Origin of the sequence: Enterobacter hormaechei ATCC 49162 (genome assembly GCF_001875655.1) — a bacterium.
In the GTDB taxonomy this organism is placed as follows: Bacteria; Pseudomonadota; Gammaproteobacteria; order Enterobacterales; family Enterobacteriaceae; genus Enterobacter; species Enterobacter hormaechei.
In genome coordinates, this window is record NZ_MKEQ01000001.1 from 3,498,361 (window position 1) to 3,729,046 (window position 230,686).

General features: G+C 55.0%; 188 protein-coding genes, 5 tRNA genes, 1 pseudogene, 1 riboswitch and 1 other annotated feature (1 of these 196 cut by a window edge). Of the genes and pseudogenes, 106 read left to right on the top strand and 88 right to left on the bottom strand.

Annotated elements, in window-relative coordinates:
• From nrdB to ubiG, 3 genes are all read right to left on the bottom strand, one after another.
• Window positions 1–95, bottom strand: the start of a protein-coding gene (gene nrdB / locus BH712_RS17380; protein ID WP_006811347.1) for a class Ia ribonucleoside-diphosphate reductase subunit beta. 1,036 nt of this gene lie to the left of the window's left edge; 95 of the gene's 1,131 nt are visible here — the first part of the coding sequence; the start codon lies at window positions 93–95; the stop codon falls past the left edge of the window.
• Between the two features lie 126 nt (window positions 96–221).
• A complete protein-coding gene (gene nrdA, locus BH712_RS17385) occupies window positions 222–2,507 on the bottom strand; it encodes a class 1a ribonucleoside-diphosphate reductase subunit alpha (RefSeq protein WP_003859415.1) in 2,286 nt (761 codons plus the stop codon).
• A 349-nt stretch (window positions 2,508–2,856) separates the two neighbouring features.
• Window positions 2,857–3,585: a bifunctional 2-polyprenyl-6-hydroxyphenol methylase/3-demethylubiquinol 3-O-methyltransferase UbiG gene (gene ubiG / locus BH712_RS17390; RefSeq protein ID WP_006811346.1), complete on the bottom strand. Its 729-nt coding sequence runs from the start codon at window positions 3,583–3,585 to the stop codon at window positions 2,857–2,859.
• Window positions 3,586–3,731: 146 nt separating this feature from the next.
• Between ubiG and gyrA the strand changes: the two genes are divergently transcribed.
• Window positions 3,732–6,368, top strand: a complete 2,637-nt coding sequence (gyrA, locus tag BH712_RS17395) for a DNA topoisomerase (ATP-hydrolyzing) subunit A (RefSeq protein WP_006811345.1) — start codon at window positions 3,732–3,734, stop codon at window positions 6,366–6,368.
• 135 nt (window positions 6,369–6,503) lie between these two features.
• On the top strand, window positions 6,504–9,350 hold the full coding sequence (gene rcsC / locus BH712_RS17400) for a two-component system sensor histidine kinase RcsC (protein WP_006811344.1): 2,847 nt from the start codon (window positions 6,504–6,506) through the stop codon (window positions 9,348–9,350).
• A gap of 112 nt (window positions 9,351–9,462) precedes the next feature.
• Here rcsC and rcsB read toward each other — a convergent pair whose 3' ends face one another.
• Window positions 9,463–10,113 (bottom strand): response regulator transcription factor RcsB, encoded by a 651-nt coding sequence (gene rcsB / locus BH712_RS17405; RefSeq protein WP_003859405.1) that lies wholly within the window; start codon window positions 10,111–10,113, stop codon window positions 9,463–9,465.
• Between the two features lie 16 nt (window positions 10,114–10,129).
• Window positions 10,130–12,802: a phosphotransferase RcsD gene (gene rcsD, locus BH712_RS17410; RefSeq protein WP_006811343.1), complete on the bottom strand. Its 2,673-nt coding sequence runs from the start codon at window positions 12,800–12,802 to the stop codon at window positions 10,130–10,132.
• A gap of 743 nt (window positions 12,803–13,545) precedes the next feature.
• Between rcsD and BH712_RS17420 the strand changes: the two genes are divergently transcribed.
• The 6 genes from BH712_RS17420 to mgtE all read left to right on the top strand — a co-directional run bounded on the left by BH712_RS17420 (window position 13,546) and on the right by mgtE (window position 20,892).
• Window positions 13,546–14,637, top strand: coding sequence for a porin OmpC (locus BH712_RS17420; protein WP_006811342.1), 1,092 nt, complete (start codon window positions 13,546–13,548; stop codon window positions 14,635–14,637).
• Between the two features lie 114 nt (window positions 14,638–14,751).
• Window positions 14,752–15,807, top strand: coding sequence for an FAD:protein FMN transferase ApbE (gene apbE / locus BH712_RS17425; RefSeq protein ID WP_006811341.1), 1,056 nt, complete (start codon window positions 14,752–14,754; stop codon window positions 15,805–15,807).
• 72 nt (window positions 15,808–15,879) lie between these two features.
• Window positions 15,880–16,938 carry a bifunctional DNA-binding transcriptional regulator/O6-methylguanine-DNA methyltransferase Ada gene (ada, locus tag BH712_RS17430; RefSeq protein WP_032673968.1) on the top strand — a complete coding sequence of 353 codons (1,059 nt, stop codon included), beginning with the start codon at window positions 15,880–15,882 and terminating at the stop codon, window positions 16,936–16,938.
• Window positions 16,938–17,579 (top strand): DNA oxidative demethylase AlkB, encoded by a 642-nt coding sequence (gene alkB, locus BH712_RS17435; protein WP_006811339.1) that lies wholly within the window; start codon window positions 16,938–16,940, stop codon window positions 17,577–17,579. Before ada ends, alkB begins: the two co-directional genes overlap by 1 nt.
• Window positions 17,580–17,664: 85 nt before the next feature.
• Window positions 17,665–19,308, top strand: coding sequence for a multidrug ABC transporter permease/ATP-binding protein (locus BH712_RS17440; RefSeq protein ID WP_006811338.1), 1,644 nt, complete (start codon window positions 17,665–17,667; stop codon window positions 19,306–19,308).
• 147 nt (window positions 19,309–19,455) lie between these two features.
• Window positions 19,456–20,892 (top strand): magnesium transporter, encoded by a 1,437-nt coding sequence (gene mgtE, locus BH712_RS17445; RefSeq protein WP_006811337.1) that lies wholly within the window; start codon window positions 19,456–19,458, stop codon window positions 20,890–20,892.
• Here the strand turns inward: mgtE and BH712_RS17450 are convergent.
• The gene (locus BH712_RS17450; RefSeq protein ID WP_032673966.1) at window positions 20,855–22,096 is read right to left on the bottom strand and encodes a SulP family inorganic anion transporter; all 1,242 of its coding nucleotides are present in this window, start codon (window positions 22,094–22,096) and stop codon (window positions 20,855–20,857) included. The two genes, mgtE and BH712_RS17450, sit on opposite strands and share 38 nt — an antisense overlap.
• A 241-nt stretch (window positions 22,097–22,337) precedes the next feature.
• Between BH712_RS17450 and mqo the strand changes: the two genes are divergently transcribed.
• Window positions 22,338–23,987 carry a malate dehydrogenase (quinone) gene (gene mqo / locus BH712_RS17455; protein ID WP_032673965.1) on the top strand — a complete coding sequence of 550 codons (1,650 nt, stop codon included), beginning with the start codon at window positions 22,338–22,340 and terminating at the stop codon, window positions 23,985–23,987.
• A 93-nt stretch (window positions 23,988–24,080) separates the two neighbouring features.
• Here the strand turns inward: mqo and eco are convergent, their stop codons facing one another.
• Window positions 24,081–24,590, bottom strand: coding sequence for a serine protease inhibitor ecotin (gene eco, locus BH712_RS17460; RefSeq protein ID WP_006811333.1), 510 nt, complete (start codon window positions 24,588–24,590; stop codon window positions 24,081–24,083).
• A gap of 202 nt (window positions 24,591–24,792) precedes the next feature.
• Between eco and BH712_RS17465 the strand changes: the two genes are divergently transcribed.
• On the top strand, window positions 24,793–25,053 hold the full coding sequence (locus BH712_RS17465; protein WP_006811332.1) for a DUF2534 family protein: 261 nt from the start codon (window positions 24,793–24,795) through the stop codon (window positions 25,051–25,053).
• 66 nt (window positions 25,054–25,119) lie between these two features.
• Here the strand turns inward: BH712_RS17465 and BH712_RS17470 are convergent.
• The 3 genes from BH712_RS17470 to BH712_RS17480 form a co-directional block, all read right to left on the bottom strand.
• Window positions 25,120–25,196: transfer RNA gene (locus BH712_RS17470), tRNA-Pro, on the bottom strand.
• A gap of 73 nt (window positions 25,197–25,269) precedes the next feature.
• Entirely contained in the window at window positions 25,270–27,030 is a 1,761-nt protein-coding gene (gene yejM / locus BH712_RS17475) for an LPS biosynthesis-modulating metalloenzyme YejM (RefSeq protein ID WP_006811331.1), read from the bottom strand.
• Window positions 27,031–27,049: 19 nt separating this feature from the next.
• Entirely contained in the window at window positions 27,050–27,277 is a 228-nt protein-coding gene (locus tag BH712_RS17480) for a YejL family protein (RefSeq protein WP_001135586.1), read from the bottom strand.
• A gap of 134 nt (window positions 27,278–27,411) precedes the next feature.
• On the opposite strand from BH712_RS17480, the gene yejK reads away from it, so the two are divergent.
• Window positions 27,412–28,419 (top strand): nucleoid-associated protein YejK, encoded by a 1,008-nt coding sequence (gene yejK / locus BH712_RS17485; protein ID WP_006811330.1) that lies wholly within the window; start codon window positions 27,412–27,414, stop codon window positions 28,417–28,419.
• A gap of 51 nt (window positions 28,420–28,470) precedes the next feature.
• Here the strand turns inward: yejK and rplY are convergent, their stop codons facing one another.
• Together rplY and radD are read right to left on the bottom strand one after the other, a co-directional pair.
• Window positions 28,471–28,755, bottom strand: coding sequence for a 50S ribosomal protein L25 (gene rplY / locus BH712_RS17490; RefSeq protein WP_003859376.1), 285 nt, complete (start codon window positions 28,753–28,755; stop codon window positions 28,471–28,473).
• A gap of 125 nt (window positions 28,756–28,880) precedes the next feature.
• Window positions 28,881–30,641 (bottom strand): DNA repair helicase RadD, encoded by a 1,761-nt coding sequence (gene radD / locus BH712_RS17495; RefSeq protein WP_006811329.1) that lies wholly within the window; start codon window positions 30,639–30,641, stop codon window positions 28,881–28,883.
• Between the two features lie 151 nt (window positions 30,642–30,792).
• Between radD and rsuA the strand changes: the two genes are divergently transcribed.
• From rsuA to BH712_RS17510, 3 genes are all read left to right on the top strand, one after another.
• Window positions 30,793–31,500 (top strand): 16S rRNA pseudouridine(516) synthase RsuA, encoded by a 708-nt coding sequence (gene rsuA, locus BH712_RS17500; RefSeq protein WP_006811328.1) that lies wholly within the window; start codon window positions 30,793–30,795, stop codon window positions 31,498–31,500.
• Between the two features lie 15 nt (window positions 31,501–31,515).
• Window positions 31,516–32,715, top strand: coding sequence for a Bcr/CflA family multidrug efflux MFS transporter (locus BH712_RS17505; protein WP_006811327.1), 1,200 nt, complete (start codon window positions 31,516–31,518; stop codon window positions 32,713–32,715).
• Window positions 32,716–32,991: 276 nt separating this feature from the next.
• Entirely contained in the window at window positions 32,992–33,336 is a 345-nt protein-coding gene (locus tag BH712_RS17510; RefSeq protein WP_003859372.1) for a YejG family protein, read from the top strand.
• A 3-nt stretch (window positions 33,337–33,339) separates the two neighbouring features.
• On the opposite strand, the gene yejF is transcribed toward BH712_RS17510, so the two are convergent.
• The 9 genes from yejF to BH712_RS17555 all read right to left on the bottom strand — a co-directional run bounded on the left by yejF (window position 33,340) and on the right by BH712_RS17555 (window position 44,930).
• Window positions 33,340–34,929, bottom strand: coding sequence for a microcin C ABC transporter ATP-binding protein YejF (gene yejF / locus BH712_RS17515; protein ID WP_006811326.1), 1,590 nt, complete (start codon window positions 34,927–34,929; stop codon window positions 33,340–33,342).
• A 1-nt stretch (window position 34,930) separates the two neighbouring features.
• Window positions 34,931–35,956, bottom strand: coding sequence for an ABC transporter permease (locus tag BH712_RS17520; protein WP_006811325.1), 1,026 nt, complete (start codon window positions 35,954–35,956; stop codon window positions 34,931–34,933).
• Complete coding sequence (locus BH712_RS17525) at window positions 35,956–37,050, bottom strand: microcin C ABC transporter permease YejB (protein ID WP_006811324.1); 1,095 nt, start codon at window positions 37,048–37,050, stop codon at window positions 35,956–35,958. The genes BH712_RS17520 and BH712_RS17525 overlap by 1 nt, the downstream gene beginning before the upstream one ends.
• Before the next feature lie 9 nt (window positions 37,051–37,059).
• Window positions 37,060–38,865, bottom strand: coding sequence for an extracellular solute-binding protein (locus tag BH712_RS17530; RefSeq protein WP_006811323.1), 1,806 nt, complete (start codon window positions 38,863–38,865; stop codon window positions 37,060–37,062).
• A gap of 75 nt (window positions 38,866–38,940) precedes the next feature.
• Window positions 38,941–40,494, bottom strand: coding sequence for a cyclic di-GMP phosphodiesterase (locus tag BH712_RS17535; RefSeq protein WP_006811322.1), 1,554 nt, complete (start codon window positions 40,492–40,494; stop codon window positions 38,941–38,943).
• A gap of 127 nt (window positions 40,495–40,621) precedes the next feature.
• A complete protein-coding gene (gene mepS, locus BH712_RS17540) occupies window positions 40,622–41,191 on the bottom strand; it encodes a bifunctional murein DD-endopeptidase/murein LD-carboxypeptidase (protein WP_003859364.1) in 570 nt (189 codons plus the stop codon).
• A gap of 415 nt (window positions 41,192–41,606) precedes the next feature.
• On the bottom strand, window positions 41,607–42,320 hold the full coding sequence (locus BH712_RS17545) for a phosphatase PAP2 family protein (protein ID WP_006811320.1): 714 nt from the start codon (window positions 42,318–42,320) through the stop codon (window positions 41,607–41,609).
• A 33-nt stretch (window positions 42,321–42,353) separates the two neighbouring features.
• A complete protein-coding gene (locus BH712_RS17550) occupies window positions 42,354–43,340 on the bottom strand; it encodes a CobW family GTP-binding protein (protein ID WP_006811319.1) in 987 nt (328 codons plus the stop codon).
• 123 nt (window positions 43,341–43,463) lie between these two features.
• Window positions 43,464–44,930: a mannitol dehydrogenase family protein gene (locus tag BH712_RS17555; protein ID WP_006811318.1), complete on the bottom strand. Its 1,467-nt coding sequence runs from the start codon at window positions 44,928–44,930 to the stop codon at window positions 43,464–43,466.
• A 205-nt stretch (window positions 44,931–45,135) separates the two neighbouring features.
• Between BH712_RS17555 and uxuA the strand changes: the two genes are divergently transcribed.
• Entirely contained in the window at window positions 45,136–46,326 is a 1,191-nt protein-coding gene (uxuA, locus tag BH712_RS17560) for a mannonate dehydratase (RefSeq protein WP_006811317.1), read from the top strand.
• 123 nt (window positions 46,327–46,449) lie between these two features.
• On the opposite strand, the gene yeiP is transcribed toward uxuA, so the two are convergent.
• On the bottom strand, window positions 46,450–47,022 hold the full coding sequence (gene yeiP, locus BH712_RS17565) for an elongation factor P-like protein YeiP (protein ID WP_003859355.1): 573 nt from the start codon (window positions 47,020–47,022) through the stop codon (window positions 46,450–46,452).
• A 164-nt stretch (window positions 47,023–47,186) separates the two neighbouring features.
• Here yeiP and BH712_RS17570 point away from each other — a divergent pair, with 164 nt between their 5' ends.
• Complete coding sequence (locus BH712_RS17570; protein ID WP_032673964.1) at window positions 47,187–47,441, top strand: zinc/iron-chelating domain-containing protein; 255 nt, start codon at window positions 47,187–47,189, stop codon at window positions 47,439–47,441.
• Here BH712_RS17570 and setB read toward each other — a convergent pair.
• Complete coding sequence (gene setB, locus BH712_RS17575) at window positions 47,438–48,619, bottom strand: sugar efflux transporter SetB (RefSeq protein ID WP_006811315.1); 1,182 nt, start codon at window positions 48,617–48,619, stop codon at window positions 47,438–47,440. The genes BH712_RS17570 and setB overlap by 4 nt on opposite strands.
• A gap of 358 nt (window positions 48,620–48,977) precedes the next feature.
• On the opposite strand from setB, the gene fruB reads away from it, so the two are divergent.
• Genes fruB through fruA form a run of 3 tightly spaced genes read left to right on the top strand, consistent with a single transcriptional unit; the run spans window position 48,978 to window position 52,748 of the window.
• On the top strand, window positions 48,978–50,108 hold the full coding sequence (fruB, locus tag BH712_RS17580) for a fused PTS fructose transporter subunit IIA/HPr protein (RefSeq protein WP_006811314.1): 1,131 nt from the start codon (window positions 48,978–48,980) through the stop codon (window positions 50,106–50,108).
• On the top strand, window positions 50,108–51,046 hold the full coding sequence (fruK, locus tag BH712_RS17585) for a 1-phosphofructokinase (RefSeq protein ID WP_006811313.1): 939 nt from the start codon (window positions 50,108–50,110) through the stop codon (window positions 51,044–51,046). Before fruB ends, fruK begins: the two co-directional genes overlap by 1 nt.
• A gap of 16 nt (window positions 51,047–51,062) precedes the next feature.
• Window positions 51,063–52,748 (top strand): PTS fructose transporter subunit IIBC, encoded by a 1,686-nt coding sequence (gene fruA, locus BH712_RS17590; RefSeq protein ID WP_006811312.1) that lies wholly within the window; start codon window positions 51,063–51,065, stop codon window positions 52,746–52,748.
• Window positions 52,749–52,823: 75 nt separating this feature from the next.
• On the opposite strand, the gene nfo is transcribed toward fruA, so the two are convergent.
• Together nfo and BH712_RS17600 are read right to left on the bottom strand one after the other, a co-directional pair.
• Window positions 52,824–53,681: a deoxyribonuclease IV gene (gene nfo / locus BH712_RS17595; protein WP_006811311.1), complete on the bottom strand. Its 858-nt coding sequence runs from the start codon at window positions 53,679–53,681 to the stop codon at window positions 52,824–52,826.
• 64 nt (window positions 53,682–53,745) lie between these two features.
• Window positions 53,746–54,792, bottom strand: coding sequence for a YeiH family protein (locus BH712_RS17600; protein WP_006811310.1), 1,047 nt, complete (start codon window positions 54,790–54,792; stop codon window positions 53,746–53,748).
• Window positions 54,793–54,889: 97 nt separating this feature from the next.
• On the opposite strand from BH712_RS17600, the gene yieE reads away from it, so the two are divergent.
• A complete protein-coding gene (gene yieE / locus BH712_RS17605; protein WP_006811309.1) occupies window positions 54,890–55,756 on the top strand; it encodes a DNA-binding transcriptional regulator YeiE in 867 nt (288 codons plus the stop codon).
• 184 nt (window positions 55,757–55,940) lie between these two features.
• On the top strand, window positions 55,941–57,410 hold the full coding sequence (locus BH712_RS17610) for an amino acid permease (protein WP_006811308.1): 1,470 nt from the start codon (window positions 55,941–55,943) through the stop codon (window positions 57,408–57,410).
• A gap of 54 nt (window positions 57,411–57,464) precedes the next feature.
• Here BH712_RS17610 and BH712_RS17615 read toward each other — a convergent pair whose 3' ends face one another.
• Window positions 57,465–59,450 (bottom strand): ligand-gated channel protein, encoded by a 1,986-nt coding sequence (locus tag BH712_RS17615; protein ID WP_006811307.1) that lies wholly within the window; start codon window positions 59,448–59,450, stop codon window positions 57,465–57,467.
• 267 nt (window positions 59,451–59,717) lie between these two features.
• Complete coding sequence (fghA, locus tag BH712_RS17620) at window positions 59,718–60,545, bottom strand: S-formylglutathione hydrolase (RefSeq protein WP_006811306.1); 828 nt, start codon at window positions 60,543–60,545, stop codon at window positions 59,718–59,720.
• Between the two features lie 137 nt (window positions 60,546–60,682).
• Between fghA and BH712_RS17625 the strand changes: the two genes are divergently transcribed.
• The 7 genes from BH712_RS17625 (at window position 60,683) to mglC (ending at window position 68,876) form a co-directional block, all read left to right on the top strand.
• The gene (locus tag BH712_RS17625; protein ID WP_006811305.1) at window positions 60,683–61,831 is read left to right on the top strand and encodes a YbfB/YjiJ family MFS transporter; all 1,149 of its coding nucleotides are present in this window, start codon (window positions 60,683–60,685) and stop codon (window positions 61,829–61,831) included.
• Window positions 61,832–61,933: 102 nt separating this feature from the next.
• Complete coding sequence (gene folE, locus BH712_RS17630; protein WP_006811304.1) at window positions 61,934–62,602, top strand: GTP cyclohydrolase I FolE; 669 nt, start codon at window positions 61,934–61,936, stop codon at window positions 62,600–62,602.
• A gap of 18 nt (window positions 62,603–62,620) precedes the next feature.
• Window positions 62,621–63,778, top strand: coding sequence for a DUF418 domain-containing protein YeiB (gene yeiB / locus BH712_RS17635; RefSeq protein WP_006811303.1), 1,158 nt, complete (start codon window positions 62,621–62,623; stop codon window positions 63,776–63,778).
• A gap of 155 nt (window positions 63,779–63,933) precedes the next feature.
• Window positions 63,934–64,956 (top strand): HTH-type transcriptional regulator GalS, encoded by a 1,023-nt coding sequence (galS, locus tag BH712_RS17645; RefSeq protein WP_032673963.1) that lies wholly within the window; start codon window positions 63,934–63,936, stop codon window positions 64,954–64,956.
• Between the two features lie 295 nt (window positions 64,957–65,251).
• Window positions 65,252–66,250: a galactose/glucose ABC transporter substrate-binding protein MglB gene (gene mglB, locus BH712_RS17650; RefSeq protein WP_006811301.1), complete on the top strand. Its 999-nt coding sequence runs from the start codon at window positions 65,252–65,254 to the stop codon at window positions 66,248–66,250.
• 79 nt (window positions 66,251–66,329) lie between these two features.
• Window positions 66,330–67,850: a galactose/methyl galactoside ABC transporter ATP-binding protein MglA gene (gene mglA, locus BH712_RS17655; protein WP_032673961.1), complete on the top strand. Its 1,521-nt coding sequence runs from the start codon at window positions 66,330–66,332 to the stop codon at window positions 67,848–67,850.
• Between the two features lie 15 nt (window positions 67,851–67,865).
• A complete protein-coding gene (gene mglC, locus BH712_RS17660) occupies window positions 67,866–68,876 on the top strand; it encodes a galactose/methyl galactoside ABC transporter permease MglC (RefSeq protein WP_003859318.1) in 1,011 nt (336 codons plus the stop codon).
• A gap of 127 nt (window positions 68,877–69,003) precedes the next feature.
• On the opposite strand, the gene sanA is transcribed toward mglC, so the two are convergent.
• From sanA to BH712_RS17680, 4 genes are all read right to left on the bottom strand, one after another.
• Window positions 69,004–69,714, bottom strand: coding sequence for an outer membrane permeability protein SanA (gene sanA / locus BH712_RS17665; protein ID WP_006811299.1), 711 nt, complete (start codon window positions 69,712–69,714; stop codon window positions 69,004–69,006).
• 127 nt (window positions 69,715–69,841) lie between these two features.
• Window positions 69,842–70,726, bottom strand: a complete 885-nt coding sequence (gene cdd / locus BH712_RS17670; protein ID WP_006811298.1) for a cytidine deaminase — start codon at window positions 70,724–70,726, stop codon at window positions 69,842–69,844.
• A gap of 128 nt (window positions 70,727–70,854) precedes the next feature.
• Complete coding sequence (locus BH712_RS17675; RefSeq protein ID WP_006811297.1) at window positions 70,855–71,550, bottom strand: CidB/LrgB family autolysis modulator; 696 nt, start codon at window positions 71,548–71,550, stop codon at window positions 70,855–70,857.
• Window positions 71,547–71,942, bottom strand: coding sequence for a CidA/LrgA family protein (locus tag BH712_RS17680; protein ID WP_003859308.1), 396 nt, complete (start codon window positions 71,940–71,942; stop codon window positions 71,547–71,549). Before BH712_RS17680 ends, BH712_RS17675 begins: the two co-directional genes overlap by 4 nt.
• A gap of 168 nt (window positions 71,943–72,110) precedes the next feature.
• Here BH712_RS17680 and dusC point away from each other — a divergent pair, with 168 nt between their 5' ends.
• Entirely contained in the window at window positions 72,111–73,046 is a 936-nt protein-coding gene (gene dusC, locus BH712_RS17685; RefSeq protein WP_006811296.1) for a tRNA dihydrouridine(16) synthase DusC, read from the top strand.
• A 45-nt stretch (window positions 73,047–73,091) separates the two neighbouring features.
• Here the strand turns inward: dusC and yohP are convergent, their stop codons facing one another.
• On the bottom strand, window positions 73,092–73,175 hold the full coding sequence (gene yohP, locus BH712_RS25420; RefSeq protein WP_015572324.1) for a small membrane protein YohP: 84 nt from the start codon (window positions 73,173–73,175) through the stop codon (window positions 73,092–73,094).
• A 204-nt stretch (window positions 73,176–73,379) separates the two neighbouring features.
• Here yohP and mdtQ point away from each other — a divergent pair, with 204 nt between their 5' ends.
• Entirely contained in the window at window positions 73,380–74,798 is a 1,419-nt protein-coding gene (mdtQ, locus tag BH712_RS17690) for a multidrug resistance outer membrane protein MdtQ (protein WP_032673959.1), read from the top strand.
• A gap of 50 nt (window positions 74,799–74,848) precedes the next feature.
• Window positions 74,849–75,613: an SDR family oxidoreductase gene (locus BH712_RS17695; RefSeq protein ID WP_006811294.1), complete on the top strand. Its 765-nt coding sequence runs from the start codon at window positions 74,849–74,851 to the stop codon at window positions 75,611–75,613.
• A 4-nt stretch (window positions 75,614–75,617) separates the two neighbouring features.
• Here BH712_RS17695 and BH712_RS17700 read toward each other — a convergent pair whose 3' ends face one another.
• The gene (locus BH712_RS17700) at window positions 75,618–76,190 is read right to left on the bottom strand and encodes a DedA family protein (protein WP_006811293.1); all 573 of its coding nucleotides are present in this window, start codon (window positions 76,188–76,190) and stop codon (window positions 75,618–75,620) included.
• 157 nt (window positions 76,191–76,347) lie between these two features.
• Between BH712_RS17700 and BH712_RS17705 the strand changes: the two genes are divergently transcribed.
• Together BH712_RS17705 and pbpG are read left to right on the top strand one after the other, a co-directional pair.
• The gene (locus BH712_RS17705) at window positions 76,348–76,935 is read left to right on the top strand and encodes a Yip1 family protein (RefSeq protein ID WP_032669484.1); all 588 of its coding nucleotides are present in this window, start codon (window positions 76,348–76,350) and stop codon (window positions 76,933–76,935) included.
• 167 nt (window positions 76,936–77,102) lie between these two features.
• On the top strand, window positions 77,103–78,026 hold the full coding sequence (pbpG, locus tag BH712_RS17710; RefSeq protein ID WP_006811291.1) for a D-alanyl-D-alanine endopeptidase: 924 nt from the start codon (window positions 77,103–77,105) through the stop codon (window positions 78,024–78,026).
• Between the two features lie 96 nt (window positions 78,027–78,122).
• On the opposite strand, the gene BH712_RS17715 is transcribed toward pbpG, so the two are convergent.
• Together BH712_RS17715 and dld are read right to left on the bottom strand one after the other, a co-directional pair.
• On the bottom strand, window positions 78,123–78,677 hold the full coding sequence (locus tag BH712_RS17715; protein WP_032673957.1) for a GNAT family N-acetyltransferase: 555 nt from the start codon (window positions 78,675–78,677) through the stop codon (window positions 78,123–78,125).
• Between the two features lie 81 nt (window positions 78,678–78,758).
• Window positions 78,759–80,537, bottom strand: a complete 1,779-nt coding sequence (gene dld / locus BH712_RS17720) for a D-lactate dehydrogenase (RefSeq protein WP_006811289.1) — start codon at window positions 80,535–80,537, stop codon at window positions 78,759–78,761.
• A gap of 189 nt (window positions 80,538–80,726) precedes the next feature.
• Between dld and bglX the strand changes: the two genes are divergently transcribed.
• The 5 genes from bglX to BH712_RS17745 all read left to right on the top strand — a co-directional run bounded on the left by bglX (window position 80,727) and on the right by BH712_RS17745 (window position 86,912).
• A complete protein-coding gene (bglX, locus tag BH712_RS17725) occupies window positions 80,727–83,024 on the top strand; it encodes a beta-glucosidase BglX (RefSeq protein ID WP_032673956.1) in 2,298 nt (765 codons plus the stop codon).
• Window positions 83,025–83,160: 136 nt separating this feature from the next.
• Window positions 83,161–84,078: a glycine betaine ABC transporter substrate-binding protein OsmF gene (osmF, locus tag BH712_RS17730; RefSeq protein WP_006811286.1), complete on the top strand. Its 918-nt coding sequence runs from the start codon at window positions 83,161–83,163 to the stop codon at window positions 84,076–84,078.
• Window positions 84,079–84,090: 12 nt separating this feature from the next.
• Window positions 84,091–85,248 (top strand): ABC transporter permease, encoded by a 1,158-nt coding sequence (locus BH712_RS17735; protein WP_006811285.1) that lies wholly within the window; start codon window positions 84,091–84,093, stop codon window positions 85,246–85,248.
• Complete coding sequence (locus tag BH712_RS17740) at window positions 85,241–86,191, top strand: ABC transporter ATP-binding protein (RefSeq protein WP_006811284.1); 951 nt, start codon at window positions 85,241–85,243, stop codon at window positions 86,189–86,191. The genes BH712_RS17735 and BH712_RS17740 overlap by 8 nt, the downstream gene beginning before the upstream one ends.
• Window positions 86,175–86,912, top strand: coding sequence for an ABC transporter permease (locus BH712_RS17745; protein ID WP_006811282.1), 738 nt, complete (start codon window positions 86,175–86,177; stop codon window positions 86,910–86,912). The genes BH712_RS17740 and BH712_RS17745 overlap by 17 nt, the downstream gene beginning before the upstream one ends.
• Here the strand turns inward: BH712_RS17745 and BH712_RS24375 are convergent.
• On the bottom strand, window positions 86,887–87,000 hold the full coding sequence (locus BH712_RS24375) for a protein YohO (protein WP_022648678.1): 114 nt from the start codon (window positions 86,998–87,000) through the stop codon (window positions 86,887–86,889). The genes BH712_RS17745 and BH712_RS24375 overlap by 26 nt on opposite strands.
• 69 nt (window positions 87,001–87,069) lie before the next feature.
• Window positions 87,070–87,810: an HTH-type transcriptional regulator MlrA gene (gene mlrA, locus BH712_RS17750; RefSeq protein ID WP_032673954.1), complete on the bottom strand. Its 741-nt coding sequence runs from the start codon at window positions 87,808–87,810 to the stop codon at window positions 87,070–87,072.
• 218 nt (window positions 87,811–88,028) lie between these two features.
• Between mlrA and BH712_RS17755 the strand changes: the two genes are divergently transcribed.
• Genes BH712_RS17755 through BH712_RS17765 form a run of 3 tightly spaced genes read left to right on the top strand, consistent with a single transcriptional unit; the run spans window position 88,029 to window position 90,944 of the window.
• Window positions 88,029–89,714: a sensor histidine kinase gene (locus tag BH712_RS17755; RefSeq protein ID WP_006811280.1), complete on the top strand. Its 1,686-nt coding sequence runs from the start codon at window positions 88,029–88,031 to the stop codon at window positions 89,712–89,714.
• The gene (gene btsR, locus BH712_RS17760; protein ID WP_006811279.1) at window positions 89,708–90,427 is read left to right on the top strand and encodes a two-component system response regulator BtsR; all 720 of its coding nucleotides are present in this window, start codon (window positions 89,708–89,710) and stop codon (window positions 90,425–90,427) included. Before BH712_RS17755 ends, btsR begins: the two co-directional genes overlap by 7 nt.
• Before the next feature lie 46 nt (window positions 90,428–90,473).
• On the top strand, window positions 90,474–90,944 hold the full coding sequence (locus tag BH712_RS17765) for a YehS family protein (RefSeq protein WP_006811278.1): 471 nt from the start codon (window positions 90,474–90,476) through the stop codon (window positions 90,942–90,944).
• A gap of 109 nt (window positions 90,945–91,053) precedes the next feature.
• Here the strand turns inward: BH712_RS17765 and metG are convergent, their stop codons facing one another.
• Window positions 91,054–93,087, bottom strand: a complete 2,034-nt coding sequence (metG, locus tag BH712_RS17770) for a methionine--tRNA ligase (protein ID WP_032673953.1) — start codon at window positions 93,085–93,087, stop codon at window positions 91,054–91,056.
• Window positions 93,088–93,252: 165 nt separating this feature from the next.
• Here metG and apbC point away from each other — a divergent pair, with 165 nt between their 5' ends.
• Window positions 93,253–94,362, top strand: a complete 1,110-nt coding sequence (gene apbC, locus BH712_RS17775) for an iron-sulfur cluster carrier protein ApbC (protein WP_006811276.1) — start codon at window positions 93,253–93,255, stop codon at window positions 94,360–94,362.
• A gap of 89 nt (window positions 94,363–94,451) precedes the next feature.
• Here apbC and BH712_RS17780 read toward each other — a convergent pair whose 3' ends face one another.
• Together BH712_RS17780 and BH712_RS17785 are read right to left on the bottom strand one after the other, a co-directional pair.
• A complete protein-coding gene (locus BH712_RS17780; RefSeq protein ID WP_032673952.1) occupies window positions 94,452–94,931 on the bottom strand; it encodes a GNAT family N-acetyltransferase in 480 nt (159 codons plus the stop codon).
• On the bottom strand, window positions 94,882–95,214 hold the full coding sequence (locus BH712_RS17785) for an RcnB family protein (protein ID WP_032673951.1): 333 nt from the start codon (window positions 95,212–95,214) through the stop codon (window positions 94,882–94,884). The genes BH712_RS17780 and BH712_RS17785 overlap by 50 nt, the downstream gene beginning before the upstream one ends.
• Before the next feature lie 480 nt (window positions 95,215–95,694).
• On the opposite strand from BH712_RS17785, the gene BH712_RS17790 reads away from it, so the two are divergent.
• Genes BH712_RS17790 through BH712_RS17800 form a run of 3 tightly spaced genes read left to right on the top strand, consistent with a single transcriptional unit; the run spans window position 95,695 to window position 99,481 of the window.
• The gene (locus tag BH712_RS17790; protein ID WP_006811273.1) at window positions 95,695–96,834 is read left to right on the top strand and encodes a polysaccharide export protein; all 1,140 of its coding nucleotides are present in this window, start codon (window positions 95,695–95,697) and stop codon (window positions 96,832–96,834) included.
• Complete coding sequence (locus tag BH712_RS17795; protein ID WP_006811272.1) at window positions 96,834–97,283, top strand: arsenate reductase/protein-tyrosine-phosphatase family protein; 450 nt, start codon at window positions 96,834–96,836, stop codon at window positions 97,281–97,283. Before BH712_RS17790 ends, BH712_RS17795 begins: the two co-directional genes overlap by 1 nt.
• Window positions 97,283–99,481, top strand: coding sequence for a polysaccharide biosynthesis tyrosine autokinase (locus BH712_RS17800; RefSeq protein ID WP_006811271.1), 2,199 nt, complete (start codon window positions 97,283–97,285; stop codon window positions 99,479–99,481). The genes BH712_RS17795 and BH712_RS17800 overlap by 1 nt, the downstream gene beginning before the upstream one ends.
• Window positions 99,482–99,525: 44 nt before the next feature.
• Here the strand turns inward: BH712_RS17800 and BH712_RS17805 are convergent, their stop codons facing one another.
• The 4 genes and pseudogenes from BH712_RS17805 to BH712_RS17820 form a co-directional block, all read right to left on the bottom strand.
• Window positions 99,526–100,992 carry a pyridoxal phosphate-dependent decarboxylase family protein gene (locus tag BH712_RS17805; RefSeq protein WP_006811270.1) on the bottom strand — a complete coding sequence of 489 codons (1,467 nt, stop codon included), beginning with the start codon at window positions 100,990–100,992 and terminating at the stop codon, window positions 99,526–99,528.
• 18 nt (window positions 100,993–101,010) lie between these two features.
• The gene (locus tag BH712_RS17810) at window positions 101,011–102,387 is read right to left on the bottom strand and encodes a diaminobutyrate--2-oxoglutarate transaminase (RefSeq protein ID WP_006811269.1); all 1,377 of its coding nucleotides are present in this window, start codon (window positions 102,385–102,387) and stop codon (window positions 101,011–101,013) included.
• 311 nt (window positions 102,388–102,698) lie between these two features.
• Window positions 102,699–103,142, bottom strand: coding sequence for a hypothetical protein (locus tag BH712_RS17815; protein ID WP_006811268.1), 444 nt, complete (start codon window positions 103,140–103,142; stop codon window positions 102,699–102,701).
• A gap of 184 nt (window positions 103,143–103,326) precedes the next feature.
• A pseudogene (locus BH712_RS17820) lies at window positions 103,327–103,485 on the bottom strand (YadA C-terminal domain-containing protein); the annotation flags it as partial.
• A 551-nt stretch (window positions 103,486–104,036) separates the two neighbouring features.
• Window positions 104,037–104,133: riboswitch (TPP riboswitch) on the top strand.
• A gap of 35 nt (window positions 104,134–104,168) precedes the next feature.
• Between BH712_RS17820 and thiM the strand changes: the two are divergent.
• Genes thiM through BH712_RS17835 form a run of 3 tightly spaced genes read left to right on the top strand, consistent with a single transcriptional unit; the run spans window position 104,169 to window position 106,525 of the window.
• Window positions 104,169–104,939 (top strand): hydroxyethylthiazole kinase, encoded by a 771-nt coding sequence (gene thiM, locus BH712_RS17825; RefSeq protein WP_006811265.1) that lies wholly within the window; start codon window positions 104,169–104,171, stop codon window positions 104,937–104,939.
• Window positions 104,936–105,736: a bifunctional hydroxymethylpyrimidine kinase/phosphomethylpyrimidine kinase gene (gene thiD, locus BH712_RS17830; protein WP_006811264.1), complete on the top strand. Its 801-nt coding sequence runs from the start codon at window positions 104,936–104,938 to the stop codon at window positions 105,734–105,736. Before thiM ends, thiD begins: the two co-directional genes overlap by 4 nt.
• 42 nt (window positions 105,737–105,778) lie before the next feature.
• Window positions 105,779–106,525, top strand: a complete 747-nt coding sequence (locus tag BH712_RS17835) for a GntR family transcriptional regulator (protein WP_006811263.1) — start codon at window positions 105,779–105,781, stop codon at window positions 106,523–106,525.
• Here BH712_RS17835 and BH712_RS17840 read toward each other — a convergent pair.
• Genes BH712_RS17840 through BH712_RS17850 form a run of 3 tightly spaced genes read right to left on the bottom strand, consistent with a single transcriptional unit; the run spans window position 106,499 to window position 109,727 of the window.
• Window positions 106,499–107,452, bottom strand: coding sequence for a PfkB family carbohydrate kinase (locus tag BH712_RS17840; protein WP_001272075.1), 954 nt, complete (start codon window positions 107,450–107,452; stop codon window positions 106,499–106,501). The genes BH712_RS17835 and BH712_RS17840 overlap by 27 nt on opposite strands.
• The gene (locus BH712_RS17845) at window positions 107,449–108,453 is read right to left on the bottom strand and encodes an ADP-ribosylglycohydrolase family protein (protein ID WP_006811262.1); all 1,005 of its coding nucleotides are present in this window, start codon (window positions 108,451–108,453) and stop codon (window positions 107,449–107,451) included. The genes BH712_RS17840 and BH712_RS17845 overlap by 4 nt, the downstream gene beginning before the upstream one ends.
• Window positions 108,450–109,727 (bottom strand): nucleoside permease, encoded by a 1,278-nt coding sequence (locus BH712_RS17850; protein ID WP_003859236.1) that lies wholly within the window; start codon window positions 109,725–109,727, stop codon window positions 108,450–108,452. The genes BH712_RS17845 and BH712_RS17850 overlap by 4 nt, the downstream gene beginning before the upstream one ends.
• Window positions 109,728–109,975: 248 nt before the next feature.
• On the opposite strand from BH712_RS17850, the gene fbaB reads away from it, so the two are divergent.
• Window positions 109,976–111,028: a class I fructose-bisphosphate aldolase gene (gene fbaB, locus BH712_RS17855; protein WP_000129585.1), complete on the top strand. Its 1,053-nt coding sequence runs from the start codon at window positions 109,976–109,978 to the stop codon at window positions 111,026–111,028.
• A gap of 489 nt (window positions 111,029–111,517) precedes the next feature.
• Here the strand turns inward: fbaB and yegS are convergent, their stop codons facing one another.
• From yegS to yegD, 9 genes are all read right to left on the bottom strand, one after another.
• Window positions 111,518–112,417, bottom strand: coding sequence for a lipid kinase YegS (gene yegS, locus BH712_RS17860; RefSeq protein ID WP_006811261.1), 900 nt, complete (start codon window positions 112,415–112,417; stop codon window positions 111,518–111,520).
• Between the two features lie 248 nt (window positions 112,418–112,665).
• Window positions 112,666–114,027 (bottom strand): prephenate-dependent tRNA uridine(34) hydroxylase TrhP, encoded by a 1,362-nt coding sequence (trhP, locus tag BH712_RS17865; RefSeq protein WP_006811260.1) that lies wholly within the window; start codon window positions 114,025–114,027, stop codon window positions 112,666–112,668.
• A 174-nt stretch (window positions 114,028–114,201) separates the two neighbouring features.
• Window positions 114,202–114,924, bottom strand: a complete 723-nt coding sequence (gene baeR / locus BH712_RS17870) for an envelope stress response regulator BaeR (protein ID WP_006811259.1) — start codon at window positions 114,922–114,924, stop codon at window positions 114,202–114,204.
• The gene (baeS, locus tag BH712_RS17875; RefSeq protein ID WP_006811258.1) at window positions 114,921–116,324 is read right to left on the bottom strand and encodes an envelope stress sensor histidine kinase BaeS; all 1,404 of its coding nucleotides are present in this window, start codon (window positions 116,322–116,324) and stop codon (window positions 114,921–114,923) included. Before baeS ends, baeR begins: the two co-directional genes overlap by 4 nt.
• Complete coding sequence (gene mdtD, locus BH712_RS17880; protein ID WP_006811257.1) at window positions 116,321–117,736, bottom strand: MFS transporter; 1,416 nt, start codon at window positions 117,734–117,736, stop codon at window positions 116,321–116,323. The genes baeS and mdtD overlap by 4 nt, the downstream gene beginning before the upstream one ends.
• The gene (gene mdtC, locus BH712_RS17885; protein ID WP_006811256.1) at window positions 117,737–120,814 is read right to left on the bottom strand and encodes a multidrug efflux RND transporter permease subunit MdtC; all 3,078 of its coding nucleotides are present in this window, start codon (window positions 120,812–120,814) and stop codon (window positions 117,737–117,739) included. It lies immediately after the preceding gene.
• Complete coding sequence (locus tag BH712_RS17890) at window positions 120,815–123,937, bottom strand: MdtB/MuxB family multidrug efflux RND transporter permease subunit (RefSeq protein ID WP_006811255.1); 3,123 nt, start codon at window positions 123,935–123,937, stop codon at window positions 120,815–120,817.
• On the bottom strand, window positions 123,937–125,139 hold the full coding sequence (locus BH712_RS17895; RefSeq protein WP_006811254.1) for an MdtA/MuxA family multidrug efflux RND transporter periplasmic adaptor subunit: 1,203 nt from the start codon (window positions 125,137–125,139) through the stop codon (window positions 123,937–123,939). Before BH712_RS17895 ends, BH712_RS17890 begins: the two co-directional genes overlap by 1 nt.
• Window positions 125,140–125,317: 178 nt before the next feature.
• Complete coding sequence (gene yegD / locus BH712_RS17900) at window positions 125,318–126,670, bottom strand: molecular chaperone (protein ID WP_032673950.1); 1,353 nt, start codon at window positions 126,668–126,670, stop codon at window positions 125,318–125,320.
• A gap of 130 nt (window positions 126,671–126,800) precedes the next feature.
• On the opposite strand from yegD, the gene alkA reads away from it, so the two are divergent.
• A complete protein-coding gene (gene alkA, locus BH712_RS17905) occupies window positions 126,801–127,673 on the top strand; it encodes a DNA-3-methyladenine glycosylase 2 (RefSeq protein ID WP_006811252.1) in 873 nt (290 codons plus the stop codon).
• Here alkA and BH712_RS17910 read toward each other — a convergent pair.
• A complete protein-coding gene (locus tag BH712_RS17910) occupies window positions 127,638–130,967 on the bottom strand; it encodes a diguanylate cyclase (protein WP_006811251.1) in 3,330 nt (1,109 codons plus the stop codon). The genes alkA and BH712_RS17910 overlap by 36 nt on opposite strands.
• A 342-nt stretch (window positions 130,968–131,309) precedes the next feature.
• Between BH712_RS17910 and udk the strand changes: the two genes are divergently transcribed.
• From udk to asmA, 3 genes are all read left to right on the top strand, one after another.
• Complete coding sequence (gene udk, locus BH712_RS17915; protein ID WP_000130320.1) at window positions 131,310–131,951, top strand: uridine kinase; 642 nt, start codon at window positions 131,310–131,312, stop codon at window positions 131,949–131,951.
• Between the two features lie 91 nt (window positions 131,952–132,042).
• Entirely contained in the window at window positions 132,043–132,624 is a 582-nt protein-coding gene (dcd, locus tag BH712_RS17920) for a dCTP deaminase (RefSeq protein WP_006811250.1), read from the top strand.
• 23 nt (window positions 132,625–132,647) lie between these two features.
• Window positions 132,648–134,498: an outer membrane assembly protein AsmA gene (asmA, locus tag BH712_RS17925; protein WP_006811249.1), complete on the top strand. Its 1,851-nt coding sequence runs from the start codon at window positions 132,648–132,650 to the stop codon at window positions 134,496–134,498.
• A 90-nt stretch (window positions 134,499–134,588) separates the two neighbouring features.
• On the opposite strand, the gene BH712_RS17930 is transcribed toward asmA, so the two are convergent.
• Window positions 134,589–136,172 (bottom strand): TerC family protein, encoded by a 1,584-nt coding sequence (locus tag BH712_RS17930; RefSeq protein WP_006811248.1) that lies wholly within the window; start codon window positions 136,170–136,172, stop codon window positions 134,589–134,591.
• Between the two features lie 693 nt (window positions 136,173–136,865).
• On the opposite strand from BH712_RS17930, the gene BH712_RS17935 reads away from it, so the two are divergent.
• The 33 genes from BH712_RS17935 to ugd all read left to right on the top strand — a co-directional run bounded on the left by BH712_RS17935 (window position 136,866) and on the right by ugd (window position 174,325).
• Window positions 136,866–138,002, top strand: coding sequence for a polysaccharide export protein (locus BH712_RS17935; protein ID WP_003862079.1), 1,137 nt, complete (start codon window positions 136,866–136,868; stop codon window positions 138,000–138,002).
• Between the two features lie 6 nt (window positions 138,003–138,008).
• On the top strand, window positions 138,009–138,452 hold the full coding sequence (wzb, locus tag BH712_RS17940; protein WP_003862078.1) for a low molecular weight protein-tyrosine-phosphatase Wzb: 444 nt from the start codon (window positions 138,009–138,011) through the stop codon (window positions 138,450–138,452).
• 2 nt (window positions 138,453–138,454) lie between these two features.
• Window positions 138,455–140,617, top strand: a complete 2,163-nt coding sequence (wzc, locus tag BH712_RS17945; RefSeq protein ID WP_006811247.1) for a tyrosine-protein kinase Wzc — start codon at window positions 138,455–138,457, stop codon at window positions 140,615–140,617.
• 122 nt (window positions 140,618–140,739) lie between these two features.
• Complete coding sequence (gene wcaA / locus BH712_RS17950) at window positions 140,740–141,582, top strand: colanic acid biosynthesis glycosyltransferase WcaA (protein ID WP_006811246.1); 843 nt, start codon at window positions 140,740–140,742, stop codon at window positions 141,580–141,582.
• The gene (gene wcaB, locus BH712_RS17955; RefSeq protein ID WP_006811245.1) at window positions 141,582–142,073 is read left to right on the top strand and encodes a colanic acid biosynthesis acetyltransferase WcaB; all 492 of its coding nucleotides are present in this window, start codon (window positions 141,582–141,584) and stop codon (window positions 142,071–142,073) included. The genes wcaA and wcaB overlap by 1 nt, the downstream gene beginning before the upstream one ends.
• The gene (gene wcaC / locus BH712_RS17960; protein ID WP_006811244.1) at window positions 142,070–143,287 is read left to right on the top strand and encodes a colanic acid biosynthesis glycosyltransferase WcaC; all 1,218 of its coding nucleotides are present in this window, start codon (window positions 142,070–142,072) and stop codon (window positions 143,285–143,287) included. Before wcaB ends, wcaC begins: the two co-directional genes overlap by 4 nt.
• The gene (gene wcaD / locus BH712_RS17965; protein ID WP_006811243.1) at window positions 143,262–144,482 is read left to right on the top strand and encodes a colanic acid polymerase WcaD; all 1,221 of its coding nucleotides are present in this window, start codon (window positions 143,262–143,264) and stop codon (window positions 144,480–144,482) included. The genes wcaC and wcaD overlap by 26 nt, the downstream gene beginning before the upstream one ends.
• A gap of 16 nt (window positions 144,483–144,498) precedes the next feature.
• Entirely contained in the window at window positions 144,499–145,245 is a 747-nt protein-coding gene (gene wcaE / locus BH712_RS17970; protein WP_003863510.1) for a colanic acid biosynthesis glycosyltransferase WcaE, read from the top strand.
• A 16-nt stretch (window positions 145,246–145,261) separates the two neighbouring features.
• Window positions 145,262–145,816 (top strand): colanic acid biosynthesis acetyltransferase WcaF, encoded by a 555-nt coding sequence (gene wcaF, locus BH712_RS17975; RefSeq protein ID WP_006811242.1) that lies wholly within the window; start codon window positions 145,262–145,264, stop codon window positions 145,814–145,816.
• Between the two features lie 21 nt (window positions 145,817–145,837).
• A complete protein-coding gene (gene gmd, locus BH712_RS17980) occupies window positions 145,838–146,959 on the top strand; it encodes a GDP-mannose 4,6-dehydratase (protein ID WP_003863514.1) in 1,122 nt (373 codons plus the stop codon).
• A gap of 2 nt (window positions 146,960–146,961) precedes the next feature.
• On the top strand, window positions 146,962–147,927 hold the full coding sequence (gene fcl / locus BH712_RS17985) for a GDP-L-fucose synthase (RefSeq protein ID WP_006811241.1): 966 nt from the start codon (window positions 146,962–146,964) through the stop codon (window positions 147,925–147,927).
• Between the two features lie 2 nt (window positions 147,928–147,929).
• A complete protein-coding gene (locus BH712_RS17990; RefSeq protein ID WP_065186924.1) occupies window positions 147,930–148,409 on the top strand; it encodes a GDP-mannose mannosyl hydrolase in 480 nt (159 codons plus the stop codon).
• Window positions 148,406–149,629 (top strand): colanic acid biosynthesis fucosyltransferase WcaI, encoded by a 1,224-nt coding sequence (wcaI, locus tag BH712_RS17995; RefSeq protein ID WP_006811239.1) that lies wholly within the window; start codon window positions 148,406–148,408, stop codon window positions 149,627–149,629. Before BH712_RS17990 ends, wcaI begins: the two co-directional genes overlap by 4 nt.
• A gap of 3 nt (window positions 149,630–149,632) precedes the next feature.
• Window positions 149,633–151,069 (top strand): mannose-1-phosphate guanyltransferase, encoded by a 1,437-nt coding sequence (cpsB, locus tag BH712_RS18000; protein ID WP_006811238.1) that lies wholly within the window; start codon window positions 149,633–149,635, stop codon window positions 151,067–151,069.
• A 109-nt stretch (window positions 151,070–151,178) separates the two neighbouring features.
• Complete coding sequence (gene cpsG / locus BH712_RS18005) at window positions 151,179–152,549, top strand: colanic acid biosynthesis phosphomannomutase CpsG (protein WP_032673949.1); 1,371 nt, start codon at window positions 151,179–151,181, stop codon at window positions 152,547–152,549.
• 185 nt (window positions 152,550–152,734) lie between these two features.
• Entirely contained in the window at window positions 152,735–154,129 is a 1,395-nt protein-coding gene (gene wcaJ / locus BH712_RS18010; RefSeq protein ID WP_006811236.1) for an undecaprenyl-phosphate glucose phosphotransferase, read from the top strand.
• Window position 154,130: 1 nt separating this feature from the next.
• Window positions 154,131–155,609, top strand: a complete 1,479-nt coding sequence (wzxC, locus tag BH712_RS18015) for a colanic acid undecaprenyl disphosphate flippase WzxC (RefSeq protein WP_006811235.1) — start codon at window positions 154,131–154,133, stop codon at window positions 155,607–155,609.
• Between the two features lie 15 nt (window positions 155,610–155,624).
• The gene (gene wcaK / locus BH712_RS18020; RefSeq protein ID WP_006811234.1) at window positions 155,625–156,905 is read left to right on the top strand and encodes a colanic acid biosynthesis pyruvyl transferase WcaK; all 1,281 of its coding nucleotides are present in this window, start codon (window positions 155,625–155,627) and stop codon (window positions 156,903–156,905) included.
• Window positions 156,902–158,122 (top strand): colanic acid biosynthesis glycosyltransferase WcaL, encoded by a 1,221-nt coding sequence (gene wcaL / locus BH712_RS18025; protein ID WP_006811233.1) that lies wholly within the window; start codon window positions 156,902–156,904, stop codon window positions 158,120–158,122. Before wcaK ends, wcaL begins: the two co-directional genes overlap by 4 nt.
• 12 nt (window positions 158,123–158,134) lie before the next feature.
• Window positions 158,135–159,526 carry a colanic acid biosynthesis protein WcaM gene (gene wcaM / locus BH712_RS18030; RefSeq protein WP_006811232.1) on the top strand — a complete coding sequence of 464 codons (1,392 nt, stop codon included), beginning with the start codon at window positions 158,135–158,137 and terminating at the stop codon, window positions 159,524–159,526.
• Window positions 159,527–159,700: 174 nt separating this feature from the next.
• The gene (galF, locus tag BH712_RS18035) at window positions 159,701–160,597 is read left to right on the top strand and encodes a GalU regulator GalF (protein ID WP_006811231.1); all 897 of its coding nucleotides are present in this window, start codon (window positions 159,701–159,703) and stop codon (window positions 160,595–160,597) included.
• A 291-nt stretch (window positions 160,598–160,888) separates the two neighbouring features.
• Window positions 160,889–162,322, top strand: a complete 1,434-nt coding sequence (locus BH712_RS18040; RefSeq protein WP_032673948.1) for a lipopolysaccharide biosynthesis protein — start codon at window positions 160,889–160,891, stop codon at window positions 162,320–162,322.
• Window positions 162,312–163,241 (top strand): glycosyltransferase family 2 protein, encoded by a 930-nt coding sequence (locus BH712_RS18045; protein WP_039274103.1) that lies wholly within the window; start codon window positions 162,312–162,314, stop codon window positions 163,239–163,241. The genes BH712_RS18040 and BH712_RS18045 overlap by 11 nt, the downstream gene beginning before the upstream one ends.
• A gap of 12 nt (window positions 163,242–163,253) precedes the next feature.
• Window positions 163,254–164,435, top strand: a complete 1,182-nt coding sequence (locus BH712_RS18050) for an EpsG family protein (protein WP_080320291.1) — start codon at window positions 163,254–163,256, stop codon at window positions 164,433–164,435.
• Between the two features lie 3 nt (window positions 164,436–164,438).
• Window positions 164,439–165,500, top strand: a complete 1,062-nt coding sequence (locus BH712_RS18055; RefSeq protein ID WP_006811227.1) for a glycosyltransferase — start codon at window positions 164,439–164,441, stop codon at window positions 165,498–165,500.
• Window positions 165,490–166,032, top strand: a complete 543-nt coding sequence (locus BH712_RS18060) for an acyltransferase (protein ID WP_006811226.1) — start codon at window positions 165,490–165,492, stop codon at window positions 166,030–166,032. Before BH712_RS18055 ends, BH712_RS18060 begins: the two co-directional genes overlap by 11 nt.
• Window positions 166,029–167,168 (top strand): glycosyltransferase family 4 protein, encoded by a 1,140-nt coding sequence (locus BH712_RS18065; protein ID WP_039274098.1) that lies wholly within the window; start codon window positions 166,029–166,031, stop codon window positions 167,166–167,168. The genes BH712_RS18060 and BH712_RS18065 overlap by 4 nt, the downstream gene beginning before the upstream one ends.
• On the top strand, window positions 167,168–168,328 hold the full coding sequence (locus BH712_RS18070; RefSeq protein ID WP_039274096.1) for a glycosyltransferase family 4 protein: 1,161 nt from the start codon (window positions 167,168–167,170) through the stop codon (window positions 168,326–168,328). The genes BH712_RS18065 and BH712_RS18070 overlap by 1 nt, the downstream gene beginning before the upstream one ends.
• A 20-nt stretch (window positions 168,329–168,348) precedes the next feature.
• Complete coding sequence (galE, locus tag BH712_RS18075; RefSeq protein ID WP_006811222.1) at window positions 168,349–169,362, top strand: UDP-glucose 4-epimerase GalE; 1,014 nt, start codon at window positions 168,349–168,351, stop codon at window positions 169,360–169,362.
• Between the two features lie 93 nt (window positions 169,363–169,455).
• The gene (gene gndA, locus BH712_RS18080; protein WP_006811221.1) at window positions 169,456–170,862 is read left to right on the top strand and encodes an NADP-dependent phosphogluconate dehydrogenase; all 1,407 of its coding nucleotides are present in this window, start codon (window positions 169,456–169,458) and stop codon (window positions 170,860–170,862) included.
• A gap of 89 nt (window positions 170,863–170,951) precedes the next feature.
• Window positions 170,952–172,037: a dTDP-glucose 4,6-dehydratase gene (gene rfbB / locus BH712_RS18085; RefSeq protein ID WP_006811220.1), complete on the top strand. Its 1,086-nt coding sequence runs from the start codon at window positions 170,952–170,954 to the stop codon at window positions 172,035–172,037.
• Entirely contained in the window at window positions 172,038–172,919 is an 882-nt protein-coding gene (gene rfbA / locus BH712_RS18090) for a glucose-1-phosphate thymidylyltransferase RfbA (protein ID WP_006811219.1), read from the top strand.
• Window positions 172,920–173,158: 239 nt separating this feature from the next.
• A complete protein-coding gene (gene ugd / locus BH712_RS18095; protein WP_032673946.1) occupies window positions 173,159–174,325 on the top strand; it encodes a UDP-glucose 6-dehydrogenase in 1,167 nt (388 codons plus the stop codon).
• A gap of 49 nt (window positions 174,326–174,374) precedes the next feature.
• Here the strand turns inward: ugd and BH712_RS18100 are convergent, their stop codons facing one another.
• Complete coding sequence (locus tag BH712_RS18100) at window positions 174,375–175,379, bottom strand: NAD-dependent epimerase (RefSeq protein ID WP_032673945.1); 1,005 nt, start codon at window positions 175,377–175,379, stop codon at window positions 174,375–174,377.
• Between the two features lie 194 nt (window positions 175,380–175,573).
• Here BH712_RS18100 and wzzB point away from each other — a divergent pair, with 194 nt between their 5' ends.
• Window positions 175,574–176,554 (top strand): LPS O-antigen chain length determinant protein WzzB, encoded by a 981-nt coding sequence (wzzB, locus tag BH712_RS18105; protein WP_006811216.1) that lies wholly within the window; start codon window positions 175,574–175,576, stop codon window positions 176,552–176,554.
• Window positions 176,555–176,592: 38 nt separating this feature from the next.
• Here wzzB and hisIE read toward each other — a convergent pair whose 3' ends face one another.
• The 9 genes from hisIE to hisL form a co-directional block, all read right to left on the bottom strand.
• Window positions 176,593–177,204 (bottom strand): bifunctional phosphoribosyl-AMP cyclohydrolase/phosphoribosyl-ATP diphosphatase HisIE, encoded by a 612-nt coding sequence (gene hisIE, locus BH712_RS18110; RefSeq protein WP_006811215.1) that lies wholly within the window; start codon window positions 177,202–177,204, stop codon window positions 176,593–176,595.
• Window positions 177,198–177,974, bottom strand: a complete 777-nt coding sequence (hisF, locus tag BH712_RS18115) for an imidazole glycerol phosphate synthase subunit HisF (protein WP_006811214.1) — start codon at window positions 177,972–177,974, stop codon at window positions 177,198–177,200. The genes hisIE and hisF overlap by 7 nt, the downstream gene beginning before the upstream one ends.
• Window positions 177,956–178,693, bottom strand: coding sequence for a 1-(5-phosphoribosyl)-5-[(5-phosphoribosylamino)methylideneamino]imidazole-4-carboxamide isomerase (gene hisA / locus BH712_RS18120; protein WP_006811213.1), 738 nt, complete (start codon window positions 178,691–178,693; stop codon window positions 177,956–177,958). Before hisA ends, hisF begins: the two co-directional genes overlap by 19 nt.
• Window positions 178,693–179,283: an imidazole glycerol phosphate synthase subunit HisH gene (gene hisH, locus BH712_RS18125; RefSeq protein ID WP_006811212.1), complete on the bottom strand. Its 591-nt coding sequence runs from the start codon at window positions 179,281–179,283 to the stop codon at window positions 178,693–178,695. The genes hisA and hisH overlap by 1 nt, the downstream gene beginning before the upstream one ends.
• The gene (hisB, locus tag BH712_RS18130; RefSeq protein WP_006811211.1) at window positions 179,283–180,350 is read right to left on the bottom strand and encodes a bifunctional histidinol-phosphatase/imidazoleglycerol-phosphate dehydratase HisB; all 1,068 of its coding nucleotides are present in this window, start codon (window positions 180,348–180,350) and stop codon (window positions 179,283–179,285) included. The genes hisH and hisB overlap by 1 nt, the downstream gene beginning before the upstream one ends.
• Window positions 180,347–181,408, bottom strand: coding sequence for a histidinol-phosphate transaminase (gene hisC / locus BH712_RS18135; RefSeq protein WP_006811210.1), 1,062 nt, complete (start codon window positions 181,406–181,408; stop codon window positions 180,347–180,349). Before hisC ends, hisB begins: the two co-directional genes overlap by 4 nt.
• On the bottom strand, window positions 181,405–182,709 hold the full coding sequence (gene hisD / locus BH712_RS18140) for a histidinol dehydrogenase (RefSeq protein ID WP_006811209.1): 1,305 nt from the start codon (window positions 182,707–182,709) through the stop codon (window positions 181,405–181,407). Before hisD ends, hisC begins: the two co-directional genes overlap by 4 nt.
• Before the next feature lie 5 nt (window positions 182,710–182,714).
• On the bottom strand, window positions 182,715–183,614 hold the full coding sequence (gene hisG, locus BH712_RS18145; protein WP_006811208.1) for an ATP phosphoribosyltransferase: 900 nt from the start codon (window positions 183,612–183,614) through the stop codon (window positions 182,715–182,717).
• A 45-nt stretch (window positions 183,615–183,659) separates the two neighbouring features.
• Window positions 183,660–183,783, bottom strand: a sequence feature (His leader region).
• Window positions 183,759–183,809: a his operon leader peptide gene (hisL, locus tag BH712_RS24715; RefSeq protein WP_099516347.1), complete on the bottom strand. Its 51-nt coding sequence runs from the start codon at window positions 183,807–183,809 to the stop codon at window positions 183,759–183,761. Its footprint overlaps the feature before it by 25 nt.
• A 172-nt stretch (window positions 183,810–183,981) precedes the next feature.
• Between hisL and BH712_RS18150 the strand changes: the two genes are divergently transcribed.
• The 4 genes from BH712_RS18150 (at window position 183,982) to BH712_RS18160 (ending at window position 187,407) form a co-directional block, all read left to right on the top strand.
• Complete coding sequence (locus BH712_RS18150; protein WP_006811206.1) at window positions 183,982–184,806, top strand: SDR family oxidoreductase; 825 nt, start codon at window positions 183,982–183,984, stop codon at window positions 184,804–184,806.
• A gap of 41 nt (window positions 184,807–184,847) precedes the next feature.
• Window positions 184,848–185,777, top strand: a complete 930-nt coding sequence (locus BH712_RS18155) for a LysR substrate-binding domain-containing protein (RefSeq protein ID WP_032673942.1) — start codon at window positions 184,848–184,850, stop codon at window positions 185,775–185,777.
• A gap of 219 nt (window positions 185,778–185,996) precedes the next feature.
• Window positions 185,997–186,059, top strand: coding sequence for a membrane protein YoeI (yoeI, locus tag BH712_RS24720; RefSeq protein WP_099458931.1), 63 nt, complete (start codon window positions 185,997–185,999; stop codon window positions 186,057–186,059).
• Window positions 186,049–187,407 carry an APC family permease gene (locus BH712_RS18160; protein WP_006811203.1) on the top strand — a complete coding sequence of 453 codons (1,359 nt, stop codon included), beginning with the start codon at window positions 186,049–186,051 and terminating at the stop codon, window positions 187,405–187,407. The genes yoeI and BH712_RS18160 overlap by 11 nt, the downstream gene beginning before the upstream one ends.
• Window positions 187,408–187,529: 122 nt before the next feature.
• On the opposite strand, the gene sbcB is transcribed toward BH712_RS18160, so the two are convergent.
• Window positions 187,530–188,966: an exodeoxyribonuclease I gene (gene sbcB, locus BH712_RS18165; protein ID WP_006811202.1), complete on the bottom strand. Its 1,437-nt coding sequence runs from the start codon at window positions 188,964–188,966 to the stop codon at window positions 187,530–187,532.
• Window positions 188,967–189,157: 191 nt separating this feature from the next.
• Here sbcB and dacD point away from each other — a divergent pair, with 191 nt between their 5' ends.
• The 4 genes from dacD to BH712_RS18185 all read left to right on the top strand — a co-directional run bounded on the left by dacD (window position 189,158) and on the right by BH712_RS18185 (window position 192,555).
• The gene (dacD, locus tag BH712_RS18170) at window positions 189,158–190,330 is read left to right on the top strand and encodes a serine-type D-Ala-D-Ala carboxypeptidase DacD (RefSeq protein ID WP_139237274.1); all 1,173 of its coding nucleotides are present in this window, start codon (window positions 189,158–189,160) and stop codon (window positions 190,328–190,330) included.
• A gap of 118 nt (window positions 190,331–190,448) precedes the next feature.
• Window positions 190,449–190,922, top strand: coding sequence for a DNA gyrase inhibitor SbmC (gene sbmC / locus BH712_RS18175; protein ID WP_006811200.1), 474 nt, complete (start codon window positions 190,449–190,451; stop codon window positions 190,920–190,922).
• Between the two features lie 91 nt (window positions 190,923–191,013).
• A complete protein-coding gene (locus BH712_RS18180; RefSeq protein ID WP_032673940.1) occupies window positions 191,014–192,072 on the top strand; it encodes an FUSC family protein in 1,059 nt (352 codons plus the stop codon).
• A gap of 147 nt (window positions 192,073–192,219) precedes the next feature.
• Window positions 192,220–192,555: a DUF496 family protein gene (locus BH712_RS18185; protein WP_000450410.1), complete on the top strand. Its 336-nt coding sequence runs from the start codon at window positions 192,220–192,222 to the stop codon at window positions 192,553–192,555.
• A gap of 139 nt (window positions 192,556–192,694) precedes the next feature.
• Here BH712_RS18185 and BH712_RS18190 read toward each other — a convergent pair.
• Window positions 192,695–192,770 (bottom strand) — tRNA-Asn (locus tag BH712_RS18190).
• 226 nt (window positions 192,771–192,996) lie between these two features.
• On the opposite strand from BH712_RS18190, the gene emmdR reads away from it, so the two are divergent.
• Together emmdR and BH712_RS18200 are read left to right on the top strand one after the other, a co-directional pair.
• Entirely contained in the window at window positions 192,997–194,415 is a 1,419-nt protein-coding gene (emmdR, locus tag BH712_RS18195; RefSeq protein WP_006811197.1) for a multidrug efflux MATE transporter EmmdR, read from the top strand.
• Window positions 194,416–194,518: 103 nt separating this feature from the next.
• Window positions 194,519–194,594: transfer RNA gene (locus BH712_RS18200), tRNA-Asn, on the top strand.
• 131 nt (window positions 194,595–194,725) lie between these two features.
• Here BH712_RS18200 and BH712_RS18205 read toward each other — a convergent pair.
• Window positions 194,726–196,180: an AMP nucleosidase gene (locus BH712_RS18205; RefSeq protein ID WP_006811196.1), complete on the bottom strand. Its 1,455-nt coding sequence runs from the start codon at window positions 196,178–196,180 to the stop codon at window positions 194,726–194,728.
• A 76-nt stretch (window positions 196,181–196,256) separates the two neighbouring features.
• Window positions 196,257–197,573 carry a shikimate transporter gene (shiA, locus tag BH712_RS18210; protein WP_006811195.1) on the bottom strand — a complete coding sequence of 439 codons (1,317 nt, stop codon included), beginning with the start codon at window positions 197,571–197,573 and terminating at the stop codon, window positions 196,257–196,259.
• A gap of 193 nt (window positions 197,574–197,766) precedes the next feature.
• Here shiA and ldtA point away from each other — a divergent pair, with 193 nt between their 5' ends.
• A complete protein-coding gene (gene ldtA / locus BH712_RS18215) occupies window positions 197,767–198,702 on the top strand; it encodes a L,D-transpeptidase (RefSeq protein WP_006811194.1) in 936 nt (311 codons plus the stop codon).
• An 85-nt stretch (window positions 198,703–198,787) separates the two neighbouring features.
• Here ldtA and BH712_RS18220 read toward each other — a convergent pair.
• A tRNA-Asn gene (locus BH712_RS18220) sits at window positions 198,788–198,863 on the bottom strand.
• A 320-nt stretch (window positions 198,864–199,183) separates the two neighbouring features.
• Here BH712_RS18220 and nac point away from each other — a divergent pair.
• Together nac and cbl are read left to right on the top strand one after the other, a co-directional pair.
• Window positions 199,184–200,101 carry a nitrogen assimilation transcriptional regulator NAC gene (gene nac, locus BH712_RS18225; RefSeq protein ID WP_003859531.1) on the top strand — a complete coding sequence of 306 codons (918 nt, stop codon included), beginning with the start codon at window positions 199,184–199,186 and terminating at the stop codon, window positions 200,099–200,101.
• Window positions 200,102–200,197: 96 nt separating this feature from the next.
• A complete protein-coding gene (gene cbl / locus BH712_RS18230) occupies window positions 200,198–201,148 on the top strand; it encodes an HTH-type transcriptional regulator Cbl (protein ID WP_006811193.1) in 951 nt (316 codons plus the stop codon).
• Between the two features lie 274 nt (window positions 201,149–201,422).
• Here cbl and BH712_RS18235 read toward each other — a convergent pair whose 3' ends face one another.
• Window positions 201,423–202,976: a bifunctional metallophosphatase/5'-nucleotidase gene (locus BH712_RS18235; RefSeq protein WP_006811192.1), complete on the bottom strand. Its 1,554-nt coding sequence runs from the start codon at window positions 202,974–202,976 to the stop codon at window positions 201,423–201,425.
• A 132-nt stretch (window positions 202,977–203,108) separates the two neighbouring features.
• Between BH712_RS18235 and BH712_RS18240 the strand changes: the two genes are divergently transcribed.
• Window positions 203,109–204,260 carry a hypothetical protein gene (locus tag BH712_RS18240; protein ID WP_032673938.1) on the top strand — a complete coding sequence of 384 codons (1,152 nt, stop codon included), beginning with the start codon at window positions 203,109–203,111 and terminating at the stop codon, window positions 204,258–204,260.
• Between the two features lie 289 nt (window positions 204,261–204,549).
• Here the strand turns inward: BH712_RS18240 and BH712_RS18245 are convergent.
• The 6 genes from BH712_RS18245 to BH712_RS18270 all read right to left on the bottom strand — a co-directional run bounded on the left by BH712_RS18245 (window position 204,550) and on the right by BH712_RS18270 (window position 212,760).
• A tRNA-Asn gene (locus BH712_RS18245) sits at window positions 204,550–204,625 on the bottom strand.
• A 167-nt stretch (window positions 204,626–204,792) separates the two neighbouring features.
• Window positions 204,793–206,982, bottom strand: a complete 2,190-nt coding sequence (locus BH712_RS18250) for a TonB-dependent siderophore receptor (protein ID WP_006811190.1) — start codon at window positions 206,980–206,982, stop codon at window positions 204,793–204,795.
• Between the two features lie 54 nt (window positions 206,983–207,036).
• A complete protein-coding gene (locus BH712_RS18255) occupies window positions 207,037–208,335 on the bottom strand; it encodes a lysine N(6)-hydroxylase/L-ornithine N(5)-oxygenase family protein (protein ID WP_006811189.1) in 1,299 nt (432 codons plus the stop codon).
• Complete coding sequence (gene iucC, locus BH712_RS18260) at window positions 208,332–210,074, bottom strand: IucA/IucC family protein (protein WP_006811188.1); 1,743 nt, start codon at window positions 210,072–210,074, stop codon at window positions 208,332–208,334. The genes BH712_RS18255 and iucC overlap by 4 nt, the downstream gene beginning before the upstream one ends.
• The gene (locus BH712_RS18265) at window positions 210,071–211,018 is read right to left on the bottom strand and encodes a GNAT family N-acetyltransferase (RefSeq protein WP_006811187.1); all 948 of its coding nucleotides are present in this window, start codon (window positions 211,016–211,018) and stop codon (window positions 210,071–210,073) included. The genes iucC and BH712_RS18265 overlap by 4 nt, the downstream gene beginning before the upstream one ends.
• The gene (locus BH712_RS18270) at window positions 211,018–212,760 is read right to left on the bottom strand and encodes an IucA/IucC family protein (protein WP_006811186.1); all 1,743 of its coding nucleotides are present in this window, start codon (window positions 212,758–212,760) and stop codon (window positions 211,018–211,020) included. Before BH712_RS18270 ends, BH712_RS18265 begins: the two co-directional genes overlap by 1 nt.
• Window positions 212,761–212,898: 138 nt before the next feature.
• Between BH712_RS18270 and BH712_RS18275 the strand changes: the two genes are divergently transcribed.
• Entirely contained in the window at window positions 212,899–214,107 is a 1,209-nt protein-coding gene (locus tag BH712_RS18275; RefSeq protein ID WP_006811185.1) for an MFS transporter, read from the top strand.
• Here the strand turns inward: BH712_RS18275 and mtfA are convergent.
• Window positions 214,104–214,901 carry a DgsA anti-repressor MtfA gene (gene mtfA / locus BH712_RS18280; RefSeq protein WP_006811184.1) on the bottom strand — a complete coding sequence of 266 codons (798 nt, stop codon included), beginning with the start codon at window positions 214,899–214,901 and terminating at the stop codon, window positions 214,104–214,106. The genes BH712_RS18275 and mtfA overlap by 4 nt on opposite strands.
• A gap of 266 nt (window positions 214,902–215,167) precedes the next feature.
• Between mtfA and psrA the strand changes: the two genes are divergently transcribed.
• Window positions 215,168–216,070: an L-proline-binding transcription factor PsrA gene (gene psrA, locus BH712_RS18285; RefSeq protein ID WP_006811183.1), complete on the top strand. Its 903-nt coding sequence runs from the start codon at window positions 215,168–215,170 to the stop codon at window positions 216,068–216,070.
• On the opposite strand, the gene BH712_RS18290 is transcribed toward psrA, so the two are convergent.
• The 3 genes from BH712_RS18290 to BH712_RS18300 all read right to left on the bottom strand — a co-directional run bounded on the left by BH712_RS18290 (window position 216,042) and on the right by BH712_RS18300 (window position 219,694).
• The gene (locus BH712_RS18290; protein ID WP_006811182.1) at window positions 216,042–216,830 is read right to left on the bottom strand and encodes a substrate-binding domain-containing protein; all 789 of its coding nucleotides are present in this window, start codon (window positions 216,828–216,830) and stop codon (window positions 216,042–216,044) included. The two genes, psrA and BH712_RS18290, sit on opposite strands and share 29 nt — an antisense overlap.
• Before the next feature lie 6 nt (window positions 216,831–216,836).
• On the bottom strand, window positions 216,837–218,138 hold the full coding sequence (gene tcuC / locus BH712_RS18295; protein WP_006811181.1) for an MFS transporter: 1,302 nt from the start codon (window positions 218,136–218,138) through the stop codon (window positions 216,837–216,839).
• A gap of 260 nt (window positions 218,139–218,398) precedes the next feature.
• Entirely contained in the window at window positions 218,399–219,694 is a 1,296-nt protein-coding gene (locus tag BH712_RS18300) for a serine hydrolase domain-containing protein (RefSeq protein WP_006811180.1), read from the bottom strand.
• 95 nt (window positions 219,695–219,789) lie between these two features.
• On the opposite strand from BH712_RS18300, the gene BH712_RS18305 reads away from it, so the two are divergent.
• Window positions 219,790–220,695, top strand: coding sequence for a LysR family transcriptional regulator (locus BH712_RS18305; RefSeq protein WP_032673936.1), 906 nt, complete (start codon window positions 219,790–219,792; stop codon window positions 220,693–220,695).
• Here BH712_RS18305 and fumA read toward each other — a convergent pair.
• Both fumA and BH712_RS18315 read right to left on the bottom strand, forming a co-directional pair.
• Entirely contained in the window at window positions 220,684–222,333 is a 1,650-nt protein-coding gene (gene fumA, locus BH712_RS18310) for a class I fumarate hydratase FumA (protein ID WP_006811178.1), read from the bottom strand. The genes BH712_RS18305 and fumA overlap by 12 nt on opposite strands.
• A 53-nt stretch (window positions 222,334–222,386) precedes the next feature.
• A complete protein-coding gene (locus BH712_RS18315) occupies window positions 222,387–223,895 on the bottom strand; it encodes an anion permease (protein ID WP_006811177.1) in 1,509 nt (502 codons plus the stop codon).
• A gap of 608 nt (window positions 223,896–224,503) precedes the next feature.
• Between BH712_RS18315 and BH712_RS18320 the strand changes: the two genes are divergently transcribed.
• Together BH712_RS18320 and BH712_RS18325 are read left to right on the top strand one after the other, a co-directional pair.
• Window positions 224,504–227,284, top strand: a complete 2,781-nt coding sequence (locus BH712_RS18320; protein WP_006811175.1) for a flavocytochrome c — start codon at window positions 224,504–224,506, stop codon at window positions 227,282–227,284.
• A gap of 57 nt (window positions 227,285–227,341) precedes the next feature.
• Window positions 227,342–228,304, top strand: a complete 963-nt coding sequence (locus BH712_RS18325) for an FAD:protein FMN transferase (protein WP_006811174.1) — start codon at window positions 227,342–227,344, stop codon at window positions 228,302–228,304.
• Here BH712_RS18325 and dcuR read toward each other — a convergent pair.
• The gene (gene dcuR, locus BH712_RS18330) at window positions 228,285–229,004 is read right to left on the bottom strand and encodes a two-component system response regulator DcuR (RefSeq protein WP_006811173.1); all 720 of its coding nucleotides are present in this window, start codon (window positions 229,002–229,004) and stop codon (window positions 228,285–228,287) included. The genes BH712_RS18325 and dcuR overlap by 20 nt on opposite strands.
• Window positions 229,001–230,617 carry a sensor histidine kinase gene (locus tag BH712_RS18335; protein ID WP_006811172.1) on the bottom strand — a complete coding sequence of 539 codons (1,617 nt, stop codon included), beginning with the start codon at window positions 230,615–230,617 and terminating at the stop codon, window positions 229,001–229,003. Before BH712_RS18335 ends, dcuR begins: the two co-directional genes overlap by 4 nt.
• Between the last annotated feature and the right edge of the window lie 69 nt (window positions 230,618–230,686).

Here is a 230,686-nt window from a genome sequence, read left to right on the forward strand (position 1 = left end):
TGCTGATCGTAGCGTGCCACGTTGACCGGCTGGCCGAAGAACATCGGCTCTTTGAGCTGGTCGTTTTTCGTCTGTGAAAAGGTGGTATATGCCATGAGTGTGTCCTGTGGTGTTATTTTCCCCTCACCCTAACCCTCTCCCCTGAGGGAAGAGGGAACCGTTCGGAGCAATTTTTTCACCCTCGCCCCTGTGGGGAGAGGGCCGGGGTGAGGGGGGTATTATTAGATCTTACATGCGCCGCTTTCGCAGCCATCGTCCTGAATTGACGGCGCCAGGTCGTCCTGGGCGTCTTCCGCACCATCACGGGTGTTGTGATAGTACAGCGTTTTCACGCCAAATTTGTAGGCGGTGAGCAGGTCTTTCAGCAGCTGCTGCATCGGAACCTTGCCTGACGGGAAGCGCGTCGGGTCGTAGTTGGTATTGGCAGAGATCGACTGGTCGATAAACTTCTGCATGATCCCCACCAGTTGCAGGTAGCCGTCGTTGTTTGGCATTTCCCACAGCAGCTCGTAGTTGTCACCCAGCGTCTCGTAATCCGGTACTACCTGACGCAGCACGCCGTCTTTCGACGCTTTGATGCTGACGTGGCCGCGCGGTGGCTCAATACCGTTGGTGGCGTTGGAGATCTGCGAAGAGGTCTCGGACGGCATCAGGGCAGAGAGCGTGGAGTTACGCAGGCCGTGCGTTTTAATGGACTCGCGCAGGCCTTCCCAGTCGAGATGCAGCGGCTCGCTGACGATCGCATCCAGGTCTTTCTTGTAGGTGTCGATCGGCAGAATGCCTTTCGCGTAGGTGGTTTCGTTGAACCACGGGCACGCGCCTTGCTCTTTCGCCAGTTCGTTGGAGGCTTTCATCAGGTAGTACTGAATCGCTTCAAACGTCTGGTGGGTCAGGTTGTTGGCGCTGCCGTCGGAGTAACGCTTACCGTTTTTCGCCAGCCAGTAGGCGAAGTTGATCACGCCGATACCTAAAGTGCGACGACCCATCGCACCGCGTTTAGCGGCCGGGATTGGGTAATCCTGGTAGTCCAGCAGGGCATCCAGCGCACGAACCGCCAGCACGGCCAGCTCTTCCAGTTCGTCCAGGCTCTTAATCGCACCCAGGTTGAACGCAGACAGCGTACACAGGGCGATTTCGCCGTTTTCGTCGTTCACATCGTCCAGCGGTTTGGTCGGCAGGGCGATCTCCAGGCACAGGTTGGACTGGCGCACTGGCGCCACCACCGGGTCAAACGGGCTGTGGGTGTTGCAGTGGTCAACGTTCTGGATGTAGATACGACCGGTAGAGGCACGTTCCTGCATCATCAGGGAGAACAGATCGACCGCCTTCACGCGCTGCTTGCGGATGCTGTCGTCTTTTTCATATTTGGTGTACAGACGCTCGAACTCGTCCTGATCGGCGAAGAATGCGTCGTACAGGCCTGGAACGTCGGACGGGCTGAACAGGGTGATGTCTTCACCTTTCAGCAGGCGGGTGTACATCAGCTTGTTGATCTGCACGCCGTAGTCCATGTGACGCACGCGGTTACCTTCCACGCCGCGGTTGTTCTTCAGGACCAGCAGGCTTTCTACTTCCAGGTGCCACATTGGGTAGAACAGGGTCGCAGCACCGCCGCGCACGCCGCCCTGAGAGCAGGATTTTACCGCCGTCTGGAAGTGCTTGTAGAACGGAATACAGCCGGTATGGAACGCTTCACCGCCGCGGATCGGGCTGCCCAGCGCACGAATACGACCGGCGTTGATGCCGATACCGGCACGCTGGGAGACGTATTTCACGATGGCGCTGGAGGTGGCGTTGATGGAATCCAGGCTGTCACCACACTCGATCAGTACGCAGGAGCTGAACTGACGAGTAGGGGTGCGCACGCCAGACATGATTGGCGTTGGCAGAGAAATTTTGAACGTGGATACCGCATCGTAGAAACGCTTCACGTAGTCCAGACGGGTTTCACGCGGATAATTAGAGAACAGGCAGGCGGCCACCAGAATATAGAGGAACTGGGCGCTCTCGTAGATCTCACCGGTCACACGGTTCTGAACCAGGTATTTGCCTTCGAGCTGCTTCACCGCCGCGTAGGAGAAGTTCATGTCGCGCCAGTGATCGATAAACCCGTTCATCTGCTCGAACTCTTCTTCCGTATAGTCTTCCAGCAGATGCGTGTCGTATTTGCCCAGCTCGACCATTTTCACCACGTGATCGTAAAGCTTCGGCGGCTCAAACTGGCCGTAGGCTTTCTTACGCAGGTGGAAAATCGCCAGACGTGCAGCGAGGTACTGATAATCCGGTGCGTCGCGGGAGATCAGGTCTGCCGCTGCTTTGATAATGGTTTCGTGGATATCAGACGTTTTGATGCCGTCGTAGAACTGAATGTGAGAACGCAGTTCAACCTGGGAGATAGATACGTTGTTCAGTCCTTCTGCTGCCCAGTCGAGAACTCGATGGATTTTGTCCAGATTGATACGCTCGGTGGTACCGTCGCGCTTTGTCACCAGCAGACTCTGATTCATGTGGGTTTTTACCTGTCCGTGAAATAAAAAAATATCCCCCGCTTATCCACAGAACCGTCTTGTGACTAACTCTGTGGATAAATACTACATATAGGGGTTTTGCGATAAGAAGAACGCTATATGGTGAGTATTCTAGTAAGGATTCTTTTCAGTACAAGGGTTGATTTTGAGGTTAAATTGAGGTTGTGAAAGGGTAAAAAAGCGTAAGTCCTCGTACCGTAAGGCCTGGAAGAGATGTCAATAATTTAGAAAAAAAATTCAAAATTTGATCGAGTGCTGATTTCTTCAACGGGAGGTCAGAATTGCGCAACATGATGTCGCGCAATCATTATAAGAATAACGGATGACGTTAGTCGTTTTTGGCGGTTGTATGCAACATATAGTTAACATCCACGCCCGGAGCAAGTTTGAATTTATCCGTCAGCGGGTTGTAGTGCAGGCCCGTCATGTGTTGCTCCTTAAGCCACGTCTGGTCAACCCAGCCCAGCAGTTCGGCAGGCTTGATGAACTTCTTCACGTCGTGTGTGCCTTTCGGCACCATGCGCAGCACATATTCCGCGCCCACCACGGCCATCAGCCAGGCTTTGCCGTTGCGGTTGATGGTCGAGAAGAAGACCTGTCCACCCGGTTTTACCAGTTTTGCACAGGCGCTGACGACCGACTGCGGATCGGGAACGTGTTCCAGCATCTCCATGCAGGTCACCACATCATACTGGTGGGCATGTTTTGCCGCGTGCTCTTCCACGGTTTCCTGGACGTATTCTACCTGAACGCCGGACTCCAGCGCATGAAGGCGGGCAACCTGGAGAGGCTCAAAGCCCATGTCCAGACCGGTGACGGTGGCCCCTTCGCGCGCCATGCTTTCCGCCAGGATGCCGCCGCCGCAGCCGACGTCGAGCACTTTCTTACCGAACAGACCGCCGGAACGCTCCGCGATATAGCCCAGACGCAGCGGGTTAATACGATGCAGAGGTTTGAACTCACCTTCGAGATCCCACCAGCGGGACGCCACCGCTTCAAATTTGGCAATCTCTTCGTGGTCAACGTTGTGAGCCACCGGGGATTTTTCGGCATTCATGGGCGCTTTTACTCCTTATTTAGCAAGACAAATGAGTATATCAGGCAATCCCTGTGAATAAAGCGTATAGGTTTACCTGTATCACCGCGGCTGTGTTATAATTTGCGACCTTTGAATCCGGGATACAGTAGAGGGATAGCGGTTAGATGAGCGACCTTGCGAGAGAAATTACACCGGTTAACATCGAGGAAGAGCTGAAAAGCTCCTATCTGGACTATGCGATGTCGGTCATTGTTGGCCGTGCGCTGCCGGACGTCCGCGATGGCCTGAAGCCGGTACACCGTCGCGTACTATACGCCATGAACGTATTGGGCAATGACTGGAATAAAGCCTACAAAAAATCTGCCCGTGTCGTTGGTGACGTAATCGGTAAATACCATCCCCATGGTGATTCCGCGGTGTACGACACCATTGTCCGTATGGCGCAGCCCTTCTCGCTGCGTTACATGCTGGTAGATGGTCAGGGTAACTTTGGTTCTATCGACGGCGACTCCGCCGCGGCAATGCGTTATACGGAAATCCGTCTGGCGAAGATTGCCCATGAGCTGATGGCTGACCTGGAAAAAGAGACGGTTGATTTCGTTGATAACTACGACGGCACGGAAAAAATTCCTGACGTTATGCCAACGAAGATCCCAAACCTGCTGGTGAACGGTTCGTCCGGTATCGCCGTCGGTATGGCAACCAACATTCCGCCGCACAACATCACGGAAGTGATCAACGGCTGCCTGGCCTACATTGACGATGAAGACATCAGCATTGAAGGGCTGATGGAACACATTCCTGGCCCGGACTTCCCGACGGCGGCAATCATCAATGGCCGTCGCGGTATTGAAGAAGCGTACCGTACCGGTCGCGGCAAGATTTACATCCGTGCCCGCGCCGAAGTGGAAGCGGACGCTAAAACCGGCCGTGAAACCATTATTGTTCACGAGATCCCGTATCAGGTGAACAAAGCGCGTCTGATTGAAAAAATCGCCGAGCTGGTAAAAGAAAAACGCGTCGAAGGTATCAGCGCGCTGCGTGACGAGTCTGATAAAGACGGTATGCGCATCGTGATTGAAATCAAGCGCGACGCGGTAGGTGAGGTTGTGCTGAACAACCTGTACTCCCAGACTCAGCTTCAGGTCTCCTTCGGTATCAACATGGTTGCACTGCACCATGGCCAGCCGAAGATCATGAACCTGAAAGAGATCCTGAGCGCGTTCGTGCGTCACCGCCGTGAAGTGGTGACCCGCCGTACCATCTTCGAACTGCGCAAAGCGCGTGACCGTGCCCATATCCTTGAAGCACTGGCCGTTGCGCTGGCGAACATCGACCCGATCATCGAGCTGATCCGCCGCGCGCCGACGCCAGCAGAAGCGAAGGCGTCACTGGTTGCGCGTCCATGGGATCTGGGCAACGTGGCGGCGATGCTGGAACGTGCGGGCGATGACGCTGCGCGTCCTGAGTGGCTGGAGCCTGAATTCGGCGTGCGTGACGGTCAGTACTACCTGACTGAACAGCAGGCCCAGGCGATTCTGGATCTGCGTTTGCAGAAACTGACCGGCCTTGAGCATGAAAAATTGCTCGACGAGTACAAAGAGCTGCTGGAGCAAATTGCTGAGCTGCTGCATATCCTCGGTAGCGCAGAGCGCCTGATGGAAGTGATCCGTGAAGAGCTGGAACTGGTTCGCGATCAGTTCGGCGACGAGCGCCGCACCGAAATCACGGCCAACAGCTCTGATATCAACATTGAAGATCTGATCAACCGTGAAGACGTGGTAGTGACGCTGTCTCACCAGGGTTATGTGAAGTATCAGCCGTTGACCGACTACGAAGCACAGCGTCGTGGCGGTAAAGGCAAATCTGCGGCACGTATTAAAGAAGAAGACTTCATTGACCGTCTGCTGGTGGCCAACACCCACGACACGATCCTCTGCTTCTCCAGCCGGGGCCGTCTGTACTGGATGAAGGTCTATCAGCTGCCGGAAGCGAGCCGTGGCGCGCGTGGTCGTCCTATCGTCAACCTGCTGCCGCTGGAAGCGAACGAACGTATCACCGCCATTCTGCCGGTACGCGAGTACGAAGAGGGCGTGAACGTCTTTATGGCAACCGCGAGCGGTACCGTGAAGAAAACCGCGCTGACCGAGTTCAGCCGTCCACGTTCTGCCGGGATCATCGCGGTGAACCTGAACGAAGGCGATGAGCTGATCGGTGTGGATCTGACCTCCGGTTCCGATGAAGTGATGCTGTTCTCTGCGGCCGGTAAAGTGGTGCGCTTTAAAGAGAACGCCGTGCGCGCAATGGGTCGTACCGCGACCGGCGTACGTGGTATCAAGCTGGCGGGTGAAGACTCCGTGGTTTCCCTGATCGTTCCACGTGGCGAAGGCGCAATCCTGACCGTCACCCAGAACGGTTACGGTAAACGTACCGCGGAAAGCGAATACCCGACCAAATCTCGCGGCACGCAGGGCGTTATCTCCATCAAGGTCACCGAGCGCAACGGTTCCGTTGTGGGCGCGGTGCAGGTGGACGACGCGGACCAGATCATGATGATCACCGATGCCGGTACGCTGGTGCGTACCCGCGTGTCTGAGATCAGCGTGGTGGGTCGTAACACCCAGGGCGTGATCCTCATCCGTACTGCGGAAGATGAAAACGTCGTCGGTCTGCAACGCGTTGCTGAGCCGGTGGATGACGAAGAACTCGACTCTATCGACGGCAGCGTCGCGGAAGGGGATGATGAAATCGCCCCGGAAACGGACACCGATGATGAAGCAGCGGATGACGCTGACGAGTAACGTCTCCTGACGCATAAAGGGCCGGTTTCCGGCCCTTTTGTTTTGCGTAAGCAGACAAGTGAACGTTGCGACAAGCCGCGTTTACCGCTACCTTAACCACATTCTTTTTGACCCCGACGGCGGAGCCTCGCCCCTTTGAAATACCTCGTCTCCTTTCGTACCACGCTAAAAGTCTCTCGCTATCTGTTTCGGGCGCTTGCGCTACTGCTATGGTTGCTGGTGGCACTGCTCTCGGTGTTTTACATCGTTAACGCATTGCACCAGAAAGAAGCGGAGATCCGCCAGGAGTTTAACTTAAGCTCGGATCAGGCCCAGCGCTATATTCAGCGCACGTCTGACGTGATGAAAGAGCTGAAGTATATCGCCGAGAATCGGCTGACGGCGGAAAACGGCATTCTTGCCATCCGTAGCCGGGATGAAAAAACCGAAGTACCTGATTTCGAACCACTCTTCCCGGACTCCGATTGTTCCGCCATGGGCAAAGCCTGGCGTGGTTCACTGGAGTCCCTGTCATGGTTTATGCGCTACTGGCGCGATAACTTCTCGGCCGCCTACGATCTGAACCGCGTCTACCTGATTGGCAACGAAAATCTCTGCATGGCGGATTTCGGCCTGCGGGATATGCCCGTCGAACGTGAAGACGCGCTGAAAAGCCTGCACGAGCGCATCGTGAAATACCGCAATGCGCCGCAGGAAGAGCGCGGGAACAACATCTTCTGGATAAGCCAGGGGCCGCGCATGGGCGTCGGCTATTTCTATGCCCTGACTCCGGTTTACCTCGGAAACCGCCTGCAAGCGCTGCTGGGGATTGAACAAACCATCCGCATGGAAAACTTCTTTACGCCGGGCAGCCTGCCAATGGGCGTGACCATTCTGGATGAAAACGGCCACCCGCTCATCTCCCTGGCCGGGCCTGAAAACCGACTGAAGGTGGAACCCAGCTGGATGCAGGAGCGGTCATGGTTTGGCTATACCTCCGGTTTCCGCGAGCTGGTGCTGAAGAAAAGTTTACCGCCATCGTCGCTGAGCATCGTCTACTCGCTGCCGGTGGACAAGGTGCTGGAGCGCATTCGCATCCTGATCCTTAACGCCATTTTGCTGAACATCGCGGTAGGCGTCGCGCTGTTTATGCTGGCGAGAATGTATGAGCGGCGGATCTTTATTCCGGCGGAAGCGGATGCTCAGCGTCTGGAGGAGCACGAGCAGTTTAACCGTAAGATTGTCGCCTCGGCGCCGGTGGGGATCTGTATCCTGCGTACCCAGGACGGGACGAATATCCTCAGTAACGAGCTTGCCCATAACTACCTGAACATGCTTACGCATGAAGACCGCCAGCGGTTAACGCAGATCATCTGTGGGCAACAGGTAAACTTTGTGGATGTGCTGACCAGCACCCACACCAACCTGCAAATCAGCTTCGTGCATTCGCGCTACCGCAATGAAAACGTGGCGATTTGCGTGCTGGTGGACGTCTCTGCGCGCGTGAAGATGGAAGAGTCATTGCAGGATATGGCGCAGGCGGCGGAGCAGGCCAGTCAGTCGAAATCGATGTTCCTCGCGACCGTCAGCCATGAGCTGCGCACGCCGCTGTACGGGATTATCGGTAACCTCGATCTGCTCCAGACCAAAGAGCTGCCGAAAGGGGTTGACCGTCTGGTGACGGCCATGAACAACTCCTCCAGCCTGTTGTTGAAAATTATCAGCGATATTCTCGACTTCTCTAAAATTGAATCCGAGCAGCTGAAAATTGAACCGCGCGAGTTCTCCCCGCGCGAGGTGATGAACCATATCTGCGCCAACTATCTGCCGCTGGTGGTGCGTAAACAGCTTGGGCTGTACTGCTTCATCGAGCCGGATGTGCCGCTGACGCTGAATGGCGATCCGATGCGTCTGCAACAGGTCATCTCAAACCTGCTGAGCAACGCCATCAAATTCACCGATATCGGCTGTATTGTGCTGCACGTCTGTCGGGCAGGGGAGTATCTGACCATTCGCGTGCGCGACACGGGGGTGGGTATTCCGGCGAAAGAGGTCGTTCGCCTGTTCGATCCGTTCTTCCAGGTGGGAACCGGCGTGCAGCGTAATTTCCAGGGGACCGGGCTAGGTCTGGCGATTTGCGAGAAGCTTATCAGCATGATGGACGGGGATATCTCCGTCGATACTGAGCCAGGCATGGGCAGCCAGTTCACCATTCGTATTCCGCTCTATTCGGCGCACTATCCGGCGAAAACCACCGTCGACGGGCTGAGCGATAAACACTGCTGGCTGGCGGTGCACAACGCCTCCTTACATGATTTCCTGACGTCAATGCTGACCAGCAGCGGCGTGCGGGTTTCGCGCTATGAAGGCCAGACGCCGGACGCGGATGACATGCTGATCACCGACGTTGAGCCGGAACAGGCATGGGCAGGGCGCGGCGTGGTGATGTTCTGCCGCCGTCATATCGGTATTCCGATTGAGCGTTCGCCTGGGGTTTGGGTGCACAGCGTGGCGACACCGCACGAGCTGTTGGGCTTGCTGGCGCGCATTTACAGCGTGCAGCTTGAGGACAGCGATGGCGCGACCGTGCTGGCTTCCCCTGATGAGCTGGCGTCGGTGAACGACGATATGATGATTCTGGTCGTCGACGATCATCCGATTAACCGTCGTCTGCTCGCAGACCAGCTTGGCTCTCTGGGCTATCAGTGTAAAACGGCCAATGATGGCGTGGATGCCCTGAATGTCTTAAGTAAGAACCATATTGATATTGTCCTCAGCGATGTGAACATGCCTAACATGGACGGCTACCGTCTGACGCAGCGTATTCGACAGCTGGGGCTGACGCTGCCGGTGGTGGGGGTGACAGCCAACGCGCTGGCGGAGGAGAAGCAGCGCTGTCTGGAGTCGGGAATGGACAGCTGCCTGTCGAAGCCGGTCACGCTGGATGTTCTGAAACAGACGCTGTCCGTGTATGCGGAGCGGGTACGAAAAGCGAGACAATAAAAAAAGGCCCGAAAGGGCCTTTTTTATGTGCCCGGCGGCGCGGGGCTTGCGCGGGCCGACGGGGTCTGTAGGCCGGGTGAGCGCAAGCGCCACCCGGCGTAGACAGCGAAGATTAATCTTTGTCCGTTGCGCTCAGCGTCACGGAAGAGAGATAGTTCAGCAGGGCGATATCGTTATCCACACCCAGCTTCATCATCGCGGATTTTTTCTGGCTACTGATGGTTTTAATACTGCGGTTCAGCTTCTTGGCGATTTCAGTCACCAGGAAACCTTCAGCGAACAGACGCAGAACTTCACTCTCTTTTGGCGAGAGACGTTTGTCGCCATAGCCGCCCGCGCTGATTTTTTCGAGCAGGCGAGAAACGCTCTCAGGCGTGAATTTCTTCCCTTTCTGCAGCGCCGCCAGCGCTTTTGGCAGATCGGTCGGTGCGCCTTGTTTCAGCACAATCCCTTCAATATCGAGATCCAGAACGGCGCTCAGGATCGCCGGGTTATTGTTCATGGTCAGAACAATGATCGAAATGTCCGGGAAGTGGCGTTTAATGTATTTGATGAGCGTGATCCCATCACCGTATTTATCTCCAGGCATGGAGAGATCGGTAATGAGCACGTGCGCATCAAGTTTAGGGAGGTTGTTAATGAGGGCTGTGGAATCTTCAAATTCACCGACTACATTCACCCACTCGATCTGTTCAAGTGATTTGCGAATACCGAACAGTACAATCGGATGGTCATCGGCAATAATTACGTTCATATTGTTCATGTATAAGGCTACCTTGCTACAGCAAGCTCTTGACGTAAGCGTCAATGTCGCTGATGTATTTTTCAATGCCAGAGGCATCTTTCTCACGAATTAGATGTTCCAGCGTTTCACATAACTGCTTGCCGGGAACCAGATTAAGCATGGCAAACACCCCTTTAAGCCGGTGTGCTGTCTGTGCCAGCGCTGCAAAATCCTGCGCAGCGGACTCAGTATACAACCGCTTAACATCATCTGGTACTGTATCAACGAAGAGCGAATAATATCCGCTGGCATGGAGTTCGGCATTTTCATCGCCGCCTAACGGTGACTCCAGGATCTCTTCCTGCGCCAGATTCTCTTCAATCAGTTGTAATACAGCTTCCTGCATTGCATTGCTCATATTAAAGTTGACGCGCAGCTGCCCAGGGCCGATTTTCCGCACGCCTGGCTCATCATCGCTTAAAAGCAAGCCTGAGGCAGTAAGATTAGACGGATTATCAGTTAAAAATAGATCAAATTCTTGACTCGCGAGTCTTTCGTCCGGGGTAATGCAGGACGCGCCCCAGTTTTCTAACTGACGAACGACAATATTACGGATTTCACTGGAGGTGACATCCACCATCACTACCACATCGTCCAGCAGACGCTCTTCATCTTCTTCCTGCGGATTCGCCGCCATTTTAACGTGTAAGGAGTAGCGGGTGCCGAGGGATTCGCGGGCCTTAATGTTCAGATGACCGCCCAGCTTACGCGCCAGCTGATCGCAGAGCCAGAAGGTGAGGGCATTTGCCTTACCGTAGTGATCGCGCTGGGTATCGTTCAGGAACGGGAAGTGCAGATTGTCAATTTCGCTCACGGTGACGCCTTCGCCCGTATCCAGAATGCGGAACGTCAGACGATCGTCGGTGGATTCATCGGTGCTGACTTCAAGGGTGATCTTGCCGATCTGCGTCGTGGTGACGGCATACTGAATCAGCATCATCAGGATGCGACGCAGGGCATCGCGATCGCCGTGTCGTTCGTCGTTGGCCGGTAAATGGTTGTTGATCAGCAGCTGAAGCCCTTTGCGCTTGATCACCGGCAGCACTTCCGGCACCACTTCATCAATCAGATCCTGGATAGAGAAGAGCGTAGGGGTGCCTTTCCAGATGTCATTCTCCAGCATGTTCGCAAGCTGGATTTCGTCTACCAGACGAACCAGGGAGTCTGCCTGGCTGCTCAGCTGTCGGCTTTCCGGCGTGCTCAAATCAGCAATCTGCGTGGCGAGTGACTTCAGCGGCTGTTTGAAGGCATCACCGATATTTTGCATAAACGCGGCGCGACCATGCTGGTTTTTCTCGTACAGCCTTTGCGCCTGCTTGAGCTTTTTATTCACCAGCACTTCGCGGTCCTGATCGCGGATGATGAAGATTTGCGTGCGCGAGGCGACCTGACTGCGGAACTGACGGATCTCATACAGTTCGTTATTAATGGTGGCCTGAATGACGCCCTGGTGCTGGTCCGCCATGGCCGTAATATTTTGCAGGTTAAGGTGCGGCAGAAGGTGATCGGCAATTTTATTGCTCATTACCGTGCGGTTTGCGTCCTGATCGTGAACGAGCACCCCAAGCGGCAGCACGGAAATAATCTCTTCGTTTAAGGCGCGCAGGACGCGCAACTCGTTGCTGGTCCCGGCTGATACCGATGTCGAGTCGCTCTGGCGGCCCGACTGGAAACGGAAGGTGCTGTAACCAAACAGCGCCAGCGCCAGCAGGCCGATATTCAGCAGCAGCGGCAGCAGAATGTTTTGCAGCGTATCAAGCATCAGGGTGCCAAAAGGCACCTGCCACACCAGACGCATACCGGTTGAGTTGAGCGATGAGGCAATCTCAATCTTTGAGCCATTAAAGGAGATGGCTACGCTGTCCGCACCTTCTTTGTCCGACGGCGTGCGCATGTTTTGGGTGCTGTTGTCTGGCTCCAGACGGAAACTGTCCAGCGGCATATCCGGTGGGATCAGGTCATTAATCGGCAGGTCGAAGGCAACCACGGTCGCCAGATGGCCCGGCTGGTTAAAGGTGGTTCGCAGCGTAAAGTAGTGGCCATTCTGCCAGGCAAGGCGGCGTAATGACGAGAAACTTTCGCGCTCGTCCAGCGCGTTGGCCTGTTGCAACATTTCCGCCCGACGGGAATCGACAATACTGCCAACGGTGGTCTCTTTAAAGCCGGACGAGAGATCCTTCAGCGGCAGGGTCGAGACCAGGATCATGCTGTTGTCCTGACCGTTCAGATAGTACATAGACCACGGCACGGTCTCGGCGCCCCACAGGGTGTCCAGATAGGAGGAGATCCGCTGCGTCATCTCAAGCGTTGCGCTGTCGTGCGAGCCGAAAATCAGGGCTTCCGTCTTACGCTGCGGTTTTTCAAGGTAATACACATCCTGCTTAAGGCGCGTTTCCTGCAACCCTTCGCCTGACGAGGTGGCAGGCGCGGCAGCGATATTGTCGTAGATTTGCCAGGTCGCATAGCGCCACGTATCAATGCGCTTGTGCACCGCATGGGTGATATCGACGATTTGATAGCTTTTATCTTTCAGCCAGGTATTAACGGCGCTCTGAACCATCACCCCCATTGTGACTAACAGCACAACGATCAACAGAAGAAAGAAACGGGTGATGCTGCCCGGTAGAAGGGAGAATTTGCTCGGGGCGGTAGTTTCAGTCTGACTCATTGATGTGTTTAACCCGTAATGGCCGCGCGGTAATGGGATAGGGCAGTATAAAGGGTAATAACTGAATTTCCAGCGCCGTTAGCGGTATGACATTGACTTTTTATCTGTGCAACCGGCTTCAGCCTCTCCGGGAGAAAGGTGTACAAAACCCCGTCAGATGTATAAATACCCTGTCGCATCGGCAGTAAAATAGCACGAATAAACAAGAAATTAATTTCTACAGCAAGAAAAGAATTCAGTGGCAGCCGGAGGATGGATTTAATTAATAGCCGTTATCATTACTGAGGGGTAGCACATAAAATGTCGACTGACGTAAAGAAAGGTAAAAAAAAACCGAATGCGAAGCATCCGGTTCAATTAGGGATAAACAGACATTCAAAACTGAATGACGGTAATAAATAAAGTTAATGATGATAGCGAGAGTTATTTTAGTGGTGTTGAAGCGATTTTTTTTGTCATTCAGTGCTGTACAGCTTTTTGGTGCAAAGAATTGAATTTATTAAGATATATTTTTGTTTTGATTATCCGTGCTATATTTTTAAACTATTAATGCTCTGTAAAAGTTCTTCCAAATTTACAAATTGAAACATGTTGATGGTAAAGTGAAATATCTTCAAAGTTTTCGTATCATATTCCTGTTGGATTATTCTGCATTTTTGAGGAGAATGAACTTGCCGACTGGTTAAGAGGGTTGACCAGTAAGCAGTGGTAAATAATAAGGCATATAACAGAGGGTTAATAAAATGAAAGTTAAAGTACTGTCCCTCCTGGTACCAGCTCTGCTGGTGGCAGGCGCAGCAAATGCGGCTGAAATTTATAACAAAGACGGCAACAAATTAGATCTGTACGGTAAAGTAGATGGTCTGCACTATTTCTCTGATGACGACAGTGCAGACGGCGACCAGACCTACATGCGTCTGGGCTTCAAAGGCGAAACTCAGGTTAACGACCAGCTGACCGGTTACGGCCAGTGGGAATACCAGATCCAGGGTAACTCTGGTGAGAACGAAAACAACTCCTGGACGCGTGTGGCGTTCGCAGGTCTGAAATTCGCTGATGCGGGTTCATTCGACTACGGTCGTAACTACGGCGTTGTTTACGATGTGACTTCCTGGACTGACGTTCTGCCGGAATTCGGCGGCGACACCTATGGTTCTGACAACTTCATGCAGCAGCGTGGTAACGGCTTCGCGACCTACCGTAACCAGGACTTCTTCGGTCTGGTTGATGGCCTGAACTTCGCGTTGCAGTACCAGGGTAAAAACGGCAGCCCAAGCGGCGAAGGCCAGACCAACAACGGTCGTGACGCGCTGCGTCAGAACGGTGATGGCTACGGCGGCTCTCTGACCTACGATCTGGGCGAAGGCTTCGCACTCGGTACGGCGGTCACCAGCTCTAAACGTACTGCTGACCAGAACGCGCCAGGCTACTTCGGTGAAGGCGATCGCGCAGAGACCTACACCGGTGGTCTGAAATACGACGCGAACAACATCTACCTGGCTGCACAGTATACTCAGACTTACAACGCGACCCGCGTTGGCGATCAGGGCTGGGCTAACAAAGCACAGAACTTCGAAGTAGTTGCGCAGTATCAGTTCGACTTCGGCCTGCGTCCATCCGTGGCTTACCTGCAATCTAAAGGTAAAGACATCGAAAACTATGGCGATCAGGATATCCTGAAGTATGTTGATGTTGGCGCGACTTACTACTTCAACAAAAACATGTCCACCTACGTTGATTACAAAATCAACCTGCTGGATGAAAATGACTTCACCCGTCAGACAGGTATCGGTACCGACGATATCGTCGCGCTGGGTCTGGTTTACCAGTTCTAATTGCTCATACTGCAACAAAGGGGCCAACAGGCCCCTTTTTTCATGCTTTTTTAGGGTCTTACAAATACGCTGTTTTAGTGTACTCTTGCCGCCCTGGCATGAGGATTATAACCAATGGATATGACTTTTTTACGCGCCAGCGTTCTGGCGACTGTTTTACTCCTGACCGCGTGTGACTCTTCTACGCAGCCTGCAAAAATCGAGGCGCCAGCCGCGACGGTGCTGGAAGGGAAAACCATGGGGACCTTCTGGCGCGTCAGCGTGATGGATCTCGACAAGGCTCGCGTTGATGAGCTTCGCGCTAAAATTCAGGCTCAGCTGGATGCCGACGATCAGCTGCTCTCCACGTACAAAAACGACTCGGCGCTGATGCGTTTCAATCGCTCCAGCAGCACCTCCCTGTGGCCGGTGAGCGAAGCGATGGCCGACATCGTCACGGAATCCATGCGCGTGGGCTACAAAACCAACGGCGCCATGGATGTGACCGTGGGGCCGCTGGTGAACCTGTGGGGATTTGGCCCCAACAAGCAGCCGGTGACTACACCCGATCAAGCCGCCATTGACGATGCCCGCGCACGTACGGGGTTACAGCATCTGGCGGTGATCTCCCAGTACGGTCAGCAATACCTGCAAAAAGATATTCCCGACCTGTTTGTAGATCTCTCAACGGTAGGCGAGGGGTATGCTGCGGATCATCTCGCAGCCCTGATGGCGCAGGAAGGCATTCCCCGTTATCTGGTTTCCGTCGGTGGCGCGCTCGTCAGCCGGGGCATGAACGCCAGCGGCAGGCCGTGGCGGGTGGCCATTCAAAAACCAACGGACCAGCAGAACGCGGTGCAGGCGATTGTCGACATCAACGGGCACGGTATCAGCACCTCCGGAAGCTACCGCAACTATTACGAGCTGGATGGCAAACGTATCTCGCACGTGATTGATCCGCAAACCGGACGACCCATTACGCACAACCTGGTGTCCGTGACGGTGATAGCGCCAACCGCACTGGAAGCGGACGCCTGGGATACCGGATTAATGGTGCTCGGCACGGAGAAGGCCAAAGAGGTGGTGCGTCAGGAAGGGCTGGCCGTCTATATGATCACCAAAGAGGCTGACGGGTTTAAAACCTGGAGTTCGCCGCAGTTCAACAGCTTCCTGGTGAGTGAAAAAAATTAAAAAGCAAGGTTGCGGGTTTTTGTCCGGTGGCGTTCAGGCAAGCTGAGCGTATGCTTGTAAGAGGAGCCGATGATGAAAAACACAACCTATCTCACCGATGAGGATCGCTGGCAGGCCGTTCAGAGCCGCGATCCTCATGCGGATAACCAGTTTGTCTTCGCCGTGCAGACGACCGGCATTTATTGTCGCCCGTCCTGCCGCGCCCGCCACGCGCTGCGTATAAATGTCTGCTTCTATCCTGATGCTCACCTGGCCGCGCAGGCGGGTTTCCGCCCCTGTAAGCGCTGTAGGCCGGACCAGGGCGACCCTATGGCGCAGAAAAAGGCCACCATTGCGCTGGCCTGCCGACTGCTTGAACAGGAAGCGGCGCTGAATCTTGAGGCACTGGCACAGCAGGTTGCCATGAGCCCGTTCCATCTCCACCGTGTGTTTAAATCCGTTACCGGCATGACGCCGAAAGCCTGGCAGCAGGCCGCGCGTGAACAACGCCTGCGTAGCCTGCTTGCACAGGGCGGTAAAATCACCGACGCCGTACTGGCCGCTGGCTTCCCGGACGGCAGCAGCTACTACCGGAAAGCCGACGGCGCGCTGGGCATGACGGCGAAACAGTACCGCAACGGGGATGCTGCGGTCCGCTATGCTATCAGTGACTGCTCACTGGGCCGCTGCCTGGTGGCGGAAAGCGAGCGCGGGATCTGCGCGATCCTGCTGGGAGATGACGACACCACGCTGATGGCTGAGCTGCTGTCACTGTTTCCGCTTGCCGTCCGCGACCCGATGGAAGGCGCGTTTGCCGGGCGTGTTCGTCAGGTGATTGCCTCTGTCGACAGCCGCGGGACGCCGCTGACGCTGCCGCTGGATATCCGTGGTACAGCCTTCCAGCAGCAGGTCTGGCAGGCGCTGCGGGCTATCCCCTGCGGTGAAACGGCAAGCTATCAGCAGGTGGCGAAGGCCATTGGTAAACCCAATGCCGTACGTGCCGTGGCCGGGGCCTGCGGAGCCAACAAACTGGCGATCGTCATCCCCTGTCACCGCGTAGTGCGTAACGACGGTGCCCTGTCGGGTTATCGCTGGGGCGCAGCGCGCAAGGTGCTATTGTTGAAACGTGAGGCGAACAACCCGGAGGGATAATGCTCGATTTATTTGCAGATGCTGAACCCTGGCAGGAGCCGCTCGCGCCGGGGGCGACGATCCTGAGACGCTTCGCGCTTTCCCGCGCGGCGGCGCTGTTCGACGGTATTGATGCCGTGACCGCCCGTTCGCCGTTTCGCCATATGGTCACGCCGGGCGGGTATACCATGTCCGTGGCGATGACCAACTGCGGCGAACTGGGATGGGCGACAAATGAGCGGGGCTATGTCTATGCCACGGCCGATCCGCTGACGGATCGGCCGTGGCCGCCGATGCCGGAGGCGTTTCAGGCGCTATGTCATGATGCCGCCGTGGCGGCCGGCTACCCTGATTTTCGTCCCGACGCCTGTCTTATCAACCGCTATGCCGTCGGGGCAAAACTCTCCTTGCATCAGGATAAGGACGAGCCGGATCTGCGCGCGCCGATTGTCTCGGTATCCCTTGGGCTGCCCGCCGTCTTTCAGTTTGGCGGGCTGCGGCGCAACGACCCGCTAAAACGGCTGATGCTGGAGCATGGTGATGTGGTGGTCTGGGGCGGGGAATCACGGCTTTTTTACCACGGTATTCAGCCGCTTAAACCTGGCGATCATCCGGTGGCGGGGGCGTTTCGCTACAACCTCACGTTCCGACAGGCAGCATAGAGAGAATAAAAATAAGAATTATTCTTGATGTGTGTGAAAGGCAGTTTACACTGCTGGCTGATTTTTCTTGTCCGGATTGCTCTGCATGCAACTACTTCTTCTTGTCTGGCGGCAGTATCGCTGGCCTTTTATCGCGGTGATGGCGTTAAGCCTTGCCAGCGCGGCGCTGGGGATCGGCCTGATTGCCTTCATTAACGTGCGTTTGATCGAAATGGTCGACACGTCACTCTCCGTTCTGCCGGAGTTTCTGGGTTTACTGCTGCTGCTGATGGCGGTCACGCTCGGTTCACAGCTGGCGCTGACCGCGCTCGGCCACCATTTCGTTTTCCGTCTGCGCAGTGAGTTCATCAAACGTATTCTTGATACTCAGGTGGAACGCATCGAGCAACTGGGAAGTGCCTCTCTGCTGGCGGGGCTGACCAGTGATGTGCGCGCCATTACCATCGCCTTTGTGCGCCTGCCGGAGCTGGTGCAGGGGATCATCCTGACCTTTGGCTCGGCAGCCTATCTCGCCTGGCTCTCCAGCAAAATGCTGGCGGTGACGGCGCTGTGGATTGTTATTACCATCTGGGGCGGCTTTCTGCTGGTATCCCGCGTCTATAAGCACATGGCGGTGCTGCGCGAAACGGAAGACAAACTCTATAACGATTACCAGACGGTGCTGGAAGGGCGCAAAGAGCTGACCCTCAATCGCGAGCGCGCCGAGCATATCTTCAACCATCTCTACATCCCGGATGCGCACGAATATCGTCATCACATTATTCGCGCCGATACGTTCCACCTGAGCGCCGTGAACTGGTCCAACATCATGATGCTGGGCGCCATTGGCCTGGTATTCTGGATGGCGAACAGCCTGGGATGGGCGGATACCAACGTGGCGGCAACCTACTCCCTGACGCTGTTGTTTTTACGCACGCCGCTGCTCTCGGCCGTTGGCGCACTGCCGACGCTGCTGAGCGCACAGGTGGCCTTCAACAAGCTGAAGAAATTCGACCTTGCGCCGTTTAAGGCTGAGTTCCCGCGCCCGCAGGCCTTCCCGAACTGGCAAACGCTGGAGCTGCGTAACGTTACCTTTCGCTATCAGGATAATGCCTTCTCCGTAGGGCCGATTAACCTGACGATCCACCGCGGCGAACTGCTGTTCCTGATCGGCGGCAACGGCAGCGGCAAATCCACGCTGGCGATGCTGCTGACGGGGCTTTATCAGCCGCAGTCGGGTGAAATTCTGCTGGACGGCAAGGCGCTGAGCGCGGAGAAACCGGAAGATTACCGCAAGCTCTTCTCGGCGGTATTTACCGACGTCTGGCTGTTTGACCGGCTGCTGGGCCCGGAAGGGCAGCAGGCGGATCCGGCGCTGGTGGAGAAGTGGCTTGCGCACCTGCAAATGTCGCACAAGCTGGAGCTACAGGATGGCAAAATCCTGAATATCAAACTGTCGAAAGGGCAGAAGAAACGCGTGGCGCTGCTGCTGGCCCTGGCCGAGGAGCGTGACATCATCCTGCTGGATGAGTGGGCCGCCGATCAGGATCCGCACTTCCGCCGCGAGTTTTATCAGGTACTGCTGCCGCTGATGCAGGCGATGGGAAAAACCATTTTTGCCATCAGCCATGACGATCACTACTTCATTCACGCCGACCGTCTGCTGGAGATGCGCGACGGCAAGCTGAGCGAGCTGACCGGCGATGAACGCGATGCGGCGTCGCGTGATGCGGTGGCGCGTACGGCCTGATGCCCTCACCCTAACCCTCTTCCACAGGAGAGGGGATAGATCGTGGCTGTAGTGGCGATTTTTTCTCCATCCCGCCCCATCGTTTATTCTTATTTACATATCTCCGCGCTATGCTTAAAGCCAACTTATTTCATGGATTTATGATTAATGTCGGTATTAAAGAAAAACAGCGCCAGGCAGCGTGACCAGGAGCGTGCCCGCCTCATCTGGCTCCTGACGACCGATAAAGCGGTGACGTCAACGTTATTGGGTAAGCTGACCCTGGCTGAGCAATATGATGTCGGCACGCTGGCCGACGATATTGCTGAGGTAGGTGCGCTGGTTGCACATTTACCGCCGCCGGATCTGGCGGATACCCTTGAGGCACTGCCTTCAGAGGAGCGCCACGCCCTGTGGCGGCTGGTGCAGGATCACGAGCGCGGCCAGGTGCTGCTTGAAGCCTCGGAAAACGTCTGGGATGACCTTATCGATGAGATGAGCGACCGGGACATCCTCGACGCCCTGCAAACGCTGGATATTGATGAGCAGATTTACCTTGTACAACATCTTCCGCGCAACCTGACCGGACGCCTGCTGGCTTCCCTGCCAGCCGAAGAGCGGGCGCGCGTGCGTCAGGTGATGCACTACGAGAAAAACAGCGTCGGCGCGATCATGGAGTTTGGCGTCATCACCGTCCGTCCGGATGTCACCCTGGGTACGGTGCAGCGCTATCTTCGTCGGCTGGGCAGCATGCCGGACAACACCGACAAACTGTTTGTCACCTCGCGGGATAAAACCCTGCTCGGGGAGCTGGAGCTGAAAACGATCCTGCTGAACAGCACCCAGCAGCGGGTGAGTGAGGTCATGGAAACCGAACCGATGGTCTTCTCGCCGGAAGACGATGCCGAAAAAGCGGCGCGTACCTTCGAACGTGATGACCTGGTGAGCGCGGCGGTGGTGGATTCGGTGGGCAAACTGATGGGGCGTCTGACCATCGATGAGATCGTTGATGTGGTCTATGAAGAGACCGATAACGACCTGCGTGCCCTTGGCGGGATCAGCGCCGAAGATGACGTTCACGCCTCCGTTGGCAAGGCCGTCAAAACGCGCTGGGCGTGGCTCGCCATCAATTTATGCACCGCGTTCGTGGCGTCCCGCGTCATCGACGGCTTCGAACATACCATTTCCCAGCTGGTGGCCCTGGCGTCGCTGATGCCTATTGTGGCGGGGATCGGCGGGAACACCGGTAACCAGACGATCACCATGATCGTTCGCGCCCTGGCGCTGGAAAACATTCAGCCGGGTAATTTTTCGTGGCTGATTTTCAGGGAGATGGGCGTCGCGCTGATTAACGGCCTGGTCTGGGGCGGCATCATGGGCGGCATTACCTGGTGGCTGTACGACGATATGGCGCTGGGTGGGGTCATGATGCTGGCTATGGTGCTGAACCTGCTGGTGGCGGCGATGATGGGCGTGATCATCCCGTTGACGATGACCCGGCTGGGGCGCGACCCCGCGGTGGGGTCGAGCGTGATGATCACCGCCATTACCGATACCGGCGGCTTCTTTATTTTCCTTGGACTGGCGACGATTTTTCTTCTGTAGCCAGCGCCTTTTGCTTAAGACGGGCCGGGAGAATGAACATCATCACAATCCCGCCCAGTACGCCTATCGCCAGGTTGCCGGTGGAAACCGTTGCCACCACCGTCACCAGCATCACGACGGTTTCAGCCACCGGCGCGTTTTTCAGCGTTCCAGGCTGAACGCTATGCCAGCTAAAGGTTTTGATAGCCACAATGGCCATAATACCCGCCAGCACCGCCATCGGGATTTTGGCCATCACCTCGCTGAGCGCCGTGACCAGCACCAGCAGCACAATGCCTGCCGCGAGCGTGGAGATACGGCTTCTGCCTTTCCCCATCTCCACGTTCACGATGGTCTGCCCAATCATCGCGCAGCCCGCAATGCCCCCGTAGAACCCGGCCATGATATTCCCCACGCCCAGCCCGATGCTCTCGCGGCGCTTACTGGAGGGGGTTACGGTCAGTTCGTCCACCAGCTTCGCCGTCAACAACGATTCCAGCAGGCCCACAAACGCGATACTCAGCGCGCACGGCCAGATGATGCTCAGGGTGTCCAGATTGAGCGGCACCAGCAGCTGCGTAAATCCAGGCAAACCGCCGCTCATGGAGCCTTCATCACCTACCGTTGGCAGGATTTGTCCGCTGGTGACGGTGAACAGCGTCAGCAACACAATGGCAATCAGCGGGGAGGGCACGCTTTTGATATAGCGTGGCACCCACAGCACAATCAGCAGCGTCAGCACGAACAGGCCGACAATCAGCGGGCTTCGGCTCCAGAAATGGGGCACCTGGGCAAAGAAAATCAAAATACCAAGGGCGTTAACAAACCCGGTCATCACCGACTGGGGGATAAAGCGCATCAGCCGCGCCATGCCCAGCGCGCCGAACAGGATCTGAATCACCCCGGCCATCACCACCGCGGGCAGAATGTACTGCACGCCGTGCTGATGAACCATCGGGCCGATAACCAGCGCGACGGAACCTGCCGCCGCCGTTACCATCGCCGGACGTCCGCCGAGCAGGGAAAGGGCAAAACAGAGCACCACCGAGGCGATAAGGCTTACTTTAGGATCTACGCCCGCGACTACGGAGAAAGAAATGACTTCCGGGATCAGCGCCAGCGCGGTAATCACGCCAGCCAGCGTTTCGCGCATCAGACGTTCAGGCGAACGTAAAACAGTGGCGACATGGCCTTCATGGGGTACAGACGAGTGGGGTAATGACATAACAATTCGCTAGTAGGGGCAAGCTTCCGTGCGCGCGATCACAAAGTGCAGCATCATAGCCAGGAAAATCGCCGGGTGCCAGCCTGTCTGCCAAAACCATACAAACAATCCATCATTAAATTTCACAATTACAATAATTTCGTAACCTTTAAACACTATTTAAAAGTTGTTACCGTGCCCCCGCAGCGTGTTTCACCTGTAATTTCCACGCATCAAGCACTATTCAACTAAGGCATAAATGATGAAAAAAATGACTGCCGTGCTCTTTTCTCTGGCCGTGGGGCTGAACGCCGTCTCGCTGGCGGCGAAAGCTGACGCACCAAAAGAGCAGGAAACGGATGTCCTTTTAATTGGTGGCGGCATCATGAGCGCCACGCTGGGAACGTATCTTCAGGAATTAGAGCCGAACTGGTCCATGACCATGGTCGAGCGCCTTGATGGCGTGGCACAGGAAAGCTCTAACGGCTGGAATAACGCCGGGACGGGGCACTCGGCACTCATGGAACTGAACTATACGCCGCAGAAGAAGGACGGTTCCATTAGTATCGAGAAGGCGGTAGAGATCAACGAAGCGTTCCAGATTTCACGTCAGTTCTGGTCTCACCAGGTGAACAGCGGTGTGTTGCACAATCCGCACTCCTTCATCAACACCGTCCCGCACATGAGCTTTGTATGGGGCGATCAAAACGTCAACTTCCTGCGCGCGCGCTACGCTGCCCTGCAACAGAGCACGCTTTTCCGCGGGATGAAATATTCTGAAGATCACGCTCAAATCAAAGAGTGGGCACCGCTGGTCATGGAAGGCCGCGATCCGAACCAGAAAGTAGCGGCGACCCGCACTGAAATTGGCACTGACGTTAACTACGGTGAGATTACCCGTCAGCTGGTGGCCTCTCTGAAGAAAAAAGAGAACTTTAACCTGCAACTCAGTTCCGAAGTGCGTGGTTTCAAGCGCAACGCGGATAACAGCTGGAGCGTGACCGTTGCCGATCTGAAAAACAACGAAGCCGAGCATGTGATTAAGGCGAAATTCGTGTTTATCGGTGCGGGCGGCGCGGCGCTGAAACTGTTGCAGGAGTCCGGTATTCCGGAAGCGGACGACTACGCGGGCTTCCCGGTTGGCGGCCAGTTCCTGGTGTCGGAAAACCCGGACGTGGTTAAACGTCATCTGGCTAAAGTGTACGGTCAGGCCTCTGTGGGCGCACCACCGATGTCCGTTCCGCATATCGACACCCGCATGCTGGACGGTAAGCGCGTGGTGCTGTTCGGGCCGTTCGCCACATTCTCCACCAAATTCCTGAAAAACGGTTCCCTGTGGGATCTGCTGAGCGCGACCACGACGTCGAACGTCAAACCCATGATGGACGTGGGGCTGGATAACTTCGACCTGGTGAAATACCTGATTAGCCAGGTCATGCTTTCTGATGAAGAACGCTTCGAGGCGCTGAAAGAGTACTATCCGCAGGCGAAGAAAGAAGACTGGCGTCTGTGGCAGGCGGGTCAGCGCGTGCAGATCATCAAACGCGATCCCAAAGAGGGCGGCGTGCTGCGTCTGGGTACCGAAGTGGTGAGCGATAAGGATGGCACGATTGCCGCGCTGCTGGGTGCATCACCGGGTGCGTCTACCGCTGCGCCAATCATGCTGCACCTGATGGAAAAAGTGTTTAAGGACAAAGTATCCAGCCCGGAATGGCAGGCGAAGCTGAAAACCATTATTCCCTCCTACGGTACGAAGCTGAACGGTAACGTTGAAGCCACGGAACAGGAGCTGGAATACACCAGCCGCGTTCTGCAACTGCAATACGTCAAACCGCAGGCCGCAGATGCTGCGCCAAAGGCAGAGCTGAAGCCTCAGCCGGAAAACAAACCGGTTGCGGATATCGCGCTGTAGTGTAAAAAAGCCGGGTGGCACTGACGCTTACCCGGCCTACGTTCGGTGTTGTTTTGTAGGTCGGGTAAGGCGAAGCTGCCACCCGACTTATTTTTAACGTACTACCGCTTGTACGACGTTCTCTTCTGCCTTCCACACGCGATACTTCACCTCTACGTTTTCCGGCGTATAGATCACGATCGGTAACTTGCTGTTGTAGCGCAGCAGACTGTTGTCGCCCAGATACGCTGTCACAAATTTCTTCTCTTTCTTGCCGTCCGGGCAGGCCATCATGGTGGAGACCGGAGAGGTTACTTTATCAAAGACGTAATAGTCGTAACCCCAGCCTTCCAGCGTTTTGCTTTCCAGCTGACCGCCCAGACGATGCTGGTTGCAGTCCACTTCCAGCGTCTGGCCGATTAACAGCTCAACTTTGAAATTTGCTTCATCCTGTTGAGCCGGAAGCTGAATAACCTGACGCTTCATCCCTTTGTCCGCTTGCGGATACGGAGCCACTTTTTCCAGCGGCTGCTCTTTTTGGGTTTCGCTGGCGAAAGCACTGGCGCTGGCGCACGCAGCGGCGATGAGGGCGATGGCAAATTTAGGTGCGTTTTTCACTGTCATTCCTTTTTGTCAAAACGATCCCGGTAACACTAACATAATGCAGGTGAATGGTTGGCGCAATTTACTCACATTTTCAATTTAAATGGAGTAATGCACTGCTTTTATGTTCTTTTATTGGTGTTTAATGCTGTTGTGGAGTCGGTGCGGCGATCGTGTTATTTTACGCGTTAATGATTGTTATTCATCTGTAAAGGGAGGAGAGATGGTACGGGAAAAACTGAAGACACCTGAAGGCCGCAAGTTCCTGCTGGCGTTACTGGTTGTGTTTATGATTGCGGCTGCATGCGTGGGGCGAGCAACCATTGTCGGTGTGATCGAACAGTACAACATTCCGCTCTCTGCGTGGACAACCAGCATGTTTGTCCTGCAATCGGCGATGATCTTTGTTTACAGCCTGGTGTTCACCGTGCTGCTTGCGATTCCGCTGGGGATTTTCTTTCTCGGTGGGCGTGAGAAGCACTAAGCGTTCTGCATGTGAGTACAGGCAATAAAAAACCAGCCATAAGCGGCTGGTTTTTTTGTGTAGTTTTGGTCGGCACGAGAGGATTTGAACCTCCGACCCCCGACACCCCATGACGGTGCGCTACCAGGCTGCGCTACGTGCCGACGCATAAAAGGAATACTACTCGATTCCTTTTTGATTGCAAGAGGGAAGCAACGCTAACTGATTCATAAATAATCAGTTAGCGATAAAGCGCTTCTCGTCTGTCAGCACCTGCAACAGCAAGCTGAGCTGCGGTTTCTGGTCTTTCAGCTTCTCGCCTTCGAGGTTGTACGTCTGATAATTGCCGTTGCTGTTCAGCACCAGGGACAACGTCGGCGTGGTCACCACCAGCGTGTTTCCGCCAGCAGCCGTGACCCAGTTATGACGTCGCGTGGCGCTAAAGAGGTCTTGTCCCTGCGAGTACTCAATTGCCGGTGTGCTGACGTGCAGCAGCCGTTGCATTAACGTGGTCATGACGTCTTTATGGTCGGTGAGCATGTTGATGCGCTGCGCGGGAGTGCCTGGCCAGTGGATCACCAGCGGGACATGCAGGTTCGGACGCGACCAGTCCATACTCTTTGTCTCGTCTCCCAGCGGCACGCCGTGCCCCGCCGTGATAATGACGACCGTATTCTCCAGCTTGCCTGCGTCGCGCAGGGCGGTCAGCACGCGGCCGATCTGCGCATCAACATCACCCGCCGCACGGCTGTAGCGGCGCGCGAAGCCTTTTTGATTGCTGTCATCAAGCGTTGTGCCATTAAACGCAACCCAGGAGAACCAGCGGTTATCTTCCTGCGCATAGCGTTTCAGCCAGTTTATCCACTGATCAGCGGTCTGGTCGTCAGACTGGCTCTGCGCGGCAGGCAGTGAGAAATCAGACAGCAGCGCCTGGCGGTACAGCGAACTGTTAAAACCATCAGAGGCAAACAGCCCCAGCTGGTAGCCCTGCTGATTAAGCCCGGTAATCAATGCCGCCGGAATACGGGCCGACAGCACGCCGTCCATATAGCTCGGTGAAATGCCGTAGAACAGGCCGAAAATACCTGCGTCGGTCGAATTACCGGAGCTCATATGCTGAGTGAATACGATATTGTTTTCAGCGAATTCCGCCAGCGCTGGCATCTGCTTCTCATAGCGAGAATAGTTCAGGCCATCGACGGTAATCAGCAGTACGTTCTGACCGCGGCCCATGTCGCGATATTTCAGATCGCTCAGAGGATACTGCACGCTGACGGCTTCCGGATTACCCTGTTCGACCAGACGACGCTGATACTCCTGCGCATCCAGCAGGCCGTGTTTCTCAAGGAAACGACGCGCCGTCATCGGATAGGAGAGTGGCAGGTTCGCGCGCTGCATGGTAATCGGACGGTAGAAGTTCGCATCTGCCCAGATATACATCAGGTGCGAACCGATAAATGAGGCGAAAAAGAGAGCCGCGACGGACTTCGCATAATGGCGGCGTCGGGTCAGGCTGCGGAGCTTCTGCCAGCTCCACGTGGCGAACAACATTTCGATCAGCAGGATAATCGGCACGCTGATAAACATCAGCTGCCAGTCGCGCGCGGTCTCGTTTTGATCCGGGTTAATCACCAGCTCCCAGACGACAGGATTCAGGTGCAGGTGGAAACGGGTAAAGACTTCGCTGTCGATAAGCAACAGCGTCATGCCCGCCGTCGCAAGGATAGCGGACAGGAAGCGCATCAGCCGCTGTGACATGACGATAAACGTCAGAGGGAACAGGATCAGCAGATAGGTGGCGAAGACCAGAAAGCTAAAGTGACCAACAAGGCTCATCCACGAGTAGACTCGCCCGGTTAACGTGGTTGGCCAGTCCGCCACAAACAGATAACGGCAGCCGAGCACCATCGCCAACAAAATGTTGAACAGGGCAAACCAGTGCCCCCAGCTGACCATCTGGGAGACTTTTTCACGGTAGCGCTGACGATTCGTCACCATAAACTGTTGTTCGTTTCCCTTAGTGTGCCTGGTCGTCGCTAACGGAGGACTGCAAAGCCTGGGCGAAAGATTTGGCGATCGCCTGACGCTGAGCCGGAGCAACGCTGGTATTGATCAGGTTGGTAACCATATTTCCCAAAACCATCAGGGAGAGATCGGTTGGCGTTTTATGTTTTTCCAGTACGTTGACCAGCTCACTGAGCAGTTGTTCAACGTGTTCGTCACTGTAGCGGGAATGTTGTGGCATAAATCAAAATCAGTTTGTTGAGAGAAGGGCGACATATTACCGTAGCAACAGCTTTTTTTCCCCTTTTTTATCTTCTGTTGCACACATGCGTTGGTGGTGGTTGAATACCGCCCGGTCTAAAAGGAGAGTTTATCATGAGTCTGGAAATCAACCAGATTGCCTTGCACCAGCTTATCAAGCGTGATGAGCAAACCCTTGAAGTGGTGCTGCGCGATTCGTTACTGGAACCAACGCCTACCGTTGTCGAGATGATGGCGGAGTTGCATCGCGTCTACAGCGCGAAAAATAAAGCCTATGGCTTGTTCAGCGAAGAGAGCGAACTGGCGGATGGCCTGCGCCTGCAACGTCAGGGTGAAGAGGATTTCCTGGCATTCAGCCGCGCCGCGACGGGCCGTCTGCGTGACGAACTGGCGAAATATCCCTTCGCCGATGGCGGTATCGTCCTGTTCTGCCACTACCGCTATCTGACGGTAGAGTATCTGCTGGTCACCGTGCTGAATAACTTAAGCAGCATGCGCGTGAACGAGCAGCTGGACATCAGCTCAACGCACTATCTGGATATCAACCATGCGGATATTGTGGCGCGTATCGATTTAACCGAATGGGAAACCAACCCGGAATCGACGCGCTACCTGACCTTCCTCAAAGGCCGCGTGGGCCGCAAAGTGGCGGATTTCTTTATGGACTTCCTCGGCGCCAGCGAAGGGCTGAACGCCAAAGCGCAGAACAAAGGTCTCCTCCAGGCGGTGGATGACTTTACGGCTGAGGCGCAGCTTGATAAATCTGAGCGTCAGACCGTGCGTCAGCAGGTTTACAGCTACTGCAACGAGCAGTTACAGGCTGGAGAAGAGATCGAGCTGGAGTCACTGTCCAAAGAGCTGGCAGGCGTGAGCGAAGTCAGCTTCCAGGAATTTACTGCGGAAAAAGGCTATGAGCTGGAAGAGAGCTTCCCGGCGGATCGCAGTACGCTGCGTCAGTTGACGAAATTTGCCGGTAGCGGCGGTGGGTTAACCATTAACTTTGATGCCATGCTGCTCGGGGAACGTATCTTCTGGGATCCGGCGACCGACACGTTGACCATTAAAGGTACGCCGCCAAATCTGCGCGATCAGCTTCAGCGTCGCACTTCAGGCGGTAAGTAACAGCCATAAAAAAACCCCGCACAAGCGGGGTTTTTCTCGACAGGTTTGCGATTACGCGCGAACGAAGTCGATGTGAGTCAGTTTTGGCTTGAACGCGTGACGCTGAACAGCCTGAACTTTCACTTTTTCTTCTTTACCGCCAACAACGATGGTCAGAACTTCGCTGTAGAATTCAGCTTTGGTCTGCATGTTCCATACTTTGTCGTGATCCAGTTCAATAGCAACTGGAGCAGCTTCGCCACCGTAAACGATAGCCGGGAACTTGTTTGCGGTACGCAGGCGGCGGCTCGCACCCTTACCCTGCACGTTACGTACTTCTGCTTCGATAGTGAACATTGATTTCTCTCTGTATTTAAAACCCTACTACAGGCGACCCAGCAGCAGGTGAGTGTTCTGCCTCACGGATGTGAAGCGGGCGGCATTTTATACTCAAATGGCTCGCGCATCAACGAAAAGTCCCGTTAACCGCGCAATTCGTTTGCCCGGCGAAAGCGCCCTTCATAGTCAAAGACCTTCTCCCGCACCTGCCAGAACTGACCTTTTTTGCGGGCGACAACAAAATCAGGATGGCGCAGCAACGCCTGCTGGCGCACGATATCGGCTACGGTTATCCAGCGCAGCGGCACGCCTGGCGTGCGGGTATGCGGGCGGATAAAGAGCTGCTCGAACGCGGTGCGCTGGGCGGGTGTCTGAACCCTGAACCGCTCGCTGACGTCTGCGCCGTCCTCGTCGTAATAGGTAATTTTTAGCCACTCGCCTTTTTCATCCGCGCCGGGCAGTAAGGCCATGCCGGAACAGCGCAGCACCAGCGCATCTTTCAGCTTCAGCGCCGCTTTCAGCATGTCGTCCGGGTCGACCAGCACCGTGTCGCACTCCCGACAGCGGCGGGCGGCAATGTCGTTCTCGGCGTTGCACTGGGGGCAGTTTTTAAAGCGGAAACGGAAGTCACACTGTTCGCGATGGCCTTCATCGTCTTCAAACCAGCCCTGACAGCGGCGGCCAAAATGTTCGATCAGCGTGCCGTCGGCGGTGGTTTTGCCCCAGAAGGTGTTGGCAAACCCGCAGGCCGGGCAAAACACCTGTACCGGCACGTTGTCGCTTTTGCCTTTTGGCGTGCCCACCTCCGGCGAGTAGAGATCGTGCGGGTTACCGGCGTAATCAAGGATCAGGCAGTCGGTTTTACCCGGTGCCAGGCGCAGTCCGCGCCCGACAATTTGCTGATACAAGCTGACGGATTCGGTCGGTCGCAGAATCGCAATCAGGTCGACGTGCGGGGCGTCAAACCCGGTGGTTAATACCGACACGTTCACCAGGTAGCGGAACTGCTGCGCTTTAAACGCCTCGATTAACCGGTCGCGCTCCGGCCCGGGCGTTTCGCCGGTGATCAGCGCCGCGTCGTCGGCGGGCAGCAGCCCGGTGATTTCGCGCGCGTGTTCGACGGTAGCAGCAAAAATCATCACCCCTTTGCGCGTTTGCGCGAACTCTTCAATCTGGCTGATGATATGCGGCGTGATCCGCTTCTGTTTTTTCAGCTCATGGTTAAGATCCGCCTCGCTGAACAACCCGTTGCTCTGCGCCTGTAAGCGGCTGAAATCGTACTGCACGACCGGCATATCCAGCCGCTCCGGCGGCGTCAGGTAGCCGTGCTTGATCATGTAGCGCAGCGGAAGCTCATAGATACAGTCGCGGAACAGGGCCTTTTCATCGCCACGCACCATGCCGTGATAATGGAACTGATAAATCCAGCCCTTGCCCAGACGAAACGGCGTGGCGGTAAGGCCAAGCAGCCGTAAGTGAGGATTCACCTCTTTCAGGTGAGTGAGGATTTGCTGATACTGGCTGTCGTCTTCATCGCTGATGCGATGACACTCATCGACAATCAGCAGGGAAAATTCGCTGTGAAACCGTTCCAGGTTGCGCGCAACGGATTGTACGCTGCCAAACACCACTTTTCCGTGGCTCTCTTTGCGCTTCAGCCCGGCGGCAAAAATATCGGCCTCCAGGCCGAGTGCGCAATATTTGGCGTGGTTTTGCGCCACCAGCTCTTTGACGTGCGCCAGCACCAGCACACGCCCGCGCGCCAGACGCGCCAGTTCGGCAATCACCAGGCTTTTACCGGCTCCGGTCGGGAGCACGATGGCGGCAGGTTCCCGGTGCTTGCGAAACCAGGCGAGGGTGGCATCAACGGCTTCCTGCTGATAGGGGCGTAATGTGAACGTCATGGCTTCTCTATTCAGTTAACTCGCATATAGTATGCCACGAAACTTTTTCCCTTGAGTGGCGCAACCAGACCATTATACTGAACTGTTTCTGACTGCTTCTTTTTCGGACGCGTAGTCCGACTTCCAGCACCATTAAGGCTAAAAAGATTTCATGCGACTTGATAAGTTTATCGCTCAGCAACTCGGCGTAAGCCGCGCTATTGCCGGGCGTGAAATTCGCGCCAGCCGCGTAACCGTGGACGGCGACATTGTGAAAGACAGCGCTTTTAAACTCCAGCCTGACCACCAGGTGGAGTATGACGGCAACCCGCTGACCCAGCAGAATGGCCCGCGCTACTTCATGCTCAACAAACCGGAAGGTTACGTCTGTTCAACGGACGATCCGGATCACCCGACGGTGCTCTATTTCCTTGATGAACCTGTGGCGCACAAGCTGCATGCGGCAGGGCGACTGGATATTGATACCACCGGCCTGGTGCTGATGACCGATGATGGCCAGTGGTCGCACCGCATCACCTCCCCGCGCCATCACTGCGAGAAAACCTATCGGGTGACGCTTGAGTCTCCAGTCTCGGATGACACGGCAGAGCAATTCGCGAAAGGCGTTCAACTGCATAATGAGAAAGATCTGACCAAACCGGCGGTGCTGGAAATCCTCACCCCAACGGATGTCCGTCTGACCATCAGTGAAGGCCGCTACCACCAGGTGAAACGAATGTTTGCCGCCGTAGGCAACCACGTTGTGGGGCTGCATCGTGAACGTATCGGCGCGATTGAACTCGATCCAGACCTGGCGCCAGGGGAATATCGTCCGCTGACGGAAGAAGAGATTGCCAGCGTCGGGCTGCCTTCACGTTAAATTCAGGAGAACCCTGTGACCACCAGGCCACACTCGTCGTTTAAAATTGTGTTTATCCTTGGCCTGTTGGCCATGCTGATGCCGCTGTCTATCGATATGTATCTGCCCGCGCTGCCGGTAATTTCCGCGCAGTTTGGCGTACCGGCAGGCAGCGCACAGATGACGCTCAGCACCTACATTCTTGGTTTTGCCCTCGGTCAGCTTTTTTATGGCCCAATGGCCGACAGCCTGGGGCGTAAACCGGTCATTCTGGGCGGCACACTGATATTTGCCGCGGCGGCGGTGGCCTGCGCGCTGGCGCAGAGTATCGATCAGCTGATCGTGATGCGTTTCTTCCATGGCCTGGCGGCGGCTGCGGCAAGCGTGGTGATTAACGCGCTGATGCGCGACGTCTACCCGAAGGAAGAGTTCTCACGCATGATGTCGTTCGTCATGCTGGTCACGACAATTGCGCCGCTGGTCGCCCCCATGGTGGGCGGGGCGGTCCTGGTGTGGTTCAGCTGGCATGCGATTTTCTGGATCCTGGCGATTGCCGCACTGCTGGCCTCGGTGATGATTTTCGTCTTTATCGATGAAACGCTGCCCGTTGAGCGCCGTCAGAAGTTCCATGTTCGCACCACGCTTGGCAACTTTGCCTCGCTGTTTCGCCATAAGCGTGTACTGAGCTATATGCTCGCCAGCGGCTTCAGCTTTGCCGGAATGTTTTCGTTCCTGAGCGCGGGACCGTTTGTGTACATCGAACTGAACCATGTGTCACCTCAGCACTTTGGTTACTACTTCGCGCTGAATATTGTGTTCCTGTTTGTGATGACCATTATTAACAGCCGCTTTGTCCGGCGGGTTGGGGCGCTAAATATGTTCCGCGCCGGGCTGTGGATCCAGTTCGTGATGGCGATCTGGCTGGTATTGAGCGCGTTGCTGGGCGTCGGTTTCTGGGCGCTGGTGGTGGGCGTGGCGGCGTTTGTCGGATGCGTGTCGATGGTCTCGTCCAACGCGATGGCGGTGATCCTTGACGAATTCCCGCATATGGCGGGCACCGCCTCGTCGCTGGCAGGAACGTTCCGTTTCGGGATTGGCGCGATTGTCGGGGCGCTGCTCTCAATGGCGACGTTCAATACCGCCTGGCCGATGCTGTGGGCGATCGCCCTTTGCGCGACCTGCTCAATCCTCTTCTATCTTTACGCCAGCCGACCGCGAAAGACGGCGCAAAAGTGAACACTTAAGGCCCGGGACGGGCCTTTTTGTTGACCCATATCAACCAACCCTCCGTTCGTTTACCCTGTGTTTGTTTCTTTTATGTAAAATCTATTTATGTAAAAAGTCACATCATTGTATTTAAAAAGGTTGAGTTAGATCGCAGAAACGGGTACATATAGCGCCGACGCGAGCCTGCAACGCCTATAAAATCCGCTAAACAATGCAGGTTGGCGATGATGTGTTACTATAAATGTAAATAAATTGTGAAGTAAATTTGCTTCCGGGGATCTGAACGTGAATACATTACAACTCTCCATTGTCCATCGCTTGCCCCAGAGCTATCGCTGGTCGACGGGTTTTGCAGGTTCGAAAGTTGAACCGATTCCGCAAAGCGTTGCCGGGGAGGATAATTGTCTGGTGGCACTTAAGCTGCTCAGTCCGAGCGATGAAAATGCGTGGCCGGTTATGGAGCGTCTCAGCCAGGCGCTGACGGACATCGAAGTGGACAGCTCTGTACTGGAATGCGAAGGTGAGCCGTGTCTGTTTGTTAACAGCCAGGATGAGTTTGCCGCCACCTGTCGTCTGAAAAACTTCGGCGTGGCGATTGCCGAGCCGTTCTCCGGTCAGTATCCTTTCTGAGTGCTAGTCAGCGGATAATAGCTGGCGTGTGTAATCCTGCGTCGGCGCGGTGAATACGCGCTGGCACTCTCCCTGCTCAACGACCTCTCCCTGCCGCAAGACCACCACCTGATGGCAAAGCGCACGCACCACCTGTAAATCGTGGCTGATAAAGATGTAGGCCAGCCGATGCTTCTCCTGTAACCCCTTCAGCAACGCCAGAATTTGCGCCTGCACGGTGCGATCCAGCGAGGACGTTGGCTCGTCCAGCACGATCAGCTCCGGTTTCAGGATCAGCGCGCGGGCAATCGCTATACGCTGGCGCTGTCCGCCGGAAAACTCAGCCGGATACCGGTGTCGGGTCTCAGGATCTAATCCCACCTCCGCCATCACCCGCTTCACCTCGGTTTCACGCTGTTGCGCCGTCATGGTTGGCTGGTGGACGCGCAAGCCCTCTTCAATAATCTGCAATACGCTCAGACGCGGGTTAAGCGAAGAGTTCGGATCCTGAAAAACCACCTGCATCCGCGGGCGCACGGGAAGCATCATCCGGCGATTCAGGTTTTGCAGCGGCATGCCGTCAAAGACAATGCTTCCCTGGGAGGCGATCAGGCGCAGCAGCGCCAGGCCGGTGGTGCTTTTGCCCGAGCCGGATTCGCCCACAAGCCCAAGCGATTCGCCCGGACGCAGAGAGAAGCGCATGTCTTTCAGTACATGATTGTGATCGACCACGCGACGCAAAATGCCTTTGCGGATCGGAAATGATACCGACAGTCCCTCAACCCTCAGCAACGGCGCGCTGTCAGCGTTAAGCGGAACCGGGTCGCCAGAGGGTTCGCTGTCGAGCAGGCGCTGTGTGTACGGGTGCTGAGGCGCGCTCAGCAGGGAGGAAGCTCTGTTCTGTTCCACACAGCGGCCGTTTTGCATCACGGCCACCGTGTCAGCAAGCTTTCTCACGATGCTCAGGTTGTGCGTAATAAACAGCAGGCTCATGTTCAGCTCGTCACGCAGTTCGCGCAGCAGTTGCAGAATTTGCGCCTGCACCGTGACGTCCAGCGCGGTGGTGGGTTCATCGGCAATCAGCAGTTCGGGGCGCGTCAGCAGGGCCATCGCGATCATCACGCGCTGGCGCTCGCCGCCGGAGAGCTGATGCGGATAATCGTTCAGCCGTTTCGCCGCATTACGAATGCCGGTGCGTTCAAGGCAGTCGAGAATTTCACCCCGTGCCGCCTCTTTACGCATTCCCCGATGAAGTGACAGCACCTCATAGAGCTGTTTTTCCAGCGTGTGCAGGGGGTTGAGCGACACCATCGGCTCCTGGAAAATCATGGCGATTTTATTGCCACGAATGCCGCGCAGGGTTGGCTCGTCAGCGTTCAGCAGCGATTGTCCATGGAACAGAATATCCCCCTGCGGATAGCTGACCGGCGGGGAGGGGAGCAGGCGCAGCACTGAAAGCGCCGAGACGCTCTTACCGGAGCCGGATTCCCCGACCAGCGCCAGCGTCTCGCCGCGTGCGATCTGCAACGATAAATCCGACACCACCGTGCGTGATTCGCCCTGCGTTGAAAACGCAATCGACAGATTTTCAATACTCAGAAGAGGCCTGGTCATGTCATACCGCCTTGTTGGGATCGAAGGCATCGCGCACGGCTTCGCCAATAAAAATCAGCAGGGAAAGCAGCACCGCCACGGAGAGGAAAGCGGCGATACCCAGCCAGGGGGCCTGAAGGTTATTTTTACCCTGCAACAGCAGTTCGCCGAGGGACGGTGAACCCAACGGTAAGCCGAAGCCGAGAAAATCGAGCGAGGTCAGGGTCGTGATGGAGCTGCACAAAATAAACGGCAGGAAGGTGAGGGTCGCCACCACCGCATTGGGTAGCATGTGGCGGAAGATGATTGCGCGATCGCTCACGCCTAACGCTTGCGCGGCGCGAATATAGTCGTAATTTCGCGTACGCAGAAACTCCGCGCGCACTACGCCGACCAGCGCCATCCAGCCGAAAAGAACGGTGATCCCGAGCAGCCACCAGAAGCCAGGCTGTACCACGCTGGACAGCAGGATAATCAGAAACAGCGTCGGCATGCCGGACCAGACTTCGATCACGCGCTGTCCCCATAAATCTATTTTACCGCCGTAATAGCCCTGCACGGCGCCCGCCACAACGCCCATCACGCTGCTAAAGAGCGTCAGCATTAGCCCAAACAGGAGCGAGATGCGGGTGCCATAGAGGATGCGCGCCAGCACATCGCCGCCGTTAGCGTCCGTGCCCAGCCAGTTTTGCGCGGAAGGCGGCGAAGGGAAGGGGGTGGACGTGGCGAAGTTAATGCTGTTCGCACCAAAACGAATCGGTGCCCAGATAGCCCAGCCGTGCTGCGCTATTTGTTCACGTAACCAGGGGTCCTGATACTCGGCTGGCGTCGCAAACGGGCCGCCAAAATCGCTTTCGCTGTAGGTGGTCAGCACCGGCACATACCAGCGGTCTTTGAAATGCACCAGCAGGGGTTTATCGTTGGCAATCAGTTCCGAACACATACTTAAGGCGAACAGGACGGCGAAGATCCACAGCGACCAGTAGCCGCGACGGTTGTGGCGAAAGCGCGCCCAGCGGGCCTGGTTGACGGGGCTTAAACGCGACATCAGCGGCCCTCAAAATCGATACGGGGATCGACCAGCGTATAGCTGATATCGCTGATGATATTCAGCAGCAGGCCGATCAGGGTGAAAATATAGAGTGTGCCAAACATCACCGGATAATCACGGGAGACGGTGGCCTCATAGCCCAGCAGTCCTAAGCCGTTGAGCGAGAACATCACTTCTATCAGCAGCGAGCCGGTAAAAAACATACTGATGAACGTGGCGGGAAAACCGGCAATCACCAGCAGCATGGCGTTACGAAACACGTGCTTCCACATGATCTGCTTTTCACCAACGCCTTTGGCGCGCGCGGTGACGACATACTGTTTGCGGATCTCATCAAGAAAGGCGTTTTTGGTTAGCATCGTAAGCGCCGCAAAACCACCAATCACCGTCGCCAGCACCGGAAGCGTAATGTGCCAGAAATAATCGGTGATTTTCTGATACCACGGCAGCGTGCTGAAATCCGCGGAGACCAGTCCGCGCAGCGGGAAGAGGTCGAAATAACTGCCGCCAGCGAAAAAGACAATCAGCAGCACGGCAAACAGAAACGCCGGGATAGCGTAGCCGATAATAATGAACGTGCTGCTCCAGATATCGAAACGGCTACCGTTGTAGACTGCTTTCCGGATCCCCAGTGGAATGGAGACCAGATAGATAATCAGCGTTCCCCACAGCCCGAGCGTGATGGAAACCGGCAGGCTTTGTTTGATCAGGGTTAACACCGAGGCACTGCGGAACAGGCTATCGCCAAAATCAAACCGGACATAATCCCACAGCATGTTGAAATAGCGCTCATGAATCGGTTTATCAAAGCCATAGCGATGGGTGATCTCGGCGATCACCTCCGGATCCAGCCCCCGACCGCCCCGGTAGTGGCTTTCGCTGATGTTACCCACTCCCGTCCGGGCATGGCTGGCCCCCATTCCTTCACCGCCGCCGCCCGGCATGCCGCCCGCATGACCAAACTCTATTGCCGCAATTGCCTGGTCCACCGGACCGCCGGGAGCAATCTGGACGATAAAAAAGTTAATGGTAATGATGGCCCACAGCGTCGGGATCACTAACAGCAGTCGGCGGATAAGATAAGCGCCCATCGTCACTCCTTAACGCCGCTCTGCGGGCAGTTTTGCGGCTTTATTCACGTCATACCACCAGGTGTCAAAGCCGAGGGTGTAAACAGGGCGAACGGCAGGGAGGGAGAATTTGTCCCAGCGGGCCAGGCGATCTTCGCCCATATACCACATCGGCAGCATGTAATAGTTCCAGGTTAATACCCGATCGAGCGCGCGGCCAAGCGGCAGAAGCTTTTCCTTATCGCCCTGAGCGGCAACAATTTTTGCAATCAGCGCATCAATTACCGGGCTCTTGACGCCCGGGGCGTTGTAGGAGGAGTCGATATAACCTGATGCCCAGGCGATTTGCAGATCTGAACTCGGCCAGGGCTGCGCGGCCCACAGGGTCTGCATCATGTCGTAATCGCGGCTGCGCTTGCGGTTGGTCAGCTGGGCCATATCGACCTGGCGGATATTCAGGGTGACGCCAAGCCGGGCAAGGTTCTTCTTGAACGGCAGCACCCACTGATCGTTTGCGCCGGAGGCGATCAGCAGTTCGAAGCTGAGCGGTTTACCGGTCTGCGCATTAACACGTTGCTGATTTTTCAGCACCCAGCCCGCGTCATCCAGCAGTTTGCTGGCCTTCAGCAGGTTTTCCCGGTCGAACCCGTTTCCGTCGGATTTGGGCGGTTCAAATACCCGGGTAAAGACTTCCGGCGGCAGCTCCGCTTTCAGCGGGGCCAGCAGTACCAGTTCATCTGCGTGGGGATAATCACGGGCGGCATATTCAGTATTCTGGAAGTAGCTGTTGGCCCGGCTGTAAGCTCCGTAAAACAGCGCTTTGTTCATCCATTCAAAATCAAACGCCAGGGTAATAGCTTCACGCACCCGACGATCGGAAAAAACAGGGCGCTGAATATTAAACGCCAGCCAGCGCGTGTCCTGCGCGGATTCGTTTTTGTGTTCGTCTTTAACGATATAGCCTTTCGCGAAATTTTTTCCGATATACCGGGTAGCCCAGTTTTTGGCGCTGCTCTCGATACGTAAATCAAACGCGCCTGCCTTAAACGCCTCGAAGGCCACGTTGTCATCGAGATAGTAGTCGTAGCGGATTGTGTCGAAGTTCCAGCGGCCTCGGTTTACCGGCAGCGCGGCTGCCCAGTAATCTTTCACGCGGGAATAGATCACATACTGGCCCATGCGCCAGTCGGTAATGCGATACGGCCCTCCGGCCAGCGGCGGGGTAGAGAGGGGATCGCTCAGCTTATGGTTTTTCCAGAAGGATTCGGGCATGACGGGCAGGGAGAACAGGCTCAGCATATTCTCTTTGTTCGGCTCAGGGAGTTCGATTCTCACGGTCAGCGGGGCGATGGCTTTCACCGTGGTGCCCTTGTACACCAGACGAAACTGCGGCACGCCTTCGGTCATGAATTTATGAAAGGTGAACGCCACGTCGCGGGCGCTAACCGACGTACCGTCGTGAAAACGCGCCCGCGGATTGATCGCGATTTCTGCCCAGCTGAAATCATCGGCGTAACGCACGTTCTCGGCAACCAGAGGATAATAGCTGCCTGGCTCGTCGTCGGAGGTAACGAACAACGTGTCATAGAGGGATTCGGTACGCGCTGCCGCCACGCCGCGCAGGGCAAAGCGGTTAAAGTTGTCAAACGTTCCGGTGGCGGCAAGCGTCACGTTTCCGCCTTTCGGGGCGGCGGGGTTGACGTAATCGTAATGGTTAAAGTTAACCGCGTACTTCGGCTCGCCAATGACGGCAAAGGCCGTGCTCTCTTTGATGGTTTGCGCCTGGCTCGACAGGCTCACCAGCGCCAACAGCGTCAACACAACGCGCATAATCATAGTGCGGCGGATCCCTTTGTTCACAGGCAGGCTCGGTTGAGGAGAATAATAAGGGACAGCGCCGTGATTGTGAAATTATTCCCCGAGCGTGATGTCGGGTTGCCACGTCCTGAACTGCTCCAGCGGCATCGGGCGGCCGATCCAGTAGCCCTGAAGATAATTCACGCCATGCTCGCGCAGCCATGCCGCCTGCTCCGGGGTTTCGACGCCCTCGGCAACTGTTAACATATTCAGGCGATCTGCCAGGGTCAGCACCGCGTCAAGCACTGGCGAGGTGACGGTTTCAGTCCCGATGGCATTCACGAATCCACGGTCAATTTTCAGAAAATCCATCGTGAAGCGTTCCAGATAGATCAGCGCGCTGTGGCCGGTGCCAAAATCATCGATGGCGATCTCAAAACCTTCATCGTGCAGCCATTCGAACAGATGGTTAGCCTCGCGGTGGTTGATCATGTCACGCTCGGTGATTTCCAGCACAATCTGGAAGTGATCGGGCGGAAGGGCGGCAGCAAACGCGCGCATATCCTCTTTAAAGCTTTCCGCATGCAGATGACCGGGCGCGATGTTGATCCCAAACTTGGCACCCGGCGGGAGCAGGGTTTGCAGGACAGGGGCATCGCGGATAATCAGGTCAAAAAGATGCAGCGTGAGCGGGACAATCAGCTTCTGCGCTTCGGCGAAATTGATAAAGGCATCCGGCGGGATTTCGCCCATCACCGGGTGCTTCCAGCGCATCAGGACTTCCAGCCCGGTCATTTTTAGCGACTGCGCACCGACGACGGGTTGATAGACCACGTAAAACTGGTCGCGCTTGATGGCCGTGAGGATCTCTTTCCCGGGATTCAGACGGATAGTGAGAATATAGAAATTCAGCACGCCCGCCGCGATACCGCAGACCAGGCCGAAAAACAGGGCGTACAGCACTTCATCCGGCGTCCAGGCGTCCGCATAGACGTGTATCGTCAGAGGCACATTTTTCAGCGTAGCGGTTCGGACAGGGATACCAGGTAAATCACGTGCCTGTACCAGCGTTCCGGACTGAGTGGATAGCGCGAAATCGCCGATGATGATGGAGATACCGGTAAACTCATCCTGTCGCGACGTGTAGAGAAGATAAGGCGTCAGGTTGATGTTAACGGAGGTAAACACGCCGCCGTCTTTCACCAGCGGGTTGCGATACCAGATGGCAATGGCGGGCTTATCCGGCAGCATCGGCGTGCCCGGCAGGAGGGCCATATCAATCGGTTTGCTGATGTGCAGCTCAGGGATAAGCGCTTCCATGGGGACGTTCATCGGGCCGGTGGCGGAAGAGCAGTAAGCATTTTTATCCCTGACCAGCAAAAAAGCGCGCACGTTTATGCTAAAGGCCGCCCGGGAGGTCAGGGCGGCACTCACTTCCTCGCAGCTGTTCAGCGTGAGTGGCTGGAGCGTATCAATCGACATTTTAAGCTCATCGAAATAGCTCTCCATGTAGACGCGTAAATCGGTAATGAGGGTATCGAATCTGACGTCTCGCTTGTGATAACTCCAGTAAAACTGTAAGGCTCCCAGAAGCAGGGCAGTGAATAACCCCGTCAGGAAACTGAGAAACAGTATCTTGCGGTTGCTGGAGAAGTAGCGGGTAAACATAGATGTCGTGATTCCTGAAATGCCGCTGGATGTCTATCAGTGTAACGGGCAAAAAAAAACACTGCCGGAGCAGTGCTTTTTTTATCGTATCGCCAGCCAAGGGATAACCAACGATACGACAGCAAATTTAACTACGGCTCAGAACGCGGCGAGCTTCGTTATAGCGCTTCTTCCAGTAAGGTTCGTTCATGCTGGAAATCGTCACACCACTGCTGGTGGAGGCATGGACAAACTGATCGTTACCGATATAGATGCCAACGTGTCGACCGGTTGAACCCGCTCTGAACAGGACTAAATCGCCCGTGCGCAGCTTAGTACGCGAAATGGATTTGCCCATTTCCTGCTGTTCATAGGTAGAACGCGGAAGGTCTAACCCAAACTGCTCACGGAAGGTACGCTGTACGAACGCGGAGCAATCGATGCCTTTCTTGGTGCTGCCGCCCAGACGGTAACGCACGCCTTTCCAGTCAGCATACTGATCCATAATGCGGGACTTCACGTCCAGATTACGTACCATATTTTCAAATTCATCCTGAGAGGCTTGCAGTGACGAGGAATCTTCCATTCCCACAACACGCGTCTCAGGATGCATATTCTTCGCGGTATTCGTTGTACTACATGCCGAAAGCAGTACCGCCACTGCAATCGCCGGGATCCCCCGCAAGATATATCTCAAAATTGGTTGAGATTTGACCATTTTGTTTGTTTTCCCTTGAAGTCCTTAACGAAAATATCGTTATAAAAATGCCAACCGTGACGAGACTAATTATCTGTTCACAATGAGACAATTCTTTATGGTGAAAACTGTGGCGCAACGCACAAAATTATTCACCATGAAAATAATTATCTCCGTGGGGCAAAACGAGTTCGAGGTTAACCGATTGCACGGGGTATTGCGAGCAAAAAAGTCCGTTTTTTTATAAGAAAATGTGATGCACAAAGTTACAGCGCAGTATTGCTCAAAATGCCGCCATTCCTGCCGGTAATCCCTGCAATTGCTTCATTTTTATCACGAATAGTATGACGGGATGATGACGGCGTTAAACGACGCCGGAGAGAAGTGCGTCAGGGATCGAAAACGATCCCTGATGAATGGTGTTAATTTTCGTTATTTATTTGTTTGCGACTTGTTTAAATTTGCCGGGAAGATAGCGATCAAAAATGCCTGTTAAGCGATCGCTCAGTGGGGTCATCAGCACCCACGGTAAACCAATCAACACCGCCGTGAGTGAGCCTACGGCGATATCTGTCAGCCAGTGTGCGCCAATCATCACCCGCGGAAATGCAAATACCACCACAATAATCAGGGCGATGGCGAACGCTTTTTTACCGAAATAGCGCAGCATGAAGCCAGCGAAAATCAGCAGCATCATACCGTGGTCGCCCGGGAAACTGTCCTTCGAGGCATCTTTGGTTGGAATATGCAGCAGTTCGCTGACGCGGTTAATATTCGGGAAAGAGAGCGAAGGGCTGGCGCGTTTAACCGGCATCAGATGTTGCGCCAGCTGGTTAATAATCACGGCCGTCAGCAGCATCACCAGGCCGATAATCAGAATACGGCGACGACCCGTTTTGTCTTCTTTCAGCCAGAAGGAGAGCATCAGACAGCCCATTGCCAGCAGCGAACAGCCGTCAAACGCGCGGTTGTTGGTGATTGCCACCAGCCACAGGAAAGCCTCACTCTTCGCCAGCGCCTGGTTAAAGAAGTGGAAAAGCCCGGAATCCAGCGGGAACCAGAAACCGTGATTCGCCGGGATATACCAGGAGAAAAAGAGCGCCAGACCGGCAGCATTGAGTAATAAAATAGCAGGAAGTCGAGTCGTCATAGTCTTCAGCAGTGTGTGAAATCAGGGGCAACGTTAGCCGCCCAAACTTAAACGAAGCTTCAACAGGCCTGACTGGAGGGCATTCCAGTCGGTATTAACCGCACTAATTAACTCTATCCGGCTGTCGGGTGGCGCGACGTTCTGGGTTTCTATAAAGAAATCTTCGCCCTGACGGTTAATGCGCACCAGACCATCCGGAGTGCGCATGATCCCTTTCACCCGCTCAACCGGCGCCAGTCTCGCCCATTCCAGTATACCAATGGTGTCGAAAACCGTATCGGCATCGAAGATCCACCCGCATGCCTGGTGCCCCTGGCCGCTGTTCAGGTTACGACGCCAGCGCTGATGTTCCGGCAGGCTCAGTGCAGCCAGACCTTGTTTCGCCCCGTGGCTATGCGAATGCTCTGCGCTGGCAGGCAGTTGCGTCTGGTTGAGGCGGGGAAGGTCAAGCAGGGCGTCATCAATGTTTCCCTGAGTCGTCTGAACATACTGGCGTCCACCGCCTGCCTGCTGCCACCAGGACTCGAACGCGGCCTGACTCTCAGCCGTCGCACGATCGGATTTATTCGCCACGATGATATCTGCCGAGGCGAGCTGGTCGCGGAAATTGTCGTTATTGATCGCTTTTTCATCCAGCAGCTGGCGGGGGTCGAGCAGGCAAAGCGTCGCACGCAGCTCAAGCCACGGCTCGTATACCGGGGCGGTCAGTAAATCAAGGATTTGCTTCGGATGACCCAGCCCGGTAGGCTCAATCAGCAGACGGTCCGGCTTGCCCTGACGCAGCAGCGTATTAAGCCCGACCTGCATCGGCAGGCCATTCACGCAGCACATACACCCGCCCGGGATCTCTTTCACCATCGCGCCGCTGTCGGCGAGCAACGCACCGTCGATCCCCACTTCGCCAAATTCGTTTACCAGCACGGCCCATTTTTCCGCCGGATCTTTATTGGCCAGCAAATGCAGAATGGACGTAGTTTTACCGCTGCCGAGAAAACCGGTGATCAGGTTGGTTTTGGTCACGTGCGCTCCGATAAATAATTGTGATGTAGTAACAACTATCTATCATCCTGACGAAAAAAACGGGCATTGAGAAGAGGGAGGGCGAACGGAGCGCAAAACCGTTCGCCTTAATTGCAATAATCGCTAAATTTTTAACGTTTCGATAACCGCCTGGCGCGCGCCGAGCCGGACGAGGCGCTGATACGCCTCGCTAATCGCCTCGACAAAGGCAGGGTTTTGCGGCAGGTCGTCGCCAAAGATTTCATTTAGCGTCAGCAGGGCGCTAACGCGTTCCGCGTCGCTGCTGGTCGCGACAATGGCCTGAAACTTTTCGCTCAGAGGATCGCGCACGTCAATGGCGTTGCCCTGTTCGTCCGTACCGCTGACGTAGCGCATCCAGCCCGCCACCCCCAGCGCCAGCAGTGGCCAGGCGGTGTTACGCTCAAGAAGCATGCGGATGCCATCCAGCATGCGTTGAGGCAGCTTCTGGCTGCCGTCCATGGCGATTTGCCATGTGCGATGCTGTAGCGCCGGGTTGGCAAAGCGGTCAAGCAGGCTGTCAGCATAGGCCGTCAGATCAACGTTGGTGATGCGCAGCGTAGGGGCCTGCTCATTCAGCATCAGCCTGCGGGCGGCTTCGCGGAAACTGTCGTCCTGCATGCATTCATTAATGTGCGCGTAGCCAGCAAGGTAGCCCAGATAAGCGAGGAAGGAGTGGCTGCCGTTCAGCATCCGCAGCTTCATCTGTTCCCAGGGCAGAACATCCTCAACCATCTGTACGCCTGCAACTTCCCACTCCGGACGCCCGGCGACAAAGTTATCTTCCACCACCCACTGAATGAACGGTTCACAGCTGATGGCGCAGGGATCTTCAACGCCAAGTTCCCGGGTGATTTCCGCGAGTGAGGCGTCAGTAGCGGCAGGTACAATGCGGTCGACCATGGTGCCGGGGAAACTCACGTGGGTCTCAATCCAACCCGCCAGCTCTGCGGAACGCTTCCCGGCCATGCCGAGAACGGCGTTTTTCACCACGTGGCCATTGTCGGGAATATTGTCGCAGGAGAGCACGGTAAACGCTGGCAGGCCACGTTCGCGGCGGCGATGAAGCGCTTCGACCAGAATACCCGGTGCGGAATGCGGCTCAGACGGATGCTCCAGATCGTGAAGGATGCGGCTGTTTTGCATATCCAGTTTCCCCGTCGCCGGATCGATGCAGTAGCCTTTTTCGGTAATGGTGAGGGAGACAATTGCCACCTGCGGTTCGCAGAACTTCTCAATAATGGCGGCCAGCGAGTCGAGTTTTGCGTTCAGGCACTCTTTTACCGCGCCAATAATGATGGGCTGATTGCCTTCGGCACCTTTCTCCAGCACGGTAAACAGATGATCCTGCGCCCGGAGCTGGCCCATGAGGACATCGCCGCTAAAGAGGCTAATCTCACAAATTCCCCAGTCGCCTCCTTTGGCGTTCAGTACCCGGTTTGTTAACAACGCCTGGTGCGCCCGGTGGAACGCGCCAAAGCCGAAATGGACGATGCGGGAGCGTAACGGCGCGCGATCGTAGCGGGGCAGCTGAACATGCGCAGGAAGCGCGGTGGAGGCAATAGTCTTCATGAAGTACACACCTGATTAACCATTAATTAACAATGCCAGTGTAAAGTTATATGACAACAAATTAAATTGGTAAGCCGTAAATATCCCGGTTATGTGAGTTTGATCAATCAATGTCGCGCACTGTATTGACCGCCTTAATTAAACATGTATGGTAGTCGTCATTGAAGTAACACGTATTGGTATAACAACTTGAGAGGGTGGGGCAATGGAACAAACCTGGCGTTGGTACGGGCCGAACGATCCGGTTTCTCTTGATGATGTGCGTCAGGCTGGCGCAACGGGTGTGGTCACGGCGCTGCATCATATTCCGAACGGCCAGGTGTGGCCGGTGGAAGAAATTCAAAAGCGTCAGGCACAGCTGGCTGAAAAAGGGTTAACCTGGTCTGTTGTGGAAAGTATTCCGGTTCACGAAGATATCAAAACCCACTCCGGTGAGTGTGACACCTGGATTGCGAATTATCAGCAGAGCATTCGTAACCTGGCAGCCTGCGGCATTGATACCGTCTGCTACAACTTTATGCCAATTCTGGACTGGACGCGTACGGACCTGGAATATGAAATGGCAGACGGTTCGAAAGCGCTGCGCTTCGATCAAATCGCCTTTGCGGCTTTCGAGCTGCACATTCTGAAGCGTCCGGGAGCGGAAGCAGACTACACCGCCGAAGAGCAGCAGCAGGCGCTGGCGTGGTTCAATGCCGCCAGTGAAGCGGACATTGAGAAGCTGGTTCGCAATATCATCGCGGGCCTGCCGGGGGCGGAAGAGGGGTATACCCTCGATCAGTTCCGCGCGCGTCTGGCGGAATATGGCGATATCGATAAAAACCAGCTGCGTGAAAACATGGCGCACTTCCTGCGCGCTATCGTGCCGGTGGCAGAAGAGGCTGGCGTGCGGCTGGCGGTTCACCCGGACGATCCACCGCGCCCTATCCTTGGCCTGCCGCGTATCGTGTCGACCATTGAAGATATGCAGTGGCTGAAAGAGACGGTAGACAGCATCTACAACGGCTACACCATGTGTACCGGCTCGTACGGCGTGCGGGCGGATAACGATCTGGTGCGGATGATCGAAACCTTCGGCGATCGCATTCATTTCACCCACCTGCGTGCAACCTGCCGTGAAGAGAACCCGAAAACCTTCCACGAAGCAGCCCATCTTGGCGGCGACGTGAACATGGTTGCGGTGGTGGATGCCATTCTTGCTGAAGAGGTCCGTCGTAAGCAGGCGGGGGATGTACGTCCTATTCCGTTCCGTCCGGATCACGGGCACCAGATGCTGGACGATCTGCGCAAGAAAACGAACCCAGGGTATTCGGCGATTGGCCGTCTGAAAGGGATGGCGGAAGTGCGCGGTATCGAGCTGGCGCTGAAGATGACGAAGTATCCGGAGCTTCTGTAAGCTCTGTTGCCCGGTGACGCTGCGCTTACCCGACCTACAAAAATACAAAAACCGGCCTGAGAGCCGGTTTTTGTATTTTTGTAGGTCGGGTAAGGCGAAGCCGCCACCCGACAAAAGCCACAATCAGTCAGCACGACCCATATAACGTTTTTCTTCGATATGGATGCGGATTTTCTCGCCCGCTGAAAGGTATTCTGGCACCTGTACGACCAGACCGGTAGTCAGGGTAGCCGGTTTGTTACGCGCGCTTGCAGACGCACCTTTGATGCCCGGTGCCGTTTCAACGATTTCCAGATCAACAGTCTGCGGCAGCTCCAGCGCCAGCAGCACGCCATCCCAGGTCAGCACCTGCATGTCTGGCATCCCACCTTCAGGAATAAACAGCAGCTCTTCTTCGATCTGATCTTTGGTGAAGATATACGGGGTGTAATCCTCTTTATCCATGAACACGTATTCGTTGCCGTCGATATAAGAAAAATCAACGTAGCGACGGGTCAGGGTCACGGTATCTACGATGTCGTCGCCTTTAAAACGTTCTTCCACTTTCAGGCCGGTACGGACATCGGAGAAACGCATTTTGTACAGCGTTGCTGCGCCACGGGCGCTGGGTGCCTGAATGTCGATATCTTTCACAATCAGCAGTTTGCCGTTGTAATTCAGTACCATACCTTTCTTAATTTCGTTCGCTCTTGGCATTGCAGTAATCCTGTTTACGGGAGGTAAAAAATATCGCGCCAAATTACTCGCGCGCGGCCTTTCAGGCAAGCGGAATTCGTGGCTTTTGCTATCAATACATAAAAGGTGTTACTGTGCGCGCAATGCCCGACTGCGCGGGCATCTGCCACCAACAGAGAGCATGTATGGATTGTCGTTCCGACTGTGGCGCGTGCTGTACCGCACCGTCCATCTCAAGCCCCATTCCAGGCATGCCGGAGGGCAAGCCTGCCAATACCCGCTGCGTTCAGCTTTCGGATTCAAACCTGTGCATGATCTTTGGCTCGCCCCTGCGTCCGAAGGTGTGCTCCGGGCTCCAGCCAACCGCCGAAATGTGCGGCAGTACGCGCCAGCAGGCCATCACTTATCTGCTTGAGCAGGAGGCGCTCACCGCGCCTTAAACGTCTTTGATCCGCGTCAGGCAGCTTAGTGTCAGGACGCACATCACCAGCGCAATCCAGAACACCGTATGATAGTTCCAGATTTCAGCCACAACGCCCGCCAGTGAGCCTGCAATAATCCAGCCCACACGGGTGGTATTAGTATAAAGGGTAGTGGCGGCACCTGCCTGACCCGGCATCAGATCCTGGAAATAGAGCATACCGATACCGGCCAGAATGCCGATATAAATGGCGTTCAGCAGCTGTAAAGCAAGTAGCAGGGCTGGCGTATGAACCGTCAGCATACCGACGTAAAACAGCAGCCCGGCAACGGCGGCGACGCGCATCAAAAAGCGCTTCCCGAAACGCTTCGCGTAATAGCCCGCAATCAGCATGGTGGGGATCTCAAGCCCCGCGGCGGTACCCATCATGATCCCGGCCAGCTTCTCCGGCAGATGCAGTTCATCAATAATAAACAGGGGCATATTAATGATATAGAGACTGTTGGTTCCCCACATCAGCGTGCAGATAATGAATAACAGCAGCGCGTCGCGGCGGTTGCGTCGCGGGGCTTCCAGCGTACCGGTCGCCACTTTCGGCTCTTTGCGCATGGAGGGCAGAAAGAACCAGACCATCGCGCCGCACACCACGAAAGCCACCGCTGCGCTGAGGTACATCACCGTAAAGCCAAAACCCATCGCCAGCGCGTAGGCGAGCGGGGGACCAATCACCCATGCCAGCGACACCTGTGCACGCAGTATTGAGCTGAACATCACCGCTTCCCGCCCGGTGCGGTCGGCATGCTCGCGGGCAAGGGCAAACATTTGCGGGTTGGCGGTCGAGCCGAAACTGCTCAGAAAGACGCCCACAAACAGCAGAATGAAGTAGTTACGATTCCAGGCAAACAGCAGGCAGGCAAACACCCCGAGCAGGCAGCAAAAAACGATCAGGCTTTTGCGATCGCCTTTGCGGTCTGAGCGACCGGCAAGAAACTGGCTGACGAAAATGCCAATGATGGCGCTTCCGGTAAAAAAGAAGCCGACCATCGCCGGGCGCGCGTGGACCTCGTTGGTCAGAAACAGGCTCAGCGTAGGCGTTTGTAACGCACCGGCAATACCGGTGAGGAAAGCAACAATCAAAAACGCCGTTGACGTCAAATCAAAGGGCTTTGGTGAGGCGGCAGCGGGATTGTTATGCATGTTCAGTACTTGCGAATGACAGAGAGAGGCGGAGTTTACGCCGCCCGTCATTAAATAAACAGAGGGTAAAGTCAAGATTGCTACAAAAAATCAAAATGCCATTTCAGTTTATTGATTTGACGCTGAACCGTGCTGAAGCCGTTTGCTGAACGTCAGCAAAATCCCCCCGACTGAAGAAGAAATGTGCTGCACTTCTAAATTCTGCAACAAGAAACGTAACTTTTCTTGCAACCTTTAATAGAAAAGACAAGACTTCTTGAAACGTTTCAGCGCTATCTTGCATGTTCTGTTGAAGCAGGTTAGCGCCTATTTTCTCAGTTAAGCTGAAACGATTCAATTTCAGCAGGAGAGGAGAACCATGTTCCAGTTATCTGTTCAGGATATCCACCCGGGCGAACAGGCCGGGAATAAAGAAGAGGCTATTCACCAGGTCGCCGCTGCTCTCGTGCAGGCTGGCAACGTGGCGGACGGCTATGTTAACGGCATGCTGGCGCGCGAACAGCAGACCTCCACCTTCCTCGGTAACGGTATTGCTATTCCGCACGGCACCACGGACACCCGCGATCAGGTGCTGAAAACCGGCGTACAGGTTTACCAGTTCCCGCAGGGCGTGCTCTGGGGCGAGGGCCAGGTGGCTTACGTGGCGATTGGCATCGCGGCCAGCGGTGACGAACACCTGGGCCTGCTGCGTCAGCTGACGCACGTGCTGAGCGATGATGCCGTCGCGGAACAGCTTAAATCCGCCACCACTGCTGAAGAGCTGCGCGCCCTGCTGATGGGCGAAAAACAGAGCGAAGCGCTGAAGCTGGATAATGAAACCCTGACGCTGGACGTCGTTGCATCCGATCTGGTCACCCTCCAGGCGCTGAACGCGGCGCGCCTGAAAGAGGTGGGCGCGGCAGATGCCGGTTTCGTTTCACGCACCATCAATGATAAGCCACTGAATCTCGGTCAGGGCATCTGGCTGAACGACAGTGCTGAAGGCAACCTGCGTAGCGCTATCGCGGTCAGCCGCGCTGCGGTTGCCTTTGAGACAGATGGCGAACGCGCCGCGATGCTGGTAACGGTTGCGATGACAGACGATCAGCCGGTTTCCGTACTGAAGCGTCTGGGCGATCTGCTGCTGAACAACAAAGCTGAAAAATTGCTGAACGCCGATGCGGCGACCGTACTGGCTCTGCTGACCAGCGACGATGCGCTGACGGACGACCTGCTGAGCGCAGAGTACGTGGTGCGTAACGAACACGGCCTGCATGCCCGTCCGGGCACCATGCTGGTGAATACCATTAAACAATTTGAAAGTGAGATCACCGTGACCAATCTGGACGGTTCGGGTAAACCAGCCAACGGCCGTAGCCTGATGAAAGTCGTCGCGCTGGGCGTGAAGAAAGGCCATCGCCTGCGCTTCACCGCGCAGGGTGCGGATGCTGAACAGGCGCTGAAAGCGATTGGCGACGCCATCGCGGCCGGTCTGGGGGAGGGCGCATAATGAGCAGACGTGTTGCGACCATTACGCTGAACCCGGCATACGATCTGGTGGGCTTTTGCCCGGAAATTGAGCGTGGCGAAGTTAACCTGGTGCGGACGACCGGCCTGCATGCCGCAGGGAAAGGGATTAACGTGGCGAAGGTGCTGAAAGATCTCGGCATCGACGTGACCGTTGGTGGCTTCCTCGGTAAAGACAACCAGGACGGTTTTCAGCAGTTGTTCAGTGAACTGGGCATCGCTAACCGTTTTCAGGTTGTGCAGGGCCGTACCCGCATCAACGTTAAACTGACCGAAAAAGACGGTGAAGTGACCGATCTGAACTTCTCCGGCTTCGAAGTCACCCCGGCTGACTGGGAGCGCTTTGTTGCCGATTCCCTGAGCTGGCTGGGACAGTTTGACATGGTATGCGTCAGCGGCAGTCTGCCGTCCGGCGTCAGCCCGGAAGCATTCACCGACTGGATGACACGCCTGCGCAGCCAGTGCCCATGCATTATTTTCGACAGCAGCCGCGACGCGCTGGTCGCCGGTCTGAAAGCCTCGCCATGGCTGGTTAAGCCTAACCGTCGTGAGCTGGAGATCTGGGCGGGCCGTAAGCTGCCAGAATTAAAGGATGTGATTGACGCTGCCCATGCGCTGCGCGAGCAAGGTATTGCTCACGTCGTGATTTCGCTGGGCGCAGAAGGTGCCCTGTGGGTTAACGCCTCCGGGGAGTGGATTGCCAAACCGCCGTCAATGGAAGTGGTGAGCACCGTTGGCGCAGGGGATTCGATGGTTGGCGGCCTGATTTACGGCCTGCTGATGCGTGAATCCAGTGAACATACCTTACGTCTTGCTACCGCCGTTGCGGCCCTGGCCGTGAGCCAGAGCAATGTCGGCATTACCGATCGTACCCAGTTGGCCGCGATGATGGCGCGCGTTGACTTAAAACCTTTTAACTAACAGCAGGAGAGGAATAATGAAAACGCTGCTGATCATTGACTCCGGTCTCGGACAGGCTCGTGCCTATATGGCAAAGACCCTGCTGGGCGCGGCGGCACAAAAAGCGCACCTGGATATCATTGATAACCCGGGTGATGCTGAAATGGCGATCGTTCTGGGCGACAAAATCCCTGCGGACAGTGCCCTGAACGGCAAAAAAGTGTGGCTGGGCGATATTAATCGCGCGGTGGCACACCCTGAACTGTTTCTGAGCGAAGCAAAAGGCCATGCGACTGTTTACAGCGCGCCTGTTGAGGCGGCGCCGGTTGCTGCCACGGGTCCGAAACGCATTGTTGCGGTCACGGCCTGCCCGACAGGCGTGGCGCATACCTTTATGGCGGCTGAAGCCATTGAAACCGAAGCGAAAAAACGCGGCTGGTGGGTAAAAGTTGAAACGCGCGGCTCCGTGGGCGCGGGCAATGCCATTACGCCGGAAGAGGTGGCAGAAGCCGATCTGGTGATTGTGGCGGCCGATATCGAAGTGGATCTGGCGAAGTTTGCCGGCAAGCCGATGTACCGCACCTCTACCGGCCTGGCGCTGAAAAAAACCGCGCAGGAATTTGATAAAGCGCTGGCGGAAGCCAAACCTTATCAGCCAACCGGTGCGGCTAAAACGTCTGGCGAAGGCAAGAAAGAGTCTGCGGGTGCTTATCGTCACCTGTTAACGGGGGTTTCCTACATGCTGCCGATGGTGGTGGCGGGCGGCCTGTGTATTGCGCTCTCCTTCGCCTTTGGTATCGAAGCCTTTAAAGAGCAGGGCACGCTGGCGGCGGCGTTGATGCAGATTGGCGGCGGCTCCGCGTTTGCGCTGATGGTGCCAGTGCTGGCGGGCTTTATCGCCTTCTCGATTGCTGACCGTCCGGGTCTGACGCCGGGTCTTATCGGCGGTATGCTGGCCGTGAGCACCGGTTCCGGCTTTATCGGCGGTATCATCGCCGGTTTCCTCGCCGGTTATGTGGCGAAGCTGATTAGCTCGAAGCTGAAGCTGCCGCAAAGTATGGAGGCGCTGAAACCAATCCTGATCATCCCGTTGATTTCCAGCCTGGTGGTCGGCCTGGCGATGATTTACCTGATTGGTAAACCGGTTGCGGGCATTCTGGAAGGTCTGACCCACTGGCTGCAAACCATGGGGACGGCGAACGCGGTGCTGCTGGGCGCAATCCTCGGCGGTATGATGTGTACTGACATGGGTGGTCCGGTTAACAAAGCGGCATATGCCTTTGGCGTTGGCCTGCTGAGTACCCAGACCTATGCGCCGATGGCGGCGATCATGGCGGCAGGTATGGTGCCACCGCTGGCGCTAGGCCTGGCGACAATCATTGCCCGTCGCAAGTTCGATAAAGCGCAGCAGGAAGGCGGCAAAGCGGCGCTGGTGCTGGGCCTGTGCTTCATCACCGAAGGCGCAATCCCGTTTGCGGCGCGTGATCCAATGCGTGTTCTGCCATGCTGTATCGTCGGCGGCGCGGTAACGGGGGCTATCTCCATGGCGGTAGGTGCGAAACTGATGGCACCACACGGCGGTCTGTTCGTTCTGCTGATCCCAGGCGCCATCACGCCGGTGCTGGGTTATCTGCTGGCGATTGTTGTCGGTACGCTGGTGGCGGGTCTGTCTTACGCGGTGCTGAAGCGCCCGGAAGCGGACGTGGTTGCTAAAGCAGCGTAAAAAGGTGTCGGGTGGCGGCTTCGCCTGACCCGACCTACAAAAAAAGCCGGGTCGCATTACGCACCCGGCTTTTTTTTATGCCGCCTGTTCAGTGGTCTGCTGCGCCTTCAGCCAGGCAATTTCTTCTGCCCAGATATCCGGATTGATGGTTTCCAGCACCATCGGAATACCGTCAAAGCGGGCGTCCTGCATGATAAAGCGGAAGGCATCGTGGCCGATATTGCCTTCACCCAGGCTGTGGTGACGGTCAACGCGGCTGCCGAACGCGCTTTTCGCATCGTTTAAGTGCATACCGCGCAGATACTTAAAGCCCACCACGCGTTCAAACTCATCGAAGGTGTTTTTTGTGGCCTCGGTTGTGCGCAGATCATAACCGGCAGCAAACGCGTGACAGGTATCAATGCACACGCCCACGCGGGATTTGTCCTCCACGCCGTCGATAATCGCCGCCAGATGTTCGAACTTAAAGCCGAGGTTGCTGCCCTGACCGGCGGTGTTTTCAATCACTGCGGTGACGCCTTTGGTCTTATCCAGCGTCATGTTGATGGATTCGGCGATGCGCGCCAGACAGGCGTCTTCGTCGATTTGCATCAGATGGCTTCCGGGATGGAAGTTCAGCAGCGTCAGCCCCAGCTGCTCGCAGCGCTGGACTTCATCGAGAAACGCCTCACGGGACTTTTCCAGCGCTTCCTGAACCGGATGCCCAAGATTAATCAGATAGCTGTCGTGCGGGAGGATCTGGCCAGGCCCGTAGTGGTATTTTTCGCAGGCGGCCTTGAAGTCATCAATCACTTCTGCGGTGAGGGGAGCGGCGCGCCACTGGCGCTGGTTTTTGGTGAACAGGGCGAAAGCGGTCGCCTCGATTTCGGCGGCGCGAATGGCGGCATTGGCAAGGCCACCGGCAGCGCTGACGTGCGCTCCAACATATTTCATAAAAAGACTCCTGTTAACCCGAAATGCCTATGATAACGGGTTAACAGGAGAAGGACGAGATGGTTTATGCCAACAGGCTGTGTACCGCAAGGTTAATCGCGCCGCCGCCCACAATCAGCCAGATGAAGAGCACCAGCGCCATCAGCAGCGGTTTCGCACCGGCTTTTTTCAGCGCGCTGACGTGAGTGGTCACACCCAGCGCCGCCATTGCCATCGCCAGCAGCACCGTATCCAGCGTCACCAGCATCTCCACTACCGCTTTTGGCAGCAGGTGGAAGGAGTTAAAGATGGCGACCACGATGAACAGGATCGCAAACCACGGAATGGTGATTTTGCTCTTCTCGTTGCCGCCAGCCGGAGCAAGCTGTTTAACCCGTGCCGCGAGGAAAATCAGGAACGGCGCCAGCATCATTACGCGCAGCATTTTTGCGATGACTGCCGCGTTTTCCGCTTCCGGGTTAATGGCATGACCTGCCGCCACCACCTGTGCCACTTCGTGCATGGTCGAGCCAATATAGATGCCGTAAGTTTCCGGGCTAAACCAGTGCGCCACCAGCGGATACATGGCCGGGTACAGGAAGATCGCCAGCGTACCGAAGATAACAACCGTCGCGACCGCCACCGTCACTTTACTGGCTTCTGCTTTGACTACCGGCTCCGTCGCCAGCACCGCGGCCGCACCGCAGATGCTGCTGCCTGCACCGATCAGCCAGCTGGTCTGTTTATCCAGGCCAAAGATCTTCTGGCCAATAAAGCACGCCAGTAAAAAAGTGCTCGAAAGGGTCAGGACGTCGATGGCAATCCCGCTGACGCCCACATCCGCAATCTGCGAAAAGGTAAGGCGGAAACCGTAAAGGATAATCCCGAGACGTAATAAATGCTGCCTGGCGAAAATCACGCCGCCGTCGCAGGATTTCCAGATGTGCGGGTAAACGGTATTCCCCACCACCATGCCGAGCAGAATGGCCAGCGTTAAGGCGCTGAACCCCGCACCGGCAACTGCCGGTATACTGCCGCCCCATAAGGCCACACCGGTAACCACGGCGCTGAGCGCAAGACCCGGCACGAAGTGCCACACTGTACGATGATGTTGTAAGGTGATTTCTGACATAACCTTCTCCTTTGTCTGGCTAAAGGTTACGGCGCTCTGGCTTAAAAATAAAATTGATTATATATTTATAATCAATCTTTATAAGTGGTAAGCAACCATGCACATTACATTGCGTCAGCTGGAAGTTTTTGCCGAAGTGCTGAAAAGCGGCTCGACAACCCAGGCGTCACAAATGCTGGCGCTCTCGCAGTCCGCCGTCAGCGCGGCCTTGACCGATCTTGAAGGGCAACTGGGCGTGCAGCTTTTCGACAGGGTAGGGAAGCGGCTGGTGGTGAACGAACATGGCCGCCTGCTGTACCCGCGCGCGCTGGCCTTGCTGGAGCAGGCGATTGAAATTGAACAGCTGTTCCGCGAAGACAACGGCGCGATCCGCGTCTACGCCAGCAGCACGATCGGCAACTACGTCCTGCCGGAAGTGATCGCCCGCTACCGCCGGGATTTCCCGACCCTGCCGCTGGAGATGAGCGTGGGCAACAGCCAGGACGTGATTAACGCGGTCATTGATTTCCGCGTGGATATCGGGCTTATCGAAGGGCCGTGCCATAACGTCGATATCATTGCGGAACCCTGGCTTGAGGATGAGCTGGTGGTGTTTGCTTCCCCGGCCTCTTCCTTACTCCAGGGCGAGGTCACGCTGGCGCGTCTTGCGCAGGCGCAGTGGATCCTGCGAGAGCAGGGTTCCGGCACGCGTGAGATTGTCGATTACCTGCTGCTGTCCCATCTGCCGCAGTTCCAGTTAGGGATGGAGTTAGGTAACTCCGAGGCCATTAAGCACGCCGTCCGTCATGGCCTGGGTATCAGCTGTCTTTCCCGACGGGTGATCGCCGAACAGCTGGAAACCGGCTCACTGGTTGAGATCCCCGTTCCACTGCCGAAGCTGGTGCGCACGCTGTGGTGCATCCATCATCGTCAGAAACACCTTTCCAGCGCGCTCCAGCGTTTTCTGCGCTACTGCGAGATGTAAAAGCGCCCCTCACCCCAGCCCTCTCCCCAGAGGGGAGAGGGCTGGGGTGAGGGGAAAAAATTATGCTTTACTTATAATCCTGGCCGAGTCATGAAGCTCTCTAATAACAGAGCATTTCTGCCGGAAGCAACGCAGATCGTCTGCTACAATCGCGCCTCATTTATTGAATGGACAGCATTTTCACATGGTTTCAGAAACTAAAACCACAGAAGCGCCCGCGCTACGTCGCGCACTTAAGGCGCGTCACCTGACGATGATCGCCATTGGCGGCTCCATCGGTACAGGTCTTTTCGTTGCCTCTGGCGCAACGATTTCGGCAGCCGGCCCGGGTGGGGCATTATTCTCTTATATCCTGATTGGCCTGATGGTTTACTTCCTGATGACCAGTCTGGGCGAACTGGCGGCATATATGCCGGTGTCTGGTTCGTTTTCTACATACGGACAAAAATACGTTGAAGAAGGCTTCGGCTTCGCGCTGGGCTGGAACTACTGGTACAACTGGGCGGTGACCATCGCCGTTGACCTCGTCGCCGCACAGCTGGTCATGACCTGGTGGTTCCCGGACACGCCAGGCTGGATCTGGAGCGCTCTGTTCCTGGCGGTTATCTTCCTGCTGAACTACATCTCCGTGCGCGGTTTCGGCGAAGCGGAATACTGGTTCTCTTTGATCAAAGTGGCAACCGTCATCATCTTTATCGTCGTCGGTGTGGCGATGATCGTTGGTATTTTCAAAGGGGCTGAACCGGCGGGCTGGAGTAACTGGACGATAGGCGATGCGCCGTTTGCCGGGGGCTTCTCGGCGATGATTGGCGTGGCGATGATTGTTGGCTTCTCCTTCCAGGGCACGGAGCTGATTGGTATCGCGGCCGGTGAATCCGAAAACCCGGAGAAGAACATTCCGCGCGCGGTGCGTCAGGTGTTCTGGCGTATCCTGCTGTTCTATGTCTTCGCGATCCTGATTATCAGCCTGATCATTCCGTATACCGACCCAAGCCTGCTGCGTAACGATGTCAAAGACATCAGCGTCAGCCCGTTCACGCTGGTCTTCCAGCACGCGGGTCTGCTCTCTGCGGCGGCGGTGATGAACGCGGTGATCCTGACGGCGGTACTGTCTGCGGGTAACTCCGGGATGTACGCCTCCACCCGTATGCTCTACACCCTGGCCTGCGACGGCAAAGCGCCGCGTATTTTCTCAAAACTGTCTCGCGGTGGCGTGCCACGCAACGCGCTGTATGCGACCACGGTGATTGCGGGCCTCTGTTTCCTGACCTCCATGTTCGGCAACCAGACGGTTTACCTGTGGCTGCTTAACACCTCTGGTATGACGGGCTTTATTGCCTGGCTGGGTATTGCCATCAGCCACTACCGTTTCCGTCGCGGGTACGTCAAGCAGGGTCATGATCTGAATAATCTGCCGTACCGTTCAGGGTTCTTCCCGCTGGGGCCGATTTTCGCCTTCGTTCTGTGCCTGATCATTACCCTGGGCCAGAACTATGAGGCCTTCCTTGCGGACACCATTGACTGGGGCGCTGTCACGGCCACCTATATTGGCATTCCGCTGTTCCTGATCATCTGGTTTGGCTACAAACTGACGAAAGGAACACGCTTCGTTCGCTACAGTGAAATGGATTTCCCGGAACGATTTAAACAATAACCGCACTTCCTCTCTTTTAGCCCGCTCAGTTGAGCGGGCTTTTTTATGGGCAGATCAGAAGCTGTAGGTCATGCCAACGGTATAGCGACGCCCGTCGAGCACGGTGTCATACGTATCGTAATCAATCTGCTTATCAAGCACGTTATACACACCGGCGGTTACCAGCAGGTTTTTGTTGGCGTTGTAGCGCATACCGACGTCAACCTGAGTGTAGGACGGTGTGCCCTGGGACATTGACGTGCGGCTCAGGTACTCAGACGTTTTACCGCGCAGGTTCACGCGGCTCCAGAAACCGACATCGTGCGTCGCCTGCCAGTCGAGGGTGGTGTTGAACATGTGTTTCGGCATTTTGTTCAGTGGCTTGCCGGAGAACTGGCCGCTCTTCTGCTCGGATTCCGTATAGGTATAGTTTGCCGTCCAGTTCAGATCGCGCGTGATTTTCCAGCCGAAGGAGGATTCCACACCGCGCATGTTGGCTTTGTCCACGTTGACGCGGTCGCTCACGAAATCATAGCTGTGACCGCCAATCGTACAGGCGGGATCGGCGCTGCTGTTACAGCGGCGAACTTCCGTAATCTTGTCCTTGAAGTCGGTATTAAACAGCGTCACACCGGCATTCAGGTTATCGTTGTTATCCCAGAGCAGGGCGAGTTCTTCGCTGAGGCTCTTCTCTGGTTTCAGATCCGGGTTGCCGACGATGATACCGTCAAGACGTCCGCCACCGGTCACCTGGCCCCAACTGGCAGACGACTGACGCAGGTCCGGCGCACGATAGCCAGCCGAAACCCCGCCTTTCAACGTCCACTGTTCGGCCAGGTGCCATACGCCGTAACCGCGCGGCGTCCAGTTAGTACCGTAGTTCTGGTCTTTGTCCATCCGCAGGCCGCCGGTCAACGTAAAGCTTTCCGTCATTGACCATTCATCTTCGGCAAACAGGGCCCAGCTCCAGCGCGTCAGTTTGTTCAGGCCGTCAGCAGCTTCCAGCTGATTACCGTTGTCGCGCAGTTTCTCATAGCGATACTGCCCGCCAAGGGTCAGAGTGTGATCGCCGAGGAAAACCTGGTTCTGGTTGTTGAAGGTGGTGTTATAGGAGCGCATTTCGCGACCTGGATTATTGGTCTCTTCCTGCTGGATATAGCTGGTGGTATTGAAGTCATCGTAATAACCGCTGTGGGTTAACGAGTAGGTCGTATGCTCATAGCGCGAGTCGCTTTTGGTGGTTGGCGTACAGGTCGTTCCCCGGCAGGTTTCCGTCGCTTTTGACATCCCCGGCGTGCTGTTTCTGTCCTGAAGCTCACGAGCAAAATCAAGGTCGAAATCGTTCTTCTCGTCCGGCGTGAAGTTCAGCGTAATACCACCGTTACGCATCTTCTGCTCGTTATAGCCGTTCACGATCTTATCTTCTGCGCGGCGTGACAACAGCCCCGTCACTTTTGCGCCCAGCAGCCCGTCAATCAGAGGACCAGAAGCGTAGGCGTTGGTCTGGAAGATATCGCCGGAATCATGGTTTTCCTGGAAGGTGGCATCGCCGTGCAACGAACCGGTCCAGGCTTTGGTGTTCGAGACTTTTTTGGTGATGACGTTGATAACGCCACCCATCGCATCGGAGCCGTACAGCGAGGACATCGGGCCGCGGATGACCTCGATGCGCTCAATGGACTCCAGCGGCGGCAGCCAGCCTTGTTCAATACCCGAGTTGTCGCTGTTTGGGCGGGTGCTTCGCGTACTGACGCGTTTGCCGTTCACCAGGAACAGGGTGTACTGAGAGGCCATGCCGCGAATACTGATGTCACTGCTACTCCCGCCGCCCGTGACGACCACGCCCGGGACGTCTCTCAGGGCATCGGTAACATCACGGTAGGCTTTATCTTCAATTTGCTGTTTTGAAATCACAGAGATGGAGGCGGGAGCATTCTGGATCTTTTGTTCAAAACCGGTCGCGGTGACGACAACGGTGTCCTGATCGGCTGCGTGAACGAAGGAGGAACATGTGGCAGCGCCAACGGCGACGGCCAGGAGTTTAATGCGTGGTATTGTCATTTGTACATTCCGTATAAAAATGAATAAAACTCCATCGGGATAACCCTGAGAACTGTATGTTTTTGTCTTGTAAGAACTCTTTGCGATGGAGAAGAGCCTGGAATTGTACAAAAGAATGTAGAATTGTAAACACAAATGATAATTGAAATCATTTGTGTTTGATAAAGGAGTGCAGAAAAGAGGCTGGATTCAGGCGGATAGCAGGATGTAAAGAGGGTGAGGGAAAGACCCGGTAGACAGGAGGCGCTACCGGGCAAAAGGCGGAACTTACCTGAACAGATGCTCCGCATGGAAGCGGAGATGATCCTCAATAAAGGACGCCATAAAGTAATAGCTGTGGTCGTATCCCGGCTGAATGCGCAGCGTCAGCGGCCAGTCCTTCTGGCGTGCGGCTTCCGCCAGCAACGCAGGCTGTAACTGCCCGGCGAGGAACTGGTCGGCGTCGCCCTGATCCACCAGCATCGGAATAGCGTTTTCTGGCTGGCTCGCCAGCATCAGCGCGCAGCTGTCCCATTCCTGCCATTTCTCGGCATCTTCACCCAGATAATGCGTAAAGGCTTTTTGCCCCCACGGCACCTGCGTTGGGTTCACAATCGGTGCAAACGCGGACACGCTGGTGTATTTCCCCGGGTTTTTCAGCGCCATGATCAGCGCGCCGTGGCCGCCCATCGAATGACCGCTTATCGCGCAGCGCTCGCTGACCGCAAACTGAGCGTGCACCAGGGCAGGCAGTTCATCACGAATGTAGTCATACATGTGGTAATGGCTCGCCCAAGGCTGTTCCGTGGCGTTGAGATAGAACCCGGCGCCTTTACCCAAGTCGTATCCGGCATCGTCGGCCACGTCATCGCCACGCGGGCTGGTGTCTGGCATGACCAGCGCTATGCCCAGTTCGGCGGCAATACGCTGGGCACCCGCTTTGGTGGTGAAGTTTTCGTCGTTGCAGGTCAGGCCTGAAAGCCAGTACAGCACCGGGGGATTGTCCGCAGGGGGCAGGAAAATGCTGAACGTCATAGCACAATTCAGCGTGGTGGAGTCGTGCCGCCAGCGCTGCTGTCGACCTTCAAAACAACGATGCTCTTCGAGCAGTTCCATGCAGGGCTCCTTTTACGAAAAACGATTCATAAAACGCATAATACAGAGTTTTCATTGGCCTGTGAGCAACTTTCACTTTCGCAGGACGGCGAGATGTTGCATCATAAATTTACTTTTCTTTAACAATTGGAGCGATCATGGCGCTGCGTATCGCGCTCAGCGGATTTGTGGTTCTGGTCGTCGCGATGGGGATAGGGCGCTTCGCCTTCACCCCTCAGGTGCCGCTGATGATTGCCGCCGGGCAACTCACGCTCACCAGCGCGGGGCTGGTGGCAGCAATGAACTATCTGGGCTATCTGGTAGGGGCATGGGATGCCATGCGGGCGCATCGCTTCGTTGAAACACGTCTCTGGCTTGGCATCACCGGTGCGGTGGCGCTGACGCTGCTCTCCGCGGCGGCAGAAAATGCCGTCGTTCACGGTCTGCTGCGCTTTGTGATCGGCTGCATGAGCGGCTGGTCGATGGTGCTGATTGCCGCCTGGACCAACGAGCGGCTGGGGCAGCTGGGCAAACCGGGACTCAGTGCGGCCGTCTTTGCCGGACCCGGGGCCGGAATTGCCCTGAGCGGCCTGCTGGCGGTCTATATTCAGGCGAAATCCCTTTCAGCCGGGGCAGCATGGCAAATCTACGGCGTACTGGCGCTGGTGCTGATTGTGCTGGTGGCGCGCTATTTGCCGCGCGCGGGACAACTTCATCGCCCCGGTACCGCACCTGAACCGCTGCTGCTGACCGCAGATCTCAAGCGTCTGGTCTGGAGCTACAGCCTGGCAGGATTCGGCTATATCCTCCCGGCAACCTTTTTATCGCAAATGGCCGCGGTGCGTTTTCCCGGCAGCCTGTTTGCCCAGTTTGTCTGGCCGATATTTGGCGCCGCCTCGGTGGTGGGGATTGCGCTCAGCATTGCCCTGCGGCATACATCAAGCGCTAACCGCAGGCTGGCGATTGTTCTGTGGTTACAGGGCGTTGGCGTGCTGGCGGCCTGGCTGCTGCCGGGCATTGGCGGCTTGCTGACGGGCGGACTGCTGGTGGGCGGCGGCTTCCTCTGCGCGGTGCAGCTCTCGCTATTATGCGGACGCGAGCTGGCGCCAGACCACACGCGTTATATGGCGGGTCTGCTCACCACCGGGTATGCCATTGGTCAGCTGGTGGGGCCGGTCACGTCGGCACTGTCAACCTGGCTCACGCACCGGCTGGAGCCTGCGCTGGGGCTGGCGGGGATCGCGCTGTTCGTTGCCGGGGCGTTAGTCTGGAACCGTCAGGCTGAAAGGCAACAGCAATTGCAATAATTATCGTCGTGAATACTGGATTATGTGCGTCGCCTCACGCACAATGAGCGCACACTTTTGCCACAACGAGGGCAAAAGACGCCACACCTGCAGGAGAAAAGAATGTCATCACTCAGTAAAGAAGCAGCCCTTGTCCATGAAGCGCTGGTTGCGCGCGGTCTTGAAACGCCACTGCGCCCGCCCGTGCAGGAGCTGGACAATGCCACCCGCAAGAGTCTGATCGCCGGCCATATGACGGAGATCATGCAACTGCTGAATCTCGATCTGAGCGACGACAGCCTGATGGAGACGCCGCACCGCATCGCGAAAATGTACGTCGACGAAATTTTCTCCGGCCTGGATTACGCGAACTTCCCGAAAATCACCGTCATTGAAAACAAAATGAAGGTCGATGAGATGGTGACGGTACGCGACATCACGCTGACCAGCACCTGCGAGCATCACTTTGTGACCATCGATGGTAAAGCGACGGTGGCCTATATTCCAAAAGATACGGTGATTGGCCTGTCCAAGATCAACCGCATCGTGCAGTTCTTTGCCCAGCGTCCGCAGGTGCAGGAGCGTCTGACGCAGCAGATCCTGACCGCACTGCAAACTCTGTTGGGTACTAACAACGTGGCGGTCTCTATCGACGCGGTGCACTACTGCGTGAAAGCGCGCGGCGTGCGTGATGCAACCAGCGCGACCACCACCACCTCGCTGGGCGGACTGTTCAAATCGAGCCAGAACACCCGTCAGGAGTTCCTGCGCGCGGTGCGTCACCACAACTAATCAGACAGGGCAGGGACCATGGAGCGAAACGTCACGCTCGATTTTGTTCGCGGCGTCGCCATTCTCGGTATCCTGCTGCTGAATATCAGCGCCTTCGGTCTGCCGAAGGCCGCCTATCTGAATCCTGCGTGGTATGGCGACATCACGCGCAGCGATGCCTGGACGTGGGCAATTCTCGATCTCTTCGCACAGGTGAAATTCCTGACCCTCTTTGCGCTTCTGTTTGGCGCGGGACTTCAGCTTCTCCTCAAACGCGGTACACGCTGGATCCAGGCGCGTTTAACGCTGCTGGTTATCCTCGGCTTTATTCACGGGCTGCTTTTCTGGGACGGCGATATTCTGCTCGCGTATGGTCTGGTGGGCCTGATTTGCTGGCGCCTGATCCGCGACGCGCCCGGTGTAAAAAGCCTGTTTAACACCGGCGTAATGCTCTATGTCATGGGACTGTGCGTGTTATTGCTGCTCGGCATGATTGCCGGTGGCGCCACCAGCCGTTCGTGGATCCCGGATGCGGCTAACCTGCAATATGAGCAGTTCTGGAAGCTGAAAGGCGGCATGGAAGCGATCGGCAACCGGGCCGATATGCTCGGCGATAACCTGCTGGCGCTGGGGGCGCAATACGGCTGGCAGCTGGCGGGGATGATGCTGATGGGGGCCGCCCTGATGCGCACCGGCTGGCTGAAAGGGGAATTTAGCCTGCGTCACTATCGTCGTACGGGAGCAGGGCTGGTGCTGCTCGGTGTGATCATCAACCTCCCGGCGGTGATTGTGCAGTGGCATCTTCAGTGGGATTACCGCTGGTGCGCGTTCCTGTTGCAGGTGCCGCGCGAACTGAGCGCGCCGTTCCAGACCATTGGCTATGCGGCGCTGATCTATGGCTTCTGGCCCCAGCTTTCTCGCCTGTGGATCGTCAGTGCGGTGGCCTGCGTTGGGCGGATGGCGTTAAGCAATTACATCCTGCAAACGCTGATATGCACCACGCTTTTCTACCGATTCGGCCTGTTTATTAAATTCGACCGACTCACCCTACTGGCGTTTGTTATTCCGGTCTGGATTGTTAACGTGGTGTTTTCGGTTGTCTGGCTGCGTTATTTCCGCCAGGGCCCGCTGGAATGGGCATGGCGACAGTTAACCGCCCGTGCTTCGGGCGTGTCATTGCGTAATACATCCAGATAACGATCTGGATCACAATCATTAACAAAACGGATGTAAGCGTTTTCATCTGTGTGAGCTTCTTCACGTAGTCTCCTCTCTCTCGCTGCCAGAATAGCCACCTTGCTAAACACAGGGGGTGTCTGTGAGTTGCTGCAATCCTTTAAAGGATGGTGAATATGATCACCATTCGTGACGTCGCCCGCCAGGCGGGTGTTTCTGTTGCTACCGTCTCCCGCGTGCTGAACAACAGCGCGCTGGTCAGCCCTGAAACGCGTGAAACCGTGATGAAAGCCGTGACCCAACTGGGGTACCGGCCAAACGCCAATGCCCAGGCGCTGGCGACGCAGGTCAGCGATACCATTGGCGTCGTGGTGATGGACGTGTCGGACGCCTTCTTCGGTGCGCTGGTTAAAGCGGTGGACGTTGTTGCCCAGCAGCACCAGAAATATGTGCTGATTGGTAACAGCTATCATGAGGCTGAAAAAGAGCGCTATGCCATTGAAGTTCTGATCCGTCAGCGCTGTAACGCCCTGATTGTGCACTCTAAAGCCCTGAGCGATGAAGAGCTGGCCGGGTTTATGGAGCAGATCCCCGGCATGGTGCTGATCAACCGTATCGTGCCCGGTTACGCGCACCGCTGCGTCGGTCTGGATAACATCAGCGGCGCGATGATGGCGACGCGGATGCTCATCAGCAACGGCCATCAGCGCATTGGTTATCTGGCCTCCAGTCACGGTATAGAAGACGACATGATGCGCCGTGAAGGCTGGCAAAACGCCCTGAAAGAGCAGGGCATCGCGCCGCTGGAGAGCTGGGTAGGTACCGGTTCGCCGGACATGCAGGGCGGTGAAGCGGCAATGGTTGAACTGCTGGGGCGTAATCTTCAGCTGACGGCCGTGTTTGCCTATAACGACAGCATGGCGGCGGGGGCGCTTACCGCGCTGAAAGACAACGGCATTGCGGTGCCACAGCATTTATCGCTGATTGGTTTTGATGATATCCCGATTGCCCGTTACACCGATCCGCAGCTGACAACGGTGCGTTACCCCATTGCGTCGATGGCGAAACTGGCGACAGAGCTGGCGTTACAGGGGGCGGCAGGGCTGTTAGATCCTGACGCAACGCATTGTTTTATGCCGACTTTAGTACGCCGCCATTCGGTCTCTGTTCGACAAACTGTGGCTCCGATCACTAACTGATAACATCACGTGATGTAACCGTTTTCAATCTGTGAGTAAATTCACAGTATCTTAACAAGCCGCTGTCTATGATGTCAGCGTTTTAGGGGCTGAAACACAATGTAACGGTGACTATTCACTTTTACCGTTACGAGAGTGCCTCAAACAACGAATAAAACGCATTTCTGGAGCGTTACCGAACACGGAAGCTGGACATTTTATAAGTGAACTTCGGCGATCAGTAACGTTTTATTAACATCTGCCCGCCAACCGTTTTTCACAAGAACTACCCTGCATAAAAAAAACCGGAGATACCATGAATAAGAAGGTGTTGACTCTGTCTGCTGTTATGGCAAGCATGCTTTTTGGCGCAGCAGCCCACGCTGCGGATACCCGTATTGGCGTGACTATCTATAAATACGACGACAACTTCATGTCTGTTGTGCGTAAAGCAATTGAAAAAGATGCTAAATCAGCGCCAGACGTGCAGCTGCTGATGAATGACTCCCAGAATGACCAGTCCAAACAGAACGATCAGATTGACGTTCTGCTGGCAAAAGGGGTGAAAGCGCTGGCTATTAACCTGGTCGACCCGGCAGCGGCAGGGACGGTGATTGAGAAAGCGCGCGGCCAGAACGTGCCAATCGTCTTCTTCAACAAAGAGCCTTCCCGTAAAGCGCTGGATAGCTATGACAAAGCGTATTATGTGGGCACTGACTCCAAAGAGTCCGGCATTATCCAGGGCGATCTGATTGCCAAACACTGGGCGGCGAACCCAAACTGGGATCTGAACAAAGACGGCCAGATTCAGTTCGTTCTGCTGAAAGGCGAACCGGGCCACCCGGATGCTGAAGCCCGTACCACGTACGTTATCAAAGAGCTGAACGACAAGGGTCTGAAAACCCAGCAGCTGGCGTTAGACACCGCAATGTGGGACACCGCTCAGGCGAAAGATAAGATGGATGCGTGGCTCTCTGGCCCGAACGCCAACAAAATTGAAGTGGTCATCGCCAACAACGATGCGATGGCAATGGGTGCCGTTGAAGCGCTGAAAGCACACAACAAATCCGCTATTCCTGTATTCGGTGTGGATGCCCTGCCAGAAGCGCTGGCGCTGGTGAAATCTGGCGCAATGGCCGGTACCGTGCTGAACGATGCCAACAACCAGGCGAAAGCCACCTTCGATCTGGCGAAAAACCTGGCCGACGGTAAAGGCGCGGCTGACGGCACCAGCTGGAAAATTGAAAATAAAATCGTTCGCGTTCCATACGTGGGCGTAGACCAGTCCAACCTGGCTGAGTTTATCGGTAAATAAGTTATCTGAATTGTCTTCACTGGGCGCAATTCGTTGCGCCCTTTTATAACGCGATATGCGAGGCCAACAAGGTATAATTATGGTCAGCACAACTACTCAGTCGTCCGGTGAATATTTGTTGGAAATGACCGGTGTCAACAAGTCATTCCCCGGTGTTAAGGCACTCGATAATGTTAATTTAAAAGTGCGTCCTCACTCTATTCATGCATTAATGGGTGAAAACGGTGCGGGTAAATCAACATTATTAAAATGCCTTTTTGGGATCTATCAAAAAGATTCTGGCAGCATTCTTTTTCAGGGAAAAGAGATCGACTTCCATTCAGCGAAAGAAGCACTGGAAAACGGTATCTCGATGGTACACCAGGAATTAAACCTGGTTCTGCAACGTTCGGTTATGGATAATATGTGGTTGGGTCGTTATCCAACCAAAGGTGTCTTTGTCGATCAGGATAAAATGTATCGAGACACCAAAGCCATTTTTGATGAGCTGGATATTGATATCGACCCGCGCGCACGCGTCGGGACATTATCTGTTTCCCAGATGCAGATGATCGAAATTGCCAAAGCGTTCTCCTACGATGCGAAAATCGTGATCATGGATGAACCGACTTCGTCATTAACGGAAAAAGAGGTTAATCACCTTTTTACCATTATTCGCAAGCTGAAAGATCGCGGCTGCGGCATTGTCTACATCTCGCATAAAATGGAAGAGATTTTCCAGCTGTGCGATGAAATCACCATCCTGCGCGACGGCCAGTGGATTGCCACTCAGCCGCTGGAAGGGCTGGATATGGACAAGATCATCGCCATGATGGTTGGCCGTTCCCTCAACCAGCGCTTCCCGGATAAAGAAAACAAGCCAGGCGAAGTGATTCTGGAGGTGCGTAACCTGACCTCGCTGCGTCAGCCGTCTATTCGCGATGTTTCTTTCGATCTGCACAAGGGCGAGATTCTTGGCATTGCAGGGCTGGTGGGCGCTAAGCGTACCGATATCGTGGAAACCCTGTTTGGTATTCGTGAGAAAGCCGAAGGCACCATTACCCTGCACGGTAAGAAAATCAATAACCACAACGCCAACGAAGCCATTAATAATGGTTTTGCGCTGGTGACGGAAGAACGTCGTTCCACCGGTATTTACGCTTATCTGGATATTAACTTTAACTCGTTAATTTCTAATATTCGCAATTACAAAAACAAAGTCGGGCTGCTGGATAACTCCCGCATGAAGAGCGATACCCAGTGGGTGATTGACTCCATGCGCGTGAAAACGCCGGGCCACCGTACGCAAATTGGTTCACTCTCGGGTGGCAACCAGCAGAAAGTCATTATCGGTCGCTGGCTATTAACCCAGCCTGAAATTCTGATGCTGGATGAACCTACGCGCGGTATCGACGTCGGGGCAAAATTTGAGATTTACCAGCTGATCGCTGAGCTGGCGAAAAAAGATAAAGGGATCATTATTATTTCTTCCGAAATGCCGGAATTGTTAGGGATCACAGACCGTATTCTGGTTATGAGCAATGGTCTCGTTGCCGGTATTGTTGACACCAAAACGACAACGCAAAACGAAATTTTGCGTCTTGCGTCTTTGCACCTTTAAGATCAGGGGCTCCTCATGAGTGCGTTAAATAAAAAAAGTTTTCTCACTTATCTGAAAGAAGGCGGTATTTACGTTGTTCTTTTAGTCTTGCTGGCGATTATTATTTTCCAGGACCCTACGTTCTTAAGTTTGCTGAACTTGAGTAACATTCTGACCCAGTCTTCCGTACGTATTATTATCGCGCTTGGCGTGGCGGGGCTTATCGTGACCCAGGGGACTGACCTTTCGGCAGGGCGCCAGGTGGGTCTGGCGGCGGTCATTGCGGCAACTCTGTTGCAGTCGATGGAAAACGCCAACAAGGTGTTCCCGGAGATGGCGACCATGCCGATTTTCGTGGTGATCCTGATCGTGTGCGCCATCGGCGCGGTGATCGGCCTGATTAATGGCATCATCATTGCTTACCTGAACGTGACGCCATTCATCACCACATTGGGCACGATGATTATCGTTTATGGTATCAACTCCCTGTACTACGATTTCGTCGGCGCGTCCCCGATCTCTGGCTTCGACAGCGGCTTTTCGACCTTCACGCAGGGGTTTGTTGCGCTGGGCAGCTTCCGTCTCTCCTATATCACCTTCTATGCGCTGATTGCGGTGGCGTTCGTCTGGATCCTGTGGAACAAAACCCGCTTCGGTAAAAACATCTTTGCTATCGGCGGTAACCCGGAAGCGGCGAAAGTGTCCGGGGTCAACGTGGCTCTGAACCTGCTGATGATTTACGCCCTGTCCGGTGTGTTCTACGCCTTCGGCGGGATGCTGGAAGCGGGCCGTATCGGCTCTGCCACCAACAACCTCGGCTTTATGTACGAACTGGATGCGATTGCGGCCTGCGTGGTCGGCGGCGTCTCCTTCAGCGGTGGCGTGGGTACCGTGCTGGGCGTGGTGACCGGTGTGATTATCTTCACCGTAATCAACTACGGCCTGACCTACATCGGCGTGAACCCGTACTGGCAGTACATCATCAAGGGCGCCATCATCATCTTCGCGGTAGCGCTGGATTCCTTGAAGTACGCGCGTAAGAAGTAAGGTCTTCAGAATGAAAAGGCCCGCTCACGTAGCGGGCCTTTTTTTGCCCGGTGGCGCGACGCTTACCGGGCCTACTAAATCGCGATCGTAGGTCGGGTAAGGCGAAGCCGCCACCCGACATCAGTTATTACTTCTTCTGCATTTCCAGCAACTGCTCTGGCGTTACCGCCGGATAACCCTGTGCATCCTCCGGCACTTCATGCATCGTTGGGATTGGCACCAGCGGGCCTAAAAAGCGCGGTTCACGTTTGAATAAGTACAGGTCAGCCAGTGCGCCAAAACGGGCGCCAAACTCGCGTACACGTACGCTCAGCATATCTTTTGGCGACGGCACCGCGTAGCACTGGGCCTGGATCCCCATATGCAGGGCGATGAACAGCGCCCGCTCGCAGTGGAAACGCTGGGTAATGATGATGAAATCATTGGTGTCGAACACCTTACGAGTACGCACGATGGAGTCAAGCGTGCGGAATCCGGCGTAGTCGAGCACGATATCGGCCGGGTCGACGCCTGCGGCAATCAGATCTTTGCGCATCGTCACCGGCTCGTTATAGCTTTGCAGCGCGTTATCGCCGCTCAGCAGCAGATAGTTCACCTTGCCGCTGTTATAGGCGTTCAGCGCACCCTGAATACAATAGCGGTAATACTGATTGATGACGCCGGTGCGGTAATACTTGGCGGTGCCAAGCACGACGCCAACCTGACGGTAGGGGAGGTCCTGTAGATCATCAAAAATGTAGGGGGCTGTTTTCCAGCTCATCCAGCGGTCGAGACCCAGCACGATCAACAGCAGTATGCCGACCAGGACAGACAGGCTGTAAAACACGCGCTTTAACATGGAGATGGCTCGTACCGATGATGAAATTTCCCTCAGGCTACTGTACCCGCCTGGTTAGCGCAAGAAACAGCGATTCAACTGAGGGGTTTTTCGTCAGACTGGCGGGCATCTCTGCCCGCCGACCAGATTATGCAAGCAGTACGCGGTAGAGGGCTGAACAGCCCAGCGCTTTCAGCGTGGCGGCGGTCGCGTCCCACTGGATCAACGGCGCATCGGCAATTTCTGCCAGGATCGCGCGCTGAATATCCGGGTAGTCGTACCCGTTCAGGCTGAGCAGATTCAGCGCACCCTGGAGCGGAGGCAGCGTCGGGTTAAACGCGGCGTTCTCTGCATAGCTGCCGGTGAAGATGCGGCCGTCGCGGCACTCAAGGGCGACGCCGCTTGGTGATTTGCTGTATGGCGTGTGGCTTTTATTGGCGGCGGCAATGGCCGCTTCGCTGAGCGCATCGCCTGAAAGCGCGTAACCGTGATCCTCCTCGTCCATCAGCAGGGTTTTGATCTCCAGATCTTTCGGGCCGAAAGCATCCGGCAGGTAATCACCCAGCGTATGCGGCGCACGACCCGGCAGGTTGATGCGCAGTTCCAGCCCGCTGTTCAGCTCATTCATAAACTGGCGACAGTGGCCGCAAGGGGTATAGTTGACGGTGATGGCGCGCAGGGCTTTTTCGCCACGCAGCCAGGCGTGACTGATAGCGCTCTGCTCCGCGTGAACGGTTTGCTGCATGGTCGCACCGAGAAACTCCATGTTCCCGCCGAAGTACCAGGTCCCACTCACGCCGCGCGCAATCGCGCCTACGTTAAAATGGGAAAGGTCAGCGCGGGCGCAGGCAGCCGCCAGTGGCAGCAGGGCGAAAGCCAGCGCGTCTTCGTCCAGCCCCGTTGCCTGCTTAAGCGTCGTGACCTGATCTGCCGTCAGCAGGGCGGGGAAATGCACATCCGCCAGAACCGGAGCCAGGGCTGATTGCAAATTCTCTGCAAGCTGAGAGAAAGCAGCTTGAAAACGTGGATGCATGACGTTGCCTCATCAAGGTTAATGGATCGGTAGTGTACGGAGCCGTACGGCCTTTATATGTGATCCAAATCTCATTATGTGTGCAACTTATGAAATGAAAATGAAATTTGCGCGACGCATCGCAAATTTTAGCCCATTACCGCCAGAATCACCGGGAAGATAAACGGCGCGACCAGGGAAGTGATAATCCCGCAGATCACCAGCGCCAGCGAGCTGAATGCCCCTTCCTGATAATCCAGTTCCGCACAGCGTGCGGTGCCCAGCGCGTGCGAGGCAGTACCCATCGCCAGGCCGCGCGCCGCTTTGGTCCGAATTTTCATAATATTCAGCAGCGTATGACCAAACACCGCGCCGAGGATCCCGACGAAAATCACGCACACGGCGCTGATGGCCGGAATGCCCCCGATGCTGCCGCCCACGGCCATGGCAATCGGCGTGGTGACGGATTTAGGCAGGATAGAGGCGGCGATCTGCGGCGATGCGCCCATCAATAAGGCCACCGAGGTGCCGGTGATCATCGCAACAAGGCTACCCACAAAGCAGATGGTAATGATGGATTTCCAGCGCGCGCGGATCTGATGCAGTTGCTCATATAAAGGAAACGCCAGCGCCACCACGGCAGGCTGCAACAAATCGTTGAGGATCTTGCTCCCGGCGAAATAACGTTCATAAGGAATGCCGGTGAGCAGCAGAAAAGGAATAATGACCACCATGGCGACCAGCAGCGGGTTCAGCAACGGCATTTTGAAACGAACCGCAAGCTTACGCGCAGCAAAGAACACCAACAGGGTTAACGGCAGGGACCACCAGATATTTGCCATCATTTTTTTGTTTTCTCCCCAACGACCTTACGTTCGCCATGCACAATGTGTGAACTCCAGCTTACCACCAGGAAAACCACCAGCGTACTGATGGCACAGGAGACCACAATCGGACCGAACTGCGCTTTAAGCACATCGTAATACTGCATCACCCCTACGCCGATCGGCACAAAAAGCAGGGCCATATAGCGAATGAGAACGAAGCATCCCGGATTAACCCATTTCGCGGGCAGTACCTGTAATGCCAGAAGCACAAACAGGATCAGCATGCCGATAATGCTACCGGGGATAGTTATAGGCAGCAGCGAAGCGATAAAAATGCCGGCATACAGGCAGGCATAAATCAGGACGAAGGCGCGAAGGTATTGCCAGATAGTATTCAGTGATTTGCTCATGGTGAAAGTCCTTGCTGAGACGTATTCATCATACAATTAAACCTGAAAATGTGCCACGGATCACATCATGAATTTTGGGCATACCAGACATTCCAGAATGGAACGCCGGGCTTTCAACATACATAGAGAGCAGCTACTATAGCGCGTCTTTTTTCACAGGTACTCAGAATGCGTGTTTTACTGGCCCCGATGGAAGGCGTGCTCGACTCGCTCGTGCGCGAGCTGCTGACCGAGGTGAACGATTACGATCTCTGCGTGACGGAGTTTCTGCGCGTGGTCGATATGTTGCTGCCAGAAAAATCATTTTATCGTCTCTGCCCGGAACTGCATCGTCAGAGCCGCACCCCGTCCGGTACGCTGGTGCGCGTCCAGCTGCTCGGCCAGTATCCTGAGTGGCTGGCTGAAAACGCTGCCCGCGCGGTAGCGCTTGGCTCGTACGGCGTCGATCTTAACTGCGGCTGTCCGTCAAAGCTGGTGAACGGCAGCGGCGGCGGGGCAACGTTACTCAAAGATCCGGAGCTGATTTATCGCGGCGCCAAAGCCATGCGTGAGGCGGTGCCATCGCATCTGCCGGTGACGGTCAAAGTGCGTCTGGGATGGGACAGCGGCGATAAGCAGTTTGAAATTGCTGACGCGGTGCAGCAGGCGGGTGCCACCGAGCTGGTAGTGCACGGGCGAACCAAAGAAGATGGGTATAAAGCCGAGCGCATTAACTGGCAGGCGATTGGCGAGATCCGCAAACGGCTGACTATTCCGGTGATTGCTAACGGCGAAATCTGGGATTACGAGAGCGCACAGGCCTGCCTCAAAGAGACCGGCTGTAATGCGGTGATGATTGGCCGCGGTGCGCTGAACGTGCCGAACCTCAGCCGGGTGGTTAAATATAATGAGCCGCGTATGCCGTGGCCGGACGTGGTGAAGCTACTGCAAAAATATACGCGGCTGGAAAAGCAGGGCGATACCGGGTTGTATCACGTTGCGCGTATTAAACAGTGGCTAAGTTATTTGCGGAAAGAGTACGACGACGCGCTGGGATTATTTCAGGAGATCCGTACGCTACAGACCTCTGCGGATATTGCCCGGGTGATCCAGTCGAAGCACTGAGCAACGCGTGAATACGTTTGCCCGACGCGGAGCCGGGCAACAGATTCAGAAAATCATCTTAAATACGCCGGTAACCACCAGCAGCCCTATCAGAAATATAATCAAAATAACCCACAATAATATTTTCATTCGCCTCTCCTGCGTATGTCTGTCGAGAGTAAGTGTAGCAGTCGATTCATAATTAGCATGAATGTATGAAATTAAATCATTATCTCGGGCTATAAATTTCCGGATATGAAAATGTATAACAATATGCGGATTGCCACGCGTTACTAAAAAACGCAACGTCAGTAAGCGTAAGTTGCGCCTTTATTTTTTTGAGTTCATGGCGTAATGAAACCTTCCCTTACTTTATCTCTGAGTGTTCCTCTGGTTTTTATGCTGGCCGCCTGCGCGCCGGAACATGCCACGGTGTCTCCCGTTAAAACGCAGGTCACTGCCGCGGCTGTAAATACCCAACTGCCTCATGCCGACTGGCCCAAAAGCGAATGGTGGAAAGACTATCACGACCCCCAGCTCAACGCGCTGGTCGCCAAAGCGATAGCGGATGCGCCGGATATGCAAATTGCCCGGCAGCGCATTACCCTGGCGGAAGCACAGGCGAAAGCCGCGATAGCTGCGGATGGCCCACAACTGGATTTTTCCGCAGATGTTGAACGGCAAAAGATGTCGGCAGAGGGGCTGATGGGGCCATTTGCGCTGACCGACCCGGCGGCAGGGACGACCGGCCCATGGTACACCAACGGCACCTTTGGGCTGACGGCGGGCTGGGATCTGGATTTATGGGGTAAAAACCGCGCCCACATTGAGGCCCGCATCGGTAAAGTGAATGCGCAAAAAGCGGAGCTGGAGCAGACCCGCCAGCTGCTCGCCAGCAGCGTCGCGCGGCTGTACTGGGACTGGCAGACCGAGGCCGCGGTGGGTGACGTGCTCGCGCAGATCAAACGTGAGCAGGAAAACATCATCGGGGCCGATCGTGAACTCTATCAGCACGGTATTACCTCCTCGGTGGAAGGGGTTGAAACGGATATCAATGCCAGCAAAACCGATGAACAGCTCGCTGACGTACACGGCAAAATGAAGGCCATTGAAGCGCGTCTGAATGCGTTGACCAATACTCCTTCGCTCACGCTCACCCGGCATGCATTACCGGACGTGGAGGCCTCGCTGCCGTCAACGCTCGGTTATGAACTGCTGGCTCGTCGCCCGGATTTGCAGGAGGCGCACTGGTATATCGAAGCGTCCATGAGCGACGTGGAGGCCGCCAGAGCCGCGTTCTACCCTGACGTCAATTTGATGGCGTTCTTGCAGCAGGATGCATTGCACCTGAGCGACCTGTTCCGCTCATCTGCGCAGCAAATGGGCGTGACTGCGGGTCTGACGCTGCCAATCTTTGACAGCGGTCGGTTAAATGCGAACCTGGATATCGCTCAGGCGCAGAACAACCTCTCCGTGGCGAACTACAACAAGGCCGTGGTGGATGCCGTAAATCAGGTCGCCCGGACGGCCAGCGAAGTGGAAACGCTGACCACCAAAAATCAGCACCAGCAGCAGATCGAAAAAGACGCGGCGCGCGTCGTTGCGCTGGCGCAGGCGCGCTTCAGCGCGGGGATCATTGCTGGCTCCCGGGTGAGTGAAGCCAAAATTCCGGCGCTCAAAGAGCGTATTTCCGGGTTATTGCTTAAAGGTCAGTACGTGGATGCCACGCTCCAGCTCACTTCCGCGCTGGGTGGTGGATATCATCACAGCTAAATTCGCGCATTATCTATACTTACCTCTTTACAGATTTTCAGGAGGTGAGTATGACGCGAGTCGCAATTGTTACCGCATCGGATTCAGGGATTGGTAAAACGACGGCCCTGATGCTGGCCGAACGCGGGTTTGATATCGGGGTGACCTGGCATTCAGATGAGAAAGGGGCGCTGGCAACCTGCCGTGAAATTGAAGCGCGTGGGCAGCGTGCCGAGGCCATCCATCTTGACTTAAGCAATCTGCCGGAAGGCGCAAAAGCAATCGACACGCTGATCGCGCGTTTCGGGCGGCTGGACGTGCTGGTTAACAACGCCGGGGCGATGAGCAAAGCGCCTTTTCTGGAACTGTCGTTTGACGACTGGCGGCACATTTTCACCGTTGACGTGGACGGCGCGTTTCTCTGCTCGCAAATAGCGGCGCGTCAGATGGTGAAGCAAGGGGAAGGGGGGCGGATCGTGAATATTACCTCGGTGCATGAACATACGCCCTTGCCGGACGCCAGCGCCTACACCGCCGCAAAGCATGCCCTGGGCGGGTTAACCAAGTCGATGGCGCTGGAACTGGTTAAGCATAAGATCCTGGTAAACGCCGTTGCGCCCGGCGCGATCGCCACCCCGATGAACGACATGGACGACAGCGAAGTGAAAGAAGGCTCAATGCCGTCAATTCCGCTGGCGCGGCCTGGCCACACCAAAGAAATTGCCAGCCTGGTGGCCTGGCTGTGTGACAGCGACGCCAGCTATACCACCGGGCAGTCGTTTATTGTCGATGGCGGTTTTATGCTGGCGAATCCGCAGTTTAAGCCGGAAGGGTAGGGTTTCATTCATCTCCCTGCCGCTTTTCACGATGCCTGAGCCACAGCCGGACCCCAATCACCGCCGCAACCACCAGGATCAACCAGGCCCAGTGTTTAAGATGCTGATCGAGATTATGCAGCCACGGGCCTATCACTTCGCCACCCACGTAGCCCAGCGTGGTGAAAATCAGCGCCCAGGCAATCGCCCCGATAATATTCAGCGGCAGGAAAATTTTCGGCGGCAAGCGGCTGGCGCCAATCAGTATCGGCCCAATAATGCGAAAGCCGTACATAAAGCGGGTGCCAATCACAAACAGGTAAGGATGTCGCTGGATGAGCCGCTGAGCGCGGCGGATTTTCTTTTGATGCTTAGCAAAACGTTGCAGCAGCGTCGGGCCAAAGCGCAGCCCCAGAAAGTAGAGCAGCTGATCGCCAATCATACCGCCCAGCGCGACGGCGGCGACCACCAGCGGAAATTTCAGCAATCCCTGATGTGCGGCGACACCGCCCAGCAGGGTGATGGTTTCACCCTCTGCTACGCTGCCAATCACCAGCGCGGCGTAGCCATATTGTTCAATAAGACCGTTGATATCCATTACGTAAACGTCGTCTCCCTTTCTGTGCCTGCGTTAATCATATACCCCATCCATCAACCGCGCGGCAATCAACGGAAATTTCCCACTGTACAGAAAATAATCTAAAGCCTGCATTATACTTAAGCTATCGATGACGGGCCGACAACAAGGGGGCGTTATGAACCATGTCTGGGGACTTTTCTCCCATCCCGATCGTGAAATGCAGGTTATCCGTAACGAGAACGAAACGGTCGCGCATCACTATATCCACCATGTCCTGCTGATGGCAGCGGTGCCGGTGGTCTGCGCGTTTATAGGTACTACGCAAATCGGCTGGAACTTTGGTGACGGCACCGTGGTTCAGCTTTCCTGGTTTACCGGACTGTACCTGGCCATTCTGTTTTATGGCCTGATGCTGGCCGGGGTGGCGGTGATGGGGCGGGTCATCCACTGGATGGCGCGTAACTATCCGCAGCGCCCGTCGCTGGCACACTGTATGGTCTTCGCCGGATACGTCGCGACCCCGCTGTTCTTAAGCGGTATTGTCGCGCTCTATCCCCTGGTCTGGCTGTGCGCGCTGATCGGTACGGTTGCCCTCTTTTACACCGGTTATCTGCTGTATGTGGGGGTGCCAACCTTCCTCAATATCAACAAAGAAGAGGGCCTGAGCTTCTCCAGCTCAACGCTTGCCATCGGCGTGCTGGTCCTTGAGGCGCTACTGGCCCTGACAGTTATTCTTTGGGGTTATGGATACCGTCTCTTTTAGGTTCCCTGCATTGCTGGCGTAAATGCCAGCAATGCAGCATCTGGTTATGATTCTCTGCTGGCGACAACGCACGGTGACCGCTATGATGCCGAAGCCAGCCTGTGTTTATCCGTCGACACAGGCGGTGTACGTCATAACGTGCGTGAATCATTATCAGAAGTCTCATCATGCTGAAATTCCGAGTGTCACTCCTTAGTCTTGCGCTGCTGTTGGGCGTGTCCGCTACCGCGCCAGCCATCGCCAAAACGCCCGCAGTCGCTACCGCTGCTGCGCAACCCCAGATTGCGTCCGGCAGCGCGATGATCGTTGACCTGAATACCAATAAGGTGATCTACGCCAGTCATCCGGATCTGGTGCGCCCGATCGCTTCCATCACCAAAGTCATGACCGCGATGGTGGTGCTTGATGCACGACTGCCGCTGGACGAAAAGTTAAAGGTGGATATCAGCCACACGCCAGAGATGAAAGGGATCTACTCTCGCGTGCGTCTGAACAGTGAAATCAGCCGTAAAAATATGCTGCTGCTGGCGCTGATGTCCTCAGAGAACCGCGCGGCGGCAAGCCTCGCCCACCATTATCCTGGCGGTTACGACGCCTTTATCCGCGCGATGAACGCTAAAGCCAAAGCGCTGGGGATGAAGAATACCCATTTCGTGGAGCCAACCGGCCTGTCGATCCATAACGTCTCGACGGCAAGGGATTTAACGAAGCTGCTGATCGCCAGTAAGCAATACCCGCTGATTGGTCAGCTCAGCACTACGCGTGAGGAGATGGCGACATTCTCGAATCCGGCGTATACGCTGCCGTTCCGCAATACTAACCATCTGGTGTATCGCGATAACTGGAATATTCAGTTAACCAAGACCGGTTTCACCAATGCGGCAGGGCACTGCCTGGTGATGCGCACCGTGTTTAACGGTAAGCCAGTGGCGCTGGTGGTGATGGATGCCTTCGGCAAATATACCCACTTTGCGGATGCCAGCCGCCTGCGCACCTGGATTGAAACCGGGAAAGTGCAGCCGGTGCCAGCTTCAGCGCTGGCGTATAAAAAGCAGAAAGCGGAACAGATGGCGACGGCGCAGAACGATTAGGTAAAAGCAAAACGGTAACGCATGTTACCGTTTTTAATGTTTTCTCCCTCTCCCCGTGGGAGAGGGCCGGGGTGAGGGCACCAGGCTGCACCGGGCTTACTCAGGCAGCGTCCAGTCCCCGTCGTTGAGCGGGCGCTGCATCAACACCGTGTCCCGCCAGTCGCCTTTCTTGTATCCCACACTCCTGAGCTGACCCACCATCTCGAAACCGTGCTTTTTATGCAGACGTAACGACCCGGGATTATTTTGCCCGTCGCCGACCACGGCAATCATCTGCCGCCACGGTCCCTGTTCACAACGGGCGATCAGCGCCTGGAGTAAGACCGAGCCAAACCCGCGACCGGTGGTGCTGGCATCCACATAGATGGATTCCTCAAGGGTGTACCGATAGGCCTGGCGTGGACGATAAAAGGTGGCGTAGCAGTAGCCGACGACAATGCCGCGATACAGCGCAACCAGCCACGGTAAACCGCTGTCGGTCACACGCTTCATCCGCTCACGCATCTCATCGACGGTGGGGGGAACTTCCTCGAAGGACGCACGGCCATGAAGCACATGCCAGGCGTATATCGCCGAGATGGCATGCGCATCGTCAGGAAGGGCGTCGCGCACCTCGATTTCAGTTTCGGGGAAAATCTCTACAGCCGACATGGTCTGCCCGCTCCTCATTTGGAAAGCCAGAGAAACGCTTCTCTGGCAACAGGCAGATACTCTAGTACGTTTGAGGCGAGCTTAACAATCTCTTAAATTTGGCTGTACGAGATCGTCAGCGGCCTGGGTATTGCGCTGCTCTGTTTCAGCAGACTCTTTCCAGTATTTCTGCCGCGTTGTCTTACCAATGCCGGGGTTCATACTGTTTGTTGGATCATTTTTACGATAAAACTGTTTAAGCGTCTCCGGCGCCTTATACAGGTGACCCACGTTGTGTTCGGCAGGATATTGTGCGCCGCGCTCATGCAGCAGCGCCAGCATCTGCTCTTTCAGCGCATGCGCGTCGACCCCTTTTTTGACGATGTAATCCTGGTGGAAGACATAGCACATAAAGTGGCCGTAATAGAGCTTGTGCACCAGTTTGCTGTCAATCTCCGGCGGCAGATGCTCAAACCATTCGGTGTCGTTGCGACGCAGGGCAATATCCAGCGCCAGAATATCCTCCACCTCTTCGGAATGCACCGCCTGGTAACGGATAGCGGCGCCCGCCGCGGCGAAGCGGTGCAGGAAGGCTTTGCTGCCTTCTTCCGGCGTACAGGCAAAGAAATCCCCGTCGGCGGTTTTGAAGAACCCGGTGAGCCAGGACTGTGCTTCAGCAATCCCGTCCCCGGCCATTTTCAGCAGCAAGTGATGTTCATACTTATCGCGCCAGGTTTTCATTCGCTCCGGCAGATGGGCCGGGAAAACGTTGCCCAGCTTCTGCATAAAGCGGTCGGTAAAGTGGGGTTTGAACAGCGAGACTTTCTCCAGCATCGCGTCGGTGCGCCCTTTCATGGTGAAGAAGAACGGCATTTTGTCGGTGCCGAGCTTGTCGATCATCAGGAAAGTATCTTTGCCGTAGCGTTCGGCGATGTCGTAAATATCCCGGTGCATATACTCGCCCGCCACCGGCAGGTGAGTGAACTCGGCCAGAATATGACGGCGGATCTCCGTCAGCACCTCCGGCTGGTTGGTGCCGATGTAAAACACCTGCTGCTTTTTCTCTGCCGGGAAGGTATCAAGGCGCACCGCAAAAACGGCCAGTTTGCCCGCGCAGCCGGAGGATTCAAACAGGCGATCCGGATCGGCGTTATAGCGCGCTGGCGTATCGGCCTCGATATCGCGCACGCGGGTGATGTAATCGTGGTCATGCGCGTGACGACCGTCGTGCTGCACGTCTTCGTCCTTCACCCGATCGTCATCGAGCTTGCTGAGGATCTGTTCCGGCGTTACGCCCAGATCGATGCCCAGATGGTTCACCAGCGTCAGCTTGCCGTTTTCATCGATACGGGCAAACAGCGACATTTCCGTGTAAGCCGGGCCGCGCTGTACCAGCGAGCCGCCGGAGTTATTGCAGATCCCGCCGATCACCGAGGCGCCAATGCACGATGAGCCAATCACCGAGTGCGGTTCGCGTCCCAGCGGCTTAAGCGCCTTTTCCAGTGAGTAGAGCGTGGTGCCGGGGAAGGCGAGTACCTGTTCGCCTTTGTCGAGCAGGTGCAGTTTGTCGAGGCGCAGGGTGCTGATAATCACGATGTCACGATCGTAATCGTTGCCGTTCGGCGTGGAGCCTTCGGTCAGGCCGGTATTCGCAGCCTGCATTAAAATAATCTTGTCTGCCGCAACGCAGGCGCTCAGCACGCGCCACAGTTCAAGCAACGTACCGGGGAAGACCACCGCCAGCGCGTCGCCCTGGCCGGAGCGAAAGCCCTTACGGTAGCGGGCGGTTTTGGCCGGGTCGGTAAGCAGGTGAGAGTGACCAACCAGGCGCGACAGTTCGTTAATAAAAGCCGTGTTATCGTCAGTTCGAACAGAAGACATCTTCCACTCCTTGTGGTGGGGCAAATTTCTCGCTGTAAAGCATAGCGCGATTAGCCGTTGAGCGGTCGGGTATTCATGAGAAAAATCAGAGAATAACCCTGCAAGGTTTTGAGGCTTTGTGGCACACTGCGCTTTTCGCACGGTCTGGCCGGGTGCTTCCCGCGGTTATTGATGAGAGAGAATAACAACATGAAATGGCTATGTTCTGTAGGTGTCGCCGTCAGCCTGGCGCTGCAACCTGCGCTGGCAGAGGATTTGTTTGGTAATCACCCGCTCACGCCTGAAGCCCGCGACGCCTTTGTCACGGATTTGCTCAAAAAGATGACGGTCGATGAGAAAATCGGCCAGCTGCGCCTGATCAGCGTCGGCCCGGATAACCCGAAAGAAGCCATCCGCGAGATGATCAAAGACGGGCAGGTCGGGGCTATCTTCAACACCGTTACCCGCCAGGATATCCGCGCCATGCAGGATCAGGTGATGCAACTCAGCCGCCTGAAAATTCCTCTTTTCTTCGCCTATGACGTGGTGCACGGCCAGCGTACCGTCTTCCCGATTAGCCTCGGGTTAGCCTCCTCCTTCAACCTCGATGCGGTGAAAACCGTTGGGCGCGTTTCTGCTTATGAAGCGGCAGACGACGGCCTGAACATGACCTGGGCGCCAATGGTGGACGTCTCGCGCGATCCGCGCTGGGGCCGCGCCTCGGAAGGCTTCGGTGAAGACACCTTTTTAACCGCCACGATGGGGAAAACCATGGTGGAAGCGATGCAGCGCAAAAGCCCGGCAGATCGTTACTCGGTGATGACCAGCGTCAAGCACTTCGCCGCCTATGGCGCGGTGGAGGGCGGTAAAGAGTACAACACCGTCGACATGAGCCCGCAGCGCCTGTTCAACGACTATATGCCACCGTACAAAGCGGGGCTGGATGCGGGCAGCGGCGCGGTGATGGTGGCGCTGAACTCTCTCAACGGCACGCCTGCCACCTCCGATTCGTGGCTGCTGAAAGACGTGCTGCGCGACCAGTGGGGCTTCAAGGGCATCACCGTTTCGGATCACGGCGCGATTAAAGAGCTGATCAAGCACGGCACGGCGTCTGACCCGGAAGATGCGGTACGGGTGGCGCTCAAGTCCGGCATCAACATGAGCATGAGCGACGAGTACTACAGCAAATACCTGCCGGGGCTGGTGAAGAGCGGCAAGGTGACGATGGCTGAACTGGACGACGCCGCTCGCCACGTGCTGAACGTTAAATATGACATGGGGCTGTTTAACGATCCGTACAGCCATCTGGGGCCGAAGGACTCAGACCCGACGGACACCAACGCCGAAAGCCGTCTGCACCGTAAAGAAGCCCGCGAAGTGGCCCGCGAAAGCCTGGTGCTGCTGAAGAACCGCCTCGACACGCTGCCGCTGAAAAAATCCGGCACCATTGCCGTGGTCGGTCCGCTGGCCGACAGCAAGCGCGACGTCATGGGCAGCTGGTCCGCTGCGGGCGTGGCGGATCAGTCCGTCACGGTGCTGACCGGCATTAAGAGCGCCGTCGGTGATAACGCAAAAGTGGTTTACGCCAAAGGCGCGAACGTGACTGACGACAAAGACATCGTCACCTTCCTCAACCAGTACGAGGAAGCGGTGAAGGTAGACCCGCGCACGCCGAAGGAGATGATCGACGAAGCGGTTAACGCCGCGAAGCAGTCCGACGTGGTGGTCGCCGTGGTCGGTGAAGCGCAGGGGATGGCGCACGAAGCCTCCAGCCGTACCGATATCACCATTCCGCAGAGCCAGCGCGATCTGATCGCGGCCCTGAAAGCCACCGGCAAGCCGCTGGTGCTGGTGCTGATGAACGGTCGTCCGCTGGCGCTGGTGAAAGAGGACCAGCAGGCTGACGCCATTCTGGAAACCTGGTTCGCCGGTACTGAAGGCGGTAACGCCATTGCCGACGTGCTGTTTGGCGATTACAACCCGTCAGGCAAGCTGCCGATGTCCTTCCCGCGCTCCGTCGGGCAGATCCCGGTTTACTACAGCCACCTGAACACCGGTCGTCCTTATAACGCCGACAAGCCGAACAAGTACACGTCTCGTTATTTCGATGAAGCGAACGGCCCGCTGTATCCGTTTGGCTATGGTCTGAGCTACACCACCTTTACGGTCTCTGACGTAAAAATGTCGGCGCCAACGATGAAGCGTGACGGCAGCGTGACCGCCAGCGTGGACGTGACCAACAGCGGCAAACGCGAAGGTGCGACGGTGATCCAGATGTACGTGCAGGACGTCACGGCCTCCATGAGCCGTCCGGTGAAACAGCTGCGCGGCTTCGAGAAGGTCAACCTGAAACCGGGCGAAACCAGAACGGTTAGCTTCCCGATTGACGTGAATGCGCTGAAGTTCTGGAATCAGCAGATGAAATACGATGCCGAGCCAGGCAAATTCAACGTCTTTATCGGTGTGGATTCCGCCCGCGTGAACAAAGCCGAATTCGAACTGCAATAACCCCTCCTGCCTCACCATCCCCCGCACTGCGGGGGATGTCTCTCCTCAAGCACTAAAAACGGTTAAATGCGCTGTTTTAAGCTACGCTTTTCTCTCAAGCCTATGAAAAAGGCCACAAAATAATGAGGAAAACAGCATGACGATGATTAAGGGGATCGCTGGTTCGACGGTGCTACTGGCGGCGCTGAGCCTGCCGCTACAGGCCGCAGAGCCGGTTAAGGTGGGTTCCAAAATTGATACCGAGGGCGCGCTGCTCGGCAATATCATTTTGCAGGTGCTCGAAAGCCACGGCGTGAAAACGGTCAATAAAGTTCAGCTTGGCACCACGCCGGTCGTCCGCGGTGCCATCACGTCCGGTGAGCTGGATATCTACCCGGAATACACCGGCAACGGGGCATTCTTCTTCAAGGATGAAAACGATCCGGCCTGGAAAAATGCCAAAGCCGGGTACGAAAAAGTCAAAAAGCTGGACGCGGAAAAAAATAAGCTGGTCTGGCTCACGCCTGCACCGGCCAACAACACCTGGACCATCGCGGTGCGCAAAGATATCGCCGAGAAAGGCAAGCTCACCTCGCTTGACGATCTCAGCCGCTACCTGAAAGAGAAGGGCGAGTTTAAGCTCGCGGCCTCGGCAGAGTTTATCGAGCGCGCTGATGCCCTGCCAGCGTTTGAAAAAGCCTATGATTTCAAGCTTGATCAGGCACAGCTGCTCTCTCTGGCGGGTGGCGACACGGCGGTGACCATCAAGGCGGCGGCGCAGCAAACCTCTGGCGTCAACGCGGCGATGGCCTACGGCACCGACGGCCCGGTCGCGGCGCTTGGTCTGCAAACCCTGACCGACCCGAAAGGCGTTCAGCCGATTTACGCCCCAACCCCGGTGGTGCGCGAGGCGGTTCTGCAAGCCTACCCGGATATCGACGCATGGCTGAAACCGGTGTTTGAAAAACTGGATGCGAAAACGCTGCAACAGCTGAACGCCAGCATTGCCGTTGAGGGGCTGGATGCCAAAAAAGTGGCTGCCGACTTCCTGAAACAACAAGGGCTTGTGAAGTAACGGGATAAGGCTGTGCCAATAAAATGTCATAACCGCGTCCTGCTGCTGTTGGCCTGTGTGGCCATCGCGGCGGTCGCGTTACCCTTTGTAAATGTCGCGCCAAACCGTCTGGTATCGGGCGAACCGCGCGCGCTCTGGCAGATCTGGTCATTTACGCCGCTGCTGCTGGGCGCGGCGCTGGCGAGTGCCGTTGTCCTGGCATTCTGGCCAGGGCGTGCAGCACAGTGGCTGACGCTTCTGCTCAGCGAAGCGCTGTTTATCGTACTGTTCTGGAGCGCAGGGCAGGCGGCAACGCAGATGGCCTCGGTTGAAAGCCCGCTTGCGCGCACGTCAATTGGCAGCGGCCTGTGGCTGTGGCTGGCACTCTGCCTGCTGGTCTGTAGCGATGCCATTCGCCGTCTGACGCCGATGCCCGTCTGGCGCTGGCTGCTGAATGCGCAATTCTGGGTTATCCCGCTGCTGATCCTTTTCAGCGGCGATCTGAATCATCTCTCGCTGCTAAAAGAGTACGTCAACCGCCAGGAGGTGTTTGACAACGCGCTGGCGCAACATCTGACGATCCTGTTCGGAACGTTGATCCCGGCGCTGCTGCTGGGTGTCCCGCTGGGGATGTGGTGCTACCGGCATCCCAGCCGCCAGGGGGCCGTTTTTACCGTACTCAACGTTATTCAGACTATCCCCTCCGTCGCCCTGTTTGGCCTGCTGATTGCTCCCCTCGCCGGTCTGGTGAAATCCTTCCCCGCGCTGGCTGCGGCAGGGATTGCCGGAACCGGGCTGACGCCTGCCCTTATCGCCCTTGTGCTGTATGCGCTGCTGCCGCTGGTGCGCGGCGTGGTGGCGGGGTTAAGCCAGGTTGCGCCTGACGTGCTGGAAAGCGCCCATGCGATGGGAATGAGTGCGCGCCAGTGTTTCTGGAAAATACAGCTACCGCTTGCGCTGCCGCTGCTGGTTCGCAGCCTGCGGGTGGTGACGGTGCAGACCGTGGGAATGGCGGTGATTGCCGCGCTGATCGGTGCGGGTGGCTTTGGGGCACTGGTGTTCCAGGGCCTGCTCAGCAGCGCGCTGGATCTGGTGTTGCTGGGCGTCGTGCCCACGATTGCGCTGGCGGTCGTACTGGATGCCCTGTTTGCCCTGTGGCTCGCGCTGCTCAGGAGAAGAGCCAATGATTGAATTTCATGATGTAAGTAAAACCTTTGCGGGCCGTCCGGCGGCAAGCCACCTCAATCTGCATTTTGCCGAGGGGGCGTTCTCGGTATTGATCGGAACGTCGGGGTCGGGAAAATCCACGACGCTGAAGATGATCAACCGGCTGGTGGAACACGACAGCGGAACAATTCGCTTTGCCGGAGAAGAGATCCGCAGCCTGCCGGTGCTGGAGCTGCGGCGGCGTATGGGCTACGCCATTCAGTCCATCGGCCTGTTTCCCCACTGGACGGTGGCGCAGAACATTGCCACCGTGCTACAGCTGGAAAAATGGTCCCGGGCGAAGATCAACGAGCGTGTCGACGAGCTAATGGCGCTGCTGGGCCTGGACGCCTCGCTTCGCGACCGCTATCCGCACCAGCTTTCCGGCGGGCAGCAGCAGCGGGTCGGGGTGGCGCGTGCGCTGGCCGCCAACCCGCAGGTGTTGCTGATGGATGAACCCTTCGGCGCGCTGGATCCGGTCACCCGTGGCGCACTTCAGGCCGAGATGAGCCGCATCCACCGTATTCTTGGCCGCACCATCGTGCTGGTGACGCATGATATCGACGAGGCGCTACGGCTGGCCGATCGGCTGGTGCTGATGGATCACGGCGAAGTCGTCCAGCAGGGGACGCCGCTTGAGCTGTTAACGGCGCCAGCAAACGATTTTGTGCGTGAGTTTTTTGGCCGCAGCGAGCTGGGCGTCAGGCTGCTCTCGCTGCGCACCGTCAGAGACTATATGCGTCCGCAGGAGGCACAAATCGGTGGTGAACCGCTGCATGATGCGATGAGCCTGCGCGATGCCCTGTCGGCGTTTGTTGCCCGGCAGTGCGAGGTATTACCCGTTGCGGACGGGCAGGGGACGCCATGCGGGACGATCCATTTTCGCGATTTGCTGGCGGGGGAGGTGACGAGTGAAGTGGGTACGTGATCCGTTACTTTGGCTGACAGGACTGTTCATCGCCTTACTCTACCTGATGCCACACAGCGCGGCGCTATTTAATGCGCTCATTCCCGGGCTACCGCGCCCGGTGTACCAGCAGGAGAGCTTTGTTAATCTCACCCTGGCGCACTTCTGGCTGGTGGCGGTATCAAGCGTGATTGCCATTGTGCTGGGCGTTGGCGCCGGTATTGCGGTGACGCGGCCTGCGGGCAGGGAGTTTCGCCCGCTGGTGGAGACCATCGCCGCAACGGGGCAGACTTTCCCGCCGGTAGCCGTGCTGGCGATTGCCGTACCGGCGATCGGTTTTGGGCAGGAGCCTGCCATCATTGCGCTGATTTTGTACGGCGTGTTGCCCATTCTGCAAGGGACGCTGGCGGGCATAGCGGCGGTGCCTGCATCGGTGCTGAGCGTAGCGGAAGGAATGGGAATGAGCGCCTGGCAGCGGCTGGTGAAGGTCGAACTGCCGCTGGCCGCCCCGGTGATTATCGCTGGCGTGCGGACGTCCGTGATTATCAACATTGGTACGGCAACCATCGCCTCGACGGTCGGCGCGAATACGCTGGGGACGCCGATCATTATCGGATTAAGCGGGTTTAATACGGCTTATATTATTCAGGGGGCGGTTCTGGTTGCGCTGGCGGCGATTGTGGTGGATCGCCTGTTTGAACGCCTGGCTGGATACCTCAGCCAACACCGCCGCGAACAATAAATGAATAACCTGCAAGCATAACGCCACCGATACCGCTGACGGCCATCAGTGCAAAAAGGGTAATTACGGCCAGTTTCGTTGCCTTCATCATGTGCTCCTGTTGTTAACGGAACAATTATACGGTGAAGCGCAGCTGTTAATGAACCATTAAATGCCGTTACGACGCATTTGGCCCCAGCGAGTAAACGGGATAACCATGTTCGCGCCACTCCATCAGGCGCTGCTGCTGGGAAGCGGAGGGGACTTCGCCGCACCAGACCAGCAGCGTCTGCCCCTCAAAGAGTTCCGGTCTGAGCTGGGCCAGCGAGTGGGCAAGCACGTCAACGCGCCAGCCCTGCTGGGTGGCAATCCAGGCTTCGAGCCACAGCCGGGTGGTATCGTGCACGTTCCAGCCGATCACCAGCGCATCTTTACTGTTTTTATTCCGCGCTGAAGCAAGACAGACGGAAATATAGTTAATCAGCACGCCGTCAAGCATGCTGAGCAGCGCCTGTAAGGTGGTTTGCTGACACTGGAGCCGTCGCCGTAAGGGAATAAAAAGATGGGTGATCAGGGTTTGTGCGGGGTAGTCGCGACCCTGTTCTTTGATCCAGCCGCGCAGACGCTGCACATTACCGCTCTGCAACAGCCTCAGCAGCGTTTCCTGCTGCTCGCGCCAGAGATGCTGCGTATCAGGATCGTCCTGGCTCAGAAGCGATTTCACCTTGCCAACCTGTACGCCGTTGTCGATCCAGCTTTTGATCTCGCGGATCCGGTCAATATCCGCATCGTTAAACAGGCGGTGCCCGCCGTCCGTTCTTTGCGGCTTAAGCAATCCATACCGTCGCTGCCACGCCCGTAGCGTAACGGGATTGATATCACACAGGAGTGCCACTTCACCTATCGTGTAAAGCGCCATTTTCGCCCCCAGGCTTGCGCGTCCCCAGCTTAACTGTAGACCCACTTTGCGGAACCAGGAAGATTTGATTCTTTTTTGTACAGATTATGCGAAAGATGGGTTATCTCCGGCAAAAGGTGTGATGGCGGACACGATTTATCGCTTTTTTGGCATGTTTCAAAGAAAGTTAACCGCCATCAGTGTATGTTACGCGTTTTTAGAATGTGCGGTTTGTGAGTATGTACGAGTTTAATCTGGTGCTGCTGTTGCTTCAGCAGATGTGCGTGTTCCTTGTCATCGCCTGGTTGATGAGCAAAACGCGCCTGTTTATTCCGCTGATGCAGGTCACCGTCCGTCTGCCGCACAAATTCCTCTGCTACGTCGTATTTTCCATATTCTGCATTATGGGGACCTGGTTTGGTCTCCATATCGAAGATTCCATCGCCAATACGCGTGCCATCGGCGCGGTAATGGGCGGGCTGCTTGGCGGCCCGGTCGTGGGCGGTCTGGTGGGGTTAACCGGCGGCCTGCATCGCTATTCGATGGGCGGTATGACGGCGCTAAGCTGCATGATCTCCACCATCGTCGAAGGGCTGCTCGGTGGTCTCGTCCACAGCTATATGATTAAGCGCGGTCGCCCGGATAAAGTGTTCAGTCCCCTTACCGCCGGGGCGATCACCTTCGTGGCGGAAATGGCGCAGATGGCGATCATCCTGCTGATTGCGCGCCCGTTTGACGATGCGTTACACCTGGTCAGCAGCATTGCGGCGCCGATGATGGTCACCAATACCGTAGGCGCGGCGCTGTTTATGCGCATTCTGCTCGACAAACGCGCCATGTTCGAAAAATACACCTCGGCATTTTCTGCCACTGCTTTAAAAGTTGCGGCGTCGACGGAGGGGATCCTGCGTCAGGGGTTCAACGAAGAGAACAGTATGAAGGTGGCGCAGGTGCTTTATAAAGAGCTGGATATCGGGGCCGTGGCGATTACCGATCGTGAAAAGCTGCTGGCGTTTACCGGTACCGGGGACGACCACCATCTGCCGGGAAAACCGATCTCCTCAGCCTACACCCTGCGTGCCATTGAAACGGGTGAAGTGGTGTATGCCGACGGAAATGAAGTCCCGTACCGCTGTTCCCTGCATCCGCAATGCAAACTCGGCTCTACGCTGGTCATTCCTCTGCGGGGCGAAAACCAGCGCGTGATGGGCACTATTAAGCTTTACGAAGCCAAAAACCGCCTGTTCAGCTCCATCAACCGCACGCTGGGGGAGGGGATCGCCCAGCTGCTTTCGGCGCAAATCCTTGCAGGGCAGTATGAACGGCAAAAAGCGCTGCTGACGCAGTCAGAAATTAAGCTCCTGCACGCTCAGGTGAATCCGCATTTCCTGTTTAACGCGCTCAACACGCTGAAGGCGGTGATCCGCCGTGACAGCGATCAGGCCGCGCAGCTGGTGCAATTTCTGTCGACATTTTTCCGCAAAAATCTGAAGCGGCCTTCGGAAATTGTCACCCTCGCGGATGAGATTGAACATGTAAACGCCTATCTGCAAATTGAAAAAGCGCGTTTCCAGTCACGTTTACAGGTGTCGTTATCCGTCCCGGATGAGCTGGCGTATCAGCATCTTCCGGCCTTTACCCTGCAACCGATTGTGGAGAACGCCATTAAGCATGGGACGTCGCAGCTGCTGGGCACGGGGGAGATTATGATTTCCGCTTCCCGTTTTAACCACCATTTGGTGCTGGATATTGAAGATAACGCCGGGCTGTATGACGTTTCCGCGTCAGGCGGCCTGGGCATGAGCCTGGTGGATAAACGCCTGCGCGCGCATTTTGGTGACGACTGCGGTATCACCGTCGCCTGTGAGCCAGACCGCTATACCCGAATTACCTTACGATTGCCGTTGGAGGAGAACGCATGTTAAGAGTGCTGATTGTTGATGATGAGCCGTTAGCACGGGAAAACCTGCGTGTCCTGTTGCAGGAGCAGAGTGATATCGAGGTCGTGGGCGAATGCGCCAATGCGATTGAAGGCATCGGTGCGGTGCATAAACTGCGCCCGGACGTGCTGTTCCTTGATATCCAGATGCCGCGCATCAGCGGGCTGGAGATGGTCGGCATGCTTGACCCGGAGCACCGTCCCTATATCGTTTTTCTGACGGCCTTTGATGAGTACGCGGTAAAGGCCTTTGAAGAGCACGCGTTTGATTATCTGCTGAAGCCGATTGAAGAGAAGCGTCTTGAAAAGACCCTGACCCGTCTGCGTCAGGAGCGTTCCGTGCAGGACGTGACGCTCCTGCCGGAACATCAGCAGCCGCTGAAATTTATCCCGTGTACCGGACACAGCCGGATTTACCTCCTGCAAATGGACGACGTCGCCTTTGTCAGCAGCCGTCTGAGCGGGGTGTATGTCACCAGCGCTGAAGGCAACGAAGGCTTTACCGAGCTGACCCTGCGCACGCTGGAGAGCCGCACGCCGCTGATCCGCTGCCATCGTCAGTATCTGGTGAACATGGCGCACCTGAAGGAGATCCGCCTGGAAGATAACGGCCAGGCCGAGCTGGTGTTACGTGCCGGGCAGACCGTGCCCGTCAGCCGTCGCTACCTGAAAAGTTTGAAAGAGGCGATTGGCCTGTAAAACTGGTACACTGCGCGCCATTGCATCATCGACATTCGAAGGCTCTATGCTAAGTAACGACATTCTTCGTAGCCTGCGCTACACCCTGAAAGCGAACAATAATGACATGGTGCGCATTCTTGCGCTCTCCGACATGGAATCCACGTCCGCCGGTTTCGACACCTGGATGACCAAAGAAGATGAAGAGGGTTTCGTTCGCTGCCCGGACATCATTCTGTCGGGCTTTCTGAACGGTCTGATCTACGATAAGCGTGGCAAAGATGAATCTGCGCCTGAGCTGGCGCTGGAGCGTCGGGTGAACAATAACACGGTGCTGAAAAAGCTGCGTATCGCGTTCTCGCTGAAAACGGACGATATTGTGGCGATCATGACTGAGCAAAAATACCGCGTGTCCGTGCCGGAAGTGACCGCCATGATGCGCGCGCCGGACCACAAAAATTACCGTGAGTGCGGCGACCAGTTCCTGCGTAATTTCCTGCGCGGGCTGACTCACCGGGTGCATAACACGAAGGGGTGATTTTTAGCCTGGTGGCGGCTTCGCCTTATCCGGCCTACAAAACCCGTAGGCCCGTGCAAGCGTAGCGCCGCCGGGCAAAAAAAAGCCGGATTTTCATCCGGCTTTTTTATTATTTCACCTGCTGTCCTGGCTTCGCGCCTTCGTCAGGGCTTAACAGGAAGATATCCTTCCCGCCAGGGCCTGCGGCCATCACCATCCCCTCGGAGATGCCGAAGCGCATTTTGCGCGGCGCCAGGTTTGCCACCATCACGGTCTGACGACCAATCAGCACCTGCGGGTCAGGATACGCGGAACGAATGCCGGAGAAGACGTTACGCTTCTCGCCGCCCAGATCCAGGGTCAGACGCAGCAGCTTGTCAGAACCGTCTACGAACTCCGCGTTTTCAATCAGCGCCACGCGCAGGTCGACTTTAGCGAAATCATCAAAGGTGATGGTTTCCTGAATCGGATCGTCAGCCAGCGGGCCGGTCACCGGAGCGGCAGCTGCCTTCACTTCTTCTTTAGAGGCTTCGACCAGGGCTTCAACCTGCTTCATTTCGATGCGGTTATACAGCGCCTTGAAGGTGTTCACCTTGTGGCTGAGCAGCGGCTGATGGATGGCGTCCCAGGTCAGTTCGGTGTTCAGGAACGCTTCCGCGCGGGCTGACAGCTGCGGCAGAACCGGCTTCAGCCAGGTCATCAGTACGCGGAACATGTTCAGACCCATGGTGCAGATCGCCTGCAAGTCGGCGTCACGGCCTTCCTGTTTCGCGACCACCCACGGTGCCTGCTCGTCCACATAGCGGTTGGCCACGTCTGCCAGCGCCATGATTTCGCGAATGGCTTTACCAAATTCACGGCTTTCCCAGGCTTCGCCAACCGCAGCGGCGGCATCGGTGAAGGTTTTGTACAGCTCAGGATCGGCCAGTTCGGCAGAGAGTACGCCGTCAAAGCGTTTGGCGATAAAACCTGCGTTACGGGACGCCAGGTTCACCACCTTGTTGACGATGTCCGCGTTCACGCGCTGCACGAAATCTTCCAGGTTCAGGTCGATATCGTCGATGCGGGAAGAGAGCTTCGCGGTGTAGTAGTAGCGCAGGCTGTCCGCATCAAAGTGGTTCAGCCAGGTGCTGGCCTTAATAAACGTTCCGCGAGATTTTGACATCTTCGCGCCGTTCACCGTTACGTAGCCATGTACGAACAGGTTGGTTGGCTTGCGGAAGTTGCTGCCTTCCAGCATCGCTGGCCAGAACAGGCTGTGGAAGTAAACGATGTCTTTACCGATGAAGTGGTACAGCTCGGCATCGGAATCTTTCTTCCAGTATTCGTCGAAGCTTACGGTGTCGCCGCGCTTGTCACACAGATTCTTGAACGACCCCATGTAGCCAATCGGCGCATCCAGCCAGACGTAGAAATATTTGCCCGGCGCGTTCGGGATTTCGAAGCCAAAGTAGGGCGCATCGCGGGAGATATCCCACTGTTGCAGACCGGATTCGAACCACTCCTGCATTTTGTTCGCCACCTGCTCCTGCAACGCACCGCTGCGGGTCCACGCCTTCAGCATTTCGCTGAACGACGGCAGGTCGAAGAAGAAGTGCTCGGAGTCACGCATTACCGGCGTCGCGCCGGAAACCACGGATTTCGGTTCGATAAGCTCGGTCGGGCTGTAGGTCGCGCCGCACACTTCGCAGTTATCGCCGTACTGGTCCGGGGATTTACATTTCGGACAGGTGCCTTTAACGAAACGGTCCGGCAGGAACATGCCTTTTTCCGGATCGTACAGCTGAGAGATGGTGCGGTTTTTAATGAAACCGTTCTCTTTTAGACGGGTGTAGATCAGCTCCGACAGCTCGCGGTTTTCGTCGCTGTGCGTGGAGTGATAGTTGTCATAGCTGATGTCAAAGCCAGCAAAATCGGTCTGATGCTCCTGACTCATTTCGGCGATCATCTGTTCCGGGGATATCCCCAGCTGCTGTGCTTTCAGCATGATCGGCGTGCCGTGGGCATCGTCCGCACAGATGAAGTTCACCTCGTGGCCGCGCATTCGCTGGTAACGGACCCAGACATCAGCCTGGATATGCTCCAGCATGTGGCCGAGGTGGATTGAGCCGTTGGCGTACGGCAGGGCGCACGTTACCAGAATTTTTTTCGCGACTTGAGTCATAGTAGGCATTACTTCTTTTAACTGTGAAAAGGGTTTTCGATGTTACCCGAAAGGTAATAACTACGCCAAGTGATAAGGGCATTAATCCATAAATGATTAATTGTTACCTCTGGGGTAAACTTGGTGATTACACGTCTTTTTCAGAACCACTACAAAGGAGTCGGGATGAGTTCTCAATCCCAGGCCAAATCACCGGAAGCCTTACGAGCAATGGTCGCCGGGACGCTGGCTAATTTTCAGCACCCAACCCTGAAGCACAATCTCACGACGCTGAAAGCGCTTCATCACGTCGCATGGCTGGACGATACGCTGCACATCGAGCTACAGATGCCGTTCGTCTGGACCAGCGCCTTTGATGCCCTGAAAGAGCAAACCAGCTCGGAGCTGCTGCGCATTACCGGCGCAAAAGCGATTGACTGGAAGCTGAGCCACAGCATCGCCACGCTCAAACGCGTGAAAAATCAGCCGGGCGTTAACGGCGTGAAGAACATCATCGCCGTCAGCTCTGGCAAGGGCGGAGTGGGTAAATCGTCTACCGCCGTTAACCTGGCGCTTGCGCTGGCGGCAGAAGGGGCGAAAGTCGGCATTCTGGATGCGGATATCTACGGCCCGTCCATTCCAAACATGCTGGGGGCAGAAAACCAACGTCCAACGTCGCCGGACGGCACCCATATGGCGCCGATTATGGCGCACGGTCTGGCGACCAACTCCATTGGATACCTGGTGACGGACGATAACGCGATGGTCTGGCGTGGCCCAATGGCCAGCAAAGCGCTGCTGCAAATGTTGCAGGAGACAATGTGGCCTGACCTCGACTATCTGGTGCTGGACATGCCGCCGGGTACCGGTGACATTCAGCTGACGCTGGCGCAGAACATTCCGGTTACGGGCGCCGTTGTGGTGACCACGCCGCAGGATATCGCGCTGATCGACGCCAAAAAAGGCATTGTCATGTTCGAGAAAGTGGAGGTGCCCGTGCTGGGTATCGTCGAGAACATGAGCATGCATATTTGCAGCAACTGTGGGCACCATGAGCCTATCTTTGGTACTGGCGGTGCCGAAAAGCTGGCGGCGCAATACCACACGCAGCTTCTGGGGCAACTGCCGCTGCATATCACACTGCGTGAAGATCTGGATAGCGGGAAACCGACGGTGGTCAGCCGTCCGGAAAGTGAATTCGCGGAAATCTATCGTCAGCTGGCGGGGCGCGTTGCGGCGCAACTGTACTGGCAGGGTGAGGTGATCCCAAGCGAGATCGCCTTCCGCGCGGTGTAACGCCTCTGCGCGTTAGTGCCGGGTGGCGGCTTCGCCTTACCCGGCCTGGCTCGATTTTGTAGGTCAGGCAAGCGTAGCGCCACCTGACTTTACCCAAGCCGATAGTGCATCAGATAGTACTCTCCCTCCGGAGAATCCCCCGTCGCCTCAATGTGCCAGCCGTGTCGCTGGTAAAACGCAATAGCCCGTTCATTCTTCACCAGACACTTCAGCGCGCCTGTACTGGTAAACGTCTTCTGAACCTGTTCCAGTAACAAATGACCCACTCCCAGGCTCTGATACTGCGGGTCGACAAACAGGTTGTGCAGAAAATTATCGTTCGTCCAGACTGAGGCAAAGCCAAGTCGGTGCCCATCCTGCTCCGCCACCCAAATCTCTTCGTCCAGGGTTGCCGCGTCAAAATCTTCAAGCTGCCACACAGAACTGTCCAGCCACGGCCAGGCTTCACGCCGGGCGTGGAGAAAGAGCGTGCGCAGGAAAGGGCGATCGCTCTCCTGCCACGGACGGATGAGGATCGTATCAGCGGTGATAGAAAATATCTCCGTTATAGGCTTTGTAGATTTTGCCATCGGCATCGCCAATCAGAACATAATTTTCACCCATGTAGGTCCAGTGGGTACCGGCATCAGGCGCAGGAAGGTTACGCAACTGGTACTGTTTGATGGTGTACTCGGGCGTCTGATACTGCGCGGGCGCGGTATCGCCAATTTTGAACTTTGTAAAATCGGCAATGAACTCTTGTTCTTCATAGGCTTTGATGCCAGAAGGCGCAGTCGATGCTTGCGGTGCAGCGTGTGCAGCCCCCGCCAGTGACAGTAATACACCCAGAAGCAACAGTTTACGCTTAGCCATTTTTTCTCCAGTCATATCGTTACTGATACTTTTTGTGCGCCGATCCGCATAAGGATGGCAGGCAGTTCATTTTAAGTATCTAAACAAGGTGAGTTTGAAAAAAAATGTAACAAAAGTGAACGGATTTGTGTAGTCAACGTGATGATTAAATATTTGGGCGATGAATAGGGTTTTGCTTATATAGTAAAAATATTTATCGATTTATTAATTAATTCTGAAAAGACATTTTCAGCGCAAATTTCCAAAGATCAACGCATGCATTCGATAAATGAAACATTTAAGATTGCACTAAACTAAGCTTCCACATTCCAGAGTCATAAGTTGATGATCTCTCGTAACGGATGATGGCGTGGCGGGCTGTTTTATATGATTTCTTTTCTTCGTTCGTTAAGTTATGGAATAACAGGTTATTGTTCTTAAAGAGAATTAAATTTCAATCGTACTTATGATAACCACTACTATAAAAGATATTTTTAATAAATGAAAAACACAACAGCATTCTCGCTATTATTATTAAGTATTTTCCCGTTATCCGGCTGCGTCTTTAGCCCGGGGCAGAACCTGAATGTCGAGGGAAAACAGGTTATCACCGCAGAAGATGCAAATTACGATCTTGAGAAACGCGTAGAGGTTTATCCTCTGACCCCCGCGTTAATAGAAAAATTGCGGCCTCAGGTCTTAAATTCTCAGGCAAATCCTAATCTGGATGAGCAGGTTAAAAACTGGGAATACCGTATCGGCACGGGTGATATTTTAACCGTTACCGTCTGGGACCACCCAGAGCTGACAACCCCGGCGGGGCAGTATCGTAGCGCAAGTGACACCGGTAACTGGGTGAATGCCGATGGCACGCTTTTCTATCCGTACATCGGAAAACTGCATGTGGCAGGTAAAACGGTCTCACAGGTGCGCGAGGAGATCACGGCCCGGTTGAACGACGTCATTGAAAGCCCGCAGGTGGACGTCAGTGTCGCCGCTTTCCGCTCGCAAAAAGCCTATATCACTGGCGAGGTGGTCAAGTCGGGGCAGCAGGCTATCACCAATATTCCCTTAACGGTAATGGATGCCGTGAACGCCGCGGGAGGCCTCTCCGCTGACGCGGACTGGCGCAACGTCGTGCTCACGCATAACGGTAAGGATTCACGCCTTTCACTGTATGCGCTGATGCAGCATGGCGATCTCACCCAAAACAAGCTGCTTCATCCAGGCGACATTCTTTTTGTACCACGTAACGATGCGCTGAAGGTGTTCGTCATGGGCGAAGTCGTTAAGCAGAGTACGTTGAAAATGGATCGCAGCGGCATGACCCTCGCCGAAGCGTTGGGTAATGCAGGCGGGCTGAACCAGGACATGGCGGATGCCACCGGTATTTTTGTCATTCGTTCGGTAGCGAAAAAAGATCGGGCGGGCAAAATCGCCAACATCTACCAGCTCAATGCCAAAGATGCATCCGCAATGGTGTTAGGCACCGAGTTCCAGCTTGAGCCTTATGACATTGTGTATGTCACAACTGCGCCGTTGTCCCGCTGGAATCGTGTGATTACGCAACTTGTCCCTACGATAAGCGGTGTGCATGACATCACCGAAACGGTTCGTTACATCAGATCGTGGCCGCAATAATGTTCAATACCATTTTGGTGGTTTGCACCGGCAACGTCTGCCGTTCTCCCATTGGAGAGCGGCTTTTACGTCAGTACTTACCCGACAGACATATCACCTCGGCGGGGATATTTGGTCTTGAGGGACGGCCGGCGGATGACTATGCCCAGGAAGTGGCCTGGCGGCATGGGATCTCCCTCGACGGCCATGTGGCGCGCAAGTTGACGCGAGGGCTGATGCAGGAATCCGATCTTATTTTGGTTATGGAGCCGGAGCATCTTCGCTTTATTTCCGCCATGGCACCGGAGATCAGAGGGAAATCGCTGCTGTTTGGGCAGTGGCTGGAGCCGCAGGATATCCCCGATCCCTACCGTAAAAGTCGGGAAGCGTTTGAATATGTGTTCGGGCTATTGGGTAAAGCCAGCCAGGAGTGGGCACGTCGTTTGGGTCAGAAAGGAATGAAGCATTAATGTCGTCTTACACTACAGACAATTATGGTGCAGCGGCACCCCAGCAAAGTGAAATCGATCTTGTTCGTTTGCTCGGTGAAATGATCGACCATCGCACGATAATTTTGTGCGTGACGTTCCTGTTCACCCTGTGTGCGGGCATGTATGCCTGGGTTACGCCCCCTGTGTACCAGGCGGATGCGATGGTGCAAATCGAAAATAAACAGGATAACAGCCTGCTCAAAGGCCTGTCCCAGTTGAGTTCTGACGTTTCGCCAGATGTTGCCCCTGAACTATTGCTGCTCAAATCACGCATGATACTCGGCGAAACCGTCGATAAATTAGATCTGTCGTATCAGGCAACGCCGCGCGTGTTCCCTGTGGTGGGACGTCTCTGGCAACGTTTGCAGGGGCGTGGATTGGGCAAAATAACGTTAGGTGAACTCCAGATCCCACTGCTGGAGGGCAAACCGCAAGAACTTACGCTGACTGTTAAAGAAGAGGGCAAGTTCCATCTGTCAGGCGAAAACTTCGAGGCGGAGGGGGCGGTAGGGAAGCGGCTTGATAAGCAAGGCGTCTCTCTGCTGGTGGGCTCGATTGCGGCGGAGCCTGGTACGCAATTCTCTCTCAGGGCGTTGACGCGGCTGGAAACGATCAACGCGCTGAAGAAAAATCTTACGGTTGCGGAGTCGGCGAAGCAGAGCGGTATCGTGGCGCTGACCCTGACAGGCGAAGATCCCGATAAAATCGCCCGCGTGTTGAATGCGATTGCTGACAATTTCCTTGAACAAAATATTGCGCGTCAGGAGGCTCAGGATTCCCGTAGCCTGGCGTTTTTACAGGAACAGCTGCCGAAAATCAGAAACGAACTCGATCAGGCTGAAGCGCGGCTCAATGCCTACCGGGCACAGCGCGACTCCGTCGATCTGTCGCTGGAGGCAAAGTCCGTTCTCGACCAGGTTGTTAATGTTGAGAACCAGCTTAACGAGCTGACGTTCCGTGAGGCGGAGATTTCCCAGCTGTTTAAAAGGAGTCACCCGACCTATCGTGCATTAGCTGAAAAAAGACAAACGCTTGAGCGGGAACGCGATCGTCTAAATAACCGCGTGTCAGCCATGCCCTCCACGCAGCAGGAGATTTTACGCCTGAGCCGCGATGTTGAATCGGGCCGCACGATTTACTTGCAGTTGTTGACGCGTCAGCAGGAACTGAATATTTCCCGTTCCAGCGCCATCGGAAACGTGCGGATCATTGATACGGCCGTCACGCACCCGGAACCAATAAAGCCGCGAAAAGCGTTAATTATTATTCTTGGCACGTTGTTCGGGCTGGTGGTTTCTGTGGGCGGTGTGCTGGTACGTCAGGCATTTAAACGTGGGATCACCCTTTCCGAACAGCTGGAAATGCCGGGAACGCCAGTTCTGGCTACGTTGCCGCGTTCACAGTGGTTGTGGAAGAAAACGCATCTGCACAGAAAATTACCGTTTTCTCGTCAGTGGAAACACAAAACCACGGATGTACCTTTCCTGCCTGTCGATCGGCCTGCGGATATGTTTGTTGAAGCGGTGCGCGGGTTACGTACCAGCCTGCATTTCACCATGATGGAGGCTGAGAATCGTATTGTCATGATTTCTGGCCCGACGCAGGACTGCGGGAAAACCCTGGTAGGGACGAACCTGGCGGCGATAGCCGGACAGAGTGGCCAGCGTGTGCTGTTTATTGATGCCGATATGCGCCAGGGCTATGTTCACAACATTTTTGGTCTGGATAATCGCTATGGACTGTCGAGCGTACTCGAAGGCAAACGCGACTGTGCGGAGGTGATTCAGCACGCTGAAAAAGGGGACATCGACGTCATCACCTGCGGGCCGACACCGCTGCGTCCGTTGGAATTGCTGTTAAGCGAACAATTCCTTTCCACTATGTCATGGGTAAATGAGCAGTACGACATCATCATTATCGATACCCCGCCAGTACTCGCCGTTACCGATGCGGCACTGGTTGCCCGAACAGCCGGAACAACGCTAATGGTTGCCCGTTACGACAAAACCAGCGTCAAAGAGATGGAGAATACCTTTAAACGTCTACAGCACGTTGGCGTGAAGATTAGCGGTACCATTCTCAATGATATTGTTAAGTCCAGAGCGCTCTTTTATAGCTCGGGGTGTAGTCACTATGAATATGATTATGCTTCGAAGAATCAGAGAGAAGGGCGGTAAAACGGGGAAAATACCCCCTCTCCCGGTCGGGAGAGGGGAAAGCGTTACTTCGCCAGAACTTCCTGTGCAGTACGCTCAACCAGAGACAGCAGGACTTTAACGTCCTCCAGCGTCACGGTTGGGTTCAGCAGGGTCAGCTTCAGGCAGGTGATACCGTTATGCTCGGTTACACCTACGTTTGCACGACCAGACTCCAGCAGTGCGTCACCAATTTTCTGGTTCAGCAGGGCGATACCGGCGTCATCCATCTGCGCCTGCGGACGGAAGCGGAACAGCACGCTTGCCAGCTGAGGCTGCATCACCAGCTCCAGCGCAGACTGCTCTTTCACATAAGCCGCAACCTGCTGCGCCAGCGTCACGCCGTGATCGATAATGGCCGCGTATTGCTCCTGACCCAGCGCTTCCAGGCTCATCCACAGTTTCAGCGCGTCGAAACGGCGTGTGGTTTGCAGAGATTTGGAAACCAGGTTAGGCACACCCGCTTCTTCATCGAACTCAGAGTTCAGATAAGCCGCCTGATAGCGCATCAGCTCATAGTGACGCGCTTCTTTCAGCAGGAATGCACCGCAGCTGATGGTCTGGAAGAACTGTTTGTGGAAGTCCAGGGTGACGGAATCCACCAGCTCAATGCCGTCCAGGTAGTGACGATACTGCTCAGACATCAGCAGCGCGCCGCCCCAGGCCGCATCAACGTGCACCCAGATATTCTGTTTCGCCGCCAGCTCAGCAATCGCACGCAGCGGATCGATAGCACCGGCGTCGGTAGTACCTGCCGTCGCGACGATCGCCAGAATCTGCTCGCCGTTCGCGTTGCACTGTTCGATTTTCGCCGCCAGATCGGTGAGATCCATGCGGGAGAATTCGTCAGTTTTCACCTGCACCACGGACTGGTAGCCCAGACCCATCAGCGCCATGTTTTTCTGCACGGAGAAGTGCGCGTTTTCCGAGCACAGTACGCGGATCTTGCGCAGATCGCCCACCAGACCGTCCTGCTGAACCGAGTGGCCCTGACGCGCAAAGAACGCATCGCGCGCCAGCATCAGGCCCATCAGGTTACTCTGGGTGCCACCGCTGGTGAAGACGCCTGCGTCGCCAGCCTGATAACCCACGCGGGTACGCAGCCACTCGATCAGCTTGATCTCAATGATGGTTGCGGACGGGCTTTGATCCCAGGAGTCCATACTCTGGTTGGTGGCGTTAATCAGCACTTCCGCCGCCTGGCTAACGACCAGGCTTGGGCAGTGCAGGTGCGCCACGCACTGCGGGTGATGAACGGACAAACTGTCTTTCAGGAAGAACTCCACGGCGCGTTCAATCGCCGCTTCGTTGCCCAGCCCTTTCGGGTTGAAATCCAGCTTAATACGGTCGCGCAGTTCCGCGACCGTTTTGCCCTGGTACATCTCAGGCTGTTTCAGCCACTGCATCACAGCCTGAGTGCTTTGCTCAATCGCCTGCTGGTAAGCTTCAATGCTCTGCGCAGAGGAGAACAAAATTGGGTTTGAATCAGACATCGTAATCAACAACTCCGGTTACGCCGGGCGAACGCCCGCAGCAAGCAGTGCCTGCTCGAATTTATCCAGGAAGATTTTCAGCTCTTCATCGCTGATCAGCAGGGAAGGCAGCAGACGCAGAACGATACCGTTACGGCCACCACGCTCCAGAACCAGGCCCGCTTCGAAACATTTCTTCTGGATCAGTGCGGACAGCTCGCCATCACCCGGGAAGCAACCCATATGGTCGGCGGCTTCATGTGGCTTAACGATCTCAATACCGATCATCATGCCCAGACCGCGAACGTGGCCGATCACCGGATAGCGTTTCGCCATCTCTTTCAGCTGGCCTTTCAGCCATTCGCCCTGTGCAGCCACTTTGCCTGCAATGTTCTGGTCTTTCAGGATCTTCAGCGTTGTCAGGCCGGTTGCCATCGCCAGCTGGTTACCACGGAAGGTACCAGTGTGGTGACCAGGCGCCCATGCATCGAACTGCTTCTTGATACCGAGCACAGCCAGTGGCAGACCACCGCCAACCGCTTTAGACATCACGATGATGTCTGGCTCAATACCTGCGTGTTCGAAGGCGAAGAATTTACCGGTACGGGCAAAGCCAGCCTGAACTTCGTCGAGGATCAGCAGGATACCGTGTTCCTGAGTGACTTTACGGATGCGCTGCAACCACTCAACAGGTGCCGGGTTAACGCCGCCTTCACCCTGAACGGCTTCGAGGATCACCGCGGCAGGTTTACGCACGCCGCTTTCGACGTCGTTAATCAGATTTTCGAAGTAGTAGGTCAGCGCCTTCACGCCCGCTTCACCACCGATACCCAGCGGGCAGCGGTACTCGTGTGGGTAAGGCATGAACTGGACTTCTGGCATCATACCGTCAACCGCTTCTTTCGGAGACAGGTTACCGGTGACGGACAGTGCGCCGTGGGTCATACCGTGATAACCACCAGAGAAACTGATGATACCGCTACGACCGGTCACTTTTTTCGCCAGCTTCAGTGCCGCTTCAACGGCGTCAGCCCCGGACGGGCCAGTGAATTGCAGGCAGTACTCTTTGCCCTGACCAGGCAACAGAGAAAGGAGGTATTCTGAAAACGCGTCTTTCAGAGGCGTGGTCAGATCCAGGGTATGTAACGGCAAGCCGCTGGTAATGACATTTTGGATGCTTTTCAGCACATCAGGATGATTGTGTCCAAGCGCGAGGGTGCCTGCGCCGGCTAAACAGTCAAGGTATTCTTTATTATCTGCATCGGTGATCCACACGCCTTCTGCTTTCGTGATGGCTAAAGGCAGTTTGCGCGGATAACTCCTGACGTTAGATTCAAACTCGGCCTGACGGGCCAGATAGGTTTCGTTGCTTTTGTGGGCATCTACGGTGTCAATACGGACTTTATCCGTCATCATATCACTCCTACAACCGCCGCTTCGTTATGAGCAACGATTGAATAAAAAGTTAAAAAACAGATGGGGCCTGAAAAAAACGCCGCCAATATAGAGCCTTTTGTCACCTGGCTCAATGGTTAATTTGTTTACTGTTTTGTGACACAGGGCACAGGGGAGGGTAGAACCTCGTTTTCAAGCGGAAATTTGCAATTTATGGCAAATAAAAACAGCGGCTTACGTGTGATTTGTCAGCATTGTAAAATCAGACAAAAGTGTGTGACAAATCGTGCGATTGGCAAGAGAAAAGGAGGCGGAGAGCCTCCTTACGCTGTTTATTTCTGGGAAACGTGTAAAACGCCGTGTTCGCGCCCCTTCATTTTATTCCACGACGCGTCCGTAATACCGTTTTCATCCAGGCTTAGCGATATCACAAAACCGTTACCCTGAATCTCATAGAAATTCGCGTTCAGACGTTTAACGCTGGCTTTTTTGCCGTTGACCGTGGCGCTAAAAAAGCCGTTTGAAAGGGTGGCGTTAACCGTATCCGACGAGAATGAGGCTTCTCGCAGGGGATCGTGAACGGATTCCGCTGGTTCGTGTTGTGCCGCGTTTTCCGCTTTGGTTTTACTGATATCGCAGGAGCCATCGCCAGCGCTAATTTGCGTGCATCCTGAACGCTCTAATTGAGCGCGATAATGGGCGTTTATGGCGTGCGCAGGCGAGACACAACCTGCAAGCACGGCAGTACTAATAACTAACATCATTAATTTTTTCATTTTAACACCTTAAAAACGACACAAATACCAGGAGACGTACATCACGCCGATCCAGATCCCGACCGAAATCAGCATCAGATACAGGGCTGCTGAAATAAAAATATATTTAGACATCTTTTTGTATCAACGAAATGCTCATCAGCAAAAATGAGACTTTATATTTGTCCGATGATTGTTTTACGCTTTAAAAGCCCATCCCAATCCCAACCGAAGCGCCCATATTATTCGCGGTATCATCTGAGAAGCTCACTTTCGCAATGACATGGGAATTAACGTTAACGGACGCACCGACAGCAAGCGCGCTCTCGCCGTTGTAAGTCGCGCCGCCAGCAGAGAACATGAGGCGCTGATTCGTAAACGGATAAACGCTGTCTAAATCTTATTTAGTAACGCGAGTAAACTATCAATTAAACACAAACCAATGATTTTGATCTAAGTCATAAATATTATGAATAGTTCCGACGGCGTAAAAGTCATTTTGTGGTTGTTATTAATGTAAACATTAAGGTGTAAATGACGTAGTAAATGAGCGGGTTAAATTAAGTGTTTGACAGAAATAAAATTCTGCAAAATAAATGTTTACATTAATATGTGGGTTTATTTCATACGAAAGAAGGTGGGCTGTCTTATAAAAGCACTTCCGGTGCGTCATTATGGATAAAAATAAAATTTCCTCGCATTGAGAGTGAATAATGTTTTTCATGAGTTATTAACAAATCTAGCGGGATAATTAACTGAACAATAATGTATACATATTGTGCGTAGGTAATATCTTGCAGGTTATTGGTCACAACAGGTGGTTAACGGACAGCCCGAAACTCCTTGCACCCATGTTACCCCCCGGTTACACTACATGACTACGAATTGCTATTTCGTAATGTGCTGTTTTATAAGTAATTTGACTCGGGGTGCCCTTCTTTGTGAAGGCTGAGAAATACCCGTATTACCTGATCTGGATAATGCCAGCGTAGGGAAGTCAGATGCCTACCCGGTCATCGCTTCTTCACGTACGGCAGGAGCGAAACCATGCAGCCTGACCAGCTCGACTCACACGTTTTACATCAATTCCGAACCCGTTCTCCGCTCACGCACTGTATGACGAACGATGTCGTGCAGACCTTCACCGCTAACGTTCTGCTCGCGCTGGGGGCTTCCCCGGCAATGGTGATCGAAGCCGAGGAAGCGGAACAGTTTGCCGCACTTGCCGATGCGCTGCTCATCAACGTGGGTACACTCACCGCGCCGCGCGCCCAGTCGATGCGTCGGGCCATTGAGAGCGCAGTAGGCGCGGGCACGCCCTGGGTTCTGGATCCGGTCGCGGTTGGCGCCCTGGCGTTCCGCACCCGCTTTTGCCAGCAACTATTATCCCTTAAACCTGCGGCCATTCGTGGAAACGCCTCCGAAATCCTCGCCCTTGCCGGTATGAGTGCGGGCGGGCGTGGGGTTGATTCCACCGATACGGCGGCGAGCGCGTTGAGCGCTGCGCAGGCGCTGGCCCGCAAGACACACGCCGTTGTTGTCGTCACAGGGGAAGTGGATCACATCACCGACGGCCAGCGAACCCGTAGGGTCGCGGGTGGCGACCCGCTGATGACCCGCGTGGTGGGGACAGGCTGTGCGCTCTCGGCGGTTGTCGCCGCCTGCTGCTCGCTGCCTGGCGACAGGCTTGATAACGCAACGGCAGCCTGCGGCTTTATGAAACGTGCAGGGTCAGTTGCGCTGTCTCATAGTCGTGGCCCCGGCAGCTTTGCCCCGGCGTTTCTGGATGCGCTTTACGCGCTGGAGGAGCAGGTATGACACGCATTAACGCCCTGACTATTGCGGGAACCGATCCCAGCGGTGGCGCGGGGATCCAGGCAGACCTGAAAACCTTCTCTGCGCTCGGCGCTTACGGCTGCTCGGTTATCACCGCGCTGGTGGCGCAAAACACGCGCGGGGTACAGTCGGTGTATCGCATTGAGCCGGATTTTGTCGCCGCACAGCTGGATTCGGTATTCAGCGATGTACGTATCGACACCACCAAAATCGGCATGCTCGCAGAGGCGGACATTGTTGAAGCGGTTGCTGAACGTCTCAAACATTACCGGATAAAAAACGTGGTGCTCGATACCGTGATGCTGGCCAAAAGTGGCGATCCGCTGCTCTCCGCCTCTGCCATTGACACGCTGCGTAAAAAGCTGCTGCCGCAGGTGGCGCTGATCACGCCAAACCTGCCTGAAGCCGCCGCGCTGCTGGATGCGCCACACGCGCAAAACGAACGTGAGATGAAAGAGCAGGGCAATGCGCTGCTGGCGATGGGATGCAGCGCGGTGCTGATGAAAGGCGGTCATCTTGATGATGCCGAAAGCCCGGACTGGCTTTTCACCCGCGATGGCGCGCAACGTTTCACCGCCCCGCGCGTACAAACCAAAAACACCCACGGCACGGGCTGCACGCTCTCGGCGGCGCTAGCGGCGCTGCGTCCCCGTCACGCTAGCTGGGCGGAGACGGTACAGGAGGCGAAGATCTGGCTCTCCGGCGCGCTGGCAAAAGCCGATTCTCTGGAAGTGGGTCACGGTATTGGGCCGGTTCACCATTTTCATGCATGGTGGTAAGCCGTATACTGGCATAAAACCTTATGCCAGAGAAAAACAGAGATGGAACAAGCGCATACCCGGTTAATTGCTCAACTCAAGGAACGAATTGCCGCACCGGACAACACGCCGTTGTATCTGAAATTTGCCGAAACGGTTAAAAACGCGGTACGCAGCGGCGTGCTCGCGCACGGTAATATTTTACCTGGCGAGCGCGATCTGAGCCAGCTGGCCGGTGTGTCGCGCATTACGGTGCGTAAAGCAATGCAGGCGCTGGAAGAGGCCGGTGTTGTCACCCGCGCGCGTGGATACGGTACGCAAATCAACAATATCTTTGAATATTCGTTAAAAGAGGCGCGCGGGTTTTCTCAGCAGGTGGTGCTGCGTGGCAAAACGCCCAACACGCTGTGGGTCAATAAACGCGTCGTGAAGTGCCCGGAAGAGATCGCCCGCCACCTTTCCCTTGCGCCGGACAGCGATGTCTTTCTGCTTAAGCGCATCCGCTACGTGGATGACGATGCGGTATCAATAGAGGAGTCCTGGGTACCGGTAGGGTTAATCCCCAACCCGGACGACATCGGCGTCTCGCTTTATGATTACTTCCGCAGCCAGAATATCTTTCCGCAGCGCACCCGTTCCCGCGTCAGCGCCCGGATGCCGGACAGCGAGTTTCAGACGCACATAAAGATGGACGATAAGATACCGGTGCTGGTGATCAAGCAAGTCGCGCTCGATCAACAGCACCGGCCAATTGAGTACAGCATCAGCTACTGCCGCAGCGACCTATACGTCTTTGTGTGCGAGGAGTAGGGCCTCGCGCGTGGGGGCGCAGTCGCCACCGCGATGGCTGACTACCCAGGCGGCTACGGCATTGCCAAGCTGCACCGCCTCTGGCAGTGACCATCCCGCGGCCAGCCCGGCAAGGGTACCTCCCGCATGGCTGTCACCCGCGCCGATGGTATCGACCACGGTAGCCGGGAACGCCGGAACGTGTCCGGAAGCATCGCCGTCATACCAGATCGCCCCGTCTTTATCATGGCGCACGATCAGCGCAGCGCCAAACCGTTGCTGCCACTGTGTGCCGAGCTGTTCCACGTTCACGCCAAGCCATTCGGCGGCAAGTTCCGCCTCCTGACGATTGAGCGAGACAATCGGTTTACAGGCCATGATCCGCGCCATTAGCGGGTCGGGAATATCTGCGATACGCGGACCGAAATCGATAAAGAGCGTCACATCCTGAAGGTTTTCCAGCCAGGCCGTCAGCAACTCACCGCTGGGGGACGCCAGCTGGTAGCCGGACAACGAGATCAGGCTCCCGGCCGGTATGCTTAACCCGTCCAGCCAGCGCTGCTGCCACTGGTTCTCCACGCCGCTAAACGACATAAAGGTCCGTTCACCGTCAGGCTCCACCAGCGCCAGACACCAGCCGTTATCGCCCGTTTCCGCTTCCACGGCGCTGTGCAGATCCTGCTTCGCCATGGCGTTACGGATAATATCGGCCCACACCCCGTGACCGACGGGAAGGGCATTTTGCGCTGCAATGCCGAGCCGCTTCAGGGCGATGGCGATATTCAGCGCGCAGCCGCCAATATTCACTCCCTGTTGCTTCAGCTCGATATCACATCCGCGCCAGGGCAGGGCGTAGGCGTCGGCAATCACGTCGATGACCGCCGCGCCAAGCACCGTTACGGGTCGCGTGGCGTGAAGGGTTTCGAGACGGCGGGCAAAAGCACTCATACCCCCTCCCTTTGCTCCCGGAAGTGCAGCAGTTTTTCGCAGTAGAGGCCGAAATCAAGCCGGTTTACGGCATCAAGTTCGTTTTTTAGCGCCGGATCAATGGCCTGTACACCGTGCAGCGCACCGCAAATGGCCGTTGCCATCGCGCCGATAGTGTCAGTATCACCGCCCAGGTTGGCGCATAACACCGCGCAGCGGTTTGGATCGGTGCCTGCCAGTTCGACCATCGCAATCGCCGCCGGAACGGACTCAAGGGTGCTCGTTCCCGCGCCAATAAGCTGATAGACCTGCTCGCTGGCGGATTCCGTACCGTTGGCTTCGCGCACGGTTTTCAGGGCCAGTTCAATCCGGGCGGAAAGCGATGCGCTGAAGGTGGTTGTGTTCGCCTCCTGCGCCGCGCGGGCAATGCCCGGCAGGGCATCAGCGATGTTCTGCCAGCGCTCGCCGTCGATCGCGCGTGAAACCGCCCACGCGATCACCACCGCACCGGCGATGGCGAGATCCGATTTATGGGTCGGGCTGGAGGCTAACGCAACCTGTTCCACAAAGTGGGCCAGACGCGTGGCTGGCAGCAGACAGCCTAGCGGAGAGGCGCGCATCGCCGCCCCGTTGGTGACGCCGTTGTTTTCCAGCTCGCTCACCGGTTTGCCGTCACGGATGGCGTTCAGGGCAATTTTGGAGGTCGGGCCGAGCACATTCTTATTGAACGCGTCGAAATCCAGCGCCCAGTCCAGAATATGCTTACCGATAACGTCAGGATTAATCTCCCCGTCGCATTCGATAATCGCATCGGCCAGGCACAGCGCCATCGACGTATCATCCGTAAATTCGGCCTGTTTAAAGTAGCAGGCGGCATTATTCTCAGCCGGGCCGGGTAAGAAACGGTCGATCCAGCCGAAGTGCGCTTTCACCCGCTTGCGCGGCCACAGCTCCGACGGCATCCCCATCGCATCCCCTAACGCCTGCCCGTAAAGAGCACCGAGAATACGGTCTTGTTTCATTTAACTTCCCCTCGTGTCAGCGCGGTATCGCCATCAACCACCTCAATTGCGGTGATCTCTTTATCCGATTCGCGGAAAAACAGCATAAACAGCACGGCAATCACCACAATCATGATTGCACCAAACGTCCACATTCCGGCCCAGTTGAAGGTCAGCCCATTCACCGGCTCTTTATATGCGAACATTTTTTCCATCATCACGCCGCCGAGACGGTAACCCAGCAGGCTACCAAAGCCCTGACAGCACAGCGTGATCAAGCCCTGCGCCGCGTTGCGCATATGCACGGGCGCTTTTTTATCCACGTAGATGTACGCGGTGACGTAATAGAAGTCATAGCTCACGCCGTGCAGCAGAATGCCGAGGAACAGCAGGGCGTAGGTGAAGTATTGCTCGGCGCCGCCGTAAACAAAGAAGCCGTAGCGAATGGCGGCGGTGATCAGGCCCAGCAGCAAGACCTTCTTAATACCAAAGCGTTTGGTAAAGAACGGCAGGGCGAGCATAAAGAAGATTTCAGAGAACTGGCCGAGGGTCATCCAGCCGGTGGCGTTTTTCATCCCCACTTCGGTGAGATAGCCGTTGGCAAAGATGTAGTAGAAGGCCAGCGGCATGGCAAACAGGAACGAGCAGAAGAAGAACACCAGGAAGTTTTTATCGCGCAGCAGGATCAGCGCATCCAGCCCCAGCATCACTTTGAAATCCAGCTTGCCGGTGCTCTTCGGCGGGGTATTCGGCAGGAACAGCGCGAAGACGCCAAGCAGAAGGGAGCTGGCAGCGGTCATCAGCAGCGGAATATTGGTGTCAGAGATGTCGCTATAGCCCATCATCTGCGGCAGGAAGCCGCACGCCAGGCCAGAGGCGATCCAGCCGATGGTGCCCATCACGCGGATGCGCGGGAAATCAGCCTCCACATCATCGACGTTCGCGAAGGCGATACTATTGGTCAGCGCGATGGTCGGCATATAGGTCAGGGAGTAAGCCAGCAGCAGCGGGAAGAAGGTGCTGAACTGGGTTTGCTGCGCCGCGAAGTACATCAGAATCGCGCCTGCGAACATCAGCACGGCCAGCACTTTCTGGGCGGCGAAGAAACGGTCCGTCAGCGAGCCGACCAGGATGGGAGAGAGGATCGCGGCTATTGCGGTACAGGCATACGACCAGCCGATTTCGCCGGCGGTAAACCCGCTCTTACTCAACCACAGCCACAGTGGCACAAACCATGCGCCCCAGATAAACCATTCAACGAACATCATGAATGACAGTTGGACTTTCGTTTTCATTTTTTAATCCTGCATGTCAGAGGTACGCTTGTAACATACCATGTGATAATACCTTTTAAATACCTTTAAGGCGATTGTTTGATCAGTGTAACAAAAATGTTGTACACGAAACGAGCCAGCAGATTGTGCTTAAAAAAGTTGCAAATGGTGGAAAATAGGTTAAGTCGGTACCAGGCTTATTCTGCCTGCAAAAACGTGGGCTTGGATCACACGCTCCGACACCCTGTCGGACTTACGGGAGCATCACTATGACTGATATTGCGCAGCTGCTTGGCAAAGACGCCGACAGCCTTTTACAGCATCGTTGTATGACCATTCCAGCCGACCAGCTTTATCTGCCTGGCCATGATTACGTAGACCGCGTCATGGTCGACAACAACCGTCCGCCTGCCGTACTACGAAATATGCAGACGCTTTACAATACTGGCCGTCTGGGTGGGACCGGGTATCTCTCCATTCTGCCTGTGGACCAGGGCGTGGAGCACTCGGCGGGGGCGTCGTTTGCGGCTAACCCGCTCTATTTTGACCCGAAAAACATTGTTGAGCTGGCGATTGAGGCGGGCTGTAACTGCGTGGCCTCTACCTATGGCGTGCTGGCGTCCGTGTCGCGTCGCTATGCCCACCGCATTCCGTTCCTCGTCAAACTGAATCACAACGAAACCCTGAGCTACCCGACCGAATATGACCAGACGCTGTATGCCAGCGTCGAACAGGCGTTCAACATGGGTGCGGTGGCGGTTGGGGCGACGATCTATTTTGGCTCTGAACAGTCGCGCCGTCAGATAGAAGAGATCTCCGCGGCGTTTGAACGTGCCCACGAGCTGGGCATGGTGACCGTGCTGTGGGCTTATCTGCGCAACGCATCGTTCAAGAAAGATGGCGTGGATTACCATGTTTCAGCGGATCTGACCGGTCAGGCAAACCACCTGGCGGCGACCATCGGCGCGGACATTGTGAAACAGAAAATGGCCGAGAATAACGGTGGCTATAAAGCGGTGAACTTCGGTTACACCGACGACCGTGTTTACAGCAAGCTGACCAGCGACAACCCGATCGACCTGGTGCGCTACCAGCTGGCGAACTGCTATATGGGCCGCGCCGGGCTGATTAACTCCGGCGGTGCGGCAGGCGGTGAAACCGACCTGACCGACGCGGTGCGCACGGCGGTGATTAACAAACGCGCCGGTGGTATGGGGCTGATCCTTGGCCGTAAGGCGTTCAAAAAATCCATGGCCGACGGCGTGAAGCTGATTAATGCGGTTCAGGATGTCTATCTGGACAGTAAAGTCACCATTGCCTGACGCCACCGTATCCCTCTCCCGGTGGGCTGAGGGATCACCAGTAATTTTTAAGCTGAAGCAATAAAGCGACTTTCAGAATGAACGATGGCTTGCAGCGACGTCCTGGTCCGGCTGTAAATCGCCGAAGCGTTTCCGTAAGGCCGGGGCGAGGCGCAGGGATGCGCCGAGAGGGCGTGGCCTGCATGGATGCAGGCTCATGCCCGACCCGATAGCCTGAAGGAATAAGCTGAGGGCACCGCGAAGCGGCGATTTTCCGCCGGGAGCCCGGGTCGCCAGGGCGGTGGCGATTGAGCCGCCCTGGCACGTTCACCGGTCATATCCTTACAGAGTAGCAAGGAACATAACGTGAACGGAATGACCACTACCGCCGTATGTGCCCCTCACCCTAACCCTCTCCCCAAAGGGGCGAGGGATGGTTCACTGCTCGCATTAATTTGTGGGGATCCCTCTCCCGGTGGGAGAGGCCATTATCGCGCACTCTGTAAAACATCAGCGCAACAGCACGCAGTCCGGCGGCAACCGGCACTCCAACGCGCCGGGTAACACTTCGATGCGGAACCGCTCACCGCTGAGCGGCTCCCCGTCGAGGTTAAAGGTCATGCCGTGTGGGGCGATCACTTCAAACCACGCGGATTTGCCGTCGATAATATTCGGGCTCTCCTCTGGCTGCGTCAGCGTCGTAAACAGCGCAGGCAGCAGCCCGTCGCCGGTAAAAATGCGCAGCTGTAGCTGACCGTCATTAATCAGCGCTTCCGGGCAAAGCTGCTGTCCGCCGCCTGCCTGACGCCCATTGCCGATACCAATCACCAGCGCGTCGCCCTGCCAGTGGAAGTTTTCACCGAGGATTTCACAGCTGTCGGGCTTGAGGGTGTCCATGCGCATCAGGCCGTGAATGAGATACGAGACGCCACCCAGCGCGGCTTTCAGTTTTTCTGGCGTTTCGCTGGTGATCCGCGTACCGAAGCCCCCCGTCGCCATATTGATAAAGCAGGTCCTTTCATTCACCTGTGCAATATCAACGGCGGTCGCTTTTCCGAGGATAGCCAGTTGCAGCGCTTTCCCTAAATCCTCAGGTATGCCTGCGCTGGTGGCAAAATCATTGGCGGTACCGAGCGGTAAAATGCCCATCACCGGGCGATGTGCTGTGTTGAGGTCAATAAGCGCGCCAGCGATCTCGTTGATTGTTCCGTCGCCGCCGCCGGAAATGATGGTCTCAGCGCCTAACCTGATGCCTTCGTCGATATAACGTGCCGCATCGCCTTTTTCAAAAGTCACCCTCACGTGAATGCGTGCACCATCTTCACGCAATTCGGTAATCGCCTGGCGCAACAAATCGTTGCCTGCACTTTTGCCATTGAGAATTAATAAACTGTCTGGATAGGTTGCCATCCGGGTTGCTCCCTTTTTTTACTATAAAAAGAGTGTATCCCAGAGAAGGAAAAAGCGGGTAAGAACAGGATGAAAGGCAAAAAATAAGCCCGCGTAAGGGAGATTACGCAGGCTAAGGAGGTGGTTCCTGGTACAGCTAGCATTTATGGGTTATGTTTTTCAGCGGGGGGATAATACCCGTATTGAACGAAGCGGTATGTGATCCGATTCTAAGAATTATCCCAGCGTGAAAAAATCCCGTTGATTGACTATTTGCTGTGTGGATTTCGGGTGTTTTCACCTTCAAAATTACGCATCAGCAGTGCAAACTCCAGCTCCACCTCTTCAGGAACCGGCAGCCAGACCACATGGCCATCGCCAGGTGCGACCTCAATCGCTTCACCTTTTTTGTTTTCCAGGTGCTCAAGACGGAAGTTCATGTTGCCCTGCGGCGTCATCAGCTCCAGGCTGTCGCCTTTTGTGAATTTGTTTTTTACGGCGACGGCGGCCAGGGGACCTTTACGTTCACCGGTGAAGTCACCTACAAACTGCTGGCGTTCAGAAATGGAATAGCCATGCTCGTAGTTCTGGTAGTCGTCGTGGGTGTGACGACGCAGGAAGCCTTCGGTATAGCCGCGATGCGCCAGACCTTCCAGCGTTTCCAGCAGGCTGGTATCGAACGGTTTACCCGCGGCGGCGTCGTCGATGGCTTTGCGATACACCTGCGCGGTACGGGCGCAGTAGTAGTAAGACTTGGTGCGGCCTTCGATTTTCAGGGAGTGCACGCCCATCTGGGTCAGACGCTCCACGTGCGCGACGGCGCGCAGATCTTTGGAGTTCATGATGTAGGTGCCGTGCTCGTCTTCAAAGGCGGTCATGTACTCGCCCGGACGTTTGGCTTCTTCGATCATAAACACGCTGTCGGTAGGCGCGCCGATACCCAGCGTTGGCTCAACGTTGGTGACCGGGATCGGCTCGTGTTTGTGCACGATGTTACCGATGTCATCCTCTTTGCCTTCCTGAACGTTATATTCCCAGCGGCAGGCGTTGGTGCAGGTGCCCTGGTTCGGGTCGCGCTTGTTGATGTAGCCAGAGAGCAGGCAGCGCCCGGAGTAGGCCATGCACAGCGCACCGTGGACGAAGATTTCGATCTCCATATCCGGCACCTGGGTGCGGATCTCTTCGATCTCTTCGAGAGACAGCTCACGGGAAAGAATGACGCGGGTCAGCCCCATCTGTTTCCAGAATTTCACCGTCGCCCAGTTAACGGCGTTGGCCTGCACCGAGAGGTGAATATCCATCTCCGGGAAGTTCTCCCGAACCAGCATGATTAAACCGGGGTCCGACATGATCAGCGCGTCCGGCCCCATATCCACCACCGGCTTCAGGTCACGAATGAACGTTTTCAGCTTGGCGTTGTGCGGCGCGATATTCACCACCACGTAGAATTTTTTGCCCAGAGCATGCGCTTCGTTGATGCCGAGCTGAAGATTCTCGTGGTTGAATTCGTTGTTACGCACGCGCAGCGAGTAGCGCGGCTGGCCCGCGTAGACGGCATCGGCGCCATAGGCGAAAGCGTAACGCATATTTTGCAGCGTTCCCGCCGGGGAAAGGAGTTCCGGTTTAAACATGTTTGTTCTCGTTCTGATGACAGGTCAGATCCGCGAGCACCAGGTGCAGCGGTAAGGGGAGATCCCCCACTTTAAGGGCGGGCATTGTAGCGCTGCGGGGAAGAGAGGTAAAGCTTTGCCCCTCACCCTAACCCTCTCCCCTTTGGGGAGAGGGCAGGGTGAGGGGGTGTTTATTTAGGCAATCCTGCATGCATCCGCTTCCCAGCGATACCCCACGCCGTACACCGCGCGAATAAACGACTGGTCGGCGTCCAGCGCCTCCAGCTTGCGGCGCAGGTTTTTGATGTGGCTGTCGATAGTGCGATCGGTCACCACGCGGTAATCGTCATACAGATGGTTAAGCAGTTGTTCACGGGAAAACACTTTCCCCGGCTCGTGGGAGAGCGTTTTCAGCAGGCGGAACTCCGCAGGGGTGAGATCCAGCAGTTTGCTGCGCCAGCTTGCCTGGAAGCGGCTTTCGTCAACAACCAGCGGGCTTTCGGCGTCCAGCACCTGTAGCTCGCGCTGCGGCTTGCAGCGGCGGAGGATCGTTTTCACGCGCGCGACCACCTCCCGCGGGCTGTATGGCTTGCAGATGTAATCGTCGGCGCCGATTTCAAGCCCCAGCAGACGGTCGATCTCTTCGATTTTGGCCGTTACCATCACAATGGGCACATCGGAGAAACGACGAATTTCACGGCACAGGCTCAGGCCGTCGGTACCCGGCAGCATCAGATCCAGCAGGATCAGATCCGGCGGCGTCTGGCGCACGTAGGGCAACACCTGGTCGCCGTGGCTGATAAGCGTTGGCGCATAGCTCGCGGCGCGCAAATAGTCGATCAGCAGTTGCCCCAGTTTAGGCTCGTCTTCCACGATCAAAATGCGCGGTGTGTTGTCGTCAATCGGTAACTCGGTCATGCTTCCCTCGATAAATCCCGTTCCAGAGGTAACTCTACTGTAATGCTTACCCCGCCAAAAGGCGAATGGGCGGCGCGGATGGTGCCCCCGTGGGCTTCCACAATGTTAACGCATATCGCCAGCCCAAGGCCGGAACCGCCGCTGGCGCGGTTGCGTGAACCTTCGGTGCGATAGAAGCGTTCAAACAGTTTTTCCAGCTGCGCATCCTTCACGCCAGGGGCGGAGTCCGCAAAGGTCAGAGCAAAGCGCCCGTTTTCCTGTCTGCCGGAGATATGCAGCGCGCCGCCGCCGTCGGTGTAGCGGAGGCTGTTCTCCAGCAAATTATTGAACAGCTGCATCAGGCGATCCCTGTCGCCAAATACCACCGCGCTGTCCGGCAGCGAGAGGTTGATTTTCAGGTCACGGCTGGCGAAGCGCTCGCGGAACGCACCGGTCACGACTTCAAGGATATTGATCACATCGATAGGTGCTTTCTGGTAAGCCAGGGCGCCTTCGTCGGACATGGAAAGCTGATGCAGATCGTCCACCAGCTTGGTCAGCGTGCCGACTTCCGCCTGCAACGAGGCCACGGACTCGGGGGTGAACTGCCGCACGCCGTCCTGAATCGCCTCCAGCTCGCCGCGCAGCACCGCCAGCGGGGTGCGCAGCTCGTGCGAAATGTCCGCCATAAAGTCCCGGCGCATCTGCTGGTTTTTTTCCAGCGTGCTGGCGAGCTGGTTGAAGTCCTGCGCCAGCTTGCCCAGTTCATCCTGGCTGCGGGTGTCGACGCGGGTCGAGAAATCCCCCGCTGCCAGCTTGTGCGTGCCTTCCACCAGGCGCTTAACCGGTGCCAGCAGGCCACGCGCCAGCGGGAAGGTGGCGAGCGCCGCAAGCAGGGTAGAAAGCGCGACAATCAGCCAGCTGGTCTGCCGCTGCTGGCGGTCAAAGTTGATGTCGGTGTTGCGCGTCAGGCGCTCGACCGGCGAGGCGATTACCCAGCCTACCGTGGCGCCGTTCGAGGTAATGGCGCGCTTTGTGCCATCCGGCGGTACCGGTGAGCGCGGGCCAACGAGCACGCGCATCTCCTGGTCAATCACCCAGAACTGGGTGCGCCAGCCGTGCGGCGGCATGCCCGGCCCCGGGCGGTCGTCGTCGTTATCGTGTTCCAGCGAACGCAGGATTTGAAAAATAAAACGGTCGTTGTTGCGCAGAAAACGCCAGTTACCGTGCAGGCTGTACTGCTCGCCCAGCGCGTCGCTTAAGCCCTGTAAACGCTGTTCGTTACCGTGTTTGATGTAGTCAATAAAGCCCCGCTCAAAGCTGACCCGCACCGCCCAGTGCATGGTAATCAGCAGGACGATACAGGTGGCGAAAATCGCCACAAAAAGCTTGCCGGTGATCCCCGGACGCCAGAATTTCATAGTGCACTCCTTTTGCCGCGTCGGATCACGACGTTTTTGGTCGTGTCATTCGGTACTCTGGCAAAGATAAAAGCGGGCAGGGCGATAATTACCGCCATGCTGAGGTAAGTGTATAAAAAGACCTGATGCGCAACGGGGGTGTCGGCGGTGAGATGGTGCTGACCGTACATGCCGAGCAGCAAACCGGCCACCGTGACCCCCACGCTCATGGAGAGTTGCATGATCATCGACAGCAGGCTGTTACCGCTGCTCGCCAGCTCGTCCGGCAGATCTTTTAGCGTCAGGGTGTTCATCGACGAGAAGCGCATGGAGTTGATAATCCCCTGGCAGAACAGCACCAGCGGCAGGATGTAGTACCAGCCCAGCAGCGCCACAGCCATAAACAGCAGGCAGACCAGCGCCAGCCCGAGCGTGGCGGCCACCAGCACCCGGCGATAGCCAAAGCGGTTCACCACCTGCACCACAATACGCTTCATCCCCATGCTGCCGAGCACCATCGGGATCATCATTAACCCGGCGTGGAACGGCGAGAAGCCCATCCCAATCTGTAAAAATACCGGCGTCATAAACGGCAACATGCCGCTGCCGATGCGTCCGGCAAAGCTACCGATAAGACCAAGACGGTAGGTGGGGTTCCTGAACAAATTCAGGCTGAACAGCGCGTTTTCGTTGCCTCTGGCATGCCACAGATACCAGAGGATCGCGGTGATCCCCAGTGCCACCAGCAGGGCGAGCGACAGGGAGGAGATCCCCAGCCCTTTTTGCCCGTCGAGCGCCAGGGTAAGCGTCGCCATGCCAGCCGCCAGCAGGATAAAGCCAACGGCATCAAAGCGCCGGGTCTGCATTTTATAGTTCGGCATCAGCGTCAGGGTGGCAATCGCGCCGATAATACCGACCGGCAGGTTGATCAGGAAGATCCAGTGCCAGGAGGCATACTCCACCAGAATACCGCCCAGCGCCGGGCCAAGCAGCGGGCCGACCTGACCGGGCAGGGTGACGAAGGTCATCGCCGCCATGTACTGCGCGCGCGGAACAATTTTCATCACCGTGAGTCGCCCGACGGGCACCATCATCGCGCCGCCGACGCCCTGTAGCACGCGCGCCATCACCAGCTGGTCGAGGGTATTGGCCTGGGCACAAAACAGCGACCCGGTGGTAAACAGCACAATGGCAGTGAAGAAAATATTCCGCACGCCGACCTTATCCGCCAGCCAGCCGCTGGCAGGCAGCATCACGGCGACCGTCAGCACGTAGGCGACAATCACCATATGCATGTGCAGCGGACTCTCCCCCAGGCTTTTCGCCATTGAGGGGAGGGCGGTGTTCACGATGGTCGTGTCCAGCGACTGCATAAAGAAGCCGAACGCGACGATCCACAATTGCCAGCGAACGTTACCGGGTAGGTCGGTCATTTACTCGGTCACCGTGGTTCTCTTATTACGCGAAAAACGCAGCCGCAGTCGGTCAAAGAACAGATAGACTACCGGCGTGGTGTAGAGCGTCAGCAGCTGGCTCATCACCAGACCACCGACAATCGTGATCCCCAGCGGCTGGCGCAGTTCCGAACCATCGCCGCCGGACATGACCAGCGGCAGCGCGCCAAACAGTGCGGCCAGGGTCGTCATCATGATCGGGCGAAAACGCAGCAGACAGGCCTGGAATATCGCCTCGTCCGGCGTCAGGTTGCCGTTGCGCTGGGCGTCCAGGGCGAAGTCGACCATCATAATCGCGTTTTTCTTCACGATGCCTATTAATAGCATGATCCCGATGAGCGCGATGAGGCTGAATGGGGCACCGAATAGCTCCAGCGCCAGCAGCGCCCCCACGCCCGCAGAAGGCAGCGTGGAGAGGATGGTCAACGGATGCACGTAGCTTTCATACAACACGCCCAGTACGATATAGACCGTCGCAATGGCCGCCAGAATCAAAATGACCTGCGAGTTCATGGTGTCCTGGAACACCTGCGCCGTACCGGCAAAACTGCCGCGCACGGAGGAAGGCACCCCGAGCTGGGTCATGGCGCGGTTGATGGCATCACTCGCTTCAGACAGCGACGAACCGGTTGGCAGGTTAAACGACACGGTCGAGGCGGCAGAAAGCCCCTGGTGATTCACCGACAGCGGCGCGTTCGACGGTTGCCAGCTGGCGAAGTACGACAGCGGGATAGCCTTGCCGTCATTATTAATCACAAACATCTTGTCCAGCGCGCTGATGTCCTGGGTGTAGCGCGGATCGACCTCCATCACCACCTTGTACTGGTTCATCGGCTGATAGATGGTGGAAACTTCACGCTGGCCGAAGGCGTTGTTAAGCAGGCTGTTGGCCGCTTCAACATTGATGCCCAGCCGCGACATGGTTTCACGATCGTAGGTGAGCGCCATCTCCGCGCCGTTGTTCTGGCTGTCGGAGTTCACGTCCGCCAGCTGCGGCAGCGCGGCCAGCGCTTTGCGTATCTTCGGCTCCCACTCGCGCAGGGCGGCTAAATCGTCCGAGAGCAGGGTGTACTGATAGCTGGCGTTAGCCTGTCGCCCCCCGACGCGGATATCCTGAACGGCCATCAAAAACAGATTCGCCCCCGGCTCTTTGGCAAGCTTCACCCGCAGGCGGTCAATGATCTGCTGCGCCGTTTCATGACGTTCATCGCGCGGCTTGAGGGTAATAAACATCATCCCGCTGTTAACGCGCGAGCCGCCAGTAAAGCCGGTCACGTTATCCACGGCCGGATCTTCCCGGATGATTTTCATAAAGTCTTGCAGTTTGCCGCGCATCGCCTGGAACGAAATACTCTGGTCTGCCTGAATACCGCCCATCAGCACGCCGGTATCCTGCTCCGGGAAGAAGGTTTTCGGGATGGTGATATACATCCAGACGTTGAGCACGATGGTGCCGATCAGCACCAGCCCGACAAGACGCGTGTGGTTCAGTACCCATTTCAGCGATTTGCCGTAGCCGGACTGCATCGCCATCAGGACGCGGCCAAAGCCTTTCCTGCGCGGCTGCGAGTGCGGTTGGCTGCGCTTTAGCATCCAGCCGCACATCATCGGCGTCAGCGTCAGCGAAATGACCAGTGAGATACCGATGGCGACGGAGAGCGTAACGGCAAATTCGCGTAACAGTCGCCCCGGCAGGCCGCCCATCAGCAGCAGCGGCAGGAAGACCGCCACCAGCGACAGGCTCATGGACAGGACCGTGAAGCCCACTTCGCGCGTCCCCTGAAGCGCCGCCTGGAGCGGCTTCATGCCCGCTTCCAGATGACGCGAGATATTTTCCAGCACCACGATGGCGTCATCCACCACAAAGCCGGTGGCAATCGTCAGCGCCATCAGCGACAGGTTGTTAAGGCTAAAGCCGCACAGGTACATGGCGGCAAAGGTGCCTATCAGCGACACCGGAACCGCCACCGCCGGGATCAGCGTGGCGCGCCCCGAGCGCAGGAACAGGAACACCACCAGGATCACCAGCGCGACGGAGATGATCAGCGTTTGCTCGACCTCCTCAAGCGAGGCGCGGATGGTGGGGGAGCGGTCCTGCGCAATCTGAAGGTCGATGGCCGCCGGAATCGTTTCCTGAAGCTCTGGCAGGCGCGCGCGGATGCTGTTCACCGTCTGGATGATGTTGGCTTCCGGCAGCTTGCGGATCATCAGCAAAATCGCCGGTTTAGCATTGGTCATCCCGGCGTTACGCACGTCCTGCACCGAGTCGGTGACGCTGGCGACGTCGCTCAGGCGCACCGCCGCGCCGTTATTGTAGTGAATAATTAACGGCTGATACTCGGCGGCGGTTTTTAGCTCGTCGTTGGTCTGGATCTGCCAGCGGTGGCTGTTGTCCTCAATGGCGCCCTGCGGTTTACGCACGTTGGCGTTGCTGATGGCGGATCGCACGTCGTCCAGCGACACGCCCTGATTAAACAGCGCCTGCGGATTTAGCCCCACGCGCACGGCGGGGAGGGAACTGCCGCCGACGTCCACGTCGCCCACGCCGTCGATCTGGGCGATGGTTTGCGCCAGCTGGGTGGAGGCAAAATCGTACAGTTCGCCCTGGGAGTAGGTCTCTGACGTAAGCGTCAGGATCATGATCGGCGCGTCGGACGGGTTGGCCTTGCGGTAGGTTGGACGACTCGGCATGCCGCTCGGCAGCAGGCTTTGCGCGGCATTAATCGCGGCCTGCACGTCACGCGCCGCGCCGTTGATATCCCGGTCGAAGTTGAATTCCAGAATGATGCGCGTGCTGCCCAGCGAGCTGCTGGAGGTCATCTCGTTCACTCCGGCAATTCGCCCAAGCGATCGTTCAAGCGGCGTCGCCACCGATGACGCCATGGTTTCCGGCGATGCCCCCGGCAGCGAGGCGCTGACCATGATCACCGGGAAATCGACCTGCGGCAGCGGGGCCACCGGCAGCAGCCGGAAGCCCAGCACACCGCACAGGGTGATGGCGACGGAGAGTAAAATCGTCGCTACCGGACGGTAAATGAAGAGGGCGAAAAACTTCACTTACGCCTCCTCTTCACGTTTCGGGAAGCGGCTTTTCGTCCACAGGGCCAGACGGTCAAACAGCAGGTAGATAACCGGCGTGGTAAACAGCGTCAGCACCTGACTCACCAGCAGGCCGCCCACCATCCCGATCCCCAGCGGACGGCGCAGTTCGGCCCCCACGCCGGTGCTCAACATCAGCGGCAGCGCGCCTAACAGGGCGGCGAGAGTGGTCATCAGGATCGGACGAAAACGCAGCAGACAGGCCTGGAAAATGGCCTCGCGCGGCGCCATCCCCTGCTCGCGTTCGGCGGCCAGCGCAAAGTCGATCATCATAATGGCGTTTTTCTTCACGATCCCGATAAGCAGGATGATGCCGATAATGGCTATCACGTCCAGTTCGCTTCCCGCCAGCATCAGCGCCAGCAGCGCCCCCACGCCCGCCGTCGGCAGGGTGGAGAGAATAGTGATCGGATGGATAAAGCTTTCATACAGCACGCCAAGCACGATATACATCGCTACCACCGCCGCAACAATCAGCCAGACGGTGCTCCCCAGCGCGGCCTGGAACGCCAGCGTACTGCCCTGGAACTGGGTCTGAATATCGGACGGGAAGCTAAGTTCTTTTTCCGCGCCCAGAATGGCCTCCACCGCTTCGCCCAGGGAATACCCGTCCGGCACGTTGAAGGAAATGGTGGTAGACGGAAACTGATCGAGATGGTTAATCGACAGCGGGGTGTGACGCTCTTCCACGCTGGCAATGGCGCTGAGCGGCACAATACCGCCGTCTTTGCTGGTCAGGCGTACCGAGTCCAGCGCCGCCAGACCGGGGGTATTCTCGGTGTTATGTTCCAGCACCACGCGATACTGGTTTGCCTGGGTATAAATGGTGGAGATCAGGCGCTGGCCAAAGGCGTTATACAGCGCGTTATCCACGTCGGACATGGTAATACCCAGACGACTGGCGGTGTCGCGGTTGACGTTCACGTATGCCGCCAGCCCTTTATCCTGCCAGTCGCTGCTGACGTCAGAAACCTGCGGCAGCGCTTTCAGCTTATCCACCAGCTGTGGCACCCAGGTACTCAGCGCCTCAAGCGTGGTGGCCTGGAGCGTGAACTGATACTGCGTGCGGCTGACCTGCGTATCAATGGTTAAATCCTGAATCGGTTGCAGATACAGCTCAATGCCCGGCACGCGCGCCACCGCGCTTTGCAGACGCTCAATCACCGTGTTGACGCGATCGTCGCGGTCATCAAGCGGTTTGAGGTTAATTTGCAGGCGCGCGCTGTTCAGGGACGGGTTGGTGCCGTCCACGCCCACGTAGGCCGTCAGGCTTTCCACCGCCGGATCTTTCATGATGATCTCTGACACCTGCTGCTGGCGCTGCGCCATGTTGGCGAAGGAGACCGTCTGCGGGGCCTGAAGCGTGCCCTGAATAATGCCGTTGTCCTGAATCGGGAAGAAGCCTTTCGGAATGAATATCCACAGCATCACGCTGAGCGCCAGGGTGCCGAGCGCCACGCCGAGCGTTGCCCACGGATGGTTCAGGACTTTCGCCAGCACGCGGCCATAGGCGGCAATAATGCGCTCGAACATCCGCTCGGAGGCGCGCGAGAAGCGGTTTTGCTTGCGCAAAGATTCGTGGCTCAGCATGCGGGCGCACATCATTGGCGTGAGCGTCAGCGACACCACGGCGGAGATCAAAATGGCGACCGCCAGCGTCACGGCAAATTCGCGGAACAGCCGCCCGACGATATCGCCCATAAACAGCAGCGGGATTAGCACCGCAATCAGCGAGAAGGTGAGTGAGATAATGGTAAAGCCGATCTCCCCTGCGCCCTTCAGCGCGGCGGCCAGCGGCTTTTCGCCTTTCTCGATATAGCGTGAGATGTTCTCGATAACGACGATGGCATCATCCACCACGAACCCGGTGGCGATGGTGAGCGCCATCAGCGTCAGGTTGTTGATCGAAAAATCAAGGAACACCATCACCGCAAAGGTGCCGACCAGCGAGAGCGGCACGGCAACGGCGGGAATAATGGTTGCCGGGACGTTGCGCAGGAACAGGTAGATAATCATCACCACCAGCGCAATCGCCAGCATCAGCTCGTACTGGGTGTCGGTCACCGACGCGCGAATATTCGTGGTGCGGTCAGAGAGCACTTTCACGCTGACCGATTTTGGCAGGCTTTCCACCAGCTGCGGCAGCATGGTGCGAATGCTGTCGGCGGTATCAATGATGTTCGCGCCCGGCTGGCGCTGAACGTTCATGACAATCGCCTGCTGCTTGTTGGCCCACGCCCCGAGCCAGCTGTTTTCCGCCCCTTGTTCGACGGTTGCCACGTCGCCCAGGCGGATCGGCGCGCCGTTCTGGTACGCAATGATCAGCTGACGGTACTCATCGGCGGACTGCATCTGGTCGTTGGCGGAGAGCGTGACCGCGCGGGTCGGGCCGTCCAGCGAGCCTTTCGCGGAGTTGACGTTGGCGCTGCTGATGGCGGTGCGGATGGTTTCGCTGGTTAACCCCAGCGCGGCAATGGCCTGGGCATTCAGTTTGACGCGAACGGCGGGGCGTTGACCGCCTGCCAGCGTCACCAGCCCCACGCCGGTCACCTGCGAAATCTTCTGCGCCACGCGGGTTTCAACCATGTCTTCCACCTGGGTCATCGGCATGGCGGAGGAGGTGACGGCAAGGGTCATGATCGGCGGATCCGCCGGGTTGACCTTGCTGTAAACCGGCGGGTTAGGCAGGTCAGACGGCAGCAGGTTCGTGGCGGCGTTAATCGCGGCCTGCACCTCCTGTTCAGCGACGTCCAGCGACAGCGTGAGCTGGAACTGAAGCGTGACGACCGAGGCGCCGCCGGAACTTTGGGAGGACATCTGCTTCAGGCCAGACATCTGACCAAACTGACGCTCCAGCGGGGCGGTGATGGCAGACGTCACCACATCCGGACTGGCGCCCGGATAGAGGGTGACAACCTGGATGGTCGGATAGTCCACTTCCGGCAGCGCCGACACGGGCAGAAAACGGTAGCCAATGATCCCGGCCAGCAGAATCGCCACCATCAACAGGGTCGTGGCAACCGGACGTAAAATAAACAGGCGTGATGGCCCACCTGTAGAGCTCGGCGGCATCACCTGCATCAGGCTTTTGCTCCTGTATTCTGTGCTTCCACCACCTCGACCTGCGCCCCTTCGGTCAGACGGTCAATACCGTCGGTGACGACGCGGTCGCCTGCGGACAGCCCGGCGCTGATCACCACCGTCTGGCTGTCCTGGATGCCGGTTTTCACCAGATGTTTGCTGACCTTGTTTTCGCTGTTCAGCACCCAGACAAAGTTGCCTTCACTGCCCATTTGCAGGGCCGCCGTCGGGATCACCACCGCGTTTTCTTCGGTCGCGACCAGCATGCGCGCATTGACGAACTGATTCGGGAACAGGGCATCATCCTGATTGTTGAAGCGTGCTTTAAGCTTGATGGTGCCAGTGGTGGTGTCGATCTGGTTATCCAGGCTCAGCAGCAAACCTTCGCTCAGCTTCTGTTTGTTGGTGCGATCCCAGGCTTCAACCACCAGCGCTTTTCCGGCCTTCTGCGCCTGTACCACCGTCGCAATGTCGCTTTCCGGCAGGGTAAAGACGAGATCGATAGGGTGCGTCTGGGTGATCACCACGATGCCGGTGGTGTCGCCGCTGGAGATTTGGTTGCCGATATCAACCTGTTTCAGGCCCACGCGGCCGTCAATCGGCGCGGTGATCCGGCTCCAGTCGAGCTGAAGCTGGGCGCTGGCGACCGCGGCTTCGTCGGCCTTGATAGTGCCCTGAGATTCACTGACCAGAGACTGCTGGGTGTCCAGCTCCTGACGCGACACGAGGTTGGTTTTTACCAGCTGCTGATAGCGGGCTAAATCGCGGCGGGCATTGGCGAGGGTGGCTTTGTCTTTCGCGAGCTGCCCCTGCGCCTGCGCCAGGGCCACCTTAAACTGGCTTGGGTCGATTTCCGCCAGCAGATCGCCGGCTTTCACCTGCTGACCTTCCTGGAAGTGGATGGCCATCAGCTGACCGTCCACGCGGCTACGCACCGTCACGGTGTTGGCGGCGGTAATGGTTCCCAGCCCGGAGAGATAACGAGGCACCGCTTTAGTCACCGCCGTGGCCGCCTGCACCGGCGCCAGCGCACCGCCGCGCATGCCGTGACGCCCCCCGCCCGTTGGGCGTTGTGAGGCGCTGTTGGCGCCAGCAGGTGCCGTGGAGTTCGCGGACTGGCTGTGCCAGTAACAGGCGGCGGCAAGGGCCACCACAATCAGACCAACGGCGATTGCCCAGCGGAATTTGTTACTGCCTTTCATCGTTATACGTTCTCATCCTGAAACTCTTTCGGGGAATGATACTAGTTTAGTCAGGTAACACAGCGGAAAAATGGAGGAAATATGGAAGACTGTCGGGAATTGTCTGAGTGTGGCGCAGCGGTTTTCACCCTCTCCCCGTGGGAGAGGGCCGGGGTGAGGGCACCAGACCGCACCAACGCTAGCTAAACACCACCTGCGCCCAGCGCGCCAGCCCAGCCGTGACAGAGCCAAAGTCATCGCCGCCGGCAATCGGGATCCCCGGCAGCTGTTCCGCCAGCGCTTTTTTGAGAAGCGGTGAACGGGCGCTGCCGCCGGTCAGGTAAATCACGTCCGGTTTCTCTTTGCCATTCTCCAGCGCCAGCTGTACCTGCTCCAGAATACGCTGTAGCGGCTGGACCAGCGCCGCTTCCAGCCCTTCCTGCGTGATAGCCGTAGCCAGATCGTCACTGATAAACGGCAGCGAAACCGCATGCTCAGGACGATCGGAAAGGGCGATTTTGCTCTCTTCGGCGGTGCGCACCACGCGGTAGCTCAGACGCTGACGCCACACCTTATACAGCAGCGCGACCTTCTCCGCATCCTGCGCATCACGCACCAGATCGTTGAGGAAACGCCCATTCGCGGTGCTGTAAAAATCACTCTGCGCCGGGACGTCGTTGATGGCAATCGCGTTCCACCACGGCAGGATCGGCAGGGCGATGCCTTTCTCGGTTTGTCCGCCCATGCCGAGCAGCGGCATCAGGCTCTTGAACGCCAGGGCGATATCCAGATCGTTACCGCCCACGCGGCAGCCGCTGTGCCCCAGCAGACTGTTTTCACGATCGCGACGGTGATGCCACTGCGGACCCATCAGCATCAACGAACAGTCCGTTGTACCGCCGCCGATGTCCACCACCAGCACCCGTTTCTCTTCCGTCAGCGTGGCTTCAAAATCCAGCCCCGCCGCCACCGGCTCATACTGAAACACCACGTCACGGAAGCCAGCGCGGTGTGCTGCACGCTCAAGGATCCCCTGCGCCTGCTGGTTGGCTTCGTCGCCTCCCAGCCCCTGGAAGTTGATCGGGCGGCCAATCACCGCCTGAGTAATAGCCGCCGGCACCTGCGACTGCGCCTGATTGCGGATATGCAGCATCATCGCGCAGACCAGATCCTCAAACATCGCCACCTGCTGCGGCTTCAGGCCGCTGGCGCCGAGGAAGGATTTCGGGGATTTTACGAAGTAAACCTCTTCCGGGTCTTCAATGTACTGCCCGAGTGAGGAGAGGCCGAACTGCACGCTGGACGGCGTAACCTCAATATCTTCTTCACGGTTGAAACTGACCGCCCGACGCAGCAGCGCCTGGGTTTCCGCCGCCGTAGCCGGAACCTGATGGTGGCGGAACAGCCACTCGCTCACCGCTTCGCGCGTGGGCGCACAGAGCATTGACGGCAGCAGCGTACTGCCGTTTTCCATTTTCAGGAGCTGCGGTTGTCCATTTTGCATTATCGCAACCGAGCAGTTTGCGGTGCCGTAGTCGAATCCAATAAACACAATAAATCCCCATGCCGGTGAGAAGGGGCGAGACTTTAGCGAAATGTCTGCCAGGCGACAACAGGAATATGAAAGCAAGGCGTAACGCGATCTTTCGGTTTATGCTGAGGTAAAGACAAAAGGAGAGACGATGTACACCCTGAACTGGCAACCGCCTTACGACTGGTCGTGGATGTTTGGCTTTCTTGCCGCACGTGCGGTCGCGGGGGTTGAAACCGTCACGGAGGATTACTACGAGCGCAGTTTTGGCTATGCCGGGCACCGGGGCGTTTTCCGGGTTACGCCAGACAGCGCAACCCCTACGCTGGCGGTGTCGCTAAGCCCTGGCCTGATCCCGGTGGCGGATATCTGCCTGGACCGCATCGCCCGCCTGTTTGACCTCGATTGCGACCCGCTGCACATTGCGCGGACCCTGGGCGATCTCGGCGCGGCGCGGCCGGGGTTACGTTTGCCGGGCGCGATGGATGCATACGAGCAGGGTGTGCGCGCCATTCTCGGGCAACTGGTGAGCGTGGCGATGGCGGCAAAACTGGCGTCACGGGTGGTGGCGCTGTGCGGTGAACCCATTGAGGATGCGCCGGGCTACCTCTGCTTTCCGCCGCCAGAGGTACTGGCCGCGGCGGATCCGCTGGCGTTAAAAGCCCTCGGGATGCCGCTCAGGCGTGCTGAGTCGTTGATTCACCTGGCGCAGTCGGTGGTGGACGGTGAATTCCCGCTGTTCCCGCCTGCGAACATTGAGGCCGGGATGAAGGCGCTACAGCAGCGCCCCGGCATCGGACGCTGGACCGCCAATTATCTGGCCCTGCGCGGCTGGCAGGCGAAGGATGTTTTTCTGCCGGATGATTATCTGATTAAGCAGCGCTTTGCCGGTATGACGCCCGCGCAGATCCGCCGCTATGCTGAGCGCTGGCAGCCGTGGCGCTCCTATGCGTTGTTACATATCTGGTACACCGACGGCTGGTCGCCGTCAGTTGATGGCGAAATAGCTGGTATTCAGCAGTAGATCCAGCGGCTGCGCTTCACCGATGGTATCGCCGTAAATAAAGTCAACGCCGATGCCCGACAGCGTATCCATCATGATCGACTGATGGCATGGCCCGGCAATTGTTTTTATGCCCAGACGCTGGGCGTGGCCCTGAATGATTGTCACCATCATCTCATCCATCAGATTGCCGTGGACGTTGGTCACCACGTCTGCATCCAGCAGTAGATAATCCGCCGTGTGGGCGCTAAGCTGGCTGAAGACGTTCATATCGCGTCCGACGCGGGTTAACACCACGCGACAGCCAGCATGACGAAGCTTTTGCAGACCCTGCTGCACGTTTTCATCTTTATTGCTCAGCACATCGACGGCGATCGCCAGATGCAGCAGGCGCGCGGGCAGCGGGCCTTTGGTAATCAGGTCGAGCAGCTCATCCACCAGCGTGACGCTGGCTAAACCCGCTTCTGAAAGCGGCAGCGCGACGCCCATCCCTTTCGCCGCCACCTGTCTGGCATAGGTGCGGAAAAACTCGCTGAAAATACGCCGGTCAAGGGCGTGCAGCAGCTCCGCCTCCGCCAGCCCGGCGCGGAAGGCATGCTCCTCCAGCACTTCCCCCTGGCTGGTCCACAGCCGCAGGGATATCAGCCAGAAGCTACTGCTCTCGGGAATGCGCGGTGAGGCGACGCTGCGGGCGATCATCAGCAGATGATTATCTTTAATCATGTGCCACTGTTCATCCAGCGACATCATGCTGCGCGTGCTGTGGATCCGCTCCTGCTGGGGTTCATAGACGGTAACCACGCCGCGCCCGCTGTTTTTCGAGGCGTAACAGGCGATATCGGCCTGAGACATCACTTCCGCAGCCTGATAATTGGTGTCGTCAATCAGCGTGATCCCTGCGCTTGCGCCAATCCGGTGCAGGCGTCCTTCCCAGGAAAAATGATAGTTGTTGATGGCGTCGATCAACCGGCCCGCAATATAACGTGCGCTTTCGACGTTGCAGTCCGGCAGCAGCAGGCCAAACTCGTCGCCGCCCAGACGCGCCAGCACGTCGCTGGAGCGCAGCATGGTCAACATTAGCGAGGAGAGTTCGCGCAGGAGAGCATCACCCGCCGCGTGGCCTGCCGTATCGTTTACCGCCTTAAAACGGTCAAGATCGATAAAGACCAGCGCGTGACGCTGATGGGTCTCCTGTACCGTCTGCAACAGACGCTTCAGATGGTTTTCAAAGCTGACGCGGTTCGCCAGGTGGGTCAGGGCGTCATGGGAGGCGCTGTAGCTCAGCTGGCGCAGCATTTTGCGCGACTCAGTCACGTCCTGAATAACCAGCACCGAGCCAATATTCTGTCCGTCCAGGGTGCTCAGCGGAGTAATGCTGTAGTGAATGTCGTAACTGCCGCCGTTCCGGCAGTTAAGCACCACATCCTGTTCGATATCGGTCCGGGACATATCGCCGCTGTGGATGTTTTCCATTAACGGACCGTTCTCGCCGAAGGTAATGTGCAGCACCTTCAGAACGGGCTGACCCAGCGCTTCGCTTTGCGACCAGCCGCTCATCTTCTCGGCAACCGGGTTCATAAAGGTGATGTTCATGTCGATATCGGTACACAGCACCGCTTCGCCGATGGAGTCGAGGGTGATATGCAGGCGCTCTTTTTCCTGGAACAGCGCCTCGTTCAGCTGCTTCACCTCGGTCATATCCATGTTGATCCCTAACAGCCGTTCCACCTCGCCCTGTTTGTTCAGCACCCGGTTCGCCAGCGAACGAATATGGCGAATGCCATCCTTGACGCGAATGCGAAATTCCAGCTTGAAAGGCATTCTGGCCTGGAGTGACTCTCGCAGCACCTGTTCGGCATGCGTACGATCTTCAGGCACGATGGCGTCATGCCAGAGCGACCAGGTAGGCTTGATATGCGGGGGGATCTCGTACAGTTCAAACATCCGCTTATCCCAGCTGATCACGTCCGGCTCCAGATCCCACTCCCAAATCCCAATGCCACCGGCTTCGTTAGCGAGGGTGATACGTTCCATCAGACGTTTATTGACCCACTCGGTGTGTTTCAGGTCGTTGATGTCTTCAATCTGCGCAATAAAGTAGAGCGGCGTACCGTCGGCATGACGCACCACGGAGACGGCCAGCAGCGCCCACACCACTTCGCCGCTGCGGGTGTAGTAGCGTTTTTCGAGGCTGTAGGTGTTGATCTCGCCGTTCACCAGTTGTTCCATCTGCTCCAGGTCGGTATTTAAATCCTCCGGCCAGGTCAACTGCTGGAACGTGAGCGCCTGGAGTTCAGACTGGCTGTAACCGAGGAAATTACACAGCGCCTTGTTGGCCTGAAGCCACTGGCCCTCAATGCCCACCAGCGCCATACCAATCGCGGAATATTCCATCGCATTACGAAAACGTTCTTCGCTTTCGGTGATGTGTTTGCGCTCGGCCCGGAAGGCGTACATCACCATCGTCATAATGTTGGCAGGTAGCAGCATCATCAGGAAGGGGAGCCACGGCGCGTTGAAGGTTACGATCATGCTCGAGGGCGTCATGGAGGCCGGATTTCGCGCCATCATCAGGGACACCATCATGATGGTGAACAAAAATACCAGGAAGGCTTCCATACGCGGCAGGCGTACCGCGCTCCACATCAGCAGAACGATGATGCAGGTGAATGGCCACGGCAGCCAGGTGATTGCCGTCCAGCTCAGGACCAGCGTAATGACTAGCGTCACCAGCGTTTCCAACAGCAGTTTCGGGTTGCGGTGCCGCAGCAGGTAGTGCGGCTTAAACAGTAAACCTAATGGCACCAGCGCCAGTGCGCCAATAGATTCTGAAAGTACCCAGAAAATAAAATTACGCAGCGGCTCTGCGCTCGGCACCAGAAAATGAACCAGAACGCCCCCCACCAGGGGAGGGATCAGGGCACTGCCGATGGCAAGACGGACCCAGTCGTTGAGGTTTTGCAGCGGGTTATACCAGGGGAGTAGCTTGCGCAACAAAACTGCCCCAATACCGGCCTCAATAATATTGATTGTGGTGTAGGTCAGGCTGATCGCGTCCCACGAGAAAAGCAGCCACGAGGCAAAAATATTGCCAAAAGAGCAGGCGAGCGCAATGCCGGGCCACATTTTTCCCGCGTGGCGGTAAAACGCCACCATCATAATGGAGGTCGGGAACCACAATGGCGCCAGCAGCGTACCGAAGCGAGTCAGCTCAAGGGAAAATAAGGTGAAGATGAACGTGACCAGACCCAGACAGACAAGCCGCAGTAAAGGATGTGGGGTAGTAACCAAAACCCGCTGGTATTGTTTATTCATTACCGCTCTATCCAGGGACGCCGTGTTGTCAGGAGCCAGGTCCGGACGCGTAAAATTAATAATTTGGTTTATGCTAGTACAAACATTTTACAATTCATATGCTGAGTGCTCAGATTTTGACTTCATAGACTTATAAAATAGTTACTCTGCGAAGAAGGGTGATGAAATGGCGAAAAACCGCGCGTAAAAATTTCGCTAAAGGCGTGAAACGGCGCTTTTCAGCCCGCCTCGCATAACCTGCGCATTCGACTGGTATCACGTCTCCGAAATCCCTATAATTGCCGCGTTTGACGCTCCGGCGTCGTCCTTCCTTACATCCAGGTTAATCAGGTCGCTAAATTTATGACTGATAAGTCTCATCAGTGCGTCATCATAGGCATCGCCGGCGCATCGGCTTCAGGTAAAAGTCTTATTGCCAGTACGCTTTATCGCGAACTGCGTGAACAAGTGGGTGATGAGCATATCGGTGTTATTCCCGAAGACAGCTATTACAAAGATCAATCCCATCTTTCGATGGAAGAGCGCGTAAAAACCAATTACGACCACCCCAGTGCGATGGATCACAGCCTGCTGTTCCAGCATCTGGAAGCGCTGAAGCGCGGCGAGGCGATTGAACTGCCCGTCTACAGCTATGTGGAACATACCCGCACCCAGGAAACGATCCGCATCGAGCCCAAAAAGGTGATCATCCTTGAAGGGATTTTGCTGCTCACCGACGCCCGTCTGCGCGAATCAATGAACTTCTCGATTTTCGTCGACACTCCGCTGGATATCTGCCTGATGCGTCGTATCAAACGCGACGTTAACGAACGCGGCCGCTCCATGGACTCCGTCATGGCGCAATATCAGAAAACCGTGCGTCCGATGTTCCTGCAATTTATTGAGCCTTCGAAACAATACGCCGATATTATCGTGCCTCGCGGCGGTAAAAACCGTATTGCCATTGATATCTTAAAAGCGAAAATCAGTCAGTTTTTTGAATAAGCCGTGTGAATTGTGTACCGTTCAGAGATAACCTGGTTTTGCCCTGACGCCGTAAGGCTTCAGGGCGCGATGCACGAAAGGAGAAAGTGCCATGCGTCTTTGTGACCGCGATATAGAAGCCTGGCTGGATGAAGGCCGCCTGTCTATCACCCCGCGTCCACCGGTTGAGCGTATTAACGGCGTGACCGTCGATGTGCGTCTGGGGAATAAATTCCGCACCTTCAGCGGCCACACGGCACCGTTTATCGACCTCAGCGGGCCGAAAGACGAAGTCAGTGCGGCGCTGGATCGCGTCATGAGCGACGAAATCGTCATTGAAGAAGGAGAGGCGTTTTATCTCCATCCTGGCGAACTGGCGCTGGCGGTGACCTTTGAATCCGTCACGCTGCCTGCGGATCTGGTCGGCTGGCTTGACGGACGCTCTTCCCTGGCGCGTCTGGGCCTGATGGTACACGTCACCGCGCACCGTATCGATCCGGGCTGGTCTGGCCGTATCGTGCTGGAGTTCTTTAACGCCGGTAAACTGCCGCTGGCGCTTCGCCCGGGTATGATGATTGGTGCGTTGAGCTTCGAACCGCTGACCGGCCCGGCAGACCGTCCTTATAACCGCCGTCAGGACGCAAAATATCGCGACCAGCAGGGTGCGGTTGCCAGTCGTATCGATAAAGACTGATCTGTGAGTTCACTGAGGAAGCCATGAGAAGAGTTCTGACAACGCTGATGATTTTGCTGGTGGTGCTGGTGGCTGGCCTTTCAGCGTTGGTGCTGCTGGTTAACCCCAATGACTTCCGGGCCTATATGGTGCGGCAGGTGGAAGCGCGCAGCGGGTATGAACTCAAGCTGGACGGGCCGCTGCGCTGGCATGTCTGGCCTCAGCTCAGCATTCTCTCCGGACGTATGTCGCTCACCGCGCCGGGCGCCGCCCAGCCGCTGGTCACGGCGGATAACATGCGTCTTGATGTCGCGCTCATCCCGCTGTTATCCCATCAGCTCCAGGTAGAACAGGTGATGCTGAAAGGGGCGGTGATTCAGCTTACGCCACAAACCGAAGCCGTTCGTCAGGCGGATGCCCCGGTCGCACCGCGTGAAAATACCTTGCCTGACGTTCCGTCTGACACCGGCTGGTCGTTCGATATTGGTAATCTGAAAGTCGCTGACAGCGTGCTGGTTTTCCAGCATGAAGATGACGAACAGATTACCGTACGCAATATCAACCTCAGGATGGAGCAGGACGCCAACCATCACGCCACTATGGAGTTCTCCGGGCGTATCAACCGCAATCAGCGCGATCTCAACCTGTCGATGAACGCGAACGTGAACGCGTCGGACTACCCGCACCAGCTGACGGCGGACGTTCAGCAACTCAACTGGCAGCTGACCGGCGCGGATTTACCCACAAAAGGGATCGTCGGGCAGGGCACGATGCAGGCGGTGTGGCACGAAGAGCGCAAACAGCTCGAACTGAACGCGCTCAACCTTCAGGCCAACGACAGTACCCTGAAAGGGCAGGCGAGCGTCACGCTTGATGAGAAACCCAGGTGGGTGTTGGATCTGCAATTCGACAGGCTGAACCTTGAGAACCTGCTCCCGCCCCAGCCGGTGAACGCGACCGATGAAGGGGGCACGCAGGTGGGGCAAAGCCAGGGCACGCAGTCGCGTCCGGTTATCTCCTCTAATCTCGATCAGCCTGACTACAACGGCCTGCGCGGATTTACCGCCGACATTCTGCTGAAAGCGAACAGCGTGCGCTGGCGTGGCATTGATTTTACTGACGTCAGTAGCCAGATGTTCAACCACAATGGCCTGCTGGTCATCTCCGAACTCAGCGGAAAAATGGGGGCAGGAAACCTCTCCCTGCCAGGCACGCTGGATGTACGCAAAAACGTTGCCAGCGCCGCGTTCCAGCCGCGTCTGGAAAACGTTGAGATTGGCACCATCCTGAAAGCCTTTAATTACCCGATTGCCCTCACGGGGCAGCTGTCGCTGGCAGGGGATTTCTCCGGCACGAAGATTGATGCGGACGCGTTCCGCCGTAGCTGGCAGGGGCAGGCGCACGTTGAGCTGAAAGATTCGCGCATGGAAGGGCTTAACTTCCAGCAGCTGGTGCAGCAGGCGGTAGAGCGCAGCAGCAGCGTGAAAGCGAATGAAAACTACGACAGCGCAACCCGTCTCGACAGCTTTACCAGCGAGCTTGCCCTCGACAACGGTCAGCTCTCGCTGGACGAGATGCAGGGAACCTCCTCTCTGCTGGCGCTGACCGGAACCGGCGCGCTGGATCTGGTGAAAGAGACGGCAGACACCCGCTTTAACGTCCGCGTGAAGGCCGGTTGGGAAGGTGAAGGTCAGCTTGTCGAGTTCCTGAAAGAGACGCCGATACCGCTGCGCGTCTACGGAAAATGGCAAGAGCTGAATTACAGTTTGCAGGTCGATCAGATCCTGCGTAAGCACCTTCAGGATGAAGCGAAACGTCGGCTGAATGACTGGGCGGATCGCAATAAAGAGTCTCAGTCAGGTAAGGATGTGAAAAAGCTGCTCGATAAGCTGTGATGCCTGTTGTGCCGGGTGGCGGCTTTGCCTTACCCGGCCTACAAAAGCCAGACACCGTAGGCCGGGTAAGCGAAGCGCCACCCGGCTTTTTTACACCTCAAAATCCATCTCATCTTCACCGCGCAGCGGTATCAGCTGCACCTTCTGCACGCGATGGCTCTCTACCTGCAAGGTTTTGATCATGTAATCCCCCACCTGAACCTCTTCGCCCGGCTGCGGAATGCGTTGCAGATATTCCATCAGCAAACCGGCGATGGTGTGGTATTCGCGCTTCTCATCCAGCGGAAGCGGAACGAACTGCACCAGATCCTCCAGCGGCATATGGCCGTTAGCGGTCCAGCTGCCGTCGGCGTTTTTCTGAATATCGTGGCGCGCATCGATCTCATCCACCTCATTAGGCAGATTACCGGCGATGGTTTCCATGACGTCGCTAAGCGTTACCAGCCCTTCCACAGAACCAAATTCATCAACGACAAACGCGAAGTGGGTACGCGCGTTGCGGAACTGTTCCAGGGCGGAGAGCAGCGGCAGCGCTTCCGGGAACACCAGCGGCTGGCGCACCAGCGCGCGCAGGTTGAGCGGCTCGCCGTGAAGCTGCTGTTGCAGCAGGTCGATCACGTGCACCACGCCCAGTAGCTCTTCTTCCTCTTCGCCGCCGGTGACGACCACGCGAGTGTGCTGGTTTTTATGCAGCAGGGCACGGATCTGCTCTTCCGGTGCCGTCAGGTCAACATGCTCAATGTCATGCCGCGAGGTCATGATACTGCTCACCGAACGCTGGTTGAGGTTAAGCACGCGCTCTATCATCCGGCGTTCCTGCGGGTTGAAGATCTGCCCGTCGCTGTGGTCGGCAAGCATCGCAGCGGACTCAGCATCCAGCTCGGCATCCTCTTTTTTGCCGCTCAGCAGACGCATCACGGTATCTGCGGTGCGCTGGCGTAATGTCTGGTTGGCGGAGAGAAACCGGCGACGGTTGAAAATGGCCAGCTGGTTGAGGAACTCAATCAGCACCGAGAAACCAATGGCAGCGTACAGATATCCTTTCGGGATATGGAAGCCAAACCCATCCGCCACAAGGCTAAAGCCAATCATCAGCAGGAAGCTCAGACAGAGGATGACGATAGTCGGGTGACTGTTCACGAAGCGCGTGAGGGCTTTACTGGCGAGCACCATCAGGGTGATGGCGATGATCACGGCGGCCATCATCACGGCCAGATGGTCAACCATCCCGACGGCAGTGATCACGGAGTCGAGAGAAAAGACGGCATCCAGCACCACTATTTGCGCGACCACCGGCCAGAATTTAGCGCCGCGTCGCTGGGTGGGGTTTTCACTGTCTTTTCCCTCCAGTCGCTCATTAAGCTCAACCGTGGCTTTGAACAGCAGGAACAATCCGCCGAAAAGCATGATCAGGTCGCGGGCGCTAAAGCTCAGACTCTGAATGCTGAATAAGGGTTTGGTCAGCGTCACCAGCCAGGAGATTGAGGCCAGTAATAGCAGACGCATCACCATGGCGAGCAGCAGGCCCGTCACGCGGGCGCGGTCGCGTTGTGAAGGGGGTAATTTATCGGCGAGGATGGCGATAAACACCAGATTATCAATGCCGAGTACTAATTCGATGACGACCAGCGTCACCAGCCCGGCCCAGATTGATGGATCGGCAATCCATTCCATAGTAAATGCAATACCTTCTGTTATATGACTAATGTCACACTTCGATCATGGATAAAGCCGACGAAAATTGCAATGCCGGGGTGAGATTTCTCTTAATGCTACACTCACGTAAAACCCATTTACCGGGCGGTGTAAATAAGTTAATTGCGAAGAATTAATTACAGAAGACAAAATTTAGGATATATCGCAATAAATGGCGTGATGATCTTTTTTGTCAATATAAAGAAAATCCGAAAACCTTAAAACTTTGCTCTTAATATTAATCTTAAAAACGAATATTAGGACGGTTGTCTCCTTGCCTGCTATTAGGTTAGCTGCAACAATTCTTCCAGCATCAAATGTTAAATCTCCTTGTTGCTATTTTTGTTTCGGTCTTAGGTGAAGGTTATACATTATCAGTCTGCCTTTTGAGGTGATTGATATATTTCACAAAAGGCCTTATCAAAGAGGGTGTCTAACCATAACGCATTGTTTAGTCAGTGGATTGGTAACTGAAAGCCAAGGGCGGTAGCGTGCCTGAAAGCGTGTGAATCAGCCTCAATTATTCTGTCAATAGCCAATGGATGAATAAGCTTTTTTTAGGACTGATGCCAGTTATATTGCTAAATGATTAACTGCATTCTGATTGTCACCACGACCCGCGCTTATTTTAATTGCACAGGATAATTACTCTGCCAAAGTGATAAATAATCAATGATGAAATCCAAAATGAAATTGATGCCATTATTGGTGTCTGTGACCTTGATGAGTGGTTGCACGGTCTTTCCCGGCAGCAATATGTCAACAATGGGCAAGGATGTGATTAAACAGCAGGATGCTGATTTTGATCTCGACAAAATGGTGAATGTTTATCCATTAACCCCACGTCTGGTAGAACAATTACGCCCACGTCCAAATGTTGCTCAGCCAAATATGTCTCTGGACCAGGAAATTGCCTCTTACCAGTACCGCGTAGGTCCGGGTGACGTCATTAACGTGACCGTCTGGGATCACCCGGAGCTGACCACGCCTGCGGGCCAGTACCGCAGCTCAAGCGACACCGGTAACTGGGTACAGTCCGATGGCACCATGTTCTATCCCTACATTGGCAAAGTGCACGTCGCGGGCAAAACGCTTGCTGAAATCCGTAGTGATATTACCGGCCGCCTGGCGCAGTACATTGCTGACCCGCAGGTGGACGTTAATATCGCCGCGTTCCGATCCCAGAAAGCCTATATCTCTGGCCAGGTCAACAAATCCGGTCAGCAGGCGATCACCAACGTTCCGCTCACCGTGCTGGATGCGATCAATGCCGCAGGCGGCTTAACCGACGGCGCTGACTGGCGCAACGTGGTGTTGACCCACAACGGCAAAGAGCAGCGCATTTCGCTTCAGGCGCTGATGCAAAACGGTGACCTGACCCAGAACCGCCTGCTCTATCCGGGCGACATTCTGTATGTGCCGCGCAACGACGATCTGAAAGTGTTCGTGATGGGTGAAGTGAAGAAACAGAGCACCCTCAAGATGGACTTCAGCGGTATGACCCTGACCGAAGCGCTGGGCAATGCGGAAGGCATCGACCTGACCGCCTCCAACGCCAGCGGCATCTTCGTGATCCGTCCTATCAAAGGCGAGAACGCGAAGGGCAAGATTGCCAACATCTACCAGCTGGATATGTCCGACGCGACATCGCTGGTCATGGCAACGTCGTTCCGTCTCCAGCCGTACGATGTGGTCTATGTTACCACCGCACCGGTTGCCCGCTGGAACCGTCTGATCAACCAGTTGCTGCCTACCATCAGTGGCGTTCGCTACATGACGGATACGGCGAGCGACGTTCATAACTGGTAAGCCGCGATGTTTAACAAAATTCTGGTGGTGTGTGTGGGGAACATTTGCCGTTCCCCCACGGCTGAAAGGCTGCTGAAAAATTACCAGCCTGCGTTAACGGTCGACTCCGCAGGGCTGGGCGCGCTCGTGGGAAAAGGTGCCGACGAACGTGCCGCAAGCGTTGCCCTTGAGCATAACCTCTCACTCGACGGGCACGTTGCCCGTCAGGTCTCTGGCCGGATGTGCCGGGAATATGACCTGATCCTCGCGATGGAAAAACGCCACATTCACGCGCTGTGCGATATCGCACCGGAGATGCGCGGCAAGGTGATGCTGTTTGGTCACTGGGATGGCGAGCGCGAAATTCCCGATCCGTATCGCAAGAGCCGCGAGGCCTTTGAGGCGGTATACACCTTACTAGACCAGTCTGCCCGTCAGTGGGCGCAGGCACTGAAAGCTCAGCAGGGATAACAATGACAGAAAAAACAAGACCTTCTGCCGCCCCGACGTCGGGCAGTGATGAAATCGATATCGGTCGCCTGGTCGGGACCGTTATTGAAGCGAAATGGTGGGTGCTGGGTATTACCGCCATCTTTGCCGTGGCGGCGATCGTTTATACGCTGTTCGCGACGCCTATTTACAGCGCCGACGCGCTGGTGCAGATCGAACAAAATACCGGAAACTCACTGGTTCAGGATATCGGCTCGGCGCTGGCCAACAAGCCGCCAGCATCGGAAGCCGAAATTCAGCTGATCCAGTCGCGCCTGGTACTGGGCAAAACGGTTCACGATCTGGGGCTGGATATTGCGGTCACCAAAAACACCTTCCCGGTGTTTGGCGCTGGCTGGGATCGCCTGATGGGGCGCAGTAACGATACGGTAAAAGTGACCGACTTTGTGATCCCCAAAGGGGCAGGGGACCAAACCTTTACCCTGACCGTGCTGGGACCAAAACAGTATCAGCTGACCAGCGACGCGGGCTTCAGCGCGCGCGGCGAAGTGGGGCAGATGCTGACCAAAGAGGGCGTCAGCATCAAGGTCAGCGCTATTCAGGCGCATGAGGGCGGGGAGTTTACGGTCACTAAATTCTCGACGCTCGGGATGATCAACAACCTGCAAAATAACCTGACCGTCACCGAAAACGGCAAGGATACCGGCGTTCTGAGCATGACCTTCACCGGTGAAGACAAGGATCAGATCCGCGACATCCTGAACAGCATCACCCGCAACTATCTGGAACAGAACGTTGAGCGTAAGTCTGCGGAAGCCGCGAAAAGCCTGGCGTTCCTCAGTAAGCAACTGCCGGAGGTGCGCGCCCGTCTGGATGACGCTGAGAACAAGCTGAACGCGTACCGTCAGGACAAGGATTCCGTCGACCTGCCGCTGGAGGCGAAATCGGTTCTCGATTCCATGGTGAATATTGATGCGCAGCTGAACGAGCTGACCTTCAAAGAGGCGGAGATTTCCAAGCTCTATACCAAACGTCACCCGGCGTACCGCACGTTGCTGGAAAAACGTCGTACCCTGGAAGAAGAGAAGGCGAAGCTGAATGACCGCGTGACCGCGATGCCGAAGACGCAGCAGGAAATTGTTCGCCTGACGCGTGATGTGGAATCCGGCCAGCAGGTTTACATGCAACTGCTGAACAAACAGCAGGAGCTGAAAATCACCGAAGCCAGCACCGTCGGCGACGTGCGTATCGTTGACCCGGCCATTACCCAGCCGGGCGTGCTGAAGCCGAAGAAAGCGCTGATTATCCTCGGCAGCATTATTCTCGGCCTGATGCTCTCTATCGTCGGCGTGCTGTTGCGCTCGCTGTTCAACCGCGGTATCGAAAGCCCGCAGGTGCTGGAAGAGAACGGTATCAGCGTATACGCCAGCATCCCGCTTTCAGAGTGGCAGAAGTCCCGTGACAGCGTGAAAACCATCAAGGGCGTCAAACGTTACAAACAGAGCCAGCTGCTGGCCGTGGGTAATCCGACCGACCTGGCGATTGAAGCGGTGCGCAGCCTGCGTACCAGCCTCCACTTCGCCATGATGCAGGCCAAAAACAACGTCCTGATGATGACCGGCGTCAGCCCGTCAATCGGTAAAACCTTCGTCTGTGCCAACCTGGCGGCGGTGGTGAGCCAGACCAACAAGCGCGTGCTGCTGATCGACTGTGACATGCGTAAGGGCTACACCCATGAGCTGCTGGGCACCAACAACGTTAACGGTCTGTCGGAAATCCTGCTCGGTAAAGGGGAAATCAGCGAAAGCGCCAAGCCGACCTCGATTCCGAAATTTGACCTGATCCCGCGTGGCCAGGTGCCGCCGAACCCGTCTGAACTGCTGATGAGCGAGCGCTTCACGCAGCTGATTGAGTGGGCGAGCAAAAACTACGACCTGGTGCTGATCGATACCCCGCCAATTCTGGCCGTCACTGACGCTGCCGTGGTGGGACGTCATGCAGGCACCACGCTGATGGTCGCACGCTATGCGGTGAACACCCTGAAGGAAGTGGAAACCAGCCTGAGCCGCTTCGAGCAGAACGGGATTGAGGTGAAGGGGGTCATTCTGAACTCCATCTTCCGCCGCGCGACCGGGTATCAGGATTACGGCTACTACGAGTACGAATACAAGTCTGACTCTAAATAACAAAACACACCCCACACCCCTCACCCTAACCCTCTCCCCAAAGGGGAGAGGGGACTGACTGGTGCGGTCTTTCACCCTCTCCCCTCCGGGCAGAGGGCCGGGGTGAGGGGCAGGAGGAATACATGAGCACACAACGCCCTTTGATTTCTATCTATATGCCGACATGGAATCGTCAGCAACTGGCGATCCGCGCGATTAAATCGGTCCTGCGTCAGGATTACGATAACTGGGAACTGATTATCGTGGATGACTGTTCCTCCTCTTACGAACAACTGCAAAAGTTTGTTGAAGACCTGAACGACCCGCGCGTGGTGTACACCCACAACGCCATCAACTCCGGGGCGTGTGCGGTGCGCAACCAGGCGATTATGCAGGCGAAAGGGCAGTATCTGACCGGTATCGACGACGATGACGAATGGACGCCAAACCGTCTGTCGATCTTCCTGTCGCACAAAGCGCAGCTGGTGACTCACGCGTTTCTGTATGCCAACGACTATGTCTGCCAGGGCGAGGTCTATTCGCAGCCCGCCAGTCTGCCGCTGTATCCGAAATCACCCTATTCCCGCCGCCTGTTCTACAAGCGCAACATTATCGGTAATCAGGTGTTTACCTGGGCATGGCGCTTTAAGGAGTGCCTGTTCGATACCGAGCTGAAGGCGGCGCAGGATTACGACATCTTCCTGCGGATGGTGGTGGAGTACGGCGAGCCGTGGAAGGTGGAAGAGGCCACGCAGATCCTGCATATCAATCACGGGGAGATGCAAATCACCTCGTCACCGAAGAAATTCTCGGGCTACTTCCATTTTTACCGCAAGCATAAGGACAAGTTCGACCGTGCCAGCCGCAAGTATCAGCTCTTTACCCTGTATCAGATCCGCAACAAGCGCATGAACTGGCGCACGCTGCTGACGCTGCTGTCGGTACGTAACGGCAAGCGTCTGGCTGACGGGCTTCGGGGGAAATAATGTTTCTGGAAGATTGCCGCGCTAACAGCTGGAGCCTGCGCCCGTGCTGCATGGTTCTGGCCTACCGTATTGCGCACTTTTGCTCCGTGTGGCGCAAAAAAAATGTACTGAACAATATCTGGGCCGCACCGGTGCTGGTGCTGTATCGCATCATCACCGAATGCTTTTTTGGCTATGAAATTCAGGCCGCTGCCACCATTGGCCGCCGCTTTACCATTCATCACGGCTATGCAGTGGTCATCAACAAGTTCGTCGTCGCGGGTGATGATTTCACCATTCGCCACGGGGTGACAATCGGCAACCGTGGGCCAGACAGCCTGGCCTGTCCGGTAATTGGCAATAACGTCGAGCTGGGCGCCAACGTGGTGATGATCGGGGAGATTACCGTGGGCAATAACGTGACGATTGGCGCAGGCAGCGTGGTGCTGGACAGCATTCCGGACAACGCGCTGGTGGTGGGCGAGAAAGCCCGCGTGAAGGTGATTAAATGAACATTCTGCAATTTAACGTGCGCCTCGCAGAGGGCGGGGCGGCAGGCGTGGCGCTGGATCTGCACCAGCGTGCGCTGCAAAAAGGACTCCAGTCGCGCTTTGTTTACGGTTACGGCAAGGGCGGCAAGAAAAGCGTCAGCCATGATAACTATCCGCAGGTGCTGAAACAGACGCCACGTCTGACCTCCATTGCCAATACTGCGCTGTTCCGCCTGTTTAACCGCGATCTGTTCGGCAACCTGAATAATCTCTACCGCACCGTCACCCGCACCAGCGGGCCGGTTGTGCTGCACTTTCACGTGCTGCACAGCTACTGGCTGAATCTGGACGAGGTGGTGGCGTTTTGTGGCAAGGTGAAGGCGCACAAGCCGGACACCCGATTCGTCTGGACGCTGCACGACCACTGGAGCGTGACCGGACGTTGCGCTTTTACCGACGGCTGCGAGGGCTGGAAAGATAATTGCCAGAAATGCCCGACATTAAGCAACTACCCGCCGGTGAAGATCGATCGTGCGCATCAGCTGGTTGAGGGTAAGCGTCAGCTGTTCCGCGACATGCTCTCGCTCGGCTGCACCTTTATCTCCCCAAGCCAGCACGTGGCGGATGCTTTTAATAGCCTGTACGGAGCAGGGCGCTGCCAGATCATTAACAACGGTATTGATGTGGCGACGGAAGCGATCCTGGCCGAACTGACGCCCGTGGCCGTGACCGTCGGTAAGCCGAAAATTGCGGTCGTCGCCCATGACCTGCGCTACGACGGCAAAACCAATCAACAGCTGGTGCGCGACATGATGGCGCTCGGTGACAGGATTGAACTGCATACCTTCGGCAAATTCTCGCCATTCGAAGGCGCTAACGTGGTGAACCATGGGTTTGAAACCGACAAGCGCAAGCTGATGAGCGCGCTCAACGGTATGGACGCGCTGGTGTTCAGCTCCCGCGTGGACAACTACCCGCTGATCCTGTGCGAAGCGCTATCCATTGGCGTGCCGGTCATTGCCACCCACAGCGACGCGGCGCGTGAAGTGCTGGAGAAATCGGGCGGTAAAACCTTCGCTGAAAACGAGGTGCTGCCGCTGGTGCAGTTGCCGAAGGCCGATATCGCGCAGGCTGTTTTTGGCACGGACCTGGAATCGTTCCGCAACCGCAGCCGCAAGGCCTACAGTGGACAACAGATGCTGGAGGAGTATGTCTCGTTCTATCAGAATCTGTAGTTATCTGCTGCTGCCGCTGATCTACCTGCTGGTCAACGTCAAGATTGCCCAGCTCGGCGAAAGCTTCCCGATTACCATCGTCACCTTCCTGCCGGTTCTGCTGTTGCTGTACGTTGACAAGCTTAACCTCAAAAAGCTGATGATTGCGCTGGGCCTCGGGTTTGGTCTGACGGCATTTAACTACATCTTTGGTCAGTCGCTGGACGCCAGCAAATATGTCACCTCCACCATGCTGTTTGTTTATATCGTTATCATTATTGGCATGGTGTGGAGTATTCGCTTTAAAACTATTTCACCGCACAATTATAGGAAAATCCTTAGGTTCTTTTATATTGTCGTCGGGCTGATTGTTATGCTCGCGGCCATGGAGATGGCGCAAATTATTCTCACCGGCGGCAGTAGCCTGATGGAAATAATTTCGAAATATCTTATATACAGTAACAGCTATGTACTGAACTTCATTAAGTTTGGTGGCAAGCGTACAACGGCGCTCTATTTTGAACCGGCATTTTTCGCTCTGGCGTTAATCTCAATTTGGCTCAGCATCAAACAGTTCGGTATCAAAACCCCCAAGACCGATGCTATGATTCTTGCAGGAATCGTTCTGTCAGGGTCGTTCTCCGGGGTAATGACGTTTATTCTGTTTTACCTGCTGGAGTGGGCGTTCCAGTACCTGAACAAAGAGGCGATTAAGAAAAAACTGCCGCTGGCGATAATCTCTCTGACGGTATTTTTAGTGGGCGTAATATTTGCTTTTCCGTACATTTCTGAACGCCTGGGTGATTTGGGAACGGAAGGTTCGTCGTCCTATTATCGCATCATTGGTCCCCTGGTGATGGTGGGTTATTCCTTAACCCATATTGATGGCGTAGTAAGATTTGGCTCACTTTACGAATATGTTGCATCATTCGGAATCTTTAACGGTGCGGATGTCGGTAAAACCATAGACAATGGTCTGTATCTGTTAATTATTTATTTTTCCTGGTTCGCCGTACTGTTGACACTGTGGTATCTGTTTAAAGTTTTCAAAATGATGATTAACGCGTTTGGTGATAACCAGAACTTTCGCGTTCAGCTTTATCTGTTTACGCCGGTGTCGCTGTTTTTTACCGGGTCAATATTTAGCCCGGAATATGCGTTCTTAATTGTATGTCCGTTTATTTTGCGCAAAGCGCTAAATATTACGCGGGCATGACGAAATGAGGTGATTTATGTTTCTTAGCGTCATTACTGTCGCCTTTCGTAACTACGAAGGGGTGGTAAAAACCTGGCGCTCGCTGCGCAATCTGGCGCGCGATCCAAGCCTCACCTTTGAGTGGATCGTGGTTGATGGCGGCTCGAACGACGGCACGGCGGAGTTCCTGGAAAAACTCAACGGTGAGTTCAACTTACGTTACATCAGCGAGAAAGATAAAGGCATTTACGATGCCATGAATAAAGGTATCAACATGGCGCAGGGGCGTTACGCCATCTTCCTTAATTCCGGCGATGTGTTCCATGAAGATGTGGCCCTGTTTGCCCGCCAGCTGGCGCGCCAGAAAGAAGATGCCATGTTTATCGGTGATGCGCTTCTGGATTTCGGTGAGGGGAAAAAAGTGCTGCGCGGCGCGAAACCAGGCTGGTATATCTACCACAGCCTGCCTGCCAGCCATCAGGCTATTTTCTTCCCGATGAGCGGCCTGAAAAAACAACCTTACGATTTACGCTATAAAGTGTCATCAGATTATGCCCTGGCCGCCAGTCTGTACAAATCTGGCTACCCGTTCCGTCGAATTAAAGGACTGGTCTCTGAATTTTCCATGGGCGGCGTGTCAACCTCGAATAATCTGGAACTGTGCCAGGATGCCAAAAATGTGCAGCGTAAAATATTACGCGTGCCGGGGTTCTGGGCGGAATTATCTTATTTCTTACGTCTGAAAACGACGGGTAAAGCGAAAGCCTTATATAACAAAGCCTGAGATATAAGGAAACGTAATGCAGGAATTAAATGGATTCTCCGTGCCGAAAGGTTTTCGGGGTGGGAGCGGTATTAAAGTTCAATTGTGGTGGGCTGTACAGGCAACGTTATTTGCCTGGTCGCCGCAAATACTGTACCGCTGGCGCGCATTTTTACTGCGTCTGTTTGGCGCAAAAATAGGAAAAAACGTAGTCATTCGTCCTTCGGTGAAAATTACCTATCCCTGGAAATTAACGCTTGGGGATTACGCCTGGGTAGGGGATGACGCGGTGTTATATACCCTGGGCGAGATTACGATTGGCGCAAATTCGGTGGTCTCACAGAAATGTTATTTGTGCACCGGCAGCCACGATTTTATGAGTCAGCATTTTGATATTACCGCTTCGCCAATTGTGATCGGCGAAAAATGCTGGCTGGCAACGGATGTCTTTGTTGCACCCGGTGTTTCTGTTGGCGATGGCACGGTAGTCGGTGCCCGCAGCAGCGTTTTTAAATCGCTACCGGCAAATACGGTTTGCCGTGGCAACCCCGCAGTGGTGATACGCGAACGCGTTGAAACTGAAAAACTTTGATAAGTACAGAGGAATATAAACATGTCTAAAGTCGCTCTCATCACCGGCGTTACCGGACAAGATGGTTCTTACCTGGCAGAGTTGCTGCTGGAAAAAGGGTATGAAGTTCACGGTATTAAGCGTCGTGCCTCTTCATTCAACACCGAGCGTGTCGATCACATTTACCAGGATCCGCATGCGGCAAACCCGAAATTCCATCTGCATTACGGCGACCTGACCGATACCTCCAACCTGACCCGCATCCTGCAAGAAGTGCAGCCGGATGAAGTGTACAACCTGGGCGCGATGAGCCACGTTGCGGTTTCCTTCGAGTCCCCGGAGTACACCGCTGACGTGGATGCGATGGGTACGCTGCGTCTGCTGGAAGCGATTCGCTTCCTCGGTCTTGAGAAGAAAACCCGCTTCTACCAGGCATCTACCTCTGAGCTGTACGGTCTGGTGCAGGAAATTCCGCAGAAAGAGACCACGCCGTTCTACCCACGTTCTCCGTACGCTGTGGCGAAACTGTACGCTTACTGGATCACCGTGAACTACCGTGAATCCTACGGCATGTACGCCTGTAACGGCATTCTGTTCAACCACGAATCCCCGCGTCGCGGCGAAACCTTCGTAACCCGCAAAATCACCCGCGCGATCGCCAACATCGCTCAGGGCCTGGAGTCTTGCCTGCACCTCGGCAACATGGATTCCCTGCGTGACTGGGGCCATGCAAAAGACTACGTGAAAATGCAGTGGATGATGTTGCAGCAGGAGCAGCCAGAAGACTTCGTGATTGCGACCGGCGTGCAGTACTCCGTGCGTCAGTTCGTTGAGATGGCCGCGGCACAGCTGGGCATCAAACTGCGCTTCGAAGGCACCGGCGTGGAAGAGAAGGGTATCGTTGTTTCCGTGACCGGCCACGATGCACCGGGCGTGAAGCCAGGCGACGTGATTGTCCAGGTTGATCCGCGTTACTTCCGTCCTGCTGAAGTGGAAACCCTGCTGGGCGACCCAACCAAAGCGCACGAAAAACTGGGCTGGAAACCAGAAACCACCCTGCAAGAAATGGTATCCGAGATGGTGGCCAAAGATCTTGAAGCAGCGAAAAAACACTCCCTGCTTAAGTCTCATGGCTACGAGGTTGCCATCGCGCTGGAGTCCTGAGAATGACAAAACAACGTATTTTTGTCGCCGGTCATCGCGGAATGGTGGGTTCCGCGATTGTCCGCCAGCTTGAGCAGCGCGGCGACGTCGAGGTGATTGTTCGCACCCGTGACGAGCTGAACCTGCTGGACAGCAAAGCGGTGCAGGAGTTCTTCGCCAGCGAACGTATCGACCAGGTGTATCTGGCGGCGGCGAAGGTGGGCGGCATTGTCGCTAACAACACCTACCCGGCGGATTTCATCTACGAGAACATGATGATTGAGAGCAACATCATTCACGCGGCGCATCTGCACAACGTGAATAAGCTGCTGTTCCTCGGTTCATCCTGTATCTACCCGAAAATGGCGAAGCAGCCGATCGCCGAGAGCGAACTGTTGCAGGGCACGCTTGAAGCCACCAACGAGCCGTACGCGATTGCCAAAATTGCCGGGATCAAGCTGTGTGAATCCTACAACCGTCAGTATAACCGCGACTATCGCTCGGTGATGCCGACCAACCTGTACGGACCGCACGATAACTTCCACCCGAGCAATTCGCACGTGATCCCGGCGCTGCTGCGTCGTTTCCACGAGGCGACTGCCGAAAACGCCCCGGACGTGGTGGTGTGGGGCAGCGGGACGCCGATGCGCGAGTTCCTCCACGTGGATGACATGGCGGCTGCCAGCATTCACGTCATGGAGCTGGATCGCGAGGTGTGGCAGGAAAACACCGAGCCGATGCTGTCGCACATTAACGTCGGGACCGGCGTGGACTGCACCATCCGCGAGCTGGCGCAGACCATCGCGCAGGTGGTGGGCTACAAAGGACGCGTGGTGTTTGACGCCACCAAACCGGACGGTACGCCGCGCAAGCTGCTGGACGTGACCCGTCTGCATCAGCTGGGCTGGTATCACGAGGTCTCACTGGAACAGGGGCTGGCCAGCACCTACCAGTGGTTCCTGGAAAACCAGCACCGCTTCCGGGGGTAATGATGTTTTTAAGTCAGGAAGATTTTGCCACGGTGGTGCGTTCCACTCCGCTCATCTCTATTGATTTGATTGTGGAGAACGAACGCGGCGAGTTCTTGCTGGGGAAACGAACCAATCGTCCTGCACAGGGCTTCTGGTTCGTGCCCGGCGGGCGCGTGCAGAAGGATGAGACGCTGACCGATGCGTTTGAGCGTCTCACTCTGGCGGAACTGGGCCTGCAACTGCCGATGGCAGCGGGCCAGTTTTACGGGGTCTGGCAGCACTTCTATGACGATAACTTTTCAGGCACCGGGTTCACCACGCACTACATTGTGCTGGGGTTCCGCCTGAAGGTGAGTGAGGCAGACCTGCGTCTGCCTGATTCTCAGCATGACGATTACCGCTGGTTAACGCCAGAGGCGCTGCTGGCAAGCGACAACGTCCATGACAACAGTCGGGCGTACTTCCTCGCGGAACGTCAGGCCGAGGTGCCAGGCCTATGAAAATCCTCGTCTACGGAATTAACTACTCGCCAGAGCTTACCGGTATCGGGAAATACACCGGCGAGATGGTCGAGTGGATGGCGAGCCAGGGACATGACGTGCGGGTGATTACTGCCCCGCCGTATTACCCGGAGTGGAAGGTAGGCGAACGCTATTCCAGCTGGCGCTACCGCCGCGAAGAGGGTGCCGCGACCGTCTGGCGTTGCCCGCTCTACGTGCCGAAACAGCCCTCGACGCTGAAACGTTTAATTCATCTGGGCAGCTTTGCCCTGAGCAGTTTTTTCCCGCTGATGGCGCAGCGTCGCTGGAAGCCGGATCGCATCATCGGCGTGGTGCCGACGCTGTTCTGCACGCCAGGCATGCGCCTGCTGGGAAAACTCTCCGGCGCGCGCACCCTGCTGCATATTCAGGATTATGAAGTGGACGCCATGCTCGGGCTGGGGATGGCCGGGAAAGGCAAGGGCGGCAAGGTGGCGAAGCTCGCCAGCGCCTTTGAGCGCAGCGGCCTGCACAACGTGGATTACGTCTCAACCATCTCACGCTCAATGATGAACAAGGCGCAGGAGAAGGGCGTCCCGGCGGAAAAGGTGATCTTCTTTCCAAACTGGTCCGAAGTGGCGCGTTTCCGCGATGTGACAGAACACGATGCGCAGGCGTTACGCGCGCAGCTCGGGTTGCCTGCTGATCAAAAAATCATTCTTTACTCAGGCAACATCGGCGAAAAACAGGGGCTGGAGAGCGTGATTGACGCCGCGCTTCAGCTGAGCGAACACCCGTGGATGTTCGTGATTGTCGGGCAGGGCGGCGGTAAAGCGCGGCTGGAGAAAATGGCCAGCGAGCGCGGACTGACCAACATCCGCTTCTTCCCGCTTCAGTCGTATGACGCGCTGCCCGCGCTGCTGAAAATGGCGGATTGCCATCTGGTGGTGCAAAAACGCGGCGCGGCGGATGCGGTGCTGCCGTCCAAGCTGACCAATATTCTGGCGGTGGGCGGAAACGCGGTGATTACGGCAGAAGCCGCAACAGAATTAGGCCAGCTGTGTAACAGCTACCCGGGCATTGCCGTTTGCGTGGAGCCGGAATCGGTCCCGGCGCTGGTAACCGGCATTGAGCAGGCACTCGCCATGCCAAAAGAGAACACGGTGGCACGTGAATATGCCGAACGCACGCTCGAGAAAGAGAACGTGCTGAGCCAATTTATTGCAGATATACGGGGATAAATCATGAGTCAAACCACTTTGTATCCGGTCGTAATGGCGGGTGGATCCGGGAGCCGGTTGTGGCCACTGTCCCGCGTGCTTTATCCAAAACAGTTTCTGTGCCTGAAAGGCGACCTCACCATGCTGCAAACGACGGTTAACCGTCTGCACGGCGTGGAGTGTGAAAGCCCGGTGGTGATCTGTAACGAACAGCACCGCTTTATCGTGGCCGAGCAGCTGCGTCAGCTGAACAAGCTGACCGAAAATATCATTCTGGAGCCTGCCGGACGCAACACGGCGCCTGCGATCGCCCTGGCGGCGCTGGCGGCCAAACGCAGCAGCCCGGACTGCGATCCGCTGATGCTGGTGCTGGCGGCTGACCACGTCATCCAGCAGGAAGAGGCCTTCCGCGACGCGGTACGCGCGGCGATCCCTTACGCTGAGAACGGCAAGCTGGTGACCTTCGGCATCGTACCGGATCTGCCGGAAACCGGCTACGGCTACATTCGCCGCGGTAGCGTAACGCCTGGCGAAGGTGACAGCGTGGCCTTTGACGTGGCGCAGTTTGTCGAAAAACCGAATCTGGAAACCGCGCAGGCCTACGTGGCCAGCGGGGAATACTACTGGAACAGCGGTATGTTCCTGTTCCGCGCCGGTCGCTACCTGGAAGAGCTGGAAAAATATCGCCCGGATATCTTAAGCGCCTGCGAAAAAGCGATGGCGGTGGTGGATCCGGATCTCGATTTTATCCGCGTGGATGAAGAATCCTTCCTCGCCTGTCCTGAAGAGTCCATTGACTATGCGGTGATGGAGCGCACGGCAGATGCGGTCGTGGTGCCGATGGATGCAGGCTGGAGCGATGTTGGCTCCTGGTCGTCTCTGTGGGAGATCAGCGCGCATACCCCGGAGGGTAACGTCCATCACGGGGATGTGATCAGCCACAAAACGGAAAACAGCTATGTCTACGCCGAGTCTGGCCTCGTCACCACGGTCGGGGTGAAAGATCTGGTGGTCGTGCAGACCAAAGACGCGGTGTTGATTGCTGACCGTAACGCCGTGCAGGACGTTAAAAAAGTGGTGGAGCAGATCAAGGCTGACGGCCGTCACGAACACCATATCCATCGGGAAGTCTACCGTCCGTGGGGCAAATATGACTCCATCGACGCCGGCGAGCGTTACCAGGTGAAACGCATCACCGTGAAGCCGGGTGAAGGGCTGTCGGTGCAGATGCACCATCACCGCGCCGAACACTGGGTGGTGGTGGCAGGAACCGCCAAAGTGACCATCGACGGTGAAGTGAAGCTGCTCGGAGAAAACGAGTCCATTTATATTCCGCTGGGTGCCACGCACTGTCTGGAAAACCCGGGGAAAATTCCGCTCGACTTAATTGAGGTGCGTTCCGGCTCCTATCTTGAAGAGGACGACATCATCCGCTTCCAGGATCGCTACGGGCGCGTGTAGCCCTCCGCATCATGCCCGGTGGCGCTGCGCTTACCGGGCCTACGAATGACAAAAATAAATTTGGCCATTACATGGTCAGGGCCAACTGTTGCCTGAAAAAGGGGTCATCATGGAAAAATTAACCTGTTTTAAAGCCTACGATATTCGCGGCAAGCTGGGCGAAGAGCTGAACGAAGACATTGCGTGGCGCATCGGCCGCGCGTACGGCGAATACCTGAAACCACAAACTATCGTGCTGGGCGGCGACGTGCGTCTGACAAGCGAATCCCTGAAGCTGGCGCTGGCGAAAGGGCTACAGGACGCGGGCGTCGACGTGCTGGATATCGGCCTTTCCGGTACCGAAGAGATCTATTTTGCCACCTTCCACCTGGGCGTGGACGGCGGTATCGAAGTGACGGCCAGCCATAACCCGATGGACTACAACGGCATGAAGCTGGTGCGCAAGGGCGCGCGTCCGATCAGCGGCGACACCGGCCTGCGTGACGTGCAGCGTCTGGCCGAGGCCAACGACTTCCCGCCGGTTAACGAAGCCAGACGCGGCAGCTATAAGCAGATCAACCTGCAAAAAGAGTACATCGACCACCTGCTGGGCTACATCAACGTGGCAAACCTCAAACCGCTGAAGCTGGTGATTAACTCCGGTAACGGCGCGGCAGGCCCGGTTGTCGATGCACTTGAAGCCCGCTTTAAGGCGCTGAACGTGCCGGTGACCTTCGTCAAAGTACACAACACGCCTGACGGCAACTTCCCGAACGGTATTCCTAACCCGCTGCTGCCGGAGTGCCGCGACGACACCCGCAACGCGGTGATTGAGCACGGCGCCGATATGGGTATCGCCTTTGACGGCGATTTTGACCGCTGCTTCCTGTTCGACGAGAAAGGGCAGTTCATCGAGGGCTACTACATTGTCGGCCTGCTGGCGGAAGCGTTCCTCGAGAAAAACCCGGGGGCGAAGATCATTCACGATCCGCGTCTTTCCTGGAACACCGTCGACGTGGTGAAGGCCGCGGGCGGCGAGCCGGTGATGTCCAAAACCGGTCACGCGTTTATCAAAGAGCGCATGCGCGAGGAAGACGCCATCTACGGCGGCGAGATGAGCGCTCACCACTATTTCCGTGATTTTGCCTACTGCGACAGCGGGATGATCCCGTGGCTGCTGGTGACCGAGCTGCTGTGCCTGAAAGGGCAGAGCCTGGGTGAGCTGGTGCGCGACCGCATGGCGGCGTTCCCGGCCAGCGGGGAGATCAACAGCAAACTGGCACAGCCCGCGGAGGCCATCGCCCGTGTTGAACATCACTTCGCCATTCATGCGCTGGAGATTGACCGTACGGACGGTATCAGCATGGCGTTCCCGCAGTGGCGCTTCAACCTGCGCTCCTCCAACACCGAGCCGGTGGTGCGCCTGAACGTGGAGTCCCGGGCCGATACCGCGCTGATGGAAGCGCGAACGAAGGACATTCTGGCGCTGTTGAATCAGTAATACGAAAACCTGAAAACCGCCCCTCATCCCGGCCCTCTCCCCAGAGGGGAGAGGGTGAAAAATGCTCCGAGCCGTGTCCTCGACCAGAGGGGAGAGGGTGAAAGACCGCACCGGACAGTCCCCTCTCCCCTCCGGGGAGAGGGTTAGGGTGAGGGGTAAGGTTTTGGTTGAATAAAGGAACAACGATGACAAATCTAAAAAAGCGCGAACGAGCGAGAACGAATGCATCGTTAATCTCTATGGTGCAGCGTTTTTCTGATATCACCATCATGGTCGGCGGACTGTGGGCGGTGTGTTGGGTCAGCGGGCAGTCGTTCTTATACATGCACTTGCTGATGGCGTTGATTGCGCTGGTGGTGTTTCAGATGATCGGCGGCATGACCGATTTCTATCGTTCATGGCGCGGCGTCAAAATGACCACCGAACTGATGCTGCTGCTCCAGAACTGGACCTTAAGCCTGGTTTTCAGCGCAGGGCTGGTGGCGTTCAGCCATGATTTTGATAACCGTCTTGTGACCTATCTCTGCTGGTATCTGTTAACCAGCATTGGCATGGTGGTCTGCCGTTCGCTGATCCGCTTCGGCGCGGGCTGGTTGCGCAACCGCGGATATAACCGTCGCTTCGTTGCCGTGGCGGGCGATCTGCCGGTCGGACAGGTATTGCTCGACAGCTTCCGCAAAGAGCCGTGGTTAGGTTTTGAAGTGGTCGGGATTTATCACGACGCGAAGCCCGGCGGCGTGCCGTCCGACTGGGCAGGTAACTACGAACAGCTTATTGACGACGCGAAAGCAGGGAAGATCCACAACGTCTATATCGCCATGCAGATGAAAGATGAGTCCCGCATCAAGAAACTGATGCGCGAGCTGGCGGATACCACCTGCTCGGTGATCCTCATCCCGGATGTCTTTACCTTCAACATCCTCCATTCCCGCATTGAAGAAGTGAACGGCGTACCGGTTGTTCCGCTGTACGACACGCCGCTGTCGGGGATTAACCGCGTGCTGAAGCGCGTGGAAGATATCGTGCTTTCATCCCTGATCCTGCTGCTCATCTCCCCGGTGCTGTGCTGCATTGCACTGGCGGTGAAGCTCAGCTCTCCGGGGCCGATCATCTTCCGTCAGACCCGCTACGGCATGGACGGTAAGCCGATCATGGTGTGGAAATTCCGCTCCATGAAGGTGATGGAGAACGACAAGGTAGTGACCCAGGCGACGCAGAACGATCCGCGCGTGACCCGTGTGGGCAACTTCCTGCGCCGTACCTCGCTCGATGAGCTGCCGCAGTTCATCAACGTGTTTACCGGCGGGATGTCCATCGTCGGGCCACGTCCTCACGCCGTTGCTCATAACGAGCAGTACCGTACCCTGATTGAAGGCTACATGCTGCGCCACAAGGTGAAGCCGGGCATCACCGGCTGGGCGCAGATCAACGGCTGGCGCGGCGAGACCGACACGCTGGAAAAAATGGAAAAACGTATCGAGTTCGATCTTGAGTACATCCGCGAGTGGAGCCTCTGGTTCGATATCAAGATTGTTTTTCTGACCATTTTCAAAGGTTTCGTGAACAAAGCGGCGTACTAAGATGAGCTTACGAGAAAAAACCATCAGCGGCGCGAAATGGTCAGCCATGGCGACCATCATCATCATTGGCCTCGGTCTGGTGCAGATGACGGTGCTGGCGCGCATTATCGATAATCACCAGTTTGGTCTGCTGACCGTCTCGCTGGTGATTATCGCCCTCGCCGATACGCTGTCGGACTTTGGTATCGCCAACTCTATTATCCAGCGCAAAGAGATCAGCCATCTGGAACTGACCACGCTCTACTGGCTGAACGTCGGGCTGGGCATCTTCGTCTTTGTGCTGGTGTTCCTGCTGAGCGATGCGATTGCCGGTGTGCTGCACAACCCGGACCTGGCGCCGCTGATGCGCACCCTGTCGTTCGCGTTCGTGGTGATCCCGCACGGGCAGCAGTTCCGCGCGCTGATGCAAAAAGAGCTGGAGTTCAACAAGATCGGCATGATTGAAACCAGCGCCGTGCTGGCGGGCTTTACCTTCACCGTGGTCAGCGCTCATTTCTGGCCGCTGGCGATGACCGCCATCCTCGGCTACCTCGTTAACTCTGCCGTGCGCACGCTGCTGTTCGGCTTCTTTGGCCGCAAGATTTATCGCCCGGGGCTGCATTTTTCGCTGGCGTCTGTTTCATCCAACCTGCGCTTCGGCGCGTGGCTGACCGCAGACAGCATTATCAACTATGTGAATACTAACCTCTCCACGCTGGTGCTGGCGCGCATTCTGGGCGCGAGCGTCGCGGGTGGCTATAACCTGGCGTATAACGTCGCGGTTGTCCCGCCGATGAAGCTCAACCCTATCATTACTCGCGTGCTGTTCCCGGCGTTCGCCAAAATTCAGGACGATACCGAGAAGCTGCGCGTGAACTTTTACAAGCTGCTCTCCGTGGTGGGGATCATAAACTTTCCGGTCCTGCTGGGGCTGATGGTGGTCGCCAGCAATTTCGTGCCGCTGGTGTTTGGCGAGAAATGGAACGGCATCATCCCGATCCTGCAACTGCTGTGCGTCGTGGGGCTGCTGCGCTCGGTGGGGAACCCGATTGGTTCTCTGCTGATGGCGAAGGCGCGCGTGGATATCAGCTTTAAGTTCAACGTATTTAAAACCTTCCTGTTTATTCCGGCAATTATTGTGGGCGGCCACACGGCGGGCGCCATTGGCGTGACGCTCGGCTTCCTGCTGGTGCAGATCGTCAATACCGTGCTGAGTTACTTCGTGATGATCAAACCGGTGCTGGGCTCCAGCTACCGTCAGTACATCCTCAGCCTGTGGCTGCCGTTTTATCTCTCATTACCGACGCTTGCGGTGAGCTACGGCCTGGGCGTGGTGCTCAACGGGCATCTGCCGCTGGCGGCGCTGCTTGCGGTGCAGGTCGCGGCCGGTGCGCTGGCGTTCGGCGTGATGATTGTGCTGTCACGCAACGCGCTGGTGGTGGAGATGAAGCGCCAGTTTTGCCGTAACGAAAAAATGAAAACGCTGCTTCGCGCAGGCTAATTTTACGAGGCCATTATGAAATTACTTATTCTTGGCAACCATACCTGCGGCAACCGTGGCGACAGCGCCATCCTGCGCGGTTTACTGGATGCAATTAACACCCTTAAGCCTGAGACTGAAGTGGATGTGATGAGCCGTTATCCGGTCAGCTCATCCTGGTTACTCAACCGCCCGGTGATGGGCGACCCGCTCTACAGCCAGATGAAACAGCACAACAACGCTGCGGGCGTGATGGGGCGCGTGAAGAAAGTGCTGCGTCGCCGCTACCAGCATCAGGTGTTGCTTTCTCGCGTGACCGACACCGGCAAGCTGCGCAATATTGCCATCGCGCAGGGTTTTACCGATTTTGTCCGCCTGCTGTCCGGCTATGACGCCATTATTCAGGTCGGTGGATCGTTCTTCGTCGATCTCTACGGCGTGCCGCAGTTTGAGCATGCACTTTGTACGTTTATGGCGAAAAAGCCGCTGTTCATGATTGGCCACAGCGTCGGGCCATTCCAGGATCCACAGTTCAACCAGCTGGCAAACTATGTCTTCGGCCACTGCGACGCGCTGATCCTGCGTGAATCGGTCAGCCTCGACATGATGAAGCGCAGTGAAATCGACACCACCAAAGTGGAGCACGGTGTGGACACCGCCTGGCTGGTGGATCATCAGGATGACAGTTTCCAGGCCAGCTATGCTGTACAGCACTGGCTGGACGTGGCGGCAAAGCAGAAAACCGTCGCCATTACCCTGCGTGAACTTGCGCCGTTCGATAAACGCCTCGGCACGACCCAGGCGGCCTACGAGAAAGCCTTTGCCGACGTGGTGAACCGCGTGCTGGACAGCGGTTACCAGGTGCTGGCGCTCTCTACCTGTACCGGTATCGACAGCTACAACAAAGATGACCGCATGGTGGCGCTGAACCTGCGCAACCTGGTGAACGATCCGTCCCGTTATCACGTGGTGATGGACGAACTCAACGATCTGGAGATGGGCAAGCTGCTCTCCGCCTGCGACCTGACCGTCGGCACGCGTCTGCACTCGGCGATCATTTCAATGAACTTCGGCACGCCAGCCATCGCCATTAACTATGAGCACAAGTCAGCGGGCATTATGCAGCAGCTCGGCATGCCGGAAATGGCCGTCGATATTCGTCATCTGCTGGACGGATCGCTCGGTGCGATGGTGGGCGACACGCTCGGCCAGTTGCCTGCGATCAACGAGCGTCTGGCGGTGGCGGTCAAAGCCGAACGCGAAAAAGGCATTGGGATGGTGAAATCCGTACTCGACCGCGTCCGGGAGGGGAAATGAAGGTTGGTTTCTTCTTACTGAAATTTCCGCTGTCGTCTGAAACTTTTGTGCTGAACCAAATCACCGCGTTTATCGATATGGGGTATGACGTGGAGATTATCGCCCTGCAAAAGGGCGATACGCAGAACACCCATGCGGCGTATACCCAGTATGGGCTGGAGGCGAAAACCCGCTGGTTACAGGATGAACCGAGCGGACGGATGAACAAACTGCGCCATCGCGCCAGCCAGACGCTGCGCGGTCTTCATCGCGCCTCGACGTGGCGGGCGCTGAATATGTCGCGCTATGGGGCGGAGGCGCGCAACCTGATCCTCTCCGCCATTTGCGGGCAAACGGCTCAGCCCTACCGGGCCGATGTCTTTATCGCCCACTTTGGCCCGGCGGGCGTAACGGCGGCAAAACTGCGTGAGCTGGGGGTGATTGAGGGCAAAATCGCAACCATTTTCCACGGTATCGACATCTCCAGCCGGGAAGTGCTGAACCACTACACGCCGGAATATCAGCAGCTGTTTCGCCGCGGCGACATGATGCTGCCGATAAGCGACCTGTGGGCCGGACGCCTGAAAACCATGGGTTGCCCGAGCGAGAAAATCACCGTTTCACGCATGGGCGTGGACATGGAACGCTTCACCCAGCGACCGGTCAAGGTGCCGGGCAAGCCGCTGCAAATTATCTCTGTTGCCCGCCTGACCGAAAAGAAAGGGCTGCACGTGGCTATTGAAGCCTGTCGCCAGCTGAAGGCGCGCGGCGTGGACTTTCACTACCGCATCCTGGGTATCGGGCCGTGGGAGCGTCGGCTACGCACGCTGATTGAACAGTATCAGCTGGAAGACGTGGTTGAGATGCCGGGCTTCAAGCCGAGCCACGAAGTGAAGGCCATGCTCGACGACGCGGATGTGTTCCTGCTGCCTTCAGTGACCGGCGCCGATGGCGATATGGAAGGCATTCCCGTGGCGCTGATGGAGGCGATGGCGGTTGGCATTCCGGTGGTTTCGACCCTGCACAGCGGGATCCCGGAGCTGATCACCTCTGAACACTCCGGCTGGCTGGTCCCTGAAAACAATGCGCTGGCGCTGGCGGACCGTCTGGCCGCGTTCAGTGATATCGATCAGCAGACGCTGATCCCTGTGCTGCAAAATGCGCGGCAAAAAGTTGAAGCAGAATTCAATCAGCAGGTGATTAATCGCCAGTTAGCGAGCCTGCTGCAAACGCTGTAACGCTGAGGTTGTATGCTGAAAAAGATTACCCGACGCCGATTTGTCTCTTCTTTATCCGCCCTGGCTGCCATGCCGCTGTTGTCGCCCCGCGCTGTGCGGGCGGCGACCGGGAAGACGGTTTCTGTCGATCGCTACAACAATCACGACTGGATCGCCGCCTTTAAGCAGGCGTTTACCGAGGGCGATACCGTTGTTGTTCCCGCCGGGTTAACCTGTGAAAACATCAATACCGGCATCTTTATTCCTGACGGGAAAACTCTGCTGATCCGCGGTGCGCTGAAGGGCAACGGCCGCGGGCGGTTTGTGCTTCAGGAAGGCTGCAAGGTCATTGGGGAAGGAGAGGGACGCACACATAACATCACGCTGGACGTGCGTGGCTCCGACTGCGTCATTAAGGGGCTGGCAATGAGCGGCTTCGGCCCCGTCACCCAGATCTACATCGGCGGCAAGAAGCCGAGGGTGATGCGCAATCTGCTCATTGATAATATTAATGTGTCACAGGCGAACTACGCCATTCTGCGACAGGGTTTCCATAATCAGGTGGACGGTGCGCGCATTACCAACAGTAAATTCAGTCATTTGCAGGGTGATGCGATTGAGTGGAACGTAGCGATTAACGACCGCAATATCTTGATCTCTGACCATGTTATCGACAACATCAACTGCACAAACGGCAAGATCAACTGGGGCATAGGCATTGGGCTGGCTGGCAGTACCTACGACAATGACTATCCGGAACAGCAGACCGTTAAAAACTTCGTGGTGGCAAATATCACCGGCAGCAACTGTCGGCAGTTGGTCCATGTCGAAAACGGTAAACACTTTGTGATCCGGAATATCAAGGCCAGCAATATTACTCCTGACTTCAGTAAAAAAGCCGGAATTGATAACGCGACGGTAGCTATTTATGGCTGTGATAATTTCGTTATTGATAATGTCGATATGGTGAACAGCGCCGGAATGCTAATCGGCTATGGCGTGATTAAGGGCGATTATCTCTCAATACCGCAGAACTTCAAACTTAACGATATTCGCCTTGATAACCGAGCGCTTGCGTATAAGCTGCGCGGGATCCAGATTTCCTCCGGCAATGCCACGTCGTTTGTTGCCATCACCAACGTCAACATGCAGCGCGCAACGCTTGAGCTGCACAACAAGCCACAGCACCTTTTCTTGCGTAATATCAACGTGATGCAGGAGGCAGCGACGGGGCCTGCACTTAAGATGAACTTCGATTTGCGCAAAGACGTGCGCGGGAAGTTTATGGCTAAAAACGAGACGCTGTTGTCACTGGCGAACATTCATGCAGTAAATGAAAAGGGTCAGAGTTCGGTCGATATTGATCGGGTCGATCAACACGTGGTGAATACGGAACGGTTGAATTTTGCGCTGCCACACAGGTAATCATGCAGACTATTTTGCGACTATTCCTGGAACAGAATCGCGATCTATTCAGATTACAACTACTGTAATTTGTGGTGGGGTGACTTAGGATTACTTCATATTTACGGCAAAACATGCTGGCGAAAACAGGTTAAAAAGCTATAATTCGTCAACCATTTTAAGGTGGAAGAAATAATGATTAATTTGAAAGCAGTCATACCGGTAGCGGGTTTGGGCATGCACATGTTGCCCGCCACAAAGGCCATTCCTAAAGAGATGCTGCCGATCGTTGACAAGCCGATGATTCAGTACATCGTCGACGAGATTGTTGCTGCGGGGATCAAAGAAATCGTTCTGGTGACGCACTCTTCGAAGAATGCCGTTGAGAACCACTTCGACACCTCTTATGAACTCGAAGCGCTGCTTGAGCAGCGCGTTAAGCGTCAGCTTCTGGCAGAAGTGCAGTCTATTTGTCCTCCTGGCGTGACCATCATGAACGTGCGTCAGGCACAGCCACTGGGTCTGGGCCACTCTATCCTGTGCGCCCGCCCGGTGGTAGGGGATAACCCGTTCATCGTCGTTCTGCCGGATATCATTATTGATACCGCTTCCGCCGATCCTCTGCGTTACAACCTGGCGGCAATGGTCGCGCGCTTCAATGAGACGGGCCGCAGCCAGGTGCTGGCGAAACGTATGAAGGGCGATCTCTCTGAGTATTCTGTTATTCAGACTAAAGAGCCACTGGAGACGGAAGGGCAGGTGAGCCGTATCGTTGAGTTTATCGAAAAACCCGATCAGCCGCAGACCCTGGACTCCGATCTGATGGCGGTAGGCCGTTATGTCCTGAATGCGGATATCTGGGCTGAACTGGAAAAAACCGAGCCGGGCGCCTGGGATCGTATCCAGCTGACCGATGCGATTGCTGAGCTGGGGAAAAAGCAGTCGGTTGATGCGATGCTGATGACCGGTGACAGCTACGATTGCGGTAAGAAAATGGGGTATATGCAGGCATTTGTGAACTATGGCCTGCGTAACCTGAAGGAAGGGGCGAAGTTCAGAAGCCGGATTGAGAAGTTACTGGCTAACAGTTGATTTATCCCACAAATGAACAAACGGCAGATGTTGTTTGGTTATGTTTATCATAAACAAATTATCATTGCCGTTTTTTATTATTTTTTTAGGTAATATTGAATTACTATCAATTACATAAAGTTATCAAATCAAAATGAAGGCTGATTTGTACTTGTTTCTTAAAGCAATTAGTACGACAATTAACGCCAGTTTTTCCCCTTTATAGACTCCAAAGTAACTATCAATATTAGCTCAGTGCACTGGTAGCTGTTAAGCCAGGGGCGGTAGCATTTGTTTCGAAAAGGTAAATACTTGAAAGAAAAGCAACATGATCTTAAAGCCGGATTTAAGTGGAGTGCAATAGAACGCATCATTACACAATTTGCACAATTATTAGTCCTGCTAGTCTTGGCGAGAATATTAGGTCCTAAGGCTTATGGCTTAGTTGGTATGTTAACAATTTTTATAGCTGTTTCACAAACACTAGTTGACAGCGGTTTTTCGTCTGCCTTGATAAGGCGTAATAATAATACACAAAAGCAGTATTCAACTATTTTTTGGTTTAATTTCGGGACTGCACTTTTTTTATACTTTGTGATTTTCTTTTGTGCAAATGGAATTAGTCAATTTTTTAACGAACCGCAACTAGAAAACATAATAAAAGTTTTAGGTTTGGTTATCATCATCAATGCTCTATGCATAGTTCATAAAACAAAACTTACTATCATTTTAGATTTTAAAAGCCAATCACAAATATCATTTTTATCAGTGCTAATTAGTGGTGTAGGTAGTATTGTTATAGCTCTAAATGGAGGAGGGGTTTGGTCAATTGTATTCAATAATATAAGTTTTTCATTATTATCAACAATTATGTATTTTTATAAATGTAAGTGGGTTCCTGATCTAGTTTTTAATAGAAGATTTTTCTATGCTACTTCGAAATTTAGCAGTAATTTATTAGTAGCATCATTATTGAATACATTCTTCGATAATATATACCAGTTAGTTATTGGCAAATTTTACAACACGGCTCAAGTTGGTTTTTTTACGCAAGCTAAAAATTTAACGTTATTACCAACCAATACATATTCGGCAATAATACAACGGGTTACTTATCGCTATTTTAGCGAGATAAAAAATAATAGAATAAAGCTTAACGAACAGTACGAAGAAACAGTTAAATACGCAACTGTTATTTTTTTTCCAATGATATTTGGATTAGCCTTTTTTAGTGAAAATATAGTAAGTATTATATTAGGTAAAGAGTGGTTAACAACTTCCCGTTATATTTTTGTATTATGTTTCTGTTATTGTTTTTATCCTATTCATGCACTAAGTTTGAATGTTCTTAATGTATATGGAAGATCAGATCTTTTCCTAAGGCTAGAAGTATTTAAAAAAATACTTATTACCCTGTTAATGGTAGCTACTATTAAATTTGGTATAGAATGGATGTGCTGGGGGTTGGTTTTATACTCCGTTATCGCGACTTATATAAATTCAATTTATACAAATAAGTTTTTAGATACAACTTTCATAAAATTGCTGAGTATTATTAGCCCTGCGTTTATAATATCGCTGATTTCTTTTTTTGCATCACATCTAATAATTAATAATTTGTCAAATGAATATCTTAAATTAGGAGGTTTACTACTCGGTTGTTGCGTATATTTTTTGATTTATTATATGCATGATAAAAATACTGTAAAAACAATATATTTTTGGATGAAGCGTGATGGCAAATAGAACAATATCAGTTTCCGTTGTTATTCCAGTTTATAATTGTGAAACAACAATAAAAAAAACCATCGATTCTGTACTTGCGCAGGATAATTTAGATTTCGAGGTTATCATCGTCGATGATGGTTCTACAGATAGAAGCGCTGAAATCATAACTAAATATGAAGATGCGCGCATTCGTTATTTTTACCAAGAAAATAGTGGGATAAGTAGTGCTTTAAATTATGGCATTTCTCAATCTAATGCTGAATTTATTGCTAGAATCGATGGTGATGATGTAGCTTTACCAAACAGACTCAAAGTTCAATATGAAATCCTTAAAAGGAATATTCGAGTATGTCTAGTAGGAACAGCTGTTGATTATATTAATTCCCAGGGAGTCATTATTGGTAGGACTTTTCCTTACATATTTCCCTTTAGCGCATCGAATATATTATTACAGCAAAACTTATATGCCCATCCTTCGGTTATGTTTAGGAAAGATATTTTTCTGAAAGCAGGGGGGTACCCAAATGAATTGTCGGGAATATGTGAAGATTATTATCTCTGGACACGTATGATTAAGTTTGGAAAAATGATTAATTTATCTGAATCTCTAACACAATATCGAATTTCAGAAGGACAAATTACAGATTGGGTGCCTAGTAAAGAATATTACAGGCTTATCAGAAAAATAATATCATGTGATGTCATTGATTCTAGGTTAGTATCTAAGTTAAAAGAAACTAAAGAAAATGACAAACAAGCTAACCTTATAAATTCTAAAAGTATTAAATTTAAGCGGGAGCAAGTAATCAAAAATAATCTGTTCAACAGGATTTATTCCTACCTTATAAAATATAAAGTTTCAAAATGTAATGCAGCGAAGTACGTATGTATAGTAAAGAGTATGATAATTTATTTACGCCATACCCTGAATAAATAATAGGGAAAATTCGTGAACGCCAATTTATTTTTGACTCTTACGTTATTTATAATAAATCCTATGCTGGGTACAATATCTTCGATAATTATACTTGCAAGGATTGAATCTGTTAGTATTTTTTTAATCTCCCTAATGGGAGGAATTACAGCTTATAATCTTGTTCCTTATGAAACAATGGATTTAGCTACACATTATTACAAATTTGAAGCGTTGAAGGAAATTAGCTATTATTCTATCTTTAATGATGGGGTTAATGTTTTATTTTATTATTATATGAAGGTTTTAGGAGACCTCGGCTTCAACAAAGAATGGGTACCTTTTTTTAGCACGTTTTTCGGATACTTTTTTTTATTGACATCCTTGAAAAGAAATTTATCAGAATCTCTACATAATAGCACTAGAATATATTTGTATTTACTTTGGTTTTTGACTATATCCTTTTTATCTTTGAGTAATGGGATCAGAAGTGGGTTGTCAAGCGCATTATTTATTTACGCACTTCAATATGTCTATAATAAAAAAATGTTCAAAGCAATTGTGTGGGGAATAATTTCAACATTAGTACATAGTTTTGTATTTCCTTTATTTTTTATCATAATACTTATAAATTTATTTAATAAACTTTTCTCCAAGAGGACGCTAAAGTTATGCCTCATTGCCTGCATGGTTGTATCAGGGCTTGTCGGTGTTCTTACGATTCTTGAAAGTATAATATCATCACTATCATTCATTCCCTACATTGATCAAATATATAAAATTTATATTGTTGGAGATCGTTGGGGTAGTTCTGCTGAGTTCGATTTAAATACTAGGATTGCACAGTTCATCACTCAATTGCCATTCTTTTTTTCAGTTTTTGTTTTATTGATATCTAATCAAAAAAATATTCTTTTTATAACTGCAATTCTCATTTCATGTATATCAATTATCACATTTCAATTTTGGGTTATTAGTGAGCGTTACCAATATGTTACAATACTAACAACAACGTTTTATTTGCTTTCAAAGGAAAGTACGTTTTTATTACCGAAAAGATTGTTATTCTTAGTTCTATTTATGTTGCAAGTTATTGTTACGGCATGGGCATTTTATCGCTTTAGATATATGTTAATCCCTAGTTTAGCTTTTATTACCTACCCTTTTCTTTTCTGTTTTTATCGCACTTTGGATTTATCAAAATTAATAAAGGTTTAAGTTATGAAGCGCAAAGTACTTCACATTGTTGGGACGTTAGACGTAGGTGGTATAGAGAAATGGGTTTGCAATATGATCAATTATGAGTTAAATAATGAAGACGAAATCGATTTTTATATATATTCATTAGATGCTTCTCGTAATAAAATAGTCCCACAAATAAAATTACCAATAGGTAAAATATTCTTTACAAGCTCAAACTCTATTACAGGAAGAATTTCCAGTTTTATAAAAATAATCAGACGCATAGAGCCAGAGGTTATACACTTCCATCCAGGTTATTCCTCAGGTATTTATTTAGTGCTTGCTAAATTATTTTCCAAAAATCTAACAATAGTGCATTCACACTCAGATAGAAGAAAAATTGATTTCAAGATTAGTAAGTTGCGGAAATGCTATATAGAAATAATGAAGTTTTTTATTGGGAATTTCAGCGATTACAGAATTGCCGTATCAAAAGAAGCCGGAGATTCACTATTTGACGGGGATTACTTTATTCATCACTGTGGTGTACCAGAACCGAAAAAACTTATCCCTCAAGAAGAGCAAGATAAGCAAAACAGATCAAGTTATAAAATTTATCATATAGGGCGTGATTCAGAGGCTAAGAATTATCCGTTTATCTTGGCTCTGGCCGAAAGTTTGTTAGAAACTAATGATATTCAGTTCTATTGCTTAGGTGCCGGGTTAGAAAAAATACATAGCGAAGCCGTTCGGCGTAATATAAATAATATAAATTTCCCCGGATTTGTTGAAGATCCAAGTTACGAGATTTTACTAAATGCTGATTTATTTATATTGCCCTCTTTATGGGAAGGATTACCACTAAGTGTTGTTGAAGCTCAAAAATGTCGTATCCCATGTTTGGTATCAAAAGATGTAACAGAGGAATGTAACATCGGTTTAGCACATTTTATCAAACTTGATGTTCATGTTTGGAAAATGGCTATAATTAAATACAAAGAGTATAATGTTAACAATTACGAAATTGATAACATGAAATTCTCACTGGAAAATGACATGCGATATTTTAAAAAGTTATATGGGATAAAATATGTTAATTAAAGCTTTCCGTAAGTTTAGACAAATCTTAAATACAGCTATTTATAAATCTTTATACAAGAGATTGTATATTAATCCTTTAAAATCACATTTTTTTGGAGTAATAACGATTGAGAATGAAGGAGAAGTGATTGTAGAGGATCTTTTTCGTGCTCGCAGAGGTATGTGTATTAATTGTAAAGGTGGTAAGATAAAAATCGGAAAGTCAGTTTTTTTCAATAATAACGTTACAATTAATTGCCAGCAAAGTGTATCAATTGGGGATAACGTCTTAATAGGGGAGGATGTTAAAATTTATGATCATGATCATGACTATCGTAAAGGAAACATCGAAAAAAGAGACTCATTCATTTGTTCCCCTGTAAGTATTGGACATAATGTATGGATTGGTAGCAATGTGCTGATTCTTCGAGGTGTGACGATTGGGGATAATTGCATCGTTAGCGCTGGTTCAATTGTGACTAAAAGTATCCCAAGCGATAATATATTAATTCAAAAACAAATTTCCGAATATAAGCAAATAAAATTATTATGATCAAAGAAAAAAAAATACTCTTCATAGATAGTTATCATAATTCCCTTTATGGCGCGCAGAAAAGCATGCTCAATTTAGCGGCAAAGCTTAAAGAGCGCAATTTAGAAGTTGTTATTGCGTCAGTTGCGCAAGGCGACCTTCTTAAAGAGGCAGGTGATAAAGGGTTTAATATATTCTGCTTTAATTTAAACCACTATTTACTACGTTCTGTTTCGGTTAATAATACCATTTTAAAGAAATTATGGTATCTTTGTGTATTATTACTTACATGGTGTAAAATACTTTTTAAGTACATACTGAAAGTAAAAAAATATGATATAATATGTATTAATGATATTCGAACTTGTATTTTACTATTGCCATTGATAATAATTTATCAAAAAAAGATGATATGGTATATACGCATACGTGAAGAACAAAAAAAAATTGTTTATATACTATCGCACTTCTTTTCTATTGTTATATTTATATCTTCTGATTTACAAGAGGCTACACATTTATCTAAAAGAACTAAAACCGAGAAGCTTCTTACTGGTTTTCCAAATCATGACCTTAAGTTCCAAGAAACCAACTTAAACGAAGTTAAGTTTGTAACTGTTGGTTCAATTAATGCACGTAAAAACCAAATCGAGGTTTTAGATGTCTTTAAACGACTTGATGAAAAAATTAATTTTAAATGTACATTAGATATTATCGGTTCTTACGAACCTGAAGATTACGATTATTATAAAAAATTAGAAAAGAAAATTTCAGATGATTTGTTACTAAAATATAAAGTTAAGATCAAAGGATATAGTAATAATGTTATTAGTGAATTAGAACGATATGACGTATTCATTTTTTCTTCATTGAGGGAAGGATTGCCACGTTCAGTTATAGAAGCGTTGCAGGCAGGATTGTATGTTATAACGAGACCGGTAGATGGAATAAAAGATATTATATTAATGGATGATTTAGGTTTTATTTACACAAGGCTAGATGAGTTTGATGATTTTACAGTGAATAAAATTTCTCTATATACTAAAAATAAAAATTTAAAGCTCGCTCGCAATGCTTTTATTAATAAGCGATTCGATAATGATAAGTATGTCGATGATTTTTTAAAAATCATTAATTCACTTTTAGGTAAAGCTTGATGAAAGTTGGAAAAAAAATTAAGATTGTGCATGTACAATTGCTTCCATTATTAAGTGGAGTACAACGGGTATCTCTTCAAGAGTTCCTATTATTGAATAGTGAACGATATGAGAAGATACTTATTTGCAAAGAACCAGGTGATTTAACTAAAGAGTCAGAGAAAGTTGGAGTGAAATGTTTTTATGTGTCCTCGCTTGTAAGAAATATATCACCGTTCGACGATTTTAAATCTTTTATTAATTTATTTTCATTATTTAAACAGATTAAGGCAGACATTGTCCACACACATTCCGCTAAGACTGGCGTACTGGGCCGTATTGCAGCAAAATTAGCTGGTGTACCAATTGTAATACATACAGTGCATGGATTTTCCTTCGAAAGTACAAATAATAAAGCAATATCTTACGTTTATAAATTTGTAGAATATGTGAGTGCTTTTTTTAGTGACAGAATTATTTGTTTACATGACGAAGATAAAAATAAATGTATAAATATTCTTAAAGTTCCTAGGGAAAAAATTTGTATATTGCCTAATGGTGTCGATTTGGATAAATACCATCCCGTAGAAGAAATACAAAAAAAATTTTTAAGGTCGGATTTTAACCTCCAGAATGCTTCACTTATATTTACAATGGTTGGTCGATTATGGGATCAAAAAAATCCACTCTTGTTAGTTCAAGCTGCACAAAAGTATTTACGTAGTAATTCTGTATCAAATGATATTTTTATATTTGTAGGGGATGGTGATCTTAGGAGTCAAATTGAGAAATTAGCGGCTAAAGAGATAAGCGCTGGAAGAATTATTTTATTGGGGTGGCGAAATGATATTGCTGAAATTCTTTCTTTAAGCGATGTATTTATCTTACCTTCAAAATGGGAAGGTATGCCATTGGCGATACTAGAGGCGCAAGCTTCGGGTTTGCCTTGTATCGCTTCAGACATAGCTGGTAACAAATCTTTAATCAAAGATAACATCAATGGTATCCTGTTTCAGAATGATTCTGTGGATAGCTTGCTAACTAAAATTATATTATTGTCATCAGCGGACGAAAGAAAGAGAATTAGTCATAATGCAATGGATATAGTTAAAAAGAAACACTGTATTCATTCAAGAATTAAAGAAATGGAATCTTTATATGAAAGTTTACTCAATCAATAGAATATTATAAAAGGCGACATATGAACATTTTACTTACTGGTGGTGCTGGATATATTGGTAGCCATATCGCAGTAGAGTTAATCCACGAAGATTATAATGTTTTTTTATTTGATAATCTTTCTAATTCAAAAGATATTGTTGTAGAAAAAATATATCAAATCACTGGTAAAAAACCTTTCCTTTACAAGGGGGATTTATTATCATTTGATGAATTACAATCTTTTTTTTCTAAATATAAAATTGATCAGGTGATCCATTTAGGCGCTTTAAAATCAGTAGGTGAGTCAGTTGGTGAGCCTATCAAGTATTATCTTAATAATATAACTGGTACTTTAAATTTAGTTAAGGTTATGGATTGTTTTGGGGTTAGGGATCTTATATTTAGTTCATCAGCAACTGTTTATGGGAATCCTAAATCGTTACCATTGACTGAGTCCTCGCCTACAGGTGAAGTCCAAAACCCCTATGGGTATACTAAATTAATGGTTGAACATATTTTAGAAGATTTATGTCGTTCCAATTCAGAATGGAATATTACTTCTTTGAGATATTTCAATCCAGTAGGTGCTCACCCTAGTGGATTAATTGGAGAAGATCCACATGACATTCCTAACAATATCCTCCCATACATTACACAGGTAGCTATCGGTAGACGAGAGCAGCTATGTATTTTTGGGGATGACTATGATACTAAAGATGGCACTGGTGTGCGCGATTACATTCATGTTCAAGATCTTGCTTTAGGGCATATAGCTGCATTAAAAAGAATAAAAAAACAAAATAAGTATCAAGTATATAATTTAGGTACAGGAAGGGGGTATTCAGTACTCGAACTAATACACACTTTCGAGAAAATTAATCGTATATCAATTCCATACCTAATAACAGAACGACGTGAAGGGGATATTGCTGAATGCTGGTCTTCCCCTGCCCTTGCTGAACAAGAGCTGGGATGGCGAGCTTGTAAAACATTAGACGATATGTTGCAGGATGCATGGAATTTTCAAGTTAAAAACCCTAACGGTATGAAATAAAAATAGTTATTTAACATGTTATTTATTGATGTGTTATCATCTTAAGCATTTACAGTGATTCTTAATGACAATCAAATTTCATAGGAGTAAAGCATGTCCAAGCAACAGATCGGCGTTGTCGGTATGGCAGTGATGGGGCGCAACCTGGCGCTCAACATCGAAAGCCGTGGTTATACCGTCTCCGTTTTCAACCGCTCCCGTGATAAGACCGAAGAAGTCATCGCTGAGAATCCAGGCAAAAAACTGGTTCCTTTCTATACGGTTAAAGAGTTCGTTGAGTCTCTGGAAACACCTCGTCGTATCCTGTTAATGGTGAAAGCGGGCGCAGGTACCGACGCTGCTATCGATTCACTGAAACCGTATCTGGATAAAGGCGACATCATTATTGATGGCGGTAATACCTTCTTCCACGACACCATTCGTCGTAACCGTGAGCTGTCTGCTGAAGGCTTCAACTTCATTGGTACTGGCGTATCCGGCGGTGAAGAGGGCGCCCTGAAAGGTCCATCTATCATGCCTGGCGGTCAGAAAGAAGCGTACGAACTGGTCGCGCCCATCCTGACCAAAATCGCAGCCGTAGCTGAAGACGGCGAGCCGTGCGTGACCTATATCGGTCCTGATGGCGCTGGTCATTACGTGAAAATGGTTCACAACGGCATTGAATATGGCGACATGCAGCTGATTGCTGAAGCCTACTCTCTGCTGAAAGGTGGCCTGAACCTCTCCAACGAAGAACTCGCAGAGACCTTCACCGAGTGGAACAAAGGCGAACTGAACAGCTATCTGATCGACATCACCAAAGATATCTTCACCAAGAAAGATGAAGAGGGTAAATACCTGGTCGATGTGATTCTTGACGAAGCGGCGAACAAAGGTACCGGTAAATGGACCAGCCAGAGCTCTCTGGACCTGGGTGAACCGCTGTCTCTGATCACCGAATCCGTATTTGCACGTTATATCTCTTCTCTGAAAGAGCAGCGCGTAGCGGCATCTAAAGTGCTGTCTGGCCCGCAGGCTAAACCCGCTGGTGATAAAGCGGAGTTCGTAGAAAAAGTCCGTCGCGCGCTGTATCTGGGTAAAATCGTCTCTTACGCGCAGGGCTTCTCTCAGCTGCGTGCGGCATCTGACGAGAACAACTGGGATCTGAACTACGGTGAGATTGCGAAGATCTTCCGTGCCGGCTGTATCATTCGCGCTCAGTTCCTGCAAAAAATCACCGATGCCTATGCTGAGAATGCGGGTATCGCAAACCTTCTGCTGGCACCTTACTTCAAACAAATTGCTGACGAATATCAGCAGGCGCTGCGTGATGTGGTTGCGTACGCCGTGCAGAATGGTATCCCGGTTCCGACCTTCTCCGCTGCGGTGGCGTACTATGACAGCTATCGCGCTGCCGTTCTGCCAGCGAACCTGATTCAGGCACAGCGTGACTACTTCGGTGCGCATACCTACAAGCGTACGGATAAAGAAGGTGTGTTCCACACCGAATGGCTGGATTAATATACGGTTAGCCATGCCATCAAGCCCGGTAGAGATACCGGGCTTTTTTATCTTGCCCGTTCCACCTACTATTTAATGGAATAGATTACGTGAAAATTCTAGTTACTGGCGGTGCCGGTTTTATCGGTTCCGCGGTTATCCGACATATTATTAGCAATACTCGGGATAGCGTTGTTAACGTTGATAAATTGACCTATGCCGGTAATCTGGAATCCTTGCGTGAAGTAAGCGATAGCGAACGCTATGTTTTTGAGTATGCCGATATATGTGATAAAGAGGCAATGGCGCGTATTTTTGCTACCCATCAGCCTGATGCGATAATGCACCTGGCTGCCGAGAGCCATGTTGATCGTTCTATTACCGGTCCCGCTGCGTTTATTGAAACCAATATTGTTGGCACGTATATTCTGTTAGAAACAAGTCGTGCTTACTGGTCTTCACTGGACGAGGCAGCAAAATCCGCCTTCCGTTTCCATCACATTTCAACTGATGAGGTTTACGGCGATCTGCCTCATCCCGATGAACATTATGACTCCACCCCGTTACCGCTGTTTACCGAGAAAACAGCGTACCAGCCAAGCAGCCCTTACTCAGCGTCAAAAGCGTCCAGCGATCATTTAGTTCGAGCCTGGATACGCACCTATGGTTTACCTGGGATTGTGACAAATTGTTCGAATAATTATGGCCCATACCACTTTCCTGAAAAGCTGATCCCTCTTGTTATCCTTAATGCGCTGGATAATAAACCATTGCCGATCTACGGTAAGGGCGATCAAATTCGTGACTGGTTATACGTTGAAGACCATGCTCGTGCACTGTATACGGTTCTGACCACGGGTAAGCCGGGAGAAACCTATAATATTGGCGGCCATAACGAGAAGAAAAATATTGAAGTCGTTCAGACAATTTGTGATCTGCTCGATGACATGGTACCGAAAGAAACATCCTATCGCGCACAAATTACTTATGTCGCGGACCGACCAGGTCACGACAGACGTTATGCAATTGATGCTCATAAAATTAGCGACGAGCTCGGATGGACTCCTCTGGAAACCTTTGAAAGCGGCATCCGTAAAACGGTTAAATGGTATTTGAATAACCAGGAGTGGGTATCCAATGTGAAAAGCGGCGCCTATAAGAGCTGGATTGAGCAGAATTATGGGGAGCGTAAGTAAATGACGAAACGTAAAGGGATTATATTAGCTGGCGGATCGGGTACACGTCTTTATCCCGTGACTATGGCCGTAAGTAAGCAATTGTTGCCAATTTACGATAAGCCAATGATCTATTATCCGCTCTCTACGCTTATGCTGGCAGGTATACGGGATATTCTGATTATCAGCACGCCCCAGGACACTCCCCGTTTTGAACAACTTCTCGGAAACGGTAACCAGTGGGGGTTGCATATTCAGTACAAAGTGCAACCAAGTCCTGATGGACTGGCACAAGCTTTTATTCTGGGTGAAGAGTTTATCGGTGAGGATAATTGTGCGTTGGTATTAGGCGATAATATTTTCTACGGACACGATCTCCCCAGACTGCTTGAAGGCGCAGCAAGCCAGCAAGAGGGGGCGACGGTTTTCGCCTATCACGTCAGCGACCCGGAACGCTATGGCGTCGTTGAGTTTGATAAAGACGGCACCGCGATTGGCCTTGAAGAGAAACCTCAACAGCCCAAGAGTAATTACGCAATAACCGGTCTCTATTTTTACGACAACGATGTGATTGAGATGGCCAAAAGTTTATCGCCGTCCGAGCGCGGTGAACTGGAAATTACCGACATCAACCGCATCTATATGCAGCAGGGACGGTTGTCCGTCGCGATGATGAGACGCGGTTACGCCTGGCTGGATACCGGAACGCATCAAAGTATGATCGAGGCGAGCAATTTTATTGCCACTATCGAAGAGCGACAGGGTCTCAAGGTATCTTGCCCTGAAGAGATCGCATTCCGTCGAGGCTTTATCGATGCTGAACAACTTCGGATACTCGCTGAGCCACTGAAGAAGACCGGATATGGTCAATATCTGCTGAATCTGACCAAGGGATTAGTCTGATTTGACGCAGTAAGCAGTTTCCCCCTGCTTACTGTCGAGTGCCCTTTAACGTCTTATTGTTGCTGTAAAACAGCTGCTTTGCTTAGTGTAATGATAAGCCGTTTTGGTGAGCAAAAACATTTTTCAAAAATCCTGAAACCTTGACAGTGAATGAGTATTAGCGCTAAAAAACTCCTAGTTAATCATTGTGGTGGCCGTTATATGGCTATCAAAAACTCAAACGTGTAGAAGTCAAACAAATGAAAATAACTATCTCCGGAACAGGCTATGTTGGTCTCTCAAACGGTATTCTGATTGCACAAAACCATGAAGTGGTTGCGCTGGATATCGTGCAGGCAAAAGTGGACATGCTTAACCAGAAGAAGTCCCCGATCGTCGATAAAGAGATTGAAGAATACCTCGCGACCAAACCGCTGAACTTCCGCGCCACCACGGACAAAGAAGATGCCTACCGCGATGCGGATTTCGTCATCATCGCCACGCCAACCGACTACGATCCTAAAACCAACTACTTCAATACCTCTACCGTTGAAGCGGTGATCAAAGACGTTACGGCAATCAACCCTAACGCGGTGATGATCATCAAATCGACGATTCCAGTGGGCTTCACCAAATCGATTAAAGAAGAGTTGGGTATTGATAATGTCTTCTTCTCGCCGGAATTTCTCCGCGAGGGCAGGGCGTTATACGATAACCTGCACCCATCCCGTATCGTGATTGGCGAGCGTTCCGAGCGTGCAGAGCGTTTTGCTGCGTTGCTTCAGGAAGGCGCAATCAAAAAAGACGTGCCGGTGCTGTTCACAGATTCCACAGAAGCTGAGGCCATTAAGCTTTTCGCCAATACCTATCTGGCGATGCGTGTGGCTTACTTCAACGAGCTGGACAGCTATGCCGAGAGCCTGGGGCTGAACACCCGTCAGATCATCGAGGGCGTGTGTCTTGACCCGCGTATCGGCAACCATTACAACAACCCGTCCTTCGGTTACGGTGGCTACTGCCTGCCAAAAGATACCAAGCAGCTGCTGGCTAACTATCAGGCAGTGCCGAATAACCTGATTTCCGCGATTGTGGATGCTAACCGTACGCGTAAAGACTTCATATCTGACTCCATTCTTGCGCGTCAGCCGAAAGTAGTGGGCGTGTATCGTCTGATCATGAAGAGCGGTTCCGATAACTTCCGCGCTTCTTCCATTCAGGGGATCATGAAGCGTATTAAGGCGAAGGGCGTGCAGGTCATTATTTATGAACCGGCCATGCAAGAAGACGAGTTCTTCCACTCTCGCGTCATTCGCGATCTGGATGCATTCAAGAAAGAAGCGGATGTAATTATCTCCAACCGTATGGCGGAAGAGCTGGCGGACGTGAAAGATAAAGTTTACACCCGCGATTTGTTCGGCAGCGATTGATTAAAATCGTGATATAAAAAAACCCGGCACTTTGCCGGGTTTTTTGTTTTTAAACATTATAGAAGTTGCGGTACCAGTCGACGAAGTTTTTCACGCCCTCTTTGACTGAGGTTTGTGGTGTAAACCCAATGACGTCGTACAGCGCTTTGGTGTCTGCACTGGTCTCCAGTACGTCACCTGGCTGGATCGGCATCATATTTTTCACCGCTTCTTTGCCCAGCGCCTCTTCAAGCGCGGTGATGTAATCCATCAGTTCGACAGGTGAACTGTTACCGATATTGTACACGCGATACGGGGCAGAGCTGGTTGCTGGCGAACCGGTTTCGACTGTCCAGTCGGCATCGGCCTGAGGAATAACGTCCTGCAAGCGAATAATCGCTTCCGCAATATCATCAATATAGGTGAAGTCGCGCTTCATCTTGCCGTAGTTGTATACGTCGATGCTGTTGCCTTCAATCATGGCTTTGGTGAATTTAAACAGCGCCATGTCCGGGCGTCCCCACGGGCCATACACGGTAAAGAAGCGCAGGCCAGTGGTCGGCAGATTATACAGATGCGAATAGGTATGCGACATCAGCTCATTGGCTTTTTTGGTTGCCGCATACAGGGATACCGGATGGTCTACGGAGTCGTCAGTAGAAAACGGCATCTTACGGTTAAGGCCGTAAACGGAACTGGATGACGCATACAGAAGATGCTGAACCTTGTTGTGGCGACAGCCTTCCAGCACGTTCAGGTGACCTACCAGGTTAGCATCTGCGTAGGCATGGGGGTTTTCCAGTGAGTAACGAACGCCCGCCTGTGCGGCAAGATGGATCACGCGGTCAAATTTCTCCTCAGCGAAGAGATTTGCCATGCCCTCGCGGTCCGCTAAGTCCAGCTTGTGGAAGGCGAAACTCTCGGATTTGAGCAGTTCGAGGCGAGCGAGCTTGAGGTTAGGGTCATAGTAATCATTCAGGTTATCAATCCCAACAACTTCATGCCCTGCATCAAGCAGGCGCTTGCTGACATGAGAACCGATAAAGCCCGCCGCGCCCGTTACCAGAAATTTCATAACTTCCCTCATATAATCTGTGTTCTTGTTGATGCCAGTGGGCATCAAAGTCCATCTATGATAACGCGTTGGGCTCGACATACATAACCCATCTTTCCGATATAACTCATCGGATTCTTATAGAAAATTCCGCAGCAACAGATACACTATGGAAACAAGATTATGTTTGCCCTTTTTCATCTGTTAGGGATTGTATGACGCAAAACAACAATAACCTGGTCACACGCAGTAATGACCCGGAGCAAATTGATTTACTGGATTTAATGCTACAGCTGTGGCGTGGTAAATGGGTGATTGGAGCATTTGTTGCTGCTCTTATCGTTCTTGCTGGCGTTTACATCACTGTGGCCAAAGAGAAATGGACGTCATCTGCCATCATAGCCCAACCTGATGCGGCTCAAATTGCCACATATTCCAATGCATTGAATATCCTCTATGGCGGTGCTGCACCTTCAATGATGGACATACAGAATCGTGCTATTGGACGTTTTAACACTTCTTTCTCAGCCTTAGCGCAGGCTCTTGAGAATCAGGATGCACCAGAGAAACTAATCATCGAACCAACGGTCAAAGGGCAGTCTTTACCTTTAACCGTAAGCTATCAGAGCGATTCGGCTGAAGCAGCGCAAAAGCAATTAGCTCAGTACATCCAACAGGTTGACGAACAAACGGCTAAAGAACTGACGCTTGACCTCAGAGACAACCTCAAGCAGCAGATCACAACCCTGAACGACTCCCTTCAGAACCAGGAAAAAGTGGCTCAGGAGCAAAAGGATCTGCGTATTAAGCAGATTTCTGAAGCGCTTAAGGACGCGGAAGCCGCGAAAATTAGCACACCGCAGCTTCAGCAAACTCAGGATGTTACTCAGGAAACCATGTTCCTACTGGGTACCGTAGCGCTCAAATCAATGGTCGATAACGAAGCATCCCGTCCGCTGATCTTCCCTGGCTCTTACTATCAGACCAAAAAGAATTTACTGGATATTCAGAATCTCAACATTATTCCAGACACTATTCACGTCTATCGTTACGTCATGAAACCGAATTTGCCTATTTATCGTGACAGCCCTAAGAAAGCCATCACCCTCATCCTTGCCGTTCTCCTCGGCGGGATCATCGGTTCTGCTGTCGTCCTTGGCCGTAACGCGCTGAGAAACTACAAACCAAGAGCCTGATGTACACATAAAAAAAGACCGGGTTTCCCCGGTCTTTTTTATTTATGCCGATTCCGCAAATTCTCAATCACCGTCGTCAAATCCAGCTCCTGATCCTGAAGCAGCACCAGCAGGTGATACATCAAATCCGACGCTTCGTTCGTCAGCTCCTCCCGGTCATGCACGGTGGCCGCCAGCGCCGTTTCAACGCCTTCCTCGCCCACTTTCTGCGCAATACGCTTGGTGCCACTGGCGTACAGCTTCGCCGTGTATGAGCTCTCAGGATCCGCTGACTTACGCTCTGCCAGCAGTTGTTCCAGTTGATAGAGGAACAGCCACTGGTGGCTCGCCTCGCCGAAGCAGCTGCTGGTGCCTTTATGGCAGGTCGGCCCAATCGGGTTGACCAGCACCAGCAGGGTGTCGTTGTCGCAGTCTGGCGTAATGCTGACCATGTTCAGGAAGTGGCCCGAGGTTTCCCCTTTCGTCCACAGGCGCTGTTTGGTGCGCGAGAAAAATGTCACCTTGCCGCTGTCGAGCGTTTTTGCCAGTGCCTCCTGGTTCATGTATCCCAGCATCAGCACTTCGCCTGAAACGGCATGCTGTACAACCACCGGCAGTAATCCGTCAGTTTTTTCCCAGTCCAGCTGCGCCTGTTGTTGCTCTGTTAACATACCCTGATCTCCACGCCCTGGTCGGCCAGGTACGTTTTTAACTCACCAATATTGATAATCTGTTTGTGGAACACCGAAGCGGCCAGCGCGCCGTCTACGTTCGCATCGCGGAAGGCTTCAAGGAAGTGTTCCATGGTGCCCGCGCCGCCGGAGGCAATCAGCGGCACGTGGCAGACCGCGCGCACTTTTTTCAGCTGCTCCAGGTCGTAACCGTTGCGTACGCCGTCCTGGTTCATCATGTTCAGCACGATTTCACCCGCACCGCGTTTTTGCACTTCCTGCACCCAGTCCAGCGTCTCCCATTGGGTGATACGCGTGCGGCTTTCGTCGCCGGTATACTGGTTGACGTGATATTTGCCCGTCGCGGCATCAAACCAGGTGTCGATCCCCACGACAATGCACTGCACGCCAAAGCGATCCGCCAGACGCGTAATCAGCTCAGGCTCTGCGAGCGCAGGAGAGTTAATGGAAATTTTGTCCGCACCGAAAGAGAGAATTTTCGCCGCATCGTCAGCAGATTTGATCCCGCCCGCCACGCAGAAAGGAATATCAATCACCTCTGCCACGCGCGCCACCCAGCTTTTGTCCACCACGCGGCCATCACTGGAGGCGGTGATATCGTAAAATACCAGTTCGTCTGCGCCTTCTTCGGCATAGCGTTTAGCCAGGGGAACAATGTCGCCAATGATCTCGTGGTTGCGGAACTGCACGCCTTTTACAACCTGACCATCACGCACGTCCAGGCAGGGAATTATCCGTTTTGCCAGCATTGAATCGCCTCCTTCACCGTAAATTTGCCTTCCAGCAGCGCGCGACCCACGATCACGCCGCGTACACCGGTTCCGCGCAGAGCGGCAATATCCGCCAGGTCGCCGATACCGCCAGAGGACTGAAACGCCACCTGCGGATAACGCGCGCAAACCTCTTCATACAGCGAGACGTTGGATCCAGCGAGCGTCCCGTCGCGTGAAATATCCGTGCACAGGACGTGCTTCAGCCCCACGGGGAGATACATCTCAACCAGCTCTTCCAGCGTCACGCCGGAGTTTTCCTGCCAGCCGCTGACCGCGACCTGCTTGTTACCCTGCGCGTCAATGCGCACATCCAGCGCCAGCACCAGCGCATCCGCGCCGAAGCGGCGGAACCAGCCCTGGACACTCTCAGGATCTTTTACCGCCGTCGAACCGACCACCACACGCGCCACGCCCGCGTCCAGTAAAGCAGCAACATCGTCTTCCGTACGCACGCCGCCGCCAACCTGCACGGGAACGTTCACGCCAGCCACCAGTGTTTTAAGCAGCGGGATCTGGCGCTTCGCCGGATCCTTCGCGCCGGTCAGATCGACCAGGTGCAATACCTCAGCGCCCTCGGCGGCGTAAGCCTGTAATCGCGGGAGCGGGTCGTTGCCGTAGTCGCGCTGCTGTCCGTAATCGCCCTGATGAAGACGAACAACCGTGCCGTCAATTAAATCTAAAGCGGGAATTATCATCACATCTCCAGGAAATTTTTCAGCAGCTGCGCGCCAGCGGCACCGGAGCGTTCCGGGTGAAATTGCACGCCGTAAAAATTATCTTTCTGTACTGCGGCGGTGAACGCCTCGCCGTAATTGCACTGGGCGATAGTGCAGGTATTCACCGGCATGGCGTAGCTGTGGACGAAGTAGAAGTACGCGCCATCTTCGATACCCTGGAACAGCCTGTTGCCCGCTTTCGGATAAACGCGGTTCCAGCCCATGTGCGGCAGCGGGAGGCCGTGGTCGGTCATTTTCGGCACGTCTTCTTCAATAATGCCCAGCAGATCAACGCCGTTGCTCTCTTCGCTGCGTCGTCCAAGCAGCTGCATGCCGAGGCAAATGCCCAGCACCGGTTGAGTACAGGCTTTGATGAGATCAACCAGCTCGCGCTCATGGATCTGATCCATCGCCGCCTGGGCGGTGCCAACGCCCGGCAGAAAAAGTTTATCCGCGCGCAGCACCACGTCCGGGTCGCGGCTCACCACCGGCTCATAGCCGTGGCGCATAATCGCCGACTGTACCGAGTTCAGGTTGGCGCATCCGGTATCCAGAATCACCACATTCATTACAGCACTCCTTTCGACGAGGGCAGGGCGTCACCTTCCACGCGGATCGCCTGGCGCAGGGTGCGGCCAAAGGCTTTAAACAGGCTCTCGACGCGGTGGTGATCGTTTTTGCCTTTGGTTTTCAGGTGCAGCGTCAGGCCCATGGTGTAAGAAAGCGAGCGGAAAAAGTGCTCCACCATCTCGGTGCTGAGATCGCCCACGCGCTGGTAGGTAAAGTCGGCTTTGTATTCGAGATGCGGCCGCCCGGAGATATCCATCGCGCAGCGCGCCAGGCATTCGTCCATCGGCAGAACAAAGCCGAAGCGGTTGATGCCGCGCTTGTCGCCGAGCGCCAGCTTCAGGGCTTCGCCCAGCGCCAGCCCGGTATCTTCCACGGTGTGGTGATCGTCGATATACAGGTCGCCCTTAACGGTGATCTCCATGCGGAAGCCGCCGTGAGTGGCGATTTGATCCAGCATGTGGTCGAAGAAACCGACCCCGGTGTGGATCTTGCTGCCGCCTTCGCGATCGAGCCAGACCTTCACATCGATCTGCGTCTCTTTGGTGTTGCGTTCAACATGGGAATAGCGGTCGCGTCTGGTGAGCTGCTCGCCAATCATCGCCCAGTTTAGCGTGTCGCGGTTATAGCGCAGGCCCGCGATGCCCATGTTTTCCGCCAGCGTGATATCCGTGACGCGATCGCCGATGACGTAGCTGTTAGCTTTATCCAGCGCCGCTTCCGCCAGATAACGTTCAACAAGCTTCACTTTTGGCTTGCGGCAGTCGCACTCGTCGGCAGGCATATGCGGGCAGATCAGCACCTCGTCGAAGGCGATGCCCTGGGAGGTCAGTACCTGCATCATCAGGTTGTGCGGGCCGTCAAAGTCCGCCTGCGGGAAGCTGTCGGTGCCCAGACCGTCCTGGTTGGTGATCATCACCAGCTTATAGCCCGCTTTCTTAAGCTTCAGCAGCACCGGGATCACCTCGGGCTCAAAGGCCAGCTTGTCGAAACGGTCGACCTGAAAATCGCTGGGTGGCTCCGAGATAATGGTGCCGTCACGATCGATAAAGAGATACTTCTGACTCATACTTTCTCCGCTTTCAGGGCGTCAATCACGCGCTGGCTCTCTGCACGGGTGCCGACGGTAATACGCAGGCAGCCGCTCAGGGTAGGTTGTTTATTCTGGTCTCGTAAGATAATGCCCTGATCCCACAACGATTTAAATATCGCACTTGAGGCGGTGAAGCGCACCAGGATGTAGTTGGTTTCCGAGTCGAATACCTGCTCCACGCACGGAATCGTTTTCAGGGCATCGACAAGATACTGACGTTCTTCCAGGATCTGCGCCACACGCTTGCGCATCGCGCTGATGCCCTGCGGAGCCAGCGCCTGTGCCGCAATATCGGCAACCGGCGTTGAGAGCGGATACGGGGCGATGACTTTCAGCAGCAGGTCGATAACCGCTTTATTCGCCAGCGTAAATCCGCAGCGAAGCCCGGCGAGGGCGAAGGCTTTGGAAAGCGTACGCAACACAACGAGATGCGGATACTCCTCAAGCCAGCCTGCCAGCGTCGCCTGTGGGCAGAACTCAATATAGGCTTCGTCGGCTACGACCAGCGCCTTGCCGCGCGTCATCTCCAGCAGGGTGCGGATATCCTGCGGATGAATAATCTGCCCGGTGGGGTTGTTCGGACTACAGACAAACACCACCTTCACGCCGTCGAGGTTATCGGCGATGCCCTGCAAATCCAGCTGCCAGTTGTCCAGCGCCTGCACGTTGCGGCAGGCCACGCCAAAGGTTTCGGCGCTGACGCTGTACATCCCGTAGGTGGGCTGGCAGTACATCACCGCATCTTTACCCGGCTCACAGAAGGCGCGGATCAGCAGCTCGATCCCTTCATCCGCCCCACGGCTGACCAGCACCTGCTCAGGCTTCACGCCCGCGTACTGTGCGTAGTTCTCGATCACCGCTTTCGGCTGACACTCCGGGTAGCGGTTCAGCGTCTGCTGCGACAGCTCAAAGGCCACCGCGGTGGGATATTCGTTGGCATTCAGCCAAACGTCGCCGTTCCCGCCCAGACGACGCGCAGACTGATAGGGCGTCAGGCGACGGACATTTTCGCGGGCTAATTCTTCGATGTTCATGCTTGCTCCTTCAGGGCGGCAACGCGCAGCGTCACGGCATTTTTGTGGGCAGTCAGGCGCTCGGCGGCGGCCAGGGTTTCAATAGTAGAAGCCAGTGACGCAAACCCTTCGCGGGAGAGTTCCTGCACGGTCATACGCTTCTGGAAATCCGCCAGTCCCAGGCTGGAGCAGGTTGAGGTATAACCATACGTCGGCAGCACGTGGTTGGTGCCGGAGGCGTAATCCCCGGCGGATTCCGGGGACCAGTCGCCGAGGAAGACCGAGCCTGCGCTGGTTATGCTGTCGACCAGATCGCGCGCGTTGCGGGTCTGAATGATCAGGTGTTCCGGCCCATACTGGTTGGAGATGGCGATGCACTGGTCGAGATCCCGGGCCACAATCAGGCGGCTGGCAGACAACGCCTGACGCGCCGTTTCCGCACGCGGCAGGTCAGCCAGCTGACGCTCCACGGCGTCGCCCACGCGTTTTGCCATGTCGGCATCTGGCGTCAGTAAAATCACCTGGGAGTCAGGGCCGTGCTCGGCCTGCGAGAGCAGGTCAGAGGCCACGAAATCCGGGGTGGCGCCGCTGTCGGCAATCACCAGCACCTCAGACGGACCGGCAGGCATATCAATCGCCGCGCCGTCCAGACGCTGGCTGACCTGGCGCTTCGCTTCGGTCACGTACGCATTGCCCGGGCCAAAGATTTTGTCGACCTTTGGAATGGATTCCGTGCCGAACGCCAGGGCGGAAATCGCCTGCGCACCGCCCACTTTATAGATCGCCTGCACGCCGCACAGCTTCGCCGCATACAGAATTTCATCGGCGATCGGTGGCGGAGAGCAGAGCACCACCTTCTGACAACCGGCAATACGTGCCGGAGTGGCCAGCATCAGGACAGTCGAAAACAGCGGGGCAGAGCCGCCAGGAATATAGAGACCGACGGACGCCACCGGGCGCGTCACCTGCTGGCAGCGCACGCCGGGCAGGGTTTCCACATCCACCGCCTGCAATTTTTGCGCGGTGTGGAAGGTATCAATATTTTTTACCGCGACGGCCATCGCCTGTTTGATCTCATCCCCAAGGCGGCTTTCCGCCCCGGCGATCTCCTGCGCAGTGACCTGTAACGCGCCGACCTCAGTTTTATCAAACTTCGCGCTGTACTCGCGCAGCGCGTCGTCCCCGCGGGCTTTGACGTTATCGAGGATCTCCGCCACGGTGCGGGTGATGCTCTCCGAGGCGGAAATTGCCGGGCGCATCAGCAGCTCGCGCTGTTGCGCGTCGCTACAGGTATTCCAGTCGATGATTGTGTTAAAACTCATGGTCGTTACTCCATCATCTTCTCAATTGGCAGCACCAGAATAGAGCTTGCGCCCAGCGCCTTCAGTTTTTCCATGGTTTCCCAGAACAGGGTTTCACTGCTGACCATGTGCATCGCCACGCGTTGCTGGTCGCCCGCCAGCGGCAGAATGGTTGGACGCTCTGCGCCTGGCAGCAGGGCAATCACCTCCTCCAGACGCTCGGTTGGCGCATGCATCATGATGTATTTGGATTCGCGCGCCTGAATCACGCCCTGAATACGGGTCAGCAGCTTGTCGATGAGCTGTTGTTTGGCCTCAGCCATCTCGCCGTCGCGCTGGATAAGGCACGCTTTGGAGCGGTAGATCACTTCCACTTCGCGCAGGCCGTTCGCTTCCAGCGTGGCGCCGGTGGAGACCAGGTCACAGATGGCATCGGCCAGGCCCGCACGCGGCGCCACTTCTACAGAGCCATTCAGCAGACAGGATTTAAACTGCACGCCTTTTTGATCGAGGTAACGCTTCAGCAGGTGAGGGTAAGAGGTGGCAATACGTTTGCCGTTCAGCGCGGCCGGGCCGTCCCAGGCTTCGTCGACCGGCGTGGCCAGCGACAGGCGGCAGCCGCCGAAGTCCAGACGACGCAGGGTAAAGTAGCGTGGATCTTCGCCCTGCGCGCGGCGGGTTAATAACTCTTCTTCCAGGACGTTTTCACCGATGATGCCGAGATCAACGACGCCATCCATCACCAGACCCGGGATATCGTCATCACGTACGCGCAGAATGTCGATCGGCATATTTTCAGCCAGTGCGATCAGACGCTGGGTGTGCAGGTTAATTTTAATCCCGCAGCGGGCCAGCAGTTCGCGTGAATCGTCGCTTAAACGGCCTGATTTTTGAATAGCTATGCGTAAACGTGAGTTATCTAACATTCTGTGTTCCTCGTTATCCTGTTTTAACCTGTCTGAATGCGGTCCAAAAAAAAGCCCCCGGAAGAAGATCTTCCGGGGGCTTTTTCATGCGTTCATGCACCACTGGAAGATCCAAACGTCTTCCAGCACACATCGCCTGAAAGACTAGTCAGGATGATGGTGATGATGGTGATTTTTAAAAGGAACGCGTGTCATATAAATTCTCGTTGAATGCTTATGCATTTGATGTCTTTTAACCTAAACCAGTTGTACGCCATAAAGCAAGGGCTTTTTTTGATCATTAATTCATTTCATATTGATGGTATGAATTGTGCGTTCCACCAGGCTGGCGTAGCCTTATAACAGGCGTCGTTAAGCGGAGAATGTAATGAAAAAGGTCGCGATTGTCGGGTTAGGTTGGTTAGGAATGCCACTGGCGATGTCATTAGCCGCGAAAGGCTGGCAGGTGACAGGGAGTAAGACCACCCGAGATGGGGTTGAAGCGGCACGCATGTGCGGCATTGATGGTGTCGAGCTGCGTCTCGAACCCGAGCTTATCTGCGATACCGACGAGCTGGATGAACTGATGAATGTGGATGCGTTGGTTATTACCTTACCGGCGCGGCGCAGCGGGCCGGGTGAGACTTTTTACTTGCAGGCGGTGCAGGAGATTGTCGACAGCGCCCTGGCGCACCATATCCCGCGTATCATTTTCACCAGCTCCACCTCCGTCTATGGCGATATCGACGGTACGGCGAAGGAGAACACCGAGCGCCGTCCGGTGACCGCCAGTGGCCGGGTGCTGAAAGAGCTGGAAGACTGGCTGCACAATCTGCCGGGTACGCAGGTTGATATTTTACGCCTGGCCGGGCTGGTGGGGCCGGGGCGTCATCCGGGGCGCTTCTTTGCTGGTAAATCCGCGCCGGATGGCCAGCACGGGGTTAATCTTGTGCATCTTGAAGATGTTATCGGCGCAATAGAATTGCTTTTACAGGCTCCGAAAGGGGGGCACATCTATAATATATGTGCGCCTTCGCATCCGCCGCGCAGCACCTTCTACCCGCTGATGGCGCGCCAGCTGGGTCTGGCGCCGCCGGTATTCAGTGAGGCGCAGGGGGAACGCAAAGGCAAAATTATTGATGGCAATCGTATTTGCCATGAGCTGGGATTTGAATATCAGTATCCCGATCCGCTGGTTATGCCCATGGAATAATTGCGCCAGCGGAGGCAATCGCACACCGCATGGGGGCGAAGATGAAACCGCTGCTGGATGTTCTTGTTATTCTGGATGCGCTGGAAAAAGAGGGGAGCTTTGCTGCCGCCTCAGCGAAGCTCTATAAAACCCCTTCGGCCCTGAGCTATACCGTGCAAAAGCTCGAGAGCGATCTTAATATCCAAATCCTTGACCGCACCGGGCATCGCGCGCGTTTCACCCGTACAGGGCAGATGCTGCTGGAGAAAGGGCGTGACGTGTTGCATACGGTGCGCGAGCTGGAAAAACAGGCCGTCAAACTTCACCAGGGCTGGGAAAATGAGCTGGTGATTGGAGTCGATGATACTTTCCCTTTTTCCCTGCTTACCCCGCTTATAGAGGCGTTCTATCAGCGCCATAGCGTTACGCGTCTGGTGTTTATCAATGGCGTGCTGGGTGGTTCATGGGAGGCCCTGACACAGGGCAGGGCGGATATCATCGTTGGGGCGCTGCATGAGCCTCCTCAGTTGAGTGAATTTGGTTTTGCCCGGCTGGGTGTTCTGGAGCAGATTTTTGCCGTTGCGCCTCATCACCCGCTGGCCAATGAACCGGAGCCTGTTACCCGACGCGTCATTAAAAACTATCGCGCCATTGTGGTTGGAGACAGCTCTCGCCCCGAGTGTGGCATTTCATCGCAGCTGCTGGACGAGCAAGAGGCCATTACCGTTTTTGATTTTAAAACCAAGCTGGAGCTGCAAATAAGCGGCCTGGGGTGCGGTTACCTTCCCCGTTATTTAGCGCAGCGGTTTATTGACAGCGGAGCGCTGGTGGAAAAACAGGTTTTAGCGCAGAGCAGTAACGAATCGGTGTGGGTGGGCTGGAATGAACAAACCGCCGGGCTTGCCAGCGCCTGGTGGCGAGACGAAATTTTAGCAAATAGTGCTATCGCGACAGTTTACACTCAGGCAGATGATGGGAAATCAACCAGTTAGTAAAATAAATTTATGGGCAGGTTTCTCAATGTATTGCCTTTTGTATCTGGAATAGGGCAAAATGCCGCCGCTGCAAACAAATGAATAATCGACGATATAAAAGGCGTCGGTTATTTTTTTTTGCATGTACGAAACGAAACTAAAAACCAAGAGGCCGGGCTTCGTACCGGATAGATATTTACTAAAATCCGACAGTTGTTGTCGCTGAGGAAGAAAGAAATGGGGCAATTTTTCGCTTACGTGGCGGTTATCACCGTAAAGGAGAATAACTATGTCGCATAACGCAACTCCAAACACCTCTCGCGTGGAATTACGTAAAACGCTTACGTTGATTCCGGTTGTTATGATGGGCCTTGCCTATATGCAACCGATGACGCTGTTCGATACATTCGGTATCGTATCAGGCCTTACTGACGGTCACGTTGCAACGGCGTACGCCTTTGCGCTGGTCGCCATCCTCTTTACAGCGCTGAGCTACGGTAAACTGGTTCGCCGTTTCCCGTCCGCAGGCTCTGCGTACACCTATGCTCAGAAATCCATTAGCCCGGCGGTTGGCTTTATGGTGGGCTGGTCATCACTGCTGGACTACCTGTTCATGCCGATGATCAACATTCTGCTGGCAAAAATTTACTTCGAAGCGCTGGTGCCTTCCGTACCGTCGTGGATCTTCGTTGTGGCGCTGGTGGCCTTTATGACCATCTCTAACCTGCGCAGCATCAAGACCGTGGCTAACTTCAACACCCTGATTGTGATCCTTCAGATGGGGATTGTTGCGGTTATCGTTGGGCTGATCATCTACGGCGTTTCCCACGGGGAAGGCGCAGGTACGCTGACCAGCACCCGTCCGTTCTGGTCTGAAGGTGCGCACGTTGTGCCGATGATCACCGGTGCGACTATCCTGTGCTTCTCGTTCCTGGGCTTCGACGGTATCTCTTCTCTGTCTGAAGAGACCAAAGATGCTGAGCGCGTGATCCCGAAAGCGATTTTCCTGACCGCGCTGATTGGCGGCCTGATCTTCATCGGTGCGTCTTACTTCTTACAGCTGTACTTCCCGGATATCTCTCGCTTTAAAGATCCGGATGCATCACAGCCTGAAATTATGCTGTACGTGGCGGGTAAAACCTTCCAGTGGGGCGTGCTGATCTTCTCCAGCGTCACCGTACTGGCTTCCGGTATGGCAGCGCACGCGGGCGTTTCTCGTCTGATGTACGTGATGGGCCGTGACGGTGTGTTCCCAACTCGCTTCTTCGGTTACGTGCATCCTAAATGGCGTACCCCGGCATGGAACGTGCTGCTGGTGGGCGCGATTGCGCTGCTGGCGATTAAATTTGACCTGGTAACGGCCACTGCGCTGATTAACTTTGGTGCGCTGGTGGCGTTCACCTTCGTTAACCTCTCCGTGATTTCGCAGTTCTGGATCCGTGAGAAGCGCAACAAGACGCTGAAGGACCACATCAACTATCTGGTGCTGCCAGTGTGTGGTGCCCTGACGGTGGGTGCGCTGTGGATTAACCTGGAAGAGAGCTCAATGGTTCTGGGTCTGATCTGGGGTGCGATCGGTCTGATTTACCTGGCTTGCGTGACCAGAAGCTTCCGCAACCCGGTTCCTCAGTACGAAGACGTCGCGTAAGACTGTGTCGGGTGGCGGCTATGCTCAACCCGACCTACAGTTTCGCAGGCCGGGTAAGCGTTAGCGCCACCCGGCAAAAAAAAAGCCGGAGACATCGCCTCCGGCTTTTTTGTACCCGTTACTCAGACAATCTCTTGCGCGTACTGGTACAACGCTTTCAGCAGCGCCTGTTTCTCGGCATTCCCTTCATACTGACCGTAAAGCATCTCCAGCTCTTGTGCGTAGCTGCTGAGAAACTCCGGCGTAAACACGTTGCGCCGATGCTGTAACCAGCGCTCCTGCTCTGCTTCATCCAGCGTGCCGGGATAGTTACGCGCGCGATAATTAAACATCAGCTTCTCGATACGCTTATCTGCGAAGGTGATATCCAGCGCGGGCAGGTTACGCGGGTCGGTTTGCAGTACGATGTTCATCGCCGCACGATCGGCATCGCTGAAGAAACCGTTATAAAGCTGCGCATCCACATTCTCAGACGGCACGAACGGCTCTGCTTCGGCAAAAATGGCGACGACTTTCTCCCGCACCTGCGGGTTGTCGCGCAGCACTTTCAGGTTGTCGAGGCAGTGCTGACGGTTAATCCCCAGCCGGTCGGCGTCTTCCGGGCGCAGCGTATTGGCCTGCGCCAGTACCGGGCATTTGTTGATATGCACCAGTTTCACCGGTACAGCGGGCAGGTCACCCAGCGCCTCTTTCGGCGTATAGAGCCGTTCACGTAAGGTGTCGCTGTCGAGCTCAAGCAGCGGCGAAATATCCCCGGCAAGATCGACCATGATGACGGCGTTACGGTTGTCCGGATGCCAGGCAAGCGGCGCCACCCAGCTCGTGTTCCCGCGCCACGCACCGAACATTCCTGAAATATGCACCAGCGGTTTCATCTGCGGGACATCAATCAGCGTCATCAGCTTCTGCTTGCTACGATGGCTCAACAGATACTCAAACAGGCGCGGCTGCGCGGTTTTGACGAGTTTCGCCATAGCGATGGTCGCGTAGACGTCTGCCATCGCGTCGTGGGCGTTGCTGTGCTCGATGCCGTTGGCCCGCGTCAGGTGCTCGAGCCTGAAGCTCGGCAAGCCGTCTTCATTCTCTGGCCAGTGGATCCCCTCCGGGCGCAGCGCATAGCAGGCGCGCATGATATCCAGCAAATCCCAGCGTGAATTACGGTTCTGCCAGCTCCAGGCATACGGGTCGTAGAAGTTGCGGTAAAAGATATTGCGCGTCACTTCATCGTCAAAACGGATGTTGTTGTAACCCACCACGCAGGTATTGGGCACCGTAAACAGATCGTGGATGCGACGGGCAAATTCTGCTTCGCTAACGCCTTTATCCCGCGCCTCCTGAGGTGTGATGCCCGTCACCATCACCGCGCCTGGCTGCGGCAGGTAATCATCGGCGGGCTTGCAGTAAAACACTTCGGGTTCCCCGATGATGTTAAATTCGTCATCGGTACGAATAGCCGCAAACTGCGCCGGTCGGTCCAGCGCCGGATGGGTGCCAAAGGTTTCGTAATCGTGGAACAAAAAAGTCGGGCGCGCAGCAGAGTCAGACACCAGTAATCTCATCCTGTTAAAAATAGACGTCTCTATGGTAAACGATTGGGGTGAGCAGTCCGAATAAAAAGCACGGTCAGGCAAGAAATTTGCGAGATTTGTTCCGAAAAAATCTGCGTGCTGTCACATTTTTTTGCAATTAAGGCAGGTAACGACATCAGAACTCCCGTAAAAAGGTCATCGATTTTTACTGACCTGAGGATATACCGTTGAAACGCCGTCTGTTTATTGCTGTTTCTTTACTCGCTTCGAGTATTTCATCCGCGCTGGCTGCCGAGCCGCTGGATTTTTCACCTCAGCCGCCTGCCATCCAGGCAGGCTCCTGGGTATTGATGGATTACACCACAGGTCAAATCTTAACGGCGGGCAACGAACATCAGCAGCGCAATCCGGCGAGCCTGACCAAACTGATGACGGGGTACGTTGTCGACCGCGCCATTGATAGCCACCGTATCAGTCCGGATGACATTGTGACGGTCGGACGTGACGCCTGGGCAAAAGGCAATCCGGTCTTTGACGGTTCGTCACTGATGTTTCTGAAGGAGGGCGATCGGGTTTCCGTACGCGATCTCAGCCGCGGCCTGATTGTTGATTCCGGCAATGACGCCTGCGTGGCGCTGGCGGATCACGTGGCGGGCGGTCAGCCACAGTTCGTCAGGATGATGAATGACTACGTTGAAAAGCTGAACCTTCGCGATACCCATTTCGAAACCGTACACGGGCTGGATGCACCGGGTCAGCACAGCTCCGCTTACGATCTCGCCGTGCTTTCCCGCGCCATCATCCACGGTGAGCCTGAGTTCTACCATATGTATAGCGAAAAGAGTCTGACCTGGAACGGCATCACCCAGCAGAACCGCAACGGCCTGCTGTGGGATAAGACCATGAACGTGGATGGCCTGAAAACGGGACACACGTCGGGCGCGGGCTTTAACCTGATTGCCTCCGCGGTAGACGGTCAGCGTCGACTGATTGCGGTGGTGATGGGGGCAGACAGCCCGAAAGGACGTGAAGATCAGGCGCGCAAGCTGTTGCACTGGGGACAGCAAAATTTCGATACGGTGCAGATCCTGCATAACGGCAAAAAAGTGGGTAGCGAACGTATCTGGTACGGCGATAAAGAGCAGATCGCGCTGGGCACCGATCAGGACTTCTGGCTAGCATTACCCAAAACGGAAGTGCCGAACATCAAAGCGAAATACGTGATGGATAAAAAAGAGCTGGAAGCGCCGATCGCCGCGCATCAGCGGGTAGGGGAGATCCAGCTTTACGATCGTGACAAGGTGGTGGCGCACTGGCCGCTGGTTACGCTGGAACGCGTTGAAAAGGGCGGCCTTTTTTCCCGCCTCGGCGATTATCTGCATCATAAACTCTAACCTTTTTGAGCAGACTGGCAGTGTTGCGAGTCTGCTCACATAATAAATACTCCTGGTTTGCCGATAATCTCGATTCTGCTTTACAGTGTATATATATACAGTAATAAACGGAGGCAGCATGGACTACAGCATCAGGCAGCAACAGAAACGTACAATCGCTGGTTTTCATCTCGTGGGGCCGTGGGAAAAGACGGTCAAGCAGGGTTTTGAACAGCTGGTCATGTGGGTAGATGGACGTCATATTCAGCCCCAGGAGTGGGTGGCCGTTTATTATGATAATCCGGATGACGTGCCGGCAGAAAAACTCCGCTGCGATACCGCCGTAACGGTGCCGGAGGGTTTCACCGTTCCTGAGAACAGCGAAGGGGTGATGATGACTGAAATTGCTGCCGGAGAGTACGCTGTTGCTGCCGCGCGCGTGGAAAATCATGATTTTGCCACCCCCTGGAACCAGTTCTTCAACTCCCTTCTCCAGGACAACACATATCAGATTGCGCCAAAACCCTGCTTCGAACGCTATCTGAATGATGGCAATGCAGACGGCTACTGGGACATAGAGATGTTTGTACCGGTAGAGCACAAAGTGAGATAATCCTGCGAAACGCAGGGTTTTTCAGCCGGGCGCGATCCACCCGGCTGAAAACACAGTACAATTGTGGTTTGCCGTAGAGCTGGAGACGGGTGTGCGCCCCGACAAGTCATTAACGCCTTTTGAAATTCGGTTATACAAACATTATCGCGTGGTGCACGGTTGCCGCATTGCGCTGGCGTTTGTGTTGACCTTCGTACTGGTGCGTGTGCTGAATATCCCGGAAGGAACGTGGCCGCTGATCACGCTGGTGGTGGTCATGGGGCCGATCTCATTCTGGGGGAACGTGGTCCCTCGCGCCTTCGAACGCATAGGCGGCACGGTTTTTGGCTCGGCGCTTGGGCTTATCGCCCTGAAGCTGGAGCTGATTTCATTTCCGATCATGTTGCTGTGGTGCGCGGTGGCGATGTTTCTTTGCGGCTGGCTGGCCCTTGGCAAGAAGCCGTATCAGGCGCTGCTGATTGGCATTACGCTCGCAGTTGTGGTCGGCGCACCGGCGGGTGATATGACCACTGCATTGTGGCGAAGCGGGGACGTGATCCTCGGCTCGTTGCTCGCCATGCTGTTTACCGGCATCTGGCCGCAGCGCGCCTTCCTGCACTGGCGCATTCAGATGGCAAATTACGTCACGGCATTTAACCGGGTCTACCAGGCCGGGTTTTCGCCGAATCTGATCGAACGGCCACGGCTGGAAAAGCACCTGCAAAAAATCCTCAATGATGTGGTCAAAATGCGCGGATTGATTACCCCGGCAAGCAAAGAAACGCATATCCAGAAAGCCATTTTTGAAGCCATCCAGACGGTCAGCCGCAATCTGGTCTGTATGCTTGAGCTGCAAATCAATGCCCACTGGGCCTCACGCCCCAGCCATCTTCTGATGCTCAACGCGCATACGCTGAAAGAGACGCAGCAGATGACGCAACAAACTCTGCTGACCATCGCCCATGCGCTCTACGAAGGTAATCCACAGCCGATACGGGCGAACAGCGAGCGGCTGAACGAAATCGTCGCCGAGCTCAAACAACTGATGAATGAGCGTCAGGGTGACAACGTGGCGGAAACGCCCATCCACGGTTATGTCTGGCTGAGTATGGAGCTGGCGCGACAGCTGGAGTTGTTATCGCAGCTGATTTGCCGGGCACTGCGCAAATAAAGAGCGTATGTGATGCCTGCTGCTTCGATTCAGCAACAATTAGGGTTATGATGGTTTTAAACGATATACTCATTGTCATTCGCAGCCGCTGTCTGTTAAAACGGTTGCTTTAACGAATCCGAATCTCACATTATCAGGGGTGTAAAAATGGAAACTACCAAGCCTTCGTTCCAGGATGTTCTGGAATTCGTCCGCCTGTTCCGCCGCAAAAACAAACTACAGCGTGAAATCCAGGACGTAGAGAAGAAGATCCGTGACAACCAGAAACGTGTCCTGCTGCTGGACAACCTGAGCGACTACATCAAGCCAGGTATGAGCGTGGAGGCTATTCAGGGCATCATCGCCAGCATGAAGAGCGATTACGAAGATCGCGTTGATGACTACATCATCAAAAACGCTGAGCTGTCCAAAGAGCGTCGCGACATCTCCAAAAAGCTGAAAGTGATGGGCGAAATCAAAAACGTCGACGCTAAAGGCGAGTAATCACGCGAACTGTCGCCCGGTGGCGCTGCGCTTACCGGGCCTGCAATTCCGTAGGTCGGGTAAGGCGAAGCCGCCACCCGACGATTTTACCAGCCGCAGAAAAGCAAAAAGCCTGCTATAAAAGCAGGCTTTTTAAATTTGGCTCCTCTGACTGGACTCGAACCAGTGACATACGGATTAACAGTCCGCCGTTCTACCGACTGAACTACAGAGGAATCGTTGTGGAGGCTTATCTTAGCGGCGAAAAAAGTTTTGTCAAACCTGATCTTAGGCAAAAGTGATTGTTTGATGATTCTGTCGTCATTTTGTTGTAAATCCAAACATAATTTTATGGAAAATACTTTGCAGGATACGCATTTCTGCCCCATCATTTGAAATGGAGTTTCAACTTTCTCGCTAAGGTCCATTTTGAACGTCACAGCACCCCTGCGCCAGGCGATTATGCGCACGCCCTGGTATGCCAAACGTAAGAGTTATCGAGTTCTGTTCTGGCGTGAAATCACCCCCCTTGCTGTGCCTATTTTCCTGGAGAATACCTGCGTCCTGTTGATGGGCGTGCTGAGCACCTTTCTGGTGAGCTGGCTCGGTAAAGAAGCCATGGCCGGGGTAGGGCTGGCGGACAGTTTTAACATGGTTGTGATGTCCTTCTTTGCCGCTATCGATCTCGGGACAACGGTGGTGGTGGCGTTTAGCCTGGGCAAGCTCGATCCGAAGCGTGCCCGCGAAGCGGCCAGACAGTCGCTGATGATCATGACTCTGTTTTCGATCATCCTCGCAGCGGTTATCCATTATTACGGCAAAGAAATTATCGACTTTGTCGCGGGAGAAGCGACCAGTGAGGTGAAGGAGCTAGCTCTCACTTACCTGGAAATGACGGTGCTGAGCTATCCGGCGGCTGCCATCGCGCTGATAGGGAGCGGTGCGCTTCGTGGCGCAGGTAATACCAAAATTCCGCTGCTGATTAACGGCGGCATGAACATCCTGAACATCATTATCAGCAGCATTTTGATTTACGGCGTCTTTTCCTGGGATGGGCTGGGCTTTGTCGGCGCGGGTTTAGGGCTGACGATTTCCCGCTATATTGGTGCGGCGGCGATAATCGGCGTGCTGATGGCGGGTATCACACCCTCGCTGCGCCTGACGTTGAAAAGCTATTTCCGTCCGCTTAACTTCGCCATTATCTGGGAAGTGATGGGGATCGGGATTCCGGCCAGCATCGAATCCGTGTTGTTTAACGGTGGGAAACTGCTGACGCAGATGTTTGTTGCCGGGATGGGCACCGACGTCATCGCTGGCAACTTTATTGCTTTCTCCATCGCCTCGCTCATTAACCTGCCCGGAAACGCGCTGGGGTCGGCGTCGACAATCATCACCGGCAGACGCCTCGGAAAGGGACAAATAGGGCAGGCGGAACGGCAGCTTCGGCACGTCTTCTGGCTTTCAACCATTGGGCTGACGGCGATTGCCTGGGGAACCGCGCCTTTTGCCGGGCTGATGGCCTCGTTCTATACGCATGAAAATGACGTGAAAGAGGTCGTGAAGGTGCTGATTTGGCTCAACGCGGCGTTTATGCCGATTTGGGCCGCGTCCTGGGTACTTCCTGCCGGGCTGAAAGGGGCGCGCGATGCCCGGTTTGCGATGTGGGTCTCCATGCTCGGCATGTGGGGCTGCCGCGTCGTGGCGGGCTACACGCTGGGGGTGATGTTGGGTATGGGCGTTGTCGGCGTCTGGCTGGGGATGTTCCTTGACTGGGCCGTGCGCGGCGCGCTGTTCTACTGGCGCATGGTGAGCGGACGCTGGCTGTGGAAATATCCGCGAAAAAAACCGGAACAGGAGGTTTCGGAAACGGCAAATGCCTGACAAATGTGCGAAGTGGAGAATAAATCGGCAAACGATTTAAAATCTGCATTCACCCTTTGACATCCTCCGGGCGCATCGATAATATGCGCCCCGTTCACACGATTCCTCTGTAGTTCAGTCGGTAGAACGGCGGACTGTTAATCCGTATGTCACTGGTTCGAGTCCAGTCAGAGGAGCCAAATTTAAAAAGCCTGCTTTTATAGCAGGCTTTTTGCTTTTCTGCGTTCGTAAAATTGTCGTGTGGCGCTCCGCTTACCCGACCTACGGAATCCCAGGCCGGGTGAGTGGTGTGCGTGATGTGTCCTTGTTATCAGCGGAACGGTGGCTCATTAAAGGTGCGCAGCTTACGGGAATGCAGTTTGTCGCCCTCTGCACGCAGTAAATCGATGGCGCGAATACCAATCTGAAGATGCTCTGAGATCGCCCCTTCGTAAAAACGGTTCGCCTGACCCGGCAGTTTGATCTCGCCGTGCAGCGGTTTATCGGACACGCACAGCAGCGTGCCGTACGGGACGCGGAAGCGGTACCCCTGCGCGGCAATTGTGGCACTTTCCATATCGATCGCGACCGCACGGCTAAGATTAAAACGCAGGGCGGAAGCGGAATAGCGCAGTTCCCAGTTACGATCGTCGGTGGTGACGACCGTACCGGTACGCAGACGCTGTTTCACCTCTTCGCCCGGCATGCCGCTCACCATTTTCGTGGCGTCGTAGAGGGCGCGCTGCACTTCAGCGATACTCGGGATCGGAATGTCCGGCGGCAGAACCGCATCAAGAACATGGTCGTCACGCAGATAAGCATGGGCCAGAACGTAATCACCAATCAACTGGCTTTCACGCAGGCCGCCGCAGTGGCCGATCATCAGCCAGACGTCCGGGCGCAGCACCGCCAGGTGATCGCAGATGGTTTTCGCATTCGACGGGCCAACGCCGATGTTAATCAGCGTAATACCCTGGCCGTCGGCAGTGATCAGGTGCCAGGCGGGCATCTGGTGCTTTTTCCATGCCAGATCGGAGATGGCCTCTTCCGGTGCTTCGGTTTCGGCGGTGATCCAGATCCCGCCCGCGCAGGAGAGAGCGATGTAAGGGCTGTCCGGGTCGAGGATCTGGCTACAGCCCCAGCGGACAAATTCGTCCACATAGCGGGTGTAGTTGGTAAACAGTACGAATGGCTGGAAATGTTCGGCTGGCGTGCCGGTGTAGTGGCGCAGGCGTGCCAGCGAAAAATCGACACGGCGGGCATCAAAGTGCGACAGCGGGGAAAACTCTGCCGGGTGATAGATCCCATCTGCCGTCTCATCGCCAATCTGCGAAAGCTCTGTGGTCGGGAAATGGCGCGTCAGCCCCGCACTCATGGAGCGATCCAGCGTCAGCGCTGAGCCGTCTATCACGTACGGGTAAGGGATCTCGTGCAGGGACGGTTCAACGCTAATCTGCGCGCCGTAATCCTGATACAGCAGGGTAAGCTGCTCTTCCAGATAGGGGCGGAACAGCGCAGGACGCGTGATGGTCGTGCTGTAACAGCCGGAGTGGGTGAAACGCGCATAGGCGCGGGTTTTCGGATTGCTGCTGGCGCTGCCGTCCCAGGTGACAGAGAGCGATGGATAAACAAAAAGGCCCTGGGTTCTGGCCTTTTCATCGGGAAGTTTCCCTGTTTCGATATAGTCACTGATGGCGCTGCGCAGTGCATTGACGGACTGTTCATACAGCGCGTCGAGTTTTTCCAGCGCCTGAGCCGGGGTCAGGCTGGAGCCCTTATTATTCATGTCTGTCTCCTTGTTCCACAGGTGTGCGGCTATACCCGATAGTATGTCACACGCCTGTGAAACAAAAGTGAGGAGATCAGCTGTGCACGGTTTCCTTCATCAACAGGGCGGTGGCGGCAGAAAGCAGGCAACCCACCAGCAGATAAATCGCCACGCTGTGCCAGTTACCGCCGGAGAACGTCACCAGCGCGGCGGCGATAAACGGCGTAAACCCGCCGCCGACCACGCTCGCCACCTGATATCCCACGCCCGCGCCGCTGTAGCGGTAGCTTGCGCCAAACAGCTCGGTAAACATTGGCTGCTGCACGCAGACCACCATATCGTGAGCGATGTTCGCCAGCATGATTGCGAAGAAGACAATCCAGAAGACCGACTGTGCCTCCAGCGCCATAAAGAACGGCCAGGCGCTGAGTGTGCCGATGAGTGCTCCGGTGATATACACCCGCCGACGGCCAAAGCGATCCGCCAGCCAGGCGAAGCAGGGGATGGTCAGGCAGCTGATCCCGCCCACCACCAGGCCAATATTCAGGAACAATTCCCGCGGCAGGCCGAGATTTTGCGTGGAGTAGTTCAGGGCGAAGGCGGTGACGATGTACATCGTCAGCAGTTCGCACAGGCGCAGGGCGATGATTTTCAGAAAAGCGCCAGGGTGCTGCACCAGCGCTTCCATCACCGGCAGCCGTTTTTTCGCGACCGGTTTTTCGCGCTGCTGCTGCTCGAATTCAGCCGACTCTTCCATGCCGTTACGGATCCACAGGGCCACCACGACCAGCACAATGCTGAAGATAAACGGGATACGCCAGCCCCAGCTCAGGAACTGCTCGTCTGTTGTGAGCTGGCTTATTAGCGACACGAGGCCTGTGGAGAGCAGCAGACCCACGCCATAACCCACCTGCACGCCGCTGCTGTAAAACGCCTTCTTGTTCTTCGGCGCGCTCTCCACGGACAGCAATGCCGCGCCGCCCCATTCGCCGCCGACGGCAAAGCCCTGAATGGCACGCAGCGTCACCAGCAACACCGGGGCCCACCAGCCAATCGATGCAAAGGAGGGCAAAATACCGATAAGCGCGGTGGCAATGCCCATCATCCAGACGGTGAGCATCAGCATACGTTTACGGCCAAGGCGGTCACCGAAGTGGCCGAAGATTACCCCGCCCAGCGGACGAAACAGAAAACCGACGCCGAAGGTGGCAAACGCAGCAAGCGTGCCCATGGCAGGGCTAATCTGGGGAAAGAATTCACGGTTAAACACCAGCGCAGCGGTAATACCGTAGAGCAGAAAGTCATACCAGTCGACGACGGCACCTGCGAAGCTACCTAAAGCGGCGCGGCGGGCGCGGTTAAGCGAAGGTGTCTCCTCGTCGCGGCGAGCGGAGATGAGGGTGGAGTCCATAGTTGTCCTGTCTGTACTGATTTTTAATTATTGGTATAAGAAAAGGTCACTCACATTGCGGCCGTCATATTGACGGAACGTATGAGACTACCGCGATGAGGAGGGAGAGGAAACTGATTTTATTTCCTGATGGGGTGATGCAATACGGCTACGCTATGCTTATCAGAGTCGGGAAAAGGCAAAGGAAAGGATTATGCGTCGTTTGAAGGTTGTGGGCTGTCTGGCTGCGCTATTCTTCAGTCAATATGGCCTGGCGGTGAGCTACCCACTCCCTCCCGAGGGCAGCCGCCTGGTGGGGGCGCCGATCACTATCACCGTGCCTGAAGGCAATACCCTGCCGCTCGAAGCGTTTGCAGCCCGGCACGGACAAGGGTTGAGCAATATGCTGGAAGCCAACCCGGGGGTGGATCCGTTTTTACCGCGAGCCGGAACACAGCTGGTGGTGCCGCAGCAGCTTATTCTGCCGCCAACGGTGCGCGAGGGGATTGTGGTGAACGTCGCGGAAATGCGTCTTTACTATTATCCACCTGGCAGCAATACGGTTGAGGTGCTGCCTATTGGCATCGGTCAGGCCGGGCGCGAAACGCCGCGTAACTGGGTAACCGCCGTTGAGCGCAAGCAGGAAGGCCCAACCTGGTCACCCACGCCAAACACGCGACGCGCTTACGCGAAAGAGGGTAAAACGTTACCCGCGTTCGTTCCCGCCGGGCCGGATAACCCGATGGGGCTGTATGCCCTCTATATCGGCAGGCTGTACGCGATCCACGGTACCAACTCGAATTTCGGCATTGGTCTGCGCGTCAGCCAGGGCTGCATTCGCCTGCGTAATGACGATATCAAATACCTGTTCGATAACGTTTCGGTGGGGACGCGGGTACAGCTTATCGATCAGCCAGTAAAAGTGACCACCGAGCCGGACGGCAGCCGCTGGGTCGAAGTTCACGAGCCGCTTTCACGTAATCGCGCTGAATTTGAATCAACGAATAAGGTGCCGCTGCCCATTTCGGCTGTGCAAAGGTCGCAGCTTATAAGTGAAGGGGCGGGCGCTGAGCTGGAACGTCGGTCGGGGATGCCGGTGAAGCTTGCTGTGTCCGCTGGCGCTGCGCTTACCGGGCCTGAAGCACCGTAGGTCGGGTAAGGCGAAGCCGTCACCCGACAATGTTACCAGCCGCAGAAAAGCAAAAAGCCTGCTTTAAAAGCAGGCTTTTTAAATTTGGCTCCTCTGACTGGACTCGAACCAGTGACATACGGATTAACAGTCCGCCGTTCTACCGACTGAACTACAGAGGAATCGTGTGAACGGGGCGCATATTATCGACCTGCGTACGCCTTGTCAAAGGATGGATCGTCGACTTTTGATTGTTTGCTGACAAAACCAGCAAAGTGGCGTTTTTGCCAACGGAGTGCACCAAAATTGTGCAGATATACCCCGAATGGGGCAGATCGGAAACCACTGTCCTTGTCTCAAAACAGGCATCAGTGATTAGCTTTCCTTATTTTCAGCCGTTTAGCAGAGGTTTACACACCCTGTAAAAAACTGGCATCCATATTGCAAAACCTGTTTAACAACACAGCCGTTACCGGCACGCTATTTTCGAACAGGGGGCAACATGAACTTAAGACGACTGAAATACTTCGTAAAAATCGTCGATATCGGCAGCCTGACCCAGGCGGCTGAAGTGCTGCATATCGCGCAGCCTGCGCTGAGCCAGCAGGTCGCGACTCTGGAAGGCGAAATGGACCAGCAACTGTTGATCCGCACCAAGCGCGGCGTAACGCCTACCGAAGCGGGAAAAATTTTATATACCCATGCCCGCACGATCCTGCGTCAGTGCGAGCAGGCGCAGCTGGCCGTGCACAATGTGGGGCAGACTCTGAGCGGGCATGTCTCCATCGGGCTGGCACCGGGAACGGCCGCATCGTCTGTTACCATGCCGTTGCTACAGGCAGTGCGCGCTGAGCTACCGGAAGTGCTGGTTTATCTGCATGAGAACAGCGGTTCCGTGCTTAATGACAAACTGCTCAACGGTCAGCTGGATATGGCGGTGCTGTACGATCGCTCACCGGTTGCCGGCATCACCAGCCAGCCGCTGCTGAAAGAAGATCTTTATCTGGTCGGGACCCGTGACTGCCCGGGGCAGAGCATTGATTTAACCGCCGTGGCTGAGATGAACCTGTTCCTGCCGCGCGACTACAGTGCCGTGCGCGTGCGCGTCGACGAAGCGTTCTCGCTGCGCCGTCTGACGGCGAAAATTATCGGAGAGATTGATTCCATCTCCACGCTGACCGCCGCCATTGCCAGCGGCATGGGGGTCACGGTACTGCCCGAGTCTGCCGCACGTTCACTGTGCAGCGCGGCGAACGGCTGGATGGCCCGCATCACCACGCCATCCATGAGCTTACCGCTGTCGTTGAATATGTCTGCGCGCGGCTCCTTGTCCCCGCAGGCGCAGGCGGTAAAAGAGATCCTGATGTCTCTGGTCAGTAAGCCGTCCCTGGAAAATCGCGAACTGCAACTGGTCAGCTGATATTCCAAATAAGCATAAGATGCTGGTTTTTATTATTTGTTCTACAGCCCGGCTGACTCTAACAATAGCCTTATGTCAGATGCGCCGGAGTGAATCGTGAATTTCCAGCAACTTAAAATTATTCGTGAGGCGGCCAGGCGGGATTATAACCTGACCGAAGTCGCCAACATGCTTTACACCTCCCAGTCGGGCGTCAGCCGACATATCCGCGAGCTGGAGGAGGAGTTAGGCATTGAGATTTTTATCCGTCGCGGCAAGCGCCTGCTGGGTATGACGGAGCCAGGCAAGGCATTGCTGACCATCGCTGAGCGCATTCTCAACGAGGCCAGCAATGTTCGTCGGCTGGCGGATCTCTTTACCAACGATGCTTCGGGTGTGCTGACCATCGCTACCACTCATACACAGGCGCGCTACAGTCTTCCGAGGGTTATCAAAGCATTTCGTGAGATCTTCCCTGACGTGCGTCTCGAACTCATCCAGGGCACGCCGCAGGAAATCGAAGTGCTGCTGCATAACGGTGGGGCCGATATCGGCATCGCCAGTGAACGGCTAAGCAACGACCCGCTGCTGGTGGCGTTCCCGTGGTTCCGCTGGCACCACAGCCTGCTGCTACCCGCCGATCACCCGCTGAATCAGGTTTCGCCGCTGACGCTGGAAGAGATCGTTAAATGGCCGCTTATTACCTACCGGCAGGGCATTACCGGACGCTCGCGCATTGATGAAGCGTTCAAGCGTAAAGGGCTCACGCCGGACGTGGTGCTGAGCGCGCAGGATTCCGACGTGATCAAAACCTACGTTGAGTTGGGGCTGGGGATTGGTCTGGTGGCCGAGCAGTCAGGCGGAGAATATGAAGCCGGTAATCTGGTGCGTCTGGATACGCGTCACCTGTTCGACGCCAATACCGTCTGGCTGGGGCTGAAGCGTGGGCAACTTCAGCGCAACTACGTGTGGCGCTTTATCGAGCTGTGCAATGCCGGGTTGTCGGTGGATGAGATCAAACGCCAGGTGATGGAGCCGGAAGAAGTGGCGATTGATTATCAGATTTAAATTTTTGCCCGGCGGCAAGTTGCCTGCCGGGCCAGCGGGCAAGGTAAAGGGGTAGGTCTCGTGTCTGTTACCCTTCGCATTAACTGTGTTCGTGAGCGTTGCGGCCAGGCACAACGTCATCAGACTCAGCTTTATATTTTTCTTCATGATCACCTCCCTTGAAAAAGGCGCTAGTTTGAACAAGGGTTCATGCAGAGGTATGAACCCTTCAACGGATATGTCATTTCGATGCATTCATCACCGATGGGCACTGAATGCAGGCATGCAAACGCCTTTATTTTTTCACATCAGCAACGCGCATCCCGTGGAGCTGCTCATCCGTAATGGTGTTACCCGCCTTGAAGTAATCGATCACGGCGTTAGAAACGTAGTAACCACCTCGTGTATTACGTGCTTTACCCTCGGTGAAGGTGCTAAAACCATCCCCGCCGTCAGCAAGGAAGCTCTGGGTGGCAATGTGGTAGACTGTCGCATCCTCAATCGGTTTACCGTTAAGTGTAAATTCGACGACCCGCTGACCGATCGGTTTACCGCTGTCATATTTCATCTCCAGGCCTTTTGATACCTGCAAGACGCCATTGCTTAAACTTGCGGCATGCTCCATCAACGTGCGTAATTGTTTGCCGGTGAGGTCCATTGTGGCCAGCTCGTTAGGGAATGGAAACGTACTAATGACGCCGCCCATCGTAATCGGGCCAGACGGGATTTCATTGCGAATACCGCCGGAGTTGGTCAAGGCTAACTGGGTATCTTTACCTGCTGCCGCCAGTAACGCATCCGCAGCCAGATTTCCCAGCGAGGCCGATTCACCATAAGCACGCGTCAATTCCACCGGCGACTGCGCCACCGTTTGTTGAACTTCTTCATCCAGCTTCTTGTTCCAGCCGTCAATGACCTTTTTCGTTTGCGGGTCGGGCTTCCATTCATCCGCATAAATGGTTTTAAGTTCAAATTTTTTCACCGTAAACTGATGCGGCTTCGTGTAATCCAGCACCAGTTTCCCCACATCAATACCGCCGCTGTCGGTCGAGAGGATCAGCGTATTGCCTACTTTAATCGGTTCCGGCGTACCGACATGTGCATGTCCCGTAATCAGAATATCCAGACCTTTTACCTGGCTTGCCGTCTGAATATCTTTATCCAGCGCACGTCGCACGTCGGTCCCTCCCATACTGGACTGACGCGCCGGTGTGCCTTCATGAACCAGCAGTACGGTTAAGTCAACTTTTCCTTTCAGTTCATCTAAATAGCGTTGCAGCCATTTAATTTCATCCCGCGCTTCAATACCTACACGCGTTGCTGCGGAAACGGTATCGTCGAAGGCAAACACGCCGTGTAAACCAATGACGCCAATTTTCACGCCATCTTTTTCGATAATGGTATAAGGCTTATCCCAGAATAATTTGCTGCTGTTCTGATAAAATATGTTGCCCTGCACAACGGGGAATTTCGCCTGGCTTAACTGTAATAGCGTATTGTCCCAGCCATGATCAAATTCGTGATTACCTATCGTGACAGCATCAAACGGCATGGTATTCATAATATCAATAATTGCTTTTCCTTTCGTTAAGCTACTGATATAAGGGCCGGTAAAATAGTCACCCGCATCAAAAAACCATGTTGCTTTACTTTTTTCTTTTTCCTGCTTTACCAGAGTTGTGATATTCGCCCAACCACCGACATCGCGTTTGCCTTCAGCAATCCAGGGGACTTTATAAGGTTCCACATGGGCGTGCAGATCGTTGGTATAAATAAAGGTGACATCCTTGGCACCGACACAAAAGGGTAACGCCAGAAAAATACCTACGCTAATTGCTTTTATATTCACAATCCTTTCCTTCCAGTTATATAAAGATTCGGTACTTTACGTTCTGAAAGGATTTTTTATGCGAGTATGCTCACACAAACAACCCGGTATTATCAGGCAAAATCATCGACCACTTAAAATCGTTGGTGACGCATTTTGACTTTGTTTACGATTAATACCTGCAAATCGTTTGGTTGCCGCAACTTAGGGCTGCCAATATCTGCATCTGCTGATTACCGTTGGCCAGACTACAGACTGGGATTCCCGGCATTACACTGTCGGGCTTGCGGGAGTTATCCCCCGCTGTTTGATGAACAACAATTTAATGAATGGCTAGCCGCTCATTTAAAGGCATATGCCACAGACAACGGTTATTTTTGTCCTGAATGTTATAGCCAGAAAATTATTTGTTATGGTTATAATCCACAGAGAACACAGCGCGTTCAGTGCCGGGCCTGCAAAAAAGTCTGGACACCTAAACGGCAAACAAAAAGATCAATCGTCCCCCCTGAACGTATCGAAACTATTTCACTCATTGTGCCATTCCAGGGAAGTTGTGCAGAACAAAAACTGTATGTGCTTATCAGTTTCGACGCCGACCGTGGAAGTGTTCTTCATATCTCCACAAATTTTACTCCGCATGCCAGCGGTGAAACGTTAAGGTATCGCTGGCGGGGGCATATTGAACCTGATTTGCGCCATAGTGATATTGTCAATCGGGTTGATATGCGCGAGATGCAGTTTCTACATCGTAGCCAGTTTGATGAAATTCAGTATGGTAGTGCGGCTCTTAAACGTAATGCCAGAGGTGCGATTCTGCGTCCCGTTATCTCGGCTCACGGGCATTTTCGCGTGCTGAACATCCTTTTTCCTCAGGTAAAGACACACGTTATTTCACACGAATGTTTTCTTCGAGGCGCTGCCATTACCGCCTGGGCAGATCTCTTTCGCCAGCGGCACGGTGAGCTTTGGTTTATAGAAGAGGAGATCCATGAAGCTGAGAGTGAAATACCCTGGACTTTTCTGAGAACCACGCAGCATGGCTGGTGGCAAACTCAGTGGCAACTTTGGGGGCAGGGGAAAAACCGCAGGATGGTATGTTCTTTGACTGGGGGAGATAAGCGTAACGCCAAAATACTCTCTTTAACGGCCAGCAGGAACTTTTGCCATTGGTTATACAAACAAGCTGAATATTCGCACAGTACCAAATTGTCCGCTGGGCGCGTAATGCAAATTCTCCTTTCTCTGGCAAATGAGTATAACCATAATCTTACACAAACGTTGTCTGGCACGAGTACCGGCTAAATCTGTCTGGTGCTAAAGTTACGGCCTGCATTCCTGTTATATAACGTCAAGGGTCCATGCAGATACATGAGCCTTTTTAACATTTGCAGGGCGATCAAGGGGTAATTAAAACCGGCTGATCGCTGGTTAATCAATTACCTCCATAGGTTATATAAGTAAAAAAAACTTTACCTTTAACAGGGGCAAGCGGGGGGAGGGGGCAAAAACGCAAACGGCAACCCGGTACCGTCCTGCATTTCTCAGGCGCAGAAAAGCAAAAAGCCTGCTTTAAAAGCAGGCTTTTCAAATTTGGCTCCTCTGACTGGACTCGAACCAGTGACATACGGATTAACAGTCCGCCGTTCTACCGACTGAACTACAGAGGAATCGTGTGAACGAGGCGCATATTATCGACCTGCGTGCGCCTTGTCAAAGGGGAAAACACCGTTTTTGTTCGTTTGCCGAGAATTTCAGCAAACCGATGATTTAATAGCAAATTTGCTTTCAAATTGCACAGTGAGTCGCGCCGCCCGCAGGCAGGCGGCGCGCAGGATCAGAACAGAACGGAATAGTTCAGACCAAACGTACGTCCACGGCCTTTATAGGTATACAGGCCCGGTGCGCCGTAGGTTGGGCTATACAGCCCCGGTGCGCGCTGGCCCCAGGCGGTGGTGTAGTCTTTGTCCAGCAGGTTTTCCACGCTGAAGCTGACTTTGCCCACCGGCAGGGCGTAGCTGCCAAGGAAATCAACGGTGTTATAGCCATCGATCTTCTTACCGTCGGCGTCAGACACGTCAAAGGTTTGCGTACTCTGCACGCGCAGCGCCCAGTCGCCCGGCGCCCAGTTGACCCATGCGCTGGCTTTCGACGGGCTGGCGCTGTCGACCGTCAGCTTCTCCCATTTGCCGTTTTCACGCGTTTCGGACTTGATGGCGTTGAAGTTCGCGCCGGTGCTCCAGTCGCTGTCGGTGAAGAAATAATCTACCTGGCCTTCAACCCCGTAGATACGACGTTTGTCGTCTTCCAGGTTGATGGTCATGTCGCTCTTGTTGATGGTGATGGTTTTATCCGAGAGCGAGTAGTAGGCCGCCACCTGCGTACGCAGGTTATCGCCAGTGAAGCGCCAGCCCAGCTCGTAAGCGTTGACCTTAATACCGTCCAGCGTTGAGTCGTTCACGTTCACGCTGTTTTGCAGGCGATAGTGGCCGTCAACCAGCTGATAGGTGCCTGAACCGTAATATTTGGCCAGGTCCGGAATTTCAAAGCCCTGGGAGAAGTTAAACCACAGCTGCTGCTGTTCGGTCAGGCGTCCAAGGATCCCGGCGTTAAACAGGAAGTTATTGTAATCGGTTTTCCCGCCCGGCACCGCGTCAGCGGAGGTCGCTTTGCCCGTGGCGATTGCCTGCTGCTGGGCGTAGCCGACAAAATCGTCCACCTTGTTTTCGGTGTACTGGTAGCGCACGCCGCCGCTCAGGGTGATGGCGTCAATATCGTAGCTGGCTTGCAGGAACGGCGCGAGGTTGGTAATGCTGTAACCCGGATAACGGCCCACGTTGTAGGCGTTGTCCAGCTCCATGCCGCCGCTTGCCGCTGCTTTGCTTAAGTCGAAGAACTGCTGGTTGGCGTCGAACGTTTCATGGTCGGCATCCACGCCCCAGGTGAGGGTCAGGTCGTCCATCGGCTTGCTGTTCAGCGTCAGCTTGCCACCGTAAAAATCGGTTTTCTGCTGGGACGCGCCAATGCTGGTCACCGTGCCTTTGCTCAGCGTCGGGAACGGGTAGTAGGTCAGGCTCTCATCACGGTAGTAAATCTGCGCAACCAGATCCTGTCCCCAGAAATCAGTGTTCGAATATTGCAGGTTAATCAGATGGCGCTCTGTGCCCGGGATACGGTCAGAGTTGAGGTTGTCTTTGTTGTAAGCTTTGGCATCGCCCGTGACCGCCGCAAAATTCTCCCCAAGGTACAGGCCATGCTTCCCGTCGGATTCGCTCTTGTAATACTGCGTGGTTAACTGGAGCTGCTGATGATCGTCAATGTTAATGGTGCCGGTGCCCATCACGTCGATACGGTCAGAATACTGCAAGCCGGTCTGGGTGTTATCGATAATCACCTCGTCGCCGTTGCCGTCATACCAGCCGCCGTAGCGCTGGTAGGAGACCGACAGACGGCCAGAGGCGTTATCGTTACCGCCGCTCACGGCTGCTGAGACGTTCTCATCATGATCGTTGTGGCTGTTAAATCCGCTTTTTGACCCGGTCTGGAACTCCACTTCGGTCTCCGGCTGGCCTTTTTTGGTGACGATGTTCACCAGCCCGCCGGTGCTGCCGCCGCCGTACAGCGAGGTGGCGCCGGAAATGACTTCGATACGGTCAATGTTGAACGGATCGATAGAGTCGAGCTGGCGGCTGTCGCTGCGGGACGAGTTCAGACGTACGCCGTCCACCATCACCATCATGGAGCGACCGCGCAGGTTCATACCGTAGTTGGTGCGTCCCTGGCTGCTGACGTCCATGCCGGGGATCAGCTGGGCCAGCACGTCTTTGATCTCTTTCCCGCCCTGAACCTGCTGCTCAATTTCCGCCCGCTCAATAACCCAGGTGGTTTGCGCCATCTCTGCCACGCTGCGATGTGCCCGGCTGGCGGAAACCACAATATCTTCTTCCTTTTGTTCTTCCGCCCACGCAGAGGTTGAAAGCATGGCAAGCAAGCACGGATTTAAAACCCAAAGATGAGAACGTTTCATTGTTATGTTGATCCTGAATGTGTGTGTCAGTACTCGGTGGTCTTCATTAATGATTTAAAAAACCTGGCTGCTCTCCGGGCTGGTGGTGCTCCGCCAGTGGATCACGCCGGGGGTGGTTGCCAGCTCAAACGGCTCGTCAGCGTGGGCGCGATTCAGAATTCGCGCCGCGCGCCAGGCCATCAGGCTGAGCTGGGGTTCGGCAATACCGAGACGGTGCATCCCGGCATTCACGGCGAACAGGCGGTTGCTCTGCGGGCCGTCCCATTCAAGGGTGAAATCGTTGTTGATGCAGAAGGCTTCATCCTCATCCAGACGCAGGCGATGAGACAGCGGCGCGAGGAACGCGGGCTGCACGGCGCGGTAGCCGGTGGCGAAAATCACCACGTCGCTCTCCAGCTGCTCACGGCCACCGTCCAGGTGATGCTGGATGCTGAGGCGATGTCCGGTTTCCTGGCGCGTCAGCGCCGTTACCGAGCGGGACGGCATCAGGTGCGCCCAGGGTTTTTCACGCAATACTTCGAAGCGGTGGTACATGGCGCGGTATATCGCCAGCAGTGACTCGGTGGTGATCCCGTCGGAGGTCATCTTCTGCTCGTGCAGCATCTGACGACGGGCGTCGTCACCAAGGGTGGAGAAGCTGTCCACGTACTCCGGCGTGAAGTATTCGTTAGCAAACGCGGCTTCATCCAGCGCGTTGTAGTTGTTGCGGCGCGACACCCAGTTGAGACTCAGCGGCTGGCCCCATTCCCCACGGAAGATATTCAAAAACAGATCGGCACCGCTCTGGCCGCCGCCGACGACGGTGACGCGCTTGCCCGCTAAATTCGGCGTGCGCAGCATCATTTCGCTGGCGTGGAAGCAGGTGTCGTCCTGCGCGGTGACGCAGTCGGGCAGATTGATCTGCTTCCCAATCCCCACGCAGACGTGGCGCGCCAGGAAGCGATCCCGCTGGGTCACGACCTCAAACAGGCCGTTTTGCTCATCAAAGCGGACCTGCTGCACCTGCTGGCTGAACGCCAGGTTCGTGAGGTTATCCGCCGCCCAGCACAGGTAGTCGGCAAACTCTTCGCGCGAGACGGTGCGCTGCTCGGTGGTCAGAAAACGGTAGAACTTTTTGCGCTGCACCAGGTAGTTCAGAAAGCTGTGGCGGTTGGTCGGCTCCACGGCGCTGACCAGATCCTTCAGGAAGCTGGTCTGCATGTGGCAGTCCGGCACCATCATTCCCGGATGCCAGGAGAAGTGCGGCTTGCGTTCAAGAAACAGCGAGCTAAAACCGTCCAGCCCCTCTGCCAGCGCGGCAATACTGAGGTTGAACGGACCGATACCAATGCCGATGAAATCATACGTTTTCATTGCGCTGACTCCTGGGAGACCAGAAAAAGAGGGTTATCAAGATCGCAGACATAGTTCGGCAGCATGCGGCTGCCGCCGTCGTGTTCAGAGAAGGTCAGTTTGACCGGGTTGAGGATCACGCGAATAATCTGCGGCTTAAACAGGTCGAACTTCACGAAGCGTTCTGCCAGATCCGGGTGGGCGGCCATATAGCGCTGTAATACCCCGGCCAGGATCTGGTAGAAGCGGGCTTCGCTCACGCCGCTTTGCAGGGTGAGACGGGAAATAAAGCGCAGCACCGTGACAAAGTTGCCGGTTTGCAGATCGTGGATGATGTACTCCGCGCTGAGGCGCGCCGTCACCGCTTTTACCTGTTCCGGCAGGCTCTGCGCCTGCGGGAAATCCTCGTCCACCAGGCGCATATCGCCCTGGAAATCCTTCAGCAGAATGCGCTGTGGAACGTAATCTTTCATCACCAGCGTCACGTTCTGGCCGTGGGCGATAAGCGCCACCCCGTAGCGGCAGAGCAGGTGATAGAAGGGGAGCACCGTCGCCTCAAACAGCTTGTCCAGCCATGCGTCAGCGTTTAACCCCGAGCGTTTGATCCACGCGTCAATCAGCGGGCGCCCCTGGTTATCGGTTTCCATCAGCGCCGCCATCAGCACTGCCTGTTCGCCATCCTGTAAATAGCAGGATGGGTTCTCGCGCCAGATCACCCCCAGCATCTCCTGATAGCGGTACGGCGCTTTCGGCAGAGCCGCATAGCCCGGATGTGAGAGATACCCGGCAGCGGGTTCGCCAAGCACCTGCGCCCCAGAGCGGGCAAGCGTGGCATCGCTGGCGAACTGTTGCTGAAGCCAGCGCGAGGCCAGCGGACCGGCGGCAATGTACTTGCCCGGAATGCCGCGATAGCAGGAGGTGTTGTAGATGGTCAGCGGCAGCTTGATGTCATACGGCGCGCGACGGCTGGCATTGGTCAGCGTGCGCAGGGACTGCTGGGCAAGATACTCATCGCCAAACTCGCCCAGCTCCACCATTTCGCCGCGCGCCAGCTGCGCCAGGAAATGGATGGCAATTTTTTGCTGCCACTGCCACGGGTGCAGCGGCACCGGCAGCCAGCTGTCGTCCAGATCCAGCCCCTGCCAGCGGGCGTTGAACCGCTCGCGCTCGGCATCATCCATGGCGCTGGACAGCAGAGTGTGAATGTCACAATCGGCGTCGCTGCTCCAGACCAGATGCGCGCGCTTAACGGCGACCCAGTGCAGGCGAAAACGTCCGCGATATTCAGGCGCATACTGGCGTAGCGCATCCAGCCCCCAGCCGCGGCGTCCCTTGTTGAAAATAAACTTCGGGTGACCGCGCATCAGACACTGTAATTCGTCCGGGTCGAGGTGGATCAGCGCATCGGCATCCAGTGTTTCACGCGCCTGCAACAGCTGCATGTCACCCCGCAGCGTGGCGTAGAGATCTTCCATGTGCTCCGCCGTTTGCGCGTCGCTCATCTCCAGCACGGTGGCCAGTTGCAGCAGTGCGTTTTCCGCTTCAACCGCCGCGCCGCTGGTGGTGGTCAGGGTGTCAGGGTCGATATGCAGCCAGCCCCAGATCCCACGCGTGGCGCAAAACTGCCAGGTCGCGTTGCCCATGCTGATGCGCCAGCCGTCCGCCGAAACCGGTTCGGCGCGCAGGGTGCGTTCATATTCCAGTTCAGCGAGGATCTTCGCCACCATCTCGCGGTTCACTTTCTGCCAGAGTGCGTTCACAGTTCCACCTCGTGGAAGAAGCGGTGACGCTCGCTCATGATGAGGCGCGAGCGTTTGTGCGGGAAGTCGAACTCTTTCACCGTGTCGAAACCGGCAGAGGCCAGATGGCGGAACAGACGCTGGTTGTCGAAGCGCGGTTCCGCCACAATGCGCGCCGTGCGCGGCTCATCGAGATACAGATAGTGGCTGAGGCCGCGCAGCCAGCTGCGGATATACTGCGCCCCGCGCCAGTTCTCTTCGCCCACCAGCATGTGCAGCCCGCGGTCAAAGGGCTGCCAGCGGTAATGACGGCCAATGCGGTCTTCTGCCGCCCAGTAGAGTTCAAAATAGCCGAACGGCTGGTCGTCGAAGCAGCCGATAACCGGGTAGCAGTACGTCGAGTCAAGCTGACGGCGCAGGTAGTTTTCCTGCTCGGCCTGCGGGCCCGCCATCTCCCAGAAGGCATTCACGCGCGGGGTGTTCATCCAGCGGGTAAAACGCTCGCCGTCCAGCGCTACGTCCGCTACGCGAAAGCTCAGGGTGCGCTTAATCTGCGGATCGTAACGGCGATACACTTCGCCCTGCGGACGGTGAGGGCGCACCGGGAAGTACAGCTGACGGCTCTCATCAAACTGCATGTCGCCGCTGGCCTGCGGACGTTCGCCTTTCAGCCACAGCGGCAGCTGCCAGAAAACGTCGCGCGCCAGATAATCCCCGTGAACCAGGCTAAACAGCGCCTGCGCCTGCGGTTCATTCTGCCAGGCAGCCCACGGCAGGGTAATACCCGTCAGCGCAGGTGCGGCAACAAACAGCTGATCGAGGGCGTCCACCAGCCAGCCGTCTGGTAGCCCGGCCAGACGCGCAAGGACCGCGCTGCCGTCAAGACCCAGCGTCAGCGGCAGGTTTTGTTCCGTGGATGTGCAGCAAAAGCCGTAACCGGAATGGACGATATTCGCAATGGCCATCACGCCTTCTCCTTATAAAACGGGTTGCTAAAGTCGAAATAGATCACCGCGGGATCGGCGATGGTGTTTTCGTTGCGATCGTGCAGGTAACAGAAGAAGTTGCCTTTACAGTTCCAGGTCGGGCTGTCGAGCACGTAATCGAGACAGCGGGTCTGCTTCGCCGTCTTGCGTAGTTCCGCCAGCGCGTCACGTACGCGGGACATCAGGGTCTCTTCGCTGTCGAACCCGGCAGCGGCAAGCGCGGCGGTGACGGCAAGGGTGGAGTTCAGCAGCAGGTAGTACGGGAAGTAGCGCAGCAGCTGGCTGTCGCCAAAGCGGTTTTCTACCCCGGTTTCGCCTGCCTCTTCCAGCCACGCGTCGGCCCCTGCGGTCCAGGCGCTGCCCTGACAGTCGCGGTAGATCAGCCCGACCGGGAAGTCCTGCTGCATCTCTACGAGGATATTTTGCTGGTGTGCCAGCAGAACCAGGCCGTAGTCCGCCTCGGCGCTGAACAGCGGAAGCAATACGCGGTCGCAGTAGGCATCCAGCCAGCAGCGCGCGGCCTGGGCGAGCGGGAGATCCAGACGCTGGCTCAGACGGCGCACCGCCGCCGCCAGCAGGCTGTCGCCGCCGTCCGGTGCGGCCTGGGTCAGGCTCACCAGTACGTTGGTTTGGGTTGCTGGGGTATCAAACAGCAGATTGACGCGCAGGGCCATCAGGCTCTCTTCCTGAACGACGCCGTTTTCGTCACGCAGCCCAGCCCAGCCGTCTTCCTGCATCACGCGCATGGTCGGGTAGCGCGCCTGAAGTTCCTGCCAGCGTGCCGTTTTCGCCAGTCGTGCCAGGCGCATGCCGCGCTTAACTTCTTTCACCGACAGCGTGCGCACGGAGTTGGTCAGGCGTACGCTCAGGGAAAACTTAATCATGTCGCTGTTGGTTTCGCTGTACAGCGAGCGGGAGGAGCTGGTGGGCAGCCAGTGCGCACCGGCTTCGCCCAGATCGCGCAGGGCACCTTTTTCCGCCAGACGCTGGCACCAGTCCTGCTCCAGCAGATAGTCGGCCTGCCACGGATGCATCGGCAGCAGCCAGCGGGTGTCGGTGAAATGACCGAGCAGCTCGGGTGCGCTCTGGGCGGCGAAGCGCAGCAGACGTTCCCGCAGGGAGACATTCAGGCTGTCGCCGGCGATCAGCGTATGCTCAACCGCAAACCAGCGCAGCGGGAAGCGGGAGGCGAAATCCGGCAGATAGCGGCGCGCCTCGGCCTCGTTAAACGGCTCGTGCGATTTCGGGGCAGGGTGAAAAGCATGGCCGACCAGCAGCGCCTGTTCCGCGTCGGCAAAGGTCAGCGGCGTATCGCGCAGGTTTGCCCAGTTGTGACGTAAATCAATGGCCTGCCAGGTATGCGTATGGCTTTCCAGAACGCGCTGCCTGAAGCGAGCCAGCGTATCGGCGTCCAGAGTGCCTTTTACTGACTCTTTTTGAAGAATAAAATCAATCAGTTGATGAAATGTGACCGCGTCACCGCCGTCGCTGTCGGCCTGAATCAGCGTTGCCGGGAAATGATACTGATGATGCTGCGTGGGGGAGAAATAGCGAACCGGAACCCGGATGGCCTGGGTTGGGGAGAGCGGGATATGAATCTGCGATAACTCATCCGCACGGGTTGCGGGAAGATAGTGCCAGTCCTTCGTTTCGCGCAGCAGCGCGTTCAAAAAACACTGGGCCGCAACATCTGTACCGGCGGAGCGGGGCAGAGTACGCATAGATGTACCTCATTCCATGACTGATAATAATTCTCGTTATGATATTCATTCTGTTTACAGCCGCAACTATTTTTGCAATATTTGTTTTCATAAACTTCATAATTTCCACACATTTATTGACATTATCTTCACAATCTTATGCGCGCCCGTACTGAAAATCTCACTGACGTTGTGGCTCCGAAAGCTAACTGGCCCCTGGCACTGGGCGCAGGTTTATTAGGTATTGGGCAAAACGGTTTGCTGGTCATGCTGCCGCAGCTGGTCTCTCTGACCGGACTGTCGCTGTCCGTCTGGGCCGGGCTGTTGATGTTCGGCTCGATGCTCTTTTTGCCCGCATCGCCCTGGTGGGGACGCCAGAGTGAGCGACACGGCTGTAAGGTCGTGATGCTGGCTTCGTTAGGCGGTTACCTGGCCAGCTTCGTCGTGATGGCGCTGGTGGTCTGGGCGATGGCAAACGGCGCGCTGAATGCCTTCTGGGGCATGGCGGGGCTGGTTCTGTCGCGCATGCTGTATGGCCTGACGGTATCGGGGCTGGTGCCTGCGGCCCAGACGTGGGCCATTCAACGCGCGGGGCTGGATAAACGGATGGCGGCGCTGGCGACGATAAGCTCTGGCCTGAGCTGCGGGCGTCTGCTGGGGCCGCCTCTGGCGGCGCTGATGCTCAGCGTCAGCCCGGTCGCACCGCTCTGGCTGATGGCGGTGGCGCCGTTTATCGCGCTGCTGCTGGTGCTGCGTGAAGCCGCCGATCCCCCGCTGCCGCCGGTAGCGCATCAGTCGACGCGGCTACAGGCCTCTATGTTGCCTTTCCTGGTGCTGGCGCTGCTGCTGGCGGCGCTGGTCAGCCTGATGCAGCTTGGCTTATCGCCACATCTTCACCCGTTATTCAACGGTGATGCGGTGCAAATCAGCCATCATGTCGCGCTCCTGCTGAGCCTGGCCGCGCTGGCGACCCTGGCGGCGCAGTTTCTGGTGGTGCGCCCGCAGCATTTTAGCCCGAGGGGGTTACTCTTGCTTGCCGCGGTGCTGATGGTGACGGGGCTTGGGGTGATGTGTCTCGCCAGTTTAGCCCTGTTCTACGCGGGAATTGTCCTCACCTCACTGGGGGCCGCTATGGCAACACCGGGATATCAGCTTTTGCTCAACGATCGCCTGACGACGGGCAAAGGCGCAGGGGTGATCGCCACCAGCCATACGTTGGGGTACGGAGCCAGCGCACTGCTGGTACCCGTGGTGACGCGCTTTTACGGTGAGCAGTTTTTGATTACTGCCGCCTGGGGAATGGCGCTGCTGTTTTTCGCGGTGAGCGTATGGGTACGATCAACCGATCGCACCCCTGCTGAACATTAGTGGAACGGATGAGAGGATGTGCTGGCAGCATCCTCACTTTGCCGCAGACGCTGGAGCGGATCCTGCTGATAAAACTGGCAGAAACGCTGCCACAACGCCGGGAAGCGTGGGGCGAAAAGCTCAGGTGCGCTAAAGAAATACTCGGACAGCACCGCAAAGCACTCGGCGGGATCGGTCGCGGCGTAGGCATCAATGCTGGCCGCGCTTTCACCCACCAGGTCTATCTCATCCTGAATGTTTTCCATCGCCGCGTGCAGATCGTGCTCCCATCCCGCGACTTCACGCAGGGGGATCAGCGGCACGCCGCTGGCGCGATCGCCGTTGCGGGTATCCAGCTTATGCGCCACCTCGTGAACGATCAGGTTGAAGCCCGAGGCATCAAACGAGTCCTGAATATCCAGCCAGTTGAGGATTATCGGCCCTTGCTGCCAGCTTTGTCCTGACTGCACCATACGCTGGTTATGCACCAGACCGATGTCATCCTCCCACTCATCATCGACGATAAACGGCGCCGGGTAGATCAGCACTTCGTGGAAGCCATCCAGCCACTCGATGCCTAACTCCAGCACCGGCAAGCAGAAGAGCAGGGCGATGCGCGAATTTTTAAGCGGATCCAGTTCGAAGCCCTGTAGCGGCACCAGCCTTTTTTGCTGTAAAAAACGCTCGGCCAGCTGAATCAGCCTGGATTGCTCTTCAGGCAAGAGATTCGCCAGCACGGGGATCGCCAGAGCCTCATCCCAGGGCAGCGCCATATTTCGACCAGCTTCGTTCGTTTTCCAGGGCCACTTAATCATCGCTTTGCTCGTTACTCGCACGTGAACAAAATGGAAAGGTCAGGGGCTGTTAGCATGCCAACATACACTGTTTAGCAGTATGACACTCCTCTTCGGCTGTTTGCAGACTGGCAGCCTGTTTAAGAGGAATCCAGCCCGCATAAACTATCACTATGTGCCGTCAGGTTGATAGCGCTTTAGGGGTATCCCCTTCATTTTGTGAAGTATGTCGTGCGCGGCTATGATAAATCTCTTCTTACTCTACCGTGCTTAAGGATCCCGTCAGTATGCCCGTCAATTTTGACCTCAACGATCTCTACGCCTTCCGCGCACTGCTGGAGTACGGCAATTTCCGTCTTGCGGCAGAGTCTATCTGCCTTTCCCAGTCGGCGTTGAGTCGCAGAATTGAAAAGCTGGAGGCGGCACTGGGGGCAAAACTGTTCGACAGAACCACCCGGCGCGTCACGCTGACCCTGTATGGTCAGACCTTTGCCGACCGGTGCGGGCAACTGCTTGCCGATGTGGAATCCATGCTTTCGGATATCGATAAAGCCAGCGAGGAGCGCACGGGGCTGATCACCGTGGCGACGGTGCCGTCAGCCGCCTGTTACTTTATGCCGGATGTGATCCGCCGCTTTCAGTCCCGTTACCCCCGCGTACGCATAAAACTGATCGACAGCAGCGCCGGAAATGTCATCGAGGCCGTTACCCGCGGACAGGCCGATTTCGGTATCTGCTTTGCACAAAGTTTGCAACCCGACATCGAGTTTGTCCCGCTGGTGGAGGACGTTTACGTGGCTGCCTGCCGACGAGACAGCCCGCTTGCAAAAAGAAAAAGCCTGACGTGGCAGGCTTTTTATCAGCAGGATTATATCGGTCTGGATAAGACCTCTGGCAACCGCAATCTTCTCGACCAGCGGGTCGGGCATATTCGGCCTGAGCGCCCCAGTATCTGCGAAACGCGGCACGTAACGACCATGCTGGGGATGGTGGAAGCGGGCATCGGCATTGCGGCCGTTCCCGCTATGTCGATGCCCCGCGCAGAGCATTCATTGCTGACGTCGGTGCCTTTGACCGAGCCAGAGGTCAGGCGAACCGTGGGGCTGATTCGCCGTCGCGGGCGGATCCAGTCCTATATTGCTGCCGAACTGGAAACGCTGATCACTGAGCAGTATCGCGAGTTGCACTGACGGGCATTAAGCCCGTTGTCGTGATGACGCTGGCGGCCTGTGGCGAGGAGAGAAAGGCCAGCAACGCTTTCCCCTGTTCAGGATGGTCGGCCTTCTGCGTTACGGCTCCGGCGAAACGGGTAATGTACTGCATGTCGTCAGGCAACTTACCCACAAACGTCACCCCCGGTACCGGCAGAAGTTCGCTCACCTGCTGAAAGCCGAGATCGTATTTCCCTTTTGCCACTTCAGACGCCACCGGGATGCGCTCAACCCGGTGCGCTTTATCGTGAACCTGACCGTCGATGCCCAGCTTACGGAACAGCTCGCTCTCAACATACCGGTCGCTGGCGCTGTCGGAATAAGCCATGGAATGTGCCTTCAGCAGCGTTTGCCGCAGGGCGGGCACCGTACTGATATCCGGCACCGGCGCGCCCGCCCTGACGACCATGCCGACGGGCGAATCCGCCAGCTCCACGCGGGAGCCTGGCGCCGTCCTGCGATCCTGTTCCAGTTTCGCCAGCGCATCGCCCACCATAATCACCACGTCCGCTTTTTCGCCCCGGGCGAGCCGGGCCGGAATGGCCTGCGGCGTTTTGCCCATCGACGGGCCGGAGATCAAAACGATCCTGTCGCCGCTTTTCGCTTCGTACTGCGGCGCCAGCTTCTCCAGGGCGGCCTTGAAGCCGCCAGAAATCATCACCGTCACATCCTGTGCAAGCGCGCCCGCACTGAGGGTGGCGAAAGTCAGGGCGGCAATCACCGTTCTGAATGTAAGCATAATGAATCACTCCTCAACGGCGGTTTGCAGGGTTAACGTGCGACGGCGATAGAGATACAGCGTTGCCAGCAGGGCGCAAACGGCGGCAAAGCTCATCCAGTAGCCCGGGGAGGCTTTGTCTCCGGTGTACTCAATTAAGGCGGTTGAAATGACCGGCGTGAAACCGCCAAAGACCGCCGTTGCCAGGCTGTAAGCCAGCGAGAAGCCCGCCACGCGCACCTCTGTTGGCATGATCTCCGTCAGGGCCGGGATCATCGCGCCGTTATACAGGCCGTAGAGGAAAGAGAGCCACAGCAGCACGGTCAGCATCATGGAGAAGCTCGGGGCTGCGGCCAGCATCGTCAGCGCCGGATAGCTGGTCGCCAGCGCCAGCAGCGTCATGGCGATCAGCACCGGTTTACGCCCGAAGCGGTCCGACAGCGCGCCGCCCACCGGCAGCCAGATGAAGTTAGATACTGCCACCAGCAGCGTCACCAGCAGGCTGTCCGACGCGCTCAGCATCAGGACTTTTTTACCGAAGGTCGGTGCGTAAACGGTGATCAGGTAAAACGCGGTGGTGGTCATCGCTACCATCAGCATGCCCGCAAAAACAACCTGCCAGTTAGCGAGCAGCGTCGAGAAGACCTGACGCATCGCCAGATGGTGGCGACGGGCGCAGAATTCCTCGGTCTCTTCCAGCTTGCGGCGCAGGAAAAAGATGAACGGCACAATCAGACAGCCAAACAGGAACGGGATACGCCAGCCCCATTCGCGAATGGCACTCTCCTCCAGCAACACATTCAGGGCGAAGCCCATCGCCGCTGCGATCATAATGGCGACCTGCTGGCTCCCCGACTGCCAGCTGGTGTAAAAACCTTTGCGGCCCGGCGTGGCGATCTCCGCCAGATAAACCGAAACCCCGCCCAACTCGGCGCCTGCGGAAAAACCCTGTAACAGGCGTCCGGTCAGCACCAGCAGCGGCGCCCACAGGCCAATGCTCTGATAAGAAGGGATCAGCACAATCAGAAACGTTCCGGCGGCCATAATCGACAGGGTGACGATCAGCCCTTTACGGCGACCCACTTTATCAATGTAAGCCCCCAGGACAATGGCCCCGATGGGACGCATCAGGAAGCCTGCGCCAAAGACGGCGAAGGTCATCATCAGCGACGCAAATTCACTGCTCGCCGGAAAGAACGTGTGGGCGATGTAGGTGGCATAAAAGCCGAACAGAAAGAAGTCGAATTGCTCAAGAAAGTTGCCCGATGTGACGCGAAAAATCGCGCCCGCTTTCGCACGAACCGTTGCAGGTGAGGTTGAGGAAACCATGATTATCTCCAGTTTTATAGTGACGTTATGCTCGTCTGTTTCTGAAAACTGGATCAGGAAGCGGAAATTAATAAGCGCAAATAGCGCATGAACTGATGCGTGTCGTGCATTAATGACAATCTGTTGACCAGGATTTACATAGGCAACAATAGCTTAACATTTTGGTGATCTTTCATTTACCCGTTTTCGCTAAGTTGCTGATATCGCTGTTTTGTGACATCGCGCAGGCAGAAGCCAGGCGGGGGCCTGGCTCGGGATTATCAGCGCAGCGCGTTCGCAATCGCGCTAAACATCAGAGATGCTTCCAGCGGCTGGGCGCTGAATGACGGCTCTGCCTGCGGCCAGGTGGACCACTGGACGATAACCAGATTTTCTTTCTGATTAACCATGATCATCTGACCAAAAATGCCCAGCGCCCAGAGAGAATCCTTCAGCGAATTTTCGACTGTCGGCTCCACGTGTGTGGCAGTGACCGGCACTTCGTTGTTCCACCACTGGTAGCCGTACAAGCCCTTCGGATGCGCGGCGGACACCGACCCTTTGGCCTGTGTCCAGGTGGAGGACTGTTTCACCCAGCCGTCGGGGAGGATCGGCTTTCCGTCCGGCAGCGTACCGTTATGCAGGATAAACTCCCCGAAACGCCCCCAGTCTTCCAGCGTGGCGTTAAACCCATGCGCGCCCACGTCGTGCTGGCCTTTGCTGTAGGCATGCCACACGCCGTCGCTCGCCATGCCGTACGGCTGCCAGATGGTCTTCTCCAGATACGCCGCGAGCGTCATGCCGGTGGCGCGCTCAAGCACATCGCCTAACAGCCAGGCGCCACCCGAGGAATAGGACCAGTTTTCGCCCGCCGGGTGTTCGCGGTGTAATCCCTTCACCAGGGTGCGCACGCAGTCGTAGGTTCCCGGTTTCGCTTCGCATTCGGTAAGCCGGGCGAAGTCAGATTGCGGGTTGGTGTAATCTTCACTCCACGCCACGCCAGAGGTGTGGGTGATGAGCTGTTTCAGCGTTACGCCGTCCCAGGCGGTGCCTTTTAAATCCGGTTCGTATTGGGTAATAAGGTCGTCCAGGGAGTGGATTTTCCCTTCTTTAATTGCAACCCCCACCAGCGCGGAGACCACGGATTTGCCCACAGAGCGCGACGTCCAGAGCGTTGAGTCGGTATTGCCTTCTCCCAGGTATTTATAGGCGACTTTGCCATTTTTCAGCACCAGCATGCCGCTGACGTTCTGGCGTTTCAGGTAATCCTGAAGATTGTAAATCTTACCCTTCACCTGATAGCGGGCATCGGTGAGCGGTTTTTCTGCGGGCAGCAGCGGCGTAGCGTTGCCGTGGCGGAACACATCCCCCGCGTAGTTGCGGTAGTCATTGCGAAAGCCCACCACGCGATCGGCCTGGCTCCAGGTGAGCATGGTATGCGCGTCCGGGAGTCTGGCATCAAAAGGCGCCGGGCAGGTGGTGAGGTCGGTACCGTTGCAGGCCGCGAAAACGGCGGGCGAGAGCAGGCTGCTGACAACCAGCGCCGCGAGCAGCGTGCGGTTTGTTTTGATTTTCATCTTTATCTCGTATGGCTCAGGAAGGACTTCAGTTTAAGAACCCGCGCTCTATAATAAAAAGCGCGTTATGGGGGAAAATCCCCCGCAAAAATTGCGTGGAGAATGACGTGGCATCACTGATCTATTCCTTTGCCCAGCTTGAGGCGTTCACCGCCGTCGCTGAACACGGCAGCCTGATGAAGGCGGCCAGTAAACTCGGCAAAGATCGTACTACCCTGCGGGATCTGATCGATTTCCTGGAAGATGGGCTGGGCTACGCTCTGTTCCTGCGGGAGGGTCGGAGCCTGCGCCTGACGCCGGAGGGGGAGCAGCTTCAGCGGCAGGCGCACCTGCTGATGCGGCAGGTCAAAGCGTTTGAGGCGTTTGCCAGAACGGTGCCGGACAGCGCCACGCAGGAGATTGCCCTCGTTTACGATCCATTCACCCCCAGAGCCTTTTTACAGGCGCTGATTGCCACACTGGCGGCGAAAAACATTCGCCTGAGCCTGACCAGCGCGTCGCGCGATGAGGCAGAAGCGATGCTGGCAAACGGTCAGGCCGATGTGGGGATCTGCCAGGCGCGCAACCGCAGCGTGGGCAATGAGATGGAGTGGCGGGCGCTGGGGGCGATCGAAATGGATTTTTACGCCGCCACGACGTTGTTTGCGAAGGCATCGTCGCCGGTGTCGCTGCTCGATCTCTCTCTGGTTCCGCAGATCATTATGCATGCCGCCTCAGACGAGCCGGTTGCCCGTCGCCTGCAAATTTCAGGGCACACGCTTTTCACTAACGAACTGGAGATGCTGCGCGGCCTGCTGGAGCTGGGGTGCGGCTGGGGCTTTTTGCCGACCCATCTTCACGCGACGCAGTGGCAAAACGTTAAAAGGCTGCCCACCGAAGTGGGCAGCCAGGGGATAAGTCAGACGATGGTCACCATCTGGAAGCCAGGCAGCGACAAGCGCGGGGTGATCAATGAGACGCTGTCGCTGCTTCCGGCGTTATGGAAAAGCTCAGCGCTGTGAGCATCCCTGGCACTGTTTGTTCTGGATCTGCTGGAAGAAGTCGTTGCCTTTGTCATCCACCAGGATAAACGCCGGGAAGTTTTCTACCTCAATTTTCCAGATCGCTTCCATACCCAGTTCGGGATACGCCACGCACTCCAGGCTCTTGATGCTGTTTTGCGCCAGCACCGCCGCCGGGCCGCCGATGCTGCCGAGGTAGAAACCGCCGTGTTTATGGCAGGCGTCGGTGACCTGCTGGCTGCGGTTGCCTTTGGCCAGCATGATCATGCTTGCACCGTGGGATTGCAGCAGGTCCACGTAGGAGTCCATGCGTCCGGCGGTGGTTGGGCCTAAGGAGCCAGAGGCGTAACCTTCCGGCGTTTTGGCCGGGCCTGCATAGTAAATCGGGTGATCTTTCACGTACTGCGGCAGGGCTTCGCCGTTGTCGAGCAGCTCTTTCAGTTTCGCATGGGCGATGTCGCGCGCCACGATAATGGTGCCGTTCAGCGACAGGCGGGTAGAGACCGGGTGCGCGGAAAGCTGCGCCAGAATGTCGTGCATCGGCTTGTTCAGATCGATGCTTACCACGTCGCCTTCCCCCTGCTGGCGGAGAGATTCAGGAATGTACTGGCCCGGGTTGTGCTCCAGCTTCTCAATCCAGATCCCGTCGCGGTTGATCTTCGCTTTGATGTTGCGGTCAGCGGAGCAGGAGACCCCCATCCCGATTGGGCAGGAGGCACCGTGGCGCGGCAGGCGGATGACGCGGATGTCGTGGGCGAAGTATTTCCCGCCAAACTGCGCGCCAAGGCCGAGGTTTTGCGCTTCCTGAAGCAGTTCCTGTTCCAGCTGAACGTCGCGGAACGCCTGACCGTGCGCGTTGCCTTCGGTTGGCAGCGCGTCATAGTAGCGGGTGGAAGCGAGCTTGACGGTTTTCAGCGTCGCTTCTGCGGAGGTGCCGCCGATAACGAAGGCGATATGGTAAGGCGGGCAGGCCGCGGTGCCCAGGGTACGCATCTTCTCAACCAGATAATTTTTCAGCTTCGCCGGGGTGATCAGCGCTTTGGTTTCCTGATACAGATAGGTTTTGTTGGCAGAGCCGCCGCCTTTTGCCATGCACAGGAATTTGTATTCGTCCCCGTCCACGCTGTAGAGGTCGATTTGCGCGGGCAGGTTGGTGCCGGTGTTCACCTCTTTATACATATCCAGCGCCGCATTCTGCGAGTAGCGCAGGTTGTCTTCAATATAGGTGTTATACACGCCCTGACTCAGCGCCGCTTCATCGCCGCCGCCGGTCCAGACGCGCTGGCCTTTCTTACCCATAATGATTGCCGTGCCGGTATCCTGACACGTAGGCAGCACGCCTTTCGCCGCAATCTCGGAGTTGCGCAGGAATTGCAGGGCAACGTACTTATCGTTCTCGCTGGCTTCCGGGTCGCTCAGAATGGCCGCAACCTGCTTCTGGTGAGAGGTGCGCAGCATAAACGCCGCATCGTGGAAGGCCTGCTGCGCTAGCAGGGTCAGGGCTTCCGGCTCCACTTTCAGCACTTCCTGACCGTCGAACTCGGCAACGGAGACATGCTCTTTGGTCAGCAGATAGTATTCGGTGTCGTCATGGGAAAGCGGGAAGGGGTTCTGATAAAAAAACGGTTTATTCGACATAGTATTGCTCCACAAAAATAAAACCGCCGGAGGAGAAGTCCGGCGGTCAGGAATCAGAACATCATGGACATCCACGGATAGCCAATCAGCAGCAGGGCCGCCAGGAAGATGGCACCGAAGATGGTGCCGAGGCGCCAGTAGTCTTTGGTTGGCAGGTAGCCGCTACCGTAGTAAATCGGGCTTGGACCTGTACCGTACGGGGTGATGATCCCCATTACGCCCAGCGAGGTCACCATCAGCAGGACGAACACGTCCATATTCATGCCCGGAATGGTGGAGGCGATGGTCAGCATCGCAGGCAGCAGCGCCGTGGTATGCGCGGTGGTGCTGGCAAACAGGTAGTGCAGCAGGTAGAACGCCAGCAGCAGGATAATAGTCGCCACGCCCGGAGAGATGCCGCTCATCAGCAGGCCGCCTTCTTTACCCAGCCAGCTAATGAAGCCGGTAGAAGAGAGGCCATCCGCCAGCGCCACCAGGGTAGCGAACCAGACGAAGGTGTTCCACGCGGCTTTGTTACCGGTGATATCGTTCCACTCCAGCACGCCGGTCCACAGCATCAGGCCGACAATGAGCAGGGCCGCCATCGCTGGCTCAATCCACGCCGCGGCGAAGATCCACATCAGCAGCGCACAGCACACGAACACCAGCAGCAGGATCTCATTGCGCGACAGTTTGCCCAGTTTTTCCAGTTCACGGGTCGCCCACAGCGGTACTTCGTTATTTACTTTCACTTCCGGCGGGTAGAACCAGTAGGCCAGCAGCGGCATGGTCAGGATCAGCAGGATACCCAGCGGCAGGAAGGCGAGGAACCAGGTCCCCCAGGAGATATCAATCCCGACGGTGCTTTTCACCAGCGCCAGCGCCAGCAGGTTAGGTGCCAGGGCGGAAAGGAACATCGAGCTGGTGATACAGGCCGCGGTGATCGCCACCCACATCAGATACGAACCGATTTTGCGCGCGCTTGGGTCATTGGGTTTTGAACCGTACAGCGGCGGCAGGTTGGCAATAATCGGGTAGATGGTCCCGCCGCTGCGCGCGGTGTTGGACGGGGTAAACGGGGCCAGCAGCAGATCCGCGAAGGTAATGGCGTAGCCGAGCGTCAGGCTGCGACGGCCAAGATATTTCACCAGAATCAGCGCCAGACGGCGGCCGAAGCGGGTTTTGTCGTAGCCCGCGGCGAACATAAAGGCACCGAAAATCAGCCAGACGGTGGAGTTACCAAACCCGCTTACCGCCCATTTAAAGGAGGCGCCCGCCAGCTTGAATTTTGGGTCGGCCAGCTGATCGGGGCTGAACAGCACCCACTGGCTGCACAGGGCAATCGCCACGACGCCGGTAAGACCGATCACCGCGCCCGGCAGCGGTTCGAAGATCAACCCGACGATGACGCCGACAAAGATGGCGAAGTAGTGCCACGCATAAGGCGGCAGCCCTTCCGGAACGGGGACAAACAACAGCAGGACGGCAACAATGACGGGCAGAGCCATCATCAGCAGTCGTTTTGCTGTTCCATTTGATGCCAGATTCGCCGCAGGAGGCGTTACAGCAGTTTTTGTATTCATAGTTTCACGTCTTAAGTTGTCAAAAATTCGTCGTACAGCGAAAACACACTTTCGATTTCTTTATTCACTTTGCTTTTTTTAGTTATTTAAGGTGCGGTTTTGTGTTTTCAGTAATAGCGATTTAACGCATTTTTGTTTGCGCTAAATAAAAAAAGATGATGTTTTTATATTGCTCTTTTGGATGCCACAACTATTGATCGCGATCAAATAAACGGAACTGAATGCCTTTTTTTATACTTTTTATAATAACCACTCGGAGTAGTGTGGTTATTCGCTGGTTTTGCACATTTTACGTATCAAAACTATAACATTTAAAATCTGGTGTTATTTTTATGATTTGTTTTATAAGGGGTTTTATTGTTTATGGTGCATTGGTTTGACCTTTATTAATTTTACGTTTTTTAAATTATTGTGAACGGGTGAAACAATCCCGCTAACACCAATGTGTTATTAATGTTATCGAAGGGATTAAATAGTTTATTAACTAACGTAATGGCTTTAGAAACTAAAAAAAGCTTTATATTACTATCATGACATCGGCAAAGAACACGAAATAAAAAATCATCCCGATAACGAATTCTTAATTTTTAAAGTTTGGAGTTTCTATTATGAGCACTAACGAACGTATTTTAAGCCCCTTCACATTACCGAATGGTACTGAACTCAAAAACCGTTTGTTAATGGCCCCGATGACAACCTGTACCGGTTATTACGATGGCACCGTGACCAGCGAGCTGGTGGAGTACTACCGCGCCCGCGCGGGCAGCATCGGCACCATTATCGTTGAGTGCTGTTTTGTGGACGACCTCGGCCTGGCGTTCCCGGGCGCAATTGGTATTGATAACGACGAGAAAATCGCCGGGTTGGCAAAAATCGCTGACGCCATCAAGTCAAAAGGTTCCAAAGCCCTGCTGCAAATCTACCACGGCGGCCGCATGGTCGACCCAAAACTGATTGGTGGGCGCACGCCGGTTGGCCCAAGCGCCGTTGCCGCACCGCGTGACGGTGCCGCGACGCCGGTTGCCCTGACCGCAGAAGAAGTGGAAGGTATGATCGGCAAGTTTGGCGAAGCCGTACGCCGCGCAATTCAGGCTGGCTTCGACGGCGTGGAAATCCACGGGGCCAACACCTATCTGATCCAGCAGTTCTACTCCCCAAATTCCAACCAGCGCGACGACGAATGGGGCGGCAGCCGCGACAACCGTGCGAAGTTCCCGCTGGCGGTGCTGGACATCACCCACAAGATGGTGCGCCAGTACGCGGATGATGCGTTCATCATCGGCTACCGTTTCTCTCCGGAAGAGCTGGAAGTTCCGGGCATCCGCTTTGAGGACACCATGTACCTGCTGGAGAAACTGGCCGCGCGCGGCGTGGACTATCTCCACTTCTCCGTGGGTGCCACTCTGCGTCCTTCTATTGTCGACACCCAGGATCCAACGCCGCTTATCGAAAAATACCGCGCGATGCGCTCTGAGACGCTGGCGCAGGTGCCGGTGATGGGCGTCGGCGGCGTGGTGAATGCTTCAGATGTGAACGACGCGCTGGATCATGGTTACGACCTGATTGCCGTCGGTCGCGCCACTATCGCCTACCCGGACTGGACCGACCGCATTGCGGCAGGTGAAAGTCTGGAGCTGTTTATGGACAGCACCAAACGCGAAGAACTGAGCATCCCTGAACCGCTGTGGCGCTTCTCGCTGGTGGAAGCGATGATCCGCGACATGAGCATGGGCGAATCGAAATTCAAACCGGGCACCTTCACGGAAAAAGTGCAGGACGACGTGAACGAACTGGTGATTAACGTCAGCCTCGAAACCGACCGCATTGCCGATATCGAACTGGCCTCTGGCCCGAGCGAAGACGTGGCCTTTGTCACCAGTTTCGAAGAGATCCGTACCCGCATTCTGGACGCTAACACCCCGCACGTGGACGCGATCACTGGCGCCACCAGCCAGAGCGAGGCGGTGAAAAAGGCGGTCTCGAAAGCGATGCTGAAATCCAGCAAAGCGCTGGCGGCAGAAGAGGGCGCGGACCCGAACGAAACCCGAAGCGTAGATGTTGTCGTGGTCGGCAGCGGCGGTGCCGGTCTGGCGGCGGCCATTCAGGCCCACGACGAAGGCGCGAGCGTACTGATCGTCGAGAAAATGCCAACCATCGGCGGGAACACCATTAAAGCCTCTGCCGGGATGAACGCCGCAGAGACCCGCTTCCAGCGCGTGAAAGGCATTCAGGACAGCAAAGATCTGTTCTACCAGGAAAGCCTGAAAGGCGGTGGTAACAAGAACAACCCGGAACTGCTGCGTCGCTTTGTCGAGAACGCGCCACAGGCCATTGAGTGGCTGGCCACGCGCGGCATCATGCTGAACGACATCACCACCACCGGCGGGATGAGCATTGACCGTACGCACCGTCCGAAAGACGGTTCCGCGGTGGGGGGGTATCTGATCAGCGGCCTGGTGCGTAACGTCAACAAACGCAACATCGAGGTGATGCTGGATACGTCCGTCAGCGACATCCTTTTCGAAAACGGCGAGGTGACAGGCGTGCGTCTGACCACCGAAGAGAACGAAACCGTCAATGTGGCAACCAAAAGCGTAATTGTCGCGACCGGCGGCTTCAGCGCCAACAGCCAGATGGTGGTGAAATACCGTCCGGACCTGGAAGGGTTCGTCACCACCAACCACAAAGGGGCGACCGGCGGCGGTATTGCGCTGCTGGAGCGCATCGGGGCTGGCACTGTCGATATGGGTGAAATTCAGATCCACCCCACCGTGGAGCAGAAAACCTCGTACCTGATTTCCGAATCTATCCGCGGCGGCGGGGCGATTCTGGTCAATCAGCAGGGCAGCCGCTTCTACAACGAAATGTCGACCCGCGATAAAGTCTCGGCGCAGATCATCGCGCTGCCGGAGAAATACGCGTACATCGTCTTTGACGAGCATGTTCGCGCCAAAAACAAAGCCGCGGATGAGTACATCGCGAAAGGTTTTGTCACCAGCGCCAGCTCGCCGAAAGCGCTGGCGGAAGCGCTGGGGATGGATCACCATCAGTTCCTGGCAACGCTTGAGCGCTACAACGGCTTTGTGGAAAAACAGCACGACGATGATTTTGGCCGCACCACCGCGCTGCGTGCGCCAATCAACGAAGGGCCGTTCTACGCCATTCAGATTGCGCCAGGTGTGCACCACACCATGGGCGGCGTGACCATCAACACCGACACCTGCGTGCTGGACAGCAACCACAACGTGCTGCCGGGAGCATTTGCGGCGGGTGAAGTGGTCGGCGGGATCCACGGCGGCAACCGTATCGGCGGTAACGCGGTGGCAGATATCATTATTTTTGGTACGCTTGCAGGACATCAGGCGGCTATGCGTTCGAAAACACGGTAAGGCTCCTGTTTCCCCGGCGGCGCGGTGCCTGCCGGGGCTACATCTGAGGACTCTGCTATGCCTGACGACACTCGCGTTTACAGTTACTCCGCCGTTCTGATGGGCTCACCCATCCTCCTGAAACTCTTCTCCCATGACGAAGCCCTCGCTTCCCGCGTGTTCCGCCTGATGAAACAGTATGAAGATCTGCTTACCGTCAATCGCGCCCATTCGCAGGTGATGGACGTTAACCATGCTGCCGGTCAGCATCCGGTTGCCGTCAGTCGCCCGGTGTTTGATCTGATCCGCTGTGCCAAAGCCGCCAGCCTGGTTAAGGACAGTGCGTTCAACCTGGCCATTGGCCCGCTGGTGAAGCGCTGGAAAATTGGCTTTAAGGGTGATGCCGTGCCGCCCACGGACGAGATTGCCGCCTTGCTGGGCATCACGGATCCCGCGGACGTGGTGCTGGATGAAGCCAACAGCAGCGTGTTCCTCACGCGCCAGGGAATGGAGATCGATCTGGGGGCCATTGCCAAAGGCTATATTGCCGACAGGGTGCGGGATTACCTGCATAAAGAGGGCGTCGAACGTGGGCTGATCAACCTTGGCGGCAACGTCCAGACGTTAGGATCGCCGGAGGGTGGCTGGCGCGTCGGCCTGAAAAAACCGTTCGCCGGTGACGAGCTGATTGGCGCCATGACGGTCGAAAACCGGTCGATTGTGACGTCAGGCACCTATGAGCGCTATTTCGAGCAGAACGGCAAACGCTATCACCACATCCTTGACCCGCGCACCGGCTACCCGCTGGATAACGAACTGGACAGCGTGACGATTATTTCGAAAGACTCCCTCGACGGCGATATCTGGACCACGCTGATCTACGGCATGGGCGTGGAAAAGGGCTGTGCCGCGCTGCGCTCGCACCCCGATATTGAAGCCATTTTTGTCACCAAAACAAAAGAAGTGGTGATCTCCTCGATGCACCACTTCCGTTTTACCCTTCTGGACGACAGCTACCGCATTACTGGCAGTACTGTTTGAGCAGTCCGACCTGTTCCGGCTGTAAGCGGTAACGATACACCGGGCGGCCGGTCGCACCGTAGTGAATGCTGGTGAACAGGATATTAATTTGCGCCAGCCAGATCAGGTATTTGCGGCAGGACACGCGGGAAATGTTGACCGCGTTAGCCAGATCGTCGGTGGAAAATTCCATCTCCGGGTGGCTGTCGATCCACTGGCAAATGGTGCGCAGCGTCTGCGGCGTTAAGCCTTTCGGTAATTTTTTGCTGTCGGCCAGCTCCGGCGCGCCGCCGTGGATCAGCCTGTCGACGTCGGCCTGTTCATAATACTGATGCGAACCCATCAGACTGCGCTTTGCCTTCCAGCCGTTAAGCGCCTCTTCAAAACGCGGGAACTGGAACGGTTTGATCAGGTAGTCCACCACGCCATAGTGCATCGACGTCTGGATCGTCGCAGCGTCGGAGGCCGACGAGATCATGATGACGTCGATCGGGCGGCCCGATGCGCGGATGATGGGCAGCAGATCCAGCCCGTTATCCTGCTGCATATAAACATCCAGCAGCACCAGATCGATCGGCTGGCCTGGGTTTGCGATCAACGCCTCGGCCTGGTTGAGCGTGGAAGCGACGCCGCAGCAGCTAAAACCCTCAACGCGGTTAACATACAGACGGTTGAGGTCGGCTACCATGGCGTCATCATCGACAATTAACACATTTATCACGCGATATTCCTCTCGCTATCCCAGGGGATCTGAACAAAAAATTGGGTAAATACGCCAGGCTCCGACTCGACGGTAATATCGCCGCCCAGGTTCTGGATCTGCTGACGTGCAAGGAACAGCCCAACGCCGCGGTTTTCACCTTTTGTTGAGTAGCCCTTTGTAAAAATAGACTCCAGCCGCTCGGGATCAATGCCGGGACCGTCATCGCTGACTTCACCGCTGAGCCAGCCGTTCTGATAATGCAGCAGCAGGCCGATCTCGCCATCCGGCTGACCGTCCATCGCATCCAGAGCATTTTCGATTAGATTGCCCAGCACGGTGATCAGCACCGCAACCTGCTCTTCATTGGTGGTGTCAGGAAGCTGACTCTCCTCCGCCAGCGTCAGGGTCACTCCGGCCTCTTTGGCGCGGTTAATTTTACCCAGCAGGAAACCTGCAATGACCGGGGATTTAACCTTGCGCTGTATCGCACCGATATCCGTCTGATAATTCTGCGCGGTCTGGATGATGTACTCCTCCAGCTTGTCGTAGCGCTTCATGTGCAGCAGGCCGAGGATCACGTGCAGCTTGTTCATAAACTCGTGCGTATGGGAGCGCAGGGCATCAACGTAGTTGACCATGCCATCGATACGCTGCATTAACTGGCTGATTTCGGTTTTATCGCGGAACGTGCTGATGGCGCCAATCACCTGATTCTGGCTTTTTACCGGCACCATATTGCACAGCAGCAGCCGTCCGTTACAGCCGATCTCCTGATCCTGACGGGCAATACCGGTCCTCGACACTTCGCGCAGGCTGGCCAGCAGCGGTTCACTACTGCTTTCGGAATGCTCGCCAGAGGTCAGGAGTAATATTTCTCTGGCGGTGTGGTTAATCATCGTCACGCGCCCGTGAATATCCACAGCCATGACACCCTCGCGCAGAGACTGCAACATGGCCTGGCGCTGCTCAAAGAGGGCGGAGATCTCGTAAGGCTCCAGCCCGAACAGGATACGTTTCAGAACCCGGACCAGGCCCCATATCGCCAGTGAACTCATCAGAACGCTGAATAAGATGGTCCACACGGCGTTGAGCCGTCCGCGGGCAATCTGATCTTCTACTTTATTCAGCGAAATACCCACGACCACTACGCCGATCTGGTCGTGCCGTTCGTCATACACGGGCGTAAAGACGCGCAATGCTTCCGCGAGCGCGCCCCGGTTAACGGAGACATTCTCTTTTCCTTCCAGGGCGGGCGTCAGATCGTCACCAATAAAATGCAAACCTAACAGCGCTTCGTTTGGATGGGAATAGCGGATCCCACGCAGGTCGGTGACCACGGTAAACAGCAGGTCGTTGCGCTTCGTCACCGCCTGGGCAATCGGCTGGATGATGCCAGCCTGCGGCGACGCCATCAGGCCGCGCTTGATATCCGGGCTGTCGGCCAGCGTGCGGGCGATACCCAGCGCGGTATCTTTCACGTCATCGCGCGTGGCGCGGGTGATCTGCACAGAGTACAGGGCGAAGACCACCAGCAGCACAGAGCCGATAATGGCGCACACCATCAGCGTAACCAGCGTATTCAGCTTCATAGGGCGCTTGCGCGTCGGGGGGAAAGGCTGCAAATCGCTCATCAAGACTCCGCGATGAAAAAGAAAGGGCTAATTATCGCTGATGACGGGCGTTTCATAAAGCCATGTAAA

What these genes read in the sequence shown, in the direction of transcription:
- nrdA (WP_003859415.1), bottom strand. Translation starts at nt 2,507, where the DNA reads ATGAATCAGAGTCTGCTGGTGACAAAGCGCGACGGTACCACCGAGCGT.
- ubiG (WP_006811346.1), bottom strand. Translation starts at nt 3,585, where the DNA reads ATGAATGCCGAAAAATCCCCGGTGGCTCACAACGTTGACCACGAAGAG.
- gyrA (WP_006811345.1), top strand. Translation starts at nt 3,732, where the DNA reads ATGAGCGACCTTGCGAGAGAAATTACACCGGTTAACATCGAGGAAGAG.
- rcsB (WP_003859405.1), bottom strand. Translation starts at nt 10,113, where the DNA reads ATGAACAATATGAACGTAATTATTGCCGATGACCATCCGATTGTACTG.
- rcsD (WP_006811343.1), bottom strand. Translation starts at nt 12,802, where the DNA reads ATGAGTCAGACTGAAACTACCGCCCCGAGCAAATTCTCCCTTCTACCG.
- BH712_RS17420 (WP_006811342.1), top strand. Translation starts at nt 13,546, where the DNA reads ATGAAAGTTAAAGTACTGTCCCTCCTGGTACCAGCTCTGCTGGTGGCA.
- apbE (WP_006811341.1), top strand. Translation starts at nt 14,752, where the DNA reads ATGGATATGACTTTTTTACGCGCCAGCGTTCTGGCGACTGTTTTACTC.
- ada (WP_032673968.1), top strand. Translation starts at nt 15,880, where the DNA reads ATGAAAAACACAACCTATCTCACCGATGAGGATCGCTGGCAGGCCGTT.
- alkB (WP_006811339.1), top strand. Translation starts at nt 16,938, where the DNA reads ATGCTCGATTTATTTGCAGATGCTGAACCCTGGCAGGAGCCGCTCGCG.
- BH712_RS17440 (WP_006811338.1), top strand. Translation starts at nt 17,665, where the DNA reads ATGCAACTACTTCTTCTTGTCTGGCGGCAGTATCGCTGGCCTTTTATC.
- mgtE (WP_006811337.1), top strand. Translation starts at nt 19,456, where the DNA reads ATGTCGGTATTAAAGAAAAACAGCGCCAGGCAGCGTGACCAGGAGCGT.
- BH712_RS17450 (WP_032673966.1), bottom strand. Translation starts at nt 22,096, where the DNA reads ATGTCATTACCCCACTCGTCTGTACCCCATGAAGGCCATGTCGCCACT.
- mqo (WP_032673965.1), top strand. Translation starts at nt 22,338, where the DNA reads ATGAAAAAAATGACTGCCGTGCTCTTTTCTCTGGCCGTGGGGCTGAAC.
- eco (WP_006811333.1), bottom strand. Translation starts at nt 24,590, where the DNA reads ATGACAGTGAAAAACGCACCTAAATTTGCCATCGCCCTCATCGCCGCT.
- BH712_RS17465 (WP_006811332.1), top strand. Translation starts at nt 24,793, where the DNA reads ATGGTACGGGAAAAACTGAAGACACCTGAAGGCCGCAAGTTCCTGCTG.
- yejM (WP_006811331.1), bottom strand. Translation starts at nt 27,030, where the DNA reads ATGGTGACGAATCGTCAGCGCTACCGTGAAAAAGTCTCCCAGATGGTC.
- BH712_RS17480 (WP_001135586.1), bottom strand. Translation starts at nt 27,277, where the DNA reads ATGCCACAACATTCCCGCTACAGTGACGAACACGTTGAACAACTGCTC.
- yejK (WP_006811330.1), top strand. Translation starts at nt 27,412, where the DNA reads ATGAGTCTGGAAATCAACCAGATTGCCTTGCACCAGCTTATCAAGCGT.
- rplY (WP_003859376.1), bottom strand. Translation starts at nt 28,755, where the DNA reads ATGTTCACTATCGAAGCAGAAGTACGTAACGTGCAGGGTAAGGGTGCG.
- radD (WP_006811329.1), bottom strand. Translation starts at nt 30,641, where the DNA reads ATGACGTTCACATTACGCCCCTATCAGCAGGAAGCCGTTGATGCCACC.
- rsuA (WP_006811328.1), top strand. Translation starts at nt 30,793, where the DNA reads ATGCGACTTGATAAGTTTATCGCTCAGCAACTCGGCGTAAGCCGCGCT.
- yejF (WP_006811326.1), bottom strand. Translation starts at nt 34,929, where the DNA reads ATGACCAGGCCTCTTCTGAGTATTGAAAATCTGTCGATTGCGTTTTCA.
- BH712_RS17520 (WP_006811325.1), bottom strand. Translation starts at nt 35,956, where the DNA reads ATGTCGCGTTTAAGCCCCGTCAACCAGGCCCGCTGGGCGCGCTTTCGC.
- BH712_RS17525 (WP_006811324.1), bottom strand. Translation starts at nt 37,050, where the DNA reads ATGGGCGCTTATCTTATCCGCCGACTGCTGTTAGTGATCCCGACGCTG.
- BH712_RS17530 (WP_006811323.1), bottom strand. Translation starts at nt 38,865, where the DNA reads ATGATTATGCGCGTTGTGTTGACGCTGTTGGCGCTGGTGAGCCTGTCG.
- BH712_RS17535 (WP_006811322.1), bottom strand. Translation starts at nt 40,494, where the DNA reads ATGTTTACCCGCTACTTCTCCAGCAACCGCAAGATACTGTTTCTCAGT.
- mepS (WP_003859364.1), bottom strand. Translation starts at nt 41,191, where the DNA reads ATGGTCAAATCTCAACCAATTTTGAGATATATCTTGCGGGGGATCCCG.
- BH712_RS17545 (WP_006811320.1), bottom strand. Translation starts at nt 42,320, where the DNA reads ATGACGACTCGACTTCCTGCTATTTTATTACTCAATGCTGCCGGTCTG.
- BH712_RS17555 (WP_006811318.1), bottom strand. Translation starts at nt 44,930, where the DNA reads ATGAAGACTATTGCCTCCACCGCGCTTCCTGCGCATGTTCAGCTGCCC.
- uxuA (WP_006811317.1), top strand. Translation starts at nt 45,136, where the DNA reads ATGGAACAAACCTGGCGTTGGTACGGGCCGAACGATCCGGTTTCTCTT.
- yeiP (WP_003859355.1), bottom strand. Translation starts at nt 47,022, where the DNA reads ATGCCAAGAGCGAACGAAATTAAGAAAGGTATGGTACTGAATTACAAC.
- BH712_RS17570 (WP_032673964.1), top strand. Translation starts at nt 47,187, where the DNA reads ATGGATTGTCGTTCCGACTGTGGCGCGTGCTGTACCGCACCGTCCATC.
- setB (WP_006811315.1), bottom strand. Translation starts at nt 48,619, where the DNA reads ATGCATAACAATCCCGCTGCCGCCTCACCAAAGCCCTTTGATTTGACG.
- fruB (WP_006811314.1), top strand. Translation starts at nt 48,978, where the DNA reads ATGTTCCAGTTATCTGTTCAGGATATCCACCCGGGCGAACAGGCCGGG.
- fruK (WP_006811313.1), top strand. Translation starts at nt 50,108, where the DNA reads ATGAGCAGACGTGTTGCGACCATTACGCTGAACCCGGCATACGATCTG.
- fruA (WP_006811312.1), top strand. Translation starts at nt 51,063, where the DNA reads ATGAAAACGCTGCTGATCATTGACTCCGGTCTCGGACAGGCTCGTGCC.
- nfo (WP_006811311.1), bottom strand. Translation starts at nt 53,681, where the DNA reads ATGAAATATGTTGGAGCGCACGTCAGCGCTGCCGGTGGCCTTGCCAAT.
- BH712_RS17600 (WP_006811310.1), bottom strand. Translation starts at nt 54,792, where the DNA reads ATGTCAGAAATCACCTTACAACATCATCGTACAGTGTGGCACTTCGTG.
- yieE (WP_006811309.1), top strand. Translation starts at nt 54,890, where the DNA reads ATGCACATTACATTGCGTCAGCTGGAAGTTTTTGCCGAAGTGCTGAAA.
- BH712_RS17610 (WP_006811308.1), top strand. Translation starts at nt 55,941, where the DNA reads ATGGTTTCAGAAACTAAAACCACAGAAGCGCCCGCGCTACGTCGCGCA.
- BH712_RS17615 (WP_006811307.1), bottom strand. Translation starts at nt 59,450, where the DNA reads ATGACAATACCACGCATTAAACTCCTGGCCGTCGCCGTTGGCGCTGCC.
- fghA (WP_006811306.1), bottom strand. Translation starts at nt 60,545, where the DNA reads ATGGAACTGCTCGAAGAGCATCGTTGTTTTGAAGGTCGACAGCAGCGC.
- BH712_RS17625 (WP_006811305.1), top strand. Translation starts at nt 60,683, where the DNA reads ATGGCGCTGCGTATCGCGCTCAGCGGATTTGTGGTTCTGGTCGTCGCG.
- folE (WP_006811304.1), top strand. Translation starts at nt 61,934, where the DNA reads ATGTCATCACTCAGTAAAGAAGCAGCCCTTGTCCATGAAGCGCTGGTT.
- yeiB (WP_006811303.1), top strand. Translation starts at nt 62,621, where the DNA reads ATGGAGCGAAACGTCACGCTCGATTTTGTTCGCGGCGTCGCCATTCTC.
- galS (WP_032673963.1), top strand. Translation starts at nt 63,934, where the DNA reads ATGATCACCATTCGTGACGTCGCCCGCCAGGCGGGTGTTTCTGTTGCT.
- mglB (WP_006811301.1), top strand. Translation starts at nt 65,252, where the DNA reads ATGAATAAGAAGGTGTTGACTCTGTCTGCTGTTATGGCAAGCATGCTT.
- mglA (WP_032673961.1), top strand. Translation starts at nt 66,330, where the DNA reads ATGGTCAGCACAACTACTCAGTCGTCCGGTGAATATTTGTTGGAAATG.
- mglC (WP_003859318.1), top strand. Translation starts at nt 67,866, where the DNA reads ATGAGTGCGTTAAATAAAAAAAGTTTTCTCACTTATCTGAAAGAAGGC.
- sanA (WP_006811299.1), bottom strand. Translation starts at nt 69,714, where the DNA reads ATGTTAAAGCGCGTGTTTTACAGCCTGTCTGTCCTGGTCGGCATACTG.
- cdd (WP_006811298.1), bottom strand. Translation starts at nt 70,726, where the DNA reads ATGCATCCACGTTTTCAAGCTGCTTTCTCTCAGCTTGCAGAGAATTTG.
- BH712_RS17675 (WP_006811297.1), bottom strand. Translation starts at nt 71,550, where the DNA reads ATGATGGCAAATATCTGGTGGTCCCTGCCGTTAACCCTGTTGGTGTTC.
- BH712_RS17680 (WP_003859308.1), bottom strand. Translation starts at nt 71,942, where the DNA reads ATGAGCAAATCACTGAATACTATCTGGCAATACCTTCGCGCCTTCGTC.
- dusC (WP_006811296.1), top strand. Translation starts at nt 72,111, where the DNA reads ATGCGTGTTTTACTGGCCCCGATGGAAGGCGTGCTCGACTCGCTCGTG.
- yohP (WP_015572324.1), bottom strand. Translation starts at nt 73,175, where the DNA reads ATGAAAATATTATTGTGGGTTATTTTGATTATATTTCTGATAGGGCTG.
- mdtQ (WP_032673959.1), top strand. Translation starts at nt 73,380, where the DNA reads ATGAAACCTTCCCTTACTTTATCTCTGAGTGTTCCTCTGGTTTTTATG.
- BH712_RS17695 (WP_006811294.1), top strand. Translation starts at nt 74,849, where the DNA reads ATGACGCGAGTCGCAATTGTTACCGCATCGGATTCAGGGATTGGTAAA.
- BH712_RS17700 (WP_006811293.1), bottom strand. Translation starts at nt 76,190, where the DNA reads ATGGATATCAACGGTCTTATTGAACAATATGGCTACGCCGCGCTGGTG.
- BH712_RS17705 (WP_032669484.1), top strand. Translation starts at nt 76,348, where the DNA reads ATGAACCATGTCTGGGGACTTTTCTCCCATCCCGATCGTGAAATGCAG.
- pbpG (WP_006811291.1), top strand. Translation starts at nt 77,103, where the DNA reads ATGCTGAAATTCCGAGTGTCACTCCTTAGTCTTGCGCTGCTGTTGGGC.
- BH712_RS17715 (WP_032673957.1), bottom strand. Translation starts at nt 78,677, where the DNA reads ATGTCGGCTGTAGAGATTTTCCCCGAAACTGAAATCGAGGTGCGCGAC.
- dld (WP_006811289.1), bottom strand. Translation starts at nt 80,537, where the DNA reads ATGTCTTCTGTTCGAACTGACGATAACACGGCTTTTATTAACGAACTG.
- bglX (WP_032673956.1), top strand. Translation starts at nt 80,727, where the DNA reads ATGAAATGGCTATGTTCTGTAGGTGTCGCCGTCAGCCTGGCGCTGCAA.
- osmF (WP_006811286.1), top strand. Translation starts at nt 83,161, where the DNA reads ATGACGATGATTAAGGGGATCGCTGGTTCGACGGTGCTACTGGCGGCG.
- BH712_RS17740 (WP_006811284.1), top strand. Translation starts at nt 85,241, where the DNA reads ATGATTGAATTTCATGATGTAAGTAAAACCTTTGCGGGCCGTCCGGCG.
- BH712_RS24375 (WP_022648678.1), bottom strand. Translation starts at nt 87,000, where the DNA reads ATGAAGGCAACGAAACTGGCCGTAATTACCCTTTTTGCACTGATGGCC.
- mlrA (WP_032673954.1), bottom strand. Translation starts at nt 87,810, where the DNA reads ATGGCGCTTTACACGATAGGTGAAGTGGCACTCCTGTGTGATATCAAT.
- BH712_RS17755 (WP_006811280.1), top strand. Translation starts at nt 88,029, where the DNA reads ATGTACGAGTTTAATCTGGTGCTGCTGTTGCTTCAGCAGATGTGCGTG.
- btsR (WP_006811279.1), top strand. Translation starts at nt 89,708, where the DNA reads ATGTTAAGAGTGCTGATTGTTGATGATGAGCCGTTAGCACGGGAAAAC.
- BH712_RS17765 (WP_006811278.1), top strand. Translation starts at nt 90,474, where the DNA reads ATGCTAAGTAACGACATTCTTCGTAGCCTGCGCTACACCCTGAAAGCG.
- metG (WP_032673953.1), bottom strand. Translation starts at nt 93,087, where the DNA reads ATGACTCAAGTCGCGAAAAAAATTCTGGTAACGTGCGCCCTGCCGTAC.
- apbC (WP_006811276.1), top strand. Translation starts at nt 93,253, where the DNA reads ATGAGTTCTCAATCCCAGGCCAAATCACCGGAAGCCTTACGAGCAATG.
- BH712_RS17780 (WP_032673952.1), bottom strand. Translation starts at nt 94,931, where the DNA reads ATGGCAAAATCTACAAAGCCTATAACGGAGATATTTTCTATCACCGCT.
- BH712_RS17785 (WP_032673951.1), bottom strand. Translation starts at nt 95,214, where the DNA reads ATGGCTAAGCGTAAACTGTTGCTTCTGGGTGTATTACTGTCACTGGCG.
- BH712_RS17790 (WP_006811273.1), top strand. Translation starts at nt 95,695, where the DNA reads ATGAAAAACACAACAGCATTCTCGCTATTATTATTAAGTATTTTCCCG.
- BH712_RS17795 (WP_006811272.1), top strand. Translation starts at nt 96,834, where the DNA reads ATGTTCAATACCATTTTGGTGGTTTGCACCGGCAACGTCTGCCGTTCT.
- BH712_RS17800 (WP_006811271.1), top strand. Translation starts at nt 97,283, where the DNA reads ATGTCGTCTTACACTACAGACAATTATGGTGCAGCGGCACCCCAGCAA.
- BH712_RS17805 (WP_006811270.1), bottom strand. Translation starts at nt 100,992, where the DNA reads ATGTCTGATTCAAACCCAATTTTGTTCTCCTCTGCGCAGAGCATTGAA.
- BH712_RS17810 (WP_006811269.1), bottom strand. Translation starts at nt 102,387, where the DNA reads ATGATGACGGATAAAGTCCGTATTGACACCGTAGATGCCCACAAAAGC.
- BH712_RS17815 (WP_006811268.1), bottom strand. Translation starts at nt 103,142, where the DNA reads ATGAAAAAATTAATGATGTTAGTTATTAGTACTGCCGTGCTTGCAGGT.
- thiM (WP_006811265.1), top strand. Translation starts at nt 104,169, where the DNA reads ATGCAGCCTGACCAGCTCGACTCACACGTTTTACATCAATTCCGAACC.
- thiD (WP_006811264.1), top strand. Translation starts at nt 104,936, where the DNA reads ATGACACGCATTAACGCCCTGACTATTGCGGGAACCGATCCCAGCGGT.
- BH712_RS17835 (WP_006811263.1), top strand. Translation starts at nt 105,779, where the DNA reads ATGGAACAAGCGCATACCCGGTTAATTGCTCAACTCAAGGAACGAATT.
- BH712_RS17840 (WP_001272075.1), bottom strand. Translation starts at nt 107,452, where the DNA reads ATGAGTGCTTTTGCCCGCCGTCTCGAAACCCTTCACGCCACGCGACCC.
- BH712_RS17845 (WP_006811262.1), bottom strand. Translation starts at nt 108,453, where the DNA reads ATGAAACAAGACCGTATTCTCGGTGCTCTTTACGGGCAGGCGTTAGGG.
- BH712_RS17850 (WP_003859236.1), bottom strand. Translation starts at nt 109,727, where the DNA reads ATGAAAACGAAAGTCCAACTGTCATTCATGATGTTCGTTGAATGGTTT.
- fbaB (WP_000129585.1), top strand. Translation starts at nt 109,976, where the DNA reads ATGACTGATATTGCGCAGCTGCTTGGCAAAGACGCCGACAGCCTTTTA.
- yegS (WP_006811261.1), bottom strand. Translation starts at nt 112,417, where the DNA reads ATGGCAACCTATCCAGACAGTTTATTAATTCTCAATGGCAAAAGTGCA.
- trhP (WP_006811260.1), bottom strand. Translation starts at nt 114,027, where the DNA reads ATGTTTAAACCGGAACTCCTTTCCCCGGCGGGAACGCTGCAAAATATG.
- baeR (WP_006811259.1), bottom strand. Translation starts at nt 114,924, where the DNA reads ATGACCGAGTTACCGATTGACGACAACACACCGCGCATTTTGATCGTG.
- baeS (WP_006811258.1), bottom strand. Translation starts at nt 116,324, where the DNA reads ATGAAATTCTGGCGTCCGGGGATCACCGGCAAGCTTTTTGTGGCGATT.
- mdtD (WP_006811257.1), bottom strand. Translation starts at nt 117,736, where the DNA reads ATGACCGACCTACCCGGTAACGTTCGCTGGCAATTGTGGATCGTCGCG.
- BH712_RS17890 (WP_006811255.1), bottom strand. Translation starts at nt 123,937, where the DNA reads ATGCAGGTGATGCCGCCGAGCTCTACAGGTGGGCCATCACGCCTGTTT.
- BH712_RS17895 (WP_006811254.1), bottom strand. Translation starts at nt 125,139, where the DNA reads ATGAAAGGCAGTAACAAATTCCGCTGGGCAATCGCCGTTGGTCTGATT.
- alkA (WP_006811252.1), top strand. Translation starts at nt 126,801, where the DNA reads ATGTACACCCTGAACTGGCAACCGCCTTACGACTGGTCGTGGATGTTT.
- BH712_RS17910 (WP_006811251.1), bottom strand. Translation starts at nt 130,967, where the DNA reads ATGAATAAACAATACCAGCGGGTTTTGGTTACTACCCCACATCCTTTA.
- udk (WP_000130320.1), top strand. Translation starts at nt 131,310, where the DNA reads ATGACTGATAAGTCTCATCAGTGCGTCATCATAGGCATCGCCGGCGCA.
- dcd (WP_006811250.1), top strand. Translation starts at nt 132,043, where the DNA reads ATGCGTCTTTGTGACCGCGATATAGAAGCCTGGCTGGATGAAGGCCGC.
- asmA (WP_006811249.1), top strand. Translation starts at nt 132,648, where the DNA reads ATGAGAAGAGTTCTGACAACGCTGATGATTTTGCTGGTGGTGCTGGTG.
- BH712_RS17930 (WP_006811248.1), bottom strand. Translation starts at nt 136,172, where the DNA reads ATGGAATGGATTGCCGATCCATCAATCTGGGCCGGGCTGGTGACGCTG.
- BH712_RS17935 (WP_003862079.1), top strand. Translation starts at nt 136,866, where the DNA reads ATGATGAAATCCAAAATGAAATTGATGCCATTATTGGTGTCTGTGACC.
- wzb (WP_003862078.1), top strand. Translation starts at nt 138,009, where the DNA reads ATGTTTAACAAAATTCTGGTGGTGTGTGTGGGGAACATTTGCCGTTCC.
- wzc (WP_006811247.1), top strand. Translation starts at nt 138,455, where the DNA reads ATGACAGAAAAAACAAGACCTTCTGCCGCCCCGACGTCGGGCAGTGAT.
- wcaA (WP_006811246.1), top strand. Translation starts at nt 140,740, where the DNA reads ATGAGCACACAACGCCCTTTGATTTCTATCTATATGCCGACATGGAAT.
- wcaB (WP_006811245.1), top strand. Translation starts at nt 141,582, where the DNA reads ATGTTTCTGGAAGATTGCCGCGCTAACAGCTGGAGCCTGCGCCCGTGC.
- wcaC (WP_006811244.1), top strand. Translation starts at nt 142,070, where the DNA reads ATGAACATTCTGCAATTTAACGTGCGCCTCGCAGAGGGCGGGGCGGCA.
- wcaD (WP_006811243.1), top strand. Translation starts at nt 143,262, where the DNA reads ATGTCTCGTTCTATCAGAATCTGTAGTTATCTGCTGCTGCCGCTGATC.
- wcaE (WP_003863510.1), top strand. Translation starts at nt 144,499, where the DNA reads ATGTTTCTTAGCGTCATTACTGTCGCCTTTCGTAACTACGAAGGGGTG.
- wcaF (WP_006811242.1), top strand. Translation starts at nt 145,262, where the DNA reads ATGCAGGAATTAAATGGATTCTCCGTGCCGAAAGGTTTTCGGGGTGGG.
- gmd (WP_003863514.1), top strand. Translation starts at nt 145,838, where the DNA reads ATGTCTAAAGTCGCTCTCATCACCGGCGTTACCGGACAAGATGGTTCT.
- fcl (WP_006811241.1), top strand. Translation starts at nt 146,962, where the DNA reads ATGACAAAACAACGTATTTTTGTCGCCGGTCATCGCGGAATGGTGGGT.
- BH712_RS17990 (WP_065186924.1), top strand. Translation starts at nt 147,930, where the DNA reads ATGTTTTTAAGTCAGGAAGATTTTGCCACGGTGGTGCGTTCCACTCCG.
- wcaI (WP_006811239.1), top strand. Translation starts at nt 148,406, where the DNA reads ATGAAAATCCTCGTCTACGGAATTAACTACTCGCCAGAGCTTACCGGT.
- cpsB (WP_006811238.1), top strand. Translation starts at nt 149,633, where the DNA reads ATGAGTCAAACCACTTTGTATCCGGTCGTAATGGCGGGTGGATCCGGG.
- cpsG (WP_032673949.1), top strand. Translation starts at nt 151,179, where the DNA reads ATGGAAAAATTAACCTGTTTTAAAGCCTACGATATTCGCGGCAAGCTG.
- wcaJ (WP_006811236.1), top strand. Translation starts at nt 152,735, where the DNA reads ATGACAAATCTAAAAAAGCGCGAACGAGCGAGAACGAATGCATCGTTA.
- wzxC (WP_006811235.1), top strand. Translation starts at nt 154,131, where the DNA reads ATGAGCTTACGAGAAAAAACCATCAGCGGCGCGAAATGGTCAGCCATG.
- wcaK (WP_006811234.1), top strand. Translation starts at nt 155,625, where the DNA reads ATGAAATTACTTATTCTTGGCAACCATACCTGCGGCAACCGTGGCGAC.
- wcaL (WP_006811233.1), top strand. Translation starts at nt 156,902, where the DNA reads ATGAAGGTTGGTTTCTTCTTACTGAAATTTCCGCTGTCGTCTGAAACT.
- wcaM (WP_006811232.1), top strand. Translation starts at nt 158,135, where the DNA reads ATGCTGAAAAAGATTACCCGACGCCGATTTGTCTCTTCTTTATCCGCC.
- galF (WP_006811231.1), top strand. Translation starts at nt 159,701, where the DNA reads ATGATTAATTTGAAAGCAGTCATACCGGTAGCGGGTTTGGGCATGCAC.
- BH712_RS18045 (WP_039274103.1), top strand. Translation starts at nt 162,312, where the DNA reads ATGGCAAATAGAACAATATCAGTTTCCGTTGTTATTCCAGTTTATAAT.
- BH712_RS18055 (WP_006811227.1), top strand. Translation starts at nt 164,439, where the DNA reads ATGAAGCGCAAAGTACTTCACATTGTTGGGACGTTAGACGTAGGTGGT.
- BH712_RS18060 (WP_006811226.1), top strand. Translation starts at nt 165,490, where the DNA reads ATGTTAATTAAAGCTTTCCGTAAGTTTAGACAAATCTTAAATACAGCT.
- BH712_RS18065 (WP_039274098.1), top strand. Translation starts at nt 166,029, where the DNA reads ATGATCAAAGAAAAAAAAATACTCTTCATAGATAGTTATCATAATTCC.
- BH712_RS18070 (WP_039274096.1), top strand. Translation starts at nt 167,168, where the DNA reads ATGAAAGTTGGAAAAAAAATTAAGATTGTGCATGTACAATTGCTTCCA.
- galE (WP_006811222.1), top strand. Translation starts at nt 168,349, where the DNA reads ATGAACATTTTACTTACTGGTGGTGCTGGATATATTGGTAGCCATATC.
- gndA (WP_006811221.1), top strand. Translation starts at nt 169,456, where the DNA reads ATGTCCAAGCAACAGATCGGCGTTGTCGGTATGGCAGTGATGGGGCGC.
- rfbA (WP_006811219.1), top strand. Translation starts at nt 172,038, where the DNA reads ATGACGAAACGTAAAGGGATTATATTAGCTGGCGGATCGGGTACACGT.
- ugd (WP_032673946.1), top strand. Translation starts at nt 173,159, where the DNA reads ATGAAAATAACTATCTCCGGAACAGGCTATGTTGGTCTCTCAAACGGT.
- BH712_RS18100 (WP_032673945.1), bottom strand. Translation starts at nt 175,379, where the DNA reads ATGAAATTTCTGGTAACGGGCGCGGCGGGCTTTATCGGTTCTCATGTC.
- wzzB (WP_006811216.1), top strand. Translation starts at nt 175,574, where the DNA reads ATGACGCAAAACAACAATAACCTGGTCACACGCAGTAATGACCCGGAG.
- hisIE (WP_006811215.1), bottom strand. Translation starts at nt 177,204, where the DNA reads ATGTTAACAGAGCAACAACAGGCGCAGCTGGACTGGGAAAAAACTGAC.
- hisF (WP_006811214.1), bottom strand. Translation starts at nt 177,974, where the DNA reads ATGCTGGCAAAACGGATAATTCCCTGCCTGGACGTGCGTGATGGTCAG.
- hisA (WP_006811213.1), bottom strand. Translation starts at nt 178,693, where the DNA reads ATGATAATTCCCGCTTTAGATTTAATTGACGGCACGGTTGTTCGTCTT.
- hisH (WP_006811212.1), bottom strand. Translation starts at nt 179,283, where the DNA reads ATGAATGTGGTGATTCTGGATACCGGATGCGCCAACCTGAACTCGGTA.
- hisB (WP_006811211.1), bottom strand. Translation starts at nt 180,350, where the DNA reads ATGAGTCAGAAGTATCTCTTTATCGATCGTGACGGCACCATTATCTCG.
- hisC (WP_006811210.1), bottom strand. Translation starts at nt 181,408, where the DNA reads ATGAACATCGAAGAATTAGCCCGCGAAAATGTCCGTCGCCTGACGCCC.
- hisD (WP_006811209.1), bottom strand. Translation starts at nt 182,709, where the DNA reads ATGAGTTTTAACACAATCATCGACTGGAATACCTGTAGCGACGCGCAA.
- hisG (WP_006811208.1), bottom strand. Translation starts at nt 183,614, where the DNA reads ATGTTAGATAACTCACGTTTACGCATAGCTATTCAAAAATCAGGCCGT.
- BH712_RS18150 (WP_006811206.1), top strand. Translation starts at nt 183,982, where the DNA reads ATGAAAAAGGTCGCGATTGTCGGGTTAGGTTGGTTAGGAATGCCACTG.
- BH712_RS18155 (WP_032673942.1), top strand. Translation starts at nt 184,848, where the DNA reads ATGAAACCGCTGCTGGATGTTCTTGTTATTCTGGATGCGCTGGAAAAA.
- BH712_RS18160 (WP_006811203.1), top strand. Translation starts at nt 186,049, where the DNA reads ATGTCGCATAACGCAACTCCAAACACCTCTCGCGTGGAATTACGTAAA.
- sbcB (WP_006811202.1), bottom strand. Translation starts at nt 188,966, where the DNA reads ATGAGATTACTGGTGTCTGACTCTGCTGCGCGCCCGACTTTTTTGTTC.
- sbmC (WP_006811200.1), top strand. Translation starts at nt 190,449, where the DNA reads ATGGACTACAGCATCAGGCAGCAACAGAAACGTACAATCGCTGGTTTT.
- BH712_RS18185 (WP_000450410.1), top strand. Translation starts at nt 192,220, where the DNA reads ATGGAAACTACCAAGCCTTCGTTCCAGGATGTTCTGGAATTCGTCCGC.
- emmdR (WP_006811197.1), top strand. Translation starts at nt 192,997, where the DNA reads ATGCGCACGCCCTGGTATGCCAAACGTAAGAGTTATCGAGTTCTGTTC.
- BH712_RS18205 (WP_006811196.1), bottom strand. Translation starts at nt 196,180, where the DNA reads ATGAATAATAAGGGCTCCAGCCTGACCCCGGCTCAGGCGCTGGAAAAA.
- shiA (WP_006811195.1), bottom strand. Translation starts at nt 197,573, where the DNA reads ATGGACTCCACCCTCATCTCCGCTCGCCGCGACGAGGAGACACCTTCG.
- ldtA (WP_006811194.1), top strand. Translation starts at nt 197,767, where the DNA reads ATGCGTCGTTTGAAGGTTGTGGGCTGTCTGGCTGCGCTATTCTTCAGT.
- nac (WP_003859531.1), top strand. Translation starts at nt 199,184, where the DNA reads ATGAACTTAAGACGACTGAAATACTTCGTAAAAATCGTCGATATCGGC.
- BH712_RS18250 (WP_006811190.1), bottom strand. Translation starts at nt 206,982, where the DNA reads ATGAAACGTTCTCATCTTTGGGTTTTAAATCCGTGCTTGCTTGCCATG.
- BH712_RS18255 (WP_006811189.1), bottom strand. Translation starts at nt 208,335, where the DNA reads ATGAAAACGTATGATTTCATCGGCATTGGTATCGGTCCGTTCAACCTC.
- BH712_RS18265 (WP_006811187.1), bottom strand. Translation starts at nt 211,018, where the DNA reads ATGGCCATTGCGAATATCGTCCATTCCGGTTACGGCTTTTGCTGCACA.
- BH712_RS18270 (WP_006811186.1), bottom strand. Translation starts at nt 212,760, where the DNA reads ATGCGTACTCTGCCCCGCTCCGCCGGTACAGATGTTGCGGCCCAGTGT.
- BH712_RS18275 (WP_006811185.1), top strand. Translation starts at nt 212,899, where the DNA reads ATGCGCGCCCGTACTGAAAATCTCACTGACGTTGTGGCTCCGAAAGCT.
- mtfA (WP_006811184.1), bottom strand. Translation starts at nt 214,901, where the DNA reads ATGATTAAGTGGCCCTGGAAAACGAACGAAGCTGGTCGAAATATGGCG.
- psrA (WP_006811183.1), top strand. Translation starts at nt 215,168, where the DNA reads ATGCCCGTCAATTTTGACCTCAACGATCTCTACGCCTTCCGCGCACTG.
- BH712_RS18290 (WP_006811182.1), bottom strand. Translation starts at nt 216,830, where the DNA reads ATGCTTACATTCAGAACGGTGATTGCCGCCCTGACTTTCGCCACCCTC.
- tcuC (WP_006811181.1), bottom strand. Translation starts at nt 218,138, where the DNA reads ATGGTTTCCTCAACCTCACCTGCAACGGTTCGTGCGAAAGCGGGCGCG.
- BH712_RS18300 (WP_006811180.1), bottom strand. Translation starts at nt 219,694, where the DNA reads ATGAAAATCAAAACAAACCGCACGCTGCTCGCGGCGCTGGTTGTCAGC.
- fumA (WP_006811178.1), bottom strand. Translation starts at nt 222,333, where the DNA reads ATGTCGAATAAACCGTTTTTTTATCAGAACCCCTTCCCGCTTTCCCAT.
- BH712_RS18315 (WP_006811177.1), bottom strand. Translation starts at nt 223,895, where the DNA reads ATGAATACAAAAACTGCTGTAACGCCTCCTGCGGCGAATCTGGCATCA.
- BH712_RS18320 (WP_006811175.1), top strand. Translation starts at nt 224,504, where the DNA reads ATGAGCACTAACGAACGTATTTTAAGCCCCTTCACATTACCGAATGGT.
- BH712_RS18325 (WP_006811174.1), top strand. Translation starts at nt 227,342, where the DNA reads ATGCCTGACGACACTCGCGTTTACAGTTACTCCGCCGTTCTGATGGGC.
- BH712_RS18335 (WP_006811172.1), bottom strand. Translation starts at nt 230,617, where the DNA reads ATGAGCGATTTGCAGCCTTTCCCCCCGACGCGCAAGCGCCCTATGAAG.